At 52.2% G+C, this 192327-nt stretch carries 192 protein-coding genes, 8 tRNA genes, 1 pseudogene, 3 riboswitches and 1 other annotated feature; of the genes and pseudogenes, 44 read left to right on the top strand and 157 right to left on the bottom strand.

Going from position 1 to position 192327, the window contains the following annotated elements; all coding sequences use genetic code 11:
* Positions 1–33: 33 nt before the first annotated feature.
* The 9 genes from EDM54_RS12705 to EDM54_RS12665 all read right to left on the bottom strand — a co-directional run bounded on the left by EDM54_RS12705 (position 34) and on the right by EDM54_RS12665 (position 7958).
* Entirely contained in the window at positions 34–603 is a 570-nt protein-coding gene (locus EDM54_RS12705) for a manganese catalase family protein (protein ID WP_024984275.1), read from the bottom strand.
* A gap of 21 nt (positions 604–624) precedes the next feature.
* Positions 625–894 (bottom strand): spore coat protein CotJB, encoded by a 270-nt coding sequence (locus EDM54_RS12700; protein ID WP_003386213.1) that lies wholly within the window; start codon positions 892–894, stop codon positions 625–627.
* Complete coding sequence (locus tag EDM54_RS12695) at positions 891–1121, bottom strand: spore coat associated protein CotJA (protein ID WP_003386215.1); 231 nt, start codon at positions 1119–1121, stop codon at positions 891–893. The genes EDM54_RS12700 and EDM54_RS12695 overlap by 4 nt, the downstream gene beginning before the upstream one ends.
* 304 nt (positions 1122–1425) lie before the next feature.
* Positions 1426–2214 (bottom strand): DUF4247 domain-containing protein, encoded by a 789-nt coding sequence (locus tag EDM54_RS12690; RefSeq protein WP_003386217.1) that lies wholly within the window; start codon positions 2212–2214, stop codon positions 1426–1428.
* Between the two features lie 12 nt (positions 2215–2226).
* Entirely contained in the window at positions 2227–2733 is a 507-nt protein-coding gene (locus tag EDM54_RS12685; protein ID WP_122958261.1) for a DUF4178 domain-containing protein, read from the bottom strand.
* Between the two features lie 26 nt (positions 2734–2759).
* On the bottom strand, positions 2760–3164 hold the full coding sequence (locus tag EDM54_RS12680) for a DUF350 domain-containing protein (RefSeq protein WP_003386219.1): 405 nt from the start codon (positions 3162–3164) through the stop codon (positions 2760–2762).
* A 220-nt stretch (positions 3165–3384) separates the two neighbouring features.
* Positions 3385–4050 carry a PspA/IM30 family protein gene (locus EDM54_RS12675; RefSeq protein WP_024984277.1) on the bottom strand — a complete coding sequence of 222 codons (666 nt, stop codon included), beginning with the start codon at positions 4048–4050 and terminating at the stop codon, positions 3385–3387.
* A gap of 170 nt (positions 4051–4220) precedes the next feature.
* On the bottom strand, positions 4221–6374 hold the full coding sequence (locus EDM54_RS12670) for a DNA topoisomerase III (RefSeq protein ID WP_003386221.1): 2154 nt from the start codon (positions 6372–6374) through the stop codon (positions 4221–4223).
* 171 nt (positions 6375–6545) lie between these two features.
* Positions 6546–7958 (bottom strand): LCP family protein, encoded by a 1413-nt coding sequence (locus tag EDM54_RS12665; protein WP_122958260.1) that lies wholly within the window; start codon positions 7956–7958, stop codon positions 6546–6548.
* A 190-nt stretch (positions 7959–8148) separates the two neighbouring features.
* On the opposite strand from EDM54_RS12665, the gene EDM54_RS12660 reads away from it, so the two are divergent.
* The 4 genes from EDM54_RS12660 to EDM54_RS12645 all read left to right on the top strand — a co-directional run bounded on the left by EDM54_RS12660 (position 8149) and on the right by EDM54_RS12645 (position 10644).
* A complete protein-coding gene (locus EDM54_RS12660) occupies positions 8149–8742 on the top strand; it encodes a TetR/AcrR family transcriptional regulator (RefSeq protein WP_003386224.1) in 594 nt (197 codons plus the stop codon).
* Entirely contained in the window at positions 8739–9158 is a 420-nt protein-coding gene (locus tag EDM54_RS12655; protein WP_003386225.1) for a hypothetical protein, read from the top strand. Before EDM54_RS12660 ends, EDM54_RS12655 begins: the two co-directional genes overlap by 4 nt.
* A 79-nt stretch (positions 9159–9237) precedes the next feature.
* Positions 9238–10158, top strand: coding sequence for an NAD(P)/FAD-dependent oxidoreductase (locus EDM54_RS12650; RefSeq protein WP_003386226.1), 921 nt, complete (start codon positions 9238–9240; stop codon positions 10156–10158).
* Between the two features lie 3 nt (positions 10159–10161).
* Positions 10162–10644: an NUDIX domain-containing protein gene (locus tag EDM54_RS12645; RefSeq protein ID WP_003386227.1), complete on the top strand. Its 483-nt coding sequence runs from the start codon at positions 10162–10164 to the stop codon at positions 10642–10644.
* 36 nt (positions 10645–10680) lie between these two features.
* On the opposite strand, the gene EDM54_RS12640 is transcribed toward EDM54_RS12645, so the two are convergent.
* From EDM54_RS12640 to spoIIGA, 14 genes are all read right to left on the bottom strand, one after another.
* Entirely contained in the window at positions 10681–12081 is a 1401-nt protein-coding gene (locus tag EDM54_RS12640; RefSeq protein WP_122958259.1) for an MFS transporter, read from the bottom strand.
* 17 nt (positions 12082–12098) lie between these two features.
* Positions 12099–13217, bottom strand: a complete 1119-nt coding sequence (locus tag EDM54_RS12635) for a mandelate racemase/muconate lactonizing enzyme family protein (RefSeq protein WP_003386229.1) — start codon at positions 13215–13217, stop codon at positions 12099–12101.
* A 15-nt stretch (positions 13218–13232) separates the two neighbouring features.
* Entirely contained in the window at positions 13233–13994 is a 762-nt protein-coding gene (locus EDM54_RS12630; protein WP_003386231.1) for a TraR/DksA C4-type zinc finger protein, read from the bottom strand.
* A 234-nt stretch (positions 13995–14228) separates the two neighbouring features.
* Positions 14229–17012, bottom strand: a complete 2784-nt coding sequence (gene ileS, locus EDM54_RS12625; RefSeq protein ID WP_024984193.1) for an isoleucine--tRNA ligase — start codon at positions 17010–17012, stop codon at positions 14229–14231.
* A 50-nt stretch (positions 17013–17062) separates the two neighbouring features.
* Positions 17063–17328, bottom strand: a binding site (T-box leader).
* A 68-nt stretch (positions 17329–17396) separates the two neighbouring features.
* Entirely contained in the window at positions 17397–17888 is a 492-nt protein-coding gene (locus tag EDM54_RS12620; RefSeq protein WP_003386233.1) for a DivIVA domain-containing protein, read from the bottom strand.
* A gap of 99 nt (positions 17889–17987) precedes the next feature.
* Positions 17988–18761, bottom strand: a complete 774-nt coding sequence (locus EDM54_RS12615; RefSeq protein ID WP_003386234.1) for a YlmH family RNA-binding protein — start codon at positions 18759–18761, stop codon at positions 17988–17990.
* Positions 18762–18772: 11 nt separating this feature from the next.
* Entirely contained in the window at positions 18773–19045 is a 273-nt protein-coding gene (locus EDM54_RS12610) for a YggT family protein (protein ID WP_003386235.1), read from the bottom strand.
* Positions 19046–19124: 79 nt separating this feature from the next.
* Positions 19125–19544, bottom strand: a complete 420-nt coding sequence (locus EDM54_RS12605) for a cell division protein SepF (RefSeq protein WP_003386236.1) — start codon at positions 19542–19544, stop codon at positions 19125–19127.
* Positions 19545–19571: 27 nt separating this feature from the next.
* On the bottom strand, positions 19572–20270 hold the full coding sequence (locus tag EDM54_RS12600; protein WP_122958258.1) for a YggS family pyridoxal phosphate-dependent enzyme: 699 nt from the start codon (positions 20268–20270) through the stop codon (positions 19572–19574).
* A gap of 37 nt (positions 20271–20307) precedes the next feature.
* On the bottom strand, positions 20308–21135 hold the full coding sequence (gene pgeF / locus EDM54_RS12595) for a peptidoglycan editing factor PgeF (protein WP_003386238.1): 828 nt from the start codon (positions 21133–21135) through the stop codon (positions 20308–20310).
* Between the two features lie 126 nt (positions 21136–21261).
* A complete protein-coding gene (locus EDM54_RS12590; RefSeq protein WP_003386239.1) occupies positions 21262–21546 on the bottom strand; it encodes a YlmC/YmxH family sporulation protein in 285 nt (94 codons plus the stop codon).
* A gap of 128 nt (positions 21547–21674) precedes the next feature.
* Positions 21675–22454, bottom strand: coding sequence for an RNA polymerase sporulation sigma factor SigG (gene sigG / locus EDM54_RS12585; RefSeq protein ID WP_003386240.1), 780 nt, complete (start codon positions 22452–22454; stop codon positions 21675–21677).
* Positions 22455–22601: 147 nt separating this feature from the next.
* A complete protein-coding gene (gene sigE / locus EDM54_RS12580; protein WP_003386241.1) occupies positions 22602–23324 on the bottom strand; it encodes an RNA polymerase sporulation sigma factor SigE in 723 nt (240 codons plus the stop codon).
* Between the two features lie 5 nt (positions 23325–23329).
* Positions 23330–24292, bottom strand: a complete 963-nt coding sequence (spoIIGA, locus tag EDM54_RS12575) for a sigma-E processing peptidase SpoIIGA (RefSeq protein WP_122958257.1) — start codon at positions 24290–24292, stop codon at positions 23330–23332.
* A gap of 255 nt (positions 24293–24547) precedes the next feature.
* On the opposite strand from spoIIGA, the gene EDM54_RS12570 reads away from it, so the two are divergent.
* On the top strand, positions 24548–24904 hold the full coding sequence (locus tag EDM54_RS12570; protein WP_024984197.1) for a YmaF family protein: 357 nt from the start codon (positions 24548–24550) through the stop codon (positions 24902–24904).
* A gap of 86 nt (positions 24905–24990) precedes the next feature.
* Here EDM54_RS12570 and ftsZ read toward each other — a convergent pair whose 3' ends face one another.
* The 20 genes from ftsZ to EDM54_RS12470 form a co-directional block, all read right to left on the bottom strand.
* The gene (ftsZ, locus tag EDM54_RS12565) at positions 24991–26142 is read right to left on the bottom strand and encodes a cell division protein FtsZ (RefSeq protein WP_003386245.1); all 1152 of its coding nucleotides are present in this window, start codon (positions 26140–26142) and stop codon (positions 24991–24993) included.
* Positions 26143–26298: 156 nt separating this feature from the next.
* Positions 26299–27555 carry a cell division protein FtsA gene (gene ftsA, locus EDM54_RS12560; protein ID WP_024984198.1) on the bottom strand — a complete coding sequence of 419 codons (1257 nt, stop codon included), beginning with the start codon at positions 27553–27555 and terminating at the stop codon, positions 26299–26301.
* A 145-nt stretch (positions 27556–27700) separates the two neighbouring features.
* Positions 27701–28048 (bottom strand): small basic family protein, encoded by a 348-nt coding sequence (locus EDM54_RS12555; protein WP_003386249.1) that lies wholly within the window; start codon positions 28046–28048, stop codon positions 27701–27703.
* Between the two features lies 1 nt (position 28049).
* On the bottom strand, positions 28050–28799 hold the full coding sequence (locus EDM54_RS12550) for a DUF881 domain-containing protein (protein ID WP_003386251.1): 750 nt from the start codon (positions 28797–28799) through the stop codon (positions 28050–28052).
* An 18-nt stretch (positions 28800–28817) separates the two neighbouring features.
* Positions 28818–29528, bottom strand: coding sequence for a DUF881 domain-containing protein (locus EDM54_RS12545; RefSeq protein WP_003386252.1), 711 nt, complete (start codon positions 29526–29528; stop codon positions 28818–28820).
* Between the two features lie 44 nt (positions 29529–29572).
* Entirely contained in the window at positions 29573–30346 is a 774-nt protein-coding gene (locus EDM54_RS12540; RefSeq protein WP_024984199.1) for a cell division protein FtsQ/DivIB, read from the bottom strand.
* Positions 30347–30528: 182 nt separating this feature from the next.
* Complete coding sequence (gene murA, locus EDM54_RS12535; protein ID WP_122958256.1) at positions 30529–31785, bottom strand: UDP-N-acetylglucosamine 1-carboxyvinyltransferase; 1257 nt, start codon at positions 31783–31785, stop codon at positions 30529–30531.
* 15 nt (positions 31786–31800) lie between these two features.
* Positions 31801–32706 carry a UDP-N-acetylmuramate dehydrogenase gene (gene murB, locus EDM54_RS12530; RefSeq protein WP_003386255.1) on the bottom strand — a complete coding sequence of 302 codons (906 nt, stop codon included), beginning with the start codon at positions 32704–32706 and terminating at the stop codon, positions 31801–31803.
* 110 nt (positions 32707–32816) lie between these two features.
* Positions 32817–33914, bottom strand: a complete 1098-nt coding sequence (murG, locus tag EDM54_RS12525; RefSeq protein WP_003386256.1) for an undecaprenyldiphospho-muramoylpentapeptide beta-N-acetylglucosaminyltransferase — start codon at positions 33912–33914, stop codon at positions 32817–32819.
* Positions 33915–33952: 38 nt separating this feature from the next.
* Positions 33953–35047 (bottom strand): stage V sporulation protein E, encoded by a 1095-nt coding sequence (spoVE, locus tag EDM54_RS12520; protein WP_003386257.1) that lies wholly within the window; start codon positions 35045–35047, stop codon positions 33953–33955.
* A gap of 73 nt (positions 35048–35120) precedes the next feature.
* The gene (gene murD / locus EDM54_RS12515; RefSeq protein WP_024984201.1) at positions 35121–36485 is read right to left on the bottom strand and encodes a UDP-N-acetylmuramoyl-L-alanine--D-glutamate ligase; all 1365 of its coding nucleotides are present in this window, start codon (positions 36483–36485) and stop codon (positions 35121–35123) included.
* On the bottom strand, positions 36482–37453 hold the full coding sequence (mraY, locus tag EDM54_RS12510) for a phospho-N-acetylmuramoyl-pentapeptide-transferase (RefSeq protein WP_003386259.1): 972 nt from the start codon (positions 37451–37453) through the stop codon (positions 36482–36484). Before mraY ends, murD begins: the two co-directional genes overlap by 4 nt.
* A gap of 43 nt (positions 37454–37496) precedes the next feature.
* Complete coding sequence (locus EDM54_RS12505; protein ID WP_003386260.1) at positions 37497–38975, bottom strand: UDP-N-acetylmuramoyl-L-alanyl-D-glutamate--2,6-diaminopimelate ligase; 1479 nt, start codon at positions 38973–38975, stop codon at positions 37497–37499.
* Positions 38976–39094: 119 nt separating this feature from the next.
* Positions 39095–41020, bottom strand: a complete 1926-nt coding sequence (locus tag EDM54_RS12500) for a stage V sporulation protein D (RefSeq protein WP_024984202.1) — start codon at positions 41018–41020, stop codon at positions 39095–39097.
* Between the two features lie 68 nt (positions 41021–41088).
* The gene (locus EDM54_RS12495) at positions 41089–43869 is read right to left on the bottom strand and encodes a PASTA domain-containing penicillin-binding protein (protein WP_024984203.1); all 2781 of its coding nucleotides are present in this window, start codon (positions 43867–43869) and stop codon (positions 41089–41091) included.
* Positions 43870–44071: 202 nt separating this feature from the next.
* On the bottom strand, positions 44072–44503 hold the full coding sequence (gene ftsL / locus EDM54_RS12490) for a cell division protein FtsL (protein ID WP_003386265.1): 432 nt from the start codon (positions 44501–44503) through the stop codon (positions 44072–44074).
* 61 nt (positions 44504–44564) lie between these two features.
* Positions 44565–45509, bottom strand: coding sequence for a 16S rRNA (cytosine(1402)-N(4))-methyltransferase RsmH (gene rsmH / locus EDM54_RS12485; RefSeq protein WP_122958255.1), 945 nt, complete (start codon positions 45507–45509; stop codon positions 44565–44567).
* Between the two features lie 56 nt (positions 45510–45565).
* Positions 45566–45997: a division/cell wall cluster transcriptional repressor MraZ gene (mraZ, locus tag EDM54_RS12480; protein ID WP_003386267.1), complete on the bottom strand. Its 432-nt coding sequence runs from the start codon at positions 45995–45997 to the stop codon at positions 45566–45568.
* A 151-nt stretch (positions 45998–46148) separates the two neighbouring features.
* Complete coding sequence (locus EDM54_RS12475; protein WP_003386269.1) at positions 46149–47408, bottom strand: adenosylhomocysteinase; 1260 nt, start codon at positions 47406–47408, stop codon at positions 46149–46151.
* A gap of 126 nt (positions 47409–47534) precedes the next feature.
* Entirely contained in the window at positions 47535–48431 is an 897-nt protein-coding gene (locus EDM54_RS12470) for a LysR family transcriptional regulator (protein ID WP_003386270.1), read from the bottom strand.
* 132 nt (positions 48432–48563) lie between these two features.
* Between EDM54_RS12470 and EDM54_RS12465 the strand changes: the two genes are divergently transcribed.
* On the top strand, positions 48564–49835 hold the full coding sequence (locus EDM54_RS12465; RefSeq protein ID WP_003386271.1) for an APC family permease: 1272 nt from the start codon (positions 48564–48566) through the stop codon (positions 49833–49835).
* 335 nt (positions 49836–50170) lie between these two features.
* Here the strand turns inward: EDM54_RS12465 and EDM54_RS12455 are convergent, their stop codons facing one another.
* The 10 genes from EDM54_RS12455 to EDM54_RS12410 form a co-directional block, all read right to left on the bottom strand.
* The gene (locus EDM54_RS12455; RefSeq protein ID WP_035988933.1) at positions 50171–51223 is read right to left on the bottom strand and encodes an S-layer homology domain-containing protein; all 1053 of its coding nucleotides are present in this window, start codon (positions 51221–51223) and stop codon (positions 50171–50173) included.
* 201 nt (positions 51224–51424) lie between these two features.
* A complete protein-coding gene (bshC, locus tag EDM54_RS12450; protein ID WP_122958254.1) occupies positions 51425–53047 on the bottom strand; it encodes a bacillithiol biosynthesis cysteine-adding enzyme BshC in 1623 nt (540 codons plus the stop codon).
* A gap of 116 nt (positions 53048–53163) precedes the next feature.
* Positions 53164–53721 carry a helix-turn-helix domain-containing protein gene (locus EDM54_RS12445; protein WP_003386275.1) on the bottom strand — a complete coding sequence of 186 codons (558 nt, stop codon included), beginning with the start codon at positions 53719–53721 and terminating at the stop codon, positions 53164–53166.
* Between the two features lie 49 nt (positions 53722–53770).
* Positions 53771–54190: a DUF3397 domain-containing protein gene (locus EDM54_RS12440; protein WP_003386276.1), complete on the bottom strand. Its 420-nt coding sequence runs from the start codon at positions 54188–54190 to the stop codon at positions 53771–53773.
* A complete protein-coding gene (locus EDM54_RS12435) occupies positions 54174–55148 on the bottom strand; it encodes a ketopantoate reductase family protein (protein ID WP_003386277.1) in 975 nt (324 codons plus the stop codon). The genes EDM54_RS12440 and EDM54_RS12435 overlap by 17 nt, the downstream gene beginning before the upstream one ends.
* Positions 55149–55305: 157 nt before the next feature.
* Positions 55306–56844 (bottom strand): acyl-CoA carboxylase subunit beta, encoded by a 1539-nt coding sequence (locus EDM54_RS12430; protein ID WP_122958253.1) that lies wholly within the window; start codon positions 56842–56844, stop codon positions 55306–55308.
* A gap of 19 nt (positions 56845–56863) precedes the next feature.
* Positions 56864–57637 (bottom strand): enoyl-CoA hydratase-related protein, encoded by a 774-nt coding sequence (locus tag EDM54_RS12425; protein WP_003386279.1) that lies wholly within the window; start codon positions 57635–57637, stop codon positions 56864–56866.
* Entirely contained in the window at positions 57634–58566 is a 933-nt protein-coding gene (locus EDM54_RS12420; protein WP_122958252.1) for a hydroxymethylglutaryl-CoA lyase, read from the bottom strand. The genes EDM54_RS12425 and EDM54_RS12420 overlap by 4 nt, the downstream gene beginning before the upstream one ends.
* Positions 58567–58615: 49 nt before the next feature.
* On the bottom strand, positions 58616–58828 hold the full coding sequence (locus tag EDM54_RS12415) for an acetyl-CoA carboxylase biotin carboxyl carrier protein subunit (RefSeq protein WP_003386282.1): 213 nt from the start codon (positions 58826–58828) through the stop codon (positions 58616–58618).
* Positions 58829–58842: 14 nt separating this feature from the next.
* Positions 58843–60186: an acetyl-CoA carboxylase biotin carboxylase subunit gene (locus EDM54_RS12410; RefSeq protein WP_024983990.1), complete on the bottom strand. Its 1344-nt coding sequence runs from the start codon at positions 60184–60186 to the stop codon at positions 58843–58845.
* 272 nt (positions 60187–60458) lie between these two features.
* Here EDM54_RS12410 and EDM54_RS12405 point away from each other — a divergent pair, with 272 nt between their 5' ends.
* A complete protein-coding gene (locus EDM54_RS12405; RefSeq protein ID WP_003386284.1) occupies positions 60459–60926 on the top strand; it encodes an N-acetyltransferase in 468 nt (155 codons plus the stop codon).
* 78 nt (positions 60927–61004) lie between these two features.
* Here the strand turns inward: EDM54_RS12405 and EDM54_RS12400 are convergent, their stop codons facing one another.
* From EDM54_RS12400 to EDM54_RS12390, 3 genes are all read right to left on the bottom strand, one after another.
* Positions 61005–61634 (bottom strand): RsfA family transcriptional regulator, encoded by a 630-nt coding sequence (locus tag EDM54_RS12400; protein ID WP_024983991.1) that lies wholly within the window; start codon positions 61632–61634, stop codon positions 61005–61007.
* A gap of 147 nt (positions 61635–61781) precedes the next feature.
* A complete protein-coding gene (locus EDM54_RS12395; protein WP_003386286.1) occupies positions 61782–62537 on the bottom strand; it encodes an enoyl-CoA hydratase/isomerase family protein in 756 nt (251 codons plus the stop codon).
* Positions 62538–62625: 88 nt separating this feature from the next.
* Complete coding sequence (locus tag EDM54_RS12390) at positions 62626–63003, bottom strand: Spx/MgsR family RNA polymerase-binding regulatory protein (RefSeq protein ID WP_003386287.1); 378 nt, start codon at positions 63001–63003, stop codon at positions 62626–62628.
* Between the two features lie 248 nt (positions 63004–63251).
* Here EDM54_RS12390 and EDM54_RS12385 point away from each other — a divergent pair, with 248 nt between their 5' ends.
* Together EDM54_RS12385 and EDM54_RS12380 are read left to right on the top strand one after the other, a co-directional pair.
* Entirely contained in the window at positions 63252–63980 is a 729-nt protein-coding gene (locus tag EDM54_RS12385) for a helix-turn-helix transcriptional regulator (protein WP_024983993.1), read from the top strand.
* Between the two features lie 133 nt (positions 63981–64113).
* On the top strand, positions 64114–64383 hold the full coding sequence (locus EDM54_RS12380; protein ID WP_003386289.1) for a DUF2626 domain-containing protein: 270 nt from the start codon (positions 64114–64116) through the stop codon (positions 64381–64383).
* Positions 64384–64441: 58 nt separating this feature from the next.
* Here the strand turns inward: EDM54_RS12380 and EDM54_RS12375 are convergent, their stop codons facing one another.
* Positions 64442–65587 carry a class I SAM-dependent methyltransferase gene (locus EDM54_RS12375; RefSeq protein ID WP_024983994.1) on the bottom strand — a complete coding sequence of 382 codons (1146 nt, stop codon included), beginning with the start codon at positions 65585–65587 and terminating at the stop codon, positions 64442–64444.
* A 124-nt stretch (positions 65588–65711) separates the two neighbouring features.
* On the opposite strand from EDM54_RS12375, the gene EDM54_RS12370 reads away from it, so the two are divergent.
* Positions 65712–66779, top strand: a complete 1068-nt coding sequence (locus EDM54_RS12370; protein WP_003386291.1) for a coiled-coil domain-containing protein — start codon at positions 65712–65714, stop codon at positions 66777–66779.
* A 31-nt stretch (positions 66780–66810) separates the two neighbouring features.
* Here the strand turns inward: EDM54_RS12370 and EDM54_RS12365 are convergent, their stop codons facing one another.
* Positions 66811–68172 (bottom strand): CapA family protein, encoded by a 1362-nt coding sequence (locus tag EDM54_RS12365; protein WP_122958251.1) that lies wholly within the window; start codon positions 68170–68172, stop codon positions 66811–66813.
* 55 nt (positions 68173–68227) lie between these two features.
* Positions 68228–68875 carry an MBL fold metallo-hydrolase gene (locus tag EDM54_RS12360; protein ID WP_122958250.1) on the bottom strand — a complete coding sequence of 216 codons (648 nt, stop codon included), beginning with the start codon at positions 68873–68875 and terminating at the stop codon, positions 68228–68230.
* Between the two features lie 62 nt (positions 68876–68937).
* Here EDM54_RS12360 and EDM54_RS12355 point away from each other — a divergent pair, with 62 nt between their 5' ends.
* Positions 68938–69435 (top strand): hypothetical protein, encoded by a 498-nt coding sequence (locus tag EDM54_RS12355; RefSeq protein WP_122958249.1) that lies wholly within the window; start codon positions 68938–68940, stop codon positions 69433–69435.
* A 73-nt stretch (positions 69436–69508) separates the two neighbouring features.
* Here EDM54_RS12355 and EDM54_RS12350 read toward each other — a convergent pair whose 3' ends face one another.
* Positions 69509–70060, bottom strand: a complete 552-nt coding sequence (locus EDM54_RS12350; RefSeq protein WP_122958248.1) for a hypothetical protein — start codon at positions 70058–70060, stop codon at positions 69509–69511.
* A 108-nt stretch (positions 70061–70168) separates the two neighbouring features.
* Entirely contained in the window at positions 70169–70615 is a 447-nt protein-coding gene (locus EDM54_RS12345) for a hypothetical protein (protein WP_003386298.1), read from the bottom strand.
* A gap of 129 nt (positions 70616–70744) precedes the next feature.
* Here EDM54_RS12345 and EDM54_RS12340 point away from each other — a divergent pair, with 129 nt between their 5' ends.
* Complete coding sequence (locus EDM54_RS12340) at positions 70745–71218, top strand: DinB family protein (RefSeq protein ID WP_122958247.1); 474 nt, start codon at positions 70745–70747, stop codon at positions 71216–71218.
* 692 nt (positions 71219–71910) lie between these two features.
* On the opposite strand, the gene EDM54_RS12335 is transcribed toward EDM54_RS12340, so the two are convergent.
* Positions 71911–73245, bottom strand: coding sequence for a PhoH family protein (locus EDM54_RS12335; RefSeq protein ID WP_003386300.1), 1335 nt, complete (start codon positions 73243–73245; stop codon positions 71911–71913).
* 197 nt (positions 73246–73442) lie between these two features.
* Between EDM54_RS12335 and EDM54_RS12330 the strand changes: the two genes are divergently transcribed.
* Positions 73443–74054, top strand: a complete 612-nt coding sequence (locus tag EDM54_RS12330) for a YhcN/YlaJ family sporulation lipoprotein (protein WP_003386301.1) — start codon at positions 73443–73445, stop codon at positions 74052–74054.
* A gap of 31 nt (positions 74055–74085) precedes the next feature.
* Here EDM54_RS12330 and EDM54_RS12325 read toward each other — a convergent pair whose 3' ends face one another.
* From EDM54_RS12325 to EDM54_RS12315, 3 genes are all read right to left on the bottom strand, one after another.
* Positions 74086–75270, bottom strand: coding sequence for a trans-sulfuration enzyme family protein (locus tag EDM54_RS12325; RefSeq protein ID WP_031932802.1), 1185 nt, complete (start codon positions 75268–75270; stop codon positions 74086–74088).
* Entirely contained in the window at positions 75267–76430 is a 1164-nt protein-coding gene (locus EDM54_RS12320; protein WP_003386303.1) for an aminotransferase class I/II-fold pyridoxal phosphate-dependent enzyme, read from the bottom strand. Before EDM54_RS12320 ends, EDM54_RS12325 begins: the two co-directional genes overlap by 4 nt.
* 94 nt (positions 76431–76524) lie before the next feature.
* A riboswitch (SAM riboswitch) is annotated at positions 76525–76642 on the bottom strand.
* Between the two features lie 92 nt (positions 76643–76734).
* Entirely contained in the window at positions 76735–77193 is a 459-nt protein-coding gene (locus EDM54_RS12315) for a pyridoxamine 5'-phosphate oxidase family protein (RefSeq protein ID WP_024984000.1), read from the bottom strand.
* Between the two features lie 150 nt (positions 77194–77343).
* Between EDM54_RS12315 and EDM54_RS12310 the strand changes: the two genes are divergently transcribed.
* Entirely contained in the window at positions 77344–77679 is a 336-nt protein-coding gene (locus tag EDM54_RS12310) for a DUF5665 domain-containing protein (RefSeq protein WP_003386306.1), read from the top strand.
* A gap of 75 nt (positions 77680–77754) precedes the next feature.
* On the opposite strand, the gene EDM54_RS12305 is transcribed toward EDM54_RS12310, so the two are convergent.
* From EDM54_RS12305 to EDM54_RS12295, 3 genes are all read right to left on the bottom strand, one after another.
* Positions 77755–79107: a hypothetical protein gene (locus EDM54_RS12305; RefSeq protein ID WP_003386307.1), complete on the bottom strand. Its 1353-nt coding sequence runs from the start codon at positions 79105–79107 to the stop codon at positions 77755–77757.
* Positions 79108–79249: 142 nt separating this feature from the next.
* Positions 79250–79525, bottom strand: coding sequence for a hypothetical protein (locus EDM54_RS12300; RefSeq protein WP_003386308.1), 276 nt, complete (start codon positions 79523–79525; stop codon positions 79250–79252).
* Between the two features lie 12 nt (positions 79526–79537).
* Positions 79538–79864, bottom strand: a complete 327-nt coding sequence (locus tag EDM54_RS12295; protein WP_003386309.1) for a YlaH-like family protein — start codon at positions 79862–79864, stop codon at positions 79538–79540.
* A gap of 255 nt (positions 79865–80119) precedes the next feature.
* Here EDM54_RS12295 and EDM54_RS12290 point away from each other — a divergent pair, with 255 nt between their 5' ends.
* Together EDM54_RS12290 and EDM54_RS12285 are read left to right on the top strand one after the other, a co-directional pair.
* Positions 80120–80353, top strand: coding sequence for a hypothetical protein (locus EDM54_RS12290; protein ID WP_003386310.1), 234 nt, complete (start codon positions 80120–80122; stop codon positions 80351–80353).
* A gap of 75 nt (positions 80354–80428) precedes the next feature.
* The gene (locus tag EDM54_RS12285) at positions 80429–80905 is read left to right on the top strand and encodes a glutathione peroxidase (RefSeq protein WP_003386311.1); all 477 of its coding nucleotides are present in this window, start codon (positions 80429–80431) and stop codon (positions 80903–80905) included.
* 184 nt (positions 80906–81089) lie between these two features.
* Here EDM54_RS12285 and typA read toward each other — a convergent pair whose 3' ends face one another.
* Positions 81090–82925, bottom strand: coding sequence for a translational GTPase TypA (typA, locus tag EDM54_RS12280; protein ID WP_003386312.1), 1836 nt, complete (start codon positions 82923–82925; stop codon positions 81090–81092).
* A gap of 137 nt (positions 82926–83062) precedes the next feature.
* On the opposite strand from typA, the gene EDM54_RS12275 reads away from it, so the two are divergent.
* Positions 83063–83686: a YhcN/YlaJ family sporulation lipoprotein gene (locus EDM54_RS12275; protein ID WP_003386314.1), complete on the top strand. Its 624-nt coding sequence runs from the start codon at positions 83063–83065 to the stop codon at positions 83684–83686.
* A gap of 66 nt (positions 83687–83752) precedes the next feature.
* Here EDM54_RS12275 and speD read toward each other — a convergent pair whose 3' ends face one another.
* The 4 genes from speD to EDM54_RS12255 form a co-directional block, all read right to left on the bottom strand.
* On the bottom strand, positions 83753–84157 hold the full coding sequence (gene speD / locus EDM54_RS12270; protein WP_003386315.1) for an adenosylmethionine decarboxylase: 405 nt from the start codon (positions 84155–84157) through the stop codon (positions 83753–83755).
* Between the two features lie 248 nt (positions 84158–84405).
* Positions 84406–85002 (bottom strand): hypothetical protein, encoded by a 597-nt coding sequence (locus tag EDM54_RS12265; protein ID WP_003386316.1) that lies wholly within the window; start codon positions 85000–85002, stop codon positions 84406–84408.
* Positions 85003–85314: 312 nt separating this feature from the next.
* Positions 85315–85851, bottom strand: a complete 537-nt coding sequence (locus EDM54_RS12260; protein WP_003386317.1) for a DUF4446 family protein — start codon at positions 85849–85851, stop codon at positions 85315–85317.
* A 300-nt stretch (positions 85852–86151) separates the two neighbouring features.
* Positions 86152–86751, bottom strand: coding sequence for a YkzI domain-containing protein (locus EDM54_RS12255; protein WP_003386318.1), 600 nt, complete (start codon positions 86749–86751; stop codon positions 86152–86154).
* A gap of 222 nt (positions 86752–86973) precedes the next feature.
* Here EDM54_RS12255 and EDM54_RS12250 point away from each other — a divergent pair, with 222 nt between their 5' ends.
* Positions 86974–87624, top strand: coding sequence for a YktB family protein (locus EDM54_RS12250; protein ID WP_003386319.1), 651 nt, complete (start codon positions 86974–86976; stop codon positions 87622–87624).
* A 120-nt stretch (positions 87625–87744) separates the two neighbouring features.
* On the opposite strand, the gene EDM54_RS12245 is transcribed toward EDM54_RS12250, so the two are convergent.
* On the bottom strand, positions 87745–88713 hold the full coding sequence (locus tag EDM54_RS12245) for an NAD(P)H-dependent flavin oxidoreductase (RefSeq protein ID WP_003386321.1): 969 nt from the start codon (positions 88711–88713) through the stop codon (positions 87745–87747).
* Between the two features lie 158 nt (positions 88714–88871).
* Between EDM54_RS12245 and EDM54_RS12240 the strand changes: the two genes are divergently transcribed.
* Together EDM54_RS12240 and EDM54_RS12235 are read left to right on the top strand one after the other, a co-directional pair.
* Complete coding sequence (locus EDM54_RS12240) at positions 88872–90344, top strand: aminotransferase class I/II-fold pyridoxal phosphate-dependent enzyme (RefSeq protein WP_003386323.1); 1473 nt, start codon at positions 88872–88874, stop codon at positions 90342–90344.
* A gap of 134 nt (positions 90345–90478) precedes the next feature.
* On the top strand, positions 90479–92527 hold the full coding sequence (locus EDM54_RS12235; protein WP_122958246.1) for a dihydroorotate dehydrogenase: 2049 nt from the start codon (positions 90479–90481) through the stop codon (positions 92525–92527).
* Between the two features lie 107 nt (positions 92528–92634).
* Here EDM54_RS12235 and EDM54_RS12230 read toward each other — a convergent pair whose 3' ends face one another.
* The 5 genes from EDM54_RS12230 to EDM54_RS12210 all read right to left on the bottom strand — a co-directional run bounded on the left by EDM54_RS12230 (position 92635) and on the right by EDM54_RS12210 (position 97057).
* Entirely contained in the window at positions 92635–94764 is a 2130-nt protein-coding gene (locus EDM54_RS12230; protein ID WP_003386326.1) for a TolB-like translocation protein, read from the bottom strand.
* Between the two features lie 117 nt (positions 94765–94881).
* Positions 94882–95007 carry a GapA-binding peptide SR1P gene (locus tag EDM54_RS12225; RefSeq protein ID WP_003386327.1) on the bottom strand — a complete coding sequence of 42 codons (126 nt, stop codon included), beginning with the start codon at positions 95005–95007 and terminating at the stop codon, positions 94882–94884.
* Between the two features lie 164 nt (positions 95008–95171).
* Positions 95172–95978, bottom strand: a complete 807-nt coding sequence (locus tag EDM54_RS12220; RefSeq protein ID WP_003386328.1) for an alpha/beta hydrolase — start codon at positions 95976–95978, stop codon at positions 95172–95174.
* A 130-nt stretch (positions 95979–96108) separates the two neighbouring features.
* Positions 96109–96408 carry a DUF3055 domain-containing protein gene (locus EDM54_RS12215; protein ID WP_003386329.1) on the bottom strand — a complete coding sequence of 100 codons (300 nt, stop codon included), beginning with the start codon at positions 96406–96408 and terminating at the stop codon, positions 96109–96111.
* A 124-nt stretch (positions 96409–96532) separates the two neighbouring features.
* Positions 96533–97057, bottom strand: coding sequence for a MarR family winged helix-turn-helix transcriptional regulator (locus EDM54_RS12210; protein ID WP_003386330.1), 525 nt, complete (start codon positions 97055–97057; stop codon positions 96533–96535).
* Between the two features lie 188 nt (positions 97058–97245).
* Between EDM54_RS12210 and EDM54_RS12205 the strand changes: the two genes are divergently transcribed.
* Entirely contained in the window at positions 97246–97674 is a 429-nt protein-coding gene (locus tag EDM54_RS12205; protein ID WP_003386331.1) for a DUF1885 family protein, read from the top strand.
* Positions 97675–97839: 165 nt separating this feature from the next.
* The gene (locus EDM54_RS12200) at positions 97840–98475 is read left to right on the top strand and encodes a glycoside hydrolase family 73 protein (RefSeq protein ID WP_003386332.1); all 636 of its coding nucleotides are present in this window, start codon (positions 97840–97842) and stop codon (positions 98473–98475) included.
* A 54-nt stretch (positions 98476–98529) separates the two neighbouring features.
* Here the strand turns inward: EDM54_RS12200 and EDM54_RS12195 are convergent, their stop codons facing one another.
* The 5 genes from EDM54_RS12195 to dapD form a co-directional block, all read right to left on the bottom strand.
* The gene (locus EDM54_RS12195; RefSeq protein ID WP_003386333.1) at positions 98530–98892 is read right to left on the bottom strand and encodes a DUF4912 domain-containing protein; all 363 of its coding nucleotides are present in this window, start codon (positions 98890–98892) and stop codon (positions 98530–98532) included.
* Between the two features lie 118 nt (positions 98893–99010).
* On the bottom strand, positions 99011–99604 hold the full coding sequence (locus EDM54_RS12190; RefSeq protein ID WP_003386334.1) for a hypothetical protein: 594 nt from the start codon (positions 99602–99604) through the stop codon (positions 99011–99013).
* Between the two features lie 250 nt (positions 99605–99854).
* Complete coding sequence (locus EDM54_RS12185; RefSeq protein WP_003386335.1) at positions 99855–100991, bottom strand: N-acetyldiaminopimelate deacetylase; 1137 nt, start codon at positions 100989–100991, stop codon at positions 99855–99857.
* Between the two features lie 4 nt (positions 100992–100995).
* Positions 100996–102207, bottom strand: coding sequence for an aspartate aminotransferase family protein (locus EDM54_RS12180; RefSeq protein WP_003386336.1), 1212 nt, complete (start codon positions 102205–102207; stop codon positions 100996–100998).
* 14 nt (positions 102208–102221) lie between these two features.
* On the bottom strand, positions 102222–102932 hold the full coding sequence (gene dapD, locus EDM54_RS12175) for a 2,3,4,5-tetrahydropyridine-2,6-dicarboxylate N-acetyltransferase (RefSeq protein ID WP_003386337.1): 711 nt from the start codon (positions 102930–102932) through the stop codon (positions 102222–102224).
* Between the two features lie 90 nt (positions 102933–103022).
* Positions 103023–103207, bottom strand: a riboswitch (Lysine riboswitch).
* Between the two features lie 195 nt (positions 103208–103402).
* Between dapD and EDM54_RS12170 the strand changes: the two genes are divergently transcribed.
* A complete protein-coding gene (locus EDM54_RS12170) occupies positions 103403–103951 on the top strand; it encodes a GNAT family N-acetyltransferase (protein ID WP_003386338.1) in 549 nt (182 codons plus the stop codon).
* A 125-nt stretch (positions 103952–104076) separates the two neighbouring features.
* Here EDM54_RS12170 and EDM54_RS12165 read toward each other — a convergent pair whose 3' ends face one another.
* Genes EDM54_RS12165 through EDM54_RS12155 form a run of 3 tightly spaced genes read right to left on the bottom strand, consistent with a single transcriptional unit; the run spans position 104077 to position 105602 of the window.
* Positions 104077–104889 (bottom strand): EcsC family protein, encoded by an 813-nt coding sequence (locus tag EDM54_RS12165; protein ID WP_031932793.1) that lies wholly within the window; start codon positions 104887–104889, stop codon positions 104077–104079.
* Positions 104890–104896: 7 nt separating this feature from the next.
* Positions 104897–105109, bottom strand: coding sequence for a hypothetical protein (locus EDM54_RS12160; protein ID WP_003386340.1), 213 nt, complete (start codon positions 105107–105109; stop codon positions 104897–104899).
* Positions 105110–105164: 55 nt separating this feature from the next.
* Complete coding sequence (locus EDM54_RS12155; protein WP_003386342.1) at positions 105165–105602, bottom strand: DUF1284 domain-containing protein; 438 nt, start codon at positions 105600–105602, stop codon at positions 105165–105167.
* 137 nt (positions 105603–105739) lie between these two features.
* Here EDM54_RS12155 and EDM54_RS12150 point away from each other — a divergent pair, with 137 nt between their 5' ends.
* Entirely contained in the window at positions 105740–106522 is a 783-nt protein-coding gene (locus tag EDM54_RS12150) for a class I SAM-dependent methyltransferase (RefSeq protein ID WP_003386344.1), read from the top strand.
* Positions 106522–107184, top strand: coding sequence for a hypothetical protein (locus EDM54_RS12145; RefSeq protein ID WP_031932790.1), 663 nt, complete (start codon positions 106522–106524; stop codon positions 107182–107184). Before EDM54_RS12150 ends, EDM54_RS12145 begins: the two co-directional genes overlap by 1 nt.
* A gap of 85 nt (positions 107185–107269) precedes the next feature.
* Here the strand turns inward: EDM54_RS12145 and EDM54_RS12140 are convergent, their stop codons facing one another.
* The 3 genes from EDM54_RS12140 to EDM54_RS12130 are packed head-to-tail and all read right to left on the bottom strand — an operon-like array spanning position 107270 to position 110995.
* Positions 107270–108796, bottom strand: coding sequence for a permuted SH3 domain-containing protein (locus tag EDM54_RS12140; RefSeq protein ID WP_003386348.1), 1527 nt, complete (start codon positions 108794–108796; stop codon positions 107270–107272).
* Positions 108797–108817: 21 nt separating this feature from the next.
* A complete protein-coding gene (locus tag EDM54_RS12135) occupies positions 108818–110269 on the bottom strand; it encodes an ABC transporter permease (RefSeq protein ID WP_024984010.1) in 1452 nt (483 codons plus the stop codon).
* Between the two features lie 24 nt (positions 110270–110293).
* The gene (locus tag EDM54_RS12130) at positions 110294–110995 is read right to left on the bottom strand and encodes an ABC transporter ATP-binding protein (RefSeq protein ID WP_003386350.1); all 702 of its coding nucleotides are present in this window, start codon (positions 110993–110995) and stop codon (positions 110294–110296) included.
* Between the two features lie 219 nt (positions 110996–111214).
* Between EDM54_RS12130 and EDM54_RS26460 the strand changes: the two genes are divergently transcribed.
* Both EDM54_RS26460 and pdxK (EDM54_RS12125) read left to right on the top strand, forming a co-directional pair.
* The gene (locus EDM54_RS26460; protein ID WP_003386351.1) at positions 111215–111385 is read left to right on the top strand and encodes a hypothetical protein; all 171 of its coding nucleotides are present in this window, start codon (positions 111215–111217) and stop codon (positions 111383–111385) included.
* Positions 111386–111569: 184 nt separating this feature from the next.
* A complete protein-coding gene (gene pdxK / locus EDM54_RS12125) occupies positions 111570–112385 on the top strand; it encodes a pyridoxine/pyridoxal/pyridoxamine kinase (protein WP_003386352.1) in 816 nt (271 codons plus the stop codon).
* Positions 112386–112468: 83 nt separating this feature from the next.
* Here the strand turns inward: pdxK (EDM54_RS12125) and rarD are convergent, their stop codons facing one another.
* Positions 112469–113383, bottom strand: a complete 915-nt coding sequence (gene rarD, locus EDM54_RS12120) for an EamA family transporter RarD (protein WP_031932788.1) — start codon at positions 113381–113383, stop codon at positions 112469–112471.
* Between the two features lie 272 nt (positions 113384–113655).
* On the opposite strand from rarD, the gene EDM54_RS12115 reads away from it, so the two are divergent.
* Positions 113656–114564, top strand: coding sequence for an EamA family transporter (locus EDM54_RS12115; RefSeq protein ID WP_122958245.1), 909 nt, complete (start codon positions 113656–113658; stop codon positions 114562–114564).
* 71 nt (positions 114565–114635) lie between these two features.
* Here the strand turns inward: EDM54_RS12115 and EDM54_RS12110 are convergent.
* The 8 genes from EDM54_RS12110 to EDM54_RS12075 form a co-directional block, all read right to left on the bottom strand.
* Positions 114636–114708: transfer RNA gene (locus EDM54_RS12110), tRNA-His, on the bottom strand.
* 14 nt (positions 114709–114722) lie between these two features.
* Positions 114723–114793 (bottom strand) — tRNA-Gly (locus tag EDM54_RS12105).
* Between the two features lie 51 nt (positions 114794–114844).
* A tRNA-Pro gene (locus EDM54_RS12100) sits at positions 114845–114921 on the bottom strand.
* A gap of 74 nt (positions 114922–114995) precedes the next feature.
* Positions 114996–115072: transfer RNA gene (locus tag EDM54_RS12095), tRNA-Arg, on the bottom strand.
* 153 nt (positions 115073–115225) lie between these two features.
* Positions 115226–115301, bottom strand: a tRNA-Gly gene (locus EDM54_RS12090).
* Between the two features lie 3 nt (positions 115302–115304).
* A tRNA-Leu gene (locus EDM54_RS12085) sits at positions 115305–115391 on the bottom strand.
* Positions 115392–115399: 8 nt separating this feature from the next.
* Positions 115400–115476 (bottom strand) — tRNA-Glu (locus EDM54_RS12080).
* A 13-nt stretch (positions 115477–115489) separates the two neighbouring features.
* A tRNA-Ser gene (locus tag EDM54_RS12075) sits at positions 115490–115582 on the bottom strand.
* 306 nt (positions 115583–115888) lie between these two features.
* Between EDM54_RS12075 and EDM54_RS12070 the strand changes: the two genes are divergently transcribed.
* Positions 115889–116092: a hypothetical protein gene (locus tag EDM54_RS12070; RefSeq protein ID WP_003386355.1), complete on the top strand. Its 204-nt coding sequence runs from the start codon at positions 115889–115891 to the stop codon at positions 116090–116092.
* A 78-nt stretch (positions 116093–116170) separates the two neighbouring features.
* On the opposite strand, the gene thiM is transcribed toward EDM54_RS12070, so the two are convergent.
* The 7 genes from thiM to EDM54_RS12035 form a co-directional block, all read right to left on the bottom strand.
* Positions 116171–116980 (bottom strand): hydroxyethylthiazole kinase, encoded by an 810-nt coding sequence (gene thiM, locus EDM54_RS12065; protein WP_371862612.1) that lies wholly within the window; start codon positions 116978–116980, stop codon positions 116171–116173.
* A gap of 81 nt (positions 116981–117061) precedes the next feature.
* Complete coding sequence (locus EDM54_RS12060) at positions 117062–117532, bottom strand: hypothetical protein (protein WP_024985598.1); 471 nt, start codon at positions 117530–117532, stop codon at positions 117062–117064.
* Between the two features lie 453 nt (positions 117533–117985).
* Positions 117986–118651 carry a YitT family protein gene (locus EDM54_RS12055; RefSeq protein WP_031932787.1) on the bottom strand — a complete coding sequence of 222 codons (666 nt, stop codon included), beginning with the start codon at positions 118649–118651 and terminating at the stop codon, positions 117986–117988.
* 388 nt (positions 118652–119039) lie between these two features.
* On the bottom strand, positions 119040–120047 hold the full coding sequence (locus EDM54_RS12050) for an ABC transporter ATP-binding protein (RefSeq protein WP_003386360.1): 1008 nt from the start codon (positions 120045–120047) through the stop codon (positions 119040–119042).
* Between the two features lie 23 nt (positions 120048–120070).
* Positions 120071–121138 (bottom strand): oligopeptide ABC transporter permease, encoded by a 1068-nt coding sequence (gene opp3C, locus EDM54_RS12045; RefSeq protein WP_174768858.1) that lies wholly within the window; start codon positions 121136–121138, stop codon positions 120071–120073.
* Positions 121135–122067, bottom strand: a complete 933-nt coding sequence (locus tag EDM54_RS12040) for an ABC transporter permease (RefSeq protein ID WP_003386362.1) — start codon at positions 122065–122067, stop codon at positions 121135–121137. The genes opp3C and EDM54_RS12040 overlap by 4 nt, the downstream gene beginning before the upstream one ends.
* A 144-nt stretch (positions 122068–122211) precedes the next feature.
* The gene (locus EDM54_RS12035; protein ID WP_003386363.1) at positions 122212–123882 is read right to left on the bottom strand and encodes a peptide ABC transporter substrate-binding protein; all 1671 of its coding nucleotides are present in this window, start codon (positions 123880–123882) and stop codon (positions 122212–122214) included.
* A 174-nt stretch (positions 123883–124056) separates the two neighbouring features.
* Between EDM54_RS12035 and EDM54_RS12030 the strand changes: the two genes are divergently transcribed.
* Positions 124057–124473 carry a DUF3899 domain-containing protein gene (locus EDM54_RS12030; RefSeq protein WP_122958244.1) on the top strand — a complete coding sequence of 139 codons (417 nt, stop codon included), beginning with the start codon at positions 124057–124059 and terminating at the stop codon, positions 124471–124473.
* 119 nt (positions 124474–124592) lie between these two features.
* On the opposite strand, the gene EDM54_RS12025 is transcribed toward EDM54_RS12030, so the two are convergent.
* Complete coding sequence (locus tag EDM54_RS12025) at positions 124593–124811, bottom strand: hypothetical protein (RefSeq protein WP_035988812.1); 219 nt, start codon at positions 124809–124811, stop codon at positions 124593–124595.
* Positions 124812–124899: 88 nt separating this feature from the next.
* On the opposite strand from EDM54_RS12025, the gene EDM54_RS12020 reads away from it, so the two are divergent.
* Positions 124900–125163 carry a hypothetical protein gene (locus EDM54_RS12020; protein ID WP_122958243.1) on the top strand — a complete coding sequence of 88 codons (264 nt, stop codon included), beginning with the start codon at positions 124900–124902 and terminating at the stop codon, positions 125161–125163.
* Positions 125164–125263: 100 nt separating this feature from the next.
* On the opposite strand, the gene EDM54_RS12015 is transcribed toward EDM54_RS12020, so the two are convergent.
* Positions 125264–125929: a VOC family protein gene (locus EDM54_RS12015; protein ID WP_170208379.1), complete on the bottom strand. Its 666-nt coding sequence runs from the start codon at positions 125927–125929 to the stop codon at positions 125264–125266.
* Between the two features lie 169 nt (positions 125930–126098).
* Between EDM54_RS12015 and EDM54_RS12010 the strand changes: the two genes are divergently transcribed.
* Both EDM54_RS12010 and EDM54_RS12005 read left to right on the top strand, forming a co-directional pair.
* The gene (locus tag EDM54_RS12010; protein WP_122958241.1) at positions 126099–126449 is read left to right on the top strand and encodes a VOC family protein; all 351 of its coding nucleotides are present in this window, start codon (positions 126099–126101) and stop codon (positions 126447–126449) included.
* A 227-nt stretch (positions 126450–126676) separates the two neighbouring features.
* The gene (locus EDM54_RS12005) at positions 126677–127174 is read left to right on the top strand and encodes a GNAT family N-acetyltransferase (protein WP_003386370.1); all 498 of its coding nucleotides are present in this window, start codon (positions 126677–126679) and stop codon (positions 127172–127174) included.
* A gap of 77 nt (positions 127175–127251) precedes the next feature.
* On the opposite strand, the gene EDM54_RS12000 is transcribed toward EDM54_RS12005, so the two are convergent.
* The 6 genes from EDM54_RS12000 to gcvPA all read right to left on the bottom strand — a co-directional run bounded on the left by EDM54_RS12000 (position 127252) and on the right by gcvPA (position 132961).
* Positions 127252–127773, bottom strand: a complete 522-nt coding sequence (locus tag EDM54_RS12000; RefSeq protein ID WP_024985606.1) for a GrpB family protein — start codon at positions 127771–127773, stop codon at positions 127252–127254.
* A 28-nt stretch (positions 127774–127801) separates the two neighbouring features.
* Positions 127802–128257, bottom strand: a complete 456-nt coding sequence (locus EDM54_RS11995) for a MarR family winged helix-turn-helix transcriptional regulator (protein ID WP_003386372.1) — start codon at positions 128255–128257, stop codon at positions 127802–127804.
* 133 nt (positions 128258–128390) lie between these two features.
* Complete coding sequence (locus EDM54_RS26995; protein WP_327956070.1) at positions 128391–128993, bottom strand: MFS transporter; 603 nt, start codon at positions 128991–128993, stop codon at positions 128391–128393.
* A gap of 54 nt (positions 128994–129047) precedes the next feature.
* The gene (locus EDM54_RS26990; RefSeq protein WP_228006647.1) at positions 129048–129743 is read right to left on the bottom strand and encodes an MFS transporter; all 696 of its coding nucleotides are present in this window, start codon (positions 129741–129743) and stop codon (positions 129048–129050) included.
* A gap of 378 nt (positions 129744–130121) precedes the next feature.
* A complete protein-coding gene (gene gcvPB / locus EDM54_RS11985) occupies positions 130122–131615 on the bottom strand; it encodes an aminomethyl-transferring glycine dehydrogenase subunit GcvPB (protein ID WP_122958239.1) in 1494 nt (497 codons plus the stop codon).
* Positions 131612–132961: an aminomethyl-transferring glycine dehydrogenase subunit GcvPA gene (gcvPA, locus tag EDM54_RS11980; protein WP_122958238.1), complete on the bottom strand. Its 1350-nt coding sequence runs from the start codon at positions 132959–132961 to the stop codon at positions 131612–131614. Before gcvPA ends, gcvPB begins: the two co-directional genes overlap by 4 nt.
* A 142-nt stretch (positions 132962–133103) precedes the next feature.
* Here gcvPA and EDM54_RS11975 point away from each other — a divergent pair, with 142 nt between their 5' ends.
* A complete protein-coding gene (locus EDM54_RS11975; protein WP_172920477.1) occupies positions 133104–134000 on the top strand; it encodes a LysR family transcriptional regulator in 897 nt (298 codons plus the stop codon).
* A 163-nt stretch (positions 134001–134163) separates the two neighbouring features.
* On the opposite strand, the gene EDM54_RS11970 is transcribed toward EDM54_RS11975, so the two are convergent.
* The 3 genes from EDM54_RS11970 to EDM54_RS11960 form a co-directional block, all read right to left on the bottom strand.
* Positions 134164–134412 (bottom strand): thioredoxin family protein, encoded by a 249-nt coding sequence (locus tag EDM54_RS11970; RefSeq protein ID WP_003386385.1) that lies wholly within the window; start codon positions 134410–134412, stop codon positions 134164–134166.
* Positions 134413–134560: 148 nt separating this feature from the next.
* On the bottom strand, positions 134561–135373 hold the full coding sequence (pdxK, locus tag EDM54_RS11965) for a pyridoxine/pyridoxal/pyridoxamine kinase (protein WP_122958237.1): 813 nt from the start codon (positions 135371–135373) through the stop codon (positions 134561–134563).
* 88 nt (positions 135374–135461) lie between these two features.
* On the bottom strand, positions 135462–136685 hold the full coding sequence (locus tag EDM54_RS11960; protein ID WP_122958236.1) for a SufS family cysteine desulfurase: 1224 nt from the start codon (positions 136683–136685) through the stop codon (positions 135462–135464).
* Positions 136686–136924: 239 nt separating this feature from the next.
* Between EDM54_RS11960 and EDM54_RS11955 the strand changes: the two genes are divergently transcribed.
* The 3 genes from EDM54_RS11955 (at position 136925) to EDM54_RS11945 (ending at position 139770) form a co-directional block, all read left to right on the top strand.
* Positions 136925–137512: a hypothetical protein gene (locus EDM54_RS11955; RefSeq protein ID WP_122958235.1), complete on the top strand. Its 588-nt coding sequence runs from the start codon at positions 136925–136927 to the stop codon at positions 137510–137512.
* Between the two features lies 1 nt (position 137513).
* Positions 137514–137625: riboswitch (TPP riboswitch) on the top strand.
* 154 nt (positions 137626–137779) lie between these two features.
* Positions 137780–139576 carry a phosphomethylpyrimidine synthase ThiC gene (gene thiC, locus EDM54_RS11950; RefSeq protein WP_122958234.1) on the top strand — a complete coding sequence of 599 codons (1797 nt, stop codon included), beginning with the start codon at positions 137780–137782 and terminating at the stop codon, positions 139574–139576.
* Positions 139573–139770 carry a hypothetical protein gene (locus tag EDM54_RS11945; protein WP_122958233.1) on the top strand — a complete coding sequence of 66 codons (198 nt, stop codon included), beginning with the start codon at positions 139573–139575 and terminating at the stop codon, positions 139768–139770. The genes thiC and EDM54_RS11945 overlap by 4 nt, the downstream gene beginning before the upstream one ends.
* 54 nt (positions 139771–139824) lie before the next feature.
* Here the strand turns inward: EDM54_RS11945 and EDM54_RS11940 are convergent, their stop codons facing one another.
* On the bottom strand, positions 139825–140277 hold the full coding sequence (locus EDM54_RS11940; protein WP_122958232.1) for an SRPBCC domain-containing protein: 453 nt from the start codon (positions 140275–140277) through the stop codon (positions 139825–139827).
* 195 nt (positions 140278–140472) lie between these two features.
* On the opposite strand from EDM54_RS11940, the gene EDM54_RS11935 reads away from it, so the two are divergent.
* Positions 140473–140808, top strand: coding sequence for an antibiotic biosynthesis monooxygenase family protein (locus EDM54_RS11935; RefSeq protein WP_003386395.1), 336 nt, complete (start codon positions 140473–140475; stop codon positions 140806–140808).
* A gap of 434 nt (positions 140809–141242) precedes the next feature.
* On the opposite strand, the gene EDM54_RS11925 is transcribed toward EDM54_RS11935, so the two are convergent.
* The 8 genes from EDM54_RS11925 to EDM54_RS11890 all read right to left on the bottom strand — a co-directional run bounded on the left by EDM54_RS11925 (position 141243) and on the right by EDM54_RS11890 (position 149350).
* Positions 141243–141977, bottom strand: a complete 735-nt coding sequence (locus tag EDM54_RS11925) for a GntR family transcriptional regulator (protein WP_003386397.1) — start codon at positions 141975–141977, stop codon at positions 141243–141245.
* Between the two features lie 93 nt (positions 141978–142070).
* The gene (rbsD, locus tag EDM54_RS11920; RefSeq protein ID WP_024985617.1) at positions 142071–142526 is read right to left on the bottom strand and encodes a D-ribose pyranase; all 456 of its coding nucleotides are present in this window, start codon (positions 142524–142526) and stop codon (positions 142071–142073) included.
* A 23-nt stretch (positions 142527–142549) separates the two neighbouring features.
* A complete protein-coding gene (locus EDM54_RS11915; RefSeq protein WP_031932773.1) occupies positions 142550–143536 on the bottom strand; it encodes a substrate-binding domain-containing protein in 987 nt (328 codons plus the stop codon).
* 40 nt (positions 143537–143576) lie between these two features.
* Positions 143577–144551, bottom strand: coding sequence for an ABC transporter permease (locus EDM54_RS11910; RefSeq protein WP_051567470.1), 975 nt, complete (start codon positions 144549–144551; stop codon positions 143577–143579).
* Between the two features lie 2 nt (positions 144552–144553).
* Positions 144554–146068, bottom strand: a complete 1515-nt coding sequence (locus tag EDM54_RS11905) for a sugar ABC transporter ATP-binding protein (protein ID WP_122958231.1) — start codon at positions 146066–146068, stop codon at positions 144554–144556.
* Between the two features lie 61 nt (positions 146069–146129).
* The gene (gene rbsK, locus EDM54_RS11900; RefSeq protein WP_024985620.1) at positions 146130–147071 is read right to left on the bottom strand and encodes a ribokinase; all 942 of its coding nucleotides are present in this window, start codon (positions 147069–147071) and stop codon (positions 146130–146132) included.
* Between the two features lie 199 nt (positions 147072–147270).
* Positions 147271–147957, bottom strand: coding sequence for a deoxyribose-phosphate aldolase (gene deoC, locus EDM54_RS11895; protein WP_003386405.1), 687 nt, complete (start codon positions 147955–147957; stop codon positions 147271–147273).
* Between the two features lie 37 nt (positions 147958–147994).
* Entirely contained in the window at positions 147995–149350 is a 1356-nt protein-coding gene (locus EDM54_RS11890; RefSeq protein ID WP_170208378.1) for a DUF455 family protein, read from the bottom strand.
* 305 nt (positions 149351–149655) lie between these two features.
* Here EDM54_RS11890 and EDM54_RS11885 point away from each other — a divergent pair, with 305 nt between their 5' ends.
* Entirely contained in the window at positions 149656–150549 is an 894-nt protein-coding gene (locus tag EDM54_RS11885; protein ID WP_227277541.1) for a sugar phosphate isomerase/epimerase family protein, read from the top strand.
* 218 nt (positions 150550–150767) lie between these two features.
* Here EDM54_RS11885 and EDM54_RS11880 read toward each other — a convergent pair whose 3' ends face one another.
* Together EDM54_RS11880 and EDM54_RS11875 are read right to left on the bottom strand one after the other, a co-directional pair.
* The gene (locus tag EDM54_RS11880) at positions 150768–151496 is read right to left on the bottom strand and encodes a polymer-forming cytoskeletal protein (protein ID WP_122958228.1); all 729 of its coding nucleotides are present in this window, start codon (positions 151494–151496) and stop codon (positions 150768–150770) included.
* A gap of 15 nt (positions 151497–151511) precedes the next feature.
* Positions 151512–152135 (bottom strand): YhbD family protein, encoded by a 624-nt coding sequence (locus tag EDM54_RS11875; RefSeq protein ID WP_024985623.1) that lies wholly within the window; start codon positions 152133–152135, stop codon positions 151512–151514.
* 331 nt (positions 152136–152466) lie between these two features.
* Between EDM54_RS11875 and EDM54_RS11870 the strand changes: the two genes are divergently transcribed.
* A complete protein-coding gene (locus EDM54_RS11870; RefSeq protein WP_122958227.1) occupies positions 152467–152763 on the top strand; it encodes a hypothetical protein in 297 nt (98 codons plus the stop codon).
* A 165-nt stretch (positions 152764–152928) separates the two neighbouring features.
* On the opposite strand, the gene EDM54_RS11865 is transcribed toward EDM54_RS11870, so the two are convergent.
* The 8 genes from EDM54_RS11865 to EDM54_RS11825 all read right to left on the bottom strand — a co-directional run bounded on the left by EDM54_RS11865 (position 152929) and on the right by EDM54_RS11825 (position 159860).
* Positions 152929–154341: a diguanylate cyclase gene (locus tag EDM54_RS11865; RefSeq protein ID WP_003386412.1), complete on the bottom strand. Its 1413-nt coding sequence runs from the start codon at positions 154339–154341 to the stop codon at positions 152929–152931.
* Between the two features lie 366 nt (positions 154342–154707).
* The gene (locus EDM54_RS11860) at positions 154708–155391 is read right to left on the bottom strand and encodes a hypothetical protein (protein WP_024985625.1); all 684 of its coding nucleotides are present in this window, start codon (positions 155389–155391) and stop codon (positions 154708–154710) included.
* A 4-nt stretch (positions 155392–155395) separates the two neighbouring features.
* On the bottom strand, positions 155396–155956 hold the full coding sequence (locus EDM54_RS11855; RefSeq protein ID WP_122958226.1) for a DUF1697 domain-containing protein: 561 nt from the start codon (positions 155954–155956) through the stop codon (positions 155396–155398).
* A 307-nt stretch (positions 155957–156263) separates the two neighbouring features.
* On the bottom strand, positions 156264–156908 hold the full coding sequence (locus EDM54_RS11850) for a pyridoxamine 5'-phosphate oxidase family protein (RefSeq protein WP_024985627.1): 645 nt from the start codon (positions 156906–156908) through the stop codon (positions 156264–156266).
* A gap of 110 nt (positions 156909–157018) precedes the next feature.
* Positions 157019–157492 (bottom strand): immunoglobulin-like domain-containing protein, encoded by a 474-nt coding sequence (locus tag EDM54_RS11845; protein ID WP_003386416.1) that lies wholly within the window; start codon positions 157490–157492, stop codon positions 157019–157021.
* Positions 157493–157569: 77 nt separating this feature from the next.
* Complete coding sequence (locus tag EDM54_RS11840) at positions 157570–157959, bottom strand: VOC family protein (RefSeq protein WP_024985629.1); 390 nt, start codon at positions 157957–157959, stop codon at positions 157570–157572.
* A 160-nt stretch (positions 157960–158119) separates the two neighbouring features.
* Positions 158120–158578, bottom strand: coding sequence for a GNAT family N-acetyltransferase (locus EDM54_RS11830; RefSeq protein ID WP_003386418.1), 459 nt, complete (start codon positions 158576–158578; stop codon positions 158120–158122).
* 310 nt (positions 158579–158888) lie between these two features.
* Positions 158889–159860 carry an NAD-dependent epimerase/dehydratase family protein gene (locus EDM54_RS11825; protein WP_024985630.1) on the bottom strand — a complete coding sequence of 324 codons (972 nt, stop codon included), beginning with the start codon at positions 159858–159860 and terminating at the stop codon, positions 158889–158891.
* 122 nt (positions 159861–159982) lie between these two features.
* Between EDM54_RS11825 and EDM54_RS11820 the strand changes: the two are divergent.
* Positions 159983–160308: pseudogene (locus EDM54_RS11820) on the top strand (winged helix-turn-helix transcriptional regulator).
* A 51-nt stretch (positions 160309–160359) separates the two neighbouring features.
* Here the strand turns inward: EDM54_RS11820 and EDM54_RS11815 are convergent.
* The 12 genes from EDM54_RS11815 to EDM54_RS11765 all read right to left on the bottom strand — a co-directional run bounded on the left by EDM54_RS11815 (position 160360) and on the right by EDM54_RS11765 (position 177642).
* Positions 160360–161049 carry a YidC/Oxa1 family membrane protein insertase gene (locus EDM54_RS11815; RefSeq protein ID WP_122958225.1) on the bottom strand — a complete coding sequence of 230 codons (690 nt, stop codon included), beginning with the start codon at positions 161047–161049 and terminating at the stop codon, positions 160360–160362.
* Positions 161001–161345, bottom strand: a complete 345-nt coding sequence (locus EDM54_RS26220) for a hypothetical protein (RefSeq protein WP_024985633.1) — start codon at positions 161343–161345, stop codon at positions 161001–161003. The genes EDM54_RS11815 and EDM54_RS26220 overlap by 49 nt, the downstream gene beginning before the upstream one ends.
* Before the next feature lie 230 nt (positions 161346–161575).
* A complete protein-coding gene (locus EDM54_RS11810) occupies positions 161576–163561 on the bottom strand; it encodes a bifunctional metallophosphatase/5'-nucleotidase (protein ID WP_122958224.1) in 1986 nt (661 codons plus the stop codon).
* 243 nt (positions 163562–163804) lie between these two features.
* Positions 163805–165208 (bottom strand): M20 family metallopeptidase, encoded by a 1404-nt coding sequence (locus tag EDM54_RS11805; RefSeq protein ID WP_039070712.1) that lies wholly within the window; start codon positions 165206–165208, stop codon positions 163805–163807.
* 61 nt (positions 165209–165269) lie between these two features.
* The gene (locus EDM54_RS11800; RefSeq protein WP_122958223.1) at positions 165270–166529 is read right to left on the bottom strand and encodes an amidohydrolase; all 1260 of its coding nucleotides are present in this window, start codon (positions 166527–166529) and stop codon (positions 165270–165272) included.
* A 40-nt stretch (positions 166530–166569) separates the two neighbouring features.
* A complete protein-coding gene (locus EDM54_RS11795; protein ID WP_024985637.1) occupies positions 166570–168108 on the bottom strand; it encodes an AbgT family transporter in 1539 nt (512 codons plus the stop codon).
* Positions 168109–168451: 343 nt separating this feature from the next.
* The gene (locus tag EDM54_RS11790) at positions 168452–169756 is read right to left on the bottom strand and encodes a hypothetical protein (RefSeq protein WP_003386428.1); all 1305 of its coding nucleotides are present in this window, start codon (positions 169754–169756) and stop codon (positions 168452–168454) included.
* Positions 169757–169834: 78 nt separating this feature from the next.
* Positions 169835–170842 (bottom strand): P1 family peptidase, encoded by a 1008-nt coding sequence (locus EDM54_RS11785; protein WP_051925529.1) that lies wholly within the window; start codon positions 170840–170842, stop codon positions 169835–169837.
* Between the two features lie 532 nt (positions 170843–171374).
* Positions 171375–171752: a helix-turn-helix domain-containing protein gene (locus EDM54_RS11780; protein ID WP_024985639.1), complete on the bottom strand. Its 378-nt coding sequence runs from the start codon at positions 171750–171752 to the stop codon at positions 171375–171377.
* Between the two features lie 377 nt (positions 171753–172129).
* Positions 172130–174715: an AAA family ATPase gene (locus EDM54_RS11775; protein ID WP_122958222.1), complete on the bottom strand. Its 2586-nt coding sequence runs from the start codon at positions 174713–174715 to the stop codon at positions 172130–172132.
* 4 nt (positions 174716–174719) lie between these two features.
* Positions 174720–175985, bottom strand: a complete 1266-nt coding sequence (locus EDM54_RS11770; RefSeq protein WP_122958221.1) for a methyltransferase domain-containing protein — start codon at positions 175983–175985, stop codon at positions 174720–174722.
* Between the two features lie 151 nt (positions 175986–176136).
* Entirely contained in the window at positions 176137–177642 is a 1506-nt protein-coding gene (locus tag EDM54_RS11765; protein ID WP_122958220.1) for a TROVE domain-containing protein, read from the bottom strand.
* A 463-nt stretch (positions 177643–178105) separates the two neighbouring features.
* Here EDM54_RS11765 and EDM54_RS11760 point away from each other — a divergent pair, with 463 nt between their 5' ends.
* From EDM54_RS11760 to EDM54_RS11750, 3 genes are all read left to right on the top strand, one after another.
* Positions 178106–179431, top strand: a complete 1326-nt coding sequence (locus EDM54_RS11760) for a helix-turn-helix transcriptional regulator (protein WP_003386435.1) — start codon at positions 178106–178108, stop codon at positions 179429–179431.
* A complete protein-coding gene (locus EDM54_RS11755) occupies positions 179406–180224 on the top strand; it encodes a WYL domain-containing protein (RefSeq protein WP_024985643.1) in 819 nt (272 codons plus the stop codon). Before EDM54_RS11760 ends, EDM54_RS11755 begins: the two co-directional genes overlap by 26 nt.
* A 267-nt stretch (positions 180225–180491) precedes the next feature.
* A complete protein-coding gene (locus tag EDM54_RS11750; RefSeq protein WP_003386437.1) occupies positions 180492–181751 on the top strand; it encodes an ATP-binding protein in 1260 nt (419 codons plus the stop codon).
* Between the two features lie 33 nt (positions 181752–181784).
* Here the strand turns inward: EDM54_RS11750 and EDM54_RS11745 are convergent, their stop codons facing one another.
* The 9 genes from EDM54_RS11745 to EDM54_RS11705 all read right to left on the bottom strand — a co-directional run bounded on the left by EDM54_RS11745 (position 181785) and on the right by EDM54_RS11705 (position 192137).
* Entirely contained in the window at positions 181785–182765 is a 981-nt protein-coding gene (locus EDM54_RS11745; RefSeq protein ID WP_122958219.1) for a 2-hydroxyacid dehydrogenase, read from the bottom strand.
* 84 nt (positions 182766–182849) lie between these two features.
* Positions 182850–183854, bottom strand: coding sequence for a 4-hydroxythreonine-4-phosphate dehydrogenase PdxA (gene pdxA / locus EDM54_RS11740; RefSeq protein ID WP_031932757.1), 1005 nt, complete (start codon positions 183852–183854; stop codon positions 182850–182852).
* A gap of 33 nt (positions 183855–183887) precedes the next feature.
* Complete coding sequence (locus tag EDM54_RS11735) at positions 183888–185090, bottom strand: hydroxyacid-oxoacid transhydrogenase (protein ID WP_003386440.1); 1203 nt, start codon at positions 185088–185090, stop codon at positions 183888–183890.
* Between the two features lie 27 nt (positions 185091–185117).
* Positions 185118–186563 carry an aldehyde dehydrogenase family protein gene (locus EDM54_RS11730; protein WP_024985646.1) on the bottom strand — a complete coding sequence of 482 codons (1446 nt, stop codon included), beginning with the start codon at positions 186561–186563 and terminating at the stop codon, positions 185118–185120.
* A gap of 31 nt (positions 186564–186594) precedes the next feature.
* The gene (locus EDM54_RS11725; RefSeq protein ID WP_122958218.1) at positions 186595–187863 is read right to left on the bottom strand and encodes a nickel pincer cofactor-dependent isomerase, group 22; all 1269 of its coding nucleotides are present in this window, start codon (positions 187861–187863) and stop codon (positions 186595–186597) included.
* 37 nt (positions 187864–187900) lie between these two features.
* Positions 187901–189175 carry a TRAP transporter large permease gene (locus EDM54_RS11720; RefSeq protein ID WP_003386444.1) on the bottom strand — a complete coding sequence of 425 codons (1275 nt, stop codon included), beginning with the start codon at positions 189173–189175 and terminating at the stop codon, positions 187901–187903.
* A gap of 2 nt (positions 189176–189177) precedes the next feature.
* Positions 189178–189693 carry a TRAP transporter small permease gene (locus EDM54_RS11715; RefSeq protein ID WP_003386445.1) on the bottom strand — a complete coding sequence of 172 codons (516 nt, stop codon included), beginning with the start codon at positions 189691–189693 and terminating at the stop codon, positions 189178–189180.
* A 67-nt stretch (positions 189694–189760) separates the two neighbouring features.
* Positions 189761–190801, bottom strand: a complete 1041-nt coding sequence (locus EDM54_RS11710; protein ID WP_003386446.1) for a TRAP transporter substrate-binding protein — start codon at positions 190799–190801, stop codon at positions 189761–189763.
* Positions 190802–190805: 4 nt separating this feature from the next.
* Positions 190806–192137, bottom strand: a complete 1332-nt coding sequence (locus EDM54_RS11705) for a four-carbon acid sugar kinase family protein (RefSeq protein WP_003386447.1) — start codon at positions 192135–192137, stop codon at positions 190806–190808.
* Positions 192138–192327: the final 190 nt, after the last annotated feature.

Here is a 192327-nt window from a genome sequence, read left to right as displayed (position 1 = left end):
ACTAAATGGGGTCTTGACCACGGTGGCCCCGGGCTAGAAAAACTTTTTCCGATCTCGTTCTTCTTTCAGTATTTCCACTGCTTCCCTGAAACGAAGCGAGTGAATGACCTCCCGTTCACGCAGGAATTTCAGACCGTCCTGCAAATCCACGTCATCGGTCATATCGATCAGCCACTGATAGGTCGCTCTCGCTTTTTCCTCTGCGGCGATGTCTTCGTAGAGGTCGGCGATGGGATCGCCCTTGGCTTGGATGTAGGTTGCAGTCCAGGGGACGCCGGATGCATTTTGATAAAACAATGCCTTGTCGTGGTTGGCGTAATGATCGCCAAGCCCGTTTTCTATCAGCTGCTCGGGCGTAGCGTCTTTCGTCAGTTTGTAGACCATCGTCGCGATCATTTCAAGATGAGCGAACTCTTCCGTCCCGATATCTGTCAATAGGCCGATGACCTTGTCAGGAATCGAGTACCGCTGGTTCAGATAGCGGAGAGCCGCAGCCAGTTCACCATCCGCGCCCCCGTACTGCTCAAGCAGGAATTTTGCCATACGCGGATCGCATTTGCTCACGCGGACAGGATATTGCAGTTTCTTTTCATACACCCACACGATGTGTTCTCCTCCTCGTCTTTATACCTGCCAGGGCCAAGGCGTGTCGTTCCACTGCCACGGGTAACCAGAAAAACTGAGACCAAATTGCAGCAGCGGTCCGTAGCTTGCTTCAAATTCACAAGCAACCTTCCAGCGCTCCTCGGATATTTGGTTGAACTGCTGCAGCGCGTCAGCGTCATTGCTATGTGTATCGAGATAGAGCGTCAATTCGACCAAGACGAAATCGAGTGCCTGCAGTTGATGCAATAGTTGGTAGTATCGCTCGTCAACAGGCTTTGGTTCATTCATTTTTTTCTCCTCCCTTCGCTCCTGTCGCCGCGTCCTTCATAAGGGCTGTACAGCTCTGGCCACAGTGTGCCGTGGAATAGCGCCTCACGAGGTGAAAACTGCGGCAAATTGGGAGGTTGGAAGTGAATAAATAGCTGCGGCGGAACCACATATGTCTTCACTCGTTGCGGAGGGCAAGGATCAAACGGGCTGACATACGGATAATAGACTCGGTACTGGGAGTACAATGCTGGAACCTCCTTGGGGATAGGTCTTTGACTAACCACTACCACTCTATGACAATTACCCATGCCCGGTGTTGGGCAATCGCCCGATTCGCGTAAATAAAAATCGTCTATTTGCGTATGACAATCGTTCCGGTCACAGGTCAATGCGTCCAATTCTCCGCCTCTCAGCTTTAGGAGAAGAAATGTCTGTTCCTCTCCGTCAGTTATTGATGATGAAAAAATGCATGCGATTACGATTGGAAATCCTGCATGTATGTACAAACAAAAAAGACCCGCTTCTGAAAGCGGATCTTTCTCATACGGATTATCTTCTCTTGGTTATTCGTCCGTAGCCCCCTACCTTCGTACGCGGCGGCGATTTGCTTCGGGGCGTGGAAAAGATCGACGACTTCTTGCTGGAGCTGCTGTCAGAAATGCTGCTGCCCTTGCTTGAGGTTCGGGTAATTTTTCCTTTCTTGCTCGAGCCTGAAGACGTATCCACCGGCTTCTTGGTGATGCTGCCCTCGGAGCCGACGGTCGTATCTTTTCCTTTCGCTCCCCGTTTGATGATGCTGCCGGTTCCCTGCGTTGTGATCGGCGGAGCCTTCTTTATCTCTTCTGCAGTAGGTGTACGGTACGTCCCTGACGGTTTGTACACTTCCTTGGTCGTGTAGCCCCGGTACGTACCCGGATAGCTTTTGTGGCCATCGAACAGATCACTCAGGATGCTTGCAAGGATGTACCCTTCGAGGAAGGACGGATTGTAGTTTTGTCGAACAAATTCCTTGCTGTCCACTTCGATGAGCGTATCTGAAGGCTTGGCCTCATCCTGCTGCAAATGATACCATTCATCCGAGTAGACCAGAAACATGTGTTTCTCGTCCTCTTTGGAGATTTCGTCCGGCTCTCTTTGCGCGGACAACTCCTTGGCCACTTCCGGCACCGTTTTATTTTCAGCGCGGTAAACGCGGGAGGTCTGGCTTCCGTCTTTGGAAATCACAGATTCCAGCGGATAGGTTTCACCTACTGATTGGGTGTTGCACCCTGACAAGGCAAGCAGCAACAGGGCCGGGACCAGGATGAGCTTGATCGCTTTATACAGTGCCTGTCGCATGTCTCTCCCCCTTTACGTCCCGCGAATAATCTGCACGTCGGCCGGCAGGATGCTCTCCCCTTCATACAGCATAATGCGTCCGTCTTGCCACTCGATTCTGAGCAGCCGCCGGTCATCTGATTGGAACTGCCAAATATGCTGCTCCCCCGAGGATTGGAACGCTGTGCTTCCCGTCGCCGTCACCTTTCCGGAAAATTGCTCCTCCAGATGGTAGGTGGCATCGTCCAATTTAATCGTGCTCGGGATTTCATCCACTGAATCCAGCCGCCCGTCAATGACGTCATATAGCTGATAAACCGTCCGCTCCCGCTCTTCAATCAAAAAGTAGCGCACTCGATTGCCATCCTGCAAAGTGAGCATCACAGCGTTCCGGTTGAGATTGCGGGTCTTGCCCGTCACTTGATAGGTCTCCAGCGAGACTTCGATGACATCTCCCGGTCCGATCGCAAGCAAGCTCTCTTCCTCATGAGGAGGCTCATGCTTGGCAAAGATGTTTTGGATTCTCTTCCATACACTCATTGGTGAACCCCTCTCAATCTAACCATTTACAGACAGGCCCCCAAAATCAATGCTCCAACGACATGAAAGGACCCGGCCAGGAGCGCATACGCTACCATTCCCTGCTGGGTGCCTTCATCCAGATCCAGGCCTGTAAACGTTTTTAACAGCCTTTCCACCACAAATTCCAAAATGAACAAGATGATAAAAGATACCACCGAGACGAGCAGCGCTTCCCACAGGTCATTGGATGTCGCAATCGACTGCGACAGAATGTATCCCTGTGCAAACAGCTTCATCACAAATCTCGTCGTGACGGCCACATTGCCTTTTTTCATTTCCGTCAAATCTTTGTATCTGGTAAACAAGGAATCTATCCACATGAGCACAAACAACAAGATAGCCCCTGCTCCCGTCCAAACGAGCATGGCGAGAATTTCTCTCCAGGCCACTGACAATCCCCCCACGCATCAAGTTCATTCAATCCGGAAAATCCCGTGCCTTCGTCTTTCCCTCGGCTCCAACCGTCTCTGCTGATAGAAAGCCGGCTTTGCCAAGCCTTGGCTGAACGCAGTGCCCAAGGGGACACGGGCTTCAATAGTTGTACTATCGGTCCATTACGCATCATTTCGTTACTTCCTGCGACGAAAAAAGGGGGACCGCCCAGGCGGCTTACCCCTCGTATTTTTTCATCAGCGCAGCAAGCTCGTCTTCAACCTGCTGATCCTTGCTCAGTTTGGCAATTTCTTCGTCCAGAGAGGATTGTTTCTTGTACAGCTCTCCGCTCGCTTCCGCTTCTGCTTCCAGCTGCATCGCTTTTTCTTCCATGCGCTTCAGCCCGGCCATAGCAGTACTGGAGTCGAACCCGGACATCGATTGGTTGATTTGCTTTTGCGCTTTGGCGGCATTCACGCGTGCAGCCAATGTTTCCCGTTTGTTTTTCAGCTCGGTAATCTGCTTGCGCATTTCTTCCAGCTTTTCGCGCAGCATATCGGCAGCAGCCTTGTTTTGCTCATAGCTTGTTTTGTACTCGGCCATTTTTTGCTCGGCTGCTTTCTTTTCTTCCAGCGCGCGGCGAGCGAGGTCGATATTTTTCGCCTGCGCTGCGACATGGGCCTGCTCATCGCGTTTTTTCACCAGGGCTTCCTGCTCTTCATACAGTTGTTTGAATTTCTTTTCCAAAACGATCTGAGCAGCCACCGCTTTTTCCGCTTCCGCCAGGTCTTCCTGCATGTCACGCAGGTATTGGTCGGTCATTTTAATCGGATCTTCCGCTTTTTCTATAAGCGCATACAGATTGGACATGGTCAGGTCGCGAAGTCTTTTAAAAATGGACATAGGTCTTTTCCTCCTCGGATAAGGAACTTGGAAATACAACTTTAGACGCTGTACCTCTTTCTCTATATAGGTACGGATGAGTACAAAAGAAGTTTCAAAAAACGATAGGACTCAGGGCAGAGAAACTCTTTTCGCTCCCCGATCACCCATTCAAGGCTTCAGCGCCAGTATTACGAGTCCTGTTCGACCTTCACTCTTTTCTCCTCCTCGTCCCAAACCAGATAGGCGTCAAAACTCTCCTGTCCTTTTTTAAATCCCTTGATCTTGTTGCTTTTGCCCTGCTCCATCAGCTTCTTGGCATTGGTTTCGGTAATCTTCTTGCCCATGATCTGCTTGGAGATGGTCACGCTGCATTTTGTCTTTTGGTAGTTGCTGCAGCCGTAGAAATCTCCCTTGTCTACCAGATCTCCGCCGCATACCCGGCAGGCGGCCACCTTTTTGCCGAGTCTGAATCGCGAAGCCTGTTTGGGCAGGGCCTGGACATCGTAGTCCTGCAGGTTCCATTCCTTCGATTGCTCCACGGCGTCCTGGACGATCTTATGGGACAATTTTCGCACTTGCTCCATGAACGCCTGGGCAGACGCCTGTCCCTGGCCAATCTCGGCCAGACGCTGCTCCCAACGCGCCGTCATCTCGGCGGATGCCAGAATCTTGTCTCCAATCACTTCGATCAAGAGAATGCCTTTTTGCGTGGCAAACACCTGGTTCCGTTTTACCTCGATGTACTTGCGCTGCTTCAGCATGGCGATGATCCCGGCTCTGGTCGCTTCCGTCCCCAAGCCTTCCGTCTTCATCAGGACCTTTTCCAGCTCCTGGTTGTCCAAATGCTTGCCCGCCGTTTTCATCAAGGTGATCAACTGGCCTTCCGTGTATCGCTTGGGCGGCTGCGTCTTGCTCTCCTTTACCTTTACCTTGTGCACGCTGCCCTCTTCGCCCTCTGCAAGCGGCGGCAAAATCTCATCGTCGCCGTCCTTCTCCTGGTCAAACAACACGGTTCGCCAACCGGCACGCACCTGAACCTTTCCCTTGCTGACGAACTCTGCCCGTCCCTCCACCAGCGTCAGCACGGTCGTATAGTCAAATAATGCGCTCTCGCAGTGGGCGGCGATCAGCCTGCGCGCTACCAGGTCGTAAATTTTGCGCTCTTCATCAGGCAGCTTCGCGACGTTCGGCACCTGCTCCGTCGGGATGATCGCATAGTGGTCCGTCACTTTCTTCTGATTGACGTAGCGGCTGTTCCCTGCAAGCGATGTCTTGGGCGTCGGAAAATAGCCGCTGAACGCCGGCTGCTTTGCCAGCTTGGCGAGAATATCGGGAAAGGTCCGCGCCTCCTCCGTGGTGACGAAGCTGGAATCGGAGCGCGGGTAGGAAAGATATCCTTTCAGGTAGAGCTTCTGTGCCACTTCAAGCGTCTTTTGCGGCGAGAACTTGTAGAGCTTGTTGGCGGTTGCCTGCAATGCCGAGAGATTAAACAGATAGGGCGGCAAATACTCCTTCCGTTCCTGCTTCACCTCTTTTACAGAGGCTGACTTCCCGCGGCAAAAGGCGGCGATCCGCTCTGCCATCTCCGCCTGGTCGATGCGGGACTGCCCGTCCTTTTGCCAGACGCCCTCGTACTTCTTGCCATCGATCTGAAAAGTGGCCAGCACCTCCCAAAACGGTTCGGGCTTGAAGTTCGCGATTTCCTTTTCGCGCTTGACGACCAGCGCAAGTGTCGGGGTCTGAACCCTCCCCGCTGAAAATACATCGTTGATCCCCTTGTTCTTCAATAGAATCGTGTAGACACGGGAGGCGTTCATGCCGATCAGCCAGTCGGCACAGGAGCGGCTGTAGGCTTCCTGATACAGGTTTTGCGTCTCCGTTTCGTCCAAAAGCGACTCGAAGCCCGCGACAACGGCCTTCTCGGTCAGAGAGGAAATCCACAAGCGCTTCATCGGTTTTTTCACGCCGCACTGTTCGATGATGGTCCTGACGATCAGCTCGCCTTCTCTCCCCGCATCACCGGCGTGGATAATTTCACGAACATCAGACCGTCTGAGGAGCTGCTTGATGATGGCAAACTGCTTGGCTTTGGACCGTGTCACCTGATGGCGAAACGTCTCCGGAATCAGCGGCAGGCTTTGCAGTGTCCATCTTTTCCAGGCTGGATTGTACGCTTCCGGGGGAACGAGCTCACAGATGTGGCCGATCGCCCATGTGACGAGCGCCCCCTGGGGAAACAGGCGATTGGGGGCGATCTCAAGAAATCCCTGCTTTTTTCTATGTGTAAAGGGGCCGGCCAGTTTCATGGCTTGGTCCGGCTTTTCTGCTATGACAACCTTCATTTCCTCGTTCTCCCTATGCTATTTGTACAGGTTTTGTTGAAAAGCTTGTTCCCGTTCATTTTACACTATCCGCTTCCCTCCTTGCGAGCGGATGGAAAGCACAAAAAGGGAGCAGTCTCCTGCCCCCGTTTCCCATATGCTCGTTATTCGCTTCTCGAATGCAGCCTCGGTCTATCCGGTCTGACCGTTGTCGGCTCCCGCTGAAGGCGGACTCGGCACCCACTGCTGCGGATTGACAATGTCGGGAGGCGGCATGTCTGCCGGCGCAGGCTGACCTTCACCTCCCGGAACAGGAACCGCACCACCTTGCCCTTCTCCCGGTGCAGTATTGACATCCGGCTGCATATCACCTGGGGGCTTCGGAGGCTGCGGACTCGTTTGCTGCTTGGTTGAGCCAGAGTCCGGCTTTGCGGACGGCGGCTTAGCCGGAGTTGCATGACTTCCGCTGCCGGTGGACGGTTTTGTTCCCCCGGAAGGCTTGCGGGGCTCCGCACGGGCTACCTCCGCGATCGCAGCGTCGTTCATCGCGATTTCGGATTGAGCGCCCCGCTCGCTTTGCAGAATGCGGCGGATCTCATTCATGTTTTCCCGCGGCCACAGCGTATACAGCAGGCGGGAATCCCACAGCGCCCCGTTGTCAAGCGAAACGATGTCTTTCGAAGAGAATTTGCTGAAATCCATGGCCAAGCCTTTGATTTGATCCTTCGACAAATCGGTTTTCACATGCTTGCCGGCTGTTTCCAAAACAGCCAGGGCCTTCGTCAGTCCATCAGCAGAGGTCATCTTGTCGGTAACGGCTTTGATCACCTCTTGCTGCCTCCTGTTCCGGTCGAAATCGCTTGAATCGTATTTGCTACCCCTTCTGTCTATACGATGGCGGACATAGCCGAGAGCCTGCTCGCCATTCAGCACCTGTTTGCCAGCCCTCAGCGTCCGGTAAACACCCCCGCGCGGCAATTCGTAGACCAGCTCGCGGTCGACAGTTACCTCGACTCCTCCCAATTTGTCGATAACGGCCTTGAAGCCTTCAAAATCAAGCAGGATATAGTGGTCGACCGGGATGCCAAACATGCTCTCCATCGTTTTTTTCAGGATGGTCACACCGTTTTCGGTCACAGGCTCTCCCTTTTTCTCCGCCTGCTGCCTCAGCCCTTCTCCAATGGCGAATACTCCGTTGATCTTGTGGTATTCCGGGTAGCCGGGCACCTTTACCCGCGTATCCCGCGGAATGGAGACCATGCTCACCTTCTTGTCATCCGGATCAGCGACAGCCAGCATGAGAACATCCGTATTCAGCATGCCGATGTTCTGGCGTGTATCCGTCCCGATGATCAGGATCGAAAGCGATTTGTTTTCTTCGTAATGCTGTTCGACTACGGGCTGATCCGGCAATTTGTACGGGTTCTCGGTTACCTCCGTCAGCGTGTCATCCAGCTTGGAGAGGACATATCCCCCGCCGATGATGGCTGCTAGCAGAAGCATGCTGCCGGTCAACATGAGCCACAGCTTGAGACCCTTTTTGCTCCGCTTGGTCCGCCTCTGCTTTGCCGTCGGCACTCCGTTCTTTTGTGTATTCCCCAACATCCAGTCACTCCCTCGAAAAGACAGAGAAGTTTTTGTTCTTGTAAAATTATGTCTCATTCTACCATACCCGGGTCTATTTTTGTAAAACTTTGGTGAAGGCTGCTTGACGATGCCATTTTTTTCTCCTATTATGAAAATCACAATAGAGTTAGTCATTCAACTAACTAATCAATGTCAAGAGGGTGAGTATATGGCCAAACCGAACGTCATCTCTCGTCAGGAATTGCTCCAATCTGCCCGTCAGGTAATCGCAAGCCACGGGATGCAGGCCCTTACCTTGAAAGCTGTGGCCGAGGGAGCAGGCGTTACCCAAGGAACGGTGTACTACCATTTTCGCAACAAAGAACAACTGCTTCTCGAGTTGATTAAAGAAATGTGTCAGGATTCCTGGCATGACCTTCTGGCAGATGCCGGCCAAGGCGAAGCCATTTTGGAAAAGGCGCTCGCTTCCGCCCGGAGCCGCTGTACCCATGATTCTCCGTATCATCGCGTCTATTTCTCCTTGATCGCTGCGGGTATCTATCAGGACTCATTGCGCAGCGAGCTGGCCCTGCTGCAGGACCAGGAAAATCAAGCGCTTGGCGAGATTGTCAAAAAATTCGCGGGGGAGCGTACACCTGTTGATATTCCAGCCGAACGCTGGGCCCCTCTGTTCAATGCGTGGATTGACGGACTCGCCTTGCAGGCGCTGCTGTCGCCCACCTTTGATGCCGATCAGGCGTATGCCGACCTCGCTCATGTCATTTCATTTCTTGTTGGAAGGAAAGGAGCCGAATCACGATGAAACTGTCAACACGCGAATGGGTCACTCCGGTTGTCTCCGGCGCAATAGTCTGGCTGCTGGTCACGTTATTTTTCCGTTACTTTGGCCATCACGTACTTGTCAGTGTGACACACGACCTGTTTTTCCCCGTCTTTCTCGGACTGGAAGCTGTCACGGCCATCGCTCTTTACTTGGTGGGCCTTTCCTACCACCTGATTGATCCATCAAAGTACGGCCTCGTCCGCTTCGGGATGCTTGGCACAGCCGTAGGACTAATGCTGGACAGCATCTCCCTTTCGAATCACACTCTCTTCTTCCCGCACATGAGTGATGAGCAGGTGCTTTCCTTCTCGGTCTGGGTGGTCTTTGCCTACGGGTTGTACATCTTGATCCCGGCCTGGCAGAACACTCTTGCACTCGCCCGTCGAAAGGGGTAGTCTAAAACTGTCTGGATCATCATAGAAAGCATATATATAGAGAGCGTTTGGCAGTCTCTTTTTGGAAAGGGGGACTCGTGTGGAACATGTTCAGGTACTTATCGCTGGCGGCGGCATAGCGGGAATGTCGGCCGCCATTTGGTGCGAACGGCTCGGGTTGTCCTGCATTCTGATCGAGAAAACGGATCGGTTGGGCGGCCAGCTGGCGCAAATCCACAATGAAATCTGGGATTTTCCTCCGCATATTTACGCGGACGGAACGAACCTTCTTGAAGAGCTGCAAAGTCATAAAGTGCTTCGAAGCCTGCAAGTCCGGTTTGGTGAAGCGCTGACCTCGGTCGATCCCACCAAGCGAAAGGTAACAACCACGCGGACGGCCTATCAGACAGACTATCTGATCGTTGCGACAGGCGTAAGCCCTAATCAGATTCCTGCCCTCGCGGATTGTTCCAAGGTACTGGCCCCCTGGTTTTCCACTACCGCCGAGGCGGAAGCAGTCACCGGAATGGACATCGCCGTCATCGGCGGAGGCGATCGTGCAGCGGAGAGCGCCTACAATCTGAGCCGCTATGCACGGACGGTTCACCTCTTGGTGAGAAGCGCCCACATGCGGGCCCGCTCCCAGTGGAGAGAACGACTTTCCACGCTTCCTTCGCTGACGATTCTGTGGGAAACGGAGGTCGCCGCTTGCTCGGAGCGGGATGGAAAAGCTGTTTTGTCCCTTCGCTCCTTTCGTCCGGATACGCCTTCAACAATAAGCGTCGATCGCATTTTGCCCAGAATTGGGGTTCACGGCAATGTTGACGGGTTAGACAGCCTTTTGGGAGAAGAAAATTCCCGCTATCTGCCGGCAGACAATTATCAGCAGGTCAAAGGGACAGAATGGATTTACGCGATCGGTGATGTCACCAACGGTGCGGATTATGGCAGCCTGTCTTTGGCGGCAGGTCAGGCGATGAAGGCAGTAAAGCACATTTCACTCCAACTGAAGGAGCAGTGAAGCATGCATGAATTCGTAGATGACTTCGGCTTCGCGGTTACCCTTACCTTTGATCCTGCCGTCTTTCGCCAGCGTACCGCCAAGCACGTCCTCGTCTTCCCCTTTTGGCAAGGAAAGCTGGTGTTTACCCGTCATCGGACGCGAGGGATTGAACTTCCCGGGGGAAAAGTCGAGCCCGGTGAAACAAGCCTGGCCGCCGCCGTCCGGGAGACCTTTGAAGAGACGGGTGCTGTCCTGGAAGCAATCGAGAGGATCGGTCAGTACACGGTTGGCGGTGAAATCGTAAAGGATATCTACATAGCCCGGGTGCTGCATCTTGCGGATCTCCCAACCGGAACCGATGTGGAAGAAGCCGTTTGGTTTGAGGAAATACCCGTAGCGGTAAAAGGGCAAAAACCGTTTAGCCGATATTTGTATGATGACGTCTATCCGTTGACGCTTGAGCAAGCAAGGCGCCATCCCTTTTCCGCGAATGTGAAAACATGAAGAGACAGGCATCTCCTTTAAAAAGGCGGATGCCTGTCAGCCTTTTTCCTTGTTTTTGGTCCCTTTGTTCTTTAACAAGGCGTCCATTAAATCGTTTGGATCGAATCCAAACCTTTTTATCGCTTCCACGCGTCGTTTGTCCTCTTCGCTCTCCCGATGGATGCCAAGAATCTCCGCTACCTGCTCCATCGCCTTTGTCTCTTTGGCGCTTTCCTCCTCTTCTTCCGACGGCTGCTCCGAGGCAGCATCCCCTGCTTGCTTCGGTTTCAAGAAGAAGATCGCCACCACCCCAAATAGTGCAGCCAGCCCCGCAATCGAGAGGAACATCACGCTTCTTGACCTATCCAAAAGCCAGGTAAACACAGGCGGTCCGACGGCTACACCGATAAAACGGACACCGCTGTACAAAGAGGTTATCATGCCCCGCTCTGACTTCTTTACAGCCCCGATGATCATACTGTTCAGGCAGGGCAGGATTAATCCCGTACCGACACTTCCAATGATAAGAACGCCCGTCAATACATAAGCACCTTTTACAAAATTGGCGATAACGTAGGAAGTGGCAAGCAGGAACATCCCGATGATGACAAAGAGGCGCATGAGCCCTAGTTTTTTCTTGATAATCAATCCGGTGATGTACGCTGTGATGCTCATCACCAAAAGGGGAACCGCCAAAAATGCGCCTTTCAAGAGCCCGTCGATTTTATACTTTTCTTCCAGGAGGTCGGACAGATAGAACAAGACCCCGAAAAGCGTAAACAGACAGATGCTCCCGATAAAAAAGGCCGGAATCAACCAGCGCCCATGCTGCCGAAAGACTTGCCCAATCGACTGCAGATATTGGCGAACCGGCATCGGCTGTTTTTCCTGTTTTTTCTCCTTGGTAAAAAACAGAAACAGCAGCAAAACCACTCCGCAAATAATGGGAAAAGCCAAGAACACCATATACCACGCAATCATCGCCAGGAGCGAGCCGAAAACCGGACTGAGGACTTTCCCAAGCCCGTTGGACGTCTCCATCAAGCCAAGCGCCCGGCTTTCCGAGGCGCCTTTGAACAAATCTCCGGCCATCGCCATCGCGATCGGAGCTGTTCCTGCCGCTCCAACCCCCTGCATTACGCGACCCAGCATGATAAGCATGTACGGATTGTCCCACCAGAGCGATGCCAGACCGGCCACCAAGCCGCCTGCACCATAGAGGATGAGCGACAGGATAATGACGATCTTGCGTCCGAACCGGTCTGACAAATAGCCCGCAAGCGGAATGACAATTCCCGCAGAGATCGAAAAAGCAGTGATCAGCAAGCTCGTCTGCAAGGCAGTCAGATCCATTTTGGATTTCATTGTGGGCAATACAGGGATGAGCATTGAATTGCCCAGCACCATGACCAGCGGGATGCCGGTTAAACCAACCAGATTTTTTGTGTTTTGCGCCATGTCCAATCTCCCCGTATTTACACGTATGCGCTGCCGTCCCAGCGCAATGCGTTTATAATTCTCCAATCCGGTTCAACACCAATACCGATGCCATCAGGGACGACAGCCAGTCCTCCCTGAAGCTTTATTGGGAATAATTCCGTAAACGGATTCTCCATGACGTCCCATTCGACAGGCTCGATTTTGTCTCCGTCCATTTTGCTCCAGGCCGGCAAGCAAGCCTGTGAGCAGATGGCATAAAGACGGGCCAGGGAGCCGTCGTAAACATGGGGGGAAACCCGATGCCCAAAATTTCGGCCTATCGTCAGGTTCTCCCGATAGCTGTCTATGCCTTCCGAATGAACGGGGTCAGGTTGAATCAAGTCAACAGCCCCATTTTTTAACAGAGGTAAAAATTGATTACATCTAATCAAATTCTCCCCGCCTGCCAAAGGAACCGAAAGAGCTGCACGAAGCTTCACATACTCCTCGGTCCTTTCCATCGGCATCGGCTCTTCCATCCACAACCAATTTCCATAGCGAGAAAAAACTTGCTCCCACTTGCGGGCAGTCGCCAGATCATAGCTTTGGTTTGCATCCAGAGCCACCTGAACACTTTCCGGAATGGAGGCCTTCAGTCGTTCAATATGCCTCCGGTCCTCCTGCCAGCACCTGCCTCCGACTTTCACTTTGACCATGCGAAAACCGTTGTGAATCTGGGCTTCGACGAGGCGGACTGAATGGAGCGGCCAGTCTTCTCTATCGCTGTACGATTGAAACGAGGCGTAAACCGGAATAGAGCTATGCAAGGCACCTCCCCACAGTTCGCACAGTGACAAGCCTGCCTCTTTTGCCACAATTTCAGTCAGAGCCATGCTCACCGCCACGGCAGCACGCTGGTGCCATTTTGCGATGGTGGAGACGATTGACAACCGGTCTGTCGCCCGCTTTCCAAGCAAATAAGGAATGATCCTCTCGGAAAAGCCTTTTTCCAGTGTGGGCAGCCAGTCAACCGCTTCACCCCAGCCTTCGGTGCCGGAGTTGGTAATGATCCTGATCAGGAAACAGGTCCGGTATTTTTTGTACCCATTTGCGTCCCCATACGGCTGCCCAAGCGTGTAGAGCAAGGGATACGTCTCAACGCGTGCGATCTGCATGAAAGTCCTCCTGATTTACATCAAATCATTTCGCCCTTCCCGCTCCGCTCTTTCTTCCAAGGCATCTTCATAATTCAAGAACTGCCCTTTTCCTTCGCCTTTGCGCATATACTCTTCATACGTTCCGCTGCGCATGAATTTGACGCTGTCCGGCCCGTGATAGCCGTGAATATCCGTATATCCGATTTCCTCCACAGCCTCGACAAACCCGTCTGGCTCGTCGCTTTCTATATACATTTCCTTGTAGTCGGTTTTGTCATTATCCACGAAGGAAAACGGCGTGCTGGAGGTTCCCCACGCCTCGACGATTTGCCAGGCATCCTCGCCGTCGAAGCCGTTTTGTCCCTCTTTTTCATCCAGAGAAGTCCGCCCAAATGGCGGCTGGAGGAATTCTTCCTCGATTGGACGCGATTCGTTGAGGTTCGGAGCAGGTGCATGTTCCTTGCACGTCTGGGCTTGAGGCAACGCTTCCAGACGCTCCTCCGGTATGTCCTGTCCGCATACCGTACAGATGCCGTATGTGCCTTCCTCCATTCTGCTCAGCGCCTGATCGATTTCCTTTAGTGTTTCCCTGTCCAAGCTGTCCAGGGCAAGATCCTTTTCCCGCTCAAACATTTCGCTGCCGATATCGGCCGGGTGGTTATCGTACATGGAAAATTCCTGTAGGGAAGTAGACATCGGTTCGCGCATTCCATAGTGGTCCTGCACCCGATCCTCCAGTTCCTTCTTCTGCTCTAGAAGTCTTACCCTGAAGCGCGCCAGCTTCTGCTCGTCCACGTATGACACCGTCCTTCCTTTGTTATCTCTGAAGGGTAGTATGTCTATTCGCTGTTCAAATTAACCCCGGCCGCAAATACGCCAACCGTATCAAGGTAAAGGTCATGGAGAAAAAAACACTATTCGGAGGGATAACAAAAAGTCGCCCGAAGTCATGACGACTTGGGCGACTTTGACAAAAACTGCTTTTCATTCGTCGATTTTCAGTTGTTTTTTGACCGATGAAAGGACCTCTTACTCCGTTACATGCGCATAGTGTTCGTTGACAACGGATGCACAGCGCTTGCAGATGGAAGGATGTGCACTGTCGGCACCGACATCCAGCTTCACGACGCGGCAGCGTTCGCATTTTACACCGTCAGCAGGAGCTACCACGACAGAGATTCCTTCCAATGCAGCCGCTTCCGCAGGAGCAGGCGTTCCGTACGGATGCAGGTCAACGTGGGCAACGATGAACAGGTCGGCCAGATCCTCCATCGAAGACAGTACGCTTGCCGTCTCTTCCGTTTGCGGATAAAGCGCCAGCTTGGCGTCTACGGAGTTTCCGAATACTTTGTTCCGGCGCGCTTCTTCCATAGCCTTCAGTACCTCATCGCGTACTGCTAGGAACGCATCCCATTTGCTGAGTGCTTCCGCTGCAAAGCCCAAGTGCTGTTCATTTGCTTCCGGCATGTCAGTCAGCTGAACACTTGCTTCTGTCACACCCGGGATAAAGCTCCATACCTCATCTGCTGTATGCGGCAGGATCGGTGCCACCAGCTTGACCAGGCTCATCAGACAATCGTACATGACAGTCTGCGCTGCGCGACGCTTAAGGTTATCCGGCGCCTCCACATAGAGTCGGTCTTTGCAAATATCCAGATAGAAAGCAGACAGATCGATGACGCAGAAGTTGTGAACGGCATGGAAGACAGTGTGGAACTGGTACTCGTCGTAAGCCTTGCGCGCACGCTTGACTACTTGCGCTGCTTTGGCCAGGACATAGCGGTCCAGCTCGCTCAATTGCTCGTAGGCTACGCGGTCTTTCGCCGGATCGAAGCCGTCCAGATTCCCCAGCAGGAAGCGGAACGTATTGCGCATTTTGCGGTATACTTCCGCGATCTGGTTGAGGATCGCGTCAGAGATGCGCGAGTCAGCCTGATAATCGACCGAAGCTACCCACAAACGCAGGATGTCCGCGCCAAGCTTGTTGATGACTTCCTGCGGAACGATCGTGTTGCCGAGCGACTTCGACATTTTGCGCCCTTCTCCATCCAGCGTGAAGCCGTGGCTCAATACCGCTTTGTACGGTGCTGTACCGTATACGGCAACGGCAGTGGACAGCGAGGAGTTGAACCAGCCCCTGTATTGGTCGGAGCCTTCCAGGTACATGTCAGCCGGCCAGCCCAGTCCACGCTCTCTCAATACCGCTTCATGGCTGGAGCCGGAGTCAAACCATACATCCATGATATCTGTTTCTTTGCGGAATTCCGTGCAGCCGCATTTGCCGCAGGACAAGCCTTCTGGCACCAGCTCATTAGCCTCGCGAGCGAACCAGACGGACGAGCCTTCTTTGCGGAACAGCTCGGAGATGTGCTCAATCGTTTGGTCATTGATGATCGGCTCGTTGCAGTCTTTGCAGTAGAAGATCGGAATCGGCACACCCCATACGCGCTGGCGGGAAATGCACCAGTCTCCGCGGTCGGCGATCATATTCGCCAAACGGGTTTCTCCCCAGTGCGGAATCCACTTCACGTTTTTGATGGCCTCGAGCATGTTTTCACGGAATGCATCAATCGAAGCAAACCACTGTTCTGTCGCACGGTAAATGACCGGCTTTTTCGTACGCCAGTCATGCGGATACGAGTGAGTGATGAAGCCCAGCTTCAAGAGCGCGCCTGTCTCATTCAGCTTTTCCGTGACCAGCTTATTGATATCTTCGTAGAACAACCCTTCGAAGCCGGGAGCTTCCTTGGTCATTTTTCCTTCGTGGTCCACAGGACACAGTACGCCAAGGCCGTATTTTTGACCGACAGCGAAGTCGTCTTCCCCGTGACCCGGAGCAGTGTGAACGCAGCCCGTACCGGCGTCGAGCGTTACGTGCTCGCCAAGGATGATCGGCGACTCGCGATCGTAGAACGGATGCTTGGTGACTACGCCTTCGAGCTCCTGCCCTTTGAAGGTTGCCAGCACCTCTACGCTTTCCCAGCCAATTTCCTTGCTGGCCGCTTCCAACAGTCCGCCCGCAAGTACGAATTTGCGTCCGTCGGCTTTGACTACGTTGTACTCCAGTTCCGGATGCAGGGAGATCGCCAGGTTGGCTGGCAGCGTCCAAGGCGTGGTCGTCCAGATTACGACACCTGTTTCCGTATCCAGCTTGCCTTTTCCATCCTGTACCTGGAAGCTGACGTAGATGGATGGCGAGCGCTTGTCCTTGTATTCGATTTCGGCGTCGGCAAGCGCAGTCTCCGATGACGGGGACCAGTACACACAGCGCAGCCCTTTGTAGATGTAGCCTTTTTTCGCCATTTCGCCAAAAATCTTGATTTGACGTGCCTCGTACTCCGGCAGCAGGGTCACATACGGATTTTCCCAGTCACCGCGAATTCCGAGGCGCTTAAACTGGTCCCGCTGCTTGTCGATGTAGCTCCAGGCGTACTCTTCGCAGCGTTTGCGGAAGTCATTTACCTCGATGCTGCGGCGATCCAGCCCTTGGGCGTTGATGATTGCCTGCTCGATTGGCAAGCCGTGTGTATCCCAGCCCGGAATGTACGGAGCGCAGTAGCCCGCCATCGATTTGTAGCGGACGATAAAGTCCTTCAACACTTTATTCAAGGCATGGCCGATGTGGATGTCGCCGTTCGCGTAAGGAGGGCCGTCATGCAAAATGAAGCTGGGGCGTCCTTTTGTCCGCTCCTGCACTTTTTCATAAATATTCAGCTCTTCCCATTTTGCCTGCATGTCAGGCTCGCGGGCCGGAAGATTCCCGCGCATCGGAAAGTCTGTTTTTGGCAGTGCCAGCGTTTTGCTATAATCCATTGTCTGATTCACTCCTACAGAAAAATATAAAAAAGCTTTCCCTCATCCCCTGTAGGGACGAGAGAAAGCTCCCGTGGTACCACCCTGATTGAACAGAAATCAGCCGAAATATACCGGCACAAGCCCTGTTCCTCTTGATTCATTCGTAACGAGAATGACGCGCTCACTTACTCGACCGCCGCACGACGCAGCCAGCAGTCTTTCGGTTATTGAACTCCCGGGTGATTTTCAGCGGCAAGCAGCAGTCCGGTTTTCACCGTCCACCGGCTCTCTAAGCTGCGCTCGATCGCTTACTCGTCCCGATCATCGTTTGTCAGTAAGTGTATAGTTGTAAAGAAAAGTTTCAATAAATTATAGTACCATCATAGCCCTGGCGTCAATGGATTATTCGGCAAGCACTGCGGAAGACGAATCTGCTTGTTCGATATCGTCCCACGCGCCGTTTTCCAGCATCTCCAATTGGGCTTCGAGCAGCGTACGGAAACGCATCCGGTACACAGACGCCCGTTTCTTCAACTCTTCGATCTCGATTGCAATCTTGCGAGACTTCGCCAACGCTTCGTTGACGATCCGGTCTGCATTTTTCTCCGCTTCTTTCAGGATCAACTGAGCTTCTTTTCTTGCGTTTGACTTCACGTCTTCGGCCGTTTCCTGAGCGACGAGAATGGACTTGCTCAAGTTTTCTTCCAGGCTTTTATAGTGATCCACACGCTCATTCAGTATGGCGATGCGCTCTTCCATTTCTTTCTTTTCCTTGATCAGAAGCTCAAAGTCCTTGATGATCTGATCCAGAAATTCATTTACTTCGTCGACGTTGTAACCGCGGAATCCTGTGCTGAATTCTTTATTGTGTATATCTAACGGCGTTAAAGGCACATGTACCCCCCACTTCTTCCGATAATCGTACTGACATTTTCGACAGCTTCCACATCATTTCCTGCCGGATTTTGCAATTTTTTAAGCCCTTCTATGATTCTATGTAACCAAGCCGACATTCATTCGTAACCTTCCACTGCGGGTAGCTCCGGCCACTTCGAGCAGCTTGAAGCGTCCAAAACCGGCGAGGGAAACCATATCTCCCGTCTCTAGCTGGTAGGACGGATCGTCTACCACCTTCCAATTGACCTTCAAACGGCCGGCACGGATCGGGATGACCGCCTTGGCCCGTGACAGATGGTACACCTCGCCGATTACCGCGTCCACTCGCGGTGAGGGAACGGTGATGGTCTTTTCGGTCAAACGCTCTGACGGCGCCTGAAAGGAGGCCCACTCCACTTTTTCAAACGAAACGGGCGTACGGTGAATATGGGTCACTTGAACGCGGACAAAGTCAGCCACTTCCTCTGCAACGACGGCAAACAAGCCGCTTTCGTCCACGATCATATCCCCGAATTTCTCCCGCTTGAGGCCTGCATTGAGCAAGGCTCCCATCACATCCCTGTGCTCCAGCCGCTTAAACCGCTGATCAGCGGCGATGTGCAGCAAGGTCAAACGAAACTCCTCCGCCTCGGGGGTCAGATAATCAGGGTGCAGCATTACACGAACCCTCTCTGCCCCTTCATAGCCGCCGTTTGCGGTAACCGAGACGTCCTGTACCTGCGAGGTCAAGCTTTTCAGTATGGCCGCTTGCCGCGGGTCCAAAAAATCAGTAAGGCGCATGGCCTGCTTCCGCTCTACCAGCGTCAGCATTTCCAGCGCCCGTTCCACAAAGGGAAGTTCTTCTTTTCGAAAATGGTCGTATACACTCATGTGACCGGCTCCTACATATACAGCAGTTTAATGAGGATTGTCTTCAATCCGCTGTGGGCAAAATTCAGTGCGATCAACGCTACGATTGGAGATATGTCAATGAAGCCGAGCGTCGGTATGAACCGGCGAAACGGAGCCAAATACGGTTCCACCAGCCGCTCCAGCAGTTGCCCGATTCCCGTATCTCTCATCTGAGGCACCCACGACATGAGGACATACGCAATCACCATAAACTGATAAACCGTAAAGGCAAAATCAATGATCGTAAACAGAATGGCTGTCATTCACTCACCCTTTATCCTTTTCAAAGTAACAAGCATCATGTTACTCATCCAAACTTCGCTTCCGTTCAATCAAACACTTTTATTCTTCCACCACGCTGGAAATGGTACCCTGGATGTCAACATGATCGGGTGTGCAAACAAAAATGTAGTCTCCGACTTTTTGGATATCGCCGTTCAGCGCATAGACAGTGCCGCTGAGAAAGTCGATAATCCGTTTTGCCTGTTCCTTTTCCACCCGTTGCAAATTGACCACGACTGGTCTGCGGTGACGCAGGTTGTCAGCGATGTCTTGGGCGTCACTGTATTGACGGGGTTCGCAGAGGATCAAACGGATTCCCTCCTTCTCCCGTGTCTGAAAAGGAACGACATTGTTCGCACGCGCTGCAGGCTGTCGTCTGGCAATAGGCTCTTGCTCTTCGCGTTCCTCTACTACCGTCTCTTCGAAGTATTCCTCGTCTTCCAATCCCAGAAACCCTTTGATTTTATTCATAACGCTCATAGCAATCCTCCTCTCGTGAATGGTCGATTAGTCCGGCTTGACCAAAACCGAGCCTAGCCGAATATATGTAGCTCCTTCTTCAATCGCTACTTCAAAGTCGTTGGACATGCCCATCGACAGCTCTGTAATTTCCGCATGCGGAAACTTCCATTCATTGATCCGCTCTTTCCATTCTCGCAGACCACGAAATACAGGCCGCACCTCTTCCGGATCATCGACACGAGGCGCCATGGTCATCAATCCCGCGATCCTTATATGTTTCATATTACTGGTTTCGCGCAAAAAAGCCAATACGTCATTGGGACTAAGGCCAAATTTTGTCTCTTCCCCGGAAATATTGACTTGCAAAAAGCAGGGAACGACAAGATTCAACGCTTCTCCCCGTTTCTCTATTTCCCGGGCCAGGGACAAGCGGTCCAGAGAGTGAATATAGGAAAAGCGGCCGACGACCTCTTTGGCCTTGTTTGTCTGCAGGTGGCCGATAAAATGCCAAACTCCCTGCTCTCCCCATTGCTCGTATTTGGGCAGGGCATCCTGGACCCTGTTTTCGCCGATGTGCTCGACGCCGACCTTGAGCAAATCGCCAATGGTGTCGGCACCTACATATTTCGTAACCGCGACGATCTTTACCTCGCTGCGGTCGCGCCCCGAACGGCTGCAGGCAGCCGCTATTCTCTCTTCGATTCGGTCCAATCTTTCTTTCAGCAATTCCTGTTCCCGCGTCATAACTTCTTCCGACTCCCTTTCCAAACAAAGATCTATTTCAACGATCCCGCCATCCGATAAAGGAGGCCATCCTTCCCGTCTTCCCTGCAGGTCCCGCTTCTCTCCGATGGGAGAAGAACAGGTCTGTACGGCAGCTTGTACACCATTGGGTCCGTATTATGTTATCGGGCAATATTCCGCATTCCGTTACAATTTCCTGATTGAGTCTGGGCAAATCCAGCAGGTAGCGCCCATTTTCACGCGGGGACACTGCTGGCGACCAATTTTTTGCGGCTGCCCGTACCTGCCCGATAATCCGCTCATCGACCTCATAACAGTTCCCGCATATTGCCGGGCCGATCGCCACTTTCATGTTTGCCGCTTTTGCTGCGTAGTTGCGCTCAAAAGCACGCACCATTTCCTCGGCAATACGCGAAACAGTTCCTTTCCATCCGGCGTGAGCCAGCCCGATCGCCCCCGTCTCCGGGTCCAGAAAGAAAAGCGGCACGCAATCTGCGTAAAAAGACACAAGCAGGACTCCCTGTTTATTTGTAAATAGCCCATCCGTGGCTGCAATGACGTCTTCCAGACTTTCTCTGCCTGCCCCTCCTGCCACTACCTCGCATACCCGGTTGCCATGCACCTGGTCTGCGCAGGTCCACGCATCGAAGGGCATGCCCAGCTCCTCGGCAAGCCGCTTGCGGTTGGTTACCACGTGGGAGGAGCTATCGCCGACATGCAGCCCCATGTTAAACGATCCGTAAGGCTGCTCGCTTACCCCGCCGGAACGTGTGGTAAAGCCTGCGACAAGACCGGGAAACGCTTTTTCCCACTCCTCCAGCCGAAGCCCTGCTTTCCCTGTATGTCCAACAAATGGTTCGTTCATGCCGCCACCTCTTCCTTCGTGATAGAACCGTAGAAAAACCGGGTTGTCCATTCGCATGCTGGACTCTCTTTTCTATGGCTAATGATACCATAGCCCAAAAGAAAAGAAAGGCTCTCTTATGCCTTTCTACGAGCGGTACTCATCCTCGGTGCTGCCCTTCACGTCTACGCGAAGCGTCTCTTCTACTCTCACAAGAACAACGTCTTTCCCGATTTTCACAATGTTGCGCCAAGGGATGACATAATCATTGCCCGATGAAAAAAATCCGAGAAACTTACCCGGTCCGGGGACGACGATGGCCTCTACCCTCCCGTGGCGAAGGTCTATTTCCAGGTCGGATATCTGTCCAAGCCGCTTGCCGTCCAAGATGTTGACTACTTCTTTGGTCTGGAAATCTGAAATCTTGACCATCTGCTCCTCACCTACTTTTCTCCCCTTCCCTTTCATTATATGAGCAGGCGGGCGATTATGTCCGAAATCCGGCGCAAAAGAATAAGCCCTGCAGTGCCGTTCCGCAGGGCTTGGACAAACTGATAATGTTACGATTGCACGTGTTTTTGCATATGGGCGATCGCCGCTTTTTCCAGACGGGAGACCTGCGCCTGCGAGATGCCGATTTCCTCGGCTACCTCCATCTGCGTCTTCCCTTCATAAAATCTCATCGAGAGAATCATTTTTTCCCTCTCGCCTAAACGCTGCATTCCTTCACGAAGCGCGATTTCCTCAACCCAGATGACGTCCTTGTTCTTCTCGTCGCTAATCTGATCCATCACGTAGATCGGATCGCCGCCGTCCTGATAGATCGGTTCAAACAGAGAAACCGGGTCCTGGATGGCATCCAGCGCGAATACGACGTCTTCCTTGGGAACATTGAGCTCCTGGGAAATTTCCATAATGGTGGGCTCACGCGAATGCTTGTTGGTCAGATTGTCCCGCACTTGCAGCGCTTTGTAGGCGATATCCCGCAAAGACCGTGAAACGCGAATCGGGTTGTTGTCCCTCAGGTAGCGGCGGATTTCCCCGATGATCATGGGCACGGCATAGGTCGAAAATTTAACGTTTTGCCCGAGATCGAAGTTGTCAATGGCCTTCATCAGTCCAATGCACCCTACCTGAAACAGATCGTCAACGTACTCTCCTCGATTGTTGAAACGCTGAATGACACTCAGCACCAATCGCAGGTTGCCGTTGACCAGCTTTTCCCGCGCTGGCAGTTCCCCGCCCTGCAAGCGTTCGAACAGCTCCCGCATTTCCTTGTTGGTCAGCACGGGAAGCTTAGAGGTGTCTACCCCGCATATCTCTACTTTATTGCGCGTCACGTCTTTCCCTCCTCGAAGCAAGAAAAAAGTTCCTAACCCGGTTGTCTTGAAAGGCCGCGTTCTGACGCGTACCCGGACGAGAGAGTGGCGGGACCACTTTCTGGCACGGTTTAGGAACAGTATCTCCCTCGATTGGGAAAATATGCGTTAGACCATTTTGTTGAATTCTTTTCGCAACCGTTTTATAATTCGCTTTTCCAGACGGGAAATATAGGACTGGGAAATGCCAAGCAGGTCGGCAACATCCTTCTGCGTCTTCTCCTCGCCTCCCGTGAGGCCGAAGCGCAGCTCCATGATGACGCGCTCCCGCTCTGTCAGCTTATCGAGTGCTTTTTTCAACAGCTTGCGGTCTACCTGGTCCTCGATGTTTTTGTAAATGGTGTCGTTTTCGGTGCCGAGGACGTCCGACAACAGCAGCTCATTGCCATCCCAGTCAATATTCAGCGGTTCGTCAAAAGAAACCTCCGACCTGATCTTGTTGTTTCGGCGCAGGTACATCAAAATCTCGTTTTCAATACAGCGCGAGGCATAGGTAGCCAGTTTGATGTTTTTCTCGGGATCAAAGGTGTTCACCGCCTTGATCAACCCAATGGTGCCAATGCTGACCAGATCCTCGATGTTGATCCCGGTATTTTCAAATTTGCGGGCAATGTAAACGACCAGCCTCAGGTTTCTCTCAATCAGCATGCTCCGTACAGCGGGATCGCCGGAAGGCAATCTGCCAAGCAAGATCTCTTCCTCTTCTCTGGTCAGTGGCGGAGGAAGGGCCTCGCTTCCGCCGATGTAGTAAATTTCCTCGGCTCGTGCACCAGTCCACAGCAGGAAACGGTACCAGAGTAGTTGTAATTGTAGGCGAAGTTTTACATACATTTTCGTTAGCCCTCCTGTTCGCGTACTGCGTATTCTTCTTGGAAAGGGGTCTCTATCATCGCAGGGTGTACGATGGCCTGGTATTGCCCGTCTGCTGCCAATGGAATCGGGTTGAGACCAACCAGTACTTTCTCGCTCACATAGCGCTTGCCGTCCTGCACGATCAGCACTTCGTCCGGTTTGAGCGCGATCAGAAAGCTCATCCCGCTGGAAACGCTGCGATACGGAACAAGCCGAAGACGAGACTGCCACGCAGGCGGCAGCTCCTCCCACACACCGTCCATCTGATTGACCGCTCCTTCGCTTTTTTCGATAAGCGTGGCGAGAGCTTCCGGCAGGATGTGGGCTAGCAGACTGCTCTCCAAAATCATGACAGGCGTACGGGTAATCGGCTCATGCAGCTGGTTTCCCGTGTCGACCAAACCTCTGCACAAGACGGTTTCACCGGCGAGCTTCACCCTTACCTCTGCGAGAAAGGCTTCGATCCGTCGCGGCTGCGAAATAGCCCCATAGCTTTGCCTGCTTAGGAAGAAAACGAGCACGAAGCCGGCCAAGAGGATGCCGAGAGTAGGCGTGAAGCCGACGCCGAAACCGTCGTTGTGGACAGTGACCAGTCCATTTACGACCTCGCTTTGCGTCGAAAGAAAATACTGGAGTCCAAACACTCCCCCGCCGAAGACAAAGGCCACAAAGTAAAAGATGACCAAATTATGCAAAAAACCGAGCAGCCTCCTTCGGCCAAAGGCAATCCAGAGCATGATGACGGAAAACAGCAATTTTACAGCCCACTGATACATCGGTGCAAAAGCTGGGAAAAAGAAGAAGGCCAGATAGGTTGACCCAAACAAAGATGCCAGAGAAATCCGCCACCACCGCACCCGCTCTTTGCGAAAATATGCCGTAAACCAAAGCAGCAAGGTATCAATGGCAAAGTTGAGGAGTAGAATGATATCGAGATAGACGATCACTCCGCTATCACCCCCGATCCCGAAAAGACCAGGCCGCTCCCGGCCTCCCCGGAGGGTCGTACCTATCTCTGGCCGCTATCCCTTCCGACCAAGGCCAGTATATATCAATGTGTATGTAAAGTCTGTCAATTCTTGACCGTGTTTTTTCGGATTTTTTGTAGAAGATTTTGGGTCCTCTGGGTGAATCCCCGGTTCCGAAACAGCGCTCTCAGCATCTGATGTATAAAACCCATCAGAGAGGCAGGGAGCTTCCATTTGAGCAGAAAAAACAAGCAGTCCTCTCACAGCCATGCCATCGACTTTATCCGCTTTGGCGATATCCCGGGTCATATCCACTCTTATTCCACACTGACAAGTGTAGACGACCGTCATCGCCATGAAGTCCGAGGCCGAACCTCCCCTCCCTATCAAGGAACAGGGAGAGGACATTTGCATTACTATGAAGGCGTCACCTCCTATGATGACGGGCATGTTCACCGCTTCCGCGGATGGACCGGCCCTCCGATCCCACTTCCCGGTGGAGGACATTACCACGATTTTTCTGGCGTAACGACATTTGACGACGGCCATACACATTCGTACCGGGGAAGAACCGGAAAAGACTATGGATAAATAACGCCACGCACGCAAAACAAAAAACCTTGCTCCGTCATGGAACAAGGTTTTTCTAATGGTCATATTTTTGCCAAAACGCGAATTTACTTTTTGTTGCGGCGACGGTTGCGCAGGAAGGCAGGAATGTCCAGATTGTCCAAATTGCTCATCGAGAAGAAAGACTTCTCTTCTTCCTCTTCCTTCGCACGGCTCGCTCCCGTATTGGAGATAGGTGTCGGGCGGTTGCCTGTCTGAACAGGCTGTTGCACCCGGCGCTGTCCAGTGCTTGTGTTTTGCCGCTGGTAGTCTTCAAAGCCGGTAGCGATTACCGTTACAACGATCTCGTTTTTCAAATCCTCGTTGATGACCGCACCGAAAATCATGTTTACATCCGGATCAGCCGCAGATGAAACGATGTCTGCCGCTTCGTTTACCTCGTACAAGCTGAGGTTTGTCCCTCCCGTGATGTTCATCAGAACCCCGCGGGCACCATCGATGGATGATTCCAGCAGTGGACTGGAAATGGCACGGCGAGCCGCCTCAGCCGCTCTGTTTTCGCCGCTGCCTTCGCCAATCCCCATCAAAGCGGAACCGCGCTCGGTCATGATCGTTTTAACGTCAGCAAAGTCCAGGTTGATCAAACCTGGAGTAGCAATCAAGTCCGATATCCCTTGCACACCTTGACGCAGGATGTTGTCCGCTTCACGGAACGCCTCCAGCATCGGTGTATTTTTATCCACGATTTCCAACAGGCGGTCATTCGGGATGACGATCAACGTATCGACTTTTTCCTTCAACGCAGCGATCCCTTGCTCGCCTTGTGTAGAACGCTTCCGTCCTTCAAACGAAAACGGACGAGTTACGACCCCGACTGTCAGAGCGCCCAGCTCTTTGGCAATTTCAGCTACGACAGGAGCCGCACCGGTACCGGTACCGCCGCCCATTCCAGCCGTTACAAATACCATGTCAGCCCCACGCAGGGCTTGCTCGATCAGATCGGCACTTTCTTCAGCGGCTTTTTTTCCGATTTCCGGATTTGCCCCTGCTCCCAGTCCTCGAGTCAGTTTTTCTCCGATCTGCAGCTTGATATCAGCACTGGAGAGTTGCAAAGCTTGCGCGTCAGTGTTCAGAGTGATAAATTCTACTCCTCTTAAACCTCCGGCAATCATACGGTTAACCGCGTTGCTACCGCCACCGCCGCAACCAATCACTTTAATTCGCGCATAGGATTCCATGTCCATATCAAATTCCAGCATCTTGCTAGTCCTCCCCAATTCAACATGAGAAAAGCTTCTGTGTGGTGAAGCCGGTTGGTTGTGCGGTTCATCGCCCGCAAGTGACTACTTCCCCGCGGGCAATGTTCGTAAACATCAGCCGATTCACCGTATTCGGAGTCTTGAGGTTACAGGCGGTTATATAAACTCGCTGAACCAGTTTTTCACTTTTTCCATCAAACCGCCGCCTTCTTTCGGCTTGGAAACGGCTGCAGGCTTCGGCCCGCCTTTAAACGACGGAGGAGCTGTACGCACGCTGCGACGCTCCAACTGGTGCAGAGCGTACTGTATCAAACCCACGCCTGTTGTATAGGCGGGGTCTCGAACCCCGATATAATCAGGAATCGCGACGCGCACCGGCGCATCCAGTTCTTCCTTTGCCAACTCCAGCATGCCTGGCATCGCAACCGTTCCGCCAGTCAATACGTATCCGCCGGCAACCTCATCATGGAAACCCAGCTTGTAGACCGCATCTTCCACGAGGTTAAAAATCTCCGCTGCACGCGGTTCAATGATATTGGCTAAATCCACCTGAGTAAACTGTTTTTCCACATCACTGCCAATACGGGTTACCTTGAATTTTACATCCTCCGACGCTTCGTCGATCAGAGCGCAACCATTTTTCGTCTTCACGCGTTCAGCTACATCCGTATGGGTCCGAAGTCCTAAAGCGATGTCGTTGGTAATATGGTCGCCCCCGATGCCAATCACGGTCGTTGCTGCCAGTTTTCCCTGCTCAAATACACCGATGGTGGTAGAACCCGCACCGATGTCAACCAGAACGACCCCCATATTTTTGTCATCCTTGGAAAGAGCTACCGTGCTCGAGGCTAGCGGTTGCAGAAAAATTCCGGCTACGCGAAGATTTGTCCGTTCCGTGCAACGAACGATATTATGTACGACAGTTTTCGAGCCTGTGACGATCGTGCCTTCCATTTCCAGACGGACACCAATCATCCCTCTCGGGTCCTTTATGCTGCCCTGCCCGTCGACGATATACTCTTTCGGAACGACTTCAATGATCTCCCGGTCAGGCGGTATGGCAACAACTTTTGCTGCCTGAATAACTCGCTGGATGTCTTCATCTCGTATTTCACGGTCTTCGCTGGATACAGCGACAACCCCTTGGGTTTCATGCAGCTCAATGTGGTTTCCTGTGATACCGACGTATACTTCATCAATCGATACCCCAACCATGCGTTCAGCATGGTCAACAGCTTCCCGGATGGCATGCACAGTTTGGTCGATGTCGACGATCACACCCTTCTTGATACCCTCCGAGTGTGCCTGTCCGACTCCGATGATGTTGATGGAACCGTTGTTTACTTCGCCGATCATGACGCGAACTTTGGAAGTTCCAATATCTAGGCTGACGATGAGTTCATTGCTTACCAAATCTGTGACACCTCCCTTGCTACGTCTTTTGTCGTCATAATGTGAATACATCTGCGTAATTTATTCAACACAGGACTACCATTCCCTTTTTTTGATCATGAATTTTTGTAAAAATATGACCTTCTTCCCAATTTCGAGTGATTCTCTATTCCTGCTGGTTAATCCAACGGGATAGGACTATCCGACGAATCACCGCCAAATTGTTAAACAAACGCACGCCGAAAGCAACAATCGCGGCAAGGTAGAGGTCGATGCCGAGAAAGCCTCCGATAAATGCCAGTCCGGCCGCAAACAGCGTATTGAAGAAAAAACCGGACATAAAAACGCGAACATTAAACGTGCGTTCCAGATAGGAACGGATTCCCCCGAAAATCGTGTCCAGACCAGCCAGAAGGGCGATAGACAAATAGCTGCTGTATTCTTGAGGCACGCGCCAATCCAGCATAAATCCGACAGCGATGCCAACGATGAGTCCGATAAGCGGGAGCCACATGTCAGGATTCTCCTTTTTCTTTGACTGGTTTCATGTATTGGATGGGGCGCTGCTCCCGATTAGCCGGTATGATCAGCTTGTCCCGCTTCTCTGCGATAATCTCCTTGTTGGCCAGACGAAAGTTTTCTTCCACACCCTCCAGCTTGAGCGCCGACAGCAGCACGTCCGGCTCCCCGAGCGCTTTCAGTTCGTAAGGCGGTTGAATCGTCCTGGTATCAATCTGAATCGCATTGCCGACATAACGGATCGGTGTCGTTGCCACCATTCGATGCCCATTGATGGACACTGCCTGAGAACCGTTGGCAAAGAGAATATTGACGAGCCATCTGAGGTCTTCATCGTCAATCGTATAGCCTCCGATTACCGGCTCGGTCATCCCTCCGTCGAGGCCCGCTTCCGCAGGATTCACCTGGGCATCAACGACCCGAAGTATGATCCCCTCGCCTTCCACGCTGACCATTCCCGCCATTTTCCGGTTTCTCGCCAGCTCTTCTTTCATGACAGAAAGGCTCTCATCCTCATTGAGGGCGGTCTCATACTGATAGTAAAGCTGATTGTATTTGGAGATGTCAGCCAGAAGATTTTTGTGCTTCTCCAGCTCTTTCTGAAGCGACGTCCGCAATTCCGCTATACTGCGTGATTCCTTATGTGCCGGATGAAGGCTGCTTCTGAGCTGTACGGTCAACATAACCCCTATGATAGCACTAATAATGGCAAGAATAAATGTGATTTTACGGCTTTTTTGCAACATGAGAAACGCTTCCTTCACCTAGGAATGTTTGGTCTTGGCGTCACCTACATAAGCTGGCAGTTTGATTTTTTCTTTTTTTGAAACATCAATCTGTACAAAGTCTTGCAGCGTTTGGATTACGCCGCCCGGGAGATTCAAGGCTGCCTCCAGCGTATTTGGCTCTCCGATCGCGGAGATGACGAAAGGCGCCGCCGACTTGATCCCGTTTACAATAATGGTCGGACCTACGCAGCGAATGGCCGAATTGCTGACCAGCCGTTGTCCGTTGATGCTGATCGCCTCAGCACCGGCGGCACGCAGCTCGTTTACAACCAGCCGTACGTCCTGTTCATGAACGATGTAATTCGCGACGTCCATGCTGCTTCCGGCATTTTGACTGTCCTGCATGGTTACAACGAGCCCTGGTCCTTCTACGGGTACAACCCCGGCCATCATCCTCGCTGCCTCGAGCTGACTGAGTATGCTCGCGCCTTCCGATTTTCGCTGCGCCATCGCCTCCTCGATCTTTCCGACCTGCCGCTGCAAATCGAGCAGTTGGTTCTCCAGGTGCCGGTTTTGCTCCTTTTCAGCCAGAATACGCTCGGTTAATTGCGTCTCTTGCTGAAATTGCTGGTCGTTCAAGCGTTCCCGTTGCAACAGCTTGGTCGTCTCGACCGAAGTTGCCACAAGAAAACCCGTACAAAAAGTGACGAGAGTGAGGTACAAGTTAAATTTATGACGACGACCCATTTTGCAGCTACCCCTTTTACCCATACTTAAAACGATTGGGGCTATTACCCACCGGCAGGAAGCTGAATGGGCGCCCCAGGATTCGAATACGGTACGAACCATGGCTGCTCAAACAGCGAAAGAACCCCTTTTACCCCTTTTGGCAGCTCCTGCACGATTGTCGGATACCAGTTCAGCATAGTATCCAGCTTGTACACGACACTCCTGACCTCGTTTCCGTCCCTCATGAACAGAGTGACCCGCTGATTGTCATAAATCGTCGGCGTCAGGGCGATATCGGAAATCTCCCCCAATACTGCAGGGGACAGCTTCGCCAGCGCTTTTGCCAAGTCCGGAAGCATTTCGGGATTTGGCCATGAACTGATTAGCGGCCTGTCCACCATCCGTTTGGAAAAATCCACCTGTCTGAGCACTTTCCCGTTCTCCAGGAGCGGAGCCCTGCTGCCATCCTGTCCATTCCAAAACGCCACACGTTTGAATTCGGTTACATGCAAGCGAATTACGCCGGGAAAGGATCGTTCCACAGAGATGGTTTTCACCCCTTCCAAAGGCTTGCTCGCTTTTTGCACCTGGCTTTCCCACACATTCAAAAACTGCATGCCAAGTGTCAAACCGGAATGAGCGATGATCTCCTCGCTCGAGTACATGTCGTTTCCATACACCTGAATTTCCTGAACCTTGCTGTACGGCGAGCGGATGAACAAGACGATCAATACGATCAAAAAAAACAGGACGAGCAAAACAACCAGCTTGCGATTTCCTTTGCGCCGCGGACGCTGCTCTTTAACGTGCGGAATGCGTTCTTCGATTACCGCCATGACTCAACCCTTCCTCACTACGCTAGCGTGTCACGCGCCGAGCACTGATACACGATTGTTCCGTATCCAAGGAGACCTGCTTTCCGGCAAATCACCTCACAAATAATGGCAATCCTATAAATAACTGCCACCATACAAAACAGGGAAAGCGGCATAGCATATGCCGCTCACTTTCTTCTTGTCTATATCGACACGCGGGAAATGCGGGCACCCAGCTGCTGCAGCTGCAGCTCCAGCCGTTCGTAACCACGGTCGATATGATGAATCTGCGATACCGTGGTCGTGCCTTCCGCCGCCAATCCCGCCAGAACAAGTGCGGCACCTGCCCGCAGGTCACTTGCCTCAACACTCGTACCTGACAGTTTGTTTCCGCCGCGGATAATCGCGGAACCCAGGTCGACGTAAATGGAGGCGCCCATTCGCGCCAATTCGTTCACATGTTTGAATCTTCCTTCAAAAATCGTCTCCTTGATCACACTTGTTCCTGTTGCCTGTGCCAAGAACACCATCAACTGCGCTTGCAAATCGGTCGGAAAACCGGGGAACGGGGAGGTAATTATCCGTTCGTAGGCAAGCGGGTTGCCTGTGCTCTTGACTTCCATTATATCATGGTAGGTCTTGATTTCAACACCACAGCTACGGGCGACCTCAATTAATGCGGTGAGATGCTCGGGGATGATATTGGTCAGTTCAATGTGTCCCTTTGACACTCCGACCGCCAGGAGATGAGTGCCCGCTACGATCCGATCGGGGATGATCCGATAGCTGACTGGACGCAGCCTGGTAACGCCGTTGATCTCGATCGCATCCGTTCCGGCGCCGCAGATGCGTGCACCCATGGCGTTCAGGAAGTTTTGCAAATCGACAATTTCCGGTTCCCTGGCGGCATTGCAGATACGTGTCGTTCCCTTGGCCAATACAGCAGCCATCATGATGTTTTCTGTTGCCCCCACACTCGGGAAAGAGAGAAAGATGTTAGTACCATACAATTGATCTGCCCGAAACGTAATATAGCCCTCTGCTTCCTCGATTTTTGCTCCCAGCGCTGTCAAGCCGGCCAGATGCAAGTCGATCCGCCGCTCTCCAATCAAACAGCCGCCTGGCCGGGAGATGGTCACCTCGCCCAAACGTGCGAGAAGCGGTCCGGCCAAAAAGATCGAAGAACGCATTTGACCCATCAGATCATCAGGGACATGCGACACGGAAACTGAGGTCGTATCCAGATCGACACTTCCGTCCGCATGCTTTGTCCTGGCTCCCAGTGCAGTTAAGATTTTCAGCATCACCTCGATGTCTTTGAGGTGGGGAACATCATAGATATAAAATTGCCCTTCCGCGAGAATCGACGCGGCGAGGATGGGAAGGGCAGCATTCTTGGCTCCTTGGACCCGAAGCGAACCAGACAGAGGTCTTCCGCCTTCGATCGCAAAAGTATCCAAACTTTCACCTCCGTGTTACCCCTCGCCCACCACCAACACCTCCGGATGCAAATCAACGCCAAACTTTTCTTTGATCGTGCAGCGGATGTGCGTAATCAAGGTGAGGACGTCGGTAGCCGTAGCGCCTCCCCGATTGACGATAAAATTGGCGTGAATCTCGGAAACCTGAGCTCCCCCGTAATGAAATCCTTTCAGGCCTGCAGCCTCGATCAGACGGCCGGCGTGGTCTCCAGGCGGATTGCGAAAAACACTTCCGGCACAAGGCATTTGCAACGGCTGCGTGATGCGGCGCCGCTCCTTGTTGGCTGCCAGTGTAGCAGCTATTTCTCGGCGGTCGCCCTGGCGCAGCCCAAAGCGGGCTTCCAAAACAACTCCCTTGCGCTTTTGCAAAAGGGACGTCCGATAGCTGAAGCTCAGTTCTTCGTTGTTCAACACTTTGACTTCACCATCATCAAAGAGGATTTCGGCTTCTTTGATAATACGTGACAAATCCGATCCGTGCGCCCCCGCATTCATGTAGACGGCCCCGCCTACTGTACCAGGAATGCCTCCCGCAAACTCCATACCTGTTAATCCCTTTTTGCCTGCCTCCACCGCCAGGCGGATCATGGAATATCCGGCACCCACACACACCTCTTCGCCCCTGAATTCGCAGTGACTCAAGCCCTCAGCCACCTTGAGCACGGCTCCGCGTATCCCTCCGTCCCTCACCAGAAGGTTGGAGCCGCGCCCGATTACACTCCAAGGAATATCATGACGATGGATGATTTTCAAGGCTGTCAACAACGCTGACTTATCCTTGGGCTGGATTAACAAATCAGCAGGACCCCCAATCCGCCAAGTGGTATGATTGGCGAGAGGTTCATCGGTCCACACTTTTCCAATATCCGCCTGCCTCAATTCATCTATGATCTGCTTCATTTGTGAACCTCCTGATACACATGCTAGGTCGGACCTAGGCCTTATCACGTGTTTGCTCCATACTATGCGATCGCCCATATTGGCGTGACAGTCGCCCAAAAAAGACCCTTCTACCTTTTAAGCTCCCCTAGCACCTGATAGATTTTCGTTGCGGCATCAGGCATTCCAAGCTGGCGAGAGCTCTTTTGCATCGCAGCCCACCGCTCCTCGCTTCCCAAAATGGCAGAAAGGGATTCCAACAGCCTCTCTCCGCTAAGCTCGTTTTCCAAAATAACGATGGAAGCTCCTTGCTTCTCCAGTCCGCGCGCATTTTTTTCCTGATGGTTGTTGGTAACGTACGGACTCGGAACCAGTATGGAGGGCACGCCCAACGCTGTCAGCTCAGCCAGGCTTGATGCCCCGGCACGGCCTACCATCAAGTGGGCGGCTGCAAGCAAGTCCGGCATATTGTGGACGAACGGATAGACGGAAAGGTTGCGGGGCTGCTCCCCTTTTTCTTTCAATGCAGCCGAAATGGAATCGTAGTGAACGTCACCTGTCACGTAGACAAAATGGGTGCGGGGAAACTCCTGCATGCGCGGTACAATGGCCAACGTCGCCTCATTGATCGCTCTTGCTCCGCGGCTTCCGCCAAAAATCAGCACCACACGCTTGTCCTCGCCTACACCGAGAAAAGCTCTTCCCGCCCGCGGATCTCCATGCATCACCTCGGTGGCCCGAGGATTGCCGGTCAGCACTGTTTTTCCCGCAGGAAAAAACGAAAGCGACTCCTCAAACGAGACAGCTACGCGATCGACATAACGGGCCAAAAACTTGTTTGTCAAACCCGGTACGACATTTTGTTCATGAATCACCGTAGGAATCCCGAGACGAGCCGCAGCATAGACAACCGGGCCGCACACATACCCGCCCGTGCCGATGACAACATCAGGCCGGAACTCGCGCAGCATCCGTTTGGATAAAGAGACAGCCTGGATGAATTTCCACAGTGTTTTTACGTTATCGAAAGTCAGCTTCCGCTTCAGACCAGCGATCTCGACTGATTGAAACGGAATGTCCGTCCGTGGAACGAGCTGTGCTTCCAAGCCTTTTTTACTGCCTATGTACAAAAAGGCAGCCTGCGGCTGTTGGCGAGAAATTTCTTTCGCCACCGCAAGCGCCGGATAAATATGTCCACCTGTGCCTCCACCCGTGAGGACAACACGCATAGTAATCACCTTCACCCAAGTTTGCCGTTTTCCCCTCTTCATCTGGAAAAACGCGAAATGTTTAGTAATACCCCTACCCCTGTAAGCATCAGCGTCAGCGATGACCCGCCGTAGCTGAGAAAAGGCAAGGTGATTCCGGTAACCGGAAACATGCCGGTAACGACGCCGACGTTGATCACGACCTGAATGGCGATCATGCCGATAATCCCGAGCGCCAGCAGGCTGCCGAACAGATCGGGCGCCGTAATGGCCGTGCGCATGCCTCGCCACAGAAGCAGAAGGAATACGAGCAGCACCAGTGTCCCGCCGATGAAACCAAGCTCCTCGGCGATGACCGAGAAAATAAAGTCATTATAAGGCTCCGGCAGATAGAAATGCTTTTGTCTGCTCTGTCCGAGCCCAAGGCCGAACAAGCCGCCGGGGCCGATCGCATAAAGCGATTGAATGATTTGATAGCCTGTGCCCAGCGGGTCCTGCCAGGGATCGAGGAACGATGTGATCCGTTTGATCCGGTAAGGAGCCGACAGCACGAGCCCGACAAAACCGGCGACACCAATCAAGCCGAGGCCGACAAAATGGCTGATCCTGGCTCCTGCGGCGAAAATCATCATGACCGCCGTCCCCATCAGTACAGTCCCTGTGCCAAGGTCCGGCTGCAGCATGATCAAGCCAAAACAGACAACAGGGATCGCCAGTGCCGGGGCCAAACCTGTCCGAAACAGCACGATCTGTTTTTGATTGTCTGCCAGCCAGCGCGCCAGGAAGGCGACGACACCCAGCTTGGCAAACTCGCCCGGTTGAATCCCGAACGCTCCCAGACCAAGCCAGCTTTTTGAACCATTTACCTCAATCCCGATGATCAGAACGACGATCAAAAGGCCGATGCTGATCATGAAGCCGAGCTTGGCCCACTGCTTCCATACCCAGTAGTCGATATTCATCATCAAATACATCGAGGTGATCCCGAGCAAAGCAAAGATCAACTGACGCTTGGCAAAAAAATACGGATCGTTGAAGGGCGCTCTTGTTGCAACGATGGCACTTGCGCTGTACACCATCACGATGCCAATTCCTAATAAAAAAAGTGTTGCAAAAATAATCATGAAATCGGGGGCAGAGCGTACCTTGCTCATCGTGCAAAGTCATTCCTTTCTCACGCCGTCCCGAGATGATAGTCATTTGGTGAGACAGTGCAGGGACAAGGCGTTATGCTAGGCTTGTTTTAAGTCTATGCACAACGTCCTTAAACATGCTCCCCCTCACCTCAAATGAAGGAAACATATCCCAACTCGCGCATGCCGGACTCAGCAGGACAACGTCACCCGGCACGGCTGCCTCGGAAGCGGCAATAACGGCTTTTTCCACAGTATCGACATGGATCAGCCTGTTGATTCCTGCTTCTTTGGCTCGAGCCAGCAATATCGGTGCCGTCTCGCCGAAGGCAATCACAGCTTTGACATTTTTCTGCATGACCGGAATGAGGTCGTGAAAAGTGACACCTCTGTCCAATCCGCCGCAAATCCAGATCGTCGGTTCAGACAGAGCCTGCAGCGCTCGCGAAGCAGCCTCCGAATTCGTCGCCTTGGAATCATTATAGTACTTGACTCCTGCCACGGTCCCGACAAATTCCATCCGGTGCTCTACTCCGGCAAAGCTAGACAGCACCTTGGCGATTGCTTCGCTGCCCGCGCCTGCCAGCTTGCCGACCAATGCAGCCGCCAGCGCGTTGTCCAAATGAGCCACAGACAATCTGTCCAGCGGCAAAATTTCTTCCCGCTCCCCCGCTGCGTCTACGTAGACGATGACTCCATTGTCTACACAGACGCCACGCGGAACGGGCTGTTGCTTGCTGAAGTAATAAACCGATGCTCGCAAAGCCTCATCCGCAGGCCAAGCATCCGGCTGGTCGTAAGGCAAAATGGCGATGTCGTCAGACGTCTGGTTGGCAAACAGCTTCCATTTGGCTGCCTTGTACTCGTCCATCGTATGATGATAATCGAGATGTGCCGGATAAATGTTCATCAGCACGCCGATTTTCGGTTTGAACGAAAGCGTCCCCATCAGCTGAAAGCTGCTCAACTCGGCGACCAGCCATTGATCCGGACGGGCTTCTTGGGCAAGGCCGCACAAAACGGTTCCGATATTGCCCCCTGTAAGAGCGTCGATCCCCGCTTCCTGCAGAATCAATCCGACCAAAGTGGTTGTCGTGGTCTTCCCGTTGGACCCCGTAATTCCGATAATCGGCGCCTGGGAGACCTGGTAAGCCAGCTCAACCTCCGTCACAACCGGAACGCCCAGCTCGATCGCTTTGGCTACCGGCGCTGCCTCGTACCGAATCCCCGGATTTTTCACCACAAGCGCTACTCCCGGGTGAATCAAATCATCCGGATGGCCGCCGCAGATCACCTCGATGCCGAGCGCTTCCAGCTCGTCCGCGCCCGCCGCTTCCTCGCGCGGCTTTTGGTCATTTACGACAACATGCGCACCAAAGCGGTGCAGCAGTTTGGCCACCGCTACACCGCTCTTTGCCATGCCCAGAACGACGACGTGCTGATTTTGATAGTTGTTCATCGCAGAGTCACCACCTCGAGGTAGACGCCCAATCCAGCGAAGAAAATACCCACCAGCCAGAACGTGACGACCACGCGCCACTCTGACCAGCCCGTCAATTCAAAGTGATGGTGCAGCGGACTCATGCGGAAGATGCGCTTGCCTCTCGTTTTGAAAGAAACAACCTGAAGGATGACAGACAAGGTTTCAACGACGAAGACGCCGCCGATGATCGCCAATAACAGTTCGGTTTTGGTCATGATCGCAATGCCTGCCAGCGCTCCTCCAAGCGCCAGCGAGCCGGTATCGCCCATAAACACGCGGGCGGGATGAGCGTTGAATACGAGGAATCCGAGAACCGCGCCGACTACAGAGGCGCTGAAAATGGCTGTATCGTAATTCTGGCTGAACCAGGCAATGATCGCATAAGCTCCAAATGCAATCGCTCCTGTCCCCGCCAAAAGTCCGTCGAGACCGTCTGTAATATTGACGGCATTGGTGGTACCGACCAACAGGAACAAAAGGAACGGAAAGTACAATACTCCCAGTTCAATGTTCCAGGGAGTGCCTGGCAAATGGAGCGAGGTGTCATGACCCATCAGGTGCAAAAGATAATAGGCACCGATAGCTAAAAGGATTTGGCCGGCAAATTTTTGTTTTGCAGTCAGTCCCAGATTGCGCTTTTTGATAATTTTGATGTAGTCATCCAAAAAACCGATCAATCCGTATCCAATCGTGACCAGCATCAAAAAGAGAACTTCGATGGTGGCATTGGCAAATTTAAGCACAGTGAATATGAGTGCCAACAAAATGATGGTCCCCCCCATCGTGGGGGTCCCTGCTTTTTTCTGATGGGATTGTGGTCCTTCCTCCCGGATCGCCTGCCCAAATTTCAAGCGGCGCAGGACGGGGATGAACAAGGGACCGATGAGTACGGCGATGAGAAACGCGGCTACGATCGTGACTAGGAGTACGTTGTCAGCGAACATGCCCGACCCTCCTTTCTCTGATGCTATTCAAGAATATGTGCTTCTATTCGTTCTTCTGCCCTCTGATAGCTTCTTTTGCCACTTCCCGGTCATCGAAAGGCAAAACCTCGCCCTTGATGATCTGGTACGTCTCATGGCCCTTTCCGGCGATCAGGATCACATCGCCATCAACTGCAAGGGATACGGCATGCCCGATCGCTTCCCGTCTGTCCACGATGGAAGTGTAACGGTGTGGAGCGGTTTTCTTCAGACCGGCGAGCATGTCATCGAGAATCGCCTGCGGGTCCTCGGACCTCGGGTTATCTGAAGTTAAGACGGTCAGATCAGCGTATTTCGTTGCAATTTGCGCCATAATCGGGCGCTTTGTCTTATCCCGGTCACCGCCGCAACCGACGATGCAGAACACTTTTCCTTTGGCAAATTCCTTGATCGTCACAAGCGCGTTTTCCAGACTGTCCGGCGTGTGCGAATAGTCGACGAGCACGGCAAAAGGCTGCCCTGCATCAACGGACTCAAACCGCCCACTCACGCCTTGCACCTGTTCGAGACTGGACTTGATCGCCTCTAGCGAAATTCCTTCGGCCAATCCGACCGCCATCGCCGCCAGCGCATTGTAGACGTTGAACTTGCCCATCAGCTTCAAAGACAGTTTGACAGAGCCTTGAAACGTATGGGCGACAAATGTCGTCCCTTTTGTGCTGATCTCAATGTCCGCCGCTCTGATGTCAGCAGGGTTGTCAATACCGTACGTGATGACCCTGGCCGGTGTGACGGTGGCAAAAAAGCCGGACGCCTCGTCATCCGCATTCAGCACGGCTGTTTTCATCCGCTGCGGATCGTATTCATTGCCCAGTTGGGCGAACAAAAGCGACTTGGCGTGGCGGTAATTCTCCATGGTCTTGTGGTAATCGAGATGATCCTGCGTCAAGTTGGTAAAGACGGCTGTATGTACATTGCAACCGCGGACGCGGCCCAGCTCCAGCGCATGGGAAGACGCTTCGATAATGGCGTACTCCGTATCGATATCGCGCATGCGGCGAAAGCTTTCCTGCAGCTCCAGCGCATCCGGCGTCGTGTTTTTTACTTCCTCGGTGACATTGCCGATTCTCATGTGAATGGTGCCGATCAAACCGGTACGCTTCTGCTGATCAGATAAAATCTTGTCGATCAGATGGGTCGTGGTCGTTTTTCCATTGGTACCCGTAACCGCGATCACCTTCAATTCACGCGTCGGGGACCCGTAAAAGCGGTCAGCCAGCATCGCCATTGCCCGACGGGTATCAGGAACCCGAACAATGGTTGCTGGCACGTCCACATCCTTTTGAGCCAACACAGCCACGGCTCCCTTTTCCACCGCCTGCGCTGCAAACGTATGTCCATCCACGGTAAAGCCAGTCAAACAGACAAATAAAAAGCCGGGCTTTACTTTGCGTGAATCTGCTGTTATTCCTGTAATTTCGATGCTGTCATCCCCAGTAGCATGCACTGGCAACAAGGGAGCAAGCAGATCCCGAAGCAACATAAAACTGGCACCCCATTCTTTCCCTATTATAGACAAAAGCCAAGCAAATTCTACAAAAGCGGAGGGTGAGCACCTGTGTACAAGCCTCTTCCGCTCCGCTCCGAATACTCATTTTATAGCTAATCGCTTGATTTGTCACCAAGGTAGATACGAATTTTTGAGCCTTCCTCAATTTTGACTCCGGCCGCAGGCGATTGCTGGATGACATGTGACCCCTTGCCTTCGACAACGAGCGGCAGCTGATCATAGGTCGTTGCCACCTCGCGCATGGAGAGCCCCACCATCTGCGGCACCTCCAGGTAGTTCTTGTCGCCAAGCGCCCTGTTTACTTCCCTTTCGATCCCGTCCTTGCGTTTGGGTACGCCCAAGTGCTGCAGGGACGACTCCAAAATGTTCTTCACGCTGGGCGCGGCAATCAGTCCGCCGAATGCGAGCGCCTTCGGGTTGTCGACTGCGAAATAGACGAGTATCTGGGGATCGTCTGCAGGGGCGAAGCCGATAAAAGACACGATGTACTCGCCGTTTACATACCTGCCGTCCCTCACCTTTTGCGCCGTACCGGTTTTTCCGCCGACGCGGTAGCCTTCGATGTACGCGTTCTTTCCGGTTCCTCTGGCCACGACACTTTCCAGGGCGTAGCGGACTTTTTCAGAAGTCTCGGGAGTGATCACCTGACGAACCTCCGTTGGCAGCGTCCGGCCGACGATGTCATGCGTAACACTGTCCCGCCACTCCTTGGCGACGAACGGTTTCATCAGCTTCCCGCCATTTATCGCCGCCGAAACAGCAGCCATCTGTTGGATCGGGGTCACCGAGACCCCCTGCCCGAATGAGGTCGTACCCAGTTCAACAGGTCCTACCCGATTCAGATTAAACAAAAGACCGTTCTCTTCTCCAATCAGGTCAATGCCCGTCTTTTGGCCAAATCCAAATTTTTTGATGTACTCAAACAGCCTTTCCTTTTGCAGGCGTTGCCCCATGGTGACAAAGCCGGGGTTGCAGGAATTTTCCACGACTTCGAGCATCGTTTCCTGCCCGTGCCCCTGCCGCTTCCAGCAGCGCAGACGCTTGCCCGCGACCATGATGTAGCCGGGGTCAAAGAAGCTTTCGTCCAGCTTGACCTCACCTTCGTTGAGAGCTGCGGCCAGTGTTACGATCTTAAAGGTGGAACCGGGCTCGTACGTTTTCCAGATCGGCAGGTTCCGGTTGTAGATTTCGCTTGGATAATCCCTGTACTTTTCGGGATGGTAGGTTGGGCGGCTGCCCATGCCGAGAATCTCGCCTGTCTTCGGGTTCATTGCGATCGCAAGTACATCGTCCGGCTGATATGCAACCATCGCTTCATCCAGCTCCCGCTCGATAAACGACTGAATTTGACTGTCGATGGTCAGGTACATATCCATCCCGTCGACCGGCGCTACGTATTCTTCTGACCCGCCCGGCATCGTTTGTCCTGTCGCATCGGCAAGATAGGATACATATCCCTCTTTGCCTTGCAGGAACTGGTCGTATATCCGCTCAAGTCCGGTCAAGCCCTGGTTGTCGATGCCCGTAAAACCAAACAGATGGGCTGCCATCGTCCCGTTTGGGTAGAAGCGTTTGGAATCTTCTACGACGACAATGCCCGGAAGGTTCAACTCCTGGATTTGCCGCGCTTTTTCTTCAGAAATTTTCCTGCCGCCTGGAACGCGATTGATCCTCTCTTTCTTCATAATCCCCTTGTAAACGACGTCTTCCGGCTGGCCCAACAATACTGCCAGCTGCTTCGCCGTCCCATGCGGGTCTTTGATCTGAACCGGAATCGCGACCACGGAAGGAACGCTGATGTTTGTCACCAGCTCCTTGCCATTGCGGTCAAGAATTCGCCCTCGCTTCGGCTCGTATTTGATGTCGCGGTTCCACAGCTTCAACGCCTTTTCCTGGAGCTCCGGCCCCTTGACCAGTTGTACGTAGCCTAGCCTCGTAATCAGAGCCGTATACAACACGATTCCGATAACCAATGCGACAAAAATGCGGCGTCTCACGGTTACATTGGATACCCGCACAGCGAGTCCCCCCTTATGACACAGGTTGTCTCATTCCTACCCTATTCGGAGGGGGGACAGGTTAGAACCTATGGCTGTGCGGTTGTCGATCCGGCCGGAGCAGCAGGCGGCCCTGCGGGAATCTGCTGTGTGCCCGGCACAGTATTGTTTGGGTAGGGATACTGCCAGGTTGCTTGTCCCTGCGGCAAGCTTTGGCCTGTTCCGACCGGCATTTGTCCCGCACCGGCAGGTTGCCCCGGATAGCCTTGATAGCCCTGATAGCCGGAATAGCCTCCAGTCGGAACAGCTTGTGTTCCCGGGGCGATACCTGTGCCCGATTGCACGGCTCCTGGCGGATAAACCGGTGGATACGTTCCCGGTGTCCCAGATGTCCCTGTCGTCGAAGCGGGATTGCCACTCCCTGTCGTACCTGTCTGGGGAACTCCAGGTACGGTCGTATTCCCGCTATCGCCTTGAGGTGTACCGTTACCAGGCACTGTTGTTTGCGAAGAGCCTGGTGGAGGCTGCCCTCCAGCAGCGTTCGCTGCACCGGACTGGCCATCAGGCGAATTTGCGTCCGGTTGGGCTCCGCCCGGATCTGTTGCCGTTCCTGGCACCACGCCTTGACCAGGCTGCAGTGCCGGAGAAAGCGGACCGGATGACGGCTGGAGAGTAATCTGAAGCTGCTCTCCTCCTTTTAACGCTGTACCTGGCGGAATATTTTGCTGCGTGACGAAGCCGGCGCCGTACGAGGTGATCTTGAGCTGCATCAGCGATGCGAACTCCATGACTTCGCGCAGCGATTTCCCTTTGAAATCAGGCATTTTTGAACCTTCGATTCGGTCTGTTACAAGCGTGACCGTCGATCCGGGCACCACTTTTTCATAAGGAGCCGGGTATTGATTGACAATCTTCGTCCCGGTTCCCATGATGTTGACCGTGATGTTGTCCTGCTCTGCCCTGAGCTTGGCGGCTGTTGTAGACATCCCGACCAGCTTGGGCATGCTGACCTCGCGAACTTGCTCTGCCTTTGCAATGGCCTGCTCCGTCACCGTTTGGGCATTTTTCTCGGCTCCTACCGCATCCGGCTTTTGCTGCAGGTACTGGAGGCTGCGCTCCATGACGGATTTGAAGATCGGCGCTACAAATTTTGTCCCCCATGTACGATAATCTTCGTTCGTTGTTGGATCATCTACGACAACGTAGACGAGCAAACGAGGGTTGTCTTTTGGAGCAAATCCGATAAAGGAGACGATATAGTGCTGTCCCTCCATGATTCTTCCATGGTCATCGTATTTTTGCGCTGTCCCTGTTTTACCAGCGACTTGGTAGCCGTCGATCTTGTACGATTTCCCTGTACCATGCTCTCCGGTAATGACCGTTTCCAAAACATCACGAGTCTTTTTGGCGGTCGCCTCGCTTACGACACGGTGGACCACTTCCCGCTGGCTGCGTTTGACGACTGCTCCCGTCACCGGATCGCGCATTTCTTTTACGATGTGCGGCTTGAGCAGCTCGCCGCCGTTGGCGATGGCTCCTACCGCTGCCACCTGCTGAATCGCGGTGACGGCCACCCCTTGCCCAAAAGTGGTAACGGCAATGTCGCGCTGGGAAGCCGGTTTCAGCAGGTTGTTCAAAATCCCTTTCTTCTCGTACGGCAGCTCGATGCCTGTCGGCTTGCCGATCCCGAAATTCTCAAAGTACTTTTTCAAAAGCTCAGGTCCAAGGTAGTCGTATCCCATGATGACAAACACGACGTTACTGGATCTTTGCACCCCTTCAAGGAAGGAGATGGTGCCCCAGCCCGCCCCCTGGTTGTGGTCCCGGATGGGCGGCTTGAATTTCTTGTACGTCCCGGATTGATAGTATGCGTTCGGATCGAATTTGCCTTCTTCGATCGCTGCCGCCAGTGTAATAATCTTGAATGTAGAGCCCGGCTCAAACATGGTGGTTACGGCGTGATTCGTAAAGTTGGTAATCCCGGTAAAGTACGTATTCGGATTGAACTGCGGCCGGTTGCCCATCGCCAAAATCTCGCCGGTCTGCGGGTCCGCCACCACGACAGTCGCCCCTTTTGGCTTGTACTCCTGCTCGGCCTTGTCGAGCGCTTGCTCCACGTAATCCTGGATCGTCTTATCGATCGTCAGGTAGATGTTCATGCCGTCCTTGGCCGGCTTGTACTCCCGTTCGCCATCCGGCAATTGGTAGCCTACCTTGTCCGTGACTACATGCATCTCTCCCTTTTCGCCCCGGAGCTCTTTGTCGAACTGGAGCTCGATCCCCATTTTGGCCTCCTCTTCAAAGAAGTCCAAATAGCCGAGGACATGCGCTGCAAAGCTATTGTTCGGGTAGTACCTACGTGTCGTTTCGGTAATAATAATCCCCGGGAGTTGGTTGGTCTTCACTTTTTCTCCGCTTGGGAGCTGGGGGTACTGCAGGTTTTCAATGCCGACTTTTTGATTTTCGCTGATCTTTTTTCCGTATCTTCCCAGCTCAACAACTTGATTTGGCTTGGTCAGGATTCGCAACAGCTCATTTACAGGGGCATTCAGGATGGGCGCAAGCGCCTGTGCAGTATAATAAGGATCTTTCACGACATCCTGATCCCTGTCATCGCGAGGCTTGAGCCTTGCGCTCACATCATACGCCTTTCCCTCATAGGCCAAAATTTCCCCATTCCTGTCCAAAATGGCTCCACGCTTTGGCTTCAGCGTTTTCTCCAGATCCCACTGCTTTTGCGCGATTTCCATAATGCCTGTCGCTTCCACCGTCTGAATCCACCAAAGACGTACCGTGAGCGAGGAAAACAGTACGATTACACACAGGGCCAGGAGGATAATGCGCAAATTCACACGCCGTTTCAGTTCCATTTTGTTTCACTCCAAACCAAGGATATTCCATTGCATATCAAAAAACCGACTGTCAAAAGAAAAGCTTCCGTCGAATCATGTTCGACGAAGCCGGCGGATCTGCATTCGAACAGTCTTTTTATTCAGAAGACATTATGAAAAAATGTTACTCACTTGCGCAAGTAACATTTTCTACAGAGCTCATTGCTGTCCCGTGCTTGGGTTATGGCTGTTTCTTTTGACTCGCAGCTTTGCTTCCTTTCCCGTCCTTTTTTGCAGCTTCTTTGGATTGACCTACCAGATGAGCCGCTTCCGGATTGTACACCATTCCCATTCTCTCCGCTTCCATGATGATCCGATCGCGGTTGCTGAGCTGCTCGATCTGCAGCTGAAGACTGGTGTTCTTTTCCTTATTTATTCTGATCTCTTTCTTCAGGCGCTGTATTTCATAGTTGTACTGCGAGATTTGCGAATAACGAACACCAACCATCCCCACACCTATGACAACCAGGGTGATAAAAAACAGATACATCAGCTTCTCCTTGGTTGGTATAGACGGCTTGATGCGTACAGTCCGCTTCGTTTTCTTCTTGGTGACGGAACCTGGTGAATCCTCCAGTTCTACCGCGAGATTACTCCGGTAGTAGTAGCTCATCTCGGTCTCACTCCTTTTGCTCTGGCTGCGAGCGTCTCAAATTTTTTGCCGCATTCTTTTTCTATAACTTTTCAGCGACCCTCAGCTTGGCCGAACGCGCCCGAGGATTAGCCTCCAGCTCTTCTTCTGACGGCAGGATCGGCTTTCTGGTCACGATCTTGACCGTGGCCTTGTTTCCGCAGGCACATACAGGAAAGGAAGGGGGACAAATGCACCCTTTGGAAAAATCCTGATAAACCTGCTTGCAGATCCGGTCTTCGAGGGAATGGAACGTAATCACACTCACTCTACCTTCGGGACGCAGAATGCCGATCGCATCCACGATCGCATCCCGGAAGGCATCCAGCTCGTCATTGACAGCGATCCGGATCGCCTGGAACGTCCGCTTGGCCGGGTGGGGACCAGTACGGCGCGCTGCGGCCGGAATGGCTTCTTTAATAATTTCCACCAGCTCCCCTGTCGTCTCTACAGGAGCCTGCTGCCGCCTTTGAACGATTTGCCGGGCAATTCGCCGGGAAAATTTTTCTTCGCCGTATTCCCAAATGATTCGGGCCAGCTCCTGCTCGTCCCACTCGTTGATGATGTCGTAGGCGGTAAGCTCTCCCTGCTGGTCCATCCGCATGTCAAGCGGTGCATCGGCATTGTAGCTGAATCCGCGCTCTCCTTCATCCAGCTGCGGAGACGAAACGCCCAGATCAAACAGTACGCCGTCTACACCATCGAGGCCCAGCTCAGCCACAATTTCTTTCAGATGGCGAAAGTTGCTTTTCACCAGCGTTACCCGATCTATGTAGGGAGCAAGACGTTCCTTCGCGTTATCCAGTGCCCAGTCATCCTGGTCAACCGCAATCAGTCGTCCGCCTGGCGCAAGCCGCGAAGCGATCAGACTGCTGTGCCCGGCGCCCCCGAGCGTACAATCCACATAGATGCCATCCGGCCGGATGTTCAGTCCGTCAACGGCTTCTTCTCGCAATACAGTTACATGATGAAAGGACAAAGCCGTCACTCCTAATTCAACGGGTGCACCTGAATGGTTCCGACGCACCGCATTTTCTCTGATTCCTATAAATCAAAATCCACCAGCTTCTCCGCAATCTCGGCGAAAGATCCTTCCGACTCCGCAAAGTAATTTTCCCAACGATCCTTGCTCCAGATCTCTACCCGATTGGATACACCGATGACGACGCACTCTTTTTGAAGCGCCGCGTAGTCGCGCAAAGTAGGTGGTATATTTACCCTTCCCTGCTTGTCCCACTCGCATTCCGCCGCTCCGGAAAAGAAGAACCGCGTAAAGGCGCGAGCATCCGCTTTGGTGAACGGCAGCGTCTTCAGCCGCTCCTCCAATGCTTTCCACTCTTCTGGCGGATAGACAAACAGACATTGGTCGAGCCCGCGGGTAATGACGAAGGAAGCCCCGAGGCCTTCACGGAATTTGGCAGGGATCGTCAACCGGCCTTTTTCATCGATGCTATGTTGGTATTCACCCATGAACACGGCCTGTCCCCCACTTTCCTTCCGCTGACCTCCACTTTCCCCCACTTTTCCCCACTCGGTCACCTACTTGCTATTATAAATAAAAAATCCTGCTTTTGTAAGCAGGATTTTTCGTTGATTTTTTTACCGGGAAAAGACGCGTTTCGCGAAATTATTCGACCCAGCTGTCCAAGTATGCTTTTTGCTCGTCTGTCAGCTTGTCGATTGTGATGCCGAGTGCCTCCAGCTTGTAGCGGGCAACCATTTCGTCCAGCTCGTAAGGCACGTTCAGCACGTGTTTGCCGATAGACTCGTAGTTTTTGTTTACGTATTCGAGAGAGACGGCTTGCAGGGCAAAGGTCATATCCATGATTTCCGCCGGATGGCCGTCACCGGCAGCCAGGTTGACCAGACGTCCTTCGGCCAGGAGATACACTTTTCGACCATCTGCCAAGACAAATTCCTCGATGTCTTTGCGAACGGTGCGCTTGGATTTCGACATCGCTTCCAACTCAACCTTGTTCACTTCGACATCGAAGTGGCCGGCGTTGGAGAGAATCGCGCCATCTTTCATGACTTCAAAATGTTCTTTGCGGATGACATCGCGGTTTCCGGTCACTGTGACGAAATAATCGCCGTGCTTGGCCGCTTCGCTCATCGGCATGACTTCAAATCCGTCCATGTACGCCTCTACCGCTTTGATAGAGTCGATCTCGGTGACGATCACTTTCGCTCCAAGACCTTTCGCACGCATCGCAACGCCTTTGCCGCACCAGCCGTAGCCGACGACAACTACCGTTTTTCCAGCGACGACCAGGTTGGTGGTCCGGTTAATGCCATCCCATACGGATTGGCCTGTACCGTAGCGGTTGTCAAACAAGTATTTGCAGAATGCGTCGTTTACCGCAACCATCGGGAATTCCAGCTTGCCTTCCTTGTCGAGCGCTTTCAAGCGAAGGATTCCTGTCGTGGTTTCCTCGGCACCGCCGCGCACTTGGGAAAGAAGATCGCGACGCTCGCTGTGCAGGATCGTCACCAGATCGCCACCGTCGTCAATGATCAGGTCCGGACGCGTTTCCAGCGTTTTGATCAGATGGCTTTTGTACTCTTCCGGAGACGGATTGTATTTCGCAAAGACGCGAATGCCGTCTTCCACAAGTGCTGCGCAAACATCATCCTGTGTAGAAAGCGGATTGGAGCCGGTGATGGTTACCTCGGCACCGCCGGCTTGCACCACTTTCGCCAGGTAGGCGGTTTTTGCTTCCAGGTGCAACGAAATCGCTACTTTCAGGCCTGCAAACGGCTTTTCCTTTTCAAAGCGCTCGCGGATCCGGTTGAGGACGGGCATATGTTCTTTTACCCAGTCGATTTTCAGGTGGCCATTCGGCGCAAGCGCCATATCTTTTACGATGCTTTCAGAAACCATGTTCATGAGCGGATTGAACCTCCTTCTTCTACAAACAAACTATGATTTATCTTACCACATGATTTTTGTTTTTCCTATCCGTTCCATAACCCTATAACCAAAAAAGCAACTATTCCGCTTTGTTTTTGCCATTTAGATCTCACGGGCAGGCATCCCTTCGGTCAACAGATTGAAAAAGTGGCGCATCGCTCGCGGCATCCACTTCTTTTTATGGTATACGAGCTGGCGGTAAACGCGAATGTCTGGATGCGTAAAGGGCAAGACCGAGATCGTCCCCTTTTTCACCTCTTCGGCCACAGCGATCATCGGGACAAGTGCGATTCCCAGCCCGTATGCCACACACTGCTTGATCGCTTCCAGACTGCCAAACTCGAGCGAGGGTTCCAAGCTCGCTCCACTGTCGCGCAGGACTGACTCGATCATCGACCGATAGCTGCAGCCCGCCTCGGGAAAAATCCACTGTTCGCCATTGAAGTCACTCGCTTCAACCCGTTTTCGCGAAGTCAGCGGATGTTCGGGAGATGCAATGACGACCAGTTCTTCTTCTCCGAGATTTACGCTTTCCAAGTCGGGGTGGGATTGCAGCCAATCGAGTACAACCGCAAAGTCGTAAGTGCCCTCCTTGACACCCTGACGGAGCTCGTAGCAGATCCCCGGATTGAGCAGCACCCGAATCTGCGGCTGCTCGCGGCGAAACTGCTGCAAATAGGGGGGCAAGTAAAAAGCGGCGAGAGATTCCACTGTCCCGATGGTCAACGTGCCGGCTAGCTGAGCCTCTTCACTCAGTTGGGCCTTCGCCTCATCAAGCAGTCCGAGCAGCTGCCCGCTGTATTCCAGCAGCACTTCTCCGGCATGTGTCAGCCTGATTTTTCGTCCCCACCGCTCGAACAGGGTGACGCCAAACTCCTGTTCCAGATTCTGTATCTGAGTCGTAACACTGGATTGGGCATAACCAAGCACTTCAGCCGCTCGGGTAAAGCTGTGCCATTTCGCCACTTCGCGAAAGGTCTGCAAATAACGGGTATCCATCGGGCTCTCCCCTTTATTATTAAATCGTTTTTTTCGATTCTCATCATCGAATATTATAGATAACTCCGATGATAACGTCTATGCTACACTTCAAATACCAACAAATAAATAGCTTTCGGGAGACGAATTTACATGAAAAACTCGACTTCTCACACGTCAGGACTGGCGAAAACGCTGTCGCTTCCCCATATCGTCGCCCTGTATATCGGTGCCGTGATCGGTTCGGGAGTGCTGCTCATCCCCGGGATGGCGGCAGAAATGGCCGGCCCCGCCTCTGTCCTCGCCTGGCTGTTCATGGCCATCCTCGTACTGCCGATGGCCATCACCATGGGGCTGTTGTCCGCCCGACACCCTAGCTCAGGTGGCGTCTCCACTTACGTCAGGATGGCTTTCGGAGACCGCTATGGAAACATGGTCGGCTGGTTTTTTCTGTTGTCGGTTCCGATTGGCGCCCCGATCGTCGCTGTCACAGCGTCCCACTATGTCGCTGTCCTTTTGCAGTGGAGCCAGCTTCAAGTGTATCTCGCTGCAGGACTGATTCTTGGTTCTGTCGTCCTCATGAACGTATTTGGCCTGAAAGTCGCAAGCCGCGTCCAGACGGTTGTCGTTTCATTGATCGTGGCTATTTTGGTGATCGCGGTATTGGCCGCGCTGCCCCATGCTTCTGCCAGTCACTTTACTCCATTTGCCCCGAATGGCTGGCTGAGTGTCGTGCAAGTGGCTGGCCTGTTGTTCTGGTGCTTTATCGGTTGGGAAGCGGTGACACACCTCTCCGAGGAGTTTGTCGATCCGGAGAAAAACGCGGTCCGCGGCGTCCTGTGGAGTGCATGCATCGTCGCTTTGCTTTACTTCGCCGTTGCCCTTATGACCGTTGCTACCCACAGCTATGGCGAAGGCCGGTCGGAAGCATCTCTGAGCGTGATGGTTCAGCTTTCGTTTGGCCCGATCGGAGGGTGGATTGTCAGTGTGACGGCCCTGTTTATCTGCGTCGCTGCGGCCAATGCGTATATCAGCGCCGCTTCCCGAATTGCCTATGCTTTGGCTCAGGAAGGCACGGCCCCGCGCTGGTTTGGCCGTCTCCATTCCAAATACGGGACGCCGGTCGGCGGACTGCTCTTTTTATCGATTTGTTTTTTCATCGTTCTATTCGTTCTTGCCATGGGCTGGATTGATCTCGCTCGTCTCATCCAGTTTCCCAACGCGACTTTTTTTGCCACCTATATCGGGGGCTGTCTTGCCGGTGTCCGACTCTTGAAGAACAGCCGGTATGGACGTATCGCTGCCTGGACATCGCTGATCGTTACCGGTGGGCTTTATCCTTTTCTCGGATGGTCGGCGCTTTATCCGCTGGTGATTGCCGGCGTTCTCCTGATATGGGAAAACTGGCAGCGAAAAGCTTCATAACCTGATGGCAAAGGAGCGGGCTTCGACATAAACAATGGGCATGTGAATAGGTATCAGTCCAAAAGATGATAGTAAAAACGATTCATTTCCCAAACAAAAAAACAGCCGTTTCCGAAACAAAAAACAGCCGTTCCCTGCTTGTCAAACTTGAGCAGGAATGGCTGTTTTTCTTGTTCTCCGGCTTTACTCCGTCCCAGTTTGCAGGACAGTCTGGCAACCGTCAAACGAGCACGTGTAATCAATCTTTGTTTTTGCTGCCACCGTATCATCATCGTTTCGCTCGTCCCGTTCTATTGAAACGGGCAGCAAATTTTCCGCCTTTCCGGCAGTCCCTGCTACTCGTCTTTTCCGATCAACCGGAAGTCCTTTCCGTCCGCGGACGCGAGATAGAACGTCCTGTCTACACTGCCGCCCAGCTCTCCGGAATAGTATTGGACGGTCATCCGGTACTTGCCCTCGCTGATTTTCGCGTAGTAAATCAGTTCGTCAAAACGCGGAAAGCGAATGAAATCATAGACGTCGTATTTCATAAACGAGAAGTGCTCTTGCAGGAACTTTTCACTGACGGGCAGCTTGTTTTTTTGTACGTAGCTGACCAGATCGTCGTATCGCCGGATTTTCTCCTTGTCCATAACGGTTGTGACAAAGCTGTCTACCGCTTTTGTCATCGCCTGGCGCTCCGCCTCGGTTACCTTCCCCGGGTACAGCTCCTCCTGCGCTTCCCTGATCCTGTTCAGGAGGACCACCGCCTGCGCCCTGCTGACTTTGTCATTCGGGCGGAACGTCCCGTCCGGGTAACCAGCCATAACGCCTAGTTTATAGATCGGATACACCATCACTACCTGATGCTCATTGTCCACTGATACATCACTAAAAAAGCGGGACGTCGTACCCCGGTATTTTTCTCCCTCTGACTGTTTACCCAGCGCAGCCAAGGTCAATCTTGCCGCCTCAACGCGCGTCAGCGGCTCCTCAGGCTTTCCGCTCGGCAGTATGCCAGCTGGCAGCAAATGCTTATACGTTTTTTCCGACCAGCGGCCCTTCACGGGTTTCAGGTAAAGGTCCTGCGCGAAATCATCCGCTTCGTGTCCGTTAAATGGCGGCAGCATGCGCTCAACCAGCGCCATGAACTGCTCCTGGGAAACAGGTGTCTCCGGCCGAAACGTTCCATCCGGAAATCCTTGAACCCATCGTGCGCTTACCGCTTCTGCTATCTCTTTTTTGGCCCAATGCCGCTCGGTATCCACGAAGGTACCGCTGCTGGCTGCCAGATCGCTAATGCGGGCCTCGGCCGTCTGTCCCCCTGCTCCCAAACCGGATAGCAGCCAGGTAACAGAAAGAGCAACGGTCAACACCCATCTGCCTGTCGTCATTTTCTTGCCTCGCATGAAAAGTTTGACCACCTTTCGGAGAAAATCTCCTGTTCAAAAGGTATGACGTTTATATGCATGAAATGTTTCGACAAATCCCAACAAAACGGCAAGAAAGTTTTTCCATGGTGCATGGTCAGACCCTTCATTTCCGGGAGCACAAAAAAAGAAGCCGCAACCCGATCACAAACGGTGCGGCTTCACTCATGTTATCCGGTTTTACAGATAGACAACCTGATGGCTGCCATCGTGGACGAGGGGCGCTTCCACGAGCCGGTCGACAAGCGACAGACCGTATTTGTTTACGAACGGGATAATCGACAGCTTCCTCTCCTGCAATCCTCCTGCAGGATTCAGCGCCGCTTCCAGCCTCCACAGACGCCGCTTCCCGATATCTTCCCGCTGCTCCAGCGCCAGAACTAGCCGCCGCTCCAAAAAGTCTACCTGTTCCAATAGACGAGCCGCATTTTTCTCCGCCAACTGCTCCATTCCCGGCTCCAGGAGTGCAACCTCGCTGACGAGCGGCTGATACAGCTCCTGCATGGCGTCCCGGACATGCTGAAAGCGGTCCGTCAAGGGATGGGCTCCCCTGCTCGCTTCCCATTCCTCCTTCCACGCGGCAAACGAAGCCAGCGCCTTGTCGATGGGTAGGTCGAAATCTTTCAGCAAGCGGGCAATCGCCCCTTCAACCAGGGTGACGGAGACCCGCGGGAGCACGATCGGCAGCTGCTTGCCAAAAGCGGCAAACATCTCCTTGAAATACGCCCAGTAAGCAATCTCCCCCGCGCCAGCCACAAAAGCCAAGGTCGGGAAGAGATGCTCCTGCATCAGCGAGCGGGTGACTACATTGGAGCTGAATCGACAGGGATCTGTCTCGGCCAGCTCAATCATCTCCTCGCGGGTATACGTTCCCCGGCGGGTGACGAAGCGATCTCCGTGGCGGAGCAGCTGCAAACGATCCTTTCCTTCATACAGGAAGAGATTCGCCTCCTGTCCCCCCACCTCCAGCTGAAGCGGGTAGCCTGCACTCTCCAAACGGCCAGCCGCGTCGGCTACAAGCGCGCTGAGCTCCTCATTTCGCTGCAAAACTTGCGTAAAAACCGGCTTTTCCAGCTCTCTGACAAAAGGGAGAGAAGATTCGACCAGAATCAGGCCGTGCTTGCCAAACAAACTGGTCATCAGGCGGGCAAACCAATCGACGACGGTTTTTGACGATGCAGCAGCCTCTTCCACCCACCTGCGGATCGCCGCTGTCTCCTCCGTCTCTGTCAAATTGGCGAACAGCTTCTCCATGAATGCCTCGTACTCCGCACGTCCCAGCGGCACACTGCTGGCCGAAGGGCGTCCCGTACGCGGAAGGGAGATTTTCTCCTTATGCAGCTTTGTCTCTTGATCGGTGAGCCAGAATGTGTGGTCAATCTCATCGATGTCGTGATCCTCGCCGGCAATCCAGAACACAGGAACGACTTCTGCATTCAACTGTGCCGAAAGCTGCCTTGCAGCCTGAATCAGATGGACAGCCTTGTAAATCGTGTACAGCGGGCCAGTAAGGACACCAGCCTGCTGGCCGCCGATCACAACCATAGTACCCTGCTTTCGCAGCTTTTCGATCCCTTCCATCGCTCGCTGATGATTGCCGATCGCTTGATTGTAGGCAAGCAGCCCATCAGCTAGTTTGTCTCTGTGGGGAATCTCATTGTTCTGAAGCCACTCGAGCCGTTTCCGGTACGACTCCATCTGGTACGGGGGGTAGGTAAAAAAACGCAGCGCGTCGGCGTTTCCCAGCTGGTAATCATGAGCCAGCCGGTTGGCCAACGGCAGCGATACGCATTCAACATTCATAGAAGCTCACCTTTCTTACTCCATGTCACTGCAAATTATACCATGCCCCCCTCCCCCAAAAAAACAAGACAACCCGCCGTAATGGGTTGTCAAAGTGTAATTGCCATTGTATGCAATTAAAATTGCGGCGGAGTGACGGACCAGATCAGAACCGCTTCTTCCTCGCCCGTATTTTCGACACTGTGTGATTTGGTGCTGTCGAAAGTGATGCTGTCGCCGGCCTCCAGTACGTGCTCTTCATCGTTGAATCGCACGGTAACCGTTCCCTTCGTGACGACAAAGCACTCTTCTCCTTCGCCTTGCACGAATTTGTCCACTACCATTTCGCCTTTTTGCAGCTTTACTTCCAACATACCCAGTTTTGAGCTTCCCCCCGCAGACAATAACGCGTACGTCCCTGTTGACTCGGGAAAAACCATCTGTCTGCGCTTCGGCTTTCGCGTAACGTGGACCTGCTTCTGGTCGATGTCCTCGAAGAAATGGATGATCGAAGCCTCCAGAGCCTTCGTGATTTTCCACAGGGAATCAAGAGAAGGCTGAGAAATGCCGCGTTCGACCTGGCTGAGCAAGCCCTTGCTCAGTCCTGTTTTGTTCGCCATAATCTCCAGGGTAAAGCCACGCTCTTTCCGAATCATTCGAATCTTATGCCCAATCGATTCGATGGGAAGCCTCATAAATCCTACCTTCTTTCTTTATTGGTATATGTATCGGTGCCGCGAGTGTTTATACGTCGCCCATCGTCTTAAAGATCCCGGTTGTATACAGCACTACGTAGACCAGTCCAAACAGGAGGAAAGACAGTCTCCAAACCGAGAAGCTCGCCTTCAACAGCGACAGCTTACCTTTCAGCCTGATTTGAACCCAGCCGATGAGTCCAATGGCCGCGAGAAAAAATCCGGTAATCCACCACCACGCAGACAGCGCTTCCGGCCAAATTACGCTATACGCGACGACAACGGCACGAATGAGCAAAAAATTCGTGATATTTACAGCCCAGCGTCCGGCCAAACGCCGGTCCTTTTTCCACAGATACACCAAAAAGTACGCCAGTGGGAATCCAAGAAAAGGAAACGCGGTCAACGTCGCCCAAAAATAGGTCCACGTCGTTGAAAAAAACGACCAAAGCTTACCCAAAAAGGTCAATGGCGGCCTCTCCCTTCCCCTTCACCATGTCTGTCTTCAGAAGCACGGCGCGCAGCAATGTCTCATGCATCGGGACGGGTATTCCGGTTTCCCTCCCCTTTTGAACGAGATAACCGTTGATAGCGTTTACTTCCGTGTGATTCCGCCGCCGGATGTCTTGCAACATTGAGGAAATGTTACGGGAAGTATTTCGGCAAATTTTTACAACTTCCTGCCAATCTCGCTCTTCAATTTTTTCACCGCAGCGCTCCGCTACGGCCGCGGCTTCCCAAAACAGTTCTTTCATGAATGTCACGGTGTGCGGGGATTCAAGCAGCATGCCGTTTGGCATCTCGAACAGAGCTGTCAACGGGTTGATCAAGGCATTTGCCAGCAGCTTTCTCCAGGCGAATGGTTTTATCGTATCCTCATAAACGGCCTGAAAACCACAGCGGTTGGCAAGCTCTACGAACGCGTTGCAGATCGGATCGCGCTCATCCTGTTCCGTCCAAGGACCTATGCGCAAAAGTCCCGTTCCGGTATGCTCGACCTCTACAGGGGACAGCCGGCGCGCTCCTTCCGTATTGCTTGCAAAAAAACACTGACGGCTTTCAAGCACCTGTGTCAATTTCTCATAATGTCCCATGCCGTTCTGGAGGGCCAATACCCGCGATGCAGCAGAAAGGTGGCGAAGATCAGGCAGGATCGCATCAAGATCCGACTGTTTGACCGCCAGCAGGTAAAGGTCTCCTTGCGGCAAACCGTCTTCCATCGGGTTGCTTCGGATTGAAGCCTTCTGCATCGTTCCGTCGAGCTGGCGAAGGGTTACTCCTGCTTGCGTCAAGAGCTGCGCCTGCTCGCGGGTGCGGGTGACGAGTGTGACTGACTGCCCGCTCAGCAGCAACCTGGACGCATATAAAAGCCCTACAGAACCGCCGCCTATGACAACCAAATGGAGTGGTATCGACTGAAGCTGCATTTGTTCACCTACATTAATCAATACTTATTTCAAGAATACCAAAGTTGCTGGCAATGATCAATTATTCCTACGTAAAAAGATCGAAATTGTCAAAAAAATATTCACCTGCCGAAATAAAAAAGGCCATCCCTCTTGGGACGACCAGCGGGCGAAATGGTCACACCGGATAAACGGGGTGCTTTCGCTCTGAAAAAATCTGCTTCTTGTTCGCATAAACGTCAAATCTTGCAATCAGCTCCCGCCTCAGATCTTCGGGAGGAATGATCGCGTCCACGATCAGATTGGAAGCGAGCAAATAGATGTCGATATCTTCCTGGTACTCCTTCCGTTTTTGCATGATAAAGGCTTGCCGTTCCTGCGGATCTTCAATGGCTTGAATCTTGTTGCTGTAGACAGCATTCACCGCTGCTTCCGGCCCCATTACGGCTATTTGCGCTCCCGGCAGCGCGAGGCAGGAGTCTGGTTCAAAAGCGGAGCTGGCCATGGCATAAAGTCCTGCTCCGTAGGCCTTTCTCACGATAACCGAAATTTTCGGAACCGTCGCTTCCGCCATCGCGGATATCATTTTTGCTCCGTGGCGGATGATGCCGGCCCGCTCGACCGCCGTGCCGATCATGAAGCCCGGTACGTCCGCCAAAAACAGCAACGGGATTTGAAAGGCGTCGCACAGCGTGATGAACCTCGCCGCCTTGTCAGCCGAATCGACAAATAAGACGCCTCCCTTTACCCTCGGCTGATTCGCCACGATACCGATCGGCTTGCCATCGAGACGGGCAAGCCCCGTAATCAGTTCCTGCGCAAACAGCTTCTTCACCTCAAAAAACGAGCCTTCGTCGACCAACGCGTCGATCAGTTCATGCATGTTGAACGGAGCATTTTGATTCTCCGGGACGATCTCGCTGATTTTTTTCGCGTCTGGACGAGGCGACTTGGCGGCCCCAACCGGAGGCTTGGCCGTGTAGTCGGCAGGAAAGTAGCCGAGATAGCGGCGAGCGGCAGAAATCGCCTCTTCTTCATTGGCTGCCAGTACGTCTCCGCAGCCGCTGACAGAGCAGTGCATGCGGGCACCGCCGAGCTCTTCCAGTGTCACCTTTTCTCCGATCACCATCTCGGCCATCCGCGGGGACCCCAGATACATGCTGGCATTCTTGTCGACCATGATGACGATGTCGCAAAACGCCGGGATATAGGCGCCTCCGGCAGCGGAAGGTCCAAACAGGATGCAGATTTGCGGAATTTTGCCGGAGAGCTTTACCTGATTGTAAAAAATTCGACCTGCCCCCCGCCGGCCCGGGAACATTTCAAGCTGGTCCGTAATCCGTGCCCCTGCGGAATCGACCAGGTACAACAGCGGCACCCGCATTTTCTCCGCCGTTTCCTGAATGCGGATGATTTTCTCGACCGTCCGGGCACCCCAGGAGCCTGCTTTTACCGTAGAATCGTTCGCCATGACGCAGACCGTCTGTCCGTTTACTTTCCCGATAGCCGTAACGACTCCGTCTGCCGGCAGGTCGCCAGCCATAAAGTTGGCAAACAGGCCGTCCTCCACGTGAAATTCGTCGTCAAACAGAAGCTTCAAGCGATCACGGACAAACAGCTTGTTCTGCTCCTTCAGCTTGGCATGGTATTTTTCGTCTCCGCCCTTTTCCACCTGGGCGATGCGTTCTCTCAGCATGTCTTCTGCTTGTTTGCTCATGGGTGCCTACTACCTCCTCTTATTCGCCGCGATACACCGGCTTTCGCTTCTCTTTAAAGGCGTCGAGTCCCTCCTGCCGATCACGGGTAGGGATTAATACCTGATAGGCGTTGCTCTCCATGGCCAGCCCCGTAGCCAGGTCAGTCTCCAGACCGTAGTCGATCGCATACTTGGCCTGAGCCAAGGCGATCGGGGCATTTTCGGCAATCTCGCGGGCAAGCGACAGGGCAGCCGTCATGACTTGATCGGAAGCCGCCACCTTATTCACCAGTCCGATGGCAAGCGCTTCCCCGGCAGCTACGCGGCGGGCCGTAAAGATGAGCTCCTTTGCCACTCCTTTGCCGACCAGCCTGGGAAGCCGCTGTGTTCCGCCCGCGCCGGGAATGATCCCGAGGGACGTTTCCGTCAACCCCATCTGGGCTGTCTCGCTCATCACACGCAAATCACACGCGAGAGCCAGCTCCGTGCCGCCGCCAAGGGCAATGCCATTGATGGCTGCGATTACCGGCTTGGGAATCCGCTCCAGCTCGCTGAACGTGTCGCGGATTGTTCTGATGTAATGCTGTACCTGCAGATCAGTCATGGACCGCCTCTCCTTCAGGTCGGCCCCGGAGCAGAAAGCCCTGTCTCCCGCTCCGGTGACGATCAGCACACGCACGCTCCGATCCACGGCTGCCTCGGCAACCGTTTGCCGCATCGCGAGCAAAGTGTCCAGGTTGAGGCAGTTAAACACCTCAGGGCGGTTTATCGTCAATATCCCGATCAGTCCTTCTTTTTCATACAAGACAGTCATGCTTTGCCTCCTTCTGCCCGGGATTCGGGTTGTCTTCTGTGCGACTGGGCCAAGGCGGCCTGGAGCACCTTGGATGGCAGGGCGCGTCCCAAAAGCTGCTGGACATACGCTCCCGCCTCGACCAGCTTCTCCAGGCTGACCCCTGTCTCGTATCCCATCCCGTGCAGCATGTAAACAAGGTCTTCGCTCGAAATGTTTCCAGATGCCCCCGGCGCATATGGACAGCCGCCAAGCCCTCCGATCGAGCTGTCAAAGATCCGTATGCCCTCGTCCAGCGCTGCGGCGACATTTGCCAGACCAGTACCGCGGGTATCGTGAAAGTGGCCGGCCAAGCGCTCAGTCGTAACATCTTTCACAAGCGCCGCATAAACTTGATGAACCTGCAGGGGTGTAGCCACTCCTATCGTATCGCCAATCGAGACCTCATAGACCCCCATCGAAATCAGCTCATTCGTGACTTTGCGGGTGTTGTCCAGGGGAACCTCTCCCTCGTAGGGGCAGCCGAACACCGTCGACACATAGCCGCGGACACGCATGCCCAAGGCCAATGCTTCCCTGGCTGTCTCCCGAAGGACGGGAAAGGTCTCCTCGATCGACTTGTTAATGTTTTTCAAATTGTGCGTCTCCGATGCGGACATGAACAGGGCTACTTCGGTCAAGCCGCACTCCCGCGCCCGCTCCAGCCCTTTCAGGTTTGGAACAAGGGCGCTGTACCTCACGCGTGACTGGTGCGGAAGCGAGCGGCAAACCTCTCCCGCATCAGCCAGTTGGGGAATCCACTTCGGGTTTACGAAGGAGCTCGCTTCCACTCTTTGCAGTCCGGCTTCCGCCAGCATCTCGATCAGCCGGATTTTTTCCGGAGCGGAGAGCACTTTTTGTTCGTTCTGCAGTCCATCGCGCGGTCCGACCTCGACAATTTGTACCTGCATGGACGCTCCCCCTTTCCTAGCGGGCGCTCAGTTTAGAAGCAGCCCCATTCTATTCCAGTACGACGATCACATCTCCATCGTTGACAAAATCGCCGCTGTTGACTTTGATCTCGGCAACAACGCCGTCTGCTTCCGCCTGAACCGGCACTTCCATCTTCATTGATTCCAGTACGATCACATCTTGACCGGCTTTGACTTGATCGCCTTTTTGCACCAGGATGTTGATGACTGTTCCTGCCATCGTTGCTGCTACATTCTTCATTTTGCTCGCACTCCTTAGACTGATTTTTGTTTCCGTTCCTGGATGAAACGAGTGGTATAGGTTCCCCGGACGAACTGCTCGTCTTCGAGTACCTCCAGCAAGAATGGAATATTGGTTTTGATTCCGGTGAGGACAAATTGCTGCATTGCCGCTTTCGCCCGCTTGATCGCTTCGCTCCGGTCCGCTCCGGAAGCGATGACCTTGGCAATCATCGGATCGTAGAACGGGGTCACTTGTGTCCCTGTTTCCACACCGTCGTCGATCCGGACGCCCTCCAGCTGCGGCGGCTGATACAGCGTGATCGTTCCCGGCGAAGGCATAAACGTGACCGGGTCTTCTGCATAGACCCGCAGCTCTATCGCGTGCCGGATCGCCTTGATATCTTCCTGAGCAAATGAGAGTTTTTCTCCTCTCGCAATAGCCAGCTGCATGGCGACCAGATCAAGTCCGGTCATTTCCTCCGTGACAGGGTGTTCTACCTGCAGGCGTGTATTCATTTCCAAAAAATAGAATTGTTTGTTTCCATCGACGATGAACTCTACTGTTCCGACACCGGTGTAGCCTACAGCACGTGCTGCCTGCACCGCTGCGCTGCAGAGCTTCTCTCTCGTATCGTCGTCCAAAAAGGGAGAAGGACTTTCCTCCAGTACCTTCTGATGTCTTCTTTGGATCGAGCACTCTCTCTCCAGAATATGCAGAACGTTTCCGTGAATGTCCCCGGCGATCTGCACTTCGATGTGACGTGGCTCATCGACATAGCGCTCAATGTACATCGCATCGTTGCCGAAGTACGCCTTTGCCCTGCCCTTTGCCGATTGATACGCTTGCCTCAGCTCGGCTTCGTCACGGCAAATCTGCATGCCGATCCCCCCGCCGCCAGCGCTCGCTTTCAGCATGACCGGATACCCGATCTCCGAAGCCAGCTGCGCCGCCTCGTCAGGAGACTGCGCGGGTTCCTTGCAGCCTGGTACGATCGGGACTCCTGCGTTGTGCATCACGTTTCGAGCCGTCAATTTATCTCCCATCTGGGCGATCACCTCTGGCGATGGACCGATGAAGAGCAGGCCTTCCTCCTGACAGCGGCGGGCAAACGCAGCATTTTCGGACAGCAATCCGTAACCCGGATGAACGGCATCCGCCCCTGTCTGTTTGGCCGCAGCGATGATGGCGTCTACATTGAGGTAACTGTGCGGTACCGGTGGCGGGCCGATATGTACGGCCTCGTCTGCTTCACGGACAAAGGGAAGATCTTTGTCTGCGTCTGAAAACACCGCTACCGTCCCCAGCCCCTGCTCCCGGCAGGTGCGAATAATCCGCCTGGCGATTTCCCCGCGATTGGCGATCAATACTTTTCGCATGGCAACGCTCCTCTCCAAGACCAATCGGCCGGCACCGTGAAACCGTTTGCAACTCGTCCGGGCGATTGTCGAAATTGTTTTGCTTCTCTCTATTTTGCCATGAGATATGACATAGTTCTAGGTTGAAATTTAAATTTTTTCCATGGAGACGAAAACATTTTTTGCAAACAGATGGGACAAAAGGAGAAAATGCGCTCAGATGTAACCGATTTTGTGTATAATGATAAGTAATGTTATGGCAAGGCAAAGCGCGTGAGAGGAGTGGCTTACTCATGTTTGAGGTAAAACGTCTAAACATCAACTACAAGACTTTGGAGGAGTTTCAAAGATTCCGCGAATTTGGCCTGGAGGAGCTTTCGATGAAGGAAGACCTGGAGGCGAACATCGTGGAAAACGATTCCGAATCTCCTTTCTACGGCATCTATGACAATGATTTGCTGGTGGCGCGGATGAGCCTTTACAAAATCGACGGCAAGTACGATCGTTACTTTGCCCCCGCTCAGGATTACTACGAGCTGTGGAAGCTGGAGGTCCTTCCGGATTATCGCGGCAAGGACTACGGTACTGCTCTGGTGAACCATGCCAAGAGCTTCGGTGCCCCGATCAAGACCAACTCCCGCTGTCGTGCGGATGAATTCTGGTTGAAGATGGGTTTTACTCCGGTCAAGTACAACCCGGTCCGTGACCGCGGCGAAAACCCTTATGTATGGCTCCCAGAGGGTGTCGGACTTCAAGACTGACGGGGTTTGAAAAACGAAAGAAGCGGCTATGCGGCCGCTTCTTTTTCATGATTCGCTGTCCCTTGCAGACTTTCGGGTCTATTTTTCCACCCTCTCCAAATTCCCGTTCTCGTCCATTTTGAAAATGGCTTTCACGGGCTCCTCTTCATTCAAGAAGGCCATTTTCCGTGCACGCTCCATGATTTGAACCAACGCTTTGTAATCCTCGTTGACTCCCTGGACCTGTTCCAAGTCTTTTTTCATCCTGTCGTGCGCTTCCTTCAACTCTTTTATCTCCAAAACCTTTCCTTCCAACTCTTGTTCAAGCTGCCGTACCTTTCGGACCAAATCCTTGTGATTCATCAGCATCCGAATCACTGCTTCAATCTGCTCCTCGGCTGAGCCGCTTGGCGAGAGCTGCTGGACCGGCGATTGCTGTTTTCTCAGAAGCTGTGCCTCTCCATTTACCTCTGTTTGGACAGAAGTAAGCCGTCCCATCTTTTTCAACTGCTGCCGCTGGTTTTTCGCTATCACGATCGCTGCGTCATATCTTTTGCGCACACAACTGTTCCAGCGAAATCCGCATGCGGCCGCCGTACGCCCAAGGCGTTGCCCTACTTCTTCAAAAGCAGCAAGCTGCGTCCCGCCCTCGCGAATATGGCGTAGGGTGACTTCCGCCAACACCAGATCGTCATCTTCAGTCCATGCGTCCTGTCTGGAAGCTACCATGTATGAAGTCCCTCCCGTTACCTTTAAAAGGATGATGTACTCCATCCTATGCTTTTTCCTACTCTGGTAGAATCGTTTTCTACTAGAAAAAGTATGTCCAAGCACACAATTGTTTAAACGGGAGCGGAGTTGGCGAGTTCCTATTCTCTATTTGCCTAAAAATTTCTCTACAAGACGCACGTGCTCGTCATTTCCCCATAGCTCGGCGCATTGGCTGACTTCCCGGCGCGTGCGTTCCGCCAGTGACAACCCTTTTCGCTTCCAGGCGAGCATGTCCATATATGCTTCGATGCTGGCCAAGGGACGGGCGGCGATTGCCGCGGCGAACTGTTCCGTCTCCTCGCGCAGGCGCTCAGGATGGCAGACGCGGTCCACCAGTCCGTAGCCTTTCGCTTCTTCGGCGCTGAGTCTTGCCCCTGTCAACAGGAGGGCCAGTGCTTTGGACTCCGGGAGCTTGTCCAGCAGCCGCGAGCCTCCTCCCCAGCCCGTCGTGATATGGAGCCCGATTTGCACAAAGCCCAGCACTGCGGTTTCACTGGCGAACCGAAAGTTGCAGGAAATCGCAAATTCACTGCCCCCGCCGAGCGCATGTCCATTGATCATGGCAATCGTAGGCTTTTTTGCAGTCTCCACTGCCTGGAGCACATCCGCCACCTTGCTGAGGATGGGCAGAGCCTGCTCCTTGCCGCGAGCAGCGATGAATTGCCTCACATCCCCGCCGGAGACGAAGCTCGCACCTTCCCCGGTGAAAATGATTACTTTGATTTCCTTATCCGCCGAAGCGTCCTCGATTGCCTGCTGCAGCTCTTCTGCCATTTCCAGACTGATCGCATTATGTACCTTTGGACGATGAAAAGTGATTGTCGCGATGCCGTCCCGTTTTTCTACCCGAATCGTTTCCACCCGGTCTCCACCCTTTCTCGCTCGTTTTCCCCATTGTAACCCCCTCTGAAAAAAGAGAAAAGAGAAGGGGGCTACCCTTCTCCTCGAATTAGGAAAGCAGGTTTTTCATAGCAGATTGATTGAAGCCGACGATCAGGTTCTCGCCGTCAGTCAAGATCGGACGTTTCAGCAATTGCGGTTCTTCGCTCAACATTTCCAAAAGCTCGCTCACAGACATATCGTTGATGTCCACATCCAGATTTTTGAATCGCTGACTGCGTGTAGACAGGATTTCATCCAACCCGTTCGTTGTCATTTTGATGATCTCCAGCAGTTCTTCTGATGTGGGCGGATTTTTAAACAAATGACGCTCTTCATAGTTCACTCCGTTTTCCGCCAGCCATGCCTTCGCCTTCCGACAGGAAGTACAGCTCGGATACGTGAAAAAAGTCAATTTTTGGGTACGTGTACGCTCTGCAACAGCCATCTTATAACCCTCCATCTCATCTATCGCATAATCAGCTATCTAAAAGTAAGCTAATAAAAAAACCTTTTCTACTTTGGATTATAAATGTGGTATTAACACTATGTCAATAGTATTAAATCTAAAAAATACGATTAGATATAACGGCAATCGACAGCGCTAAAACCCATCGGCTGCACACTCTTACCTTAACAATCGAAGAAAAATCGGATACACTTAATGTAATTTGTCAACGGAAAGGGGAGAACGGTATGGAATGCGATGCTCAGAAACTTACAAGCGCTTTGGCTGATTCTACCCGTTTTTCAATATACCAGTACGTTTCCAACAGCAGGGAGCCCGTTACCGTTCAAGACGTGGCCGAACACTTCTCGATCCATCCCAATGTAGCCCGTCTTCATCTCACCAAGCTTGAGGATGTCAATCTGCTCAGCTCAGCTTCTGACAAGAGCGGAAAAGGCGGGCGTCCCAGCCGTCTATATTCGCTTTCCGATCAGGTGGTCAGCCTGCAATTTCCTCCGCGAGATTACCGCCTCTTGGCGGACATAGCGATAGAAAGCATCCTTTCACTCGGCGAGGCCGGGGAAGCTGCGCTAACCAAGATGGGCTATCGGATGGGAACGGAAATGGCGAAACGCGCCTTGAAGGAGTTCCCTTTAGATGAAAACAAAGCTTCCTTTGAAGAAAAGCTGGAGCATATACACCGGCTGGTCGTCGCCCAAGGCTTGAAGCCTGACATCGAAGCGCTCCAGGACGGACGTTTGCGCTTTCGCGTATTCAATTGCACCTTTTCCGAAACGGCCAAGCGCTATCCTTCCTCTGTATGCAGGATGCATAACGCCTTGTTGACGGGAATATTTGAAACATACTTTGGGCAAATTGAGTTACGAGAAGACGAATCGATGCTGAGCGGCTGCCGCTCATGCAATTACACGGTAGTCCGCGTACCCGAGCTGGACTGCCAAATGTCGGTTGATTAGCTAAACCAGCAGCATTTACCAAGACAGTCAAAAAACCGTCATACCTTCCCGTTTACACGTCTCCTCCTGTCCTATATAATGGGGAAGGAATCTTGTAAATATTGCCGACTTGCTGCAAAAGGAGGGATTACAGATGGATCGTATGTATCGCGTACTCGGCTTCTGGACGATCGCAATCGCGCTGATGTCGTTCTGGGCTGGCTTGTACCCGATGGCCCTGTTGTTCTTCGGCCTGACCGCATTCTTTGTGGCGCTCAGCTACATGAATCTGACTGAGCGGGCATACTTGAACATCTTCTTCGGTTTTATGTTTGTCTCCTTCGTTGGGTTCACCTATTACACGTTCTTCGTGATGCCGGTAGGACCGCAAGAGCACTCCATGATGATTCAATCGTTTCTGTAAGAAAAAAGATGCTCACATCTGATGAGCATCTTTTTTTCTTGGCATCTTCACGCTGCCGTCATCTTTTCTCCCCGTACTTTTCTGCTGTTTGGAAACGAAACCCGTGACTTGTAACCTCCCCTTTTGCTTGCACCAGCACCCGGAACATCCCGCCCAAGCCCCCTGGGTAAATCAGCTGTTGGATTGCTCTGTTCCGTTTCATCGCCTGGCTGGTAAACGGATCTCTGTCCGTATGATTGACCGCTTTTTCCAGTATCCCGCTCCTGATCAGAAACTGATCCTGGCGCATATACGTGACCTTCTGAAATCCCTCCCGCTCCCCTGCGCGGATCAGCGCGGAGAAATTGACATGCGCCGTAATATCTTTGTCGCCGACATGCTCGTATGGATTATCATCGGCTTGGTGACGGCGGTAGCACATCAGCGTCCCCCGCTTTCTGCTCGGATGGTATAGCTCCTCCTGCAAGTCGCCGTAATCGATGGTCATCACGTATCCAGAACGGAGCAGCCGGGAGAGTTGTGCGAATGTCTCCTCGATTCCGAGATTGGCTTCCACCCGCATGCCTATGGGCAATCCATTGTCAATCTCGGCCAAGTAACGGGCCAGCGGAGGGATCGGGTCCCGATAGCACTCTGCCAATTGATCGCCGTTTTTGGTGACCCATACCTCTTGCCAGCCCTTCTGCGTTTTTTCAGCGATATGTACCGGAAAAGCATCCAGCCACTCATTGGAGAACACGACACCCTGCAGGCTCTCGGATGCTGCCGCTTGCTCGAGACTTTGATAGGTGCGGACGGGCAGCCCCCACTTCGACAGCGCCTGTTTCTGCAGCTCCCTGTGATACGGACTTGCTTCGATCAGGACGACCTGGATGGAATCGAACAAATGCGGAGAGCTCTCCTGCAATCGAGCAAGCATGCCGCTGCACAATGCCCCGGTCCCGCCACCGATCTCTATCAGAGCAGGCGAACGCCATTTTCCCGCGTCCCACATCTCTGCCACCGCGTCAGCCAAGGTCTCCGCAAAAACCGGGTGCACAGATGCACTTGTAAAGAAATCGCCTTCCTTTCCGATCTTTGGGCGGCTGTTTGTATAATAGCCCTCGCTTTCATCATACAACGCCAGCTCCATGAAGCGGACAAACGGGATTGCCCCCTCCGGATGGCTCTCTATTTCCTTGTAAATTCTGGATATTGTCGTCATCTTCACTTCTCCTGCTATCCAAATTCCGCCAACTAAGGCTATAATACGAAAAGAGATCATACAATGTGGTGAGAGCGTATTTGGCTAGTTGCTCCAATCACGCTACGAAACAAAAGGTGAAGAGATGCGTAAAATTTTGCTCGTGTTACTGCTGGCCGCGATTCCGCTTACCGCTTTTGCCCAGGAAGCGCCTCCTTTGGAACAATTGATCCTGCAGCAGCACTTTACACAAAAAGAACTGGAAAGAACCTTGGGCCTGATTAAACAGGAGGAAGGAAAGCTGAGCGGGGAAATAGCCCGTCTCGATCTGGACATGCAACGGCAAAAGGCAGTCATCGAAGCGATGAGGAGACATGCTGGTGAAGTCGCCAGAGCCTATTACATGGGAGAACGAGTGTCGTTTCTGACACTTCTGTTTGATGCCGAGAATTTCAACGATTTTCTGTTGATGTTTGAGTTTCTGCAGCTTCTCTATGAGCGGGATATCTCGCGCCTGGAAAAATTTCAGGCAGAACGCGCCAAGATGACAGCTCTGCAAGCAGACAAGCTGGAACGGTTGACGGCCCTGCAAGACCTGCGCAAGCAATACGAGCTGCAGCTGGCCGAAATGCTGGCCGTCCAGACGGAAAAAGAAAAAAACCTGCAAATGGTTGGAGATGCAACCAGCGTGCAATCGCTGATGGACCATTTGATCGTCGATTGGCAAAAACGCGGTCTGCCCGCCTTCCAAACCTTCTTTACCCAGTTGTCGACCGTCATGTTCCAAATTCCCGAGCTGGCGACACCGGAGAGAATCCAGTCGGAAGGGCTGTTCCTTCACACGCTGACGATCAATCAGAATGATTTCAACCAGTTTCTGATGAGTAAAAACGACCTGTTCAAACAGTCTCGTTTTCAATTTGAAAACAATCAGCTCATCGTTGAAGGTGAATACGATCACATGAAGCTTCGGCTCGTCGGATCATATGAGCTCGTTTCGCCGAAACAGTTGAAATTTAAGATCAATGAATTGTATTTCGACGGCTTTGCCCTGCCTTCCTCCACTGTTGAAGAGATGGAGAAGCAGTACGACCTCGGCTTTTATCCGGAATTGATCTCCCCGAACATTCAGGTGCAGGGGATCAGCATGATGGATGAAGAACTCCGTTTGCAGCTGAAGGTCAACTTCCCCTTTGGCTTCGGAAAAAAATAAATCCCCCTTGCACGCAAAAAAGGCCAGCTTCCTAGCTGGCCTTCGTCTGTTTATTCATCGAATTCAGATGCGTATCCATTTCCTTTTGCAGCCGGTTCAGGAAATCGGCCAGTTCCTTGCCAAGCACAGGCGGCTTCTGACCTTGCTCCATGGCTGAAACAGCGAGCGGTACAGGATAAATGACATAATGACGTTTTCCATTCTTCCGATAATAATGAACATAGGTTGTCGTCCATTCCGCTTTTTCCACTTTGGCTTCTCCTGATTCTCCTTTGTACAAGGTGAGCTTCAGGATCACTCCTACGTCTTTGTAATCCCGGCGTTGGGCGGAAATAAAATTGCCCAGTGAATAGGCGATAAATCCGGTGTGGGTACTCCCATCCTCCAGTGTCATCGTCTTCCATTCATACGGCTGCACGACATGGGGGTGCGCCCCTAGCACCAGGTCGGCTCCGAACTTGATGCACAGCTCGGCAGTCTCCCGCTGCTTGGCGTTTGGCATGCGCTGGTACTCGTTTCCAAAATGGAGCGCGACCGCGACCAGATCGACACCCGCTGCTCTTGCTTTCGCGATGTCTGCCTTGATCAGATCGGGATTGATCAAATTGACCAGGTAAGGCTTATCCTTTGGAATCGGAATGCCATTCGTCCCGTACGTGTACGAGAGCAGCGCCATCGTAAAGCCGTCTTTGTTCAAGATAAGCGGCTCATTGCGGCTTGCTTCGTCCCGAAACGTTCCGGTATGGAGCAAGCCGACCCGATCCAACTGATCGATTGTTCTCCGCACGCCCTTTTCTTTTCGGTCCATGGAATGGTTATTGGCTGTCGTCAGGGCGGTAAAACCGAGCTGTTTTAGCGTATCGGCCAAAGAATCCGGGGAATTGAACATCGGATAACCGGAATAGCGCAGCTCTTGCCCGGCGAGTGTCGTTTCCAGGTTGCCGATCAACCAGTCGGCTTCTTGAAAAATCGGTTTCACGTACGCAAATGACGGTGCAAAATCATAGGTTTTTTTATCCGGCAAAAGAGCGGCTTCCAGTTGTTCGTCATGCACCATGATGTCACCTACAGCCATTAGCGTAATGCGCTGCTCCGGAAAACGGGAAAGCGGTGCCGATAGTCCCGCTGCATGGTTGGTGCCGGACTCTTCCGTGGAGACATCTGCTGGCTCGTCTACAGGTTTGTCTGTTGGTTGGTCTGTTGGTTGGTCTGTTGGTTGGTCCGTTGGTTTGTCTGCAGGTGCCTCAGCAGGTAAGTCAGCCGGCTCTTGAGCCGCGGCGGAAGAGACAGGGGCTGCTGTGGTTTGATCGGTCTTTCCTGTCTGCGGGACACATCCAACTGTTCCCCAGCCAAGCGCAACGACGATCACCAGTGAACACCATTTTTTTCTCATGTATCAGTAAACTCCTTTTGTTTTCCTGTCCTTCCACTCGCTTCCGTGGGGCGCTCTATCGAAGCATCCCCGTTACGTATGGATTGAAGGTTTTCTCTGCGTCGATCGTCGTTTTGGGGCCATGTCCCGGGTAGACGATCGTATCGTCATCCAGTTCAAACAATTTGTCTTGAATGCTGATCATCAGCGTCTCAAAGTCACCGCCTGGCAAATCCGTTCTGCCGATGCTCTGGGCAAACAGCACGTCGCCGCCAAAACAATGTTTCCCTATGACAAACGAACAGCTTCCCGGGGAATGGCCCGGTGTATGCAGAACGCGGAGAGAAAAACCGGCAAGCTCCAGCATCTGTCCACCGGCCAATTCATATTCGGCTGGCTCACAAATAATCGGTTCCGGCAAATTCCAGCGGCTGGAACCATTCAGGTCGGGATTCGTCAACCATTCACTCTCCAAAGGATGGATGTAGACAGGCGCTTTTGTCAACGCTCTGACAGCATTCAAACCGCCGATATGGTCCAGATGGGCGTGGGTCAGCAGCACAGCCGCTACCTTTTTGCCTTCCAGTGCACGAAGAAGAGGTTCCGGTTCCATTCCCGGATCGATGACGATACATTCCTGTGTTTCCGGATGGGTCAGCACATACGCATTTGTCTGAAACACTCCAAGCGCAAAGCTCTCGATTTTCATATTGGCCTCTTTCATGTGAAACCTCCTTATGAACTATGATACGATGAAAGAAAACGGCGTAAAGTGGAGTGATGACGATGAAACGAATGTTCGGTGTTGAAATGCAAGCCCCGGCCGGCAAGCTTCCCGGATTCTATGCTCAAGTCATACATAAAATCGGAGACAATGTCAATGTGTTTGACCGCGATGGACAGCTGCTCATCGTTGAAGGCGAGCATGATCGTCAAAAGCTGAACGAGCTGTTGACGAAAGCCTCGATGCTGGGAGAGGAATTCTCCCTTTGGCTTCTCCCTCCCGACACGGAAATCATTCACCTGGATGACATCGGGTTTGAAAGCCAGGAAGGCCATACTTACCTGTATGCAGATCGGGTCGCATTTTTTTCGCTTGATGTATCCGCAGGTGACGATCAGGATCAATGGGCGGCGCTGGAACAAATGAAGGAAGCCATCCTCGGGCGCATTCCCTCCACGCCGGCTGATTTGTACCTGATTGATCCTGCCCATGATCAGTTAATCGACGGAATTGCCCGGGCCTACAACATCTCTGTACTCTGGCAGGACAAAGACGTGTAAAAAACCATACGCTACCCGAAGGATGCACGCATGGCTGTTTGCGAACGTTGTATCCGGCATCTAGTCACTCTGGTCAATCGCCAATCGTATCGAATCGAAAGCCGATCACCTTGTCATCGTGAATACTGAATAGCGCCTTGTACTTGCTTCCTTGAAGCGACACTTCCTGCCCGGGCTTCGCCTGGCCATACAGCTCCTGCAAGCGTTGGAAGCTTTCGTAGACAGTCAATCCGCGATTCGTGGCAAATTGGGCGGCTTTTTCCGGAGGAACGCCTCCGACTGCGATCGATTTCAAGACACCTTGCTTCACCATGACTATCAGTTGGGTATCGTCGACCAGGAGCAATCCCATGACAACGGTACCGGCTCCGGAAGCCATTTGGTCCAACGTATAGCTCTCTCTCGTCACAGCATCCATAAAATCGGCCTTTGCCGGCTTCAGGACGTCCATCGCCTCTTTGACGTTTTGTCCCAAATAAATGCCGCGAATGCCGTATTCTTGCGGATTTTCCGGATCAAATGCGGCGGACAATCCTCCCTTTGCCGATTCAGCCGATCCGCACGCCTGAAGCAGAAAGACTGTCAGCAGGAAGCAAATTGCCAAAAGTCCGTACTTTCTTCTCATGCCTGCTTCTCCCTTTTTTTCTCAAAATTGCACAAGGCTATCTTATCGCAAGAGCTGTGCAAGGGGCAATAGAGCGTACGGCACTCGGGAAAGGGAAAAGGATGCCTCCTATTGCTTCGGGCCGCTCACCTTTTGCCGCGGCTTGTTGGGGATATGGTTTCCGTTCATATTATGCTTCCAGCACTCGAGAATTTTTAGGAGCGACGCAAAAAACGGAGAGCCGAAGACTGCGACGATTCCCCACATCCACGTACCCAACTGCCAGGAGTTCTCTACAAAAGCAGATGGGGCACCGACTAGAATCAAAGCCGGGTCTAGCCGGAGAAAACCAAAAATCAGACCGGCTGCGACAACAGAGATGAGCAAATTCAGGAATTTTTTGTAGTGGGAAAGCCGGGCAGCATGATTGTGATCCTCCAGCCTGTCTTCTTTTGCTTCGTAATCTGTATTTAGAAAAGGTACGACCGATTTGACAGCCTCTGTCACCCCTGCGGCCGCGCTGGAAACCGCCGTGATGTAAATCAAAAAAGAAATAGATGTATCCAGTGTAACCATGCTTCACTCCCCCCTTGCTTCATCTTTATGGGGAAAGAGACAACCATAGCACATTCGGATATTTTCACCAGCGACAATTTCAAGTAACATTTTTTTGTATGGATACGAAGATGGAAGGCGGTAATGCGAATGAACATTGAACATGCTTGGGATCATTACGATGTAGTCCGCAGTCTTACGCTTGCTACGCTGCAGGCAACGAAGGAAGAGCAGGCCGACATTGTGCCGGAAGGGTTTTCCAACAATATCCGCTGGAATATTGGCCACGTTTTATTTACCCAGGATGCTCTGCTCTACGGGGGAAAAGCTCCGCACCTCCCCGAATCTTATGCGGCCCTGTTCGGCCCCGGCACAAAACCTGCCGATTGGCAAGGGGAGCTTCCTACCCTGGAAACATTGAACCAACAATTGGCAGAGCAAACGGAACGGATTAAAAAAGAGTTTGCCGATCGCTTTGAAGAAAAGCTTCCCAGCCCGTTCAACCTTCGCGGAAAAGCCGAAATCGATACATTTGGGGGCATGTTTTTATTCAGCTTGTACCATGAAGGCATGCACGCAAGCACGGTTACATTGTTGAGAAAAGCTCTGCAAAATCAAGCTTAGCCGTTTGCCCGGGATACCGGGCTTTTTCTTTTGCCTGACAGGAAGTCAAAAAAAATACCACCCGAGAGGTGGCTAAGAGTTTATGGCAGGTCGACCTTGCTGAAATTAAGTATTTGATTGAATATTCAGAACTAAAATCACCACGGGCAGGCCCATTGTGGACCACCATTCAGACATACGCAATCCGGATGAGGTTTTGGCGCTTTGCAGCCAGCGCAAGCTTCCGAATTTGCCGTGACTGAAGAGGACAGCGTAAAAACCAGAGCTGCTCCGAGTAGAATACCAGCCAGTTTTTTCATTGTTTTCACCTCCTTATTTACTATATATTCACTATATTCCATATATTCCCTTTATCGAAAAAGCACTTTATTTGTCGATCGTTGTCTATCTTTTTACCAAAAGATTGCTGATCGCGTTTTTATCCATAAATCAAAACCGCTCCCAAATTGGGAGCGGCCGTGTCGAACCCGTTGCTATGGGGTAGTACCGATTATTCTCTTTAGCTCCTCAACCTCCGTAACAGAGTTTGTCTTACCTAAAGAGTACGGTGTCCGCCAGTTCGATTGATATCGAGAGCGTGATCATGACCATCCACGGTTCTTCGCCTCCTGGAAGGCTTTCGCCGATTTTGATTCATGGATCATCGGGTTCGACAATCCTAGTATGTCCGGATTCGCTTGCACTATGCACACTTACAGCAAGTCTGCCGCAAGCTGTGCCAGAACGCTGCGCTCCCCTTTTTCCAAGCGGATATGACCAGCCAGTTTCTGATCCTTAAACATCTCCACCACGTACGTAAGTCCATTGTTGCTCTCGTCCAGGTATGGATGGTCGATCTGCTCGGGATCTCCCATCAATACGATCTTCGACCCTTCCCCCACCCTAGTCAAAATGGTTTTCACTTCATGCTTTGTCAGGTTTTGCGCTTCATCAATGATAATGTACTGCTCCGGAATGGAACGCCCGCGGATATACGTCAGCGCTTCTACCTGAATGCTGCCCATCCCTGCCAATATTTTGTCAAGGTCACCGGAACGTTTTGTATTGAACAAATACTCCAAATTATCGTAAATCGGCTGCATCCAGGGACGAAGCTTCTCTTCCTTCTCACCGGGCAAATAGCCAATGTCTTTCCCCAACGGGACGATTGGCCTTGCTACAAGCAGCTTCTTGTATGTTTGCAAATCTTCAATTTGCAAAAGCCCCGCGGCCAAAGCCAGCAAGGTCTTCCCGGTACCCGCTTTTCCTGTCATCGTCACCAGCGGAATATCCTCTCGCAAGAGCAATTCGAAAGCCATCCGCTGCTGGACATTGCGGGCCCTGATTCCCCAGATCGGATCGTCGTCAGCGACCAGCATCTCCAGATTCTTTCCATCGATGTCAACCTTCCCGATAGCCGATATGGACGGATTCAACTCATCCTTCAGCACCAGGAACTGATGGGGATAAAAACGCTGCTGCGGAAAACAGGTGGAAAGTGACAACTTTCGGCTGCCGTAATAATTTTTGATGATTTCCGGGGCAACCTGCATTTTGTGATAACCACTGTAAATGTGGGAATACTCGCCGACGACGCGGTCCGAAAGAAAGTCCTCGGCAATCAGTCCAAGCGCATCAGCTTTCACTCGCATCAGGGCATCCTTCGAGACGAGTATGACAGGGCGTGGTTGAGGCAAGAGGTTTTCTTCTTCCTGCAAGTTAAGCGCTACCGCCAGAATGCGGTTGTCATTGGTCATTTCCGTAAATTGCTTTTGAAGCTTGGCAAGCGAGGAATGGTTCAATTCGACGCGCAATAGCGCACCCGTTTCCAAAAGGATGCCTTGATGCAGATGCCCCAATTCGCGAAAGCTGTCAAACAGCCGCGACACATAACGAGCGTTGCGGCCAATCTCGTCCATATAGCGCTTTTTGGAATCAATTTCTTCCAACACCACGGCGGGTATGACGATTTCGTTATCCGCAAAGGAAAACATCGCTCGTGGATCTTGCAGGAGTACGTTGGTGTCCAGCACGTAGATTTTCTTCAAAATCTCGCCTCCTAATACCCATCTGTTATACCCTATGCAATTGCGGGTGGGATGCTCAGTAGCCGCGACGTGATGTACTACAGTCTATGTCGGCAAGAGTGAAGATAGACGAGTCCCGCATGAAAAGGTGGACAGGAGAACAAAATACAGATAATCATGCATGACTTGTGTGGGAGCAACTTAAGAAGCGAAGGAGAATGACCGTGAAGCGGACAGCCGTACTTGTACTCAGTGTCAGCCTGCTGCTCTCCGCCTGCATGTCTGGCAACAAGCCTCCCGGGAATCAAGCAGCACCGCAGCCCGGGAAACGGGCAGATGAAACGCAGCGCGTACAGCAAACAGCACCGTCCCCTGGCTATAACCAATCGTCACAAGCTACTGCAGACCGGCTGGTTCAACTGGCCACCCGTGTACCAAACGTAAAGGATGCCACCGCTGTTGTATTGGGCAAATGGGCTGTTGTCGGCATCGACGTCAACGCCCACCTGGATCGCCCTGAAGTAGGGGTCATCAAATATACAGTGGCAGAAGCCTTGAAGGAAGATCCCCAAGGCGCCACTGCGCTCGTAACGGCCGATCCCGACATCGTTCAACGCTTGCGGGAAATGTCCACTGATATGCAAAAAGGCCGGCCCGTGGCGGGTATTGCGGAAGAATTGGCTGATATTGTCGGACGCATCATTCCCCAAGCCCCTCGCGATGTTCAAATGAAAGAGGAAGCGCCATCCAGAGAAAACGAACAACGCCTGAACAACAGCGGCAACGCAAAACCGGAAGGAAATCGCAAAATACCGGTCAACCGGCAGTAAAAAGCTCCTCAATAAAAAGGCATTCTCCCGGTTATGCCCCGGAGAATGCCTTGCTTTTGCTTTCAGATAAAGCGGCCTCTACACCTTCAAGCGCCTGTTCCAGGTCGCGGACGAGGTCGTCAGCGTCTTCCAGTCCGGCGGATAAGCGAATCAATCCGTCCGTTATACCGCGACGCTCTCTTTCTGCCGCTGGCATAGCGGCATGTGACATCATCGCCGGATACGACAGAATGGTTTCTACGGCTCCGAGACTGACCGCTACGATCGGAAGCGTAACCCGATCAAACAAAGCCTTCGCCCGCTCTCTGCTGCCCACATCAAAGGACAGCACGGCTCCGTGGCCGCTCGCCTGCCTCGATTGGAGCTGGTGGCCGGGATGACCCGCTAGTCCCGTATAATGTACCTTTGCAACGGAAGGATGATTTGCGAGCCATCGAGCGATCTTTTCCGCTGTTTGGGTGCTTACATCCAGTCTGGCTTTCAGCGATTTCAGCCCGCGCATCACCAGCCAGGAATCCTGCGCTCCGAGTACCGCTCCCATGCCGTTTTGGATAAAGTAAAGCTGTTCACCCAGCTCAGCATCCTTGGTAACAGCCAGCCCTGCAACGACATCGCTGTGGCCGCCGATGAACTTCGTCGCTGAGTGGATGACGATATCTGCTCCGAGTTCAAGCGGACGCTGGTAGTACGGGGTCAGAAACGTATTGTCGACAATGACTATGATATTCTTGGCCTTTGCGATATGGCAGACAGCTGCGATGTCTGTCACCTTCAACGTCGGATTAGAAGGTGTCTCCAGGTAGATCCCGCGAGTGCGAGGAGTGACGGCTCTCTCCACTGCCTCTACGCAGGTCGTATCCACGAACGTAACGTCAATATTCATGCGGGACAACACTTTGGTCAAAAAGCGATACGTTCCGCCGTAGACATCTTCTGCCACGACAACATGATCGCCCGCGGAAAACAGCATAAACACGCTGGAAATCGCGGCCATGCCGGAAGCAAATGCAAATCCCCGCGCACCGCCCTCCAGGACGGCAATCGCCTCTTCCAATGCATGCCGGGTCGGGTTGCCGGACCGCGCATAGTCGTATGCGCCCGGACGGTCCAAATCCGCTTGGTGAAACGTAGATGCCTGGTAAATCGGCGTGGATGCCGCACCGGTCACCGGATCGAAACAAGATGTCCCGTGAAGCAGTTTCGTGGCAAATTTCATCGTCTACACCCTTCCGCTACCAGACTTGCATCGAGAGCCTGTATCAAATCATGAATCAAATCATCCGGATGTTCAACTCCTACCGACAATCGCAGCAAACGATCACAGACCCCGACGTATTCTCGAATTTTTTGCGGAATGTCGGCATGAGTCTGTGTCGCCGGATACGTGCACAAAGACTCGACGCCTCCCAGACTCTCCGCAAAAGAGATGATGCGCAAGTTTTCCAAAAACGGCCCCACCTGAGCAGAGAAGCGAACGCGGAAGGACACCATGCCGCTGTAACCGGTCGCCTGTTTGCTCTGAATCTCGTAGCCGGGATGATCGTCCAATCCCGGATAGAATACATCGGTGACCGCCGGATGCTCCCGCAGTTTGCGCGCAACCTGGAGAGCATTGCTCTGATGTCGCTCCATACGCAAAGCGAGCGTCTTCATGCCTCTGACCAGCAGCCAGCAATCCTGTGGGCCGAGGGTTGCACCGATGGAATTGTGCAAAAACCGGACCTTTTCAGACAACTCAGCGCCTTTTGTCACAATCAGGCCAGCCAGCACGTCATTGTGGCCTCCAAGATATTTCGTCCCGCTATGGAGCACCAGATCTGCCCCCAGCTCCAGTGGACGCTGATAGTACGGCGTCATAAAGGTATTGTCCACGATGGTCAGCAAACCGCTTCGTTTGGCGATCCCGGCTACGCAAGCGATATCCGTTATTTGCATCAGCGGATTTGTCGGCGTCTCGATGAGAACGGCTTTTGTCTCCGGACGGATCGCGCCCGCAAATGCCTGAAGATCGCGCAGATCAACATAGCTGAACTGGAGCCCGTAGCGGGAAAGGACCTGCTCAAAAAGACGGTATGTCCCACCGTATAAATCAAGCGAAACGATCAAATGGTCGCCTTGAGAAAAAAGTCCCATGACTGTGTGAATCGCTGCCATCCCGGAAGCACAGGCAAAACCGGCATCACCGCACTCGGCCTCTGCGATCGCCTCCTCCAGCACCTTGCGTGTCGGATTGGCCGTACGGGTGTAATCGTATCCGGTACTTTGACCAAGAGACGGGTGGCGGTAAGCGGTCGCATAGTAAACCGGGAAGCTTACCGCGCCCGTGATCGTATCACGACCTACCCCCGCCTGTACCAGTTTCGTTTCCAGATGCATAGCAATCTCTCCCTCTGCTTTGATGTTGAGGGCATGAAAAAGCCCTCTTTTCTTTTGAAAAGAAGGCTTTGTTTACGTCGCCGCAAGCAAACCCTTCTCATCTTTCAGAGCATGATTTGCTCTGCAGGAATTAGCACCAGTATCGTCCTGTTAACAGGAAAATTGGTTGCCGGGCATCATCGGGCCAGTCCCTCCGCCTCTCTGGATAAGAAGTTTGCTATTCAATTTGTTGATCCTAATACTAACGGAAATATCGAGTGATTGTCAACAGATATTTCCTCTTCGTTTTCACCCGTTTTCTCTGTTACTCCGCTTTGCGCAGTGCTGTCATCACCTGATTGTCCAGCTTCGCCGCCGCATTTTTATCATATGTTTTTTCATACTGCGGTTCTACGGAGATACGGGAACCGTAGAACATGACATCACGCACCGCCTCAATGGTAACCTCCACCATCGCCAGCTTCAGGGGAACCTCCTCCATCCGCTCACTCTTCAATACAGCCCTTCCGTTAATGGCATAAGAAGAGCCAGCACCAATCAAATGCAGAACCACTTGTGGCTGCTTGGCGATATTGGTCAAGATGCGTGAACGGTTGTCTACCGCAAACCGGATGACTTGCGGCGATGCCGCAAACGTCCAGGAAAGCGAGCTGAGCGATGGCGCCCCAGACTCATGGTCAATGGTGCCCAATGTGATAAACCGCTCCTGCTGCAACAACCCGAACAGTTCCTCCGAAAGCGTTTGGGATACGGTCTCAGCCATTCCGAAGCCTCCTTGTGTAAGTTTTGTACGTCTATTGTACCCGCCAAGGAAGAGATAGGCAAACCTTTCCGGCATGCGCTTGATTCTTCCCCTTTTTTTCCCTACACTGTTACTTAACTGGTAACCATAGGAGACAGGAGGAGAAACCAGATGTCACAAAGCCCCACAGACCGCCTGTTGTCAAAGATTGACCAGCTCCTCGAAGAAATTCAGGAGGCACGCAAATTAAATGACCGGATGGACAAAATCGCCATGTTTTTAGAGGATATCCGTCTGGCAGATGTCATTCAAAATTATACAGCCCCGCGCAAGCTGCTTTGGATCAATTTCCTGGCAGGTCTGGCACGGGGCCTGGGACTGACGATCGGAACAGCCATCGTACTGGCCATTCTCGGTTCCGTCCTGAGCAAATTCCTCTCGATTCCCATCATCGGGGACTACATCAGCCAACTGATGGATTATGTCTCCACCTACCGTCAGCCCTAGTCAAATGGAATGATTGGCAAGCTGCCCGGAGCAGAAAGAAGATTGCCATTCGTGGCCGCTCAAGAATGCAACGGATTAATCGTTGTCGCGATCGTCGTTATCGTCATCGTCATGGCCATGCTTTTTCCAGTAGCCATACGCATTTCCGTTCGGATGCTTTTTGTCTTTGTCCTTCTTTTTCTTATCTTTATCTTTATCGTCATCAACTTCGTTTACTGGCGTACCGTGAGGAATGTCAGCTTGTGCTACGACCTTCCCGTCAACGACTACTTCCAGATGGACGGACTTGGCGCTGTAAGAACGATTTTTGTAAGAGAGCTCCACTTCGAACTCCCCGTCATCGTCTATCTTGACCTCGTGTTTTTTGCCGTCCGGAGCGATTACATACAGCTTCGCTTTTTGGTTTTTGGAGAATCCTGCGATTTCCCCTTCTACTTCAATTTCCTTATCTTTGGCGTCAAGCTTGGCGGTTCCGGTAATTTTGTATTGGGCAGGCTTCGGCGTTTCCGGCTTGGTCGGTTTATCCGGCTTGTTGACAACAAGCAGATCGACGGATTCCGAATCAAGCTTCTTGCCGTCCTTGTACACCTCAATCAATACTTTCCCTTTGTCAGCCTCTACATCCTTCATGGTGACTGAATAGGAGCCGACACCGTCCCACAGCTTTTTCACGCCGGCGCCTCTCTTGTCTCCGTCATAGGTCACGACTACTTTGCCTGCCGTAAGGTTTACAATGCCGTTTACTTTCAATTCACCCTTTTTGCTATCCAAAACAGCCTGCGTATGAATCAAAACATCGGAATCTACAACAGTTCCCGAGTTGATCCGCACTTCGCGGGTATCGACCAGTTTGTCGTTGACGTAAGCTTTCACTGTCGCGTATTGCGGAGTCGCGCTCACAGTGGCCGCAAAGCTCACCGAAAAGCTGTCGTTGGCCGTTGGCACGACTTCGATGCTGTCGCCATTTGGCTTGACAACCACGACTTTGGTTACTTCATCCGTTACTTCACCTTTCAGGTAGGTGGTGCTGTCTTTTGTCTCTGGAGTTAGGCTGACAAAGCCCTGCTCGGTTTCATCAAAACGTACTTCGAGGTAAATATCGGAATAGTACTCCTTGTAAATCCGGTTCCACTCCGCCTCATTTTGCTCAATGTACGTTTGCATTTTTACGTCGAGATTCAGTTTGTCCACTACAATGTACAAGTGATCTGCCTGCGTTTTCAGCAACAGATTGAGCGTGGCCGGATCGTTTGTTGCCAGCTCTTTCAGATTGTAGCGAGTCACTTGCTTGCCTTCTTCATTCATGACAACCTTGATCGCACTGCTGCTTCCGGTTGTACTGGCATTGGCCAGCAGCGGCGTTACGCCCCCAATTATCGTAGCGGCAGCCACAACTGCCAGCACGGGCCTGGTCATGTATTTTTTCATTGATGTACTTCCCCTTTCCATGTTTTCCCTCAATGCCCTGGGCACAGTTACAGACGAGGGCAACCTTGGAAAAGTTGCAGAAATAAAAAATAGGGCCCCGCCAAAGCATGCAAGGCGGAGCTATCTTGTTTCAGAACAGTGATTATGATTCATTGTATCGCGGTTCAAGCTCGATTGCCCTCAGCAGGGATTCTGCCTCCTCACGATCGTATCTCCGTTCGACCTTCTCTTGATTGCATAGAACGGAAACCACGTAGCTGTCTTCATTTGCCTCGTAGGTCAGGTTGCTCGCCTGATGATCCTCTTTGAGAATGGCCTCAAAAAAGGCGGCAGTATCAGCGGCGGAGCGATCGTCCGGACGAGCATCCGCAACGATCCTGATCTGCAGCCAATTGGCCAATGCATCCTCACGCTTCACGTGCGCTTCCCCTCACTTTCTGCTGCTTCCTTCCGGCTTGATTCTGACCTTGACGATCACCAGGATGGCAATCGCTACGAGCAGAGCGCTTTTCACAGGCAGCTGCACATCCAGAATGCCAAAGATCAGAGCGCCGATAAAGAGCAGTACGTAAAGCAAAATTGTTTTTAAAATGGGCATTCGCACACGAGTGGCAAATCCCATGTAATAGACAAGTATCAATTGTACAAAAATGATCCACACCCGGTTATGATCAGCCCACATCCGAAAGCTGTCATAAGCCGAAAGTCCCTCCGTTGAAGAAGGAGCATAGGTAGAAACAACCTCAAACCATTCCATCTTTAACCCTCCTGCCCTGCGGCCATACTGCTTCGGGTAAGCGCTCGCAAACCAGCGAATTCTCCCCCGCATTTTCTCTCGTATGTAATGATGTTTCCCAGAGGCTCTTGCACTGGTTTACCCCATCCTTATCACTTTATCAGTTGCCTTGAAACCTGTCAAAATGCTGTGACTGCAGGTTGACAGACTGGCATGCATTCTCGTCCTGTTTTTTTCATACGTTCAATAGAAAAGAAGCGGTCGGGAGGGGTTCGCATGAAGCACGCTCAGGTACAGGCAAGCCTGCAGTTTCTGCAGGAGCGCTTCGGTTATTCTGTCATGCATGATTCTCGGCGAAAGAGCGGGAATGGGGAGATCCGCACGATTATCGCCCAAAACCCGGAGGGAGTTGTACGCATCCTGCAAAGCACCGCACGAAAAGGGTCGGAATCTGTGCAGCAAATCATCTTGTCCGAGGTCGAAATGACGATTATCAAACAGTTGCTTTAGCCGGCAGGCTGGAATGACTCCCCTTTGACGTGGTATAGTGGACGGGATCACAACTCTTTGAAAGAGGTGGAATCCTTGCGTATTTACGACATCCCCGTCACAACCATCGCTGGTGAAGAAACGACACTGGCCCGCTACAAGGGCAACCTGCTTCTGATCGTCAACACTGCCAGTGCTTGCGGGCTGACTCCGCAGTACAAAGGACTGCAGGAATTATATGAGCGCTATCGTGACCGCGGTATGGTCGTACTTGGTTTTCCGTGCAATCAATTCGGCGCTCAGGAGCCTGGTACGGCTGAAGAAATTTCGGCATTTTGCGATCGAAATTACGGAGTGACTTTTCCCCTGTTTGCCAAAATTGATGTAAACGGACCGATTGCTCATCCCCTGTATCAGTATCTGAAGCAGCACGCCCCCAACGAGGAAAACCAGGACATTGAATGGAATTTTGCCAAATTTCTGGTCGACCGTGAAGGAAACGTCGTCAAGCGGATTGATCCGCGGGTGAAGCCGGAAGAATTGACCGGGCTGATCGAACAGTATTTGCAGTAGGGGCAAACCAGTTCATACACATTGGTCTCGGGTGAATGCCTGCGATGTTTTTTGCCTCTTGGCCGAAGCAATTTCTTGCTGAGAAAATGAAAAAGCCGCCCTTTTACCAGGCGGCTTTTTGCATGGTTACTTTCGTATCCGGACAGTATGTCATGCCAGACAAAATTGCGTTTGCCTCTGCAAATCAAGACTGAGACGCATAGCGTTTTTGCTTCTCGTAGCGTTCGCGCTCCGATTTGGTCAGATACTTTTTACGCAAACGAACGGATTGCGGGGTAACCTCGCACAGTTCGTCGTCATTCAGATATTCCAGCGCCTCTTCGAGCGTCAAGAGACGAGGCGTTTTCATTTTCACGGTATCATCCTTCGTTGCCGAACGGACGTTGGTCGCGTGCTTCTCTTTGCAGACGTTTACGGTCAGATCGTTGTCGCGGTTGTGCTCGCCGACAATCATTCCTTCGTATACCTCGGTACCCGGCTGGATAAACATGATGCCGCGGTCTTCGACGGACATCAGACCGTACGTGGTGGCCGTTCCGGTTTCATTGGAGATCAACACGCCTGCATGGCGTCCGCCAACGCTGCCCGGAACGAGCGGACGGTAGCTGTCAAAGGAGTGGTTCATGATGCCGTATCCGCGTGTGATCGTCAAGAACTCTGTACGGTAGCCGATCAGACCACGGGACGGAATGATGAATTCCAGGCGAACTTGGCCAAAGCCGTTGTTGATCATGTTGACCATTTCAGCTTTGCGTTGGCCAAGCGTTTCCATGACGGAACCGGTGTATTCTTCCGGCACGTCGATAATCAGGCGTTCGGCTGGCTCCATCTTTTGGCCATCGATTTCCCGCACGATTACTTCTGGCTTGGATACGCCCAGCTCAAAGCCTTCACGACGCATGTTTTCAACCAGAATGGACAAGTGTAGCTCACCGCGTCCCGATACGATAAACGCATCCGGAGAATCCGTTTCGTCTACGCGAAGGGATACGTCCGTCTCCAGCTCGGCCATCAGGCGGTCGCGCAGCTTGCGGGAAGTTACGTGTTTGCCTTCGCGTCCGGCAAACGGGCTGTTGTTGACGAGGAATGTCATTTGCAGGGTCGGCTCGTCAATTTTCAGCAGCGGCAATGGATCCGGATGATCTGTATGGCAGACAGTTTCCCCTACGTTGATATCCTCGAGACCGGCGATGGCAACGATATCACCGGCTTTTGCCGTTTTTTGCTCAACACGCTGCAGGCCAGAGAATCCAAACAGCTTTTGCACACGCATCCGTTTAACCGAGCCGTCCCGTTTTACCAGGGCAACGGTGTCATTTACGTTCAGCACACCGCGGTAAATACGGCCAATCCCGATGCGGCCGAGGAAGTCATTGTAGTCCAGCATCGTAACCTGCATCTGCAATGGCTCTTCGGAGTTCGCTTCCGGAGCTGGAATGTGCTCGATGATCGTCTCGTACAGCGGACGAAGGTTTCCTTCCAGTTTGTCGGGCTCCATACCCGCAATCCCTTGCAATCCGGATGCGTATACAATCGGAAACTCCAGTTGATCTTCGGTTGCGTCGAGATCAATAAAGAGGTCGTAAACTTCGTTGATGACTTCTTGCGGACGTGCATTATCACGGTCCACTTTATTGACCACGACGATAGGCGTCACTTTTGCTTCCAGCGCTTTTTTCAATACAAAGCGAGTTTGCGGCATGCATCCTTCAAAAGCATCGACGATCAACAGAACGCCGTCCACCATGCTCATAATCCGTTCTACCTCGCCGCCAAAGTCGGCGTGCCCAGGAGTATCCAGAATGTTGATGGTGTACTCGTTGTACTTAATGGATGTGGTCTTTGCCAGAATGGTAATTCCGCGCTCCCGCTCCAGGTCATTGGAGTCCATCATCCGCTCTTCAACCTGCTGGTTGCTGCGGAATGTACCGGATTGAATCAACAGTTTGTCCACCAATGTCGTTTTACCGTGGTCGACGTGTGCAATAATTGCGATGTTGCGTATGTCAAGACGCTTCATGTAAACCTCCTCTAGTATGCGTACCTTCCATATTAACAGGTAGAGAAAAATGGCACAATGGGGTGTTTTGACATCCAGCCCCTTCCTGAGTATCGAGTGCAATGCGGGCTCATACTAACCGAAGGAGGTGGCTCCCCATGAATAAATGGGCGTATTCTCTTGTTGGCGTAATGGTGCTGGCAACTGTATCCGGGTGTGCAAATGCAGGCACGGATCAAAATAAAGGTACCCAAACAAACAATTTGGCATACCAGCGTCCAGCTAACCTGCAAAACAATGCGCAGCCTAACAACGGCACCGCAAACAATTTCGGAGCAAACAACTACGGTGCCTACAATTATCAAAACGGCTTTACTGCCCAAGGATTTAACCGCGATGTCGCAGATCGTTTGGCGCAAGCAGCAGACAATGTTCCCGGGGTTGAAGGAGCAACGGCAGCCGTGTACGGGAACGATTGCATTATCGGCGTCAGGACCCGTTTTGGCGCTCAAGATATGCAGCAAAGGCAAGCCATCGAACGCCAGGTTCACTCTGCTGCGCGGGCTGCCGCACCAAATCTCAACATCCGCGTCACTTCAGATGACAACATGTACAGCAGGGTGCAAAACATCAGCAACACCGTGACGAACGGCCTGGCGAACACCACCAATGCCGTTACCTCCGGGCCGAATACGGTAACCGGAAATCTGGCAAACGCCGCAAACGATTTTACCGTATTGCTGCGGGATGTCGGCCGTACGATAACCGCTCCGTTCCGTTAAACCCGGGCAATTTTTGACACAAAAGAGGTGCGGACATATTCCGCACCTCTTGGCTTTTTCCAATCGTTACTTGCTTGCCACCTGGGCCGGTTTCATTTCCGGTTCAACCACTTGCAATTCGCCTGTACCGCGAACCAGTTTCTTTGCGTACACTTTTTCTGGCCGCAATACAGAAACCAGGTAATCAATGGCAACTTGCGGGTCTACGGTCTCACCGCAGGTGTAGCAATCCAGAGCCGCAAATCCACGCTCTGGGTAGGTATGAATAGACAGATGGCTTTCCGAGAGAAGAACCAGAACGGTAGCCCCTTGAGGAGAAAACTGCTTGGCTTGCACACTGAGTACAGTGGCACCACAGCTTTCAGCAGCTTCAATCATTTCCTTCTTCAAAAATTCTGCGTCGTTCAACAAGTCAAACTGAACTCCCCATGTGTCAACGGCAACGTGTCTTCCGAAAGTCGAGTATTCCATCTTTCGGTTCCCCCTTCCTAGCAAGTGTAATGTTAAACATCGCTAGGACCTGCGTCATTCACTAACGGGGGCGGTTTCCCTCTTGTTATCCACCCTTTAAAGTGAATCCTGGTTCCTAATCCTGTTTCCAACGAAAACAAACATACCATGCTTCGGCCTAGTTGACAATACTTTTTATGAAAGAAAATCATGGGAAACAAAAAATGGGCGCCGCAGCACCCATTTCATGCAGAAAATCTTCAGTTTTCTCAGGCTTCCAGTTCAAACAAACGACGTGACAATGCGCACAAACGAAGGTCGATCATGCCAAGTTTTTCCGGGGCAGCATGCTTCGCCCAGTTACGCAAGTCCAGCCATCTATCCGTCTCTTGCCGGATCGAGTCAATCTCACACTCGCTTCCCGTCTGCCGGAACAGCTCTTCCAGTTCCTTTGCGGCATGAGGGGCGGTATTTTCAAAAATGGACACTTCCTCGTCGCCGGAAACCTCCTGGATGCTTACGACAGAACCTTCGTCGTAATGATAGACGACTGTAAATCCGTCATAAATCCGATGGACGATCCCGTGGCCTCGAAACGTTTTCATTGCTTTCCGCATGGCATTAGCCAGATGCATATCTCTAATGAGGTAGGAACTTTCACAGGAATACCGGTTGCCCAAGCGGTGGAATGTCAACTGAATCGCACCGCTCTTGTCCGTCAACAAAACGTCCCGATCGCCGTTTTCACAAATTTTCACTTCGACAGAAATGTGCTCATTGGTGAAGAGAGAGACGAATCGGTTCAACTCTTCTTCGTTCATCGTAAAATAGGCCTTGGCGTAGTTTGTTGCTAAACGCTGTGCCATAAATATCTCCTCAATTCTTTTGGTTTACCTGGATCGTTTGGACGAAAACGGTTGCCAAATGAGGAGATACGCTAGGTGTCAACGAAGGAACGTTGTAGAACCTGGCCTTGCCCCGCGAATCGAAAATCGATTTGGGTATTGAAGGCGGATCACCTACTTTTCGTATTTAAAGCCAACCTTGACTCCTTTATTATACTACAGAGGCAGTAAAAAGTCTTGAGCGAAAAGCGGATGAATTTTCGCAAAAAAGCCGAATATCCGTTGAATTTTATCCTGACACAAGAAGAACTCACCTATTCTGCCGGATACTCGCTAATTTTCCTGTTTTATTTCCGTTCCAGAAGGGCTTCCAGCTATTTGATTCATTGCTTTTCTGATCGCTGTCTGCTCTTCTTCTGACAAATGGTAAGGCGAGCTGCCCTGTTCGACCGGCTTTGCGTAGACCCGGGACTCCATGCGGCTGAAAATACTGGTAACAACCACACCATTCTGGGAATCGTCGATGATTGCCAAGGAAAAGCTGAGGTCATTGCCGATGTCATCAAACGCATTGTAGCGGACAACCCCGACATTTCCGCACTGTCCGGCAATGCGCTGTGACAGGCGATTGAGCAAAAACTGCTGATCCGTTTGCCGTTTTTTCACATCATCCATCTCGTCAAAGAGACGATGCATGCCTTCCTCCAAATTAGCCCCATTTGTACCGCTCAGCAAGCGATTTAACGATTTGCGAAGACGGTTGATACGAACCGACTGCATGATCAGGAGCAAAAACAACAAGAGGATGAGCCCGAGGGTGGCCAGGAGCAAGAACGGCGTGTTTTCAGCAAGCGATAGGAGATCTACCATGTAACATTTTCTTCCTTTCTAGTGGCGCAAGGGGCCCAAAAATCCTACTCTATTGTACATCTGTTGCCTGGGCCAATTCAAATGAAAAGACGAACATAACGATCAAAAAGATGCCCAGGAGCAAAAACCAAAAAAAGCGACACTCTCGATATGAGATGCCGCTTTTTTCATTCCCTATTCACATGTGCGACCTTCATCGTTTTTGTTCTTTCCTCCACTCATGCACGCATCTTTCGCATGCTTTCGTGTAATCGCAAAGCTGTTAACGTTTCATTGGCCTGCTTCTTAGGTTGGCTTTTCCTATGCTTCCAGCAGCAGCATTTCCTTGCGGAGCTGCTTCAAGCGTTCGGTCGATCTGCGAATCTGAGCCGTATCCTTGGCATGCAAAGCATCGTACAGGGTAGCCAACTCATAATCGAGTTCCAAACGCAAAACCGGTATTCGTTCCTCTGCATCACGACGTTTGAGGGCGGCAATCACCTGATCCATGGTTACACTGCAAGCTTTTTCGTAGATCACTTTTTTCTCAGCTCCTTTTATCTCCACGATTCTGACGGCTTCTCCATACCGTATGTGCTTTATGAGCAACCCGCTTTCATGGAGCATTTTTACAACGACATGTCCTTTTGCCTTCTGGATAAAGCGGTAGAGTATCAAGGCCACCCGGGTGTCACGGACTGAACAATCAGGTTGCTGCCATCTGTAGACACCGTTGACGCGTTGAAGTCTCCATTCTGCTCTGCCGTCCTGGGTGCACACGAGTAAATGAAAGTGCTCCTTGGTTTCCTTCCAAGTGACAGTTGCTCCTGCATTGACCAGAAACTGCAGCATCGCATACAAGGTTTTTCGGTCAAACCAGACAGACAAATTGCAATACTCCAATTCCTTCCCGTCTTGCATCAGATCCCTCCCATTCACAGAATACTCAGTAAATAGAACTGCTTACGGGAGTGAGTGGTATATCATATTATTCTGTTGCAGCTTTTGCTATTCGTTTCCCTGCATGTTTTTTCCTAAAATCTTATGTTATTATATGGGGGGTTCTGAGCTCTTTTGACAAAGATACTTGCCTGTTTCCCAGCGGGCTGCTTGCTACAGATCGTGCTATGAGAGGTGGTCGTGATGACGAATTCTTTTACCGGTTTTCATCAGAATGATTTTGATGTGTTTGCCATTGAGGGATTGGACAACAGAATGGAAGGGATCAAGGAGCTGATCCGGCCCAAGCTGGAGACCCTCGGACAGCATTTCGCTCCGTCTCTCTCGCTGGCAACTGGCGAAGAGATGTTTTACCATGTCGCCAAGCACGCGCGCAGAACAGTAAACCCGCCAAAAGATACATGGGTTGCCTGGGCTGGCGACAAACGCGGATACAAGAAACACCCTCACTTTCAGGTAGGCTTGTGGGGCACTCATCTGTTTGTCTGGTATGCAGTGATTTACGAATCTCCCTTCAAGGAGGAGATCAGCCGGTCCATGAAGGAACACCTGGAGGAAATCCTCGAAATGGTACCTGACGACTTTCGCTGGTCCCCCGATCACATGCAGCCGGGCAGTACTCCTCAAGCAGTGTTGGGACGTGAAGGCGTACTGCAACTGATCGACAGACTGCAACAAGTGAAAAAGGCAGAAATTTTGTGCGGCATCAATATCGATCGCCATGATCCTGTCCTTGCGGATGGAGACAAACTGCTTTCAAAGCTCGACGCTACCTTTTCTGTCCTGACCAAGCTGTACAATCTGAGCAAGCTGCGTACAACGGGACTCGCTTGATGAGGATGTAGTTTAGGTATATGCAGAAGAACAGGTCCGCTTTCTCTAAAAAAGCGGTTTCCTGTTCTTTTGCTTTTCGGACACATAATCGGGTGCGACCGGGAACACTAAGGAAAACCACTAGGAACGACCTGCACTGTTGTTGAGAAAAGCCAGCTTGCCTTGTACATCTTGAAACATTCGGTCAAACAGTTCTTGTACACTCGGGACATCGTCAATCAATCCGATCACTTGCCCTGCCCATCCGAAGCCCTCCTGCTCGTTTCCTTCGTGGATAAACAAGCGGTTTCGCTCACCGCTGATGTACGGCTTCAAATGCTCATAGTCCGAACTGCTTTTTTCCATTTCCAAAATGAGATCTGACCCGGGTGTTCTGACTACCCTCGCAGGAGTCCCCAACGTCCGTTTGATTACTTGGGTGTCGTGCTCTGTGCTTCTGATCAAAGCATTCTTGTAGGCAGGATGAGCATGGACGCACTCTTTGGTCGCGATAAACCGGGTCCCCATCTCTACGCCCTCTGCTCCTAAAGCGAGAGCGGCCAAAATTCCTCTGCCGTCTCCGATCCCGCCGCTGGCAAGTACAGGGATACGCACCGAATCAACGACGCGCGGGATCAGGACAAACGTGCCGATGTCATCTCTGCCCAGGTGCCCGCCGCCCTCCTGACCTACGGCCATGACCGCATCTGCGCCGATCGATTCTGCCTTTTGCGCCTGACGGACTGAGGCGACAAGCACGAGCTTTTTCACATCGAGGCCGTCCGTTCGGCGAATGAGCGGCTCGGGATTTCCTCCGGTTATGGAAATGACCCGGACCCCCTCTTCCAAAGCGGCCTCCAGCATGTGTTCATATGGGCGACCATGCTGGCCAATGGCAAAGTTCACACCAAACGGCTTGTCAGTCAAGGCCTTGGTTTTCCGAATTTCTTCACGCAAAGCCTCCGGAGAGGGAAGAGACATTGCTGTTACCTGTCCCAGACCGCCGGCATTGGAGACGGCAGCCGCCAATTCGGCATACGCCAGATAAGCCAGCCCGCCTTGTACGACCGGGTACTGGATCTGTAGCAGCTCAGTCACTCTTGTTTTCATAAGCGTCACCTCTCTCACTCACTTCTCGGCCAAAAGGGAGAACTCCTGCCGCCACAGATAAATATCAAAAAAATGAACTTGCTTTCCCCCCCCTTTTTGCTATACTCAATTTGTTTGTTTTTTACCCTTTTATTCTTGTTGCAAAGTGAGGCGATCATATGAGACAAAAGAGTACTCCTCTGTTTAGCGGGTTGTTGGAGCACGCCCGAAGAAATCCTATTCAATTTCACATCCCTGGTCATAAAAAGGGCATGGGCATGCACCCGACATTCCGTGAATTCATCGGGGAAAACGCTCTCTCGATTGACCTCATCAATATTGCTCCTCTGGATGATTTGCACCATCCCAAGGCAATGATCAAGGAAGCCCAGGATCTGGCAGCCGAAGCTTTCGGAGCTGACCATACCTTTTTTTCCGTTCAGGGAACGAGCGGCGCGATCATGGCCATGATTATGGCCACTTGCAATCCGGGAGACAAAATTATCGTCCCGCGGAACGTTCACAAATCAGTCATGGCGGCGATCATTTTTGCCGGAGCGACTCCGATTTTTATCCATCCTGTAATGGACGAGCGTTTGGGGATATCTCACGGGATTACTGTAAAAGCTGTTCAAAAAGCGCTGGAGCAGCATCCCGATGCGGCTGCTCTCCTCGTCATCAACCCGACATACTTCGGCTTTGCGGGCGATCTCAGAGAAATCGTACGTACTGCGCATAACTATGAAATTCCCGTATTGGTGGATGAAGCACACGGTGTCCACATTCATTTTCATGAAGAGCTTCCGATTTCCGCGATGCAAGCCGGTGCCGACATGGCAGCGACCAGCGTTCACAAGCTGGGAGGCTCCTTGACCCAGACCTCTATCCTGAATGTTCGCGAAGGCCTGGTCGATGTCGATCGCGTCAAGACCGTCATGAGCATGCTGACGACGACTTCGACCTCTTATATCCTGCTCGCATCTCTGGACATGGCGAGGCAGCACCTGGCCATTAACGGTCGGATGTTGACCGAGCAAGCGATGCAGATGGCCAACAAAGCCAGAGAGATGATTAACGAGATCCCGCGGATTCACTGCGTCGGTCGGGAAATTCTCGGTACGCCTGCGACTTTTGCCATGGACCCGACCAAGCTCTTGATTCACGTTCGCGATCTGGGGATTACTGGCTGGGAAGTGGAGAACTGGCTCCGTTCGAAGTACAACATCGAGGTCGAAATGAGCGATTTGTACAATGTCCTCTGCTTTGTTACCGCTGGCGATACAGAGGAATCGATTCGCACTCTGGTGAATGCGCTGAGGGAACTGTCTGTGGAATTTGCTCATGTGCAGGCAGAAGAAAAGCCGACCATTTCGCTGCCGAACATCCCGGTCCTGTCCATGACGCCGCGCGATGCCTTTTACGCAGAGACGGAGACTGTTCCCTTGGCGGAAGCGGCAGGTAGGGTAATCACCGAATTTATCATGGTTTATCCTCCCGGTATTCCGATCTTTTTGCCCGGAGAGGTGATTACAGAGGAAAACATCGCCTACATCAAGGAGAACATTCGTGTCGGCCTTCCTGTTCAAGGCCCTGAGGACGAGTCACTGAAAACGGTCAAGGTCGTAAAACGTCAAACAGCTATCTCTGGATAACCTACAAAATGCCGGCTCTACGCGAGTCGGCTTTTTTTGTCTCGAAGGTCAATTCGGAAGAGGCCATTCGCGTTTTGTATGTAGTCAGCATTTGATATGATAGGGAAAAGTGGGTATAGATGGAGGAAACCATTATGCCGGATTGGTCGTATCACACGATGTTTCGCCCCTTATTGTTTACACTGCCCGCAGAGCGGTCACGCCGTTTGACCTTGACCGCTATCGGCACATTGGCAAAATGCCCGGGCGGTCCCTCACTCATCGAACTGATGGGACATATGGAGCCTCCCGCCGAGCTTTCGAGAAAGCATTGGGGTATCTCCTTTCCCACTCCGATTGGCTTGGGGGCCGGGCTCGATACCGATGCCCGGGGGCTATCCGCCCTTTCCCAATTCGGCTTCGGCTATATAGAACTGGGTCCCGTCACCCGCAATCCCGTTGATGAATCCGGCGGCATCGAGCGGTTATTGGCAGACGAGTCTATCTCGTATCCAGCTCCCTTGGCTAACATGGGGGCGGCAAAGCTGGCCGAGCGGCTTGAGCGCTGCGGACATCGCTCGCTTCCATTGGCTTGCCGGCTGTCATTCGCCCCTGGGTCCTCTCCGCTTGAAGCGGCTCAGGAGCGCATTGAAATGATTGAACAGCTATCGCCTTACTGCGGATTCTTTACGCTTGATACACGTCAACAGCTTTTGGATGGGTGGGATGAGACTGCATGGAACCTGCATCTCTCTTTGCTCGCAGAGGCAACAAAGGCCCCGCTGCTTCTGGTACTGTCACCGGACTTGCCCAAGGTCGAGGCCGAGTGCTTGCTATTGCCGGCGATTCGCGCGGGGATAAAAGGTGTTGCAATCGCCGGTGGCATTTCCCCATCATCTGCTTTTGGCAAAACATCGGTCCCGCAGTCTGAAGCCAAAGACACAAAGCCGCCGCAAGAGCTGTCCCCACGCCGCTTGACAGGGGGCATAACAAGGGAAAAGAGCATCCAGATGGTTCAGTGGATTCGAAAAAGTTACCCGAATCTTTTTATGATCGGTTCCGGCGGCGTGATCGAGCCAGACGATGCTCTGGCTTTATTCGCGGCAGGCGCCGATTTTGTGCAGCTTCACAGCGGACTGATTTATTCCGGTCCTGGCCTGCCAAAACGAATCAATGAAGCCATTTGGCAAAGCAATCATCCTCTTCGGACTGCTGAACTTTCTGCCGACAGCAAGTTGTCCGAGCCGGATTCACCAACCGTCGAGAGCCATCGTGCTCCTCGGAGATTCACCGGGCAGTTCCCTGGATGGTTCTCTGGCTCGCTGCTGGGGATCGGCATGGTGATCGGGGGATTACTCGCACTCCTGGTAGCATTGACAACTGTCGTACTTCCCTATGATGAAGCCTTCCTGGGCATGAGAGCGTCCGAGCTCCAGGCTCTCAACCCGCAAATTCTCCCTTTCATGTCCCATGACAGGGTTAGTCTGGCGGGTACAATGATTTCCATTGGCGTGATTTATTTCCAGCTTTCCCGATTCGGCCTTAGCCGGCAGCTTCATTGGGCTAAGCAGGTCTTGCTCGTTTCCGGCTCAGTTGGCTTTCTCAGCTTCTTTCTCTACATTGGCTACGGTTATTTTGATATTCTGCATGCTGTATTGTCTCTGTCGCTGTTCCCGTTTTTCCTGTTGGCCATAAGGCAACCTGCAAACAAACAGCTCTCTCCTCTGCCCGCCCAAGTCAAAAATGACCGTGACTGGCGCCGCTCACTGTGGGGACAATTGTTCTTTGTGATTATCGGCTGCGGGTTGACCGGAGCTGGACTGATTATCTCCATCATCGGGATTACCGGTGTGTTTGTCCCACAGGATCTGGCTTTTCTTTGTGCTACGCCCGAGGTTTTGCAGGCCTATAATGAGAAGCTGATCCCCGTGATCGCCCATGATCGGGCCGGATTTGGCGGTGCCCTGTTGTCAGTCGGAATCGCGGTCCTGTTGATCAGCTTGTGGGCATTCAGGCAGGGAGAGTCCTGGGTCTGGTGGACGCTGTTTCTGGGAGGTCTGCCTGGATTCGCATCCGGGATTGGCATTCATTTCGCAGTTGGATATACGGACTTTATTCATTTGATCCCTGCGTATGTGGCTGCCCTTCTCTTCCTGGTGGCATTAATGCTCACATACCCCTACTTTTGTCTGAGGAAGACGTAGCAATTACGACTCCGTCATTTGTCGGGAAGACAGGACTTATGATGAGTGTTTTTTAAAACCTAAAACAGGCATAGAGGACCTTTCCTCTATGCCTGTTTTTGTAGATACTATTTATTAAATACTCGAATCACAACAGAATTTATATTCGTTCCATTCAACAGTTTGAAAAATGTATTGACGTCATCTAATGCTGTCATGAAAGGTATGCTTTTCTCTTTACTTGTTCCAGGATCTAACACAAAATAGGTCCGATTAGCATTTTTTGCAATGATTTTAATAACTGAATCATCGCTTCCAGTCATAACCTTTATAAAGTTATAATCTGTGTAATCTCCTGGAATTTCTCCACCGTTGTCGTCATCATCGTCGTCATCTCGAGGGCTGGCAAATTCAGCGGTATAAACTGCAGGAGTGGAGTCTCTGTTATCGATCCAGACTAGTCGGTTACCACCCATTCGCGGTTCCTCAATCTCGGCATCCTCCGACCAGATTTCATTCATATAGGAATCTCTGTCTATATCGTATAGCTCAAAGTAGTAGTCGGTGTCTCTCTTGGAATTTCGATTATCCGAGAAGAACACAACATCTCTGGAAGCTTGCGGTTCGATTTGATCTCTTTCCGTCCATCGTACTGCAAGATTGGTCCGTTCCCGATCGATGTCATAATAATACAAGTCGTACGATCTCGTGGAATTGGAGTATTCACTCCAAACGACAAACTCGTCGCCAAGGCTAGCACCTTTTAGCTCAACATCACTGCGAATTTCCTCATCACGGCCACGATCAATATCGTAGAGATAAACGGAACCATAACGCGAGCCTTCGTCTTTTACCCACATCGCGTAGTTTTCATTCACATCCAGATAAAGAGGTTCCTCATTGAGCGTTTCGATTTCTTCAGAATCACCTGTTGAAAGGTCTGTCAAGGTAATATCGTAACGACGGCCTTCGTTTACCCAAAGAAGATTTTTTCCTTCCAGTTCATACAGATCACTATGAGGCGAATCGCCTTTATCCACAGCTCTATCTAGCTTGCCTGTCCGAATGTTGTACACCATGAGCGTTTCCTCATCTTCGTCATACCAGACTACATATGGACTGCTGACAAGCGGACGGCTTGGCTCGGAGTCAGATTTGCTGATCACCTTGCTCGTTTTCGTTTTCAGATCGTACAAAACAACACTCGAGGATCTCTTCGACTCGTTTATGTAGACTACGTATCTATCATCGCCATCCGGCTGTGTTGGCTCTCCTGAGGTTCCCCCAATTTGGACAAGGTCTCCTTCATCTGTGTCATAAATGTAGACAGACAAATTATCATCGCGGTCCCTCTTGGCGAAAATAACATAATCGCCCGCTATGCGTGGCTGCAATCTGTCATCAACGTCCGAGGCAATTTCTTTAGCGTTTTTAGGTCTGCTTACACTGCCAAAATACAATGCTTCGTCTTCTTCGTTAAAATAGATGAAGTTGTTTTTATAAATTTGCGGCATTACTTCGTCAGCGGAATCAGTTGTCAGCTGTTTATTCCTGGAACTTCCCAGTTCATGAAGATAAATATCGGTATCGCGGCCAGTGTCACTCTCGTATACGATTTGATCATCGTATATAGACGGATTGGTCTGATTTCCCGACTCTTCTACAGCTGGGTATTCGCGCCCCTTGCTGATGTCGTAATAAAAGATATCGGAATTTTTGTTTCTGGTGTCTTCCCAAGCAACATAAGAACCGGTCACAGTCGGATTGCTCGCCCTACCGCTGGTGGATACACGCTTTTCTGTTCCTGCCTCGATATCGTATAGGTAGATATTTCCGTCAGAACTATCGGCCCAGACGATCATATTGTCTGCAATATCCAACTCAGATGGTTTGGCATCCCCATCTGTTATCCGGATTTCTTTTTCCCGGTCAATATCATAGAGGTAGACATCGTCTCCACCGTGGCGATCGTCAATCCAAGCTACATACTTGCCATCAACCACCGGGCTTTTCTTTCCGGATGACTTGTTCCCTATTTTACTTTCAGATTGATCATCAATATCGTAAAGGGTAATAGTATTTTCTCCCTTTACCATCCACACGGCATAGTCGGTTGAAATATCGAATCCTGTGCGGGCAATATAAGGCTGACTTGCATCGACTCGGATTTCATTTGCGGCGAAAGCCGATGTACCGCCCCAGAGGGAAGATGTCAGCAAGACAGCCGCCATCAGTCCCCGGATGCGTCCTCGCTTCATGAAACAATTCCTCCTCTTACAACTATTTTCTCTCTTTCCCATTATCCTTCATTCGCCAATCATTGTCAAAAAAAAACAGACGCTTTCGACAAGCGTCCGTGTTCTATCTATTTCGCCTTATTTCTGTTTCGTCGCTTCCGCGTGCTTGCATTCGCCTTTGCACATGCCATACAGCGTCTTTACCTGATTGCTCTCAAAATGCTCGATGATCGACTCACAGCTTTGGCAAATAATAGTCCCCATATTGCGCAAACCCCTCCGACTCTCATATTGCTGTCGCACAAGCATGTCATATATCCTACACGCCAGCAAAAAGATGATGCTCATTCATGATCGTACCTTTATATTAATACGTCATAATGGAGGAGTCAATCAAAAAAATACACATTTTAATCTCTATTAGTATGTCACATTTCTAGTCCGTGCTGCTTCATCCACTCTACGATACAGCAGAGCACATCTTCCCGCTCCGGCTCATTCAGAAGCTCGTGACGCATTCCGGGGAAGCGCCGGAATACAGCTTCTTCCGGCAAATCAGCCGCAAATCGCTCCACGGCATCCGCGTCGACCAGCAGATCATCACCGGCCTGCAGCACAAGAGTCGGCAACAAAAGGCTGCCTCGTTCCTCCCAAGCTTCCCCCATCGCTCGATGTAGCTCCTGGTACCAGCGCACGCTTACTTTTGGATACTGCCATGGGTCTGTTATGTAAGCCTTTTGCACCTCCGGGTCGCGCGTAACCATCTCGGGCGTTATCCCGCTCGCCATTCGCAGTGTAGGCCAGCTCTTATCCAACCAAACAGCCAGCCTGGCCTTCCACTGTGGAACCGGCACCTTCAGTTGGAGACATGGAGACGTGAGAATCAGTCCGGCGAGTCGTTTTCGCTCCGCAAAGCGCTCGATGAGGCGCACCGCGACAAGGCCGCCCATGCTGTGCCCAAAAACGAATACCGGGTATTTCTGTCCTGCTTTTTGCAAGGCCGTCTCTACCCACGCCCCAGCCGCGTCCAAATACTGCGAAAAGCTGTCGATATGCCCTTTCCTGCCCGCAGACCGGCCCCACCCTGGCAGATCCCCTGTCACTACTTCGACTCCGAACCGATTTAACTCGTCAGCGACATGTTGATATCTGCCATGATGCTCGCCTGTTCCGTGGATCAGCACCATCGCTGCACGAGGCTTTTCTACAGACCATGTATGGGAAAACCACTCCATTTTGCTCCCTCCTCTTCTCCAAGAATAGCATGTGACAAGGCAATTGTATGAAAGCGCCATCTCTTCTGGAAGGCAATGATTGCATCTCACCGCACAAAAAAATGAGCAGAAGCGAACTTCTGCTCATCCGTTAATACTGGTTTTCTTCGAAGGGCAACGATGGCAAATGCTCCTGGAAAAAGTGGGAGAGCATTTCTGCTTCATCTGAACAATCCAAGCGGAAGATTTTCTTCAGGTACTCCGGGTTTACGGCATCCTCTGAACCGAGAAGGGTAGATTGCCCAGTCTGCATACAGATGACCAACGGCTTTCCATAAAACTTGTTCGTATAGACGATTCCGAAGTCGTGGCGAGTCCGTTCTGTGACAAAACCGAAAAAACGAACCTGTGCATTCTCGGCGACGTCGTACAAATGGTCATAGCGTTCCATCAGCAATCCCTCCTCCAAGTGTAATGATCCGAGCATTGTTTAAATATTCGGATTCTTTATTAGTGTAACACAATCTCCGCTCAATTTCCAGTTTACATTTCAACCTGCCAAATATTGGGCGAAGTCAGATGATCATGGATTGCCGATTGGGTACCCGGTCTTCTCCTTCCTGAATCCACCGGACCTTTTCCGATCCGTGCAGCGACTGCGCGACAAAAGACAGACACTCAAAAAAGAGCTCGACAACAGCTGTACTGTACCTCTCTTCCAGCTTCTCCAACGCATAGGTGAGACGGAAAATCGAAGGGACCCGCTGCCTGCTTGTCTCGATCACTTCTCTGCCCTTGCGCGTCGGATAGACATGGACAACCCGGCCATCCAGCTCTGACTTTTCGATGTAGACCATCTCTTTTTCCACCAGCTTTTTGATGTGGATCACAATGGAAGACGGATGCCAGAAGGTCCACTCCGCGATTTGCGTTACGCGCACGCCTTCGTAGCAATAAATGATCCATAGAATATTCAGTTGTACGGAGGAGTCCAGCTCCGCTTCTTTTGCCGCTCGCTCCCAATCTTCCTTGTTGACCACATCTATGGCGCGCATCGTATTTAATGCTTCATAGACATTTCGAATGGAAACCTCCTGCATGGTATCTTCCCTCCACAATCCATTTGTCGTTCTCTAGTGCTGTAACGCGCTGCAAATGGTATATACATTTTACACTTTTCTGAAAAAACTCGCAATTGTTTTCCCCCTGGGAATGATTCATTGCCAAAGAGTGGCAGGAATGCTACACTTAACGCAGGAGATTCCCGGGACTAGGAGTGAATGCAAACGTGAATCTGCAGTCGGCCTACATATATTTAGTGGATGGCTCTACAGCCACTGAAGCATCTCTGGATGAAGTCAAAGCAAAATTGCTGCGCTACGTCGACATGACCAAAAAAACCGGTGAACAACTCGGCTGGTCCTACGCCGATGCCGCTTTCCCTTATGTCATCGATGAACGCCCCGAGGGCAAGGATTCCTGGCTGCTGCTTCGCGGCAAAGATCCGAGCACTCACAAGGCGATTATCATCGGAGTTGGCAAACGAGAGAAAAATGGTAAAGAACATTCTTACATTCAAGTTTCCCTGCCGGACTCTGCAACACATGGCGACAAGAGCAAGGCAAATGAATTTTGCCGTTATCTTGCACGCAATTTTAAAGCAGAGCTGCACCTCTTTAACAACCGCATCCAATATTTCCAGCCGCGCAAGCCATAAAGCGCCTGGAGCAGCAGCAGCCGGCATTTCCCGGCTGTTTTTTATTTTCTGGCTGTTTTTGTCCACATTTGCCGCTCTTTCTAAAAGGAGAGACAGCAGCCTTCCCCGCTCTGCTTGTTTTCTCATAAAAATAGAGCACAACCCTTCTTTTGGGAGGAATGCCCGATGGACCAACAAGTGTTTATCCATTTTGTAGCCGGGCCAGCCCGCCAATCTTATCTGACGCATCGCATCTTCCCCTCGATCACGATTGCCCAGGCCATTCTGGAATCCGGCTGGGGCAAGCACGTTCCAACCGATGCCGCAACCGGCCGCTACTCCTATAATTTGTTCGGGATCAAAGGAAGCGGACCAGCCGGTTCTGTCACGGTCAACTCCCGGGAGGTGGAAAATGGCCAGACGGTTATTCGCCCCTCTGCCTTCAAAGCCTACTATTCCTATCAACAGTCCATCGATGACCACGCTTCGTTTTTGCTTCGGCCCGCGTATAAGCGTGTCATCCTCGCATCCACTCCCACCGAAGCCGCACAGGAGCTGCAAAAAGCGGGCTACGCAACGGATCCGGCGTACGCCGAAAAATTGACCAACCTGATACGCACCTACCATTTGACACAGTACGATCAATTTGCCCCCGAAGAGAAGTCCGTCCCCGAGTGGAAGCAGGAGCTGGGGCTGCGCGCATTAAAAGAAGGTTTGATCACCTCACCGGAATGGCTCGGAAAGCTGGATGAACCGATGCCGGCCTGGGCTGTATTCGCTGTCGCTCTGCGCCTTTTGGACAAACAGAGAAATATCCCTTAGCGAATGCAAAAAAAGGCTCTCCCAAAGGAGAGCCTTGCCTTATGCGTACGTTGATCAAATCAGTTGAGATCGCGACAGCGAATAAAATCTGCCATCAACCATCCGAATCCCCAGATCAACACAGTATCTCAGTCCCTGTGTCACTCCATAAAGAATCCATTCTGAAGACCGGTGGTTAATATCAAAGTCTGTATACAGATCTGTGCCGTCATTACGAATCTCGTTGCGGTCCGTCACATCGAAGAGGCGGAGTACAAATGGCAGTTCGGCAAATGGAATCGCGAATTTTCGCTCGACTTCCTGCTCAAACTCTTTTGTCATTTGCCATTCGGCCAAGATCGAATGCTCATCTTGCCAGGCAATGGTTATACTCGGGCCGTCAATGTCGGTGGATGACCGCGGGGGATTTGTCTCCATTCGCTCCCATCGTTCCTTTCTCTCATGTACTTGCTTGCGGATTATGAAAAAACTTGTGTTTTGTAATCATTATACCACGTTAACAAGTCATGTGGAAACGCATCCAAGCCAGATAATTTTATCTGCCCACGGAAAAACTGTTTTCCCCTACTGTTACATACTGATCAAACTTTTCGGTTTTCATCTGCACCTGCACTTTGTAGGTCCCGTACTGCTCAAGCTTGGTGGAGACAAACGGTTCCGAGAAGTAGAAGCTGTTTCCGTTTTGAGTTGAGAATTTCCAGACTTTACTTTGCTCCACTTCTTTTCCATCCGGTCCAATCAATACTACTTGCATGCGCAAATCCTTTGCCGAAGGGGCTTCGTCTACTTCGACAAAGACGTTAAACGTGCGAGGGACATCCTTGTCGCTGTACCCTTTGATCGGGTTGCTGAAGACGACATTTTTATTGCGGCTTTGCTGAACTCCCTCAAGAACAAGCACATTCACATTAGGCTTGATAATTTCCATTTTGCCCGAGCGCTGATCGTACTCTGTGAATCCACCCAAGCGATTCACCAATTCTTCCATGGAAGAAGCCGTAGACCCGGGCAGATCGCTTACAATGCGCTCGCCGCTCAGAAAAATGCGCATTGCGCCTTCGCCCAAGGCCGTACTCCCTACACCTGCAACCGTCAGCACCAACAGGGCAGACAACCACCTTTTTTTCATGACTCAATCCTCCAGTATCGTTGCGCTTCAGCGCTTGTTTTCCTCAGTGTTTCTTTCCATATTCTTATACGCCCAAGCAAGCAAATAGTTGTGGTGCCCCGCGAAGTTTTTTCTGCGATATCCACAAAATCCACATCATCCACAGCTATGGCCTGCTTGGCGGGAATAGGCACGTCACATCATGTCCAAACAATAGAAAAACGACCCCCAAGAGGTCGTTTTCCTGCTTTTATCCACATGTTTTATCCGGTCATGCCTGCTGATCGGAGAGCCATGTAAAATATCGGGTCACTACGTCGATGGCGACTTCAATCGCCTGCTCATCCGGCTCGATCTTGGAGTGGTGAAGTCCATAAGGGGTATCCGCTCCCAGCCAGAACAGGAATCCGGGAATTTCGGTCAAGAAAAAGCCAAAATCCTCACCGGTCATCGCTTCCGCGCAGTGTACAAGGGTGACGTCGGGCAGATTTCCCCTCACCCAGTCCATAAACTGAAGGGTCATTTCCTCGTGATTGTACACCTGAGCATAGCCGCAGCCGTAATCGATCTCGGCCTTGCACTCGAATCCCGCTTCCACCCCTTTGACCAGGGCTTCAATCCGGTCCTTCACCCGGGTCATGGAATCGGTGGAAAACGTCCGGATCGTCCCTTCCAGTCTTGCCTTCTCCGCGATGATGTTCTGCCGCGTACCTCCCTCAATCTTCCCGACCGTAATGACAGCCGAATCCAGCGGATCAATATTGCGGGAGATGACCGACTGCAGCTGGGTCACCAGATGGCTTGCCGCGACTACCATGTCGTTTGCCTTATGCGGAAATGCCGCGTGTCCGCCTTTTCCGACCAGATCAATCATCAATTCGGATGTGTTGGCAAACAGAATGCCTGGCTTTGTCGCGATATGGCCTACGGGATACTCTGGAGCGATGTGCAGGGCAAAAATGCAATCCGGCCGCCATTCTCCAAACTCCTCGCTCTCCATCATCGGCTTGGCTCCGCCAGGTCCTTCTTCTGCAGGCTGGAAGATAAAGAGGAGATCGTCGTCAATGGGATGATGGACGAAATGCGTCAGAATGCCGAGGCCAATCGCCATGTGCATATCGTGTCCGCATGCGTGCATATACCCTTCGTGCCTGGAGCGGAATGGATAGGAGGTCTCTTCCGTGATGGGAAGCCCGTCCATGTCCGCGCGCCAGGCGATCGTTCTTTTCGGATTCCGGCCTGCCACTTTTACGAGAATGCCTGTCTTCCATGTCTTGAGCTCAAACCGCTCTGCAGGGAGCTGCTCCAGATAATCGAGCAGGTAACGCTGTGTCTTGAACTCCGCGAACCCGGGCTCGGGAATTTGATGCAGATCTCTGCGGATACGGACAAACGTCGAAACACTCACGCTGCTACGCCTCCTTTCCGGCCGCCAACTGGCTCATTTCGCGGGTGAAGGCTTCCATAAAACGATCGACATCTCCGCGGGTCAGCGTAAGCGGCGGGAGCAAACGGACAATGGTTTTTTGCGTAACATCGACCAAAATCCCCTCCTCCAGCAAATTTTGCTGAAGCCGGCTTACTTCCTCCGGTGAAACCGAGAGCGGGATTCCCACCATCATTCCCTTTCCGCGAAGCGATTGCAGCTGCTCAGGAAAGGCTGCCCGCAGATCTTCCAAACGATCCCACAGGTATTGCGTCACATCCTGCAATTGACTTTGGAACGCTGCGTCCAACAGTTCGTCCAGAACTGCATTCCCCAAGGCGGCAGAGAGCGGTGACGGCGCAAACGTGGTGCCGTGATCACCCGGCTTGAACAAGTCTTGCAGTTTTTCGCCTGCGATGACACCCCCGAGCGGAAGCCCGCCCCCTACTCCTTTGGCAAAAAGAATGAGGTCCGGTGTCACAGCAGCGTGTTGAAAAGCGAATAATTTGCCTGTCCGTCCCATTCCTGTCTGAATCTCATCCATTGCAAACAAAGTGCCTGTCGCCTGGCAGATCGCCGCCACTTCCTGCAAATAGCTTTCAGCCAGAGGGACGACACCGCCCGAGCCCAGCACCGGCTCCATCAAAACGGCAGCAGGACGGCGTTCCTCACAGACAGCGCGAAGCTGATCAATGTCTCCTGCCTTCAGCTCATAGACCGGAAAATCGGGCTGAGGAAAATCCTGATAGACGTGAGGCTGTCTGGTCAGGCGAAGAGCTCCCAATGTCCGGCCGTGAAAGCTGTTGGACAGAACCACGATGCCTGAGCGTCCCGTACCTTCGGCAGCCGTCCATTTGTGAATCAGCTTGATAGCCGCCTCGGTCGCTTCTGCTCCGGAATTGGTAAAGAAGACTTTCCCCGGGATGGTATGCTCGATCAGCCTCTGCGCCAGCTTGATCGCAGGGGGATTGAGGAAAATATTGGAGATGTGCAAAAATTGCTCCCCTTGCTCCCGCAGGGCCTGAATAATCCGCGGGTGAGAGTGGCCGAGCACGTTTACGGCAAGTCCGGTAAACAAATCGAGATATCCCTTGCCATTCGTGTCGTAGAGGTAATTTCCCTCGCCCTTGGCGATAGCGATCGGCAGTCTTTTGTACGTAGAGACGATGTATTGTTGATCAAGCGAACGCCAGTCCATGCCTACCCTCTCCCTTACAGCTGTCTCAGCTCCTGCTTGATCTCCGTCTTGGAGCGTGTCTTTTCGTCGATTTGCTTGATAATGCGTGCGGGCGTACCAGCTACTACCACATTCGGCGGAACGTCCTCGATAACGACAGCTCCTGCGGCTACAACGGAGCCTTTTCCGACGCGAACCCCTTCCAAAATGACCGCATTTGCTCCTACCACGACATCGTCTTCGATAACGACCGGAGACGCAGATGGCGGTTCGATCACGCCGGCAATGACAGCACCTGCGCCGATGTGGCAATTTTTCCCGATCGTTCCGCGTCCGCCGACGACGACGTTCATGTCGATCATGGTGCCTTCTCCGATGACGGCTCCGATGTTGATGGAAGCTCCCATCATGATGACAGCGTTGTTGCCGATGCTCACCTGGTCGCGAATGATTGCGCCTGGCTCAATGCGTGCCTGAATGTTTTTTGTATCCAAAAGCGGAATCGCAGAGTTGCGGCGGTCGCTCTCCACTACATAATCCGCGATTTTATCCGCATGCTGCTCCAGAACAGGCTGGATTTCCTTCCACTCCCCGAAAACGACTCCCGTGCCGCCGTTCAAAAAGGCTTTTGCGCTGGGACCGAAGTCGATGCCGTCCAAATCCCCTTTGAGGTATACCTTTACAGGCGTTTTCTTTTCGCTTTTTTGAATAAACGAGATAATTTCATTGGCATCCATCATGTTCACAGTACTTCTCCTCCACTTTTCTTGAAATGAATGTAGAAAAAGCAATGAGTGCAAACGCTATACTCATTGCTTTTTGATACCGGACAAGCAAACGTAAATAGCGCTCCATAAGAGAAACTTCTCCTATGACAGGATGATCATTATTCACGAGCACCCCAGCCCTGCCGCCAATGGGGATGCGGCCAGAACTTCGGCGCTTTGGCCTTTTCTCCTCTTCCCTTTCCCCATTCCTGATGAAAAGAAGTACTCATCCGCAGCGCGCCTCTATTTAGAAGGCAATATGCAATTGTTCAGCTTTACTTACCCTGTACTGTACCAAATTCCGTACCCGGTGGCAACTGTTGAATCGAGAGTGGGCCGCTCCTGCTGGACGGCATTGTCAGCGACTCCCTTTTCCCTCTTTTCAACAGTCCTGATTCATGCTAAACTTTCCATCCACCCTATATGTGAATAGGAGGCTGAACCTGAAGATGTTTGCACCTTCTGCGTTTCTTGTTCGTCCCTTGTCTGCAAGCGATGCCCCTGCCCTGGCCTCTTTGCGGCAACAAAACCACCAATTTCTGCAGCCTTTTGAACCCATCCGCCCCGCTTCTTTTTACACAATTGAAGCGCAGTACCAGCAGTTGGAGGAGGCAGAGCGAAGCTTTCGCGAAGGGACAGGCTATTCGTTCGGCATTTTCGTCGGCCCTGATCAAACCCTCGTCGGCCGCGTCAACCTCTCCAATATCGTGCGCGGAGCCTGGCAAAACGCTACACTCGGCTATTTCCTCGATCAATCTCATAACGGCAAAGGAATAATGACCAGAGCAGTAGGAGAAGTCATCCGATTTGCGTTTACCGAAGCAAAGCTTCACCGGGTTCAAGCTGCGGTCATGCCGCGCAATACAGGCTCGATCAAGGTTCTTGCGAAAAACCGATTTCGCGAAGAAGGACTGTCGCTTCGCTATTTGCAAATCAACGGTAAATGGGAGGATCACCTGATCTTTGCCATTACCGCCGAGGAGCTGGAGACGACGTAGGAGCGGCAGCATCACTTAATCTGGACGGTTGCAATTCAGAAAATCGGTTCAATAATTCGGTTCGGCGTTTGGCTGGGCAATTTGTTCGGCCGATTCGGCCATTTGGGTTTTTGTTCACACTACAGCTACGCCTCCGTGCCAAGCCGCTCGAGAATCCTTCTCTTGCGATACAGCATCATGCCCGTCTCCGCCACGTCACGGACAGACGAGCGATTCAGATAAGCGCCGAAGAGCATTCCCGCGACCGGTACGATCTGAAACAGCTTTTTCCACCCGAAATTTTCCGTGTAGGTCACCACTACCTCTCGCCAGCCCTGAAGCTGAGAGAGTACATCCCGCTCTTTGGAAGGATTGTCGAAAGAAGACAGCTCCTCCAGGATCGCCTGCTTTCCTACAATATCCGAGGAAGCGAACTGCAGACATTTGACAATAAACAGCCGCTCCCGCTTGTCCTGCGGATCATAGCCGTAGCAAATCGCCATCTCCTGCAGTACCTTTAGCGAGGTGCCCAGCAGCAGAGGAATGTCGATTGCAAGCGTAAAGATGCCGCCAAAGCCTGTGGTGGCTCCTTGTACGGCTGCAAAGGTGGCACGCGACTCGCTCAGCTCTGCGGCGATTTTATCCATTTGCGCGAGTGGACGCTGATTGATCGGAAGCGTTTCTAGCGACTGCTCGTCCTTCCTCGGGAACGCTTCCTGAAAGCGGGTGTGGATATCCCGCTCACGTACCAGGTACTTCCCTCCGTTCTCCAAAAAGGCAACCAGTTCGTCGACGGCTGTGCCAAGTTTGTCCCGCACCACGTTTGGCGTGATCCGGTCCAGAAAGACAAAGGGGAGGCGCCCAAGCTTTTCCCAAAACCACAGATCGTTCTGGTCTGATTCCCATTTCCTTACCTCATCCAACTTACGGGTTAGTGTCACTCGATCTTCAAGCTCCACGATCCGTTCAACCCCTTTGCCGTTTATCGCGTTTCTTCTGCTTGTTTACGAGGCATCGGGTCCGCAAGCATTCCTTTGCGAATGCTTCCAACTCCGAGAGTGAATCAAAACCCGAAAAATCCTCAATTTCTTTTACGACTCCCAGCTTGAGATGTTTCACTTTTCCTTCTTCCATGCGAAAGCCAAGTTTGTAGAGGATGCCCCACTCTTCCTCCGTCATTGCCGTTCCCTCCCTGATCTTTCTTTCCCAAATCCTCGAAGCACGTCAGAAAAAATTAGGAAGGTTCAGGGTTTTTTCCTTTGCGAAGCTCGGTTATTCCCTCCTTGCAGACACCGTAGGATAACCACGAGCACCCCTCGCATAAATGGGCCAAATCATCTGGGGATACTCTCTCGCGTGTCCTTTGCACGAGTTCCGACTTGAGATAAACCTCCCCTGGCGTGATTCCCAGGTGCCGAAACACATTTTGATCCAGCGTTTGGACATGCTCCTCCGAATCAGGAGCCGCTTCGCAGCGCGTCGATCCTTTATGAGGACAGACTTGACACGTTTCATCGAATCCTTTTACGACTTGAATCGGAAAGTCTTGCTCATTGTCGCGGATTCTCTCTACAATCTCCCCCATTTTGACAACAAAGTCAGGACTGTATCCCATTCCGCGAAAACCGTGGACACACAGCAAATGATGCCCGCGCAAAACAACTGGTTCCATCCTTCATCCTCCCTTATCGTCTGCCTGAAGGCATTGTTTCGCAAATGCAAATAGAAATTTCCTATTACTTTTATACTTATTATAGATTTGACTAATACCCTTTTTGCTGGTAAAAACAAAGCAAGGAGGGGGTTCACATGACTGATACGCATTCATGGAATTCGCAATTGTACGACACGAAAATGAGCTTTGTTTCCGCCTTTGGCAAAGGCATCCTGGATTGGCTTCAAGCGAAACCGGGCGAGTCTGTCCTCGATATCGGGTGCGGGACGGGCGACTTGTCCCATGAGCTGGCGAGCATGGGGGCCAAACCGACCGGAATTGACTTCTCTGAAGAAATGATCGATGCCGCGCGAAAAAAATATCCGCATCTTCCTTTTTATGTTGCGGACGCTCATACTTATCGTACAACCGAAACCTTCGATGCCGTCTTTTCCAATGCCGCCTTGCACTGGATGAAGCAGCCCGAGAAGGTGGCTGAAAGCATTTGGATTGCGCTTCGTCCCGGTGGGCGCTTCATCGCCGAGTTTGGCGGAGCCGGCAATGTGGAAACGGTTATCGAAAAGATCCGAATCGTGCTAAGCTCAGCCGGCATTGATGCATCTGAAAGAATGCCCTGGTACTTTCCCAGTATTGGCACTTATTCCACTATATTAGAGCATCAAGGCTTCTCTGTCACTTGTGCGCAGCTTTTTGACCGCCCGACTCCCCTGCCTGACGGAGAAAACGGCATTCTTCACTGGCTGAACGCTTTTTGCTCCCCCTTCTTCACCGGGATGTCCGCTGGCGAAAAAAAGGCCGCATATCGGGACATCGCCGAAGAGCTCAAGCCTCATCTGTTTCACGACGGCTCTTGGGTCATCGACTACAAACGGATCAGAGTGGCTGCTGTCAAACCATTTGAAAAGGAGATTTCCTGATGCGCCTTGGCTGTTTGCACGCCCATCACTCCAATATCGCCCTCATTTCTGATGGTTTGTGTATCGACGGTTTGGCGTTGACCCATTTTGTCGACCCCGGCGTCCTGATTCGCTCAGAGCTTTCGGGACATTTTCCCGACGAGGCGTCGAGAGCAAAGATACGGGAACAGCTGCAATGGATCGCCGCATGCGGCGTGGACGCGATTCTCATTACTTGCACTCAGTACATTGCAGGCATGCAGCCTGAAGATGAAAATTGTGTAGAGCTGCCCATCATCAAGCTGGACGAACCATTTTTCCACGACGTATCCAGCTCCTCCGGCTCTCACCGTCTGCTTTTTTCAAACCCTGCTACGATCAAAGGGACCATGGCGCGTTACCATTCGTTCGCACACGTGCGTTCTTCGGAGACAGACGTACGTGCAGAGCTCGTTCCCGACTCATTTCCTTTGCTGATGAGCGGACGAACAGCGGAATACCGCGAAGCCATCTATCATGGCTTGCAAGTATTGGCCAAGCGAGGGGAGCCGGAGAGCATTTCCGTGGCCCAATTGTCCATGGTTCCTGCTGCCGAGCTGTTCGAAGCAAGCACCGGGCGGCCGATCGGCAATCCGCTAAAAAGCTTGCGGGCCGAAATAGAGAGAATCTTGTTTCCTTCATAATTTCATAAAAAACCGCCCGGCTGTCCATGAATAGAGACATCGGGCGGTTTCCCCTTTATTTGCGGTTCGCTCCAGCCTGCTCCGGCTACATTTCTCCGCCGAGCATCATCAAAACTTCATCTCCGGCTGCAAGCCCGCTCTTAATCTCAACAAATTCCGATCCTTCGATCCCAATCTCCACTTCTTTCGGTGTCGGTTCTCCGGACGCCGGATCTTTCACCATGACCTGTCCTTTCCCTTCTTCCAGGACTTCAACAGCCTGCATGGGGAGTCGGAGCACATTTTCTTTCTTCTCTACGAAAATATCGCAGTCCCCGGTCATTCCGTGCTTCATCTCGTTCGTATCGGACAGTTCGATTTTCACAGCAAATCGAACCGTCTTGTCTTCCTTTGTACCTTCTTTTGGCACTTCGATTACTTTTCCTGTAAACGGCTTGTTGCCAAAAGCCGAGACATACACTTCCGCGTGCTGCCCTACCTTGATCGACGGGATGTCCAGCTCGTCCACAGCCGCGATAAAGTAAACCGCGCTCGTATCCATGATGACCGCAGCAGGCTTGCCCGAGTCAGGTGTTTCGCCTGCCGTTACATTGAGCTTGGTAATTACCCCGCTGATTGGCGCCGTTACTTGTTTTTTTGCGATGTCCCGTCGCTTTTGCTCCATCGTCAGCTGGGACTCCTTCAGCGCCAGTTCTTTTTCCTTCAGTTCCAGATCGACGGAGGTCATGTCCATTTTTGCAATGAGCTGTCCTGCCTTCACTTCGTCGCCATTCTCAATCTCGACTTTGCCCACTTTTCCATGCGTACCGGCTACGAGATCGATGTCATCCGGATTCTCGAATGGCGTGGCGATCTGGCTGGCGTACAACGTGCCTTTTGCATCTGTATACTGCACCTCGCCCATGTCCCCAACGTAAATGGCTCCCGGCTTTTTCACGAGCACCTCTACGTCATGCACGCCGCCGACACCTTTTTCCTTGGTTCCGGTCAGGTCGATTTTCGTAACCGTTCCGTCGACATAAGAGAGAGAGGCTACGAGAAATACCTTCACCTGCTGGCCTACCTTAAAGCGTTCGGCCTCGTATGCCGTGAATTTCCCTTTGATTTTCAGATAATCCGTGTTGACCAGCTTTGCCACAATCGTGTCAGGCGTTACCTGATCGCCTTCCTTGATCAAAACTTCTTTGATCTTTCCGGTTTTGTCAGAGAGAATTTTGTCCTTTTTATTTTTGATCTCGGCCAAGTCCTTTTGCGCCCGGATGATGTTCAATTCCTGCTTTTGCAGCTCAATGGCAGCGTCCTCGCCGTCAATGCTAAAGAGAGGATCGCCCTTTGAAACGCGCTGTCCCTCCTGCACGAACACCCTCTCGACCTTTCCGCTCAGCTCCGGCTTCACCTCTTCACGGGCCTTGGCTTCCACTGTCCCCGAAGCGAAGATGGCTTTGCTTACTTCTCCCGTCTCTACTGCCGCAGTCGGGAAGGAAGGCGGTTCCTCCTGCGGCTGCTCCGATGCCGCCTCGTTGCTCGTAAACTTCGTATAACCATACACGCTTCCGCCGCCCAACAGCACGAGAACGGCAGAAATGATGATCCACTTTTTCTTTTTGCTCATCGTAAGTAACCCCACATTTCCTTATTCAGATCGAATCGCTTGCAATGCGCTCAAACGGGACGCGCGAATGGCCGGGAAAATGCCCGCCAACAAACCGATAATAAAGGCAAATCCGATGGCGAACAGAGCCAGCCATGTCGGTATCACAGCCAACGTGGTCATTTCCTCTCCTCCGCCGCCAAAGCCCAGACTGTCCATCAGACCGCCTGCTTTGCCGAAATAGTTGACCAATTCAACGGCGCCCCAGGCAAGTCCCAGACCGGTCATGCCTCCAATCAGACCGATGAAGCCCGACTCCATCAAAAACAGCCAGCGGATGTTGTAAACGGTGGCTCCGATTACCTTCATAATCCCGATTTCTTTGGTCCGCTCCAAAATGGACATGATCATTGTGTTTACAATCCCGATGGAAGCGACCAGAAGAGAAATGGCTGCAATCCCGCCGAGAATCATTTGAATCACGAAGAAGAACTTGTTGATCTGCTCCAGTTCGCGGGCAGGCGACCAAACCTCGTAGCCAAGCTTTTTCAAATCGGATACGACGCTCTCGACCATTTCGCGAGACTCGACCTTGACTGTAATCTCATCGAATACAAACTCGTCCTGATTTTTATCGCGCGAGCGCCTTGAGCTGGTGTCACCAAACTCCTCGCCCCTGCTGCGGTTCAGCCAGTCGTTCATTTCCTTTACGAGGCTGAGCGGAGCGTAGACCGCACTTCCGTAGCGGAAATTCTCCGATTTTTGCAGTTGGCCGACGACCCTCACCCTGACGTCTTTTTTCTCCAGCTTCAATTCATCGTCGATCCGGTATTCGCGAGTCAGCGTAATCGTTGCCGGCTTGCCCACCATGTCGAATGGAGCCGGGCCTTCTTCGCCTCCTCCGCCACCACCTCGCCGAGAGAAGTATACTTCCCCTCCTCCGCCGCCACTCTTGTTGGCATTCCTCATTCGGGCTTCCCGCTTTTCTTTTTCCACGTCCCTCATCTCTCGCGGAACGTAATAGGAAACAACAACCTCCTGAGGCGCTCCCGTAAGATAGGTTCCTTTTTCAATTTCGTCCTTCCGGTATGCGGCAGATTCGCGGACGTCGACACCGACCAGCTCGATGTACCCTTCCCTTCGGCCAACCTTCAGCTTGGACTCGCCGCGGATGCGCTTGATCGGCATGACCGCAGCTACGCCTTTGACCGCTTTCAACTCTTGAACAGCCGCCATATTCAGTTTTTTTCGTTCGTCGTCGGGAATCACTCTGTCTTCTTCCGGTATGTAGAAGGCCGGTTCCACGTCGAGCTCTGTCAAGTTCCCCCAGCTCTCCAGGCTTTTTACAGCATTTGCCTTCAAGCCCAAGCTGAGGGCAATCATCGCGACAATCGCTGCCGTACCAATCATGACCCCAACCGAGGTAAGCGCTGTTCGCAGCTTCATGCGCCACAGGTTTCTCCATACAATCCGAAATGAGTCTATAAATTTCACTTTTGTTTCACCTCATACCCTCGATCACGCCGGTTTTGTACGCCTTTGCACGACTCTTCCGTCCTGTAGGTAAATCACCCGGTCGGACTGCTCGGCCACTTCCTGCTCATGCGTAACGATAATAAATGTCGTATTGCTTTCTCGGTTCATCTGCCTCATCAAGTCGAGAATTTCCTGCTCTGTTTTGCTGTCCAGGTTTCCAGTCGGTTCGTCAGCCAGCACGATACTCGGGTTGTTTACCAGGGCGCGGGCGATACTGACACGCTGCTGCTGCCCGCCGCTAAGCTCGTTGGGGCGGTGATCCAGGCGGCCTTCCAGCCCCATTTTCTCCAGGATCTCGGCAGCTCTTATCCGTCTTTTTTTCTTGCTCTCACCTGCAAAAATCAAGGGAAGCTCCACATTTTCCAGCGCGGTCAGACCCGGCAATAGATTGTAGGACTGAAAAATAAAGCCCATGCATTTGCGCCTGAACAAGCAAAGCTCGTTCTCGTTAAAACGGGAGATTTCCTCGCTATTGACGAAAATCTTGCCCTCTTCCGGTTTGGTCAATCCCGCCAGCAGGTTGAGGAGTGTCGATTTTCCCGATCCTGAAGACCCGCACAGCGCGACAAACTCCCCTTTTGCAATGTGGATATTGATGTCAAAGAGGACAGGGACTTTGATTTTCCCGGTTCCATAGCTGTGATTGACGTTTTCGACCGTCAATTCACCCATTCCGTTGGCCATCTTCTGTGTACACCTCTTTTGCTATTACAAATTTGGAAAAATCATCTCATTGTATATAGACGGAGGAGCAGGAAAAATGTAACGATTTTATTTCGTGAAATAAAATTAACCCTTTGTACACACCAAATTCAAGAACTTGTAACACTCCTGTAACCAAATCATTCCAGTTCGCTGATATAATAGGAGCAGGCAAGAAAAACACGAGAGGGCAGAGTGAAGATGAGGATCTATCGCTTTTTGTTTGAAACAGCTACACGTCAATGGATTGAAGTCATTAAAGCTCCTAGCATGTTTGAAGCAGCGAAAGAGGCCAAGAAACTGGCCAGCACAAGGTCAAAAGCAATGGCCGCTCCCATCAGCTTCTCTTTCCATCACGTCGCATCTGTCTAACACATACATAAAGTGGCCATGGTTTGACCGTCCACCTTTTTGAACCGCTCTTCCTCACAGGGAAAGCGGCTTTTTGCGTGTCACCCTTATTGACACCGCTGTGCATTTGCTCTTCAATAAGGATAAGAAGATTTCAGAGATGCCCCTACTACCATCGTAGCGGATACAAAGGGAGACGAAAGCCATGACCATGAAGAAAGCATTGACCATCGCAGGCTCTGACACAAGCGGCGGAGCAGGTATTCAGGCGGACTTGAAAACCTTTCAGGAGCTGGGCGTATTCGGGATGACTGCCTTGACTGTTATCGTCGCGCAGGATCCGCATAATTCCTGGTTCCACGAAGTGTTCCCGATCGACCTGAACACCCTGGAAAAGCAGATCGAGACGGTCCTCTCCGGGATCGGTGTCGATGCGGTAAAAACCGGCATGCTCGGAACAACGGATCTGATCGAGCTGGCTGCCAAAAAAATCGAACAGTATCAACTGAAAAACGTAGTCGTTGACCCTGTCCTGGTCTGCAAAGGGGCAGACGAGGTGCTCCATCCGGAAAATGCGGACTGCTTGCGTGACGTTCTGGTGCCGCGTGCGACCGTCGTCACACCTAACCTGTATGAAGCAGGGGCTTTGTCCCAGATGGGCGCGCTCAAGACTGTCGACGACATGAAGGAAGCCGCCAAGCGGATTCACGACAAAGGCGCGGCCTATGTTTTGGTCAAGGGCGGCGGCAAGCTGCAGCATGAAAAAGCAATCGATGTGCTCTATGATGGCAGTACATTCGACATCCTCGAAGGCGAACGCATCGATACCACCTATACGCACGGAGCAGGCTGCACGTATTCCGCGGCGATCTGCGCCGAATTGGCAAAAGGACAATCGGTTCGCGATGCCGTTAACGTAGCGAAGCAGTTTATCACGGAAGCGATCCGCCACTCCTTCAAGCTGAACGAATACGTTGGTCCGACCAATCATGGAGCGTATCGCAAGCTGCAAAAAGCGTAAGTGTTGGACTAGCTATATAAATAAAGGCAATAGCAAAAACTCCCGGCCTCCTCTATATAAGGAAGCCGGGAGTTTTTCTGTTGTTATGCTTTCTTTTTGAAAGCCAGGTTTGCGTTTGGAGCGGGAGCTGTTGACGTTCCCTTGCTTCGGAGCGAACTGATCGTAAATACGACCAATGCGCTCCAGATAAAGCCAAAGCTGATCAAATGGGTCTGGGTAAACGGTTCATGGAACAAGAAAATGGCCATCAGCAGCGTGATAGTTGGCGATAGGTATTGAACGAAGCCGACCATTGACAAAGGCAATCGCTTCGCTGCCTGGGCAAACCAATACAGCGGCAGGGCTGTCGCAACCCCAGCCAAGGTCAGCAAGACTATTTGCCAAGCTTCCAGTGAAAGGGCGGTTTCCTGTCCGTTTACCTGAAGTGCAAGCACGTAGGCCAGAGCGATCGGGGCCACAAACAATGTCTCCCAGGCGAGACTCATCATGGGCTCGAGTTTGACGGTTTTTTTCGCCAATCCATACAGGGCAAACGTCAGCGCGAGCAAAATAGCTACCCACGGAACCTTTCCGTAATGGAAAGTCATGACGGAAACCCCTATCGCCGCAAGTACGATAGCGATCCATTGCCCCAGGCGCATGCGCTCTTTAAGGAACAAAACCCCGAACAATACACTCAGCAGCGGATTTATGTAATAGCCCAGGCTCGTTTCCATCACATGGCCGATGTTGACTGCCCATATATAGATCAGCCAGTTGCCGCTGATAATTAACGAGCTCAGCACCAAAGCGATCCACGTTTTCGCTTCCGTTACCGACGATTTCAAATAGCGCAGTTTTTTTGTCACAAACAGCAGGGCTACGACAAACACCGCTGACCAGATAATCCGGTGAGCCAATATCTCCCAGGCTCCCATCTTCTCGAAAACCTTCCAGTACAGCGGCAGCATTCCCCACATAAAATAGGCCCCGATTGCGTACAAGACTCCTTGTTTCATCCACACCTGCCCCCATTTGTTTCTGTTTCGTTCTCCTCGCTCATTCTCTTCAGTGTAAACGATAGAAGAGCAACTTATCTATCTATGTACATTCTTTATAGGAAGCTCAAAAAGGAGATCAACCCTTCATTGCGCTACCATGGTAACTAAGCAGTTTATTACCTAATTATCACGATAAAGCATGGTATAAACTTTTATTTTATCAAGTTTGCTTCTATAGTACAATAGGTCCCATCAATTATTTGTTTAGTCAGAAGAAAGGAAGTTTACTAATGTCATACTGGAAATGCGTGATTCTCGTTCTCGCGGGAGCTGTCAGCTACGGAATCCTCTCTATTATCATGAAAGCAGCCTTCCACGCAGGATTTTCCCCCTATGAAATGAGCAGCAGCCAATTAATCTTTGGCGGTCTCATCATGATCGCGGTCGCCTTCTTTTTATCCAGGGAACGCTTTCGCTGGCGTTATGTGTTCATTTTGCTGCCTGTCAGCGTGATGATGGCCGCGACCAGCTTTCTGTATCATCAATCGGTCAGTCAAGTGTCCGCGTCGCTCGCCATCGTCCTGTTGTTTCAATTTACATGGATTGGCGTGATGATCGAAGCGATCGCAGACCGGAAATGGCCGACTCGTGAAAAATGGCTGTCTCTTGTTCAGCTCGGCATCGGGACGGTGCTTGCCAGCGGACTCGGCATAGACAGCCTGAAGAGCGTCAGTCTGTACGGACTCGGGACTGGACTGCTCTCAGGCGCCACCTTTGCGATGGTCATCTTTTTCAGCGGGCGGCTCGTCCCTGACATGAATCCTTATTTGCGCAGCGCCATTTCCATCAGTTTGGCAGCCATTCTGCTTTCGTTGGTGTACCCCCCTGCCTTCCTGATCAATGGCAGGCTTTTGGACGGCCTGCTTCCGTACGCTCTGCTGGTCGCCTGCTTTGGATCGGTCATCCCGATTCTTTGCCTTGCGATCGGGGTTCCTCGTCTGGGCAATGGCGTAGCGACGATTCTCAGTGCAATCGAATTGCCTACGGTCGTCCTCTTGTCCAGCTTCGTTCTCCATGAGCAGGTGTCCGGACTGCGATGGGCCGGCGTCACGCTGATCATGCTCGCGATCATCGTCCCGCAAATCAGATTGAAGCAAGCGCGTTCGACCACAGCCATTTTGAGCGAGAAAAGCATGTAATCCCAGCAAAAAAAAGCCCAGTGGCTGTCCAATTGGACAAACACTGGGCTTTTTTGCTGTTTGACAGATAGGGCGATCGATGGGAATCGAACCCACGAGTGCCGGAGCCACAATCCGGTGCGTTAACCACTTCGCCACGACCGCCATAAATGAAAAAGAGCGGGTGATGGGAATCGAACCCACGCGACCAGCTTGGAAGGCTGGGGTTCTACCATTGAACTACACCCGCACGATCTTGCTTCTATTTATAGTAGCCAACTATTCGAGAAAAAAACAAAGATGGTCGGGAAGACAGGATTTGAACCTGCGACCTCTTGGTCCCGAACCAAGCGCTCTACCAAGCTGAGCCACTTCCCGATGCAAAATGAATCATGCCTTTCGCAAAAGGCTATCAGATCAACCGAGGTACCTCCCCTTGCTGGGGGGATAAATGGCGTGCCCTGAGAGATTCGAACTCCCGACCTTTTGATTCGTAGTCAAACGCTCTATCCAGCTGAGCTAAGGGCACATATATATGGAGCGGACGACGGGGCTCGCTTCCATTGGCAATACCTCGTCGAGTATCCTTCTTTGCGCAGCCAAATCTGAAGTACCCGAGCAATTCTTCGTGTTTTACCACGAGGGTAAACCCGGCACGGGTGAGAGACCTGCATACGCATCATGGAGCGGACGACGGGGCTCGAACCCGCGACCTTCGCCTTGGCAAGGCGACGCTCTACCAATTGAGCTACGTCCGCATATGGTGCGGTCGAGAGGACTTGAACCTCCACGGTGTTGCCACCACTAGAACCTGAATCTAGCGCGTCTGCCAATTCCGCCACGACCGCATGAGTTATGGTGACCCGTAGGGGATTCGAACCCCTGTATGACAGCGTGAAAGGCTGCTGTGTTAAACCGCTTCACCAACGGGCCATTTTAAGCAAGATGGCGGATGGAGTGGGATTTGAACCCACGAGACGAGTCATCCCCGTCTACACGATTTCCAATCGTGCTCCTTCGGCCACTCGGACATCCATCCAGTACCAAATCACATTGTGTTTGTCCGTTTTGACACAAATGACTATATCATAAAACAAGAGTTATTTCAATACCTTCTTTTTCCCTTCCACTTCTCGCATGTTTGACAGCCATCTGTACGCGATTTCTCATCTGATGCGAATTTCTCTAGACAAAGGCAAGGCAGTCGGATATTTTTCACAATTCGAAATTGCACGTTCAGGTACACAACTTGGTAACAGATCGGACTTTTTTTCGTCACATGTCCGACGTTTTTCTTTGCCTGATTCTGGTACGCTATTTTGTGGTCAAGGAGGGAGAGTAACCAGTGGAAATACACATACGTACCGACGCGGGAATCGCCGCCAGACTAAACAAAGAGATCGTCAGGCACGGCATTTCCAAATACTACGTTCGCCCGCTCGAACAAGATCAGGTGGAGTTTGTTTTTCTGTCACTGTCTGAGCATCAGCAAAAGCTTCTGTCGTACACGCTGAAAAAATACAGCTACATTGCATCCATGATCCGGTAAGTCGATCGCATCCAATGTGTACCCGCCTCATTCTTTCGATCTAAATGCTCAATGCGCAAATTTTTCCTCGAAACGGCCCTACATCGCAACAGCCACAGCACCATACCGCAAAATATCTTCCGATGACACCATCGCCAGTTGATTCAGAAATTCAATTTGAAAACTGCCAGGGCCTTTTTCCTCTGTTTTTTCCGCGGCAAGCTCGGCTGCAACCCCGTAGCTGACCAGAGCCGCTGCTCCTGCTGTCAAGAGGGTTTGTTCAACCGAAGCGAAAGCGCCGATCACCGAAGTCAACAGACACCCCGTCCCGGTAACCTTTGTCAAAATGGGATGACCGTTCTTGATAAGATACGCGGCAGTGCCATCCGTAATGATATCTTCCCGTCCGGTGATGACCACGTGCGTTTTCCAATGCAGCGCGGCCTTTTTCGCCAGCGCGACAATATCCCCATTGCTTTCCCCTGCATCCACACCCTTGATGGTCCAGTTTTCTCCGATGACATGGGCAATCTCGGCCGCATTGCCTCTCAGCAAAGAAACGTTGACCTCCTGCAGAATGCGTCTGGCTGTCTCTGTCCGGTACGAAGTCGCGCCAGCCCCCACAGGGTCGAAAATAACCGGCACCTGCTGCTGATTGGCTGCCTTCCCGGCAATAATCATAGCTTCTACTTCCGGCTGATTCAGTGTACCGATGTTCAACACGAGCGCCCCGGCAAGTCTGGCCATGTCTGCCACCTCTTCGCGGGCATATGCCATGACAGGCGAAGCCCCCAGAGCAAGCAATCCGTTGGCTGTAAAATTGGTGACCACCACGTTTGTGATATTATGCACGAGTGGCTTCTTCTCTCGTACTCGTTCTAATGTTCGGGCAATATCATGCAAGCTGATCATGTTTTCCTTCACTCCTGTTTCCAAAACGTAAGAAGGCAGCATGTACGCTGTTTCATACATGCCGCCTTGAATTTTGTTTTAGGCGATTCGCACCACTTTCGCTTTTTCCGTATCCGGGAGGAACGACAAATCGACATGACCTCTGGCCAGTTCCATCCCGATATCTTCCGCCAGAAGGAGTGCTTCTTCGCGGAATGTCGGCGTACAGCTGCCTTCATTCAGTTCGCATAGCCGCTTCAGCCGTTTGAGTCGCTCAGCAGTTTTTTCCGCCCTCATGACTTCGTTTTTCAGATCACATACGTTGATATGTACGGCATCTGCAACCATGCTGACATCATTCACATGGACAATCAGACGCTTGCCTTCCTGGGTGACAAAGCCAAGCGAACAAAACTGTGCATCAGACATTTCAAGCCGCGTCAGAACCGCATTGGTGAACTCTTCACCGGTCCGCAGGCGAATCAAGCCCGCCTCTACGGCACCGCCCACCTTACGTTCATTTGCCAACACCGTGTACATGTCTGTGTAACCATTGATTTGATAACGCATGGCACCCTCCCGCAAAAAGGACTAGCAAAGCAATCGCTTCGTCACTGAGATCAATTATCATTACCATCGTATAATGAAAATCATTATCTGTCAACGATGAGAATGATTTTTATTGGCAATTGAATGCTTCATTTGCTCCGGTAATTTTATCGTTTCCTATTAAATAGATGTCGAAGGCAGTTCTCGCCGCTGACTGCATTTCCTTGCAGACAGTTTTCCCTCTCCTCTGTTAAGGTATTCGCCTACCGATGACACGTTCTGGGGCACTTGCCCAGATTGCTGGTACATGTCTATTTGTTACGTTTACGGCTGTGGATTGAAAAGTTGCAGTATCCCCAGCCAAAAAAAGACCCGGGGATAACCCTCGGGTCTTTTCGCTTGGCAACAGGAGGCCCTCCTGTCGCTTGTCGGATCCAGATTGAAAATGGATACTTCTATCGCTTTCGTCAAAACTCATCGGTGGCTTGTCGAAACGCCCCGGACAGGTCCATGGACGTTCTCTTCTTCCTCCGTCGTTCCTTTTCCAATCGTCCAGTTAATCACCCTGCTGGCGATCAAGACCGCCAAAATGGTGTACAGCACCTCTTTGACCGGCAAATACAGGAACGACAGGCTAAGCACCATGCAGTCCAACAGGAGAAAGATCGTCCCGATCGACAGACCGGTATATTTGCTGAGCAGGACAGACATGATGTCATCCCCGCCCGTAGCAGCGCCGAAGCGCAGAACAATCCCTGTTGCCAGGCCAGTCAACACCCCGGAAAGCAGGGAGGCGACCGGCATATAGTCACTCAAATTGATTACGATAGGCGAAAATCGTTCAAACAATTCATAAAAGCCTGAAAAGGCAAGCGACGCAAGTATGGTGTTCCAGATGAACTGGCGTCCTTTCAGCAACCACGCCATGATAAAAAGCGGGATGTCCAGGACGAGCATCGTCGCAGCCGGCGGGAGATTAAAGCCGTACTTGGCCAAAAGCGCCAAGCCTACGAATCCGCCCTCCGACAAGTGGTTTTGGAAGTTGATATGGTAATACGCAAATGCCAATAAACAAGATCCGAACAAAATCAAACTAAGCTGTGCAAACTGTTGTCGTAACGGTTTTGCTCTCCTCATCATTAATTCCTCGCAATGTCATCGGTTTTGGCTTGAGCGCCCAACCGACCACTGAGGAACTTCTGACATACAGACAGCGTTCCATACGTATTTCCTCACTTTCGCAGCAGGTTGAGTCGCCCTAGTGACGATCGACATGCTGCGACGCTATGTGTAGGAGAGATCATAACGTTTCCATACGCTCCTATACGGAACCATTGGTATCCTGATCCTTTCCGTTTTTGAGATGTCTTTATTGTATCACAAAAAATGGAACTCTCCGAATCCGGCTATTCCGCATAGACCTTCAAAAACGGCCGTTTTTTCGTTTTTTTGCAAATGGCTCCTCGGCAAGATCAGGATTTTGCAATGAACCGATAGGGTTTGCTCTGTTTCCCTCGCTTTTTTGCACTCATGAGCAAAAGGAGCGGCGCATCTCCTCTGCCCGCCTGTCCTGCAGCCAACAGGAAACCTGATGCTCCGGACCAAGGCTCGTCGATTGGGGCGAAAAATGATGGCACACCCGCATCACATAGGGACAGCGAGGGGCAAAAGAGCATCCACCCATCAGCCTGGTCACATCGGGCGGAGACCCCGGGATCGGCACCAGCGGCTCGGAGCGGTCCGCGTCCAGACGGGGCATCGATTGCAGCAATCCCTTCGTGTAGGGATGCTGCGGCCTCGTGAATATCTCATGGACAGGCCCGATCTCGACGATTTCTCCCGTATACATGACGGCAACTCGCTGGGCCATATTGGCCACGACTCCCAAATCATGCGTGATCAGGATGATAGACGTCCCTGTCTGCTTCTGCAGTCCGCGCATCAGGTCGAGAATTTGCGCCTGAATGGTGACATCCAGAGCCGTTGTCGGTTCATCGGCGATCAGCACCTTCGGTCGACAGGCGAGCGCGATGGCGATGACGACTCGTTGTCGCATTCCTCCGGAAAATTGATGGGGATAGGCATCGATCCGCTCGGCTGCCTGCGGAATCCCGACCATCTCCAGCATCTGAATCGCCTTTTGCTTTGCCTCCGACTTCGTCAACTTTTCATGCTTGGCCAACCCCTCCATGATTTGGCGGCCGATTTTCATCGTCGGATTGAGCGATGTCATCGGGTCCTGAAAGACCATGGAGATCTCTTTGCCCCGCAGCTTTTGCAGCTCGCGCGGCGAAAAGGACAGCACATCCTGATTGTCATAGCGGATGGCGCCCTCCGTTATTTTGGCAGTTTGGGCCGGCAGCATCCGCATCAGGCTTTTCGCTGTCACTGATTTGCCTGAACCGGATTCTCCCACGATCGCCAGCGTCTCCCCTTTTTGCAGCGCAAAGCTGACTCCCCTGACGGCTTTGACCACCCGGTTCTGGGAATGAAACGAGACGTGCAAATTGTCTACGGACAAGATCGGTTCGTACATGGTTTGTCTCCCTTCTATTCCGGCTATTTTTTCATGCGCGGGTCAAGCGCGTCCCTCAGTCCGTCAGCCAACAGGTTGAAGCTGATCATCAAGGCGCTGATCACAATGCCCGGGAAAACGAGCTTGTAGGTGAAATAACGCATGGACACGTACCCGTCCTGGATAAGGACGCCCAGCGATGCAAGCGGAGGCTGCAAGCCCAGCCCGATAAAGCTGAGAAACGCTTCGAAAAAGATGGCAGTCGGAATCGTAAACATCAGTGTGACCAGGATCGGGCCGACCGCGTTTGGCAAAAGATGCTTGACGATCAATCGGGAGTTGGAAGCGCCAAGGGCCCGGGAAGCGAGCACAAATTCCTGCGCCTTGATCTGCATCATCTGCCCGCGTACGACACGGGCCATTCCGACCCAGCCGGTCACGATCATAGCCAAGACGATGGAGAAAATCCCCGGATCAAGGATCAAGATGAACAAAATAATCACGATCAAGTTTGGTATGCCTACGAGCACTTCGATGATGCGCTGCATTACATTGTCGATCTTTCCGCCGTAAAAGGCAGAGATTCCGCCGTAGGCCACTCCGATGAACAAATCAAGCAGTGCCGCCAAAAGGGCGATGGTAAGCGATATTTGCGTCCCCTTCCAGACACGCGTCCAGAGGTCTCGCCCGAATTCATCCGTTCCGAACCAAAAGTGCTCGGTGATCCCTCTTGCCTCGTATTGATCGATTCCTTTGGCATCCTTCCCGTCAAAACCGAGCCATTCCAGGCCAGCTACCTTGGGCGGCAGGTTGGAAAACGTCAGATTTTGTTCGTCGTAGGGTAGTCCAGACAACTGCGGTCCGATCAATGCCAAGAGTGTGATCAGGACGATGATGCACATCGCAATAACGGTTCCCCTGTTTTTCAGCAGCCGTCTCCAGGCATCCTTCCAAACAGAAACGGTCTGGCCCGATACCTGCTCTTGCAACCGAGAGTCAAGCGGTTCATGGACGAACAGGTCATCCGTGACTTCGGCAGGCGGAAAGACAGACGAATGGCTATGTACTTGCGACACCAGAGTCGATTCGTTTTTTCCCAGTTCAGCACTCATTTCGCCTTCGCTCCTCTCACGCTGATTCTCGGATCAAGCAGACCATACAGGATGTCCACCACGAAAACCATCAGGATAAAGAGCAAGCTGTAAAAAAGCGTAATCCCCATAATTACGCTGTAATCATTGACGACGATGGACAGCGTAAATTGCTCGCCCAGACCCGGAACAGAGAAGATCTTCTCGATCACAAGCGTCCCTGTCATAATGTTGACGGCGAGCGGTCCGAGCATCGTCACGACGGGAATCAAGGCGTTTCGCAGGACGTGTTTTACGATTACACCCGTCTCGGACAAGCCTTTGGCCCGGGCAGTCATGACGTAATCCTGACTGATCACGTCCAGCATTTCCGTCCGAATGAACCTGGCGACGGTAGCGATTACCGTAACCGAAAGCGCAAGAGTCGGCAAAATGGTGTACTCGTACCCCTTCCACAGAGCCGGCGGCAACAAGCCCCATTTCAATCCCAGGTAATACTGCAAAAGAGCGGCAAAGACAAAGGAGGGGATCGACATCCCCAACACAGCCAGCGTAACCGAGGTGTAGTCCCAGATGCTGTTATGCCGGAGCGCTGAGACAACCCCGAGCCCAAGCCCGACAAACGTCCCCACGATCAGCGCCTGAAATCCGATCAGCGCCGATGGACCGATCCGCTCAAAGATCACCTCGTTTACACTTCTGCCCATAAATTTAAATGACATGCCCAAATCGCCTTGGACCAGATTGGCCAAATAGCGAACGTACTGAATGGCAACCGGCTGATCCAGTCCGTATTTGGCCTTCATGTTTTCCAACTGCTGCTCATTCAACCGGTCGGCATTGGTGAAAGGTGTGCCGGGGAGCGTCTTCATTAAAAAGAAAGTAGCAGTTGCAATGATAAACAGCGTCACCAGCATGTATCCAACCCGTTTCAGCAAATAAGCTCCCATTTGTTCACCCCATCTTCAGTCTGGCTGTCCGCTTCGCAAAAAATCGGAAAACGGGAGGGTTATGCTCTCCCGTGATTTACAGGTGAAAAGAGGATACGCAAATGCGATCCTCTTTTTTTGGTCATTGGATAATGATACCGTCAATTACTGCCCTGCAATATCCACCCACATGTAGTTGTACCTCGGCGCTGTTGGCAGAACGACGTAATCCTTCACCGTCGGCCGCTGCAATACTGCAAGCCCTTCCTGATAAACAGGCGCGACAGCCACGTCCTGATCAAGCAGCATCTTCTCCAGCTCCAGCATCATCTGGAAGCGCTTGGACATATCGGTCTCCATCTTGGCCTGTTTTACCATTTCGTCGTACTTTGCATTTGAGTATTTCATCCGGTTGGCTGAGCCGCCTGTCACCCACATGTCAATGTAGGTCATCGGATCGCTGTAGTCCGGTCCCCAGCTTGAAAGCGAGATGTCGTAATTGACCGCCTTTTCGAGCTCAAGCCGTTGGTTGGTCGGTACTGATTTCAGCTCAAGCGTAAAGCCGGGGAGATTTTTCTCCAGTTGGTTCTTTAAGTATTCGCCCACTTTTTTCTGCGTATCTGTATCGGCAAGGTTAAGCGCTACCTTCACTTCGCTCAGCCCTGTTTCCTGCAATCCTTTTTTCCAGAATTCCTGTGCCTGCTCTACCGTCCCTTTGTTGATATCGCCATTGAGCTGTCGGAAATCCTTTCCTTCGGGCGAGAAGAAGAATCCACCGGGAACCATGCCATATAGCGGGGTAGCACCGTCGTTTAAAATGACATCCGTGAGTCCCTGTTTATCCCAGGCCAGGTTGATTGCCCGGCGAATGTTCACATTGCCCAGTGCAGGATGCGTATGATTGAAGCGCAAGAAACGGATAGACGGGTCCTTGATCGTCAGGAAGCCCTCTTTGTCCCTGTACTGATCCACGAAGGAAGAAGTCAGCTCCACCCGGTCGATTTGACCCGATTCATACAGAGTCAATGCCGTAGAGACATCCTTTACGACATAGGCGTCGATTTGATCCAGCTTGACCTTGTCTTTATCCCAATAGTTCGGGTTTTTCTCGTACTTCCAGCCCTGATCGTGCTTCCATTCCGTCAGCATGAAGGGGCCGTTGTACAGCACCGTGTCGAATTCCAGGCCGTATTTCTCCTTTTTGCTCTCGACGAACTCCTTCTTCTGCGGGAAGAATGTCGGGAAGGAAAGAAGCTGATTCAACAGCGGGTTGGGGTACTCCAGCTTGACTTCCAGCGTGCGGTCATCCAATGCCTTTACACCGAGATCCTCCGGCTTCTTTTCTCCTTTGAGAATCGCAGTAGAATTGAGGACCGCTGCTGTCTCGAACATAAAGCTGTAGTGGCCGGCCGCCTGAAATACCTTTTTCCAGGCGAACTCAAAGTCATGTGCGGTTACCGGCTCGCCATTGTTCCATTTGGCATTTTCGCGAATCTTGAAGGTATGTACCAGACCGTCCGGGGACATATCGTGCTTCTCCGCCATCGCCAAATACGGCTGGCTGTTCGCGTCTCTGCGATACAAGCCCTCCATCGTGTTGTTCACGACCGCGAACGAGACATCTTCGTGTACTTGAGCGGTATCCAGCGTCGGGATCTCGTCCGAGTCATAAATCCGCAGTACCTTTTTCCCCGCGGTTGGCTCAGCGGTTTGATTGCCGTTATTTGGCGCCGGTGTCTGCGTATTTGTCTGTTCGGAGTTGAAATTGCATCCGGCCACAGTAAACGCCATCAACAACGCGATGACTAAGGATAAGCCTTTCTTTTTTCGTCTCATAGTGCCCCCCATTGTTCGATTTGATGGACGTTCCATCTTTTGGTAGGATATACTAGAGATAAAATACAACTTTTTAGAATTGTCAGTCAAGTTATTTTCAGAAAATACAGTAATATTTTACATGCGCTGAATCTATTCAGCTTGCCTACATCTTTTTTTATAAGGAGAGATCGCATGTCGACTGCAAATTGGTCTTCCGGATGGCAAATGGCGTCGCTGATTGCAGGTCCTCCCCTCTTTGCTCTGGCATTTGGCTTTTTCTCTCCCTCCCCGCTGTCGCTTGGCGGATTCGCAGACGGCCTCTGCTACGCTTCTCTTCTGCTGCTGATGGCATGGGGCGTGCTTTTCGTCATCCAGGGGCAATTTTTTACCGCCTTCTGGATCAGTTGCAAGCGTTTTTTTGCTTCTTGGCGGAGGCAGGAATCATACATTAGTAAGGTCGAAGGCGGGCAGAACGAAGGGATGTATGAGCTAACCGGACAGGACGACGTGTCGTTTCAGCCGCGACTGATCCCCCACGGTCCGTTTTTTTGGGCGGGAGCCGGCTATTTTGCGGTCAGTTTTATTTTTTCGCTTCTTTTCATAAAATAGGAGATCTATCTTGCTCATTTGGAATATTTTCAAACAGGAGATACGACGAATACAATCAGGACCAATTCCGGAAGACAGGAAAATCTGACAGCGAAGGCTGGACAGAGACGCAAGGAGGATCAATTCCTCTGCTCTCGATACATTCGAAAGATTTCCGCGGCGTACAGGAGGAAAAACAGGCCCAGACAGAGCGGCCACAAATCAGGGGCAGTGATGTACAAAAGAAACGGAAAGGCACCGTCCCCGATTAACCGGATGCTTCTGAACCTGGGATTGACGCGCGAAAGAATTGCCCCTGCAAGCAGTATCAACCAACCGATCAGCAAAAAAGACTTCATTGGTAGGCTTCCCTCTCTTCAGCTAAAATCATTGATATAAGTATACGGCTTCGCTTTTGGAAAATAAAGGGATTGGGGGCATTTATGAATGGGTCTGTTTTCCAGGTTTTTTTCTCGACACAAGTGCCTGGTGCATATAGCGGTCGGCACCGAAGCGTATGCCAAAGCCGCGGCAAAATTGCAGGCTCACGGCATCAGCTACCGGACAAAATCGCCAAATGACATCAATCATTTGGGTTTGGATACTTCTAGTGTAATGTTCCCCCGTACCGACCGCACCACTACCTATGAAATTTTTGTCCGTCCGGAGGATGAGCATAAGGCGCAAAAAGCGATCCATAGCAGGCAATGATTGGAAATGCAAATGGATCACCTCTCCCGGCACAAGTTCCGGGTGCGGGTATGCTGTTGATCGGATCGCTTCTCCGCAAATAGAATCCGCTTAGATTAGCTTAGCGTACCGTAATCGTATACCCAAGCTCGGGTTGCTCGATGGTGAATAGACCTCTTTCTCCTTCACTTTCTCCGCTCCTTTGCTCCACCTCCACGATGATCGGATGAATCGCGGCCGGACGGTTGGTCGGAAACCAGGAACGTCCTTGCTTTACGAGCACCAATACCCCACGCCGATCACCGAAAAAGCGAAATGTATCGCTTTCCGCTTCAAATTCGCTGCCCAAAACGGAAAGCTTCTCGGCGAAGGCAGCTACATCCGGGACCGGCATTCCAATCTCCTGAACGCGCAGCCACCCTCCTTCGGCTCCCTCTTCCTCAAAGGAAAGCACTTCTACAATATTTCCTTCCGGGTCTTCGAAATATATCTGGCTTCCTTTCCGGATCACTGAAGTCATCCGTTCCTCTCCATCCCGGTCTCGCAGCAAGCCTTGGTGCTTTTTTATTCGTTGAAGGCACGCTTCAAAATGCGGCTTGGCAATCGCAAACGCATAATGATAGAAAGCGGGCTCCGCCGACTCGGAAAAACGCAGGAGCGAGCTGCCCGCCTTTACTGTAAACGATGCGGAGTCTTCCGACGTTAATGGAAGCCTGAGCACTTCGGTATAAAACCTCTTCATGTCTGAAAGCTTGCTGGTCACGACTGAAAGCACATGAAAATTCATAATATCCTCCTCCATGAAACTTCACTCACTGACTACGCGAGCGGACAGCTTTCGACTATTCGGGCGGACAACTCACCACCCCGAGAAAAAAAGCCCCTATCTCCAAGAAGGAATTGCAATGGATTTGAAGAATACTCTGACAACTTGTCAAACTATGGGAGGCGCACGAATGGCACGAGTCGTTTTGTTTGAATTCAACAGCCAAGACCCTGAAAAAGCAGCAGCGTTCTATTCATCCGTATTTGATTGGAAAATTGCAGAACCTCACTGGGACTATCGCGAAGTCACGACTGGCTCCGATACCAAGCCCGGAATTCATGGCGGCATTGCACTCGGTCCAAGCGATTATCCGCACGGGACACGGGTTGTCATCGAGGTGGACTCGCTGGACGATACACTGGCCAAGGCGGTAGAGAGCGGAGCCAAAATAGTCCGGGATAAAATGGAGTTCGACGAGTTTTACCTGGCTTATCTGGCAGACCCTGTTGGCTTGGGAATCGGGTTGATTCAGTATAAATAACGGCAGCAAGCAAACTATGGGCGAGGAGTCTGCCGATTTAAGGCAGGCGTTCTATATACTTATTAAATCAATAAGTATGTTATTCTCCAATCATTAGCAATCCCCTTTAAAACGGCACCATTTTTTGTCCCTGAATCTGGGAAGTCCAAAGCTTAGGAAACTTTTCTCTTGTTCATGTAAGAAAACCTGACATATAATTGACTCAAATTCGTCAGGTGGTGAACAGCATGTCTTCTATTACCGTAAGAAAAGCAACCGAACACGACTTGCCCGTCCTATTGGAAATATACAATCACGTCGTACGGACTTCTCCTGCCACGTTCGACCTGGTGGAACAGACGCTCGAGCAGCGAAAGAAATGGTTCCAAAAATACGACGAGCAGCACCCCTTGCTGGTGGCAGTAGAAAACGGATCGGTAGTAGGATATGCGTCGCTTGGCACGTTTCGGGAGAAGCCCGCGTACAACCAGACAGCGGAATCTTCTGTCTACGTTCATCATGATCATCATGGAAAGGGAATCGGAGGGCTGTTGATGACAAAGCTTATCGCGGCGGCGAAAGAACTTGGCTACCACGCGCTGGTCGCCGGAATCACCGGAGGCAATGAATCCAGCGCTCAGCTTCACGTCAAGTTTGGGTTTCAGCCAGTGGGGGTTTTTCGTCAGGTGGGGTACAAATTCGGGGAATACCACGATGTGGCGTTTTATCAATTGCTTCTCGAATAAGTGATCGGTTCATGGATGGATGGAGAGACGGGACCGACTGGGTTCTCATTGGGTTGCCTCAGCAAAATACCACCACCCTAACTTGTTCTGTTTAGATACCAAGCGAGAGCTGCCTCATCGATCTGTCGCACAAGTCCGCTTTTGCCGTCTGCGTACGCCTGGCTGTCATAGCGGAATTTTTTGGCAAGCTCTTCCTTGAGGCTCGCATAAGCAGCCATTGCATCGGGGTGGCTGCTTACGTAATCGCGGAAGGCAAGATGCCTGTGGATATCGGGATGGCCTTGCTGGTACATATGGACGTGGTGTGTTCGCTGGTCGCCTCCTTTTTGAAAGTAGCGGCGGCCAGGCAACCCGTTCTCCCCTTTGGGCTCATATCCGGCCATTCGCATGGAGTCGTTATACAGATGGATCCGCTCAATGTCTTTTACGACCGGCATGATGTCAATGATCGGCTTTGCCTTCATTCCTCTGATCGAAGTGCTGCCGATGTGATGGATCGCGACCAGTTCTTCGGAGAATATGCCCTGCAAAAGCTCCTTCTCTTTTTCAAACAATGCCGCCCACTCTTCGTCATAGGGCAGGACTTCAATCTGTCTCATAACGGTTTCCCCTTTGCCTAATGCAGAACTAGTCACGCAGCAGCTCACTCAATTTATCTAAACATTTTTCAAATACGGCAATCTCGTCAGGATCCAATTGCAGGCGAAGCTGTTGATAAAATTCATGATGCATTTCCTCATGGATGCGATATGCCACTTTCCCTTTTTCCGTCAGCGAGACCATCACCGCTCTGGAATCTGTCGGGTGTGTCGTCCTTGTAACCAGCGCCTTGGCTTCCAGGCGCGTCACGAGCTGGGTCACGGCACCTTTTGTCACACCGAGGCGGGACGCAAGCGCACTCATTAGGATGCCGCCCTCACAGCCGATGGCGTCGATTGTATGAATTTCGCTCGGCGTCAGCACGCCCGCTTCCCCAAACGTTCGAGGCTGCCGCTCCAGTCGTTGAAGCTGCAAAATGACGCGCCCCAGTTTTTGACTGCCTGTATTCATTTTTTCGGGTGGGAAAATTTGCTGTTCTCTCATACCCATACTTTAGTTTCTAAACCATTCCGTGTCAAGGCGCCCGTTTTGGGTCAAACAGAATGGTTTGTCTCTTGCTTTTGGCTTCCCTTGGTTTTCCGGTCCAAAAATAAGCCGTATCCAAATACCGCAATGCTCAAAACAAAAATACGACGTTGATTCCGAACACGCTTGTAAATGCACCCATCGCCTGTGCTTTTTCATCGAAGGACACTCCATTCATGAACCCGAGGCCCAGTGCCGCACCGAAAACCATCCCGACATTTCGCATCAGGGCAACCATTCCGCCAATCGTACCCACGTAGTGGGAAGCGACATTTTTCATAATGAAGCTGTTGTTCGGGGACGTTACCAGCCCCATGCCAAAGCCTGTCAACGCAAGCGTCAGGACAATCTCCAGCATGGACAGCTGCTCCAGCCACAGCGTCAGGATCAAAGAACCTCCGCCCATGCCGCATAAGCCGAGAAACTGGAACAGCCGGGAGCCGTACCGATCCGAGAGTGCCCCCGCAAACGGCCCTGCAGCCGCAAGTATGAGAGGATAAGCGGCCATGATGTACCCCACTTCAAGAGGAACGATTCCAACCAACCCGGTCAAGTAAAACGGCAAGACGACCAAAATCGTGTTGGCGAGCAAAAAAGAGCTTCCCGTGATGAACAGGCCGGATGTCACAGCAGCGTTTTTGAATACCGGCAGGGGCAAAAACGGGTGAGCCTGCCTTTTCTCCCACCAGAGCAGAAGTACCAGCGCGGCAAGAGCTGCGGCAAATAACGAAACAAGCCCCAGCGATCCTCAGCCCCACACCTGGCCCTGGGTTACGCCCAAGATGACGATGCCGATGACGGCGGTAAAGAGAACCGCCCCCATGCCGTCAAAAGTGCCCGGCTTTCTCTCCGGTTCCTGGTTCGGAATGCTGCGAAAGGCAAGCCAAGTCGCAAAGAGGATAATGGGAACGTGAATCAGGAACAGCCACTGCCAGCTCAGCCATTGAGCGATCATGCCTCCCGCAATGGGACCGCTCATCCCTCCAAGCGCTACAGCCGTACTGACAATTCCGAGCGAGCGGCCTCTCCGCTCCTTTGGCATATACATAGTGATCAACGCGATATTTGTCGCCTGGAACATCGAAGCTCCGGCCGCTTGCAACACTCTCAGCAGCAGCAGGATGGCCACATTCGGCGAAAAGGCGATCAAAACCGAGCTTATCGTAAAGCAAACATAGCCGAGATTATGAATGCGGCGTTGGCCATAGCGGTCGCCAAGCTTTCCCATCACGGGCAAAAGCGAAGCGACAGCCAGCAAATACCCGGTCGTGATCCACTGAACAGTGCCAATTCCCGCATGGAAGGTTTCCGTCAAACGAGGGAGCGACACGTTGACGATCCCTGCTGTGAAATGTGACACGAATGCTCCGAGACAAATGGCCATAAGCATGTAAAAAAGGTTTCGGCTTGAGCCTTCTTTTTTCTTGATTATTTCCGTTTTCATTTCGCCGTTTCACCGACCTACCATACAGTATAGATACTAAACAAATTATGCAAAAAAATATTCCTGGACCATTCTCTCCTCATCCATATTGTTTGTTGTCGCCAGGGATATGCCAAATTTTTCTATTCATTAGTTTAGACACTATACTATCTGTTGTCAATGTGTTTTCTTTCGACCTTCCTCAATCACATAAGGAAGAAACAGTGCGAAGCTTAATTGCCTTCGCACTGTTTGCTTTTCCTAGCATATCGCTTGCCTTTCCGAGCACGTCTTTTGCTTCTTCTCCGAGCATGACGTTATGGTTCTTTCTTCTGCCATAACGCTATGTTTCTGTTTCCTCGATTCCATCACGCCTTTGGCTTGCAGCCTCGTCGCCTTTTACCGCAAAACCGAACCCTCCCGTCCATTTTCTTCCTCTCTCCGATAGCGGAGGATCGGATTGCGGGCTGCCTTCGCCTCATCCAGCCTGTTCACCACAGTTGTGTGCGGCGCTTCCTGTACGGTCTCCGGGCTACTCTCAATCTCCTCGCATATCCGGATGAGCGTCTGGATAAACTGGTCCAGCGTCTCCTTGCTTTCGGTCTCGGTCGGCTCGATCATCATCGCTTCTTCGATGTTCAGCGGAAAGTAGATTGTCGGCGGGTGATAGCCGAAATCGAGCAGCCGCTTGGCGATGTCCAGCGTCCGCACCCCTTTTTTCCTGAGCTGCCTTGCTGACAGGACAAATTCGTGCATACACGTCCTGTCGTAGGGCAGCTCGATGTGCGGCTGCAGCTTTCTCATCATATAGTTGGCGTTTAGTACCGCGTCTTCGGTCACCAGCTTCAATCCGTCCGGTCCCATCGTGCGCATATACGCATAAGCCCTGACCAGAATGCCGAAATTTCCGTAGAACCCCTTGACCTTTCCGATCGACTGCGGCTTGTCTGCATTCAACCGGTAGCGGTCCTGGTCCCGCTCTACGATCGGTACGGGCAGAAACGGAATCAGTTCCTTTTTGACGCCGACGGGTCCCGCCCCCGGCCCTCCGCCGCCATGGGGGGTGGTAAAGGTTTTGTGCAGGTTCAGGTGCACCACGTCGAATCCCATGTCTCCCGGACGGGCATAGCCGAGGATGGCGTTGGAATTGGCTCCGTCGTAGTAAAGCAGTCCCCCTGCCTCATGGACGATGCGGGCAATCTCCAGAATGTTTCGGTCGAACAGACCGAGCGTAGACGGATTGGTCAGCATCAGGGCGGCGGTATCCGGCCCTACCGCTTGCCGGAGCGATTCGAGATCGACCTCGCCGTACTCGTTGGAGGCAATCGTGACACTCTCAAACCCGGCGACGGCAGCCGAGGCAGGATTTGTACCGTGGGATACGTCCGGTATCAGCACCTTGGTCCGCTTTTCCCCGCGCGACTCATGATAGGCCCGGATCATCAGCAGGCCTGCCCATTCTCCCTGAGCTCCCGAAGCCGGCTGCAGCGAGACCTGGTCCATCCCCGTGATGGCCTCCAACTCCTTTTGCAAATGGTACATCAGCTCCAGCGCCCCTTGCACGGTCTCCTCCGGCTGGTACGGATGAATGGACGCAAATCCGCTCAGCTTGGACACTTTTTCATTTCGCTTCGGGTTGTACTTCATCGTGCAGGAGCCAAGCGGGATAAAACCATTGTCAACTCCGTGGTTTCGGCGGGACAGAGCCGTATAATGCCGGACGACATCCAGTTCGCTCACTTCCGGCAGCTCGGCCCGCTTCGCTCTGATGTAGGGCAAAGGCAGAATGTCCTCCACAGAAAGCTCCGGCACATCGAGCTTTGGCAAGCTATAGGCGCTCCGGCCTGGCCGGGACCATTCAAAAATAAGCGGCTGATCTTTTTCCTGTCTCATAGCACAGCCTCCAATCGCTCGGCTAATGTATCGATCTCCTCTTTCGTCCTCGCCTCCGTAAAGGCAAGCAGAACGCTGTTTTCGTATCTGGGGTAGTCTTTCGCCAGCTCGTATCCGCCGATGATTCCGTGCTCAAGAAGCTTTTTGTTCACTGCCGCAGGAGATGCCGGCAGCTTGAACGCACATTCGTGAAAAACGGCTGTCGAAAACAATCGCTCCACTCCTTTGATGGAGGTGAGACGCTCAATCGCGTACTGCGTTTTCAGCATGCACTGTCTCGCTACTTCGCAGAGTCCCTGCTTGCCCATATAGCTGAGGTAGACGGTCGCTGCCAAAGCATTGAGCGCCTGGTTGGAGCAGACGTTGGAGGTCGCCTTTTCCCGGCGGATATGCTGCTCTCTGGCCTGCAGGGTAAGGACGAAAGCGCGTCTGCCGTCGAGGTCCGTGGTCTGCCCGATGATCCGGCCCGGCATCCGCCGAACAAGCGCCCGGGTGGTCGCCAAAATGCCGAGATAAGGCCCGCCAAATGACAGCGAATTTCCAAGAGGCTGTCCCTCCGCCACGACGATGTCTGCTCCAAAGGAACCCGGCGGCTCCAAAATTCCCATCGCAATCGGATTGACGACCGCGATAAACAGCGCCCCGCAATGACGCGTGAGAGCAGCCAGCTCTTCCAGCGGTTCCACGCAGCCGAAAAAATTCGGATACTGGACGATACATCCGGCGATGTCGTCACCCATCCGGTCTCCCAGCTCGTCCAAATCTGTCAGCCCATCCCCCATGCCAATTTCCACGATCTCCAGCCGTTGGCCGTAAGCGTATGTTTTCAGGACTTCCCGGTATTCCGGATGAACCGCCCTGGAGACGAGCAATTTGGTTCGCTTGGTCGCCGCACAAGCCATCATCCCCGCTTCTGCCATCGCTGTCGGACCGTCGTATAGAGAAGCATTGGATACTTCCATTCCGGTCAATTCGCAAATCATCGTCTGGTACTCAAAAATCGCCTGCAGGATGCCCTGCGAGATTTCCGGCTGGTAAGGCGTATATGCCGTGTAAAATTCCGAGCGGCCGACGATGGCTTCAACCACTGCCGGAATCGCGTGCTCATAAGCGCCGGCTCCCAAAAACGAGACATATTCTTCGGTATTTTTGTTTCTGGCGGCCATCCGTCCAAACTGTCTGGTCAGCTCCAGCTCCGACCAAGCCTGCGGGATCTGGATCGGCTCCTTCAGCCTGATCTCGGCAGGAATTTGGTCAAACAGTTCTTCTGTCTGCTGCAAACCCAAAAACGCCAGCATTTCTTTGCGCTCTGTCTCTGTATGGGGCAAATACCCGAACGGCTTCAAAAAAAGACCTCCCCTACCCGTTTCTTTTTTGTTTACGATTTTGCACTGGACACATGGTCACCTTCATTATAAGCTTCTATATACATTGATCAATTCAATCATTACTATTATTTTCATTGGATTTACCTATGAATAGAAAGCGGTGATAACGATGGAATTAAAGCAATTGGAGTATTTTTTGGCCGTGGCACAGGAACTGCATTTCACCAAAGCATCAGAAAAGGTCGGGATTTCTCAGCCCTCTTTAAGCCAGCAAATCCGCGCTCTGGAAGCGGAGATCGGCGTCCCGCTGTTTGACCGGATCGGCAAGAAAACCGCCTTGACGGAAGCGGGCCGCATCCTGCGCGGACATGCTCAGCGCGTCTTCCATGAACTGTCCCAGGCGCGGGCCGCCATCTCGGAACTGCAGGGCTTGCAGCGCGGCAAGCTGACCATCGGCGCACTCCTGACGGTCGTCAATTACCTGCTGCCGCCAGCCATCCTCGCGTTTCATCGGCAGTATCCCCATATCGAGCTGTCCGTACTTGGACTGCGCACGGGAGACATCCGCTCCGCTCTGCTGGACAACCAGCTAGATATGGGCATTGTCTTTTTGCCCGTCGAGGACGAGGAGTTCGAGACGCTGCCGCTGGTGCAGGAGGAGCTGTGCCTCGTGGTTCCGTCCGGCCATGCACTGGCAGAGAAACGTTCCGCTCCGCTCGAGGTGTTAAAAGAGACGCCTTCTGTCCTTCTTCCGCAAAATTACTATCTCAGACAGCTCATTGATCAGCATTGCGAAACTGCCGGCTTTTCCGTCAAGCCTTCCTTTGAGATGACTACGATGGAATCGATCGTCAATATGGTCGCAAGCGGGATCGGCGTCACTGTCCTGCCCAAACCATACGTCGACTTTATCCAGAATGGAAAAATTGCCGCCGTCCCGTTCGCCAGTCCGATCACCCGCCAGATCGGCATCATTTACCGGGCGGACAAATATATGTGCGCCGCCACGCGGGTTTTCCTCGAAAACCTGATCGGGACTGCCAAAAGGATGGAGTAACCGCAATCGCCCCACCCTTAAACGATAGACAGGTTTGCAGCGGCTTTACACTTTCATAAAAAAAGAGGCGTAATGCGCGAGCATACGCCTCCAAGAGGTTCTATCAACGAGGTGAGTAAAGAGCCATGAACAAATGGGTGCTGCTGCCTACGATATCGCCTTCTTACTTGCCAACAGCCTTTCGGACATCCGCCATGCTCGCCCCGAAGTTGATATGGTACACCGTACCGTTCAATACGAGTGCAGGCACAGATTTCACTCCCAGTTTTTCCGCCTCGTCCAGCTTGTCCGGATGCTGGGCGAAATGAATGGTTTCCACATCGGTTTTGGTACGGTCGAGATACGGCAAAATGGCCTGTTCCGCATCGACGCATACACTGCATCCAGCATGATAAAACACAGCTTTCGCCATCCTTTTCTCTCCTCCTCTCCTGATGTAATACAAGGGCCCTTAGCTATAAGGTAGCGATTTTGGCAGGCAGCATCAATTCCAAATCCGATATGATAAGGATTGGTTTAGCGAATGAACACATGGAAAGCAGAGACGGTGCCCCGCTTGGTCAGTTGCCGCCTTTTGATTGCCGATAGGCGCTGTGATTGGTCGGTCCGACAAACGAGCGCAAGGAAAACGAGTGACGGATGCCCTCGGTAATAAACGCTTTTGCGGTCGCAACTGCCTCTGGCACTGACCTTCCCTTTGCCAATTCCGCGGTGATTGCGGCAGAGTAGGAGCAGCCCGCCCCGTGCGTATTTGTCGTGCGGATCTTTTCCACTTCGAAAATGTCAAAGCTGCTGCCGTCATACAATAGGTCAATCGCTTTGTCTCCCGGCAGCCGCCCTCCCCCTTTTACCAGCACATAAGACGGACCGAGCCGGTGAATGCGTCTGGCCGCTTCCTTCATCTCTTCCACAGATTGCAGCGGTGCCATGCCGCTCAGCTTGGCCGCCTCGATCAGATTGGGCGTCACGACGGTCGCCAGCGGAACCAGCACTTCGCGGAGGCACTCATTTACTTCCGGGTGCAGTTCTTCATCGACGCCTTTGCAAATCATGACGGGATCGATAACGATCGTTTGAATGCCGCTCGCGGCGATTGCTTGGGCCACAAGCTCGATGACCCGGATAGAGCCTAGCATGCCTGTCTTGCAAGCATCCGCTCCGATCACCTCCAGTGCCGTTCGTAGCTGCGCTGCTACCGTGTCCGGTTCAACCGGAAAAACATGATGGCCCCAGCTTTCATCTTGCGCGACAATCGTCGTCAAGGCCGACATCCCGTAAACCCCCAGCTCCTGAAAGGTTTTGAGATCGGCCTGAATACCCGCTCCTCCGCTGGAATCCGATCCGGCTATGGTCACTGTTTTATACACTTGCATGTCTGCCCTTCCTCCTTCATGGTGCTTTTTTAAGCATCGTGCTTGCCTCTCCAAATCCGTGACACTGAATCTTTTTAGGCACTCCGTCTTATTTATTTCGGCGAAACAAGTCCTGCGCCTTCTTTAATCCCAGGATCAGCGCATCTACGTCTTCTTCGGTGTTGTAGAGATAGAGGCTGGCCCGTGCCGTCGCCGCTTGTCCAAACCATTTCGCCAGCGGCTGCGCGCAGTGGTAACCGGCACGGATGGCGATCCCTTCTGCATCGAGCACGGTAGCCAGATCATGGGGATGGATCTCCCCCAGTTGAAACGTCAGGATGGACGTCCGATGCCGCAGCGGCCCCAGCACTTTGCATTCTTTGAGCTCCTGCAACCGCTCCAGTGCGTAGCCAACCAGCCTGCGGTCATGCCGTTCGATCTTCTCCATGCCGATTTGAGCGAGGAAATCAATCGCAGCCCCCAGCCCAATCGCTCCCGCAATCAAAGGGGTTCCCGCTTCCAGCCGGTACGGAAGCTCTTTCCACGACGCCCATTCGGCATCGACCGACTCAACCATCTCTCCTCCATACTCAACAGGTACCAATTGCTCCAGCAATGGACGCTTCCCGTACAAAACTCCAATTCCTGTAGGACCGCACATTTTGTGACCGGAGAAAACGTAAAAGTCGCAGTCCATCTGCCCCACATCGACTGGTGAATGAGGCGCTCCCTGCGCACCGTCGACAACCAAAACTCCTCCGTGTGCATGGACGATGCCGGCGATCTCTCTGAGCGGTACTACATCTCCCAAGACGTTGGATATATGGTGGAGTGCTGCGATTTTAGTCCGTGGGGTCACCACTGAACGGACAGCTTCCGGCGTTATCGTCCCATCTTCCTGCAAGGGAATGAATTTCAGTGTTGCCCCGGCCGCTTTTGCCGCCTGCTGCCAAGGGATCAGGTTGCTGTGATGCTCGGCCAATGAAATGACGATCTCGTCGCCTTCGCAAAGGACCAAACGGCCGTATCCGCTGGCGATCAGATTCAAGGCGCTCGTCGTCCCCCGGGTAAAAACAATCTCGGCCGCTTCGCTTGCGCGGATGAAAGCACGGACCTTTTCTCTCGCCGCCTCGTACATGTCTGTCGCCTTTGCCCCCAGGTAGTGGACTCCCCTGTGAACGTTGGCGTTTGCCATCCGATAAAATGCTTCCAGCGCCTCAATCACCTGAACCGGTTTTTGGGCAGTGGCTGCGTTGTCCAAATATACAAGCCGCTTCCCGTAGATCGGGACATTCATAATCGGGAAGCATTTCTTCACTTCATGCGGATTCATATCGCTCTCAACTTCCTTTCCGGGATTTACCCGTAAGGATAGCCGCGGCAAACCAATAGTTCAATTCAATTATTTATATTAAAATCATTTGATTATCCTATAGATGGTTGGATTTGTCTTGAAACGTTTCCCTCTTCTTTTTCGTTTACTATATTGAGAGGGTTCGTACTTTGGGAAGCATGTCGCTGCGGCATCACATCAAAAACGGGGGTTAACTCCGGGGTTAGGGAGGCAGTATCATGGCAGTGAATTCCAGAACTCACGTGCTCCGTTTCGTCATCCTTTGTCTATCTGCACTCGTCTGCGGGTGTTCACAGCAACAAGCGCCCCACCCGGGAGCGGCGCTGGAATCGCTTTTTCATTCAGGAAAAGGGAAAGCCCTATGGGTACATCACTACCGGGAAGACTCCATCAAAGCGCAACCGGAGCTTCTCTCCCTGTACTCGGATAAAACCGAGCAGATTGCCGTCGTTGATTGGATCTCCGGCAGCGAAAAAGTGGAGCAATTAACGGGAACGGCTGATTCGCTGTTCATTTTGCAGTTTGAATATGAAACGGCCAACAAGGTTTCAGACTACGCGTATATGATGTACGTGGAAACGCGGGAAGGAGAGCATTATCTCAAGCCGTTTACGATGGGGCCGAAGTTTCATCTCGACTCTTATAAGCAAGAGGATGGAGACGCGATTCTCTCCTCGGTGGGAATGGACCAATGGTACAAGCTGGACAAAGCTTTGCACGATGTCTTTCCTCCTGCTGCGACAAAACCTCTTGAACAATTGGGAAAAAGTAGTTATGCTATGGTGGAAACAACAAACTATTTCTAAACAATGATGCACGGGAGCTTGGGGATGACCAGGCTGAGAGGACGGCTACTCTGTCGTCGACCGTTGAACCTGAACTGGGTAATGCCAGCGGAGGAATGTTTATATAGACCGGAGAGGACTGCGTATGCTTGCGTCCCTTTCCTGTCTGCTCTCGCGTCTGGCGTCGCAAGTTTTTTTGCGGCGTTTTGTTTTTGTCATGCAGACGCGTCTTCTTCCGCCTCCATCAGGGTTCATGCCGCGTGCAACCATGACAAGGAGGTTTTTTTCATGTCCATTCCACACGCATCTTCCCTCAACCTGACGGCTGTACAGCCTTTCCCTGGCAGCCGCAAAGTGTACCAGGTCGGCAGCAGGCCTGATCTTCGCGTCCCGATGCGGGAAATCCAGCTTTCGCCATCCCAGGGCATGTACGGAGAAATTCCCAACCCACCCATTCGCGTCTATGACACCAGCGGCGAGTATACGGCGACCGACTACATTGCCGACATTCAAAAAGGACTGCCTTCCCTGCGGCAGCCCTGGATTGCGGAAAGAAACGATACGGAATCCTACGCGGGACGCCCGGTGCAGCCTGTCGATAACGGCTTCAAAAGCGCCGAGCAGCTTGAAGCAGTACCTGTTTTCCCCCGAAATGACCGCAAGCCGCTTCGGGCCAAAAAAGGCAGCGTCGTCACACAGCTCCACTACGCCCGCCGCGGCATCATCACGCCGGAAATGGAATTCGTCGCCATCCGCGAAGGAGTTTCGCCGGAATTCGTCAGAGCCGAGATCGCCAGCGGCCGCGCGATCCTGCCGGCCAACATCAACCATCCGGAATTGGAGCCGATGATTATCGGTCGTCATTTTCACGTGAAGGTAAACGCAAACATCGGCACATCCGCGGTCACCTCCTCCATCGGTGAAGAAGTGGAAAAAATGATGTGGGCCACCCGCTGGGGAGCCGACACCATCATGGACCTTTCCACCGGAAAACACATTCACACGACCCGGGAGTGGATTATCCGCAACAGTCCCGTGCCGATCGGTACTGTCCCGATTTATCAGGCACTGGAAAAAGTAAATGGCAAAGCCGAGGAGCTGACTTGGGAGATCTACCGGGATACGTTGATCGAACAGGCCGAGCAGGGAGTGGATTACTTTACGATCCACGCAGGGGTGCTGCTCCGCTATATCCCGCTGACCGCCAATCGCGTCACCGGAATCGTCTCCCGCGGCGGCTCCATCATGGCGGCCTGGTGCCTGGCCCACCATCAGGAAAACTTCCTGTACACGCATTTTGAAGAGATTTGCGAAATCCTGAAGGCATACGACATTTCCGTCTCGCTCGGTGACGGACTGAGGCCGGGGTCCATCGACGATGCGAACGACGAAGCCCAGTTCGCCGAATTGGAGACGCTTGGGGAATTGACCAAGATCGCCTGGAAGCATGATGTGCAGGTGATGATCGAAGGTCCCGGGCATGTGCCGATGCACCAGATCAAAGAGAATATGGATAAGCAGCTTGAGCTTTGCCACGAAGCGCCATTCTACACGCTGGGCCCGCTCACGACCGATATCGCTCCCGGCTACGATCACATCACGTCCGCTATCGGCGCCGCGATGATCGGCTGGTTTGGCACCGCGATGCTCTGCTACGTCACCCCGAAGGAACATCTCGGCCTGCCAAACAAGGAGGACGTGCGCAACGGCCTGATCGCCTACAAAATCGCCGCCCATGCCGCTGATCTGGCAAAAGGACATCCGCGAGCCAAGCTTCGGGACGACGCGCTTTCCAAGGCGCGGTTTGAATTCCGCTGGAACGATCAGTTCAACCTCTCGCTTGACCCTGAGCGGGCACGCGAGTATCACGACGAGACTCTCCCTGCCGAAGGGGCAAAATCTGCCCATTTTTGCTCAATGTGCGGCCCCAAATTTTGCAGCATGAAAATCACCCAGGATATTCGCGCCTACGCCCGAGACAACCAGCTTTCGGTCCATGCGGCTATCGACGAGGGGCTGCAGGAAAAAGCCAGGGAATTCCGCGAGCAGGGAGGACAACTGTACAAAGGGACGGACAGGAAATGAAGCGGGATGCCGATATAGGAAAACTGCGTGATCCCGGCCAGCTGCGTGCTGAAATCAAGCGGTTGGAGTCGGCTTTAGCCGCACTCCGCGCGCAGCTTGGGACTGCCCAAAAAGCATGTGATCACGATTTTCTGGAGACCCCGCTTTCCCGCATGTGCCGAAAATGCCAGTGGACGGAAAGTCTTTATTATTAAAGGAGCGACTGCGGCGCTGGGTTACAGCACTGTTTCCGATGGCGAAACCGACTTTTAAAATGCCAGCGGCCTTCTTGTTTCGATCAGTGTCTTCGTGCTGCTGAGGATCATCCACCATGCCTTCGCGCTGTTATCGTATGACGGATCATTCTCATGCCAACGGTCATGGGTCAGGGTCAGCTTTGTGGACGCGCCGGCCGGTTCGAGCCGATAAGTGATGCGCGATTCGTACCGTTCCTGGCCGGGGTGGTAGGAATCGCCGACAAAGTGGGTAAAGCTGAGCGTCTTGGCCTGCTCGCACTGCAAAATGACGCCGTAGACGTGGATGGTTTTATCTCCGTCTGCGCCCGGGCCGATATAGCGGATCGGGTCTCCTTCACGGAACGTTGACTCGATCACACAGCCCCCGTAAATGGCTTTTACCCCATCTGGCGAGACGAGCGTGTCCCACACCTGCTCTGGGGTTGCCAATACGTAAAATTCGTAGTGCAAGTCGGTTGGTTTCATCTTTGAAAGTCCCCCTCGTATCGTTAGTGTTTTGTATGGCAAAAAGGTTTCCGCCCCATAGAGATCTGATACCCGGAGCTTTTTCGAGTATATCCACTCATCCCTGACAATCGCTGTCAGTGGAGAAATAGGTTACAGAAAAAAAGGCGGGTGCTATACTTGTTAACAGATACCAGTTGAGGGAGTGGGGGTAAAATGGGGCCATTTGCAAAGACGCCGAAGCCGCCTTACTATGCTGTGATCTTCACCAGTCAACGGACACAAACGGATAATACGGGGTACGAAGAGATGGCCGCAATGATGGAGAAGCTGGTATTTGCCCAGCCGGGCTTTCTCGGCGTGGAAAGCACGCGCGATGCGGACGGATTCGGAGTGACGATCTCGTACTGGCAGTCGCTGGAGGATATTCGCAACTGGAAGCAGAACGAGGACCATCTGGTGGCGCAGGAAAAAGGGAAACAGGTATGGTATGAGCAGTACGTGACGAGGATTTGCAGAGTAGAAAGAGAGTATTCGTTGAATGAGCTGTAAGATGAAGATTCGGACGCGGAGCCATTTTCCGCGTTTTTTTGTTTGCAGTCGTTCAGGCTTTTGGCAGTGGAGATGAAAATAGAAGAAAGCAATCAGGTACGGTGGGACACCTCTCGGATGTAGACTGGCCGGCTTCGCCCCAAAAGCGGAACCTCGTCCAAAAGCAGAACCGCATCCAAAAGCAGCGGACTAAAGGATGCTTAATCAAAGGTTGGCCGCATAAAAAACTGGAGGCTTTTGACGTCAGCCTCCAGCTTCTCTTTGCAAACATATGTCTTGCTTTCTTTTGAAGCGTTTTTTGCTTTTTGCTCTTTTTGCTCGTCAGCATGGTGTCCTGCAACGAATCGACGACGGCTTTGCTTTGTGTCGGTCGAATTGGCTGACATTCGTGATGAGAGCATTTTCTCGCTTCCTCTGAAGCAAGCCGTTCATACTTACTGCGTTCTTTTCAGAATGGAGGTCAGCTTGATCTGATCGTTTCGCAGCCATACTTTGGAATACTCGATCGGTACATTGTCCTCGGTGTAAATGGTCTGCTCCAGGAACGTAATCGGCGTTCCTTTGTCGATCTGCAGCATTTCCGCGATCTTCTCGTCAGCGCCTTTTCCCAAAAATGAGCGTTTTCCCCAGGAGATTCTCAGTTTGTAGCGATCTTCGATTATGGAAAACAACGTCTTCTCCTCAAAGTTGTTCTGCTCGAAGCCGGGGAAGAGTTGTTTCGGCAAAAAGTTCTCCAAAAAGACAACCGGCGTGTCTTCGATAAAACGCAGCCGCTTTAGATGATAAACCTGTCCGGATGGGTCCAACTCCAAAAACCGGCTTACGGTTTGATCGGCTGGGGAGGTCTCCAGTCCGAGCAGCCTGGTCGTAAAGTCTTTGTGACTTTCGATCATGGTTTCGGCGATGGAAATCAGTCTCTCCGCCAACGGATACTCCATTTGCTCGCCTACGACAAAGGTTCCCTTCCCGTGTATCTGGACGAGAATGCCTTCTGTGATTAACTGCTTGATCGCTTGTTTGATGGTACCCCGGCTGATTCCCAATGTGGCTGCGAGATCCGATTCCGACGGCAGCTTCTCCTTTGCCTTCCACTCGCCGCTGGCAATTTTTCCCCGAATCCAATTTTTCGCTTGAATATAAATCGGTTCCGGACCTGTTTTTTCGATCACTGGGTTCACCCTTTATCCAACTTATTCTCATTTACTATACTTTTATCCCGCTGTTTTTTCAAGACAACCCCCAGCTTGCCAGGTTTGCACACCTTACATTTTGTCTTTGTAATAATCGGGAACAACGATGCCGGGCTTGTCAAACCACTGCGGAACGCTCACCCCGGATTGCAGGATGACGTTGCCCCATGGATCGAATGCACCTGTACGGACGATCACCTTCGCTTTATAAGCCATCTCGCTCAATATTTTTTGATGCTCCATCGTGCCGATTTCTACGCCGGGGAACATCGCCTTGAGCTTGTTGTACAGAGGCGCATTGTTCGTTTCGACCTCCTCGGCGACGTAGATGTTTTCTGCGATGAAATCTCCGGCGATCAGGGAGAGAACCGTTTCCAGATCGGGCACATCCTTTTTCAGCGCCAAATCAATGCGCTTTACGCCATTTGGGATCGGAAAACCGGCATCGCAGACGATCATATAATCAGTGTGACCCATCGAGGCAATCGCTTCATTCAGCTCACGGTTCAGGATTGTACCTTTTTTCATTGTTCTTCGCTCCTCGTTTCCAATTAGTTTTGAGATTCCTTGATCGCTTCTTCTACGTTATCCTTGCTTACGAAAATAGAGGGGAGCTCCAGTTTCTTTTCCACGGATTCGCCGCCGGCTACTTTCTTGGCGATCTGGACTGCCTTTTGTCCGTACTGGTTCGGATAAATGGCCATTGTCCCGGCAATGTCGCCGTCTTTTATCGCCTGAAGAGCATCGGCTGTACCGTCATTGGATACGACGATGATGCCTGTGCGGTTTGCCGCTTTGATCGCCTGCACCGCACCGAGCGCCATTTCGTCGTTTGCCGCATAGACGCCGTTTATCTCCGGATTGGCCTGAAGGATGTTTTCCATGACCGTCATGGCTTTGGCCCGATCAAAGTCGGCCGACTGCGATGCGACAATCTTGATGTCCGGCGATGTCGCTACACCCTCCTGGAAGCCTTTGCTGCGATCCTGTGCCACGTTTGTGCCCATGATGCCTTGCAGCTCCACGACATTTCCCTTGCCGCCCAGCTGCTTGCTCATGAATTCGCCTGCGACGATGCCATGCCTGACCTCGTCATAGCCCAGATGCGTGACGACTTCGGCGCCTTCCAGCTCGCGTCCCGTGGTGATCACCTTGATCCCGGCTTTATTCGCTGCTTCCGCGGCTGGTATGGTCCCTTTGCTGTCCACCGGATCGAGGATGAGGACGTCGATCTTTTGCTGGATCAAATCCTCTACGCCTTGCAGCTGTGTGGCCAGGTCGTCGTTTGCATTGACCACCACGAGCTCTACGCCCAGCTTTTCCGCTTCTTTTTCCGCTCCATTTTTTACGGCGACAAAAAACGGGTTGTTCAAAGTGTTGATCGCATAGCCGATTTTGATCTTGCCCTCGCCCGCACTGCCGCCTTGCGCGGAGCCGCCCGATCCCGTGGCCGGAGCTCCAGTTGTACCGGACGAACCACACGCCGAAACTGTCAGCATCAGCGTCGCTGCTACCAATGAAAACATCCATTTTTTCATGAAAATTCCCCTCCTCAATTTATTGGCCATTTTCTGTGAGCTATTGTTTTTCTTTGTTGATCATCCGGTCGATGATGACTGCCAACAGGACGATCAACCCCTTTGCCACATTTTGGTAAAACGGAGAGACGTTGATCAGGTTCATTCCGCTCGTCAGTATCCCGAGCAGCAGGACCCCGATCAGTGTCCCGACCACGCTTCCTTTGCCGCCGAACAGACTCGTTCCGCCCAGGATGACCGCGGCGATGGCGTCCAGCTCATACCCCGTTCCCGCGACAGGTGTCGCCGATGACAAACGCGCTGTCAGGATGACGGAGGCCAGACCTGCCAGCAATCCCGATGTTCCGTACACAATCGTTTTGTGCAGGTTTACCCGCACCCCCGCGAGCAAGGAAGCTTTTTCATTGCCGCCGATGGCGTAAATATACTGGCCGTGAACCGTTCGCTTTAGGACGAAGTAAAGAATGGCGTAGACCAGCAAAAGAACGACGACAGGAAACGGGATCGGACCTACATAGCCTTGCCCGATGAATTTGTAGACCGGGTTTGTCACCAAAATCGGATTTCCGCCCGTATAGATCAGGGTAAAACCGGACAGCATCGTCATCGAGGCCAATGTTACGATGAAGGGCGTCAGTTTCAGGCGGGAGATCAACAGACCGTTTGCCACCCCGAATACCATCCCCGTCAACAGCCCGGCGGCAATTCCCAGAAACGCATTTCCTGTGGCAAGCGTAACTCCCGCCGAAACCGCTCCCGACAGGCCGACGATGCTGCCTACGGACAAATCAATTCCCGACGTGATGATGACGAGCGTTTGACCGGCTGCCACAATGCCGATTACCGATACCTGTCTTAAAATGTTGATCAGGTTGGACGGCGTCAAAAAGTTTGGTGTCAGCATCGTGAAGATCGCTGCCACGAGAATCAGGATAAAAAACATGCCGTATTGCTGAATCAGACTGAGCCTGTTTACCGCCGGTTTGCTTGCAACCGGATTTGTGCTATTGATCATGTTCATCCCCCCACCCCCGTTGTTTGCCGGGCTCCAGACGCATATTCCATGAGGAGTTCGATGCTGGCATCGGCCTGATCTACCTCTGCGATGATTTCTCCCCGGAACATGATCAAGACCCGATCACACAGTCCAAGGATTTCATCCACATCACTCGACGCGATCACGATCGCTTTTTCCTCATGTGCCAGCCGGTCGAGCAAGTGGTAGATCTCCGACCTTGCCCCGATGTCGATTCCCCTCGTCGGTTCGCTCAAAAGAATAATGTCCGGGGAGGTAAGCAGCCATTTGCCGAGAATCACTTTCTGCTGGTTTCCCCCGCTCAAATGCTTGACCGGATGATGCAGGGCGTGCAGCTTGATGTTCAATTTCCCCACGTACTCTTTGGCGATCTCCTTGATTTTTCCGAGGTTGCGAAGCCCGTAGCCGGAGAATTGCTCCATGCTGGTCAGCGTCATGTTCTGATCCGATCCGAGCTCCAGCACCAGGCCCTCTTCTTTTCTGTTTTCGGTCACCAGCGCGATTCCGTGGCTCATCGCGGTACGCGGTGAATCGATTTGGACCGCCTGGCCTTTGCAAATTAGCTGTCCCCCATCTGCCCGGTCTGCGCCGAAAATAATCCGCATCAGCTCTGACTGTCCGGCTCCCAAGAGTCCGAATATCCCGACGATTTCTCCCTTTCGGAAGGTGGCGGAGACATTGCGCAGGACTCCGTTTTTCCGTATATGCTGCAGTTCGAGAACGACTTCGCCCGGGTTGTGCTTCGTGTTCGGATAGTAATGATCCATCTGTCTGCCTACCATGCATTCGATGATCCGCTCATTGCCGAACTCCGCGATCGGCCCCTCGGCTGTTTTTCTGCCGTCTTTGAGGATCGTGACCCAGTCGCAAATTTGCTGGATTTCATCGAGGCGATGCGAGATGTAGATAATCCCGATCCCTTTTGACTTGAGGGAGTGGATCACTTCAAAGAGCTGATTGGTCTCCGCTGCGGTCAAGGTCGCTGTCGGCTCATCCATGACCAGGACGCGGGAGTCCTCCGAGATCGCCTTCAAGATTTCGACCACCTGCTGCTGCCCGATCGAGAGGTCTTTGACTTTGCGGTGCGGATCAAGCTCAATCTGGTACTTGTCGAGCAGCTCTATCGTCTTCCTAGCGGCTTCGCTCCGAGACAGAAGAAATGATCCCGGTCCTTGTGCCGGCTCTTTGCCGAGGTACACATTTTCTGCAACCGTAAATTCCGGCACGAGACTCAGTTCCTGATGAATGACGCTGATCCCCTGGCGTTTGGCGTGACCTGGACTCAGGATGTGCACATCCTCGCCTTCGATCCGGATGGTTCCCGCATCCTTGGTGTACTCCCCGGCAATGATTTTCATCAACGTGGATTTTCCGGCTCCATTGGCCCCGAGAAGGGCGTGAACCTGTCCTTTTTGCAGGTGAAAATCTACCTGGTGCAAAATCTGGTTGCTTCCAAAGCTTTTTTCGATTTTCTGCAGACTCAGCAGTGCCGGCATCTGGCTCCCTCCTCTCGTCTTTCAATCCCGCTTCCATTTAAAGCGTTTTCAAAAATGGCATTTATTCAAACGTCTTGATGAAATCATTCAGTTGTTCCCTCGTGGGGAGCGCAGGTATGACGTCTTCCTTGGTCACACAGTAGGCGCCGACGCAGCAAGCAAACCGCACGGCTTCCGCAAGCGGCTTGCCTTCCGACAAGGCGACAGCCAATGCCCCTGTAAAGGAATCGCCTGCTCCGGTCGTATCTGCCACGGTTACCTTCGGAGCCGGAATCGATGCGACCTCATCTGCTGTCACAGCCATCGCGCCCTTCTCCCCTCGGGTGACAATGACCGCTTCCGGGCCTTTTTCCAAAAGCAGCCGGGCCAAACGCTCACACTCCACGTCCGTCAGGTCGGCAGCAGGATCGAGGCCGTGCAGGATCAGAAGCTCCGATTCATTCGGAGTGACGATGCTGGACAGCGCGAGCAAATCGTCCAAATCCGGCGTTGCCGGAGCCGGGTTGAGGATCACCGTTTTCCCCCACTTGCGGCCGAGCTCCATGCCTTTGCGGATCGTATCCAAGTGATTTTCCAGTTGGAATACGAGAATATCGGCGCGGCGGATGGACGCTTTCGTCTCCAATTCCTCGGGCAAAAGCAGGTGGTTTGCTCCCGGATCGACGACGATGCAATTTTCTCCATGCTGATTCAGGAAGACGAAGCCCACACCTGTCGGGGCAGCCTGTGAGAAGGAGACCTCATCCACATTGACCCCCGCTTCTCGCAGCATGGCGACGCCGGATTTCCCATACGGATCATCCCCGACACAGCCGATAAAAGAAACAGAGCCTCCCAATTTTGCTGCCGCAACGGATTGATTGGAGCCTTTCCCACCGTCGCAAACAGAGAATCCGCTGCCCAATATCGTTTCTCCCCAAACGGGCATTCGCGGCGTGCTGCAGATAAACCCGACATTGTAGCTGCCGATGACGACGATATGCTTTTGCCCTTGTGTCTCCATCTCTCTTCTCCTTTGGCATCAGAGTAAAGGTAATAAACGTATATTGACGTCTATAAACCATGATATACATATGTTGTCTGTTTTGTCAAAATAAATAATGATCGAAAGAGTCTGAAATTACAGTTTGGGAGAAGCCCTGCTCCCTGCCATAGGATGGTTATGTCGGCATTGACCAATCGACAGGGCAGACGGCCTCGCTTTAATAAACCGTGCTTGCTTCTCCCTGTCCCGTGACGATTTTCACGCTTCCGCTGGTCCCGATCAACTCCGCGCCTGCGTTCAGTATTTTTACGGCATCCTCAAAGGTGCGAATCCCGCCGGACGCTTTTACCCGTGTCTGTGTGCCGGCGATGCGGCGAAGCAATTGGATGTCTTCCACCGTGGCATGGCCGCCCTGTCCCCAGCCGCTGGAATTTTTCAAGTAGGTGACGCCCGCTTCCTTGGCCAACGTAGCGGCTTTTATTTTTTCTTCCTCATCCAGCATCCCGAATTCGAGCATGATTTTGACCACTCTGCCCTCGGCCGCTTTGACGACAGCAGCGATTTCCTGAGCGAACTCGTCGTAACGCCCGCTTTTGAACAATCCGTAGTTCGGCATGAAGTCAAACTCATCTGCTCCGGCAGCAATCACGTCGCGCGCCTCTGCCACCTTTGTAAAAGTGGTAGCTCCGCCCATCGGGTAGCCAAATGCCGTACATACCTTTACTTTGCTGCCCGCAAGCAGTTTTTTGGCGAGGGGAATCCACACCGGCTGAATCATCGCCCCGTCAAATCCGTAGGTCAGGCATTCTTCGCAAACTCGTTTGATATCTGCCTCCGAAGCATTGGGGGTTACCAGCGTATGCTGAATTTTTGCGGCAACTTGCTCTACCGTAAATGTAGCCATTTTCTTCAACTCCTCTATGTTTGGATAGCGATCCTTCCTACTGGGCAGCCTTACCTTTTGCGATCATCCTGTTGGCTATCTCCGTGATTTTCTCAATTTCTTCGGCTGTAGCCGTTTCCACCGTACGCTTGACGATGCTTTCGCACATTTCCTTGATCTCCGTATAATCATCCGGGTCCTGCCCCCGCTTTTTCAGTGCCGCAGACAGCCACGTCTTTCCATAGCTCGTGTGGATCGTCTCATCGGCCCAGTCGAAGTCCATGTCGTGCTGGCTGGTGCGGTCATTCATCGATTCGAAATTTTTGATTCTGTCCAGCTTTTTCCCGATATTCTTCGATTCAAAGTAAAACAGCATGCCGAGCCGGTAGATCGGGTCCTGTCCTTTGCAGCTGTCGTAAATGTACGTGCCAAGCGGCAGTTCCGCTTCCTCAAATCCCCATGATCGGAGCCGCTCATAGCCCATCCGGCAATGTCTGCTCTCGTCGTAGACCCAGCGCGCGGCGTCATAGATAAATTCCCATCCCAGCTCCCCGGCAAACGAGTAGAGGACATGTCCCGCATTTTCCACCGCCCAAATCTCGTTCAGATGGCTGACGGCGCTCCGAAGCTGCAGCCGGAAGCCTTCTCCGTAAGGAAACGACGGGTCCACATTGTCCGGCCAGTAGAAGCGCACATGAATAAAGCGGCCATCTCTGGCAGGCACTTCCATCGGGGCAAAGGGGATCGCATGAGAGAGCGCTTCGGCGGACTCGCCGGCTGCTGCGGGCTGATTTCCCAAAGCTGTCTCTTTTTGCTCAGCCTCTGCCACTGGCGCATCAAGGCCGATTCCGCCCATCGCCTGCAAGCGCTCCTGGATCTCATTTGTCCACTGTTCGGCGAGGACTCGATCCGCATGATCGGCACGAGCCGACTCTCTTTCGAGCAACAGACTGATCTCCCGAATCTGCCTTTGTTTTTCTTCCACAGCGAGATTCATGAAGCGGTAGGTCGGTCCATCACCGATATGATCGGCCAAGCGGAGATAGGTCTGGTAAGCCTGGAGAAGCGCCGGTTTGAACACATGTGCCAGCGTCGACAGGAAGGCTAGCGCATTCGGTGCCGAGCGTGCCCTCTGGATGAGGTCGATCAGCTGCTGGTCCTCGCCCACTTCCAGAATCCGGCTTGGGAAACGCAGTTCAAACACTCGTTCCCGCAGCGCATTTGCAGTCATCGCGTCCTCCCACAAGATTTTGGGCAGAAGCGTTTTCATGTCAAAGTAAGGAATGCCTGGAATCCAGCCTGCCTCGCCTACGACCAGCTCTTTTTCGCAAAGGTAAAATCGCTTCAGGATTACAGCCGTGTCGTAACGCATGTACTTGCCCCGCTCAGATCCCGGCAGATACGTTTGTGTCATCCGCTTTTCTCCTCCTTGTCGTCTCACATAGAACGTTGCTGGCGTCATTGTCGGTACATCCTTCCAGTAAATCCATGAACATCCATTTTCGATCGATTATTCACTTGAAAGAATGCGAGTTTCAGATTATGATATGTTCATGTTGGAATATATACCTCTATGGACGTCTGATAAAAACGTAAAGGTTTTTCCGCCGGATGTCAATCCCATTTTTCCAAGTAGTCAGTTTTTTTTCCTATTCTGTTTTTTTGTCTCTCTTACCACACTGTCTGTGGAAAATCCATTTCTACCGAAGGAGAATGTACATGAACTTCTTACAAAGTATGTGCGGGCCTCACCATCTTCCTCCTCGCCTGGAGGTTCACCAGTCATGGTGGGCTATGCGCGGGATCGGCGATGAAAACGGCGAGTGGTCCCTCGCAAAAAAGCTTGCGAAAATTGCGGAAGCAGGCTACGGCGGCATTATGGGGAGACTGCCTGCCCCTGAAGAAGCAGGCCTCTGGCGCAGCTTGCTCGACCATTACAACCTGCAATTCGGCGTCGAAGCTTTCCCGGAGGAGCCGGAAGAATTTGCGGCGTTTCTGCGCAAGGCTAAACAGTTTGGCGTCAGCTACGTAAATGCGCAAGTCAAGGATTCCTTCGTCGTAGGCGAAAAAGCGATCAACCGGCTCAAGGGCATCATCCGCGAAGGCAAAAACCATGGGATTCCTGTTTTTGTGGAAACGCACCGCGGACGGATTACACAGGATTTGCTGCGAACGGTCGAGTATGCGGAAGCATTGCCTGACCTTCGCCTTACCATCGATCTGTCTCATTACGTCCTGGCTGGCGAGATGCTTGTTCCCCATCCTCAGGCGGAAGCGTGCTTTCAGAAATTGCTGAAGCGGACTTCCTGCATCCACGGCAGAGTATCCAACGGCCAGCAAATACAAGCAGACATCGGACCTGGCGGCGAGCATCCGATGACGGAGCGCTATATGCAATGGTGGAAGCAGGGCATGGCTTGCTGGCTGGATGAAGCAAGGCAGGGAGATGTGCTTCCTTTCGTCTGTGAACTAGGGCCTGTCCCCTATGCGATTGCCCTGAACGGATACCTCGCTACGCCCGCGGAAGAAATCTCGGACCGCTGGCAGCAATCGCTGGTATTGAAAGAATTGGCGGAAAAGGCCTGGCGGGAAGTGCAGCAGGCCCGTTCGTAATGGAACGGGCCCACTTCCGGGCAAAAAAATAGACAGCCTCTGCACAGTTTGGCTGTCTTTGATCCCCAGAACAATTTTACGAGGAATTGTCATTCCTTACTTCTATTATCGGCCAAGCTGCCTTTCCTTTTATAGGTCCAAATTGTGGAAAATGGGCCCCTATCGATCGTTCCCGACGGAAAAAATACCGGCAAAATCGCAAAGAGAGGCAGCTTGCGTCAAATCTTTTTGTGGCCTCGCACCTTCGCGTCTTGCGAAATTTTGAGGTCGCTTGTATACTCCACCTCATCGATCTCGCAGCCTTCTCCGATCACAACATTTTTTCCTCTGACGACTTTGGCTCGCGTATATTCCAGATAGATTTCGTCGCCTTCGATGGTACCTGCGTGCAGTTCATGGGCCCCAGCGAAAAAGGATCTGATCAGCTTGCCGATGCCAAACCTTCTCCCTTGTTTGACCGTTATTTTCTCGCCGCCAATTTCCTTGGCGCGCGCCTTTCCGTACAGCTCGATGTCGATTGTTCCCGCATTCAGCAGCCCGTCAACCGAAAAACTGCCCAGTCCTCGAAAAGACTCCGCCTCACAGTCATGGGCAATCGAAACCGAACCTTGTATCTCAATGCTCTCCCCGGACACCGTCCCCTTGATGCCGCAAGAGCCGCTCACCAGCACTTCACCGCTCGTCAAATTGCCCTCAATATCGCAGGTGCCATATACCTTTACCTTTCCGGCGTTTACATTCCCCTGAAAAGAGGCTGTGCCATTCACTTTGATCCGCTCAGCCTTTACATTTCCGCGGACGTTGGAAGTCCCGTTGCAAAAGAATGAAGCACAGTCCAGATCGCTTGTTATCGTACCCGATCCGTTTATTTTCACTTCGTCGACGGAGCCTCCAGTCGCCGTTCCTGCTCCATTGATATTGATACTGCTACGCTGTTGATTATCCATCGTTGCCAACCTCCGTTACCCAATCTGTAGTTTTAGTTCTTCTATGCAGCTATTCAGGTTTAGCCGCTGCACGATTTTTGTGTTTCTTTCAAGATATACGCGACTGTCGCTTTCGATCAGCAAAAAAGTGGATATCCCCAGCTTTCGCACAAACATCAGGTCGAATTTTTTGCCTTCCAGGCTGGCATAGTGATCCTGAAAAATCTGAAGCAGCATCTTCCCTTCATCCAGGCTCATTTCGCCGGTTTTCAGCATTTTATCCAGTACAAACAACTGCAGAATCCGTTCAAAAGGAAACGGACTGCTGTCTCCTGTTTGTTCCAGATAAAAATTCAGCGAAACCTCTGTAACAATGTTTCGTTTTATCAAATCCTCTTTCGTCAATGACAGCTCTGCTGCATTGGGCGAAAACATATCCGCCAGTTCGTCCAGGGACAAATCCTCTTTCATATTCAAGATTTTGTCGATCCGAATCAATATCTTGTCTTTGGGGAAAAACGTCTCTTGGCCCGTAAACGTGGACTTGCGGATGAACCACTCCTCCGGGATCAGTTGTTTTCGTTTCCATCTATAGAGCTGTCCGTATGAAATGCCTGTCAGCTCCAGCAGCTCTTTTTTGGAGATTAGTCCTGGTTCCATTTGGAACACCTCCTGAAGATAATGTAACATAACATTGTTACGTTTTAAATGCGGTCTTTTATCCCCTTGTTTTGTGCCTTCCTTCCTTTGACTCATTGTTCTCGTTTTTGCTTTGTTCTCCGTCCTCCTATCAACAGGACTCTCGCGCATTTTCTGGCGATCCTGCCATTTGTCCCACACTTTTTCTGTTTCAGCCGCATTTTGTATACAAACTTCACCAAAAAAGGACTGATCCCATCGGTGAAACGAACGAAACAACGCCGCGATCGACTCTTCCAATACCCAGCAACAGGAAAGTGTCGGAGCGGACGGTCGCGCGCGAAATCTCGGAATGAGAGGAAAACAGTCTGAACCTAGCAAAAAGCGAAAGAAGAAACGGGACAACGAGGGTCTCGTCATCGTGATCAACAATCAGGTCGCCAAGCGCCGCAACAAGAAAAGCACAGCTGCAGCAGCTACGCAGGTGGCCAGCGGCAGTGGAAAAGACAGTACATGCGGAACGAATGCGGCTATCCAAAGCTCTACGAAGCAGCAGCAAGCTGTTGGCGGCGGAACGACCGGACGGGCTCTGAACAGGGGAATGAATAGCCGGCAAAAGGAAGGCCGTGCGAAAAGCAGGAAGAAGTAAGCATTGCAAAATAGGGAGAATGGAACAAAAAAAAGACCCCGCGAGCTTTTGCTGCCGAGGTCCCCCCATCGCTGTCTTTCCATGCTGCGCTGAATCAATTCCACAATTCATTTGTTCATCGGCGGATTGGAAAGGCGATGAATTCCTGGTTCCACATTTCCTCATTCACCTTTCTGGCTCCAAATACTGTTCCTTTTCCCGTAAACTGTTTGCGGAGGTGATTTGGTTGCGTCCGTTTTTTTTCGACTGGTAAAGGGCTTTGTCAGCAAGCCCCAAAAGCTCGGACAGATCAAAGCTGCTTTCGCTCGTCACCACTCCCAGCGATGCGCTTACCCGAATTTCTTTCTCTTCGTGGCAGATGATTCGATCGGCCAGCCCTTGGTGAATCCGCTGCGCTACTTCCATTGCCTCCTCTTCTCCTGTTTCCGGCAAAAGAATGACAAACTCTTCTCCCCCATAGCGGGCCGTACAATCCGTTTCGCGTACGTGGGAACGGATGAACCGGGCTGTCTCTCGCAGAACCGCATCCCCCGCGAGATGCCCATACTGATCATTAATCCGCTTGAAGTGATCAAGGTCGATCAAGATAAGCGAAAGCTGGTGGTGATACCTCTCGGAGCGAAGCTTTTCTTCCTTGAATTTCGCCTCAAAATACCCGCGGTTGTGCAGCCCTGTAAGCTTGTCCTCCGTCGCCTTCTTCTCCAGCTCCCGCTCCATTTCTTTTCTCTCTGTCAGATCGGACAATACGAGAATCCTTCCGTTAATAAAGCCATCGTCCTTGAAATGATACGTATTGACGCTGAACGTGTATGAATTCCCGCCTTTGACAATCTCCAACTCCCTGCATCCTGCCGTTTTTTCCGTGTACAAGAGCGAAAAGATCGCCTCCACCGCCTGGTTTTCCTCGGCACCCAGCTTTTCTTCCACTTCCCAAAAATACTGCTGAGTAACATCTGCCTTCCCTACCCCGAGAAACTGCAGCATGCTTGCGTTGCAAACATCAATAATGCCTTCCCGGTTGATCCCGATCACCAGATCGCGGGAATTCTGCAGCAGCACATGCTGCTTGTTGGCCACCTGGTCCCGCAGATTCACGACAGTTCGAATCAAATAAACGAGCAATCCCGTGAACAGGATGTTCAGGCACATCTCGATGAGGTAGTCAGCCTGAAAGCTGCCTACGAGAATTTTTACCAGCAGCAAAATGAGATTGGATATTCCGGTGACGATCAGTCCGGCTGTCGTCGACAAAAACAAGGTGGCAAGGACAATCGGGATGTAGTACAGCTCAATCCCGAGCTGGGAGCCAAACAGGTAGTAATGCTCGATTGTCCACAGGCCGCAAATAACCATCGCTATGCCCGTGATCGCGTACGTCACCCATTTGCGGAGTCTGCGAAATGTTTTGATCCAGGTGGGCTGGACCACAATATACGTCATCGAGAGCGCCGTGATGTCGATCAAAAAATGCAAAGCGTAGGGCAGTATCTGAAAGTAAAAGAGCTTTACAAGCGTGTATGCTGCATAAAATAAAAGAATGGCTATATTTTTTAAAGTCAGGGCAAGTCCTTCCTTCACGTGGTCGATCACTCCTGTTATTCGTGTTGTTAGTTAGCATAGAGACGGATGTTTTGAATGCCTGTGCCGGGGGTATTTCGGCACTCCTAGATTATATCGGCTAAACCGCTCTTTTTTCATACCGGTATTATGCATTCTACGAAAAAAGAGGTTAACCCCCTTAACGGTCAACCTCTACCCGCACGACTGTCGATTTTACAAGATACGGCATGTAGTCCGACTACCGCCATGCAGCGCCGCAACGTGTACCGGGAGAGGCACACGTCATTTGCATGCAGCAGTTATCAGCTTGTTTCCTGCGTTTGCAATCGGATAAAACTTCTGCTCATTTCCACTTAAAAACGGTACAACAGCACGCAAGCCTTCTCATGATGATTTCACCCACACACGGAGCGATCCTATCGATGTGAAACCGGATAGTAGAGCCGCCGACAAGTCGCCCGCTCGTTCGTATCCCACCATTGGCACTCCCGGAAATTCAGCCGACACTATGCTTGCAATATCCAGCCACAGACCTTCATTGGCATGATCCGTAGTAAAGACGTTGGAAATCCCTACTACACCCGCAGCCAGATTTGCAATAAAACCGGAGATTTCACCCTTTTCTTCGTGCATGAATAGTTTCACGGCTGTTTGCTTCAATAGATCAGCCTTGATCACGTCTTGCAATCCATTGGCATGCGTCCAGCTCATCAGGTCTTTTTCGGTGGCAATCAAGCGCCATGAAGCTCGTGCTGGTCGACTAACCGAAATCGAGTCGCGGTATATCCATTCTGCCTCAAGCAAGATGTCAAAACCAAAAGGGGACAAGTCCAGATTCGCATAGCTGTCTTTAATGCTCAAAATGTCTCGCCTCCCCGCGAAGGCTTGTACATCGGCAGTTGTTGCATTCCTGCTCGAAGAGATGATATCAGGATAAAAAGCAGGCGCCTTCGAAAGCACTCCCCAGACGTGGCTGTGAGCGGCTTGGGCAATCCCGTGCGTATCACAAACAGTCCCGCACCATGCGATATTATTTTGAACGGCGGCATCCACCCGGTCCATCATCATCCGACTAGGCCTCCATCTCATTTGCCAAGGCGACCAGCTTGTTGAGCGTATTCCAATTGCGGACCGTCACCGGGACATCCAGCTTCTGCAGATTCGCGGAAAGCTTGGAATTGCGTACACTCCGACCGAACAATAGGAAGATCTCCCGGCCTGCAATGTAATACTGCTCGTTTTCATTTTTGTAGGGAGCCAAGCGTTCGATCCCTTCCCGTGAAGGCTCCCTGAGCAAAAAGCCTACATACAGGCTTTCTCCCTCTGCCGATGCCTCCGCTTTCTCCAGCGCGGCTTCCGAAAATGGACAGCTCGCGGCAATCCGTCTCAATTCCTCAGCCGTCCGCAAAACGACACTCACGGACAAACCGTGGGCTGCAGCTATCTCCTGTTCAATCCGCTCGCGCAGCGGTTCTTCCTCCTCTTCCGATTCGAAGAGAACATTGCCGCTTTGGATATACGTCCGCACGCGGCCGAGGCCCATTGCTTCGAATGTACGCTTGAGCTCCGCCATCTTGATCATATTTTTGCCGCCTACGTTAATCCCTCGCAAAAGCGCGATATAAATCGCCATCGATCCCACGACCCTCTCCAGGCATAGTGTGAACACTCCATTTGATGCTCTAAAGCGATGCACCGATTTGGAAGTTTCCATTGTCGCAACATTATCTTAAAAGGGTATCATGGGTGTATCTGGATACGCAATTGCCGATTCCATTTTCAGGAGTTCGCTCACCATTTCTTTCAATCGACAGGCCATGCGTCTACGAACGCAAAAAAGCCTCACCGAATCTCGATGAGGCATGCAACCTATAGAACTGCTGCTACCATTCAAAAAATGGTGAATGAAGGCACACCTTCTATGACACAGTACCCAGCCATTAGTAAAGCCGGTTCTTATAGCTGTCTTGCAGTTGGCTTGCTACCTCTTCTGCCGTAGAGTTTGGGGTTTTCGAGTGATCTGCCAGCATTTTCGGGACGGAAGGCAGCAGCTCCTTGGCCAACCACGAATCCGGATTCCACAGACCGGAGCGGATGAAGGCTTTTGCACAGTGCGCGTACACCTCTTCCACCTCAACCCCGATGCCAAACATGGGAGTCCGGCCGCTTACTGCGGTTTTTTCAAGCAATTCCGGATCGCGGCAAACAACCGCTTTACCGTTTATCCGCAGCGTTTCCCCCAGTCCGGGAATGAAGAATAGAAGGCCGACGTGGGGATTTGCAATAATATTTTGAATGGAATCCATCCGGCGGTTGCCCGGGCGTTCGGGAATAAACAGATGATGGTCATCCAGCACGAGGACAAATCCGGGTGCATCGCCACGCGGCGACACGTCGCAATGGCCGTTTGCATCGGAGGTAGCCATCGCCAGGAAGGGGGACTTGGATATAAACTCGCGGCAATGGCGGTCAAGAGCGTGAACCACTTTGTTTGCCGCAAGTGAGCTCGGATTTCCCAAAGGCTCGCGAAGCTCTTTCATAAATTGTTGTTCGGTGGAGATCACATCACGAAATACGGCGCTCATTTTATCACCTTTTCCCTGTGGAATATCCTCCCATCGTACTACACTTCCTGTGTTTCTGCCATTGCGCCCGAGGGTATTGCGGCTCATCCCATGCCTTTGTTGCCGCGAAGCTACTCGATTTCAAAACGGGCAGCCACAATGATTTCCTTTTCATTTGCGGAAAAGCTTTTGATAACCCGGTATTCTCCCTTGGTCAAGGTATAGTCAAGGTCACTCATGCTAATTTGGTCCTCGCGCGTTTCTCCCGGCTCGACAAGAAGACCAATGGACGTAAACGCGATATCGGAGCGCATTGGGACCACGTACCATTTTCCTTGCTCCCGTTTCTCAAGCGTAAAAGGCGTCCCAAATGTCAACGTAGTAGGACCGTCGTTTTTGATTTTCAACGTCACCTTGTCAATGGAAGCGGAGTAGCTGGGTTGTTCTGTATTCATTTCCACCTTGGCTTCTTCTGTGCTCGCCTGATTGGATATTTCTCCGTAGCTCGACAGGGTTGTCAACGGTTTTGTCTTTTCCGAAGAACAGGCGGCCACGAGCATTACAGCCAAGGCAACAGCGGCTATCAAAAAAATCTTTTTAAGCATGTTTTTCCCCCCTTCTTTAAAAGACGGAGGCGATGCTGGAGCGTTTCCATTTTATTGGGACCTGTGAGCAGATTTTTTTATTTTCCTAAAATAGCTTTTATGCGTTCCTTTTTCTCTGTCTCATTCAAGTATTCAAAGAACCCCAGCCGATTTCCCCAGGGGTCGGAAAAAGTCCCCCATTTTACAGGAACTTCTTTTCTCGAACAGATTTCAAAGCTCTCGATATGCAATTCCCTTCTTAGCCTGTCCCGCTCCGCTTCGATATCTGCAACGCCAAAGCGAATAGGTCCGCTGCCATCAGCGGGAGCACCTTCCGCCACCTGCAGCCAACATCCGGGAATAAGCTCCCATTCTGCGAATCCTTCGTGAGGGATGAAGTCGGGTTCCTTTTTGAGCAGTGTTTGATACCACTTTTGTCCTTCTTTTATATCTGGAACACGAACTTGAACCGTCATTTCATAGATCAAACATATTCCTCCCTTACATACCCGACAGCTTGTATATACTCGTCATACCATTTTTACCATTCGCTTTCTCTGGAATCTATCGTCCTGCCATCCAATAGTGCCTTGACTTTCAGACAAACATGGCAGCGCGTTGCAGATACAGGCTCAGGCCATCCAGCCCTTAGTTCTTTCCTGCTTTTTCAAAAAAGCTGATATAAACATCAGGTGCGACCTCAACATCCCGCTTCCATTGATAATGATTTTTTTCGTACAGATTTTTGGCAGGGGTATTTTCTCTGCCGGTCGCTACTTTAAAAGCAGAACAATTTGCATTCTGCAATTCCATCGCCACCAACAGCTTTTGGGCAATTCCCTTTCTGAAATGAGCCGGATGCACAACCATTCTGCAGATCGTCAGTTCTTCATTTTCTATGGTATAGGAAATGGCGCCTGCAAGTTTGTTATCGATAAAATAACCCAAGAATTCCTCGCCGCACTGCTGGAACTCTTGAAATGATTCTTTCAACGGGGGGATTTCAAAAAAATTGATCAGTTCGGCTTCTACCTGGTATGCGGCTTTTTGCAGGTCGAAGAGCTTTTGGACGGTATCGGTTTCGGTGAAATTGATTTTGGTGATCATGGAGACTCCTTTTAGAAAGTATGTCCGTTGCAACATTTTTCCTTTATTTAGCATTTCCATTTTGATGAATCGTCTGATTGTCTATTCACTTCAGATAAATGTAGGATTGAGTTACAGATGCTGGATCTATTCATTATACCTTGAAGAATGAATATCTTACATTATGTATTTTCATCACCGTATAAACGTACGATTCTGTTTCTGAAGGTACGTCACCCTTTTTTCCTGTACCCAAATCTTTTTTATACTGATGTTTTGACTCGGAATCTTCCTTCGGATTATGTCTGTATAAATGGCCTATGCCAGTTCCTTAAAGAATGCCGCTGTTTTCTGAAGTTCGTTTTCGACTAAGCAAATCCCTCACCTCCGCCTCGACCGCATCCGTTTGCGAATACTTTGTGGCAAAGCCGAGCTTCCGTATTTTGTCGTCCTTCCAGATTCTGTTTACCGCCATTGTCTTTACGGCGAATGGACTCAACCCATAGGCAGCCATTTCATCTTCGGTCAATGCTTCCGGCAGCTCCAGCATTTTGGCAGTCTTCCCTGCGGCAAGGTCCATCGCTTCCTTCAGTTGACGCCACGTTGTATCGAATCCTTTGAGCAGGTAGACGCCGTCATCTTGCGGCTGCTTTTGGAAGGTACCCAGCCAGACCATCGCCCGGCCGATGTCGCGGGTATCTACCAGCGAAACTTGTGCAGCCCCCTCGCCGATCATCGGGTAGCGGTCATGCGCATGTGCGGCAAACAGTCTGGCGAAAAACGAGGTAGTGTCCCGGACGCCGATTGTGCTTGCCGGCCGCAGCACCACGGTCGTCATTCCGGTTTTTCGTCCCACTTCCCCGACGACTCTCTCCCTTTCAATCCCCAGCCGCTGTATCGGGTACTCCGGCTTCGACACATACGACTCGTCTATCGGTTCGTTGCTTTGAAAATCGTAGATGACCACTGTGCTGAGTTGAATAAACCGGGAAATGCCCTGCTTGGCCGCTTCTTCCGCAAGCGTTCGGGTCAACTCAATTTCCACCGGGGCATTCATGCTTATTTGCGTGTGCAGCTTCGCGTCGGCTGTGCAATTGTACGCTGCGTCATTTCCTGCCATCACGTCTGCTATGGCGGCTGGATCTGAAAAATCGATGCGAACGACGTCGACCCCCAAGCTGTCCAAAAACGCGGTGTTGCTGGTCTTGCGGACAACTGCCGTCACGCGGTGTCCAGCCAGATGCAGTTGTTCCGCGACATGCCCTCCAATAAACCCCGTACCTCCAAAGACAACAGCTTTCATGCTTTTTTCCTCCATTCAATTGCTTCAGGATGATTATTCACTATAATAATGAAAGTGCTATTATTATAAAAGTACGGATATTTTTTATAGTTACTATTCAAAAAGATAGCGGAGGGATGTTCATGCCTGAAGAATATAATCAAAAAGCGTGTCCGATTGAAAAAACAATGCACGTGATCGGGGGGAAATGGACGTTCATCATTTTAAGGGAACTGTTCTATGGTCCGCGGCGGTTTGGAGAACTGCAGCGCTCCTTGAAGGGGATCAGCTGTCCATGCGTCTGAAGGAGCTGGAAGAAGAAGGGATTATCAGCCGGACGATCTACTCGGAAATCCCCCCGCATGTGGAATACGCGCTAACCGAAAAAGGCAAAACGCTTCGTCCCGTCTTCGATGCGATGAAGGAATGGGGAAATGCGTGGGATGTGCTGAAGCTGGGAAAACAATAGAAAAACAAAAACCCTTGAGACTGTCTCAAGGGTTTGCTTGCGTATAAATATTTATTCTTGGCTTGCCGGCAGCTCGGCTCGTCCCCGCATCAGTACCTTTTTCCCCAATCTGGTTCGATAAAAACCGCGTTCCAGCAAACCGAACAGGGAGCCGGTGGTCCAATACAAGCCCAAGGCGACAGGCGCTTTCCAGAGAATCATCAAGAAGAAGGCGACCATGATCAGCGAGGTCAAGGCCCGTTGAATCAGAGGCGTGTCTGTCAGCATTTCACCAGTCAACGGAATCATGCCGGTCAAAAAGGTAAGTCCAGCGGCAAGCGCAGGCAGGATGTGCCACGCGTCATGCTGGGCAAAGGAGACAACCCAGGGAATAAAGGAAGAGGACATCGCCGCTCCATGCGTCAAAAACAGGCCGTACATCGCCATGAAGATCGGCATCTGCAGTATCGCCGTCGTAAACATCGACAGCGGCTTGACTCCCGCCTTTTGGTAGAGATTCATCGTCTCTTGCATCAGCTTTGGCTGGTCGTCTTTGTACCGTTCCTGAAGCAGCTTCAGCTCAGGGCGAATCAAGACCTGCAGCATCGTCTGGCGGGCCGTCCGCAGATTGAGCGGAAAAAGCAGTCCTCTCACAAACAGTGTCAAAAGAACGATCGCAATTCCCCAATCCTGCGCAAACTGAAAGATCACATTCAGCAGCGAGGCCAGCAAATCAATGACAGGTTGAACAAAGGTATACATTCGGAATTCCTCCTCGTATCGTTGCAAATGTCTTTTCGATACAAGAAGGAAAGCGGATCAGCATCGTCACTGGAAGACCCTTGCTCCTCGGGAGGCTTTTTTCGCCGCACCCAGAGCATCCTCGGATGCACGGCGGGGCGAACCGAAATCTCGTTTGGCGGCTGCGAATCTATTCCCTTTTCCAAACAAGCTACCCATCCCAGCGGCTTTACCGGACTGCATAGCAGATGTGCAACCAGATATCCCGACAGGCCCATTGCCAGCAGCAAGAGTGTCATATCCAAGGAAAACTCCACAGCGTCACCTCCCAGAGGACAAAAATCGTTCGCTTTATACTAAAGATACCATACATACTTGGATACTTCCTATAAAAAGAATATGGGGAAGGAACGGGAATGTAAAAAAAGCAGCCCGAGTTTTTTCACGGGCTGCTTCTTCTATAAAAGCCTTGCTGCTTTTTTGCCTGACCTATGCTTATCTTGCTTCTTGCATAAGCCTAACCTGTATATTCCCTGCCTCTTCTTCCCTACTTCGCTGCTGGCTTTGCCTGAGCAGCCGCAGTCTGTCTCGCTTGATTCAGCTTCTGATAGAACTCTCCCTTGGTTTTCACATTGGCAAACGCGGCTGCATTCACCTTTGCCTTTTGCGAGAGCTCCGCAATCTCTTCTTTTGTTACCGGGTCCTTGATGTTGATCGAAGCCACGTTGGTGTACTTGCCGTCTTCTGTCTTTGGCACCCCGAGGATTCCGGCGTTGATCAGCTCAACGACATCGGCACGCTCAGGCGCAGTGGTGTCCACGCCGACAATCTTCCAGTAATTCAATGCTTTTGGCTCGTAAACGCCTTTCTTCACTTCTTTGAGATAGGCGATGGCGCGGTTGCGAATCGTTCCGCCTGTTTCGCCAAATGCGCTCTCATCCTTGGACGACCAGAGCTGTTTGAACTTCCGTCCTTCCAAAGCGCCGCCCTTCGCGATGAGTGCGTCCATACGGTAGGAGTTCATGCCAAGCTTGAGCACATCCTCCGCTTTGATCGGCTTGTCGTCCAGACGACGGAGGTTGGTGATGCGGCTTCCGGCAGGTTTGGTAAGGTCGATTTCGTACTTCACTCCGCCGAAAAAGTCGTTGGTGCTGTATTTGGAGGAACGACGCGTCTTGTCAAAGCTGATCGTCACATCTCCCGGACGAGCGGTATTGAAGTAGCCAGCCGCCCATTCCATGTAGTCCTTCAAATCTTTGCCTGTTACTTCGTACACGGTAATTTCGCCCAGTGCGTACTGGTAGTTGAAGGCGATGTCCTTTTTCTTGATCGGCCCTACATCCAGACGGGCCTTGTCATTGTCGATCTGGTGAGCGACGACATCGGCCTTGCTGTAATAGAGCATGACTTCATTAAAGAAGTCGGCAAGGTGCGTCTCCTGGATTTGGACCTGCGGGATGCCCTCAATCTCATTTTTCGGCACCATATTTTCGCCCTTCAGCTCAGCCACGACGACATTGGCGTCTGCGCGGGCAATCTCGTGGAAAGGCTTCAGCGTTTCTTCCAATGCCTTATCGGACTCGACGAAGGTACCGTCTGCTTGTTTCACAGGCAGCGCTGTCGCTTCCTTGCTTTTCAGCACCACTTTGTCGCCTTGCTTGGCAAACGTCAGGTCGATGCGGGACAGATGCGTGCCGTATTTGTCCGGTTCGGTGATCAGTACGCCGTTTACCTCTTCGCTTTTCACCAGCTTGTGCATGTGGCCGGCGAAAATGGCGGTCAGCTCGGGATTGGCATTGGCAATGTCGCGCACGCCGGTCCCCGGTTTCCCGTTCTCGTTGTCCAGCCCCATATGCATCAGGCCGATCATGACGTCTACTTTTCCTTCAAGCTCCTTGATTGCCTTTTTCGTTTCATCGACAGGATTTTTGACGACAAGCCCGTTCAGGTGGTCGGTTCCCTTTTCAAAATCCTCGATCATCGGGGTGTTCATCCCGATAATGCCGATCTTTACCCCAGCTTTTTCAATAATCGTGGAGGCTGGCAGGAAGCGCTCGCCGTTTTCCTTGTAAATATTGCCCGCAAGCAGCGGCCCGTCGTATTGGCTGCTGATCTTTTCCAGCACGTCCAGTCCAAAGTTGAATTCGTGGTTGCCAAATGCCCACGCGTCGTATTTCATCGCATTCATCGCAACCATCATCGGAGACTGTGGATGGCTGTTAAACAGTTCAGCCGAATTTCCCTGGATGCAGTCTCCCGCGTCCAGAAGAATCGTGTTGGGATTCTCTTCGCGAATTTGTTTGACCATCGTAAATAATTGCGTTAGGCTTCCGTTGTTGTTTGGACCATCGATTTCATAGTCCCACGGCATGAATCGTCCATGGATGTCAGACGTCCCGAGCAGCGTGATTTTGATTTCTGAATTCTCGGCGGCTTTTGCCTGAGCGGGCTGTGCAGCAGCAGCACTGCTGAACAGCGTAAGCCCGAGAGCTACGCTCAGACAGGTTTTCAGCGCCAATTTCCCCTTGCGCATTGCTTGTCCTCCTTTTGTCTAAAGAGTTCTTTCTGAATTTTCTTTCTTTTCATTCAGACCCTCTTTCTCTTGTTGTGCATAGATGGGCACTCTAGTAGACTATCGCAACAGGAAAAGATTCTCAATCATTTTCTTGCCATTTCTGCTTTTTATCCGTGGCATTCGCCTGCAGAAAAAGCCAGCGGCGAGAAACCGCTGGCTTTTCATCGTCTTGACCTTGCAAATTGTCCGAATCACGCTCGCTTACTTTTTAACGGATGGCTGCACACCTTCCGGGATCGGGCATTTGTATGGCTTTCCGCCCAAACGCTGCTGCAATTCGGCTTTGGCCTGTTCGATCAGCTCCGGATTGTTCAGCATGTCGACTGCCGTGGAGGCAAGCACCTTTCCGGCATGGAGCATGCCTTTATGGCCCAGGGAGGTACCACCGAGCGACACCCATTGCCAGGAGTGCAGCGTCGACCCGTTCACGAAGCAGGCCGTCGTACACTGTGCGGTAGGCGCGATCCAACTGACGTCACCGACATCTGTAGAGCCGTTCAGCGGGCTCGTTTCACCGTTGTACGGATTCAGCCATGTCACCATATCGACGTCCGGCCCGTCCGGAAATTCTTTTACCGAGGTGTTTAACTCCTGCTCAGTCAGCGTGGCGCGAACTTCCTTGGCCAGCTTGAGCTCCTCCTCGTCATGCACGGGGACGCCCAGCTCTTGGAAGTTGCGGTACATGACCTGTTCCATGACCTTGTTTTGCACCACATTGGAGCACGCTTTGTCAAACACGATCTCTACCTCGGTTTCGGTCATCAGCGCTGCCCCTTGGGCGATTTTGCACACCCGCTCATAAATTTCCTGCACCTGGTCAACCTTTGGCGCACGCACCAGATAGAGCGCCTCCGCATAGGCCTGCACGACATTCGGAGAGAGTCCGCCCGTATTGGTCACGGCGTAGTGGACGCGCGCTTCCGGGATGATGTGCTCACGCAAGTAGTTGACGCCGACGTTCATCAGCTCTACGGCATCCAGCGCACTGCGTCCCAGATGCGGGCTTGCTGCCGCATGCGAGCTTTTGCCTCTGAATTTGAAGTACACCTGGTAATTGGCCAGCGATTCGATCGCCATGATGCTGTTGTAGCCCATCGGGTGCCAGCAGAGGGCAAAGTCGACGTCGTCAAACAGTCCGGCGCGGGCCATAAAGGCTTTGCCGGAGCCCCCCTCCTCGCCGGGACATCCGTAGTAGCGGACAGTGCCTTTGAGATTGTTCTCCTCCATGTACTGCTTGACAGCAACCGCAGCGGCCAGAGAAGCCGTACCGAGCAGGTTGTGTCCGCAGCCATGCCCGTTGCCTCCCGGTACCTCCGGTTCTTGCACCGCCTGCCCTTTCTTTTGGCTCATTCCTGAGAGGGCGTCGAACTCTCCCAAAATGGCGACAATCGGACCGCCGCTGCCGAAGCTACCGATAAATGCCGTCTTGATGCCGCCTACGCCTCTTTCTACCTGAAAACCTTCGCTCTCCAGCGTTTGCGCCAGCAATTCGGCAGATTGGTACTCTTCAAAGCGCGTCTCGGCAAAGCTCCAAATGTTGTCGCTCACACTGATGAACAAATCGCGTTTTTGTTCAATCATTTCCGAAATTCGTTGGGTATGCATAAAGAAACATCCTTTCTATTCGCAGCTGCAGGATTCGGGGAGTGTCCGATAGAACGGCTTCTCACGTCAACAGACGTTTGGCGATGCGGTGCAACAGCTCTACGGAGCGCGGGAGAATCTCCTCCTGGATGTCAAATTTGGGGTGATGGTGAGGTGCGGGAATATCCGTCCCGATCGCCATGTACGTCCCTTTTCCTCCGCGCTCCTGAACGCGCTTGATCATGAAGCTGGCGTCCTCGCTGCCCATCGCATTGCTGTCGCTGACCTTGAAGGCGGTGAAGCCCTCGACCTGCTTCGCTTCCTCGATCGCCAGCTCAGCCATGTCCAGATCGCTGTTGATCGGGATGGCGCCGCCAATCACTTCGATCTCGTGCTCCAGCTCGTGCATGGCTGCGCTGTGGGCGATGATATTGCGGACACGCTGTTCCAGCTCGGCATTCACTTCTTCTGACACCGAACGGGTTTCCACGATCATTTTTGCATGCTGCGGAATGATATTGGCTGCCGTCCCGCCTTCCAATACACCCACATTCACACGGGTTGAGCCTGTGCTAAAGCGCGGAATGGCATGGATGTTCAGCAGAGCGGTAGCGGCTCCAAGCAAGGCGTTTTTGCCCTTTTCCGGAGAGGCTCCAGCATGGGACGGTACCCCGTGGAAATGGGCAACCATCTTGGTTGTAGCGAGAAAACCGAAAGAGGCTCCGTGCACCTCGCCAAGCGGGACATTGGTCCCCAGATGGTGACAGAAAATATAATCGACATCGTCGAGCATCCCTTTTTGGACGATCGAGTAAGCGCCGCGGACACCTTCTTCGGCGGGCTGGAAAATCAGCTTTACGGTTCCGGAAAAGTTGCCGTCCGCCAGTTTTTCGGCAAGCCCGAGTCCAATCGTCGTATGGCCGTCATGGGCGCAAGCGTGCATGTTTCCTTCATAGCGGGAGCGAAATGCCTTTGCCTGGGGGAGGTGGTCCGCGTCCGTACTTTCCAGGACAGGCAGCGCATCCATGTCAAACCGGAACGCAACGGTAGGCCCTTCCTGCTTTCCTTTTTTCACCCCGATCACGGCTGTGTAGCCGCCTCGCATTTTCTCCACGATCTGCGGGTTTGCACCGTCCCGCAAGGCCCGCTCGTAAGCAGCCTCCAGCACGTCCGGGGACGGCAATCCCCTGCGGGAACCGCCATCCATTGCGTCTGCGCCGTAAATCACATCAAAGCCAAGCGAAGCAAGTATTTCCACGACCTTGGAAGCCGTACGAAATTCCGTGAATCCCACTTCCGGGTGCATGTGAAAATCTCTTCGCAGTGAAACCAAATCCAGCATAGTCAATTCCTCCTGTCTTCTCTTGGAGCCATTTTTTGCGTTACATTCTCGGATAGACGCCAGGACCGATTGGCAAGCCCAGGAAATACCAGACGACCAGCAGCAGTGTCCAGAGAATGAATATAGCGATCGGGTATGGCATGATCAGCGAATAGTACGTCCCCAGCTGGGCGTCCTTCTTGTATTCCTGCAGGAACCCGAGGAACAGCGGAATAAACGGCGACACGATCGCGAACGGAATCACGGCAGAGTCGGCGATCCGGAACGTGATTTGCGCGAAAGCCGGATGGAACCCTAGCGCCATGAACATCGGGATAAAGACCGGCGCCAAAAGCGACCAGATCGCAGAGCCGCTGGCAATGAACATGCAGAGGAATGCGGACAAAAACATCAAGCCGATAAAGACAGGCGCTCCTGTCATGTTCATTTTTTCGAGCAAATCGGTGATAAACAGGGCGAGGAAGCTGCCCATGTTGCTCCAGTTAAACATGGCGACAAACTGGGAGAGCGGGAAAACCATGACGATGAAGCTGGCCATTCCCTTGATCGGATCGGTCAAAAGGGCCGGAATGTCATTTTGCTTCTTGATCACGCCCACCTTGATCCCGTATGTGATGGCAACCGTGAAGAAGAACAGCAGAATGACCGGGACAATCCCTGAAATAAACGGCGACGGAACAATCGTGCCCTGCTTCGGATCACGCAGGATTCCGCCCTCCGGCACGACCAGAATGGCGAGTACGGCGATGAACACCAGCGCTGCAATTCCTGCCGCGCGAAGCCCTTTCTTTTGCTGAGCCGAAAGGTCCTCCAGCTTTTTCTCCGCACTGCCCTGATAAACACCCAGTTTGGGCTCCACAAACTTGTCGGTGATAAAGCCGATGATGGCAGAAAGCAGCAGTACCGAGACAGACATAAAGAACCAGTTGTCCAAAACGCTTACCGTCACGTTCGGGTCGACCGACTTCGAAATTTCCGAGCTGATCCCGGAAAGCAGCACATCTGTTGTTACGATCAGCATATTGGCTGTAAAACCTGACCCGACACCGGCGATGGCAGCCAAAAGTCCCGCTACCGGGTGACGTCCTACAGCCAGGAAGATCAGCGCACCGAGTGGGGGCATGATGACAAAGGCAGCATCAGACGAGACATGGCTGAAAAAAGCGATAAAGGCAACCAGGTAGCTTGCATATCGGGCATTTACCCGCAGAGACATCTTGCGGATGACCGCTTCCAACAGACCGACCTTCTCTGCCAATCCGACCCCCAGCATCAGCGTCAGAATCGATCCCAACGGCAAGAATCCGGAAAAGTTTTTAATGATATTGGGCAGCAGCCATTGAAGCCCCTCTTGGCTGAGCAGATTCTTTACCTGAACTTCCTCGTTTTTGATCGGGTCTACGGCTGTAATGTGGAAAAACGACAAAACGGCTGTCACTACGAACAAAATGGCGATCAGATAGAGGAAGAGCATGAATGGATTCGGCAATTTGTTCCCGATCCGCTCCACCCATTTCAATAAGCCTGTCCCCTTTTGCTCCTGAAACTCTGACTTTGCTTGCTGCGTTTGCGCTTGCATTGAACAATCCCCCTCGGCCCGTGTCTTTCTGTCCTGGTAAGTCACTCGTTTTCCATGTATGTGTAAAGCAAGCCGGCAACGAAACCGAATGAGTGTTCAGTCTGCAGCCGCCCCAATGTAAGCACTTTCTTTTTGCGAAAGCGGTAGCCAGCGCCCCTTTCTTCGTGAATTCTGCGCATATTTTTCATTATGCGAATAAATAGAGAAATTGTCGTTAAATGAATTATATAGCCTTGTTAAATGTTTTTCAACAGAATTGTTCGACTTCTCACAAAACAGCAAGCGCTTTCCGTACAAAAAGCCAGTCCTCTCTTGAGAACTGGCCTGCTCATCTTTTTTATCGCTACTTTTTTAATTGGTATATTTTTTTCGGACGTCCGCGCACAGCCTGAAGCTCTTCTCCCTTATACTCGGCAAGTCCGTATTCGCACAGGCTGCCGATGATCCGCTGGGCATTCCGTACCGTCATCGACAAGTACGTGGCGATGTCTGAAGTCGTGAATGTGCTCCAGCCCATGCGCTGCACCAACGCTTGCAGCTTGTTATAGGTTTTGATGCTGACGTTTGCCTTGTTTAATTTATCCAAAAGCTCCTTGTCATTGGAGCGATAGGCATAAGCGATTTGTTCCGGTTCGCCTGCCGCTTCCACGATGACGCCGTTTTCCTGGACGATCACGATCCCGTATCCGTCCCTGTTTTTTGCATGCTGAACCGCCTTGCGCGCATTGCTTTCGGCGGAAAAAGCGGTCTCGCCAAACCCGATGCCCACTGCGACGGGAACGTCCGCCTCCAGGGAGAGCTGCTGCAAGGTCGCGCGCAGCATGTCAATCTCCCGCTCGATGGCTCCCCGGGAGCTGAAAATCTGGTAGCGGCCGTTGCCGTTTGCCATAAGTGAACCGTCCAGCTTTTCGCACAGCAGCAGCAAAAGCTGCCTGATCTTCAATTCCAGATGCTGTAAATGAAAACGGGCCGTTGATTTTTCCACAATCGTGTCAAACTGCTCAAGTTCAATGATTTCGACACCGATCTGCGTATCCTTGAAGTAGGAGCTCCTCGCTCTTTCGATGACCATCTTCATTGCTTGCCGAATTTCCATCTTGGTCATATAAATGCGGTAGACAGGAACCCCTGCCTCGCGAAGAAGCTCTTCCACGGTCATCAATGTAGTAAAAGCGCCCTGGGTCTTCCCTTCCCTCCAGACCTTCAGATGGAATTGCGCGACTGCCTGCGCGTCATAATGCTCGTCGTAGGTCATCACGTGCGTGTCTTCTTCCGGTATCTGCAGTTCGGACAACTGCTCCTGCAAAAACTGCCCCTCCGACTCGATCATGTCAATCGAGACTCGCTTCACGGCTTCATCCCGGTCGATCGACATTTGAATAAAGCTCCGGTACAGGTTGGAGCCGGTAGGCGGGCAGTAGACCATATTGGCCTCGGGGCTGAGCACATTTTTCGCAATCGTGAACGGAATGGGTCCGGAGAAAAACCATCCGTCAAATTCGTGATTGCGCTCCTGAACAATGCCGCTCACTTCTTTTGCATCCCCGTACGTTATCGGAACAAATTCGATCTCATGTTCAAATTCGTTGGCTACAGCCAGTATCCGCTCGACAGAAGGAGGCGGTCCAACGACACCAATTCTATACATAATTTTCGCTAACCCCTGCCTGATTTAGATGATGTTTCATTTTTTACTATATCAGACAGGAAGTCATAATCTCCATCTCTATTTCCGAAGATCCCGATAGGCCGGGAGCCCTTCTGCCCCTTCCGCCGCTTTGATCGCGTTGACGACCGCTGCGGCAAGCACCTCCGCGGACAATGCTCCCACGAGATTGACAGATGCATCGACACCGCCTGTCGCAACTGCGAAAACCGTATCCCCGTCGCTCATCGTATGTACGGGGAATATCGCTTTGGCCAGTCCATTGTGAGCCATCTGCGCGACTTTATTCGCCTGCGTTTTGTTCAGGTTGGCATTGCTTGCGACCACCGCAATCGTGGTGTTGGTGCCGCTCGGGACAGGCGGAGAGCTCTGCTCGATCATCCAGGAGAGAGCGTCGCGAATCCTGCCGCTGTCGTCACGCGCGCCGGCCAAAATCTCTCCGGTAACGGGGTCGCGCACCTCTCCCACGGCGTTGACGGAGACGACCGCGCCTACGACCAAGCCGTTTGGCAAATGCAGGGATGCGGAGCCAAGCCCGCCTTTCATCGCCCGTTTGCCTCCTGCCAGCTTTCCTACTGTCGCCCCGGTTCCCGCTCCTGCATTTCCTTGCTTGACCGGGTCTTTGCTCGCTTTTTTGGCTGCCTCGTAGCCCATCTTTTGATCGGGCCGCACCTTTGCGCTTCCGAACGATAAATCGAAGATGACCGCTGCCGGAACGATGGGAACGACACCTACCCCCACATTGTGGCCGATGCCCTGCTCCTCCAGATAGCGCATGACGCCGCTCGCAGAATCCAGTCCGTAGGCGCTTCCTCCCGTCAGCACGATGGCGTTTACTTTTTCCACCATGTTGATCGGGTTCAACAGATCGGTTTCCCGTGTGCCGGGGGCTGAGCCGCGTACATCTACGCCGCAAGGGGAGCCCTCTTCCAGCACGACTACGGTACAGCCGGTCATCGCCTTTAGATCTTGCATCTGGCCGACTTTCACACCCGGTACGTCGACGATCGTTCCGCCTGGTTTGATCCATTCACCGATGCCTGCCGCAGCGGCTTTTGCTCCTTCCATTCCCCCCGCCTCCTCGGCCATGACAGAACCGATGGTCAGAAGACTTCCGGGAACAGCCGCAGCCAAGCCAAGCAGGGCTGTTTTGTGGAGAAACTCTCTGCGGGAGACAGATTGGGTTGTCTGTGTTTGCTGCTGTGGGTTGGGTTCTTCTGACGAAGAGAGAGCAGATTCAAAGACATCGACACTAGGAGGGTTTTGCCTGCAGCCAAACTCACGAGGTGAAATATGACTCTGCATCTGGCCGATTTCTTCGGTTGTTAACGGCTTGTCCAACGATTCATTTTTCATGCTGGTCCCACCTTCGTTTTCAGATGTTCTCACAAGCACAAGACAAGTTGCCAGAGTAATTATTTGAATATTCTATCTATTAAATCGTAGCGGAATTTCTTCCCGCAATCAATTGATTTTCCGCAAATAGGGAAAAAGTCGCAGAAAAACCGGAGCTATCGAGGCCATTCAAAAAAGAGGGAGTACGAACACTTTTGTCCTTACTCCCTCGTCCTATCAACTTATAGAAAGATAAAAACGATTCCTAATACTGAAGCAAAGATGATCGTCCCTTCGCCCTATCGTGGAGCCACTCATCCACCGCGCTCTTGGGAAACAAATAGTCCCCTCTGATCTTGATATACGGAAAGTCGGAGCCATGAATGAGCTCCGTCAAATTTTGCTCACTGATCCCCAGGTATTTTCTGACTCTCTTCTGATCCATGACTTCCGGTTCTTCGGCTTGAATCATCTCGTTCACCGTTGCCTCCAGACGAACGACGGCTCCGGCGATTTCAGCGGTGTTGTGCGTTTCCGAATCGCCGTAGGCGGCAATTCCGGTTGCCGCTCTGGCTACGAGCCACGCGCCGATCAGGATAGCTGCGGCCAAAACAAAAATTTCGAGTTTTCCCGTGTTTTTCAAACTGGTTCCTCCTGTACCGACTGTTCCATATTCAGTGCTTCCGACCTTGCCTTCAGGAAAATTTCCATGACTGCAAGAAGACTTCGCTTTTCGTCCTCTGTTCCTTTTGGTCCCCTCCAGTATTCGCTCTAAAAAGACATGCCTCCACCTGGACGGCAGCCTTCCGAATGAGTGAGCGGTTTGCACGAAATGCTATTCACTTGCTCAGTAAATAGACGAAAAAAATGACTTGAAGTCACAGAACTTATTTTTTCGGCTCCCTCTCCTCCTGTTGGTGAATGGAGATAGAGGGAGCCGCTGGATGGGAACGTATGAGAACGGATGGGTCTGCATGAAAACGGGTGGGACCGGCTGGAACGTCACGTCCCCCGTCCTATTCACAGCCGCGGATCGATCTCCTTTTCCTTGGCCGCTTCAAACAACAGATTTGCAACGGCTTCCTTATACGCTTCATTGTCAGACGTGATCTCATGGAACGGAATTGCCAGCATCTTTTGTCCCAGCACGTATTCGTTCATCGATGTCCGCAGCTTTTGACCGATGTTTTTCTGTTTTAGCAGCTTCCTGTACTTGTGAGGGAAACGGTAGTCATACCCGTAGATGATCGACAAGTAGTCAGGATTGCGGACCTTCAGATAGGGAACGGCCCTGCTGGTCGCTTCCTCCGGCTTGATCACGACGCCCTCCATCCGGTTTTCCAGCGTCAATCTGGCGAAGAACCGCTCTGCCCGCTCCACGCTGTCCGGCTCAGCCAGATCGAGCAAGAGGAAGTCGTCATCCGACAGAAAGCTGTACATCTCTGACGTCTTCCAGTCCGGAAGCTGCTCCTGTCCATTCTCCAATACCGCCTTGAGCAAGGAAAACGGCTTGTATTCCAGCTTCCCGTCCCCGGCGTACAGCTCCAGCTGCTGTTTGTACGTGTGGTAGGCGCTCACATGGACGTCCAAGGGAACATGCGTCTCCCAAATGTCGTGCAGATGCTTGTAATTTTGATAGACACTCGCCCCGTATTTTTGACTCAGCTCGCTCTTGGAGCTGCGGAACTGGTCTTGCTCAAATCCGCTGTTCCGGTACTCGTCCACCAGCTTTCCAAAGGCTTCCTCAAAGCCATTTTGCTGCAGAAAGGCAAGTTCGCCCTCCAACGCCTTTTCAATCGGTCTGAACTGCTTTTGAATCAGGCCGTCGCCAATTGCGCTCCAGGGAAGCAGCTCCCCGTCCAGTATGAGCATTTGCAGCCCGTTTTGCTCCATGTAGCCGCCGAATTTTTGCAGCAGCCCCTCGTAAATCTCCGTCAGGTCGACCTGCGTGATTTTATAGCCGTTCCTGCTGACCGCAAAGCACTGGGCGAGCTCCCTGTGCAGATACACATTGCATCTGGAGCCCATGTACTTCGGCTGCAAAACGACGTGCCGAATCCCTTTCCCTTCAAAGTACTGCAGCCCGCGCTTCAAAGACTCCAATTCATTTGCCGCTTCGTCCTTGTCCGCCGGAGACATTGTACCCGATATAAAATTGACCCGGTTTCGCGAGCAGTAATCCAGCCTGCCGATTTCCTCCTCCTGCAATTCGTCGACAGATACCTTTTGCTCCTCCTGGAACAGCAATTGCAATTCTTCGGTCAGGACAGCCCGGCCGGATTTATATGACCGGAAGAACGGTTTGTGTGCAATACTGACGGCGGTCAGGACATTGCCGTGGACGCAGCCTGTATCGATATGCAGCTTGTTTTTGATGCGAAACGCCTGTTTCGCCGCGATGTGTCCAAATACGTGATACGGATGGTTTTTCACCGCTTCCTGCCGCAGAAAGGCAAGCTGGTTTTCCAGCGGTTTTTCCCGATCGATCCGATAATTCCGCTGGCGGCGAACCGAATGGTCGTCCATTTTCCCCAAGTATTTGTTTTTGCACGGCGCATGGGTCACGATGAAAGAAGGGCTGTTTGCCCCGATAAATCTGTAAAACGGCTTTGACAGAGCATGCAGGCATGAAAACTTTTCCAAAAGTTCCGCATCCTGCAAAAACACCTGCGTAGAATCGAAATACGAATGGACGAGCTCCTGGTCGGCTCCCTTTATTTTTCCCCTTACATACTTGTCGACAAAGTTCTCGTGATTCCCCGTGACAAACAGGAAATGCTCCCGGTTCGCGTACAAAAACGCTACAATTTCTCTCGTGTTTTTTCCTTTGTCGAGCCAGTCGCCGACCAAAATGATCTTCGTATCCCGGACCTTCTCCGTAGCGATCAGCTTGCCCGCCTCGATCCGGTAGCCGTAGGCGAGCAATAGTCCTTGCAGCTCCTGTACGCACTCATGGACATCTCCGACGATAATATAGCGCCCATCCGGCGGCAGAATTGTCCCGAGGTACTCTTCCCTGTTTTCGATCACAACCCGGTAGTCGGGATGGACCTTGCCCTCTGCCGGCCGGTAAAAGTCTTTTGCCCGCACCCGATGGATCTTTTCGTATCCTTCCTTTGCCAGCGAGCCGAGGACATCTCTTTTCAACCGGTTAATGTGGCTGGTAATCAGCTTTTTGGACCGCTCGGAAGCGTAGTAATCCTCCCGGTTGCGATAGTCGAACACGACTGCTTCCAGTCTGTAGTGATTCTGGCTGGCAATCTCCTTCACCTTTGCCCGAAAATCGTCGGCCAGTCCCGTCGTATCGAGCACGACGAATTCCGCATTGATCGGGTAGGAGGTCACCGCTCTCAGCTTGTCATACAAGAGCTGAAACGCCTGCTCGCTCGCCTCCAGCATGACTTGGTCGTACTTGTCCAAATCCGCTCCCAGAAGCTCCTGGCGAATGCTGTCCGAGGAGATGTACTGGACATTTGCCCGATAGTTTTTCGTCTCGTCGGCAAACCGCAGACCGGGAATGAGCACTTCCCTGGCAAACGTCGTCTTGCCGCATTCCGTCGGTCCGATCAGCATGAGGATAGTGTGGACTTTCGTTTGAATTTCCATGGATTCAAGCCTCCTTTCTCCTGACAATGACGCCCTGCGTCGTGTGAGTGCCGTTTACCGCGTCGCCGATGTCTACAAATTCCGTGTTTACCCCGACCCCTTTGATCACATTGGAGAACCACTGCTGAAACGCGTCTTTTCCCATCTCCCACTTGTGGTCGTCATGGCGAAATCCATCCAGCTCGTAAAACTGGTTGAAATCTGCATTCGGCGTCGTGATGATAAAGTACTCGAAATCGATATGCCTCAAGATAGACTGAATCAGCTTCCCGGCTTCATCCTCGGCCATATGCTCGATGACCTCTGTCAGGATAACGTCAACTCTCTCTCCGTTGTACACCTCCAGGAAGCGGTCAAGCGAGTCGAATACCGCGATGTTATCGATGTCTTTTGCCTGCGCCTTGCGATTTGCGGAAGCGAGCGCTTCTTTATCCGTATCAATCGCAAAATAGCTGCCTTCTATCTTCCCGGCGAACCGCAGTGCATAAAATCCTTCCCCGCAGCCTACATCGACAATCGACTTGTTGAAGGGCAGCAAACCTTCGATGTAGTTCCGGCGTTGCAGCGCGGTGCTTCCAAATGCAAACCGGATCTCGCAGCCGCCCGTTTTCTCCAGCTCTGCCTTGTATGTTTGAAAACGGTCCCGCGAGGACAGGAAGTTTCGGACAAACAGGCTGCGAATATAAAACGGCGCGTCAATCAGGTTGATGCTCCTCGTGTACTTATCGAGAATGCTGTCGGAAATGTCGATATACTCTTCGCCAAACATGGACAAGAACAGGCACAGCACACTTGTCGTATGCAGCAGATGATGCAGGCTCTTGCGCGTCGTGATGGTCAGCGCATAGCTTTTATGCGCCCGATGCTCGACGGCAAACGCAAACTCCTTGAGATGCTTGGCAAAAAACTCGATATACCGCAGCTTTTCAATATGAATCATGTGGATGTAAAAGGCGTGTTCATAGCCTTCTATGTCCCGCTCGTCATGCACTTTTAACGGTGCTGAAAAAAACTCGTTTATCGCATTTAACGGAAAGAGCGGCGTGTTGTACCGCGACACATTCAAATATTCGAATTGTTCCTGCTCATGCCGTTTGTAGGAAATTTCATTGTCCGCGTCCTTGAAGTACACGTTGAAAGTGGTCGGGTCGGTGTACCAGCCGTACGCCATTCCCTTTCGGATCGACCGGAGCAAAACGCCGGTTTGCGGGTTCTTTTTGATCAGAAAGGAAAACTGCGGGTTTGTAGATTTCAGTTGAACAATAGCCATATAAACCTCCTTTAGGGAAAGTGGATGGTTGCAGCCGCTGGATCGTTTCAGCCACCGGTTCCTTTCCGGCGGCGCCGCCCGTGATACGCAAAAAGGCCACAGACCAAACGTCCATGGCCGAACATCTGCTGTGAACAAATCTGCCTCTACTCTACTTTCCGTCCTCTATCTCCAGCGCTTCTACCTGCTCCGTCATGGAGGCATACCCCTGGAGGGTCTGGGCGATGTAAGCCAGGACGTGATCGCTCCAGCCGTAGATGTAGTAGGTGTCCTTGATTTCCGGCGGAAGCATGGCATGCCGGTACGGAGCAATGTCGACGATAAACGCTTTTGCTTCCGGGTTTATTTTCGAACGGTATTTTTGCAGCTCCAGATAAAAGGGGCTTCCGCTGTTTTGCTGCTCATCGGTTATGATGATGATCTGGTCGACCCGCTTCCGCTCCCGGATCAGCTTCCTCACGGGGGCTCCCGTATCGGTCCCCCCTCTGGCGCGGATTCGCTCCGCCTGGCTCAAGATGCTGTCGTGCCGGGAAGGCTTCGCGTCATGCACATCTGTGTCAAACAGCCAGAACAAGGAGTTCCCTTTCGTTTTTTTGAAAAGCGCCAGTGCGAATACAGAGCCTATCTGCAAATACTCCCCGTCCATCGAGCCTGAGATGTCGAGGAAGATCGCGGTATGCTCGCCCAGCTCGGGAAGATTGTCAAAGGTAAGCTCGACCGCTTCCCTGAGCGCATCGCGAAGCTCGGGATGGTCTACCTGATTGAATGCTTTTGCAAAGCGAAACGGAAGGATTTTTGCTTTTGCCAGCGCCTGGCGGTCAGTCAGCCTTTTCACCGCATAGGCGAGGCTTTCTTTGCTCTCAAACACGCCCGCCCGATCCAGCGCATTCAGATGACGCAGGAGAGCGAATGCCGGCATTTGGTGAAGCAGCGCTTCCCACACGGCCCTGGACGGCTTGATAGCCCCAGTCACCGTTTCATAAGGGAGCCTCCCTGCCTCGATCCAGTGAATCTGCTCCGCCTCCGACTCCGCTTGCTTCAATTTTTCCAATGCTTCCACCTGCGGGATCAGCGTAAGGTTCGTCTCATGTCCGCGCAAATAGCGGAACAGCGCCTGCTGCTTGTCGTCTTTCGGCTTTGGATGCGCGGTGGCGATGATATCACCGAGACTGTAGCCGCGGCCACGGCCGTTGTATTTGAGCGCCCAATACTCCGACACTCCGGCCAAAAAACGGTTGACCTGCCGCTTGACCGCCCTTCCGCCTTCCCCTCGTCCCATGCCTTGCAGGATCGTCAAAAAATCGGACAAATCGGAAGGAATACGAACGACCTGAAGAAACACCTTGGCAAACAGGTCTGGGCGGCAGCCCGACAGGACAGCCAGGCCAAACAACGGCTGCAAGCGCATAAATCCCTCGTTGCGGGCAAAAACGATTGCCTTTGCCATGAACTGCGGGTTTTGCTTGGCCATCTCATGGTGGAGCTGCTGGGCTTCATCCAAAAGCTGTTGTGTATCGGCGTAAAACGTATGTCCCAATGTATTGGTCAACAGCGTCTGCAGGTACTGCTCTTCTGCCGAACGCTTGAATGCGGGGTATCCGTCGCTGTTGTATGTAGCTGGCTTGATTCCGGAGAATACCTTTTTGGCAAAGCTCATGGGTATACCCTCCTTATGCGTAAAAAAGGAAGCGAGGAAAGAGGTGAAAAGGCACCGGCTGCCGCTCTTGGGCAACCTTTCAATACCAATCCCAATCCCATATTTTTCGAAGTAGCCCTTTCAAGCGCCTCGCTTCATCTTATTTATCAAAGGGATCATTGAGGAAAAGGTTGGATAGGTACAGATTGCTCTACCAACTGAGCTATCCTGTACGTGTACAGGAGTTGGACTCGAACCAACGACCGATCGCTTAGAAGGCGAAGTAACCCATCCGAGCGCCTCAATGATCTGATCTTCGCGGGCGCCGCCGTGCGGCGTCGACCTCGCACATTCATCATCGCCTATTTTTATGCCCGCGAACATGGCAAAAGTATTACGACATGAGAGAAACTTTTCCATTTTGACCATTTTTCGCTGTTTGGTAAAATGAGAAAGGACGATTAAGCGGAAACGGGGTATTGCCATGGCGAAAGAGAGCTTTGATAAAGAAATCCAATTCCTGCGAATGCTGGTGCTTACGAGCGGCGCCTACAACCGCCAGCAATTTGCGGAGCGCCTCGGCATCTCCGTCCATACCTTTGACAAGACGCTTCGGCGGCTGAAAGAAATCGTGCAGACGATCCATGCGGAGCTTCCGGAAAAGCAGGGAACGGAATTCGCAGACATGCTCCGCTTCAGCTACTATGAGTCGTCAGACCCGATCCTGTTGTTTTTGTACAGGGCCAAGTCGCTGAAAGAATCGGAAAGCCACCGGCTGTCTCTCATCGTTGCTGCCCTTCAGGAAAAGGCGTTGACAGCTGCAGAGCTGATGGACATTTGCTGCGATGAACTGCCTGCCGATGTTTCTCTTCCCGACGAGAAAACCATTCGCTCCGATTTGAAGTATTTGGAGCAGGTCGGCGTGATCAAAAGGGAGGCTGGCGGACGGCCCTACCGCTATCGTGTATACAACGATCTGGTAGCCCAGCTTACGGACGACGAATTGCTCGATCTGTATGACTTTGTAGATGTGATGGCAAACACCCAGGTTCCTTCCGTACAGGGGTACCTGCTGCGGGACACCTTGAAGAAAGCGCTGAAGCAAAAAGAGCTTCCTCTTGCTGTCACCGATTCATTTTTGTACAAATATCACTACTACTCGCGCATTTTGGACGAGGCGCACTTGTTTCCCCTGTTCCAGGCAATCCGTCTCCGCCGGAAGGTCAGATTTCTTTACTTTTCTCCTAAAACGGGAAAAAGCTATGCTTCCCAAAATACGAATCCCCTCTTTGAAAGGGAGACAGAAGGCAGAGAAGAGCACGTCCTGCCCTTGAAGGTGGTGTATGACCATCAATATGGCCGTTGGTACCTTCTCGGGAATAACTACCGCCAGGGGATCATGAAATACAGAGTGGAAGGACTGACGCAGGTCGAGGAGAGCGAAGAGGTGCCGGAAGCGGAGTTTGCGCAAAAGCTCGCTCAACTGGAGGCGAGAACACGCTTGAGCTGGCTCGTCGACACGGGTGCGCCGGTAAAGGTCAAGGTCCGCTTTTTCAGACCGGACAAACAGCAGCCGGATTTCGTCAAGGAGCGGGTCCTGCTCCAGGGGCAATGGGGCACGATTACCGAGGAAAACGATGACTGGTTTATTTACGAGATCACGGTGAACGGGACAACGGAGATCAAGCCCTGGCTCCGCAGCTTCGGTTCGAGCTGCGAGGTTCTTGAGCCTGTGCGGCTGCGGCGGGAGTTTATTGCGGAGTGGAAGGAGATTCAGTCCTATTATGAACCTTTTCGAGAAAATCTTTAATTATCAGCTCATTTCCCGTCTGGACGAATACGGGACTTTGCCCATCACTGCCCATGAGCGATCCTGGCTGAAAGCAATGCTGGCCCACCCGTCGGCAGAAGCGGCTTTTGCCCCGGAAACGCGAACCAAATTGCAATCCCTTCTGGAGCCGGTAGAGACGGTTGCCTTCACGGAAAGCCTTGGAGAAAAGGCAAAAAGCAAGGAGCGGCACGTCTACCACCCTCTTCTCAGACTGCTTCGGCGCATTCTGGCAAAGAATCAGGGAATCCGCATGACGTACCGGACAAAAAACGGCCGGGTAAACACGGGACATAAGGGCCTTCCTTATAAGCTGGAGTATTCGATGGTCAAAAAGGAATGGTATCTGCTCTGGTATCATTTCCGCTATCAAGCCTATATGTCGACCAGGCTGCAAAGCATCGTTTCTGTCAGCGAGGAGCCGGTAGATCCAGGCGAGGCAGCTGAGATCAGAGAGAGAATCGAAGCCACTCTGGAGGCGCGCAAGGAAACGGCTGTCATCGAGGTCGTCCGTTCGTACAACCGGGAGCTGTCGAGGATATTGTACGCCTTCTCCTGTTTCGAAAAGGAAGTGGAGTATCTGGATCAGACGAATACGTACCGGATCAGGCTTACTTTTCTCGCTGACGACAGCGAATACATTTTGTCCAAGCTTCGCTTCCTGGGCAAGCGGGTCCGCGTCATGGAAGGAGAGCGTCTAAAGCAGCGAATGTATGAGTCCGCGGTCAAGGCACTTTCCCGGTACGGGATCGAATCAGTGGATCCGCTTTTCTAACAGTTGTTTACAAGTCAAACATCTGTCAGCACTAAAAAAGAGATTTGCACCATGTCGAGCCATAAAACAAATAGCCAGTTGAGACGCTCCCGCCGGGAAAGGGGGAAATGGACTCACCTGGCTTTTTTCCTTGTTCATTGTTCATTTGCATTTCTCCTTAACCGCAATCAGCGCAAGGAATCAACAGGGGGGACCTCGAAGGGTTTAGGGAAGAAATGTCGAAATAGTAAGAAATATACAACGGACAATCTGTGATGGGGATGCTAAATGAGTCTATTAAAAGAGATTATCCTGCAAATCTTCTTCGCTTTAATCCCTTTTGTCGCATTTAATATCTACTACCGCGATAAAATCAGAAACTACAGCCAGACTTTTATTCTCCTCACGAGTTCACTCTGTCTGTTTCTCGCCATGACCTTTGCATCCAATGTCGTAGACGGAGTCATCTTCGATATTCGCTACGTCATCATGTTTTTTGGACTGGTTTACGGCGGTGTCCAAACAGGCATTATCCTTCTCGTCGAATTTGTCATTTACCGGTTGTACCTAGGCGGGGAAGGAATGCCGGTCGCGATGATCATCTTGGCCTGCACCTTCTCTTTATCCCTTCTCTTTTACAAATTGTACAAAGCGAATTACCGCAGAACGTTTGTTACCTTTCTGGCGGGAATTGCCTTTTCGGTTATTCCCTTGGTGCTTACGTACTCCTTTTTTCCGAACGACGTGAAGGAGCACCTCGCCTACCACCTGATCGTCATACCGATGCAAAACTCGCTCGGCACGTGGCTCCTGCTTACTTTGTTTGGAAAATCCGTAGCAGATAAAGAAATGTTCATCAGGCACGCTCAAAACGAGAAAATCGAAACAATGAGCCATGTGGCGGCCTCCCTCGCTCACGAGGTGCGAAATCCGCTGACAGCGGTTAAAGGCTTTTTAAAACTGATTCAAGAAGACCATAAACATCTGCCCAAGCTTGAACAGTACATCAACATCTGCCTCGGCGAGGTTCAAAGGACCGAGCTCATTCTCTCGGAGTATCTCTCCATTTCCAAACCGTTGACCGCCCGCCATGAGGTAATCAACTTCTCTGAGCAGCTTTACGTGATTCGGGAGGTGATGTCTCCGTACGCCAACATGCACAATGTCGAGCTGGAGGTCCATGCTCCCGACAGTCCGGTACCTGTTCTGGCAAATCCGGACGAAATCAAGCAGGTGCTGGTTAACTTCATTAAAAATGCGGTCGAAGCGTGCTCGGAGGTCTCCGACGCAAAAGTGATCCTCAGGCTGTCGTCCGAGGAGGACCGCGTCGTTCTGAAGATCAAAGACAACGGCATCGGCATGACTGAAAGCCAGATGAAACGGCTCGGCTCCATTTATTTTTCCACGAAGTCAAACGGTACCGGACTCGGGCTTACGTATTCCTATCAAGTGATACACGCCATGGGCGGGACGGTGACAGTGGCAAGCAAGCCTGGAGCAGGAACGAAGTTTACGCTCATTTTTCCCGAAGCCGAGCAAGTCGGTTGACCCTGATCGCACATGGGAGGGACTTCTATTTATCTACCTTCCATATATTTCGCTGTTCACTGTATGCAGCAACCGGTCCCCGGACAAACCGCGCAAAATGTTTTCCGCCGTCATCATCGCCATTTTTGTTCTCGTCGCGATGCTGGCGCTGCCAATATGCGGGGCAACCACTACATTGTCCAGCTCCAATAGCGGATGGCCCGTACTGATCGGTTCAGTCTGAAAAACGTCCAGTCCGGCCGCCCAGATCCGCTTCTCCTTCAACGCTTTATACAAGGCTTCCTCGTCCACGTTTGTGCCACGCGACGTGTTGATGAAAATCGCGCTGCGCTTCATCAGCGAAAACTCCCGCTCTCCCATCAGCCTTCGCGTGTCTTTTGTCGCCGGGGCCATCAGGATGACGTAATCCGACTCCAGCAGCAATTCTTCCAGTTCACAGTACCGGGACCCCAGCTTTGCTTCCGCCTCCGGCTTGCGGCTGCGGTTGTGATACAAAATGGACATGTCAAAGCCTTTGGCGCGTCTGGCTACCGCTTCGCCGATCCGCCCCATGCCGATGATCCCGATCGTTGCCCCCCATACGTCTTGTCCGGTCAACAGCATCGGGGACCAGCTCTTCCACCTGCCCTCCCGCACGAACCGGTCGGCCTCCGGTATGCGTCGGGCCGTTGCCATCAGCAGCGAAAACGTAAGGTCGGCGGTCGTTTCCGTCAAAACGCCAGGGGTGTGGCCGACGGGAATGCCGCGCCTGGTCGCCTCCGCCACATCAATGTTGTCATAGCCTACCGCCATCGTCGCGACCACGCGCAAGAACGGAGATGCATCGAATACCGCCCGATTGATCGAATCGGATACATTGGTGAAGATCGCTGCCGCGTCTTGTACTTCCCCCAGCAGCACGTCTTGCGGTATTTGCTCTTCCTCAGAATCCCACATGTATACCTCAGCTCGTGCTTGCAGCAGTTCAAGCGCTGGCTGGGGAATTTTTCTCGTTATCACAATTTTGTCTTTCACCGTACATTCCACCTCCGGTATGGAAAGAGACAGCAGGGTCATCTCGACTGCTGTCTCGTTTGGTGCATTATCTGCTTCCTCACTTTATACGCGCTTCGGCGCCAATTCGATCGCCTGCCGAAGCGCTTCTTTCAAACTGAGCTCATCGGCAATGCCTTTTCCGGCGATGTCAAAGGCAGTCCCGTGATCCACGCTGGTACGGATAATCGGCAGGCCGACTGTAATGTTCACGCCCGCCTCCAATCCAAGCACCTTTACCGGACCATGGCCCTGATCGTGGTACATCGCCACCACGATGTCGAAATCGCCGCGCACCGTCCGGAAAAACAGCGTATCCGCAGGCAGCGGCCCCACCGCCTGGATGCCTTCTTGCTGGGCCTTTTCCACAGCGGGAACAATTTTTTCCTCCTCCTCGCCGTAGCCGAACAAGCCGTTCTCCCCCGCATGCGGATTGATGCCGCAGACACAGATGCGCGGCTGGGCATAGCCTGCTTTTTGCAGTGTCTCATGGGCCAGCTTGATCACCTTGTAAACACGTTCTGCATTGATCTTTTTCACCGCGTCGATCAGTCCGATGTGCGTGGTCACGTGAATCACTTTCAGCTTCGGTGCGGAGAGCATCATGGAGTAATCTTCCGTCCCCGTCAATTCCGCCAAAATTTCGGTATGACCCGGATAAAGATGACCGCCCTTGTGCAATGCCTCCTTGTTTAACGGCGCCGTGCAAATCGCATCGATCAGTTTCTCATTTGCAAGCGAAATGGCCTTTTCCAGATAGCGAAAGGCAGCGTTGCCAGCCTCCGCCGAAACAACTCCGAACGGAAGATCGTGAGGCAGCAGATCCAAATCCAGACATTCGACAATGCCCGGTTCAAACGCGGCTTTCTCAATAGATGAGATCGAGCGCACGACGAGGTCCGAGCCTACGACTCCTTTGACACGCTCCAGCATTTTCGCGTCGCCGATCACGAATGGACGGCACGCATCGTAAATCGCTCGATCCCGGAGCGCCTTCATGATGATTTCCGGACCTACCCCGGCAGCATCCCCCATCGTGATCGCGATAATCGGCTTGTTGTTGATCGTCATAGCCGTTTTCCTCCGTTCTTTCAAAAGTCGCCGCTACAGCGCTTTGCGCAGAAGCTCTTCCAGGCTTTTCTGGGTTGGCACACGGGGGTTGTTGCGGATCAGCCGGTTGATGCCGAGCGATTTGCTGGCGATCTCGGCCAGATCCTCTTCTTTAATGCCGATCTGGGAAAGGCGGGTCGGCAATCCGATCGCTTCGACCAGCTTGAATACTTCCTGCCAGGCCACCTCTGCCAACTCCTTTTCCGTCTTGCCTGCCGGGTTCACCCCGAACGCCAGCGCGATTTTGGCCATTTTTTCCTGTTCCACGTCTGTGTTGTACGCCATGACATAAGGCAGGAGCAATCCGGTCACTTCACCATGCGGCGATTTGACCAAGCCGCCGATCGGATATGCCAGCGCGTGGGCAGCCGCTGTTCCCGCATTGGAGAAGGCCATGCCGGCAAGCAGGCTGCCGAGCAGCATGTTTCCGCGTGCCTCCAGATTGCTGCCTTGCTGAACCGCCAGGACGAGATTTTTCGCGATCAGTTCGATGGCTTTATACGCCAGTGCGTCGGCAAGCGGCAGCGATCCCTGGAACAGCAATTCGCCTTCCGCCCGAATGTAGCGAAAATCCTTCGCCGTATACGCTTCGATTGCATGCGAAAGCGCGTCGATGCCAGAGCAGGCAGTCACGTACGGAGGCAGGCCGACGGTCAGCTCGGGGTCGAGCAAAGCTACCGCTGGGCGCAAATAGTTGTCCGAAATGCCGATTTTCAGATTGTTTTCCAGGTCAGCCAATACGGCAACGGAAGTCACTTCCGAACCGGTCCCCGCTGTAGTCGGGATCGCGATCAATGGAGCGATGGGGCCGGGCACGCGGTGCTCGCCAAAGTAATCGGACGGATGTCCGCCATGGGCCATCAGCAGCGCTACCACTTTGGCCAAGTCGATGCTGCTCCCGCCGCCCAGACCGATAATCGCGTCCGTATCCATATGCGCCTTGGCAAATTCATAGCAATCGATCGCCGTTTGGATCGGCGGTTCCGGAACAGCCTGATCGTAAACGACCACCTGATACTGCGCTTCTTCCAACAGACGGAGCACCTTATCGGCGATCCCCGCCCCCTTGATGCCGGGGTCTGTGATCAAAAAAACATTTTTCGCTTTGATCCGCTGCAAAATCTTGTCCAGCTCGCGAATCGAGCCATTCCCGTATACGATCCGCTCTGTAGAAAAGAACTCCCATGTATGTCTCATACCCGCTTCTCTCCTCTTCCCTGTCGATTAAGACAGATTGATCACGACAACCCGCTCTTCCGTCATTTCCTCCACTGCCCAGCGCGGGCCCTCCTTGCCGATGCCACTGTCTTTCACTCCGCCGTATGGCATCACGTCAGCACGGTATGTCGATACGTCGTTGATGATGACTCCGCCGAACTCCAGTTCATGGACAGCGCGCATCGCCAGCTGCAGGTTGGCTGTAAACAGACCGACCTGCAGTCCAAGTCTGCTGTCGTTTGCCTGGCGGAACGCATCCTCGATGTCGTCGAACGGAATGATGCTGATTACCGGAGCAAATACCTCCTGGCAGACCACTTTCATCTCAGGCGTTACATCCACCAGTACGGTCGGGTAAAGAACCGCTCCTTCCCGCTTTCCTCCGCATGCCGCTTTTGCCCCTTGTGCGATGGCTTCGCTGATCCACGCTTCTGCCCTTTTCGCCTCTTTTTCCGAAATCATCGGACCGACATCTGTCGCCGGATCGGTCGGATCCCCCACCTTGAGCGAGTGAGCGACCTTGACCGCCTGCTCCACGAAGCTGTCGTACACGTCGCGGTGCACGTAAACGCGCTGAACGGATATGCAGGCTTGCCCGGCGTTCGAAAAGCCGCGTGTGACGCACAATTCGGCTGCCTTGCCAAGGTCTGGCGCATCCCGGTGGACGATGTTGGGCGAGTTGTTACCCAGCTCCAGCGTGACCCGGCGGATGCCCGTCGTACTCTTGATGTGGCGTCCCACACCAGGACTGCCTGTAAAGGTAAACATCGCGATGCGCTCGTCCTCCAGCAAATATTGACCCGTTTCCGGACCAAATCCGTTCACCACGTTGAGAAAGCCCGCCGGGAGCCCTGCTTCTTCCAGAATTTCGGCCAGCTTCATGGCGATGATCGGCGTCATTTCCGCCGGCTTCAGCACAATCGTATTGCCCGCCGCAAGAGCAGGGCCGACCTTGTGCACCGTCAGGTTGAACGGGAAGTTGAACGGAGTGATGGCTCCGATCACCCCCACCGGTACCCGAACGGTAAAGGCCATCTTGTTTTCATTTCCCGGCTGGCCGAGCGGAACGCCTTGCCCAGCGATTCGCTTCGCCTCCTCCGCAGAAGCGATCAACGTCTGAATGCCGCGATCGATCTCTCCCCGCGCGTCTTTGAGGACCTTGCCTACTTCCGCGACCAGAATCAGGGCCAGCTCCTCCCTGCGCTCTTTGATGATGTCCGCCGCGCGCATGAGAATTTCATAGCGCTCCACCGGACTCAGCTTTTTCGTATGAAAGGTATGAAGAGCACTCGTTACCGCTTTCTCCACGTCTTCCTTTGACGCTTTGCTGACACGAGCAAGCTCTTCTCCCGTATATTTGTTCATCACGGCGAACATATCATCATTTACTTGCCATTTCCCGTCAATATAGTTTCCGTACACGGTGGTGCCTTTTCCAGTCTGTGCTTGCATGGCGTACACTCCTCTCTTTTTTTGCTTGATCTTACGGATGGTGCTGCATTTTTGGCAGGTAGCCCTGATCGTCAAACTCCAGCTCCGCCAATTCTCCCACCACTTCCACATGCGGCAATTCGGTCACTTCCGGCAGCAGCGCCTCCGATACGTAGAGGTACTCCAGATGAAGTGTACTCGGAATCCGCATGATGCGAGCTTTTTCCGGCTCTACGCCCCAGTTGGCGCGCAGCGCTGCAGCTAACGCTGCCCGGTCGCTTTCGAGCACGATCGGAATGCTCGCCCGGGCAAGGAATGTGCTGGTGATGACATTCTCATTCATCGCTTTGAAGTCAAGCTTGTCAAAGAAACGCTGCGTGGTCAGATCAGCCAGGCCGATGCCAAGCCCATTGCCGTGCGACGCCTCGGAAAGATCGCTGGCGATGATGTACTTGATGCGCGGCGACTGGGGTTCAGGCGTCCCCTGAATCCGCAGCCTGCCGATGATATTCGTGTCCATTCCCGTGCCGCTGTAGTTCTTGCCCACTTCATCCACGATCAAAATGTCGATCTCTTCTGCGGGCAGCTTTGGCATCAAGGCCGCTGACTCTGCCAAAAGCTCCCGCTCCCTGGCTTCAATCTGTGCCGTCGGGATCGCTTCGATCAGCGCCGTCTGTTCAAACGCATTTTCCACGATGGCGATGCCGCAAAGAATCTTTGTACGGGCCAGCATGACCCGCGCCACTTTGGGCATGATGTCGCGGATGCCTGTCACCCCGTGACTGTGGATCAGCAAGGCTTGCTTGTGTTTTCCAAGCCCGATGGCGGCCATTTTCATCAATCCGCTTTCAATGCCGATCGGCGATTTGAAATCGGTATGCACCTTTACCCGCCCCATCAGGATGATCCCGTCCGCTGCCAGAGCGTTCTTGTCCACGTAAACCGGCATGCCCTCTTCTGTCTGGCCGATCTGCTCCACTTCCATCGAAGAACGGATCGGCGCTCCGCAAAAGGCCTCCGTTATCCCCAGGCTCTCCAGCACTTCCACCTGTCCTTTTGCCGTCGCGCCTCCATGGCTGCCCATCGTCGGCACGATGAACGGTTCAGCTCCCATCTGCCTGAGCTCGCGGACGACAGCCCGGATGATCAAATGGATGTTGGCAATGCCCCGGCTGCCCGCTGTAATGGCTACCTGCATCCCCGGCTTGACATTCTGCTTCAGCCCTGCGCTGTCGAGCTGCTTGCTGACGGTTCCGTCAATGTCCGCAACGACTGGTCCCGTGAATCGTTGTCTGATTTTGATCATTTTTGGAAAGTTCATGGTACAAATATGCGCCTCCCGCTTTGAACTTACGTCGTTATTTCAACAAGCTCGGCAACCAAGTGGAGATCGCCGGTACATAGGTGATGATCAGAATGTCGACGATCAGCATGATAAAGAACGGAATGAGCGCTTTCGTCAGCTCCTCCAGCTTGATCCCGGCGATCTGGCAGGCGACAAACAAGTTCACTCCTACCGGCGGCGTTACCATCCCCATCGCCAGATTGACGATCATGATCATGCCGAAGTGAACCGGATCAATGCCAAGCTGAACGGCGATTGGCGTCAACAGCGGCGCCAGAATGATGATTGAAGCAGACGTTTCAAAGAACATGCCGACAAAGATCAGCAGCAAATTGATCAAGGCCAGGAAGATAATCGGATTGTCGGAAAAAGCGGTAAACGCGGCGGCAATTTTTTGCGGCACCTGTTCGCGCGTCAAAATCCAACCGAACATTCCTGCCGCGGAAATGATAATCATGATGATCGACGTCGTAATTGCCGACTTGGAGAAAATCTCCACCAATTGCTTCCATTTGACTTCACGGTACACAAACACGCCGACGATCAATGCATACAGGACGGCGATCACTGCCGCTTCTGTCGGTGTAAAGAACCCCCCGTAAATTCCGCCCAGGATAATGACCGGCATCAACAGGGCAAGCAGCGCTTCTTTGAACGCTTGCCAGCGATGCGACCAGGTAATGCCCGTCTCGCCTTTGTAGCCGCGCCGCTTGGAAATGTACCAGCATACGAGAATGAGCGAGCCGCCGATCATGATCCCAGGAAGGAATCCCGCGATAAACAGATCGCCGATGGACACTCCAGCGGAAATACCGAACAAGATCATCGGAATGGACGGGGGAATAATGACCCCCAGCTCTCCGGATACAGCCTGTGTCGCTCCGGCAAAGCGGATGTCGTATCCCTTCTTCACCATCGCCGGAATCAGGATCGAGCCGATCGCAGCAGTAGTCGCCGCGCTGGAACCGGAGATCGCGGAGAAAAACATGGCCGTCACGACCGTTACCACTGCGAGGCCTCCCGTCATTCCCCCTGCCAGCGAATTGGCAAAGTTGACGAGCCTGCGGGAAATACCCCCCGACTCCATCAGCGAACCGGCGAGGATGAAGAAGGGAATCGCCATCAGCGGAAACGAATCGAGTGCGGCAAACATCCGCTGGATCAAAACGATGAGCGGCATCGATCCGTCGTTCATAAAAGCGACCGTGGAAGCAAGGCCGATAGACAGAGCGACCGGCACGCTCAAAAGGAGCAGCACCAATAGCGAAATCATCATGACAGCTGCCATCGTTATTCAGCTCCTTTGAAAAATTCGCGGTTCATTTTTCCGGTGACCACCTCGATCAGAACCGCTATCGAATTTAGCAACATGAACACTCCGCCAATCGGCAGCGATGCATACGGAATGGTCATGGGGATTTTCAAACCTGGGGAAAGCTGTTTTCCAACATGGGCAAGCATTTGAAAACCATACACGATTAAGACGACGAAAAAGACCATGGAAACGAGCAATACAATGATACGAAGCACCTTTTGCAAGTGGGCGGGAAGGCGTTCTGCGATTGCCTCCACTCCAATCAATGCACTGTAGCGAACAGCCAGAGATGTTCCAATCAACACAAGCCAAATCATTGCGTAGCGAGCGAGTTCCTCCGTCCAACGGGGGATATCGATATTGATATAACCGCTCAGCAAGCGCGCAACCACCTGGTATACGATCAATGCCGTCATCACGGCCAGAAGCAATGCAATTGCGTAACGCAACACCTTGTTTACACCGTCAATCGCTTTTACTATCGCCTGCAAAAGACTTCACCCCACCTTATGAATCGGCGGATAGGTCCCCCTATCCGCCTCCATCAATCTCCAGACCTTACTGAGTATTGCGAATTTTCTCGATCAGCTCTTTGCCGAATTGCGGTTCGTATTTTTCGTAAACGGGTTTCACCGCGTCAACAAACGGCTGCAGGTCCGGATTTTCCACGATTTCCATGCCTTTGGACTTCAGCTCGCTCAAGTACTGCTTCTCCATCTCGGCCACGGTTTCACGCTCGAATTTCCCTGCTTCCAGCGCCGCTTCTTCAATCGCCTTTTGCTGTTCTGGCGAAAGCGCATCGAATTTGGCCTGCGACATCATCAGGATCGAAGGAGAGTAGAAGTGGCGAGTCAGGGACAGGTGCTTTTGCACTTCGTAGAAACGGGAGGTCATGATAACCGGAATCGGGTTCTCTTCCGCATCAATCGTTCCTTGCTGCAGAGCCGTAAACAGCTCGGTGAAAGCCATCGGCGTCGGCTGTGCGCCCATCGCCTTGAAGGAATCCATGTGGATGTCGTTTTCCATCGTACGGATCTTGAAGCCCTTCAAATCCTCTGGCTTCGTGACCGGATGGGCGTTGTTGGTGACGTGGCGAAACCCGTTTTCCCACCAAGCAAGCGCTTTCACACCCATGCTGCTTTCAACCTTCGCCAGCAAATCGGTTCCCACTTCACCATCCAGCACTTTGTGTGCATGATCAGCGTCGCGGAACAGGAACGGCAGGTCCACAACCGTTACTTCCTGTACAAAACCGCTCATCGGACCAGTCGAAGAAAGGACCATGTCAATGGAGCCGACATTCAGACCCTCGATCATGTCGCGCTCTCCGCCAAGCGCACCGTTCGGGAAGGTTTCAATCTTGACGGAGCCATTGGTTTTGCTCTCTACCAGTTCTTTGAACTTCTCCAGACCCACCTGGTAGTGGGATGTGTCGGCCAGCGTGTGACCTACCTTCAAAGTGACTGCTTCACCCGAAGCGGCTGCTTGCTGTCCGCCGGCATTTCCGCTGTCAGCAGGTTTTGCCTCGCTGCCTCCGCCGCCACATGCGGTCAAAAGAACCATAGTCGAGACGACCAGCGTGCTAAACATTTTTTTCATTCTTCTATTCCCCCTCTATCAAAGTCGTTTTGTATATTTTTTCCACGGCATGCACCAAGGAAAAACGATTGCCAAATGCTCCTGCCTTGGTCACGACAGGCAGCTTGTCCGCCAAACCGCCGATGATGACGGAAAGCGGAATGCCTTCTTCCACTTCACTTACGATTTGCAGTGCTTCTACACCCAGGTGCAGGCAGGTACGGTAGGCAATATCGCCGCCGGTGAGAACAAATCCGCTCAGCATGCGCCTGGCAAACACGCTTTTCCCCACTTCTCCCAGGAAATCCGCGATCGCGTTGCCGACTGCAAAACCGCTTTCTCCCGTGCGTTCCATCCACTCTGCAACTGCCCTTCGCATGCTTTCGGAAGAATCTGTACTCAGTACGGGCACAAGCTGATCGTCAATGCTTGATACGATCTCTGCTTCTACCCGCATCCTTTCCTGATAAGCAGTCTCTTCGTTTAATAGAGCCAGCGGATCGGCCGTCACGATGCGGAACTTCGGCAAGCCCCTCAGTACCTCAATCTGCTCCGCCGTAATAGCGCTTACACTTCCGGCAATCACGAAAACAGGAGCATCAATCGCAACGCTTTCCCCTTTGTCTGTAAATTGAAGCGGTTTCAAATTTCCTCGGGGGGCAAGCTCATTGGATAATGCATCGGCAAGCCCCGCAGAGCCCACCCACAGCACGCGCTTACCGGAAGCAACCAGTGCTTCTGTCGCCTTTTGCATATCCGACTGGTCAAAGGCGTCAAAAACGATCAGCCGCAAGCCCGCTGCATGTTGACTGTTGATTGCAGCAACCAGCCTGTCGCGATCGCCGCGAACCGTTCTTACATCGATATGTCCCACCGCCCGGCTCGTTTGTTTGCCCAAAAGAGTCGGCAGATGCGATTCATTCACAGGCGATTTTGGGTCGCGGGCGAACTCGGTGTCTTCGAGCAAAACCTGGTTGACCAAGTGATAACCGCCGATCGTCGTCCGGTTGTTGGCCGGATACGCCGGAATAATCGCCGCCAGATCGAACGGCCCGTCATCCATGAGTGCGTTGATTTCAATCCCCACATTCCCGCGCAGGGTTGAATCGATCTTCTTGTAGACGCAGGGAATGGTATGGAGATGCAAATGTGCCGCCATTTCCTTGTTTTTTGCATATGCCTCCGCCGGATCAAGCGACCTGGTCTCCGCGTTGATAATCCAGACGTCAGCTGCTTGTCCGCTTTGACGCTTTGACGGATCAAACAGCGATACAGTCCGAAAGCCTTTCTTTGCAAACTGCACACCCGTATCGTTTGCTCCGGTCAAATCGTCCGCGATAACGACTATCCTAGCCAATCAAACAATCACCTCTTTGCTGCATGGCACCCGTTCGAGCCGATCACCTCTTCAGCACCTCGCACAACTTCATGTGTTGCATAATTAAAATACACGAATTAGTTGCAAAATTCAATACTAATTTTTTCGATTCTTCGATTCATTTTGCAACATTTTAAGAAAACTGATGATTGTAGAGTAGAGAACTGAA

The sequence above is a fragment of the Brevibacillus borstelensis genome, assembly GCF_003710865.1.
In the GTDB taxonomy this organism is placed as follows: Bacteria; Bacillota; Bacilli; order Brevibacillales; family Brevibacillaceae; genus Brevibacillus; species Brevibacillus borstelensis.
The sequence above is the reverse complement of the archived record's forward strand: the minus strand, read 5'-3'. Positions and strand labels throughout refer to the sequence as shown.

Coding starts and splice junctions, on each gene's coding strand:
- EDM54_RS26460 (WP_003386351.1), top strand. CDS start 111,215: ATGAGGATCTATCGCTTTTTGTTTGAAACAGCTACACGTCAATGGATT.
- mraY (WP_003386259.1), bottom strand. CDS start 37,453: ATGTTCGCTGACAACGTACTCCTAGTCACGATCGTAGCCGCGTTTCTC.
- EDM54_RS12380 (WP_003386289.1), top strand. CDS start 64,114: ATGGATCGTATGTATCGCGTACTCGGCTTCTGGACGATCGCAATCGCG.
- bshC (WP_122958254.1), bottom strand. CDS start 53,047: ATGAATGTTGAATGCGTATCGCTGCCGTTGGCCAACCGGCTGGCTCAT.
- pdxK (WP_003386352.1), top strand. CDS start 111,570: ATGACCATGAAGAAAGCATTGACCATCGCAGGCTCTGACACAAGCGGC.
- EDM54_RS11960 (WP_122958236.1), bottom strand. CDS start 136,685: ATGAATCCGCATGAAGTGAAGAAATGCTTCCCGATTATGAATGTCCCG.
- deoC (WP_003386405.1), bottom strand. CDS start 147,957: ATGGCTACATTTACGGTAGAGCAAGTTGCCGCAAAAATTCAGCATACG.
- EDM54_RS11800 (WP_122958223.1), bottom strand. CDS start 166,529: ATGCTGGATTTGGTTTCACTGCGAAGAGATTTTCACATGCACCCGGAA.
- speD (WP_003386315.1), bottom strand. CDS start 84,157: ATGGAATACTCGACTTTCGGAAGACACGTTGCCGTTGACACATGGGGA.
- EDM54_RS11890 (WP_170208378.1), bottom strand. CDS start 149,350: ATGACACAAACGTATCTGCCGGGATCTGAGCGGGGCAAGTACATGCGT.
- EDM54_RS12215 (WP_003386329.1), bottom strand. CDS start 96,408: ATGGAACGCTATGACCATTTGTACGACGTCGCCGAGAATGCACAGGTT.
- EDM54_RS12405 (WP_003386284.1), top strand. CDS start 60,459: ATGTTTGAGGTAAAACGTCTAAACATCAACTACAAGACTTTGGAGGAG.
- EDM54_RS11915 (WP_031932773.1), bottom strand. CDS start 143,536: ATGAAAAAATGGATGTTTTCATTGGTAGCAGCGACGCTGATGCTGACA.
- EDM54_RS11765 (WP_122958220.1), bottom strand. CDS start 177,642: ATGAGCTTTGCCAAAAAGGTATTCTCCGGAATCAAGCCAGCTACATAC.
- typA (WP_003386312.1), bottom strand. CDS start 82,925: ATGAAGCGTCTTGACATACGCAACATCGCAATTATTGCACACGTCGAC.
- murG (WP_003386256.1), bottom strand. CDS start 33,914: ATGCGTGTTGTCCTCACGGGTGGAGGCACAGGTGGACATATTTATCCG.
- EDM54_RS12295 (WP_003386309.1), bottom strand. CDS start 79,864: ATGGAATGGTTTGAGGTTGTTTCTACCTATGCTCCTTCTTCAACGGAG.
- EDM54_RS12400 (WP_024983991.1), bottom strand. CDS start 61,634: ATGGTAGCTTCCAGACAGGACGCATGGACTGAAGATGACGATCTGGTG.
- EDM54_RS12615 (WP_003386234.1), bottom strand. CDS start 18,761: ATGAGTGTATACGACCATTTTCGAAAAGAAGAACTTCCCTTTGTGGAA.
- spoVE (WP_003386257.1), bottom strand. CDS start 35,047: ATGAGCAAGGTACGCTCTGCCCCCGATTTCATGATTATTTTTGCAACA.
- EDM54_RS12160 (WP_003386340.1), bottom strand. CDS start 105,109: ATGACGGAGGAAGAGTGGGGCATCCTCTACAAACTTGGCTTTCGCATG.
- EDM54_RS12225 (WP_003386327.1), bottom strand. CDS start 95,007: ATGGGGACTATTATTTGCCAAAGCTGTGAGTCGATCATCGAGCATTTT.
- EDM54_RS12605 (WP_003386236.1), bottom strand. CDS start 19,544: ATGAGCGTTATGAATAAAATCAAAGGGTTTCTGGGATTGGAAGACGAG.
- EDM54_RS11830 (WP_003386418.1), bottom strand. CDS start 158,578: ATGATCACCAAAATCAATTTCACCGAAACCGATACCGTCCAAAAGCTC.
- EDM54_RS12170 (WP_003386338.1), top strand. CDS start 103,403: ATGTTTGCACCTTCTGCGTTTCTTGTTCGTCCCTTGTCTGCAAGCGAT.
- EDM54_RS11880 (WP_122958228.1), bottom strand. CDS start 151,496: ATGGATAATCAACAGCGTAGCAGTATCAATATCAATGGAGCAGGAACG.
- EDM54_RS12130 (WP_003386350.1), bottom strand. CDS start 110,995: ATGGCCAACGGAATGGGTGAATTGACGGTCGAAAACGTCAATCACAGC.
- EDM54_RS12060 (WP_024985598.1), bottom strand. CDS start 117,532: ATGCGTTATCAAATCAATGGTTACACAGACATGTACACGGTGTTGGCA.
- EDM54_RS12040 (WP_003386362.1), bottom strand. CDS start 122,067: ATGGGAGCTTATTTGCTGAAACGGGTTGGATACATGCTGGTGACGCTG.
- pdxK (WP_122958237.1), bottom strand. CDS start 135,373: ATGCAAGTGTATAAAACAGTGACCATAGCCGGATCGGATTCCAGCGGA.
- EDM54_RS12360 (WP_122958250.1), bottom strand. CDS start 68,875: ATGAAAGAGGCCAATATGAAAATCGAGAGCTTTGCGCTTGGAGTGTTT.
- EDM54_RS12025 (WP_035988812.1), bottom strand. CDS start 124,811: ATGAAGTCTTTTTTGCTGATCGGTTGGTTGATACTGCTTGCAGGGGCA.
- EDM54_RS12640 (WP_122958259.1), bottom strand. CDS start 12,081: ATGGCGCAAAACACAAAAAATCTGGTTGGTTTAACCGGCATCCCGCTG.
- EDM54_RS11870 (WP_122958227.1), top strand. CDS start 152,467: ATGAGAGGAAAACAGTCTGAACCTAGCAAAAAGCGAAAGAAGAAACGG.
- opp3C (WP_174768858.1), bottom strand. CDS start 121,138: ATGAGTGCTGAACTGGGAAAAAACGAATCGACTCTGGTGTCGCAAGTA.
- ftsL (WP_003386265.1), bottom strand. CDS start 44,503: ATGAGCTACTACTACCGGAGTAATCTCGCGGTAGAACTGGAGGATTCA.
- EDM54_RS11850 (WP_024985627.1), bottom strand. CDS start 156,908: ATGAGCGCCGTATTTCGTGATGTGATCTCCACCGAACAACAATTTATG.
- EDM54_RS12290 (WP_003386310.1), top strand. CDS start 80,120: ATGAAGCACGCTCAGGTACAGGCAAGCCTGCAGTTTCTGCAGGAGCGC.
- EDM54_RS12610 (WP_003386235.1), bottom strand. CDS start 19,045: ATGACAGCCATTCTGTTTACGATCATTGATTTTGCCTTTACGGTTTAT.
- EDM54_RS11805 (WP_039070712.1), bottom strand. CDS start 165,208: ATGCATACCCAACGAATTTCGGAAATGATTGAACAAAAACGCGATTTG.
- EDM54_RS12410 (WP_024983990.1), bottom strand. CDS start 60,186: ATGCGAAAAGTATTGATCGCCAATCGCGGGGAAATCGCCAGGCGGATT.
- sigE (WP_003386241.1), bottom strand. CDS start 23,324: ATGTATGTAAAACTTCGCCTACAATTACAACTACTCTGGTACCGTTTC.
- EDM54_RS12235 (WP_122958246.1), top strand. CDS start 90,479: ATGCCGGATTGGTCGTATCACACGATGTTTCGCCCCTTATTGTTTACA.
- EDM54_RS12005 (WP_003386370.1), top strand. CDS start 126,677: ATGTCTTCTATTACCGTAAGAAAAGCAACCGAACACGACTTGCCCGTC.
- EDM54_RS12700 (WP_003386213.1), bottom strand. CDS start 894: ATGAATGAACCAAAGCCTGTTGACGAGCGATACTACCAACTATTGCAT.
- EDM54_RS12310 (WP_003386306.1), top strand. CDS start 77,344: ATGTCACAAAGCCCCACAGACCGCCTGTTGTCAAAGATTGACCAGCTC.
- EDM54_RS12665 (WP_122958260.1), bottom strand. CDS start 7,958: ATGTTGGGGAATACACAAAAGAACGGAGTGCCGACGGCAAAGCAGAGG.
- EDM54_RS11825 (WP_024985630.1), bottom strand. CDS start 159,860: ATGAAAGCTGTTGTCTTTGGAGGTACGGGGTTTATTGGAGGGCATGTC.
- EDM54_RS11860 (WP_024985625.1), bottom strand. CDS start 155,391: ATGATGATGGACCGGGTGGATGCCGCCGTTCAAAATAATATCGCATGG.
- EDM54_RS12000 (WP_024985606.1), bottom strand. CDS start 127,773: ATGAGACAGATTGAAGTCCTGCCCTATGACGAAGAGTGGGCGGCATTG.
- EDM54_RS11730 (WP_024985646.1), bottom strand. CDS start 186,563: ATGCAAGCACAGACTGGAAAAGGCACCACCGTGTACGGAAACTATATT.
- EDM54_RS11970 (WP_003386385.1), bottom strand. CDS start 134,412: ATGGCGAAAGCTGTGTTTTATCATGCTGGATGCAGTGTATGCGTCGAT.
- pgeF (WP_003386238.1), bottom strand. CDS start 21,135: ATGAACGAACCATTTGTTGGACATACAGGGAAAGCAGGGCTTCGGCTG.
- EDM54_RS12265 (WP_003386316.1), bottom strand. CDS start 85,002: ATGGCACAGCGTTTAGCAACAAACTACGCCAAGGCCTATTTTACGATG.
- EDM54_RS11790 (WP_003386428.1), bottom strand. CDS start 169,756: ATGTATAGAATTGGTGTCGTTGGACCGCCTCCTTCTGTCGAGCGGATA.
- EDM54_RS12260 (WP_003386317.1), bottom strand. CDS start 85,851: ATGGTAGATCTCCTATCGCTTGCTGAAAACACGCCGTTCTTGCTCCTG.
- EDM54_RS12340 (WP_122958247.1), top strand. CDS start 70,745: ATGAACATTGAACATGCTTGGGATCATTACGATGTAGTCCGCAGTCTT.
- EDM54_RS12550 (WP_003386251.1), bottom strand. CDS start 28,799: ATGTTGCAAAAAAGCCGTAAAATCACATTTATTCTTGCCATTATTAGT.
- EDM54_RS12685 (WP_122958261.1), bottom strand. CDS start 2,733: ATGAGTGTATGGAAGAGAATCCAAAACATCTTTGCCAAGCATGAGCCT.
- EDM54_RS12200 (WP_003386332.1), top strand. CDS start 97,840: ATGGACCAACAAGTGTTTATCCATTTTGTAGCCGGGCCAGCCCGCCAA.
- EDM54_RS12635 (WP_003386229.1), bottom strand. CDS start 13,217: ATGCAGATCGCACGCGTTGAGACGTATCCCTTGCTCTACACGCTTGGG.
- EDM54_RS12020 (WP_122958243.1), top strand. CDS start 124,900: ATGGGTCTGTTTTCCAGGTTTTTTTCTCGACACAAGTGCCTGGTGCAT.
- EDM54_RS11940 (WP_122958232.1), bottom strand. CDS start 140,277: ATGAAACCAACCGACTTGCACTACGAATTTTACGTATTGGCAACCCCA.
- EDM54_RS11995 (WP_003386372.1), bottom strand. CDS start 128,257: ATGAGAGAACAGCAAATTTTCCCACCCGAAAAAATGAATACAGGCAGT.
- EDM54_RS11945 (WP_122958233.1), top strand. CDS start 139,573: ATGAAGCGGGATGCCGATATAGGAAAACTGCGTGATCCCGGCCAGCTG.
- EDM54_RS12150 (WP_003386344.1), top strand. CDS start 105,740: ATGACTGATACGCATTCATGGAATTCGCAATTGTACGACACGAAAATG.
- EDM54_RS12475 (WP_003386269.1), bottom strand. CDS start 47,408: ATGAACATGGTTTCTGAAAGCATCGTAAAAGATATGGCGCTTGCGCCG.
- EDM54_RS12385 (WP_024983993.1), top strand. CDS start 63,252: ATGGAATGCGATGCTCAGAAACTTACAAGCGCTTTGGCTGATTCTACC.
- EDM54_RS12010 (WP_122958241.1), top strand. CDS start 126,099: ATGGCACGAGTCGTTTTGTTTGAATTCAACAGCCAAGACCCTGAAAAA.
- EDM54_RS11815 (WP_122958225.1), bottom strand. CDS start 161,049: ATGTATACCTTTGTTCAACCTGTCATTGATTTGCTGGCCTCGCTGCTG.
- EDM54_RS12375 (WP_024983994.1), bottom strand. CDS start 65,587: ATGACGACAATATCCAGAATTTACAAGGAAATAGAGAGCCATCCGGAG.
- EDM54_RS12140 (WP_003386348.1), bottom strand. CDS start 108,796: ATGAGCAAAAAGAAAAAGTGGATCATCATTTCTGCCGTTCTCGTGCTG.
- EDM54_RS12655 (WP_003386225.1), top strand. CDS start 8,739: ATGAAACTGTCAACACGCGAATGGGTCACTCCGGTTGTCTCCGGCGCA.
- EDM54_RS12325 (WP_031932802.1), bottom strand. CDS start 75,270: ATGAAATTTGCCACGAAACTGCTTCACGGGACATCTTGTTTCGATCCG.
- EDM54_RS11875 (WP_024985623.1), bottom strand. CDS start 152,135: ATGGAACCAGGACTAATCTCCAAAAAAGAGCTGCTGGAGCTGACAGGC.
- EDM54_RS12465 (WP_003386271.1), top strand. CDS start 48,564: ATGAAAAACTCGACTTCTCACACGTCAGGACTGGCGAAAACGCTGTCG.
- ileS (WP_024984193.1), bottom strand. CDS start 17,012: ATGGATTATAGCAAAACGCTGGCACTGCCAAAAACAGACTTTCCGATG.
- EDM54_RS12645 (WP_003386227.1), top strand. CDS start 10,162: ATGCATGAATTCGTAGATGACTTCGGCTTCGCGGTTACCCTTACCTTT.
- EDM54_RS11885 (WP_227277541.1), top strand. CDS start 149,656: ATGAACTTCTTACAAAGTATGTGCGGGCCTCACCATCTTCCTCCTCGC.
- EDM54_RS12220 (WP_003386328.1), bottom strand. CDS start 95,978: ATGGAGTGGTTTTCCCATACATGGTCTGTAGAAAAGCCTCGTGCAGCG.
- EDM54_RS12355 (WP_122958249.1), top strand. CDS start 68,938: ATGAAACGAATGTTCGGTGTTGAAATGCAAGCCCCGGCCGGCAAGCTT.
- EDM54_RS12155 (WP_003386342.1), bottom strand. CDS start 105,602: ATGGAACCAGTTGTTTTGCGCGGGCATCATTTGCTGTGTGTCCACGGT.
- EDM54_RS11855 (WP_122958226.1), bottom strand. CDS start 155,956: ATGGCGATTTATATCGCGCTTTTGCGAGGGATTAACGTAGGCGGCAAA.
- EDM54_RS12305 (WP_003386307.1), bottom strand. CDS start 79,107: ATGAAAAAATACATGACCAGGCCCGTGCTGGCAGTTGTGGCTGCCGCT.
- EDM54_RS12690 (WP_003386217.1), bottom strand. CDS start 2,214: ATGCGACAGGCACTGTATAAAGCGATCAAGCTCATCCTGGTCCCGGCC.
- EDM54_RS11750 (WP_003386437.1), top strand. CDS start 180,492: ATGAGTCTATTAAAAGAGATTATCCTGCAAATCTTCTTCGCTTTAATC.
- EDM54_RS11905 (WP_122958231.1), bottom strand. CDS start 146,068: ATGCCGGCACTGCTGAGTCTGCAGAAAATCGAAAAAAGCTTTGGAAGC.
- EDM54_RS12470 (WP_003386270.1), bottom strand. CDS start 48,431: ATGGATACCCGTTATTTGCAGACCTTTCGCGAAGTGGCGAAATGGCAC.
- EDM54_RS11770 (WP_122958221.1), bottom strand. CDS start 175,985: ATGGCTATTGTTCAACTGAAATCTACAAACCCGCAGTTTTCCTTTCTG.
- EDM54_RS11910 (WP_051567470.1), bottom strand. CDS start 144,551: ATGATCAATAGCACAAATCCGGTTGCAAGCAAACCGGCGGTAAACAGG.
- EDM54_RS12495 (WP_024984203.1), bottom strand. CDS start 43,869: ATGGAACTGAAACGGCGTGTGAATTTGCGCATTATCCTCCTGGCCCTG.
- EDM54_RS12345 (WP_003386298.1), bottom strand. CDS start 70,615: ATGGTTACACTGGATACATCTATTTCTTTTTTGATTTACATCACGGCG.
- EDM54_RS11955 (WP_122958235.1), top strand. CDS start 136,925: ATGGCAGTGAATTCCAGAACTCACGTGCTCCGTTTCGTCATCCTTTGT.
- EDM54_RS12315 (WP_024984000.1), bottom strand. CDS start 77,193: ATGGCTGAGACCGTATCCCAAACGCTTTCGGAGGAACTGTTCGGGTTG.
- EDM54_RS12230 (WP_003386326.1), bottom strand. CDS start 94,764: ATGAAGCGAGGACGCATCCGGGGACTGATGGCGGCTGTCTTGCTGACA.
- EDM54_RS12145 (WP_031932790.1), top strand. CDS start 106,522: ATGCGCCTTGGCTGTTTGCACGCCCATCACTCCAATATCGCCCTCATT.
- EDM54_RS12430 (WP_122958253.1), bottom strand. CDS start 56,844: ATGAGCAAACAAGCAGAAGACATGCTGAGAGAACGCATCGCCCAGGTG.
- rbsD (WP_024985617.1), bottom strand. CDS start 142,526: ATGAAAAAAGGTACAATCCTGAACCGTGAGCTGAATGAAGCGATTGCC.
- EDM54_RS11845 (WP_003386416.1), bottom strand. CDS start 157,492: ATGCTTAAAAAGATTTTTTTGATAGCCGCTGTTGCCTTGGCTGTAATG.
- ftsZ (WP_003386245.1), bottom strand. CDS start 26,142: ATGCTGGAATTTGATATGGACATGGAATCCTATGCGCGAATTAAAGTG.
- EDM54_RS12540 (WP_024984199.1), bottom strand. CDS start 30,346: ATGGCGGTAATCGAAGAACGCATTCCGCACGTTAAAGAGCAGCGTCCG.
- EDM54_RS12555 (WP_003386249.1), bottom strand. CDS start 28,048: ATGTGGCTCCCGCTTATCGGACTCATCGTTGGCATCGCTGTCGGATTT.
- EDM54_RS12670 (WP_003386221.1), bottom strand. CDS start 6,374: ATGAAGGTTGTCATAGCAGAAAAGCCGGACCAAGCCATGAAACTGGCC.
- EDM54_RS11725 (WP_122958218.1), bottom strand. CDS start 187,863: ATGAACTTTCCAAAAATGATCAAAATCAGACAACGATTCACGGGACCA.
- EDM54_RS12365 (WP_122958251.1), bottom strand. CDS start 68,172: ATGAGAAAAAAATGGTGTTCACTGGTGATCGTCGTTGCGCTTGGCTGG.
- EDM54_RS12350 (WP_122958248.1), bottom strand. CDS start 70,060: ATGAGAAGAAAGTACGGACTTTTGGCAATTTGCTTCCTGCTGACAGTC.
- EDM54_RS12275 (WP_003386314.1), top strand. CDS start 83,063: ATGAATAAATGGGCGTATTCTCTTGTTGGCGTAATGGTGCTGGCAACT.
- rarD (WP_031932788.1), bottom strand. CDS start 113,383: ATGAAACAAGGAGTCTTGTACGCAATCGGGGCCTATTTTATGTGGGGA.
- EDM54_RS11735 (WP_003386440.1), bottom strand. CDS start 185,090: ATGAGACATACATGGGAGTTCTTTTCTACAGAGCGGATCGTATACGGG.
- EDM54_RS12050 (WP_003386360.1), bottom strand. CDS start 120,047: ATGTACGAACCGATCTTGTCCGTAGACAATTTGCACGTCTCGTTTCAT.
- EDM54_RS11760 (WP_003386435.1), top strand. CDS start 178,106: ATGGCGAAAGAGAGCTTTGATAAAGAAATCCAATTCCTGCGAATGCTG.
- EDM54_RS11785 (WP_051925529.1), bottom strand. CDS start 170,842: ATGGAAGGAGCAAAAGCCGCTGCGGCAGGCATCGGTGAATGGATCAAA.
- EDM54_RS12455 (WP_035988933.1), bottom strand. CDS start 51,223: ATGCGAGGCAAGAAAATGACGACAGGCAGATGGGTGTTGACCGTTGCT.
- EDM54_RS11795 (WP_024985637.1), bottom strand. CDS start 168,108: ATGCAAGCGCAAACGCAGCAAGCAAAGTCAGAGTTTCAGGAGCAAAAG.
- EDM54_RS12015 (WP_170208379.1), bottom strand. CDS start 125,929: ATGAATTTTCATGTGCTTTCAGTCGTGACCAGCAAGCTTTCAGACATG.
- EDM54_RS12415 (WP_003386282.1), bottom strand. CDS start 58,828: ATGAAGAATGTAGCAGCAACGATGGCAGGAACAGTCATCAACATCCTG.
- EDM54_RS12240 (WP_003386323.1), top strand. CDS start 88,872: ATGAGACAAAAGAGTACTCCTCTGTTTAGCGGGTTGTTGGAGCACGCC.
- EDM54_RS12030 (WP_122958244.1), top strand. CDS start 124,057: ATGTCGACTGCAAATTGGTCTTCCGGATGGCAAATGGCGTCGCTGATT.
- EDM54_RS11755 (WP_024985643.1), top strand. CDS start 179,406: ATGAACCTTTTCGAGAAAATCTTTAATTATCAGCTCATTTCCCGTCTG.
- thiC (WP_122958234.1), top strand. CDS start 137,780: ATGTCCATTCCACACGCATCTTCCCTCAACCTGACGGCTGTACAGCCT.
- EDM54_RS11935 (WP_003386395.1), top strand. CDS start 140,473: ATGGGGCCATTTGCAAAGACGCCGAAGCCGCCTTACTATGCTGTGATC.
- EDM54_RS12115 (WP_122958245.1), top strand. CDS start 113,656: ATGTCATACTGGAAATGCGTGATTCTCGTTCTCGCGGGAGCTGTCAGC.
- EDM54_RS12435 (WP_003386277.1), bottom strand. CDS start 55,148: ATGCAGCTTCAGTCGATACCACTCCATTTGGTTGTCATAGGCGGCGGT.
- EDM54_RS12370 (WP_003386291.1), top strand. CDS start 65,712: ATGCGTAAAATTTTGCTCGTGTTACTGCTGGCCGCGATTCCGCTTACC.
- EDM54_RS12330 (WP_003386301.1), top strand. CDS start 73,443: ATGACCGTGAAGCGGACAGCCGTACTTGTACTCAGTGTCAGCCTGCTG.
- EDM54_RS12660 (WP_003386224.1), top strand. CDS start 8,149: ATGGCCAAACCGAACGTCATCTCTCGTCAGGAATTGCTCCAATCTGCC.
- EDM54_RS26990 (WP_228006647.1), bottom strand. CDS start 129,743: ATGAAAACGGAAATAATCAAGAAAAAAGAAGGCTCAAGCCGAAACCTT.
- EDM54_RS12180 (WP_003386336.1), bottom strand. CDS start 102,207: ATGGACTGGCGTTCGCTTGATCAACAATACATCGTCTCTACGTACAAA.
- EDM54_RS12505 (WP_003386260.1), bottom strand. CDS start 38,975: ATGTTGCTTCGGGATCTGCTTGCTCCCTTGTTGCCAGTGCATGCTACT.
- murD (WP_024984201.1), bottom strand. CDS start 36,485: ATGAACAACTATCAAAATCAGCACGTCGTCGTTCTGGGCATGGCAAAG.
- EDM54_RS12055 (WP_031932787.1), bottom strand. CDS start 118,651: ATGATGAGGAGAGCAAAACCGTTACGACAACAGTTTGCACAGCTTAGT.
- EDM54_RS12195 (WP_003386333.1), bottom strand. CDS start 98,892: ATGGAGACAAATCCCCCGCGGTCATCCACCGACATTGACGGCCCGAGT.
- EDM54_RS11810 (WP_122958224.1), bottom strand. CDS start 163,561: ATGCGCAAGGGGAAATTGGCGCTGAAAACCTGTCTGAGCGTAGCTCTC.
- EDM54_RS12035 (WP_003386363.1), bottom strand. CDS start 123,882: ATGAGACGAAAAAAGAAAGGCTTATCCTTAGTCATCGCGTTGTTGATG.
- EDM54_RS12445 (WP_003386275.1), bottom strand. CDS start 53,721: ATGAGGCTTCCCATCGAATCGATTGGGCATAAGATTCGAATGATTCGG.
- EDM54_RS11720 (WP_003386444.1), bottom strand. CDS start 189,175: ATGGCAGCTGTCATGATGATTTCGCTATTGGTGCTGCTCCTTTTGAGC.
- EDM54_RS12250 (WP_003386319.1), top strand. CDS start 86,974: ATGACGAATTCTTTTACCGGTTTTCATCAGAATGATTTTGATGTGTTT.
- gcvPB (WP_122958239.1), bottom strand. CDS start 131,615: ATGAGACAGGAAAAAGATCAGCCGCTTATTTTTGAATGGTCCCGGCCA.
- EDM54_RS12245 (WP_003386321.1), bottom strand. CDS start 88,713: ATGAAAACAAGAGTGACTGAGCTGCTACAGATCCAGTACCCGGTCGTA.
- pdxA (WP_031932757.1), bottom strand. CDS start 183,854: ATGACGATCAACAACAAGCCGATTATCGCGATCACGATGGGGGATGCT.
- murB (WP_003386255.1), bottom strand. CDS start 32,706: ATGAAGCAGATCATAGATGAATTGAGGCAGGCGGATATTGGAAAAGTG.
- EDM54_RS12600 (WP_122958258.1), bottom strand. CDS start 20,270: ATGACGCGGGAACAGGAATTGCTGAAAGAAAGATTGGACCGAATCGAA.
- EDM54_RS12320 (WP_003386303.1), bottom strand. CDS start 76,430: ATGCATCTGGAAACGAAACTGGTACAGGCGGGGGTAGGTCGTGATACG.
- EDM54_RS12255 (WP_003386318.1), bottom strand. CDS start 86,751: ATGCAAGACGGGAAGGAATTGGAGTATTGCAATTTGTCTGTCTGGTTT.
- EDM54_RS12390 (WP_003386287.1), bottom strand. CDS start 63,003: ATGGCTGTTGCAGAGCGTACACGTACCCAAAAATTGACTTTTTTCACG.
- EDM54_RS12190 (WP_003386334.1), bottom strand. CDS start 99,604: ATGAAAAAAAGGTGGTTGTCTGCCCTGTTGGTGCTGACGGTTGCAGGT.
- EDM54_RS12425 (WP_003386279.1), bottom strand. CDS start 57,637: ATGACTGTCTTGTATGAAAAAGAAGGACTGATCGGGATATTGACGATA.
- EDM54_RS12590 (WP_003386239.1), bottom strand. CDS start 21,546: ATGGTCAAGATTTCAGATTTCCAGACCAAAGAAGTAGTCAACATCTTG.
- EDM54_RS11710 (WP_003386446.1), bottom strand. CDS start 190,801: ATGAAAAAAATGTTTAGCACGCTGGTCGTCTCGACTATGGTTCTTTTG.
- EDM54_RS12420 (WP_122958252.1), bottom strand. CDS start 58,566: ATGCAGGTACAAATTGTCGAGGTCGGACCGCGCGATGGACTGCAGAAC.
- EDM54_RS12675 (WP_024984277.1), bottom strand. CDS start 4,050: ATGTCCATTTTTAAAAGACTTCGCGACCTGACCATGTCCAATCTGTAT.
- EDM54_RS12545 (WP_003386252.1), bottom strand. CDS start 29,528: ATGGGTCGTCGTCATAAATTTAACTTGTACCTCACTCTCGTCACTTTT.
- EDM54_RS11775 (WP_122958222.1), bottom strand. CDS start 174,715: ATGGAAATTCAAACGAAAGTCCACACTATCCTCATGCTGATCGGACCG.
- rbsK (WP_024985620.1), bottom strand. CDS start 147,071: ATGGAGACACAAGGGCAAAAGCATATCGTCGTCATCGGCAGCTACAAT.
- EDM54_RS12210 (WP_003386330.1), bottom strand. CDS start 97,057: ATGCAGGAGGTTTCCATTCGAAATGTCTATGAAGCATTAAATACGATG.